This window comes from Pseudomonas shirazica (genome assembly GCF_015168335.1).
GTDB classification, from domain to species: domain Bacteria; phylum Pseudomonadota; class Gammaproteobacteria; order Pseudomonadales; family Pseudomonadaceae; genus Aquipseudomonas; species Aquipseudomonas asiatica.
On sequence record NZ_CP063456.1, the window covers coordinates 5018562 to 5247542 of the forward strand.

A 228981-nucleotide genomic window follows, 5' to 3' on the forward strand; every position below is an offset into this window, starting at 1 on the left:
GTTGCTGGACCACACCACGGTCTACCCGCACGCGCCGAAGAACGACTGGGACCGCACCATTTCGATCATGGCTGCACTATGCGCCAAGCACTCGGTGGAGCTGATCGCCATCGGTAACGGCACCGCCAGCCGCGAAAGCGACAAGCTGGTGGCGGAGCTGGTCAAGAAGTACCCAGCGCTGAAGATCACCAAGATCATGGTTTCCGAGGCCGGCGCTTCGGTGTACTCCGCATCGGAACTGGCCGCCCGCGAATTCCCGGACCTGGACGTGTCGATCCGTGGCGCCGTGTCGATTGCCCGCCGCCTGCAGGACCCGCTGGCCGAGCTGGTGAAGATCGACCCGAAATCCATCGGTGTCGGCCAGTACCAGCATGACGTGTCTCAACTGAAACTGGCGCGCGGCCTGGACGCCGTGGTCGAGGACTGCGTGAACGCCGTGGGCGTGGACGTCAACACCGCCTCGGTGGCCCTGCTGACGCGCATCTCCGGCCTTAACGCTACCCTGGCGCAGAACATCGTCGCCCATCGCGATGCCAACGGCCCGTTCGCCACTCGCGCGGCACTGAAAAAGGTCAGCCGCCTGGGTGAGAAAACCTTCGAACAAGCCGCCGGCTTCCTGCGTGTGATGAACGGCGACAACCCGCTGGATGCCTCCGCGGTGCACCCCGAGGCCTACCCGCTGGTGCAACGGATTGCCGCCGATACCGGCCGTGACATCCGCTCGCTGATCGGTGACAGCAGCTTCCTCAAGCGCCTGGACCCGAAGAAATTTACCGATGAAACCTTCGGCCTGCCGACCGTCACCGACATCCTGCAAGAACTGGACAAGCCTGGCCGCGACCCACGCCCCGAGTTCAAGACCGCCACCTTCCAGGACGGCGTCGAAGACCTCAAGGACCTGGAACCGGGCATGGTCCTCGAAGGCGTGGTGACCAACGTCACCAACTTCGGTGCCTTCGTCGACATCGGCGTGCACCAGGACGGCCTGGTGCACATTTCGGCGCTGTCCGAGAAGTTCATCAAGGACCCGCGTGAAGCGGTCAAGGCCGGCGACGTGGTCAAGGTCAAGGTCATGGAAGTGGACATCCCGCGCAAGCGTGTCGGCCTGTCCATGCGCATGAGCGACACCCCTGGCGAGAAGGTCGATGGCAACCGCGGCGGTAACCGTGGCAATGGCGGCAACCGCCAGCAGCAGGCGCCGCGCCAGCGCGAAACCGCCACCGCAGCACCGGCCAACAACGCCATGGCAGCCCTGTTCGCCAACGCCAAGCAGCTGAAGAAGAAGTGATGGACGTTCCACGCGAATACGTCGAAAGCGCCTTCAGCCAGCTCCTCGGCTGCCGCCTGCAACGCCTGGAGACAGGTGTTGCCGAGGTAGCCCTGGCGCTCGAGCCACACTTGCGCAACCGTGGCCAGAAGCTGCACGGCGGGGCGATCTTCAGCCTGGTGGACATCGCCATGGGCCTGGCCTGCTCGGCCAGCCATGGTTTTGACCAGCAAAGCGTCACCATCGAGTGCAAGATCAACTACATGCGCGCCGTCAGTGACGGCGAGGTGCTGTGCACCGCCCGCGTGCTGCACGCCGGGCGGCGTACCCTGGTGGTCGACGCCGACGTAGTTCAGGGCGACAAGCTGGTGGCGAAAGCGCAAGGAACCTTCGCGGTTCTCTAGCTCACCAAGCATTATCTGCGGTATTTTCAGCAGTGCGCTGGCACTGCTGGATCCGCGTTAACCAGGCGACAACGCCAGTTCCTTTCTTCCTACCCTTGTAGACCGTTATCTCTACCCCCATATTGGGGCGACTGACGCGTGAAGGAATACATCTTGAGCGACCTCCTCAACCGCCGCCTGAGCCTGCTCGGCGCCAATCTTCCCCTGCTCAAGCAGTGCCTGCACGGTATTGAGCGCGAATGTCTGCGCGTGACCGACGAAGGTCGCCTGGCCCAGACCCCGCATCCGCAAGCCCTGGGATCGGCGCTGACCAACGAGCAGATCACCACCGATTATTCCGAGTCGCTGCTGGAGTTCATCACCCCGGCCCTTCCCGACCCGGCCAAGGTGCTGGAAAGCCTCGAAGAGACCCACCGTTTCGTCTACAGCAAGCTGGGCGACGAATATCTGTGGAGCCCGTCGATGCCCTGCACGCTGCCAGCCGAGGAGGACATCCCGATCGCCGAGTACGGCAGCTCGAACATCGGTAAGCTCAAGCATGTCTACCGCAAGGGCCTGGCCCTGCGCTACGGCCGCACCATGCAGTGCATCGCCGGTATCCATTACAACTTCTCGCTGCCCGAAGCGCTGTGGCCGTTGCTGCGCGCCGCAGAAGGCGGCAGCGAGAGCGACCGCGACTACCAGTCGTCGGCCTATATCGCGCTGATCCGTAATTTCCGCCGCTACAGCTGGCTGCTGATGTACCTGTTCGGCGCCTCGCCGGCCCTGGACAAAGGCTTCCTGCGTGGCCGCCCGCACCAGCTCGAAGAGCTGGACGCCGAAACCCTGTACCTGCCCTACGCCACCAGCCTGCGCATGAGCGACCTTGGCTACCAGAGCAACGCCCAGGCCGGCCTCACGCCGTGCTACAACAACCTGGCCAGCTACACCGACAGCCTGCGCAAGGCGGTGGGCACGCCCTACCCGCCTTACGTCGAAGTCGGCACGCACGTGGATGGCGAGTGGGTACAGCTGAACACCAACATCCTGCAGATCGAAAACGAGTACTACTCGAACATTCGCCCCAAGCGCGTCACCTACACCGGCGAGCGGCCGATCCAGGCCCTGACCTCGCGCGGCGTGCAGTACGTGGAAGTGCGTTGCCTGGACATCAACCCGTTCCTGCCGGTGGGCATCGACCTGACCGAGGCGCGCTTCCTCGACGCGTTCCTGCTGTTCTGCGCGCTGGAAGACAGCCCGCAACTGGACAACGGCGAATGCGGCCAGTGCACCAACAACTTCCTGACAGTGGTCAAGGAAGGCCGACGCCCGGGCCTGGAACTGCGCCGCAATGGCCAGCCGATCGGCCTGAAGGCCTGGGCCAGCGAGCTGATCGAGCGTATTCGGCCACTGGCCGATCTGCTCGACCAGGCGCAAGGCGGTGCAGAACACGGCAAGGCCCTGGATGCCCAGCAGGCCAAGGTCGACGACGCCTCGCTGACCCCGTCGGCCCAGGTACTGGCGCGCATGACCGAGCATGACGAAAGCTTCGTCAAGTTCTCCCTGCGCCAGAGCCGCATCCACGCCGAAACCTTCCGCGAGCAGCCTCTGCCGGTCGAGCGCCAGCAGGCCTTCGAAACCCTCGCCCGCGACTCGCTGGCCGAGCAGTCGCGCCTGGAACAGCAGGAAGTCGGCGACTTCGACCTGTTCGTCGGCGCCTACCAGGCCAGCATCCTGGCGATCAGCAACTGATGACCCGCACTGCCACCCCGCGCAAGCCGCGCGCCAGCAGCCAGGCCAGGATCGAGGCGATCCTGGCGGCTGCACGCGAGTTGCTGGCCGAGCTGGGGGTGGCGAGCCTGTCGATCTACAGCGTGGCCGAGCGCGCGCAGATTCCACCGTCGTCGGTGTACCACTTCTTCGCCAGCGTGCCGGCGCTGCTGGAGGCGTTGACGGCCGATGTACACCGGGCCTTCCGTGAAGCGCTGAGCGCGCCGATCGACAGCAGCGCGTTCAACACCTGGCACGAACTGTCACGGCTGATCGAGCAGCGCATGCTGGATATCTACAACGAGGACGCGGCGGCGCGGCAACTGATCCTGGCCCAGCATGGCCTGAGCGAAGTGGTGCAGGCCGACCGGCAGCACGACATGGAACTGGGCGACTTGATGCACAAGTTGTTCGACCAGCACTTTCATCTGCCTGTGATGCCGGCGGATGTGGATGTGTTTGCCCTGGCCATGGAGTTGAGTGACCGGGTGTATGCGCGGTCGGTGCAGCTGCATGAGGCGATCACCCCGCGCATGGCCGAGGAAGGCAAGCGAGTGTTCGAGGCGTATCTGGGGTTGTATCTGCCGCCATTTCTGGCCAAGCGCTCCAGCTGAGATCATTGGGGCCGCTGTGCGGCCCTTCGCGGGCACGCCCGCTCCCACAGGGTCCGCGCAAAACCTGAAACCTGCGCAGTACCTGTGGGAGCGGGCGTGCCCGCGAAGGGCTGCAAAGCAGCCCCATGGCCAACACCCATCACAGCTTGGCGATGGACACTTCAGTCGACTTCACGAAGGCAATCACTTCACTGCCCACCTGCAGCTCCAGCTCGCGCACGGAGCGGGTGGTGATGACCGAAGTGACGATGCCCGAGGCGGTCTGCACGTCGATTTCCGACAGTACCGGGCCTTCCAGGATTTCCTTCACGGTGCCTTTGAACTGGTTGCGAACGTTGATGGCTTTGATGGTCATGATTTGATTCCTTCTCTATGGCTTCAGTCTGGTAAGTGAATCAGTGCGCCCAACGCAGTTGCGTGGGCAAAGGGGCTACAGGATCCGGCTCGGGCGCAGCGCCCGGGGCCGATAGAACACGGTTGAGCACTTCGCTTTCCAGCGCGGCCAGGCGGTGCGAACCACGCGCCCGAGGCCGTGCCAGGTCGACAGTGAGGTCGAGCCCGACCTCGCCGTCCTCGATCAGGATCACCCGGTCAGCCACGGCGACTGCCTCGCTGACATCGTGGGTAACCAGCAACACGGTGAAGCCGTGCTGACGCCACAGGCGTTCGATCAGTTGCTGCATCTCGATACGGGTCAATGCATCCAGCGCACCGAGCGGCTCGTCCAGCAGCAGCAGGCGCGGCTGGTGAATCAGCGCCCGGGCCAGGGCCACACGCTGCTTCTGGCCGCCCGACAGAGCCGCCGGCCATTCATTGGCGCGGTCGGCCAGGCCAACCGACTCCAACGCTTCCAGCGCACGCGGGCGCCAGTCGCCAGAGAGGCCCAGGCCAACGTTGTCGATCACCTTCTTCCATGGCAGCAGGCGCGCGTCCTGGAACATCAGGCGGGTTTCTTCGCGGGCCTGCTCCAGCGGCGCGGCACCGGCCAGCAACTGGCCTGCAGTGGGCTGGTCGAGACCGGCCAGCAGGCGCAGCAAGGTGCTCTTGCCGCAGCCACTACGGCCGACGATGGCGACGAACTGGCCGGCAGGAATATGCAACTCGATACCCTTCAGTACCTCGCGCTGGCCAAAGGTCTTGCGCAGGCCGCTGGAAGCCAGCGGGATGCCACGCAGCAGGCGTGGCGGCTGTTCCTTGAGTACGGTCATGCGCCCTCCTTCTTCGCCACTTGATAGGCCGGGTGCCAGCGCAGCCACACACGCTCCAGGCCGCGGGCGGCGAGGTCGGCAAGCTTGCCGAGCACGGCATACAGGACGATGGCCAGCACTACCACGTCGGTCTGCAGGAACTCACGGGCGTTCATCGCCAGGTAACCGATACCGGCATTGGCCGAAATGGTTTCGGCAACGATCAGGGTCAGCCACATGAAGCCCAGGGCAAAGCGCACGCCTACCAGGATCGAAGGCAATGCCCCGGGCAGGATCACCTGGCGGAACAGGCTGAAGCCGGACAAGCCATAGCTGCGCGCCATCTCCACCAGCGCCGGGTCGACGTTGCGGATGCCGTGGTAGGTGTTCAGGTAGATCGGGAACAGCGTGCCCAGCGCGACCAGGAAGATCTTTGCCGACTCGTCGATACCGAACCACAGGATCACCAGCGGGATCAGCGCCAGGTGCGGCACGTTGCGGATCATCTGCACCGAGCTGTCGAGCAGGCGTTCGCCCCAGTTCGACAGGCCGGTGATGAAGCCCAGCACCAGGCCGATGCTGCCACCGATGACGAAGCCCAGCCCGGCACGCCAGCCACTGATGGCCAGGTGGGTCCAGATCTCGCCGCTGCGCACCAGCTCGACGCCGGCGCTGACCACGGCGCTGGGCGCGGGCAGGATGCGCGTCGACAGCCAGCCGGCGCTGACCGCCAGCTGCCAGGCAGCCAGCAGCAGTACCGGCAGCGCCCATGGCGCCAGGCGCTGGCCAAGGTTGTTGGAAGTTGCACGACTCATGGCCTGGCCCTCAGCTCTGCGCAACGGACTTGGGCAGGATGTCGTTGGCCACCATTTCGCCAAACGGGCTCACATAACCACCGGTCTTGGCTTGCTCCGGGCGTTGCACATCCAGGTGCGGGAACAACAGCTCGGCCACCCGGTACGACTCTTCCAGGTGCGGGTAGCCGGAGAAGATGAAGGTATCGATGCCCAGCTCGGCGTATTCCTTGACCCGCGCCGCGACGGTCGGGCCATCCCCCACCAGCGCGGTACCGGCACCACCACGCACCAGGCCGACACCGGCCCACAGGTTGGGGCTGACTTCCAGCTTGTCACGGTTGCCGTTGTGCAGGGCGGCCATGCGTTGCTGGCCGACCGAGTCGAAGCGCGCCAGCGAGGCCTGGGCGCGAGCGATGGTGTCGTCGTCCAGGTGCGAGATCAGCTTGTCGGCAGCGGCCCAGGCTTCTTCGTTGGTTTCCCGCACGATCACGTGCAGGCGGATACCGAAGCGCACTTCGCGGCCCTGGGCGGCGGCTTTCTCACGCACCTGGGCAATTTTTTCAGCGACCGCACTCGGCGGCTCGCCCCAGGTCAGGTACAGCTCGACTTGCTCGGCGGCCAGGTCCTGTGCGGCTTCGGAGGAACCGCCGAAATACAGTGGCGGGCGTGGTTGCTGGATCGGCGGGTAGAGCAGCTTGGCGCCCTTCACCTGGATGTGCTTGCCGTCGTAGTCGACCACCTCGCCTTCCAGCACCTTGCGCCAGATACGGGTGAACTCCACAGAGGCTTCATAACGTTCCTGATGGTTCAGGTGCAGGCCGTCACCGGCCAACTCGTCCGGGTCGCCACCGGTCACCAGGTTGAACAGCGCGCGGCCGTTGGACAGGCGATCAAGGGTTGCTGCCTGGCGTGCCGCCACGGTCGGCGAAATGATCCCGGGGCGCAGGGCGACCAGGAACTTCAGGCGCTGGGTCACCGGGATCAACGATGCCGCGACCAGCCAGGAGTCCTCGCAGGAGCGTCCGGTAGGGATCAGCACGCCACCAAAGCCGAGCCGGTCGGCCGCCTGGGCGATCTGCTGCAGGTAGCCATGGTCGACGGCTCGCGCGCCATCGGAGGTGCCCAGGTACTTGCCGTCACCGTGGGTAGGAAGGAACCAGAAGATGTTAAGGCTCATTGGAGTTGTCTCCTCAAGGGGGCTCAGCCAGGGCGGCGCCCCGGCGCAGGCAAATCAATCAAGGCGCACTGGCGACCTTGGCCGGGGGTGTCCAGATCACGTCCTTGACGCTCAGCGGCTTGGGAATCAGCTTCAGTGCCTGGAACGTGTCGGCGATCTTCTGTTGCGCGGCTACCACTTCCGGGGTGAGCGGCGCGGCACCGTAGCCTTGGCGCTTGACCGAAGTCAGGGTGATATCGGCGGGCAGGCCGAGCAGCGGCGCGACCTGGTCGGTCACTTCCTGCGGGTTGGCCTGGGACCATCCACCCACGGCACGCACTTCTTCGATCAGGGTGTTGATCACTGCCGGGTGCTGGGTCGCGTAGTTGCGGGTGGCCAGGTAGAACTGATGGTTGTCGACCAGGCCCTTGCCATCGCGCAGGGTATGAGCCTGCAGCTGTTTCTCGGCGGCAGCCTGGTACGGGTCCCAGATCACCCAGGCGTCCACGCTGCCGCGTTCGAAGGCGGCGCGGGCGTCGGCCGGGGGCAGGTACACCGGCTGGATGTCGCTGTATTTCAGGCCTGCGTCTTCCAGGGCGCGAACCAGCAGGTAGTGAACGTTGGAGCCTTTGTTGAGGGCGACTTTCTTGCCCTTGAGGTCTTTGACCGACTGGATCGGCGAGCCCTTCGGCACCAGGATCGCCTCGCTGTGCGGCGCTGGCGGCTCGTAGGCGACGTACAGCAGGTCGGCACCGGCGGCCTGGGCGAACACCGGCGGGGTTTCACCGGTGACGCCAAAGTCGATGGAGCCTACGTTCAGCCCCTCAAGCAGCTGCGGGCCGCCGGGGAACTCGGTCCATTGCACCTGCACGCCCTGCTCGGCCAGGCGCTTTTCCAGCGTGCCCTTGGCCTTGAGCAGCACCAGGGTGCCGTATTTCTGGTAACCGATACGCAGGCTCTCGGCCTGGGCTTGGGTAATGGCGCCGAAGGACACAGCCGCCGCAAACAGGGCGACCAGACCGCGACGCAAGAAGACTGTGCGCATGGCGCTCTCCTGTGCGAGTGGGTTCGGGTTGCACCTGCTTGCCTCGTTGTCGGGCGAGTAAGGTGGTGAAGCGGGTTGGGCCGGTCAGATGCTCCAGCGAGCGCTGATCAGGCGTTCGTTCAATACGCCGGGGGCCACGGGGCGCGGCCGACGGGCCAGTGCAACGTGGAAGGTTTCCAGCGCGTCCTGCAGGCGTTCTTCCAGCGCCGCTACCAGCTGCGCGGGCCTGGAGCCTTCTGCGTAGGCGACCTGGCTGTCGTCGGCGAAGATCCCTTGCAGGGTCTCTTGCGCCTTGAGTGCCGACAGCACGGGTTTCAGCGCGTAATCCACCGCCAGCATGTGGGCGATGCTGCCGCCGGTGGCGATCGGCAACACGATCTTGTGTGCCAGGGCGCGTTCGGGCAGCAGGTCGAGCAAGGTTTTCAGGGCACCGGCGAACGAGGCCTTGTACACCGGCGTGGCGACGATCAGGCCATCGGCCTGGGCCACCAGCTGCTGGAAGTGCTGCACCTGCGGGCTGTCGAAACGGGCGTGCAGCAAGTCTTCGGCGGGAAAGTCACGTACCTGGAACGTTACTACCTCGACGCCACGGTCCTGCAGCCACTGGCGAGAACGCTCCAGCAGCACGCCGGAGCGTGAACGGGTACTGGGGCTACCACCGATTGAGACGACCAGCATTGCAGCGCTTCCTTGTGTTTTGTTGGAGGTGACATTAACAGTCACCGCATATATCTAGAAATCATATTTTTTCATTTGTTTATTCCATTTTTATCAATCTCCTGTTTTGGCCCTTTCGCGGGTAAACCCGCTCCCACAGGGATCGCACAAGGCCTGGGACTTGCACTATTCCTGTGGGAGCGGGTTTACCCGCGAAGAAGCCCACGCAGTTTCAGCAGGCATAAAAAAGGGCCGTCGAAACGGCCCGAATATCCCTGCTTTGGCTAAGAGCAATGCAACGAGGAATCCTTTAACGATTGGGCTGCGGAGTCAGCCGCAGATAGGGTTTGACCGCCCGGTAACCTTTGGGGAAACGCTGCTTGATCTCTTCCTCGTCCTTCAGCGAGGGCACGATTACCACGTCGTCACCGTCCTGCCAGTTACCTGGCGTGGCGACCTTGTGGTTGTCGGTCAGCTGCAGCGAGTCGATCACCCGCAAGATTTCGTTGAAGTTGCGCCCGGTACTGGCCGGGTAGGTGATGGTCAGGCGCACCTTCTTGTTCGGGTCGATGACGAACAGCGAGCGCACGGTCAGGGTGTCGCTGGCATTCGGGTGGATCAGGTCGTACAAGTCGGACACCTTGCGGTCGGCGTCGGCAATGATCGGGAAGTTGACCACGGTGTTCTGGGTTTCGTTGATGTCATCGATCCAGCGGTGGTGTGAATCGACCGGGTCCACCGACAGGGCGATGGCCTTGACCCCGCGTTTGGCGAAATCGTCCTTCAGCTTGGCGGTCAGGCCCAGCTCGGTGGTGCACACCGGGGTAAAGTCGGCTGGGTGAGAGAACAACACCCCCCAGCTGTTGCCCAGCCACTCGTGGAAGCGGATCTTGCCTTCGCTGGAATCCTGTTCGAAATCGGGGGCGATATCGCCGAGTTTTAGGCTCATGGGCTGCGGCTCCTGTGCTGGGTTCTGTACCGTGTGGGTTCAATGTGCCTGCATTCGATTAAAAACAAAAAGAATAAATACTGATTTGTTTATAACCAAAAAACATACGAAATTGCAGACACAAAAAAGCCTCGCACTAGGCGAGGCTTCTTGTTCAGCTACGGCTTACAGGAAGTTGTAAGTGTAGTTCACGATGAAGCGAGTCTGGTCTTTGTCCCCGATGCTTTCGCCGCTACCACGGTAAACACCCTGACGCAGGCTGAAGCCCAGGCCTTTGAGGGAGCCTTGCTGAATGGTGTAGTCGACGCGTGCGTCACGTTCCCATTCGTTGTAGCTGCCGTCGCCCGACTTGTTGCGGATGTCGTCACCACGCAGGTAGGCCACCGAAGCCTTCAGGCCTGGAACGCCCAGGGACGCGAAGTCATAGGAGTACTGACCGAAGGTGGTGTTCTCACCGGCACGAGCGAACTGGTTGATCATGCTGTCGGTGAACAGGTAGAAGCTTGCGCCGCCATTGCCTTCCAGCGAGGAAGTGGCGCCGTCCTTGCGGACGCTACCTTGGTTCAGCCAGACGAAACCACCATCGTCACCCACTTGCTGGTGACCGAGCATCAGCGCATGGCCACCCAGGGTGTAGGTGAACATGGCGCTCCAGGTCTTGTTGTCGACCTCGCCCCCGTTCTTCGCGTAGCCACCGTTGTTGTCGAAGGCGTAACCGGTCTCGCCATTCTTGCCGTCGCTGCGGCTATCGAAGTAGCGCAGGTCGGTCTTGAACGACTGGTTGTCGGCGATCTTGAAGACGTGGGTAGCACCCAGGAAGTGCTGCTTGTAGAAGTCTTCCAGGTTCGAGTAGTAGTACTGCAGGGTCAGGTCGGGAGTGAGCTTGTAGTCACCACCGGCGAACTGGAACTTGTTGCTGTCGCGGAAGGCGCCAGAAACGGAAAGACCGGTACGGTTGCTCGAAGCACGACCCATGGCGTGGGTCAGTTGACCTGCGTTGAAGGTCAGGTTGTCGATTTCCTTCGACTGGAGGGTGCCACCCTCGAAGGTCTGCGGCAGCAGACGGCCGTCGTTGGAGACCAGGATCGGCAGCATAGGCGCCAGGGCGCTACCGTAGTGGACCTCGGTCTTGGAGAAGCGAGCCTTGGCGTTACCACCAATGCGTGCCCAGTCGTGAACTGCCGAACCATCGGAGTCGCTTGGGAAGAAGGTGTTGTTGGCATCTGGACGGCTACCACGGCCACCATCCAGGTGAATGCCCCACAAAGCCTGGACGTCGACACCAAAACCTACGGTGCCTTCGGTGAAACCAGACAGGTAGTCGAGCTTGAAGCCCTGACCGCTTTCTTTCTGGTCGATACCGCTTTCGCGGTTGTCATCGTTGAAGTACATGGTGCGCGAGCTGAGCGACAGCTTGCTGTCTTCAACGAAACCGGCAGCGCCTGCTTGTTGGGCGAGAACCCCCAGTGCCACGGCCAGGGCCAGGCTGGACTTGTACATGTTTTGCTCCTCTACGTTCTAATTCTTGTGTATCTCTGGTGGCGGGATCTGCTGCCCCGCTCACCGTGGATTGGCGATTTAGTCCCAAAGCGTGACCGTAAAGTCAATCGTTTCTAAACGTTTCGCGACTTTGGTCTAAGACGCCAGCTGCGCTACAGGATAATGACAATCCTATAAATCCAAAATGACCGTTTTATGAATTGGTAAGATTTTTAAGGAATATGTTAGGAATTATTACTGCTATTCGTTAGAAGCAGCATTCTTTTCATAACCAATAGTTATTTGCAAACGTTTGCTCATAACCTAATTCCGTATCGTTCTATCGGGACGAAAAAGCCTAGCAGCACTCTCGGATTTCACCATTGAGCGAAATCACAGCGTTTCCCTGTTAACGCGTCTCAAACCATTGGCTCCTAAGCTAATGCAAAAAAGTTATTTATTTTACATTTCTTAGATCAATTAGCCTTCTCGTCATCCACCACACCGATTGCCTGACGAGAGGTTCACCATGATCCCGCACGCCCCGCTGCGCCTGTTCGCCGCCCTGACCCTCGCCAGCGCCAGCTGGTTGGCCCAAGCTGCTGACCTGACCGTGGCCTACCAGACCACCGTCGACCCGGCCAAGGTGGCGCAGGTCGATGGCGATTACGAAAAAGCCAGCAAGGCCAGCATCGACTGGCGCAAATTCGATAACGGCGCCGACGTGATCACCGCCGTAGCCAGCGGCGATGTACAGATCGGCTACCTGGGCTCCAGCCCGCTGGCCGCCGCAGCCTCCCGCAAGCTGCCGGTCGAGACCTTCCTGATCGCCACGCAGATTGGCGCCGGTGAAGCACTGGTCGCCCGCGACAGCATCAAGACTCCGCAAGACCTGGTCGGCAAGAAAGTCGCCGTGCCTTTCGTCTCCACCGGCCACTACAGCCTGCTGGCCGCGCTGAAGAGCTGGAACATCGACCCGGCCAAGGTGCAGATCCTCAACCTGGCGCCACCGGCAATCATTGCCGCCTGGAAGCGCGGCGACATCGATGCCACCTACGTCTGGGACCCGGCCCTGGGTGTGGCCAAGGAAAACGGCAAGGTGCTGATCACCTCCGGCGAGCTGGCCGAGAAAGGCGCACCGACCTTCGACGCATGGATCGTGCGCAAGGACTTCGCCGCCAAGCACCCCGACGTGGTCAAGGCCTTCGCCAAGGTCACCCTCGACGCCTACGCCGACTACCGCAAGAACCCGCAAGCCTGGCTGGCAAACCCCGACAACGTGAGCAAGCTGGCCAAACTTTCGGGCGCCAAGCCTGCCGACATCCCGGTGCTGCTGCAGGGCAACGTGTACCCACTGGCCGTCGACCAGGCCAATGCACTGGGCGCATCGACCACCCAGGCGCTGACCGACACGGCCACCTTCCTCAAGCAGCAAGGCAAGGTCGACGCGGTGCTGCCGGACTACTCGCCCTACGTCAGCGCCAAGTACCTCCCCAACTAAGCCTGTAGAAACCGACCGGAGCCTGCCATGGCCTTGCTCGAACTGGAGCGCATCAGCGCACAGTACCCCGGTGCCGAAACCCCGGTACTGGCCGACATCAACCTGAGCCTGGGGCCGCGCCAACTGCTGGTGGCCCTGGGTCCTTCCGGCAGTGGCAAGACCTCGCTGCTCAACCTCATCGCAGGCTTCGTCGCCCCCAGCGGCGGGCGCATCACCTTGGACGGCGTGCCCGTCCAGGGCCCCGGCGCCGAGCGCGGCGTAGTGTTCCAGGACGATGCGCTGCTGCCCTGGCAGAACGTGCTGGGCAACGTCGCATTCGGCCTGGAACTGGCCGGCGTGCCACGCGCCGAGCGTGAGGCCAAGGCCCGCGAAATGCTGGCCCTGGTCGACCTCGACGGCTTTGGCGAACGGCGTATCTGGCAATTGTCCGGTGGCCAGAAGCAGCGTGTTGGCCTGGCCCGGGCGTTGGCAGCCGATCCACGAGTGTTGCTGATGGACGAACCGTTCGGCGCACTTGATGCCTTCACCCGCGAGCAGATGCAGGAGTTGTTGCTGCAGGTATGGCAACGCACCGCCAAGCCGGTGTTCCTGATTACCCACGACATCGAAGAAGCCGTGTTCCTCGCCAGTGAACTGGTACTGCTGGCGCCCAACCCGGGGCGCGTGGTGGAGCGCCTGCAACTGGACTTCGGCCAGCGCTACGCAGCGGGTGAATCGGCGCGGGCTATCAAGTCCGACCCGGCTTTTATCGAAACCCGCGAGCACGTACTTGCGCGGGTGTTCTCTCAACGCCAAAGCCTGCAGGAGCGCGCATGAGCAGCCTGGACCTGCCGGTCACCGGCAAGCGCAACACCCAACCCCGGCCAGCCACCAAGCTGCGCCGCCCCCTGCCCACCCGCTGGATCAGCACCCTGACCCTGGCCAGCCTGCTGTTGGCCTGGTGGCTGGTGACCGCGGCCGGCTGGATCGAGCCGCTATTCCTGCCCTCGCCCGCCGACATCCTGGCCAAGGCCGGGACCCTGCTGACCCAAGGCTATATGGATGCCAGCCTGTGGCAGCATCTGGGTGCCAGCCTGGGGCGCATCGGCGTGGCCCTGCTTGCCGCCACCCTCACCGCCATCCCGGTGGGTATCGCCATCGGCTACAACCGCGTGGCCCGAGGCATTCTCGACCCGCTGATCGAGTTCTACCGGCCGATCCCGCCGCTGGCCTACCTGCCGCTGATCGTCATCTGGTGCGGCATCGGCGAGCTGTCCAAGGTGCTGCTGATCTACCTGGCAATCTTCGCCCCCATTGCCATTGCCACTGCCACCGGCGTGCGCACGGTCGACCCGGCCAAGCTGCGTGCCGCGCAGTCGCTGGGCGCGACCAAGGCCCAGCTGATCCGCCACGTGATCCTGCCCAGCGCCCTGCCCGACATCCTCACCGGCATCCGCATTGGCCTGGGGGTTGGCTGGTCGACCCTGGTGGCTGCCGAGCTGATCGCCGCCACCAGCGGCCTGGGCTTCATGGTGCAGTCGGCGGCGCAGTTCCTGGTCACCGATGTGGTGGTGCTGGGGATTTTGCTGATCGCCCTGATCGCCTTCGCACTGGAAATGAGCCTGCGTGCCCTGCAACGCAAACTGGTGCCTTGGCACGGGCAGAGCCACTGAATCCTGTTGACCACGCCAGCAGCCTGGCGCCTGATTGAAGAGACCGACATGAGCCTGACCATCACCCCCCTCAGCCCGGCGCTCGGCGCCCAGATCAGCGGCGTGGACATCAGCCGCGATATCACCGTCGAAGAACGAGACGCCATCGAGCAGGCGCTGCTGCAGCACCAGGTGCTGTTCTTCCGCGACCAGCCGATCAACCCGCAGCAGCAGGCGCGGTTTGCCGCCCGCTTCGGCGACCTGCACATCCACCCTATCTATCCCAACGTGCCGGAAACCCCGCAGGTGCTTATCCTCGACACGGCGGTGACCGATGTGCGCGACAACGCCGTGTGGCACACCGATGTGACCTTCCTGCCGACCCCGGCCCTGGGCGCGGTACTCAGCGCCAAGCAGTTGCCGGCCTACGGCGGCGACACCCTTTGGGCCAGCGGCATCGCTGCCTTCGAAGCCTTGTCGGCGCCGCTGCGCGAGATGCTCGACGGGCTGACAGCCACCCATGACTTCACCAAGTCGTTCCCGCTGGAGCGCTTTGGTACCACGCCGGAAGACCTGGCGCGCTGGGAAGCAACCCGGCGGAACAACCCGCCGCTGTCGCACCCGGTGGTGCGCACGCATCCGGTGAGCGGGCGCAAGGCGCTGTTCGTCAATGAGGGGTTCACCACGCGCATCAATGAGCTGGGCGAACTGGAAAGCGAGGCACTGTTGAAACTGCTGTTCGCCCATGCGACGCGGCCGGAGTTCAGCATTCGCTGGCGGTGGCAGGAGAATGACGTGGCGTTCTGGGACAACCGCGTGACCCAGCATTTTGCGGTGGATGACTACCGGCCGAACCGGCGGGTGATGCATCGGGCGACCATCCTTGGGGATGCGCCCTTCTGAAACTGGGAGGCCTTTGGCCTCCATTCGCAGCACAAGGCTGCTCCTACAGGGAAGCGCGATCCCTTGTAGGAGCAGCCTTGTGCTGCGAATGGGCCGCAAAGCGGCCCCAGCGATCTAGCGGACCAGATGCAGGTACTGCATGTGCCGTTCGTACTGGTCGAGGATGTCGTTGATGATCTGCTCCTTGCTGTAGCCCACCAGGTCATAGTTCTGGCTGCCTTCGCTCAGGTGCACCTCCGCCCGGTAGTAACGGCGGTTCTTCAACTCTTGCGTACCCAGCCCACCCAGGGCGAACGATGGCGTGAAGTAACCACGCATCTGCACCTGGTAAATGAACGGCTGTTCCTCGCCATGGCCAATCTTCAGGCTGACGTTGTCGTGGCTCGGGTCGTCCTGGGTAATCAGCACCAGGCCCTTCTGCTCGAACACTTCACGCACATCGGCAATTGCCGGGCGGACCACGTCGTCCATGAAGCGGTATACCTCATCACGCGACGGGAAGTGCACCGCCTGGCTCAGGCGCTGGCGCCAGCCGCCACGGCCGCGGCGTGACTGGGCGAACGGGGCCAGCGAATGCATCTGTGCGATCTGCCGTTGCGACTCCAGGTAGAACGCCTTGTGCAGCCCCCACATCATGCACAGCAGGATCAGCGAGAACGGCAACGAGGTCAGCACCACCGCCGACTTCAGCGAGTCGATGCTGCCGGCGAACAGCAGCGCGCTGGTGATCAGCGCGGTCATCGCCCCCCAGAAGATACGCAGCCAGTTCGGCCCATCCTCGTCCGCATCACCGCCCTTGGCCGACAAGGTCGACAGCACCACGGTGCCCGAGTCGGCCGAGGTGACGAAGAACACAAAGCTGATGAACACCGTCACGGCGATCACCGTCTTGCTCCAAGGGTAGGTCTCCAGCAGCAGGTACAGGCTCATCGACGGGTTATCCAGCGCCGACTGGCCCAACGCTGTCATGCCGTGGTTGATGACTTGGTCCAGGGCACTGTTGCCGAAGATCGACATCCACGCCAAGGTGAAGCCCAGCGGAATCAACAGCACACCAAAGACGAACTCGCGGATGGTGCGGCCACGGGAGATGCGGGCGATGAACAGGCCCACGAACGGCGCCCAGGCAATCCACCAGGCCCAGTAGAACACCGTCCAACCGCCCAGCCAGTCACGGTTCTCGCCGTAGGCATAAACGTCGAAGCTCTTGCGCGGCAAGGCACCCAGGTAGTCGCCGAGGTTCTGGATCAGCGTGTTGAACAGGTGCTGGGTAGGCCCGGCGAACAACACGAACAGCAACAGGGCGCAGGCCAGGAACAGGTTGATGTCGCTCATAACCCGCACGCCCTTCTCCACCCCGGCGACCGCCACGGCCACCGCCGCGCCCATCATCAGGGTGATGAGCAGCACTTGCACCCACTGGCTGTGGTCGATGCCGAACAGGTAGTCGAGGCCGGCGTTCAGGTGCAGCACGCCAAAACCCATGTCGGCACCCAGGCCGAACACCGTGGCGATGATGCCGAAACCGTCCACCGCATAACCGATCGGCCCGTTGATGCGCTTGCCGATCAGCGGGTACAACGCCGATCGCAAGGCCAGCGGCAGGTTGTGCCGATAGGCGAAGTAGGCCAGGGCCATGCCGACGAAGGCGAACACGCCCCAGCCATGCAGGCCCCAGTGCAGGAACAGGATCTGCATCGCCTGGCGCCCGGCCTCGGCCGTGCCCGCTTCGCCCTGGGGCGGCTGCAGCATGTGGGTCAGGGGTTCGGACACGCAAAAGAAGAACAAGGTGATACTGATGCCGGCGGCGAACAGCATACCGGCCCATGACAGGTAGCTGAACTCGGGTTCGTCGTGGTCGGCACCGAGCTTGATCTTGCCGTAGCCGGACAAGGCGGTGACCACCACGAAGACCAGGTACAGCGTCATCGCCAGCATGTAGTACCAGCCGACCGTGTTGGCCGCCCAGTTCTGCGCCGCCAGCAACCAATCGCCTGCTGCTTGTGGATAGGAAATGACCACGAGGCCGAAGATGAGGATGAAACTTGCCGCGAAATAGAACACCGGGGGGTTCATGCGGATCTTGCCATTGGCAAGGGAAGGGTTCGGTGCACTCATTGGGGGCGCACCTCGTCGAATGACGTAAGGCTCGGAATGAACGGGTTCAGCAAAGGAATCCTCCTGTTGAACACCGGCAGCGGACCAGCGTTTTTTCATTGAACAAGCGTTCAAGTTAAACATGGATCGGATTTCAATGCGAATTGGGGCGCTGATTGGTGCCCTCCTGCACTGACCTCTTCGCGGGCTCGCCCGCTCCCACAGGGACCGCACGAACATTGAATTTTGTGCAGTAGCTGTGGGAGCGGGCAAGCCCGCGAAGTGGCCGGTACAGGCCAATGAAATGCCAGATCAGTTCTTGTCCTGGCAATCCAGCTGCAGGTTGGCCTGGGTAATGTTGCTCTCGGCCGGCACACTGCGGGTCAGCCACACATTACCGCCAATGGTCGAGCCTTTGCCGATGGTGATCCGCCCCAGCACCGTGGCCCCCGCATAGATCACCACATCGTCCTCAACGATCGGGTGGCGTGGCAGCCCCTTGTGCAAGGTGCCCGATTCATCGCTGGGGAAGCGCTTGGCGCCCAGGGTCACCGCCTGGTAGATGCGCACACGCTCGCCGATGATCGCGGTTTCGCCAATCACCACGCCGGTACCGTGGTCGATGAAGAAGCTCGGGCCGATCTGCGCCCCGGGGTGAATGTCGATCCCCGTGGCCGAATGCGCCAGCTCCGAGCTGATCCGCGCCAGCAGCGGCAGGCCGGCCTGGTACAGATGGTGCGCCAGGCGATGGTGGATGATCGCCAGGATGCCCGGGTAGCACAGCAGCACTTCATCGACACTGCGCGCAGCCGGGTCGCCGTGATAGGCGGCCAGAACGTCGGTGTCCAGCAGCACGCGCAGGCCCGGCAGGGCGGCGGCGAATCCCTGCACCAGGCTCAGCGCATGGGCATCGACGCCGGCCAGTTCGCCCTTGCTTTGTCGTGCGGCGTAGCGCAGCTCCAGGCGGGCCTGGGCCAGCAAGGCGGTCAGGGCGGCATCCAGCGTATGGCCGACGTAGAAGTCTTCGCTTTCTTCGCGCAGGTCGACCGGGCCAAGGCGCATGGGGAACAGTGCGCCGCACAGTTGCTCCAGGATGTGCCGCATCGCTTCGCGCGAAGGCAGCTCACGCCCGCCCTGCTCGCCGCTGCTGCGGCCATTGCGGGTGCGCCATTGTTCACGGGCGCCGCGCAGGCCGGTGACGATGCTCTGCAACTGCCAGTGCCCGGATGAAGATTGTTCGCTCACGGTTTTCTCCTGCCTGAGAGGCCAACTATTTTTATCGCCAGGTCCGGCCTCTTCGCGGGTAAACCCGCTCCTACAGGGACTGCACAGGTTTCGATGCCTGTGCGGTCTCTGTAGGAGCGGGTTTACCCGCGAAGAGGCCGGACCTGCCTACATGCAATTCACTCTACGGCAAATCCATCCCTTGGAAAAAACAACGCTTTATTCCATCCTGCGCTAAGTCAGGCATAAGCCGCGATGACGGAGCAGGCAACCTCGCCTACCCTCAATGCAGCCAGCACCTGGCAAAAACCAAAAGGAAATAACAAAATAATTTTTTAGTATTTCCTGGCCTAAGCAGCCGACCCTATAGTCGCCACCCACTACTTACACAACAAGCGCGGGGCTCTGAAATGTCGAAATTCGCCAAACCGCTACTCAACGCCAGCCTGGCACTCCTGCTGGGTGCCGGCCTGCTCAGTCAGGCCTTCGCTGGCGAGCAGCTGAAGACCATCCAGGAAAAAGGCGTGATCAACGTCGGCCTCGAAGGCACCTACCCACCGTTCAGCTTCCAGGACGAAAACGGCAAGCTGACCGGCTTCGAAGTGGAACTGTCCGAGCTGCTGGCCAAGGAGCTGGGGGTAAAGGCCAAGGTGCAGCCGACCAAGTGGGACGGCATCCTCGCCGCACTGGAATCCAAGCGCCTGGACGTGGTGATCAACCAGGTAACCATTTCCGAAGAGCGCAAGAAGAAGTATGACTTCTCCGAGCCTTACACTATCTCCGGCATCCAGGCGCTGATCCTGAAGAAGAAGGCCGAGCAGCTGAACATCCACAAGGCCGCAGACCTGGCAGGCAAGAAGGTCGGTGTAGGCCTGGGTACCAACTACGAGCAATGGGTCAAGAAGGACGTGCCGCAAGCCGATGTACGCACCTATGAAGACGACCCGAGCAAATTCGCCGACCTGCGCAACGGCCGTATCGACGCCATCCTGATCGACCGCCTGGCCGCGCTGGAATACGCGCAAAAAGCCAAGGACACCGAACTGGCCGGCGATGCCTTCTCGCGCCTGGAAAGCGGCGTGGCCCTGCGCAAGGGTGAACCGGAACTGCTGGCAGCGATCAATAAGGCGCTGGACAAGCTCAAGGCTGACGGCACGCTGGCCAAGCTGTCCGAGAAATACTTCGGTGCCGATGTCACCAAATGATCGCTGAAAGCCTGCAACTCGTTGTCGACTCCGCGCCCTTCCTGCTGAAGGGCGCGGGCTATACAGTGCTGCTCAGTGTTGGCGGCATGTTCTTCGGCCTGGTGCTGGGCTTTGCCCTGGCACTGATGCGGTTGTCGAAGATATTGCCCCTGAACTGGCTGGCGCGGGTCTACGTGTCGTTCTTCCGCGGCACGCCGCTGCTGGTGCAGCTGTTCGTCATCTACTTCGGCATGCCGCAGATCGGCATCGAACTCGACCCGATCCCGGCTTCGCTGATCGGCCTGTCGCTGAACATGGCCGCCTACATCTGCGAAATCCTGCGCGCGGCGATTTCCTCGATCGACCGTGGCCAGTGGGAAGCTGCAGCCAGTATCGGCATGACCCGCGTCCAGGCCATGCGCCGGGCGATCCTGCCCCAGGCCTTGCGCACCGCACTGCCGCCGTTGGGCAACAGCTTCATCTCGCTGGTCAAGGACACTGCCCTGGCGGCAACCATCCAGGTGCCCGAGCTGTTCCGCCAGGCCCAGCTGATCACCGCACGCACCTTCGAAGTGTTCACCATGTACGTGGCGGTGGCGGTCATCTACTGGGTGTTGTGCAGCATCCTCGCGCACTTCCAGAACCGCATGGAAGCGCGAGTCAACCAGCATGACCAGGAGCATTGAGCATGATTGAAGTCAAAGGCCTGACCAAGCGGTTCAAAGGCCAGACCGTGCTCAACGGTATCGACCTGACAGTACAACCCGGCGAAGTGGTGGCCATCATCGGCCCCAGCGGCTCGGGCAAGACAACCTTCCTGCGTTGCCTGAACCTGCTGGAAACACCCGATGCCGGGCAGATCCAGATTGGCGATATCAGCATCGACGCCAACCGCCCGCTGGGTGGGCAGCAAAGTGCGATTCGCCGCTTGCGCCAGCAGGCCGGGTTCGTGTTCCAGAACTTCAACCTGTTCCCTCATCGCACCGCCCTGGAAAACGTGATCGAGGGGCCGGTGATCGTCAAGAAGACACCCCGCGAGCAGGCGATCGAACTGGGCCGGCGCCTGCTGGCCAAGGTCGGCCTGGCCGGCAAGGAAGACGCCTACCCGCGGCGCCTGTCCGGTGGCCAGCAACAACGGGTGGCCATCGCCCGCGCCTTGGCCATGGAGCCGGAGGTGATCCTGTTCGACGAGCCGACCTCGGCGCTGGACCCCGAACTGGTGGGTGAAGTGCTGGCGACCATCCGCGGCCTGGCCGAGGAGAAGCGCACCATGATCATCGTTACCCACGAGATGAGCTTTGCCCGCGATGTGGCGAACCGGGTGATCTTCTTCGACAAGGGCGTGATCGTTGAGCAGGGCGAGGCCAAGGCGCTGTTTGCGGCGCCGAAGGAAGAGCGTACCCGGCAGTTCTTGCGCAAGTTCCTGGGGACTGCTGCCTCCGAGTAAACCTGCACTGGCCCTATCGCCGGCAAGCCAGCTCCCACAGATACCCCACAGTAATCAAGACCTGTGGCGTCCTGTGGGAGCTGGCTTGCCGGCGATAGGGCCAGTACATCCACAGCAAATCCCTCCTTCTATATATATTCCAAAGAGTTAGTTCATAAACTTTTTATAAAGCATTAGGGTATATAAACCGGACCACCGGACCAGCACACATCTGTCGCGATCAGCTGTTAGCGACATAATTCATTTGTGAGGTCAGGAATGGTCAGGATCACGATCACCCCAGTGCGGAACGCCAGGGCATTGAGTGCAGCCAAGGAGCGGTACTGATGTCCAGCCAACCCGATACCCAATTCCACAGCGATCTCGACAGCTCGCCCCTGCTGCTGCCGGCCAAGGTTCTACGCAACGACACCGAAGCCCTGCAAGCAGCCCGCGAACTGGCCGAGGTCGCCCGCGAGCAGGCCGCCCGCCGCGACCAGCAACGCAAACTGCCATGGGCCGAGATCGAACTGTTCACCCGCAGCGGCCTTGGCAGCATCAGCGTACCCAAGGCACATGGCGGCCCGGAGGTGTCGTTCGAGACCGTGGCTGAAGTGTTCCGCCTCATCAGCGCCTCCGACCCGGCCCTGGGGCAGATCCCGCAGAACCAGTTCGGCATGCTGCAACTGTTGCGCCTGACTGCCACCGAGGCGCAGCAGGCGGTGATCTTCCGCAGCGTGCTCGATGGCTGGCGCATCGGCAATGCCGGCCCCGAACGCGGCACCAAGGACACCCTGACCCTCAAGGCCAGGATCACCCGCGTCGGCGACAGCTATCGCATCAGCGGCGAGAAGTTCTATTCCACCGGCGCCCTGTTCGCCCACTGGGTGGCGGTCAAGGCACTGGACGACGAAGGTCGCCAGCGCCTGGCATTCGTCCGCCGAGGCAGCCCGGGGCTGCGCATCGTCGATGACTGGTCCGGTTTCGGGCAGCGCACCACTGCAAGCGGCACCGTGCTACTCGACCAGGTCCCGGTGGATGCCGACCTGGTGATCGACAACTGGCGCCAGCGCGACATTCCCAACATCCAGGGCGCTGCCTCGCAGCTGATCCAGGCGGCGATCGATGCTGGCATTGCCGAAGCAGCGATCGAAGACGCCATCAGCTTCGTGCGCGAAAAGGCCCGGCCATGGATCGAAGCCAAGGTCGACCGCGCCAGCGACGACCCTTACGTAATCGCCGACATCGGCCGCCTGAAGCTCGAGCTGCACGCCGCCGAAGCCCTGCTGCGCAAGGCCGCGCGGGTCCTCGACGAGGTCAACGCCGAGCCGATCGATGCAGCAAGCGCAGCGCGGGCCTCGATCGCGGTGGCCGAGGCCAAGGTGCTGACTACCGAGATTGCCCTGCAGGCCAGCGAAAAGCTGTTCGAGCTGGCCGGCAGCCGCGCCACCCTCGCCGAGTTCAACCTCGACCGCCACTGGCGCAATGCCCGGGTGCACACCCTGCATGACCCAGTGCGCTGGAAGTACCACGCAGTTGGCGCTTACCACCTCAACGGCACCTTGCCTGCACGGCATTCCTGGATCTGATTTAAGGGCCTTGGGGCTGCTTTGCAGCCCATCGCGACACAAGGCCGCTCCTACAAGGGATCGCGTACCTCCTGTAGGAGCGGCCTTGTGTCGCGATGGGCCGCAGAGCGGCCCCGAGGCCCCGGAGAAACACCATGACTACAAACATCATCACCAGCGACACCCAGGCCCTGAACGTCGCCGAAGAAGTCGCCCGACACCTGCGCCGCGACAGCGCCCTGCGCGACCGCGAGCGCCGTCTGCCGCACGCCGAACTGGAACTGTTCACTCGCTCCGGCCTGTGGGCCATCAGCGTACCCAAGGCCTTCGGCGGCGCCGGCGTGTCCAACATCACCCTGGCCAAGGTAATCGCCCGCATCGCCCAGGCCGACGGCTCGCTAGGGCAGATCCCGCAAAACCATTTCTACGGCCTGGAAGTCCTGCGGGTAAACGGCACACCCGAACAGCAACAGCGCTTGTACGCCGAAGTACTGGCGGGCAACCGCTTCGGCAACGCCCTGGCCGAACTGGGCACCAAGACCGCCAACGACCGCACCACGCGCCTGTCCCGCGACGGCGATGGTTTTCGCATCAACGGCCGCAAGTTCTACTCCACCGGCGCCATATACGCCCAGCGCATTCCCACTTCGGTGGTCGATGAGCAGGGCGTGCAGCACCTGGCCTTCGTCCCGGCCGACAGCCAGGGCCTGCAGGTGATCGACGACTGGAGCGGCTTCGGCCAGCGAACCACCGGCAGCGGCTCGGTGGTGTTCGATAACGTGTATGTCAGTGCCGCCGACGTGGTGCCGTTCCAGAGCGCCTTCGAACGCCCCACCCCGGTCGGCCCGCTGGCGCAGATCCTTCATGCCGCCATCGACACCGGCATCGCCCGCGCCGCATACGAAGATGCCCTGCACTTCGTGCGCACCCGCAGCCGCCCCTGGGTCGACTCCGGCCTGGACAAGGCCAGCGATGACCCGCTTACGCTGAAGAGTTTCGGCCATCTGGCGATCCGTCTGCACGCCGCCGAAGCCTTGCTGGAGCGCGCGGGCGAATATCTGGACCGCGCCCGCGACGACAGCACTGCCGAAAACGTGGCCGCCGCGTCCATCGCGGTGGCCGAGGCCCGCGCCATCAGCACCGAGATTTCCCTCGCGGCCGGCACCACCCTGTTCGAACTGGGCGGCAGCCAGGCCACACTGGCCGAACACAACCTTGACCGCCACTGGCGCAACGCCCGCGTGCACACCCTGCACGACCCGGTGCGCTGGAAGTACCACGCCATCGGCAACTACTACCTCAATGATGCCAACCCACCACGCCGGGGGACCATCTGATGGCCAAGCAGATCCTGCTCAATGCTTTCAACATGAACTGCATCGGGCACATCAACCACGGCCTGTGGACCCACCCACGGGACACCTCGACCCAGTACAAGACCCTGGACTACTGGACCAGTCTGGCGCGGCTGCTGGAGCGCGGCTTGTTCGACGGGCTTTTCATCGCCGACATCGTCGGCACCTACGACATCTACGGCCAGTCGCTGGACGTCACCCTCAAGGAGTCGATCCAGCTGCCGGTCAACGACCCGCTGCTGCTGGTCTCGGCCATGGCCGCCGTCACCCGCCACCTGGGCTTCGGCCTTACCGCCAACCTCACCTACGAAGCGCCGTACCTGTTCGCTCGCCGCCTTTCCACCCTGGACCACCTGAGCCATGGCCGAGTGGGCTGGAACATCGTCACCGGCTACCTCGACAGCGCCGCCCGGGCCATGGGCCTGGCGCAGCAACCCGAGCATGACCGCCGCTACGACCAGGCCGACGAGTACCTGCAGGTGCTGTACAAGCTGCTGGAAGGCAGCTGGGCTGACGATGCCGTGGTCGCCGACCGCCAGCAGCGCGTCTATGCCAGGCCCGACAGGGTGCGCAAGGTCAACCACCAGGGCGAGTTCTACCAGGTCGACGGCTACCACCTGTGCGAACCCTCACCGCAGCGTACACCGGTACTGTTCCAGGCCGGCAGCTCGCAGCGTGGCCTGGCCTTCGCCGGCAACCATGCCGAATGCGTGTTCATCAGTGGCCAGGACAAGGCCGCCACCCGCGCCCAGGTCGACAAGGTGCGCGCCGCCGCCCAAGCCGCTGGCCGCGACCCGCAAGCGGTCAAGGTGTTCATGGGCATCACGGTGATCGTCGCCGCCACCGAGCAGCAGGCCCAGGCCAAGCATGCCGAGTACCTGCGCCATGCCAGCGCCGAGGCCGGGGTCGCGCACTTCGCAGCGTCCACCGGCATCGACTTCGCCGCCTACGCCCTGGACGAGCCGATTGCCTTCAGCCAGGGCAACGCCATCCAGTCGGCCACGCGCCAGTTGCAGGACAACGTCTGGACCCGCCGGCGCCTGCTGCAGCAGCACGCCCTGGGTGGCCGTTACGTGACCCTGGTCGGCGCGCCCGAGCAGGTGGCCGAACAGCTGATCGCCTGGGTCGATGAAACCGGTCTGGACGGTTTCAACCTGACCCGCACCGTAACCCCGGAAAGCTTCGAGGACTTCATCGACCTGGTCATCCCGCAGTTGCAACAGCGTGGCCGCTACAAGACCGCCTATGCCGAAGGCACCCTGCGCGAAAAACTGTTCCAGGCCGACCACCCGCATTTGCCCGCCGACCACCCTGGCTCGGCCTACCGCTTTACCTCTACCCCTGCCCCGACTGGAGCCCTGCACCATGCTTGATAAATTGTTCCGGCCCGTCGCGGCCATTGCCCTCTCCCTCGGTCTGTCCGCCAGCGCGCTGGCTGCCGAACCGCTGAAGATCGGCACAACCTCGGCCTTTGCCATCCCGCTGGAAGCCGCAGTGGAAGAAGCGCACAAGCAAGGCCTTGAAGTGAAGCTGGTCGAGTTCAGCGACTGGATCGCACCCAATGTCAGCCTCAATAGCGGCGACATCGACGTGAACTACTTCCAGCACATCCCGTTCCTGGAAAACGCCAAGGCAGCCGCAGGCTTCAACCTGGTGCCCTACGCCCCGGGCATCATCAACAACGTCGGCCTGTACTCGAAAAAGTACAAGAGCTTCGCCGACCTGCCCGAAGGCGCCAGCGTGGCCATCGCCAACGACCCGATCAACAGCGGCCGTGGCCTGCAGCTGCTGGCCAAGGCCGGGCTGATCACCCTCAAGCCGGGGGTCGGCTACAAGGCCACCGAGGACGATATCGTCGCCAACCCGAAAAAACTGAAAATCCTTCAGGTCGAGGCCGTACAGCTGGTTCGCGCCTATGACGACGCCGACCTGGTGCAGGGCTACCCGGCCTACATCCGCCTGGCCAACAGCTTCGACGCCGGCTCCGCACTGCTGTTCGACGGCCTGGAGAACAAGGAGTACGTGATCCAGTTCGTCATTCGACCGCAAAGCAAGGACGACCCACGCCTGGCCAAGTTCGTCGACATCTACCAGCACTCGCCAGTGGTGCGCGCAGCCTTGGACAAAGCCCACGGCAAGCTCTACCAGGCCGGTTGGGAGGGCTGACATGAGCCAGGCCAGCGCGCTGCGGGCGCCCACCACACAACCACTGCCGCCAACGGCCAGGGAGCAGGCCCTGCGCCCGGAGGTCAATGAAGCCCACGTGCGCTTCATCGGCCTGGGCAAGACCTACCCGGGCCAGGCGCAACCGGCCTTGCAAGGCATCGACCTGAACATCCGCCATGGCGAGATCTTCGGCATCATCGGCCGCAGCGGCGCCGGCAAGTCATCGCTGCTGCGCACCATCAACCGCCTGGAGCAACCCAGCCAGGGCCGGGTGCTGATCGACCAGGTGGACATCGCGCCCTTCGACGAGGACCACCTGGTAGCCCTGCGCCGGCGTATCGGCATGATCTTCCAGCACTTCAACCTGATGTCGGCCAAGACCGTGTGGCAGAACGTCGAGCTGCCCCTCAAGGTGGCCGGCGTGGCCAAGGCGGAGCGCCAGCGCAAGGTACGCGAACTGCTGGAGCTGGTCGGCCTGCGGGAAAAGCACCACGTGTACCCGGCGCAGCTGTCCGGCGGGCAGAAGCAGCGCGTGGGCATTGCCAGGGCGTTGGTGCATGACCCCGAGATCCTGCTGTGCGACGAGGCCACCTCGGCGCTGGACCCGGAGACCACTGCTTCCATTCTCGAACTGCTGCGCGACATCAACCAGCGCCTGGGCCTGACCATCGTGCTGATCACCCACGAGATGGCGGTAATCCGCGATATCTGCCACCGCGTAGTGGTGCTTGAACGTGGAGAAGTGGTCGAGCAGGGTGAGGTCTGGCGGGTGTTTGGCTCACCACGCCACGAAGTCACCCGTACCCTGCTGGCACCGTTGCAAGCCAGGTTGCCAGCCGCGCTGCGAGCCAGCCTGCGGGCCAGCCCGGCAAGCCGCGACAGTGCCGTGGTACTGAGGTTGACCCTGCTCGGCGAGCCCGAACTGTCTGCCCTGTTCAACGAGCTTGGCGGCCGCATACGCCTGCTGCAGGGTGGTGTGGAAACCATTGGCGAGCATGCCCTGGGGCAGCTGATCCTGTCGGTGCAGCACTCACCGCACGACACCCATCAATTGCTGGAGCGCGCCCGCCGCTGGGCCGAGGACGTGGAGGTACTGGGCCATGTGGTTTGATCGCCTGCTGGAAGGTTTGCTCGATACCCTGCTGATGGTCGGCGTGTCGTCGCTGATCGCCCTGCTGGTGGGGGTACCGATGGCGGTGCTGCTGGTCACCAGCGACAAGGGCGGGATCTTCGAGGCGCCGCTGCTGAACCGGGTGCTGGGTGCATTCGTCAACCTGTTCCGCTCGATCCCGTTCCTGATCCTGATGGTCGCGCTGATCCCCTTCACCCGCTTGGTAGTGGGTACCACGTATGGCGTGTGGGCGGCAGTGGTGCCACTGACCATTGCCGCCACTCCGTTCTTCGCGCGGATTGCCGAGGTCAGCCTGCGCGAAGTCGACCACGGCCTGGTGGAGGCTGCACAGGCCATGGGCTGCCGGCGCTGGCACATCGTCTGGCACGTGCTGCTGCCCGAGGCGCTGCCGGGAATTGTCGGGGGCTTCACCATTACCCTGGTGACCCTGATCAACTCCTCGGCCATGGCCGGAGCGATCGGTGCCGGGGGACTGGGGGACATCGCCTACCGCTATGGTTACCAGCGCTTCGACAGCCAGATCATGCTGACCGTGATTGCCATGCTGGTGGCGTTGGTGGCGTTGATCCAGTTGGGTGGAGACCGGTTGGCGAAAGGCTTGAACAAGCGCTGAAGTCTTCGCGGGCACGCCCGCTCCCACAGGTACTGCACAGGGCTTGAATACAACGATATCCCTGCGGGAGCGGGCATGCCCGCGAAGGGGCCTTCAACCCCAGCGAAGATCCCCGGCAGGCACCGGCCGCCCGAACCAGTACCCCTGCCCAAGCTGACACAGCTCATGCAGCAGGAAGCTGGCCTGCTCGGCCTGCTCGATGCCCTCTGCATGCACTTGCATGCCCATGCTGCGGGCCAGGGCGATGATCACCCGGACGATCGCGATGTCGTCCTCATCCAGCGGCAACCCGGCAACGAAGCCTTGGTCGATCTTCAGCTTCTGCACCGGCAAGCGCTTGAGCCGCAGCAGCGATGAATATCCGGTGCCAAAGTCGTCGATAGCCAAGGTCACCCCCAGCTCGCGCAGGCGATGCAACTGCTCCAGCGCCACCTCCGGGTCCTCCATCACCGCGCTCTCGGTCACCTCCAGCTCCAGCAAGGCCGGGGCCAGGCCGGTTTCGTCCAGCACCTCGGCCACCTGCTGGTACAGCTCGTGCTGGCCAAACAGGCGGCTGGAAATGTTCACCGCAACGAATGCCAACCGCCGTCCTTCACCCTGCCATCGCACCATCTGCCGACACGCCTGGCGTAGTACCCAGGCGTCGATCTCGGCAATCAGCCCGGTACGCTCGGCAATCGGGATGAACTCGCCCGGTGGCACCAGGCCGCGCTGAGGGTGCTGCCAACGCACCAAGGCTTCGACGCCGACCTGGCGGCCGGTCGCCAGGTCGTGCACCGGCTGGTAGAACACCCGCAGCTCGTCCTGCTCCAAGGCTCGGCGCAGCTCGCCGGCGGTTTCGACCCGGTGTTGGGCGTGAGCGGTCAGTTCTTCGGTGTACAGCGCATAGCAGGCCCGCCCATTGCTCTTGGCCTTGTACAACGCCGAGTCGGCATTGCGAAGCAACTGCTCGGCACTCAAGGCATCGCTGGGAAACAGGCTGATGCCCACGCTGACGCTGATGAACAGGCGGTGACCGTCGAACTGGAACGGCTCGCGCATGCGCTCGATGATGCCCTGCGCCAGCTTGCCCGCCTGGCCAACCTCATGGCAGTTTTCCGCCAGCACGCCAAATTCGTCGCCCCCCAGGCGCGCCAGGGTCACGCCGCTGCGCAGCACCTCTGCCAGGCGCTCGCCCACCAGCTTCAGCAACTGGTCGCCAATGGTGTGGCCGAGGCCGTCGTTGATGCTCTGGAAATGGTCCAGGTCCAGCAACAGCAGGGCACAACCACGCTTGTTGGCCTGGGCTGCGGCCAGCGCCTGCTCGACCCGGTCGTTGAACAGCAGGCGGTTGGGCAGGTCGGTCAGCGGGTCGTGGTGAGCCAGGTAGGCCAGTTCCTGTTCAGAATGCTTGATCGCGCTGATGTCGCTGAACACCGCCACGTAATGGCTGAGCTCGCCTTGATCGTCGCGGATGGCGCAAATGGTCTGCCATTGCGGGTAGATTTCACCGCTCTTGCGCCGATTCCATATTTCGCCGCTCCACTCGCCCTTTTCCGCCAGAGTGGCGAAGATCTGCTGGTAGAACGCCAGGCCATGGCGGCCCGACTTGAACTTGTTCGGGCGCTGGCCGATGACCTCGTCCTGCTGGTAGCCGGTGATACGCATGAAGGCACGGTTGACGTGCACGATCAGGCCATGGCGGTCTGTCACCAGCACGCCTTCGAGGGTGCTGTCGAACACTGCCGCAGCCATGCGCAGGCGTTCACGGTCTTCACCACGCATACGCGCGCCAACACCGATGAAGTCGAGCAGCCGCACCCGCGACACATAGATCAGAAAGGCGCTGAGCAGCACCCAGACCACCACGTTGATCTGCCGGCCCACGGTCAGTGCCAGGGGGTCGTCGGTCATGCCGTGCAACACCACCTCGGCCAGCGTCAGCCAGAGGATCGAGAGCACCACATACAGCGCGGCCATGCGCAAGGCGTCGCGAACGGAAACAGACATGTCGGGTGCAATTGCCCATGAAAAATGATGGGGCATTATAAAGGCTGAAACATGTCGTGACTTCCTATCTGAACGGGTAACTGTATTTATTTCCTGCCCAAGGGATAATCAGCCCCTCCTCCTGCATTCCGAGGGTATTTACACCTATGTGGTACAACGGCCTGCTCGACTTCTCGGCCTGGCAACTGGTCGGCATTACACTGTTGATGACCCACGTGACCATCGTCAGCGTCACGGTCTACCTGCACCGCTACTCCGCGCACCGGGCCCTGGAGCTCAATGGCGCGCTCAAGCACTTCTTCCGTTTCTGGCTGTGGCTGACCACGGCGCAGAACACCCGCGAATGGACCGCCGTCCACCGCAAGCACCACGCCAAATGCGAAACCCCCGACGACCCGCACAGCCCGCTGTACAAGGGCCTGGGCACGGTGCTGCGCAAGGGTGCCGAGCTTTACCGGGAAGAGGCGCGCAACCCTGAAACCCTGCGCATCTATGGCAAGAACTGCCCGGACGACTGGATCGAGCGCAACCTCTACTCGCGCTACAAGCTGGGCGGCATCGCGCTGATGGCGGTAATCGACCTGCTGCTGTTCGGCACCATCGGCATCACCATCTGGGCAGTGCAGATGATGTGGATTCCGTTCTGGGCCGCCGGCGTGGTCAACGGCCTGGGCCACGCTCTCGGCTACCGCAACTTCGAGTGCCGCGACGCCGCGACCAACCTGGTGCCGTGGGGCATCGTCATCGGTGGCGAAGAGCTGCACAACAACCACCACACCTACCCCAACTCGGCCAAGCTGTCGGTCAAGCGCTGGGAGTTCGACATGGGTTGGGCGTGGATCCGCCTGTTCTGCCTGCTGCGCCTGGCCAAGGTACAGCGCGTGGCGCCCATCGCCCACCGGGTGGCAGGCAAGGCCAGCCTGGACATGGACACCGCCATGGCCATCCTCAACAACCGCTTCCAGATCATGGCCCAGTACCGCAAGCTGGTGATCGGCCCGCTGGTCAAGCAGGAGCTGGCCCGCGTCGATGCTTCGCTGCGCCATCACTTCCGCCGCGCCAAGCGCCTGTTGTCGCGCGAGACCAGCCTGCTGGAAGACCGTCACCATGTGCGCATCGAGTCGATGCTCGCCCACAGCCAGGCGCTGAAGACCATCTACGAAAAACGCCTGGCCCTGCAGCAGATCTGGGCGCGCACCAGCGCCAACGGCCACGACATGCTGGCCGCCATGAAGGACTGGGTACATGAGGCGGAAACCAGCGGCATCCACGCCCTGCGGGACTTCGCGGCACAGCTGAAGACGTACTCCCTGCGCCCGACCGGCGCCTGACCGCCGTTGATCGGCACGCCCCTTTGGCTGGGCGTGCCGCCCGGAACTTCGCCCTCTCGTTTACACTCATATCTGGCACATCGCCCGCGTGGCGGGCCAGATGCTGGCCGCACGCTTTCACGCCGAGATCTGCTCCGTGCACATGGCCAAGAACATTCCGACGACACTGCCCGGCACCCCGCCTCCGGAAGCCGCCCAGACCTTGCTTGCGCTACTCCACGCCCAAGGCGAGGTTGCCCGCCTGAGCGAGCGCGAACAGCTGTTCAGCTCGCTGCTCGATAGCGTCAATGCGGTGCTATGGGCCTTCGACTGGGAAACCCGTCAGGTGCTTTACGTCAGCCCCGCCTACGAACGCATCTTCGGCCGCTCGGCCAGCCTGGTGCTGGCCGACTACAACGAGTGGCGAGACAGCATCTACCCCGACGACCTGGAGTTCGCCGAACGCAGCCTGGCCCAGGTACTGCTCAAGGGCTCGGTGGAAGACCGCGAGTACCGCATCCTCAATGCCGACGGCCAGTTGCGCTGGCTGAGCGACAAGTGCTACATCAACCAGCAACGCGATGGCGACCGGGTGATCATCGTCGGCATCGCAGAAGACATCACCGAGAAGAAGCAGCTCGAAGGTGAACTGCATCGCCTGGCCACCACCGACGTGCTGACCCAGAGCAGCAACCGCCGGCACTTTTTCGAATGCGCCCAGCAAGCCTTCGACAGCGCCCGCGAAGACGGTACACCACTGGCCTTCCTGCTGCTGGACATCGACGACTTCAAGCGCATCAACGACAGCTACGGTCACCAGGAAGGCGACCAGGTGTTGCAGCAGATCGCCGACAGCGGCAAGGCCGTGCTACGCCGAGGTGACCTGTTCGGGCGCATTGGTGGCGAGGAGTTCGCGGCAGTGTTCCCCGGCTGTAGTGCCCAGGTCGCGGAGCAGATTGCCGAGCGCTTGCAGCGGCAGATCCAGCGGCTGAGCTTCAGCCATGGGGAGCAGACCTACGGGGTGACGGTGAGCCAGGGGGTGACCGGGCTGACTGACGAGGATGTGGCGCTGGACAGCCTGTATGCCCGGGCCGATGCGGCGATGTACCAGGCCAAGCGCCAGGGCAAGAACCAGATCGTCCGCGGCTGAGCCTTGGGGGGGCTTTGCCCCCCTATCGCGACACAAGGCCGCTCCTACCGGCAACCGCGTACCCGTGTAGGAGCGGCCTTGTGTCGCGATGGGCCGCAAAGCGGCCCCAAGACCTCAGCCCGAAACTTCACCCTCAGCTAAAGGCGGTTCTTCCTGCTGCGGCTTCACCTCCGGGTTCTCCACCTTACGCAACCGCCTCAGCTCCGGCAGGCCAAGCTTGAGCAGGCGCGCGGTCTTGCTGCTGGCCACCTTCTCCAGCCCCTGCTCGGCCGACAGCCGCGACAACTGCCCGGCCAGGTTCATGGCCAGGATCTCCCGCGAGTACACCCCGCCGCCCAGCTGGTAGATCGCCGCGATCAACTCTCGCAACCCCAGCGGCAACCGCCAGCGCGTACGCAGCGCCGAGCCGAACGCCGCACCGAACTCATTGAGCGACAGCTGCACCTGATCCTCATCCAGCTCGCCCCCGGCCAGCCGCCACTCCTGCAGGCAGCGCAGCACCGCCAGGTCGCCCAGGCAATGCAGCAACCCCGCGCAATAACAACGCCCTTCGTCCAGCTCGAGCATGCGTGCCAAGGTGCGGCCATATTCGGCAGCGTGCAGCGACAACTCCCAGTAGCGGGAAGCATGCTCCGCCAGCAGCGGGTCGCTGAGGCGAGCGCTGCGCTTGAGGGTCATGCCCAGGATCAGGTTCATGCTCTGGGTGCTGCCAAGCTTGTTCAAGGCCTGCAGCAGCGTCTGCACTGGTGCTTCGCGGTGCAGCGCTGCGCTGTTGGCCGCCGCAATCAGCACAGCGGTGATCTGCGGGTCGCCCTGCACTTCCTCTTCGAGCACTCTCAGGTTCAGGCCCTGGGGGTTTAGCGCGCGCTTGATCGCCACCTGCACATCGGCCAGCAGCGGCCCGCCATCGGCGGTAGCGCGACGCTGCTCGAGGTAGGCCGGCAGGCTGGCACCTGGCTGCAAGGCCGGCACCGGGCAGGCGATTTCTTCGCCAACCGCCAGCAGCAGCTCTTCCAGGCGCTTGCGAAGAGTTTCCAGGTTCAGCGGCTTGCTCAGGTAGGCAGTAGGGTGCAGGGGCAACGCCTCATGCACACTGGCACTGTCAATGCGGTTGCTCATGAGGATGAACGGCAACCTCGAGTCTTTCGCGCGTACCTTGCGCAACAGGTCGAGCCCATCGACACCTGCCAGTTCGCGCGCGGCAATGATCAGGTCGGGCTTGCTCGACAGCGCGCTCAAGGCCTGCGAGCCGTCGGCGCAGAGCTGCAGGCGGGCATCACAGCGCACGCTCAGCAGCATTTCGCTGAGCATGTCACGTACCCAGGGGTCGCCCTCGACAATAAGTACGCTTGGTGGGGTGGGGTCTGCAGCGTTCATCGCCAACTCCTGAATAGCCCTGCCACACAGTCCGTCGCAGCTTCCTGAGCAAATCCTCCGACAACGATAGCGCCCCAAGGCTTTCCTGGGCACAAAAAAAACCCGCCGAAGCGGGTTTTTTCTGAAGCAGGTCACATCAGGCGATTTCAGCGAAGCACTCTTCGATGATAGCCAGGCCTTTGTCCAGCAGAGCATCTTCTGCGGTCAGCGGAACCAGGATACGCAGAACGTTGCCGTAGGTACCGCAGGACAGCAGGATCAGGCCCTTCTCGCGAGCCTTGGCGACAACCTGGCCAACGGCAGCTGCGTTCGGGGTGTGAGTGCCTTTCTCGAAGACTTCGACAGCGATCATCGAGCCCAGACCACGGACGTCGCCGATGATCGGGTACTTCTTCTGGATTTCGCGCAGGCCGGTGGTCAGGCGCTCACCCACAGCTTTGCTGCGGTCCAGCAGTTTCTCTTCTTCGAACACTTCGATCACGGCCAGGGCCGCGGCGCAAGCGATCGGCGAACCGGCGTAGGTACCACCCAGGCCGCCAGGAGCGATGGCGTCCATGTATTCGGCCTTGCCGCACACACCGGCCAACGGGAAGCCGCCAGCGATGGATTTGGCGAAGGTGGTCAGGTCAGGCGCAACGCCCATCTGTTCCATGGCGAAGAAGGTGCCAGTACGGCCAGCGCCGGTCTGTACTTCGTCGGCGATGAGCAGGATGCCGTGCTGGTCGCACAGGGCGCGCAGGCGCTTCATCAGCTCTTTCGGCGCTGGCAGGAAGCCGCCTTCGCCTTGTACCGGCTCGAGGATGATCGCGGCGATGTCGCGCGGCTCGGCGTCGTTCTTGAAGATGCGCTCGACCGAGGCGATGGCGTCGTCAACGCTGATACCGTGCAGTTCGCTAGGGAACAGAGCGCGGAAGATGCCACCTGGCATCAGGCCCATGCCAGCGGAGTACGGCACGACCTTGCCGGTCAGGCCCAGGGTCATCATGGTACGGCCGTGGTAGCCGCCGGTGAAGGCGATTACGCCAGCGCGGCCAGTGGCGGCACGGGCGATCTTGACGGCGTTTTCAACGGCTTCGGAGCCGGTGGTGACCAGCAGGGTCTTCTTGTCGAAGTCGCCTGGGACCAGCTTGTTGATCTTTTCGCACAGCTCTACATAGGGTTCGTAGGCCAGCACCTGGAAGCAGGTGTGGCTGACCTTGGTCAGCTGGTCTTGCACGGCCGCAACCACTTTCGGGTGCAGGTGGCCGGTGTTCAGTACTGCGATGCCGCCGGCGAAGTCGATCAGTTCGCGGCCTTCAACGTCGATCACGGTCGAGTTCTTCGCGGTATCGACGAAGATCGGGTGGATCTGGCCAACGCCACGTGGGACGGCGGCGACACGACGTTGCATCAAGGATTCGTTGGTCTTGCTCATAATGCCCTCATTGCGCCGGTCTGGAGTGGCGCTTTTATTCGGGGGTGGCTGGGAGTGCTCGCGAACAGTATTCGTTGATCGACTGCCGTGAACGCCCTGGCCACCAGGTACTGCGATGTAAAAAAGGCCAGCGAGACGTCGCTCTCGCGCCCCGCTGGCAGAGGTAAAGCCTTTACCGTGCTATCAGACGCTGATGCACAGGTATTTGATTTCGAGGTAGTCCTCGATACCGTACTTGGAACCTTCGCGGCCCAGGCCCGAAGCCTTGATGCCACCGAACGGTGCCACTTCATTGGAGATCAGGCCGGTGTTGATACCTACCATGCCGTATTCCAGGGCTTCGGCAACACGGAACACACGGCTCATGTCGCGGGCGTAGAAGTACGAGGCCAGGCCGAACTCGGTGTCGTTGGACATGGCGATCACTTCGGCCTCGTCCTTGAAGCGGAACAGCGGCGCCAGCGGGCCGAAGGTCTCTTCCTTGGCGACGGCAGCGGTCTTCGGTACGTCGACCAGAATGGTCGGCTCGAAGAAGTTGCCTTCGATGATCTTGCCACCGGACAGTACCTTGGCGCCTTTGCCAACCGCGTCTTCGATGTGTTCCTGGACCTTGGCGACAGCCTTGCCGTCGATCAGCGGGCCAGTGGTGGTGCCTTCTTCCAGGCCGTTACCGATCTTCAGCTTGGCAACAGCGGCGGCCAGCTTCTGGGCGAACGCGTCGTAGACGCCGTCCTGCACGTAGATACGGTTGGCGCAGACGCAGGTCTGGCCGTTGTTGCGGTACTTGGAGATGATCGCGCCCTCGACCGCCTTGTCCAGGTCGGCGTCGTCGAACACGATGAACGGGGCGTTGCCACCCAGCTCCAGGGAAACCTTCTTGATGTCCTTGGCGCATTCTTCCATCAGCTGGCGACCGATTTCGGTCGAGCCGGTGAAGGACAGCTTGCGGACCAGGGAGTTGCCGGTCAGTTCACCGCCAACTTCGCCAGCGCTGCCGGTAACCACGCTCAGCACGCCAGCCGGGATGCCGGCACGGTGGGCCAGCTCGACCAGGGCCAGGGCGGAGTATGGGGTCTGCGAGGCAGGCTTGAGCACCATGGTGCAGCCGGCGGCCAGGGCCGGGCCGGCTTTACGGGTGATCATGGCGGCCGGGAAGTTCCACGGGGTGATGGCCGCGGTAACACCGATTGGCTGCTTGATGACGATCAGGCGCTTGTCTGGCTGGTGGCCCGGGATGGTGTCACCGTAGACACGCTTGGCTTCCTCGGCGAACCACTCGATGAACGAGGCAGCATAGGCGATTTCGCCCTTGGCTTCGGCCAGCGGCTTGCCTTGTTCGGTGGTCATCAGGCGAGCCAGGTCGTCCTGGTTCTCGATCATCAGTTCGAACCAGCGACGCAGCTTGGCCGAACGCTCCTTGGCGGTCAGGGCACGCCAGGCCGGCAGAGCCTTGTCGGCGGCTTCGATGGCGCGGCGGGTTTCCGCGGTGCCCATCTTCGGCACGGTACCGATGACTTCACCAGTGGCCGGGTTGGTGACCTTGATGGTCTGGCCGTTGTCCGCATCCAGCCACTCACCATTGATGTAGGCTTGCTGGCGGAACAACTGAGCGTCTTTGAGCTGCATGTCGGCTTCCCGAATTGTTGATTGTTGAAAAGCGCCCAAGGCAGGGCATCGAGCGTTTGAAATCTCAAACGAATGCTAAGCGGCTGCTGGGGTGTTGGACAATAGGCTGTTCGAAAAAAAGAACGAATGGTTGAACACCCTGGCGGAAATTTCACATTTCTGTGCCGTAGCAACCGGCCCTATCGCCGGCAAGCCAGCTCCCACAGGGACCCCACAAAATTCAGCACCTGTGGGGTCCCTGTGGGAGCTGGCTTGCCGGCGATAGGGCCAGTACAGGTTAGACGAACGAGCTGAAGGAAATGTGATGGGAGGACCGACGGCCCTCCCGGAGGGATGGGTCAGAAGGCCTTGGCCAGGTCGATCACCAAGGCTCGGTAACCCACGCTGCCCGGCTGCCGGCTGTGCACCTTCAGCTCCACCAGCACCTCCTGGGTCCCGCGCCGCACCTCGTTGAGCACGGTGGTGGTCAGTTTCTCCGGGGTCAGGAAGTTCACCGACGCCGAGTAAATGAACTGGGTGTCGGTCTCCGGCCGGTAGGCCACCACCGAGGTCACCGGGCTGTACCACTCGTCGCCGCGCTCCTTGCCGTATTCCCACACCTGCTCGACCGTGCCCTTGGCCTCGTCGATGCGGTATTCCACCGCCCGACTGTAGTTGCCCGTCAGCCTGGTCGGCGCAAAGTCGCGGCCCCAGCCGTTGTCGAACACGGTCAGCGTGCCTTTGCCGGTCAGCCAGGCGGTGTGCTGTGTCCACGACCAGTCGAAGCCTTCGCTCGCCACCGGCGTCAGCACCTTCTCGCGCAGACGCTCAGGCCAGCCTTGAGGCGAGGCGAGAATCCACTTCACCTGCTTGTCGCGGCCTATCTTCACCACGCCCTGGTGCCGTGCTGAAACGATGATGCTGTCGTCATCGGCGTCGTAGTCGATGGCATTGACGTGTGCCCAGTTACGGCCTGTGCCCACGCCCGGGGTGTCACCAAAGGGCAGGTCACCTTCGGCCAGTTCGTTGGCCAGCCGCTCGTCCTGTTTCTGCACCCCGGCCGGCAATTGGATGGCTGCCTTGCCCAGGGTTTCCAGCAGGTCGCCACGGTACGGGTCGAGAATCTGGTTGAGGTCCCAGAAGTCCAGCACATCACCGGCCTCGTTGACCTCGATGATGTGATCACGGATCGAGCGCACGCGCTTGCCGTCGGGCCGGCGATAGTCGCTGGTGCCCACCCGCAGCAGGTAGGTGCCATTGGCGGTCTCGCGGATTTCATGGGAGAAGTCGGCAAACTTGTCGGGCAGGCTGCGCTGCCAGATGCGCCGGCCCAGCAGGTCGTACTTGGAGTAGGTCTGGCCCTGGCCCCAGATCAGCTTGCCATCGCGGGTCTGCTGGAAGCCCATGGTGCCGCCCAGGCCATCGCGGCGGTTGGAGTCGTGGATCTGCTCGATGTCCAGGTACCAGCGCACGTCGCCATTGCTGTCGGCGATCCAGTTGTTACCCACCTGGTCCCATTCCGCCGCGCCGCCCAGGGCATTCCACTTGAAGGCGCGCCCGCCCGGGATGTCCCCCTGCAGGTGGTTGAACAGGTACAGGCGCTGTTCAAAACCTGGCGCTACCTTGACTGGCTGCACTTCAGGCAAGGCAGCGGTCTGCCTGGCCACCACCGGCAGGCGCACGGCCGGAGCGTAGATCTGGTACTGCTCGCGGATGCGCTCGCCGTCGAGCTTGTAGGTCACTTCCACCTGGTTGACGTGGTCCGGGTACAGGCCGAATACCGGGATGCCGCCATAGGTCCACAACGAACGGTCGGACACCTCGTAGGCGATGTCCACACCGCGCTCACCCCGGCCCAGCACGCGCACGTGCGCGGCACTCAGGCTGCGCCCACCGTCGCGAATGATCGCGGTCAGCGGCGCCAGGCGATAAGGGTTGACCACCACGTCGCCGAGCAGCGCCTCGTCACGTTCGGGGACCTTGGCGGTCAGGCAGGCGCCCTCAGGCAATACAGGGGTTTCGGTCTTGGCATTCATGGCAAAGCTCCTTGTGCTCAGAAGTCGTAACGGGCGGTGGCGCCGAAAGTGCGCGGGGTACCGAGCACGCCGGCATAGCCACCGTTGGCGGAGTTCCACAGGCTGGTGAAGTAGGTCTTGTCACCGGCGTTCTTCACCCACAGCGACAGGTCCACCACGCCGTCGCCCTGGTCCAGGCGCACACCGGCGGAGAGGTTGACCAGCGCGTAGCTGGGGATCTGGCCGAAATCGGAGTCGTCGATGGTGCCCACCGCCTTGGAGCGGAAGGCGTAGCTGGCGGTGACGTAGGGTTCGATGTGCTCGCTGGCCTGCCACTTGTACTGGGTATTGAGGTTGGCGATGTACTTGGAGGCGCCGACCACCTGGTGGCCGGACAAATCGCAGGTGGCAGTGGCATTGGCCAGGCTCACTTCCGGCGGGCATGGGGCGTCCTTGTACTCGGTGTAGCGCACGTCGTTCCACGAGCCGTTGAAGTTGACCGTGAGGCCGCGCAGCGGCAGTGCCGTGGCTTCGAACTCCAGGCCACGCGAGCGCACGCGGCCGGCGTTGGCCAGGTACTGCACGCGGTTGATCTGGTCGTAGACGTTGGCCTGGTAGCCATGCACTTCGGCCCAGAACAGGTTGGTATTGAGTTGCAGGCGGTCGTCGAACAGCGAGCTTTTCAAGCCGAGTTCGGCGTTGTTGACCCGCTCGGTGCCGACCAGCAGCGAATCGGTGCCCAGCCGTGGCGCAGCGCCAACGGTAAGGTTGATACCGCCAGACTTCTCGCCGTGGGTCAGGGTGGCGTAGCCCAGCAATTGCTCGTTGAAGCGGTAGCTCAGGCCCAGCAGGCCAGAGGGGCTGAAGCTGTACTGGTTGAGGTCGCCTGAATCGTAGGCGCCTACCCGGCCCTGGCGTGCTGCTGCGGCGGCCCCGGTTACTGCCGCACCGCCGGTTGGTGCATCGCGGGTCACCCAGGCGCTCTTTTCTTCATAGGTGCCGCGAACGCCGGCGGTGAAGTCCAGGCGGTCGGTGATGTGCCAGGTGCCTTGGGCGAACAGCGCGTAGCTGTCCGTGTCGATGTGCCCGTTACCAATGGTGTCGACGTTGGCCAGGGCGCCGGCCGGGGTGAGGTTCCAGATGTCCGCCTGCGGCCCGTAGAAAGTGAAGGATTTGTTGTCCAGGTCCTGCTTGAAGTAGTACGCGCCCAGCACGTAGTCGAAGGCACCACCGGTGGGCGAAGCCAGGCGGATTTCCTGCGAGTACTGCTTGTCGCGCACCGACACCCCGGCGCTGTAGAACACCGGCACGTTGAGGCCGTCGTCGTTGCGCGGGGTGAAGTCCCACCAGCGGTAGGCGGTGATCGAGGTCAGGGTGAAGTCGTTGGGCAGGGTCCAGTTGGCCTCCACCGAGGTGCCGCCCTGGAACACCGTCACCTGCTGGTCGGCGTCGAAGTTGACCTTGCGGTGCTTGCCCGACACCAACGTCGCGCCGGCCTGGGCGGCCAGGCTTTCGTAGCGGTTGACGCCATTGATGGTAGGGCCGGTGCTGTACAGGCTGAGGATGCCGTTGTCGGAGTCTTCTTCGTTGTATTCGCCGATCCAGCGCAGGTTGAAGGTTTCGCTCGGTTTGAACAGCAGCTGGGTACGAAAACCTTGGCGCTTGCCGCCGTTGAGGTCGTCGCCGTTGTGGATGTTCTTCACATAGCCGTCGTCTTCGGTGCGATAGGCGCTGATGCGCCCGGCCAGTGTGTCGCTGATCGGCCCCGAGAAGCTGCCTTGGGTTTGCAGGTAGCCGTCTTCACCAATCGACTGCTGGATGCTGCCCTCGCGGTGGAAGGTGGGCTTGCGCGTGGTGATGTTGAGCACGCCGGCGGTGGTGTTCTTGCCGAACAGCGTACCTTGCGGGCCGCGCAGCACCTCCAGCTGCTCCACGTCCAGCAGGTCGAACACCGCCATGCCGGGGCGGCCGAGGTAGACGTTGTCCAGGTAGATGCCGACGCTGCCTTCCAGGCCATCGCTGGCGGGGTTGTTGCCCAGGCCACGGATCGAAATGCTCGACTGGCGGGCATGAACGTAGGCGACGTTGGTGCTGGGTACCAGTTGCTGCAGGTCCTGCACGCGGTAGATGCGTTGGGTTTCCAGGGTTTCGCTGTCGAGCACGCTGATCGGCGTGGGCACGCTTTGCGCGGTTTCTTCGCGGCGGCGGGCATTGACCGTGACAGTGCCGAGCTTGGCTTCCTGCTCCACCGCCGGGGTGGCGCTGACCGGCTCTTCGGCGAAGCTGGCAGAGGACGCCGCCAGCAGCACGCCGGCAGCCAGGGGTTGCAAGGTGAAACGCGACGCGCGCGCAGGCCAACGGGAAACTCCGGACATGCAAATGCTCCTTGAGGCATGGGCCCTGGCGAGCATTTCCGTTGGCGGAACCGAATCGCGGTCAGTCGGGCTTATATTCTTTTAGGCGATATAAATATTTGTAATTCATATTTTGTGGAATAAGTGACTCCCTTTATAAGGGGGCTAACCCTTGTCAGCAATTGCATTCGACCGAAAGTTTCAATGTAAAAAATGCATATCGATCTCCGTCAGCTGCGCCACTACATCGCCCTTGTCGAGCACCGCAGCTTCGTTGCTGCGGCCGCTGCGGTGAACCTGTCGCAATCAGCGTTCAGCCGCAGCATCCAGACCCTCGAGCACAACATCGGCTGCCGCCTGGTCGACCGCGCCAGCAAGGAGCTGGCGCCGACTCGCCAGGGCCTGCTGGTGCTGGAGCATTCGCGGCGGCTGGTGCATGGGGCGCACAACCTGGTCAACGAGATCCACCAGTTCAATGGTGCCACTACCGGCGTTGTACGCTTTGGCTCCGGCCCGGCGCCGGCAGGGGGTTTGGTACCGCGGGCGGTGGCACGCTTCGTCGCCGAATACCCCGCGGCACGTACCTGCTTCCAGGTGGATAACTGGCAGGCGCTGAACCGCAAGCTGGTTGCCGAGGAGATCGAGTTCTTCGTCGCCGACACCCGCCAGTTCGAGTCTGACCCGGACTACCAGGTGCACAGGCTGGCGCCGCAGCGCTGGCACTTCTGCTGCCGCGTCGGGCACCCGTTGACCGGGCGCGAGAGCGTGCGGGCACGTGACCTGTTCGAATACCCCCTGGCCACGACCTTCCGCCCGCCGAACATCCGCAAGATCCTCAGCGACCTCAGCGGGCGGCAGGATTTTCTGCCGACGGTAGAGTGCGAGCACGGCTATGCACTGCTGAATGTGGTGATGCATTCGGACACCATCGGCATTGCCTGCAATGCCAACTTGCGGCCGTATCAGCGTGACGGGGGATTGGTGGCATTGCAGCTGGCCGACCTGACGGTGGAGCAGGAAGAAGCGTTCTATACCCGTTATGGGGTGGTGAGCCGGGTGGGGTATGGGCTATCGCCGTTGGCTCAGGGGCTGGTCAGGCAGTTGATTGCCTGCGATACCGAGTTTTAGCTGACGGGGGCTTTGCCCCCGAATCGCCGGCAAGCCAGCTCCCACAAGATCACCGCAGCCTTCTGGCCTGTGATGTACCTGTGGGAGCTGGCTTGCCGGCGATAGGGCCGCAAAGCGGCCCCGGCGATATCAGCCTTTACGCGTGGTGCGGCTCAACTGGCCATCCACCCCGACCGGCACCTCACCCGCCAGGGTCACCCGCCGCACCACCCGCGGCTGGGTCCCGTAATCATCCACCGCATAATGCTGCGTCGCGCGGTTATCCCAGATCGCCACGTCCCCCGCCTGCCAGCGCCAGCGAACGGTGTTCTCCAGACGCGTCACATGCCCTTGCAGCACCGCGAACAGGTGTTGCGAATCCGCCAGCGAATAACCTTTGATGCGCTTCACAAAATGCCCCAGCTGCAGCACCCGCTCGCCACTGATCGGATGCACGCGCACCACCGGGTGCTCGGTCTCGTACACCGTGGAGGTGAACACTTTGCGATAGCGCTCCAGCTTGGCCTGGTCCACATCGGGCTTCACGCTGGCGTAGTCGTATTCGTTGCTGTGCACCGCCCATAGCTTGTCGGCCAGCTCGCGCAGCGGCTCGGGCAGCTCCTGGTAGGCCGTGGCGGTGTTGGCCCACACGGTGTCACCACCGGATGCCGGCGCCACCACGCTGCGCAGGATCGAGGCCTTGGGGTAGGCGTCGACGAAGGTCACGTCGGTATGCCAGGAGTTGGCCCGCTGACCTTCGGCACCATCGAGCTGCAACAGGTAGCTGGTGCCATCCACCACCGGCACGGTAGGGTGGGCGACCGGCTCACCGAGCAACTTGGCGAAAGCTTCCTGGGTTTGGTCATCCAGGTGGGTCTGGCCACGGAAGAAGATCACCTTGTGCTTCACCAGCGCGGCCTGGATGGCGTCGAGGGTGGCGGCATCAAGGTCGGCGGACAATTTCACCCCGCGAATTTCGGCACCGATGCGGCCGGCAACCGGGTGGATGTCGAGTTCGAGGGTTTGTGGCGCGGTGGCCAGGGCGGCATTGCTCATGGTCGTGTCCTTGCGGTCATTGTCGGGTTTTCGGGGTTCAGCGGGCGGCCTGCACGGCCTGTTTTTATTGCAGCGCAACATCGAGGAAACGTGGTTCGATCCAGTCGGCCACCTGGAAGCCACGGCGGATCAGGCGCTCCTTGGCGGCCAGGTCCACACCCTGTTGCAACTGGCCGACGAATTCGGCGTCCAGCCGTGGATCGAAGTAATGGGCCAGGTCTTCCTTGGCCAGGTCGTCATTGAGGATGCTGCGCGGCCAGTTGGCATTGCTGGCCACCAGCTCGACATAGGCCTCGCGGTTGTGTTCGTCGCGCAGCCAGGCGCTGGCCTGTTGCTGGGCATTGACCAGGCGCTGCACCAGCTCGGGGTATTTGCGGATGAAATCGCCAGCGCCCAGCAGTACCGCCTGGGTACTGCCGGCTCCTTCCAGATCACGCGAGTTGACCGGTAGCTCTACCAGCCCGCGCTCGCGCAGCGACAGCAGGTTGGACAGGCCCCAGGTGGCGTCGATCTGCTTGGCGGCCAGTGCGGCATTGGCGGCGTTGAAGTCCAGGTTGATCACCTTCAGCTCGCGCTCGCTAAGCCCCTGGCTGGCCAGGGCGCTGGCGAACGACAGCTGGTTGGCGGTGCCACGGAACACCGCCACGCGCTTGCCTTTGAGGTCGTGCAGGGTCTTGATGCCGGAACCGGGCACCACGCCCAGGTAGCTCTTCACCCCACGTACCCCCGCCGACAGCACGCGGGTATCCAGGCCATTGGCCTTGCCGACGATGGCGGCCAGGTCGCCGAGGTAGGCGAAATCGGCCTGGCCGTTGGCCAACGCTTCGTTCACCACCGGCCCGGCGCCCTTGAAGAAGTGCCAGTCGATGCGAATGCCGTCCTTGGCGAATTCCTTCTCCAGCAGTTGCTGGTCACGCAGCACGTCGACCACGCCACCGGCGCTGGGCTTGCTGCCCGCGCTGAGGTCGGGCACGGCGATGCGGATGCTTGCTGGCTTGGCCGGTTCAGCTGCGTGGGCGCTGAGGGTGAAGGCCAGCCCAAGGGCGGTGATCAGGTGGCGCAGCGGGATTTTCATGGCAAGGCTCCTTGGCAGGCTGCCACCGGCGATGGCCGGCGCTTTGGCCAGAAGCTAGGCAGGTCTGGCTAGAACCTACAAAGACAGAAAATTCATTCTTCAGTAACTGAATGGCATAAATCAGGCGGCATGCGGGCCTGCGACAGGCTTGCGAAAAGCGCATGGAAAATATGAGGAAAACGCAACGGCGGGGGGCTTCCGTATGCATGAAACGCATGCTCTTATCTCTTGAAAGTCATTTTTCAGAATTTTTAATTCCATAAATGAATAATCTAACAACGTCTTGAGAGATGGCCGATGAATGGAATTCTGAGCAGGAATCGGAGGTGGCTCCGGGGGCCGCTGTGCGGCCCTATCGCGACACAAGGCCGCTCCTACAAAGGCCTCGCATACCTGGTGCCTGCAGCAATTGCCGTGCTGTGGGTAGTGGCCAGCCGGGAGCACTGGATGAGCGAGCAGATTCTGCCGGCGCCAGCATTGGTTTGGCAGAGCGCGGTGGAGTTTGGCTCCGGCGAGCTGTGGGGGCACCTGTGGATAAGCTTGCAGCGGTTGTTCTGGGGGCTGGCGGTCGGCATCGGCAGCGGGTTGCTGCTGGGTGTTTGGCTGGGAGCTTCGCGGCGGGCGCAAACGCTGGTGCTGCCGACCTTCGTGGCGCTGGCACAGATTCCTACCCTGGCCTGGATCCCGTTGTTCATGCTGTTCTTCGGGATCGGCGAGTTGCTCAAGCTGGTGGTGCTGGTGAAAGCCGTGGTGGTCCCCGTCACCTTGCACACGCTGGTCGGTGTACGCGATGCCCAGCCCAAGCTGCGAGAGGCCGCTGCGGTGCTGCGCCTGCCTCGCCATCTACTGTTCCTGCGCCTGCTGCTACCGGCTGCCCTGCCCGCCTTCCTCACCGGCGTACGCCTCGCCCTGGCCACCGGCTGGACCTCGCTGCTGGCGGTCGAACTGCTGGCCTCCAGCGAAGGGATTGGCTACCTGATGGTGTGGGGACGGCAGCTGTTCATGCTCGACCTGGTGCTGCTGTGCATCCTGGTGATCGGCCTGGTCGGCGCACTGCTGGAGCGCGGCTTCTCGGCCCTGGAAAAGCGCCTGCTGTACTGGCCGCAAGCGGCCACAGGGGAGCAGCACCGTGGCCCCGTGCCGCGGGGTTGGCAAAGCCTGCTGCTGCCACTGGCACTGTTGGCCCTGTGGCAGTTCAGTAGCAGTTTTGGCTGGGTAGACAGCAACATCCTGACCTCACCACTTGAAGTGTTGCGCACCCTGCTGACCGGCCTGGCCGATGGTTCGCTGCCGCAAGCCTTGCTGCTGAGCCTGCAGCGCGCTTTGGCCGGCTTGCTGCTGGGCGGTAGCGCTGGCCTGCTGGCCGGTTTGCTGTTGGGGCTTTCGGCCAATGCCGAACGTATCTTCGGGCCTAGCCTGTCGGCGTTGCGTCAGGTGGCGCTGTTTGCCTGGGTGCCGCTGCTCACAGCCTGGTTCGGCCTGGGTGAAGGGGCCAAGCAGGTATTCGTCGGCATGGCTGCGTTCTTCCCGTTGCTGATCGCCACCCAGCGCGGTATCGCCAGCCTCTCGCCACAGCTGGGCGAAGCGGCGCGCACCCTGCGCCTGAACCTGTGGCAACGCCTGCGGCTGCTGGTGCTACCCGGCGCAGCCCCGGCCATTTTTGCCGGCCTGCGCCTGTCGCTGATCTACGCCTGGCTGGGCACCATCGGTGCCGAATACTTCATGCCCTCGGACGGAGGCATCGCCAGCCTGATGATCGGCGCCCAGCAGCTGTTCCGCATGGACCAGGTAATGGCCGCCATGCTGCTGATCGGCCTGGTCGGCGCCCTGCTCGGCACCCTTGGACAACGCCTCGAATCGCGCGCCACGCGCTGGAGAACCGCATGAACGCCTTCAACACCTCGCACCTGCACGCGGCCAACCAGCCCGATGCCACCCCACCCCTGGTCAGCTTCGAGGGGGTCGGCAAAGTGTTCAGCGTCGATGGCCAGCCGCTGGAAGCCATCCGCAACTTCAACCTGTCGATCAACCAAGGCGAATTCATCGCCATCGTTGGTGCTTCCGGCTGTGGCAAATCTACTCTGCTGCGCCTGCTGGTGGGGCTGGATACCGACTACAGCGGCAACATCCGTGTGGACGGCCACACTGTCAGCGGCATTGGTAGCGAACGCGGCATCGTGTTTCAGGAGCACCGGCTGTTCCCCTGGCTGAGCGTGGAACAGAACATTGCCCTGGGCCTGGTCAACGAACCGCTCACCCAGGGTGAGCGCGCGCGGCGGGTACACGAGTTCGTGCAACTGGTGGGGCTGGTCGGCTTCGAGTCAGCCTACCCACACCAGCTGTCCGGCGGCATGGCCCAGCGCGTGGCGATCGCCCGAGGCCTGGTAGCCAGCCCGCGTATCCTGCTGCTCGACGAGCCGTTCGGCGCGCTGGATGCGCTTACCCGCCAGCAACTGCAGGACGAGCTGCTGGCTATTCGCGAACGTGCAGGCATCACCACGCTGCTGGTCACCCATGACGCCGAAGAGGCCACCTACCTGGCCGACCGGGTGGTGGTTCTGGAACCGCGCCCGGGGCGGATCAAGTCGGTGGTGGAGATCGACCTGCCACACCCACGGTTGCGTACGGGCGCGGCACTTCACGAGCTGCGGGAGAAGGTGCTGCACCAGGTCACCGGGGATGGCGGCTACCTGACGCCGCCGGTGCGCCGGGTCGAAGGGTTGAGGCCGGAGCTGATTGCGCTCTGAGCCTGTGGGAGCGGGCATGCCCCTCCTCATAGAACTACACCGTGTGGGAGCGGCTTTAGCCGCGAACACCGGCGCAGCCGGTGCCATGCACCGCGTTGGATTCTTCGCGGCTAAAGCCGCTCCCACAGGGTACGCGGACCGCTTGCGAATTCAGGTCTCTATGCGACAGCGAATGCCCGCGAAGAAGACTCACAGGGCAATCAGGTCACGCAGGTAAGCCCAAGGGTAGATACCCCGTTCATGCCCATCGCTGAACACCAGCTGCACGCCATATCCTTGCGGCTCGATTTGCACCACGCGCACATCATCGCGCACCAGACTGATGGTCCCCTGCAGCCGTGCCGTTCGGCATTGTGAACAGGGGCAAGCACCGCGCAGGCGGGCATGGCTGAGGCTGTGTTCGCCGTCTTGCCATTGCAGCACCAGTTGCCCGGGCCCGCGCATGTTGCGAATAGCTTGCGGGGCTTTCATCAGTAGGCCCCGCGCAGTTGCGCCATGGCGATCCGCACAGCCTTGCGCACCTCGGGATCGCTATCGGCCTCGGCGGCCTGCAGCACCGGCAAGGCACGCGCCTGGCCCAGCTCACCCAGGGCCAGAGCCGCCTCCTTGCGCAGGTTGGCAATGCCGTGGCCAAGCAACTCGCCAAGCGCGTCCAGGGCCGCAACGTGACGCAGCCGCCCCAGAGACCGCGCCGCACGCAGACGTACTTGCCAGAAGTCATCGGCAAGAGCATTTACCAGTGCCGGGCCTGCTGGGGCCAGGCCCACCTTGCCTAGCGTGGTGGCGGCTTCTTCACGCACTTGCCAGGCCTTGTCAGCCAATGCAGCCACCAATGCTGGCACCACCGCGCTGTCGCGGGCGAGGCCCAGCGCACCAATGGCCGCGCGGCGCACCTCGGTGTCCGGCTCGTCTGCGGCAAGCTTTGCCAATGCTGGCAATGCCGGCTGGTGCTTGAGCCAGCCAAGAATACCCACTGCCTCACGCCGGACCGCGGCGTCGCCATCGGCCAGGGCCAGCAGTGCAGGCTCTGCAGCATCTTCCAGGCGCAACTCGCGCAAGGCACGCAGGGCGCTTGCACGGACGAAGGCATCGGCATGCTTGACCCATGGCAGGATCAGCTGACCGTTTTCAAGGCTCTTGAGTTCGCTGAGGCTCTGGGCGGCAGCCAGCCGTACCGGCTCGGCAGCATCGGCCAGCGCAGCACACAGGGCCTGCACAACTTCGGGTTCTTCCCAGGCCTCGAGCAGGCGCGCGGACTCGGCACGCACCTCGTCGGCGACATCCACCAGCAGTGCATCGGTGAGCCATGGCAAGCCATCCGGGTCTTCCAGGTCGGCCAGTTCGATCAGGGCGATGCGGCGCACGCCTGCATCAGCGGCACCAAGGCGAGGCAGAAGAGCAAGGATGTCGGGGTTGTCAGTCGTTCGTTCAGTCATAGCGCGATCCGTAGCGGTGGGTGCTCAGTGTCCGGCAGGCCCAGCGGGGTCAGGCGCGGGAGTTCGCGGCCTTCCTCGTGACGGAGCAAGGCCAGACAGTGACGCTTGAGGTGAGTGAATTCAGGGCTGGTCAGCAGGCTGGCGCGGCGTGGGCGCGGAAACTCCAGGTGCAGGTCTTCGATAAAGCGGCCAGGTCGCGGGCTCATCACCAGGATACGGTCGGCCAGGAACAGCGCCTCGTCGATATCGTGGGTGACGAACACCACGGTGGTGCGGATGCTTGCCCAGATATCCAGCAACAGCTCCTGCATGCGTGCACGGGTTTGCGCATCCAGGGCACCGAAGGGTTCGTCCATCAGCAAAAGGCGCGGTCGGTTGATCAGCACCCGGGCAATCTCGGCCCGTTGCTGCATACCGCCGGACAACTGACTGGGCCAGCGCCCGGCAAAGTCGGCCAGCCCCACCAGTTGCAGCATTTCACGAGCCTGCCGGCGACGTTCGGCGCGGCCCTGGCCCTGCATCTTCAGGCCGAAGGCCACGTTGTCGAGCACGCTACGCCAAGGCAGCAAGGTGTGGTGCTGAAACACCATGCCACGCTGTGGTGACGGCCCGCCAACGGCCTGGCCATCCACGCTCAACTGGCCGCTGCTGGGCACCAGGTGCCCGGCCAGGGCGCCAAGCAACGTCGACTTGCCGCAACCGGAGGGGCCAAGGATGCAGACGAACTCGCCAGGCTCTACGGCAAAGTCCAGACGCTGCACCGCCTCGAATGCTTCGCTGCCATGCCCCAGTCGTATCGACAGGCCACGCCCGTCGATACGCCCTGGTGCTGGTTGATAACTGTTCATCAACTGGCCCTCCGCGTGCGGTACCAAGGCGTGGCCAACTCCCCAAGGCGCTTGACCAGGGCGCTGCTGCCCATGCCCAGCACGCCGATCAGCAGCATGCCGACGATGATGTCCGGGTAGTTTTGCAAGGTGTACGACTCCCAGGTGTAGTAGCCGATACCGAACTGTCCGGAAATCATCTCGGCGGTGACCAGGCAGAACCATGAAGTACCCATGCCGATGGCCAGGCCAGTGACGATGCTTGGCAACGCTCCAGGCAACACCACTTCGCGCAGGATCGACCAACGCTCTGCACCGAGGCTGCGCGCCGACGCCACCAGGCGCGGGTCGATGGCCTCGACGCCGTGCACGGTGTTCAGCAGGATCGGGAAAAGCGCGCCAGTGAACGTTATGAACACCATCGACAGTTCCGATGATGGGAACATCAGGATCGCCAGCGGGATCCACGCCACCGCCGGAATCGGCCGCAGCACTTCGAGTGGCGGCAGCAGGGTGTCCTCGGCCCATTTCGAGCGGCCGATCAACAACCCCAGGGCCACGCCAATCAGCGCCGCGGCGCCATATCCGGCAAAAACCCGTGACAGGCTACTGCCCAGGTGCGCCAGCAGGGTGCTGGAGGTCAGCAACTGCCAGCCAGCTGCCAGCACCGCCTTCGGTGTGGGGACATAGGTGAACGTCAGCAGCCCGAGGTCCAGCTTCACGCTCGCCGCGACCTGCCAGAACAGCAGGCAGGCCAGCAGCGAAACCAGGCGCACCGTCCAGCGCTTGAGGTTGCAGGTCATGTCGGTGCCTCCCGGTCAGCGCTGGGCGACCAGCTTCTGGTTGGCGCTGACGAAGTCCAGCGCTTCACCGCCATGGGCCTTGGCATACTGCTCGGCCTGGTCCTTGAGCAGGAACGCCGCCAGTTCACCCTTGGCGTTACGCACGAACCAGGCCTGGTTCGCCAGCAACTTGATTCCGCTGTCGGCGGCCTGGGCGTAGATGGCGCGGATGTCCTTGCCCTCGTGCTCCAGCTGGGCCAAGGCGCCAAGCGCGGCCTCCGGCGAAGCGTAGTGGCGGACCTTGCCTTCGCCGCGCACCCAGATCTGTGCCAGGCGGCTGAAGTCGGTGATCGGTTTGCCTGTCAGCGCGTCATTGGCCTTGAGTGGCTGCGGATCATAGTCTTTCAGCGCCTTGTCGTAGTCCAGGCCAGCCTCCTTGAAGGCCGCACGGATGTACTGGTCGTCGATGAACTTGTCGGTGTCGAGGCCGCGGTCGGTCTTTTTAAGCAGCTTGAGCGTATCGATGGAGGTTGCGACTGCCTGACGGTATTCAGGCTTCCATGTCAGGTCGCGGGTCTGCAGGCCGAGCGGGCCGTGGAACAGGTAATTGACCTCGGCCTCGATGCCGGTGACTTTCTCGATCAACTCGCTGTACTTCTCAGGTTCCGCAGCGATCAGCCGATCGGCTTCGAGGCTGGCGCGCAGGTAGGCGGTGACCACTTCGGGGTACTTCTTCGCATAATCGGCATCGACCAAAGCGCCATGGAAGGTCGGTGCGTTGGCTTGGGCGCCGTCATAGATCTTGCGGGCGAAGCCGCGGTTGGGGAACAGTTCGGCGAACGGCACGAAGTCGGCATGGGCCTCGATGCGGTTGCTACGCAGGGCGGAACCGGCGATTTCCGGCGCCTGGGCGATGATTCGCACATCCTTCTGCGGGTCCCAGCCCTGGGCTGCTACGGCACGCAGCAGCATGCCGTGGGCGGTGGAGGCGAACGGCACGGAAATGGTCCTGCCCTTGAGTTCAGCCAGCGACTGCACGCTGGACGCCGCCGGTACGACGATGCCATTGCCGCTGCCGTGCACGCTGCCCGACAGCACGCTTATGAACAGGCTGCGCTTGCCGGCATCCAGGTGAGCAACACCGTTGAACGACCCGGGGAAGTCGGCCATTGCACCGAAGTCGAGTTTGCCAGCGACCATTTCATTGGTCAGTGGCGCACCGCTGGTGAAGTTCTTCCACTCCACCTGATACTTGGCATCTTTGTATTTGCCGTCATGCGGCAGGTACTTGTCCAGCAGGCCAAGCTCGCGTATCAGCAGGCCACCAGTGGCGCAGTTGATGGTGGTGTCCTGGGTGCCAATGGCGATGCGGATGGTTTCGGCGCTGGCATTCAGGCCAGTGAGCGCCAGCACGAGGCCGGCCACGGTTGCAACAAGGCGCATGGGTGTTTCCCCTCGAGTCGTTATAAGAGTTGGGTCGTCTCCGCCGCCCGGCTTGGGTGGTGGGAAACGAGGGGCACAGCAGGAGGGCGTCCGGTGGTGCGCCGGATGGCGGGATGAATCAGCGCAGCAGGTATGGGATGTCGACCTTCACCGCACCCGTGGGGCAGTCCTTTTCGCAGGGCATGCAGTACCAGCATTCGTCGAAGGCCATGTAGGCCTTCTGCGTGGCCGGGTTGATCGCCAGCAGGTCCATGGGGCAAACCTCCACGCAGACGGTGCAGCCTTTTTCGGCGATGCACTTGTCTTCGTCGATGGTGACGGGGGCGCTGCTGCGGAAGAAGATTTCTTGCGGCTGGTAGGCCATTTCACGGAGTCCTCGGGGCCTGCGGCCCTCGTTCTTCGAAGTGTTCACAGGACACAGCGTCGCCTAGGCTGCATCGGCCTTTACCCGCAGCTGGTCGTAGGCGGTCTGCTCTTCTGCGTCCAACGCAATCAGGTAAGGCTCGACCGCTTTCCTGAAGCTGGTCATTTCACCGTTTTCGCCCTTTTTCAGATGGCAATGGCAGAACCACTCGCCATCATTGCGCTCAGGGAAGTCCACCCGGTGGTGGTACAGCCCCCAGCGGCTTTCCTCGCGGAACAGCGAGGCCCGCGCCGCCATCTCGGCGCAATCGCGAATCACCGAAACCTCCATCGCACGCATCAGTTCATGAGGGTTGCTGGCCTTCATCTGGTCCAGGTCACGTTCGATCTCGGCAAAGCGCGCCAGGCCGATTTCCATCTTTTTGGTCACCTTCGGCGGTTGCAGGTAATCGTTGACCATGCGTCTGAGCTTGTACTCGACCTGCGCCGGCGGCAGGCCATGCTGACGCTGCAGCGGGGCAAACACCCGCGCGCGCTCGCGCTCGACCTGTTCGGCATCGACCTCGGCGAGTTCGCGCCCGGTCACGTAATGCGCAGCGTTCACACCGGCAAACCAGCCATAGGTGAAGGCCCCGAGCATGTAGTTGTGCGGCACCGCTGCCATATCGCCCGCGGCATACAGCCCTTTGACGCTGGTCTCGGCCTTTTCATTGACCCACACCCCCGACGCCGAATGCCCGGAGCAGAAACCGATCTCCGAGATATGCATCTCGACCATGTGCTGGCGATAATCGGTGCCACGCCCGGCGTGGAACTGGCCACGACTGGGGCGCTCGTTGCTGTGCAAGATCTCTTCGATGTTCTGGATGGTTTCCTCGGCCAAGTGATCGAGCTTGAGGAACACCGGGCCATTGCCGCCCTCGAGTTCCTGATGGAACTCCCACATCATCTGGCCGCTCCAGTAGTCGCACTCGATAAAGCGCTCACCCTTGCTGTTGGCGGTATATCCACCCAGTGGGCCGGTGACGTAGGCACAGGCCGGGCCGTTGTAGTCCTTGATCAGCGGGTTGATCTGGAAGCACTCGAGGTTGGCCAGTTCGGCACCTGCATGGTAGGCCATGGCGTAGCCATCACCGGCGTTGGTCGGGTTCTCGTAGGTGCCCATCAGATAGCCCGACGACGGCAGGCCCAGGCGCCCGGCCGCGCCGCAGGCAAGGATCACCGCCTTGGCCCGCACCACGCGAAACTCGCCGCTACGGCAATCGAAACCCAGCACACCAGCGGCCGCACCTTCACCATCGAGTAGCACACGAGTGCAGACCATACGGTTGCTGATTTCGACCCGGGCACGCTTGAGCTGACGGTACAGCACCTTTTTGATGTCGTGGCCTTCGGGCATGGGCAGCACGTAGGCGCCCATGTGGTGAACCTTTTTCACCGCGTAGTCGCCGGTCTCGTCCTTCTCGAACTTCACCCCCCAGCGGTCGAGTTGCTCGATGGTTTCAAAGCTGTGGGTAGCGTAGGCATGCACCGTGGCCTGGTTGACGATGCCGTCATTGGCCACGGTGATTTCCTTCGTGTACTGCTCGGGGGTGGCATGGCCTGGGATGATCGCGTTGTTCAGGCCATCCATGCCCATGCTGATGGCTCCGCTGCGCTTGACGTTGGCTTTGTCCAGCAGCAGCACGCGCAGGTTTTTGTCCTGCTCCTTGGCCTTGATCGCCGCCATCGGCCCGGCGGTACCGCCACCGATGACGATGATGTCGTAGTCCTGGGTCTGGATGCTCATGCCTTGCTCCCCTTCTGGCGGTCGATGCGCAGGCGGTACTGGAAAGCATCGCCGCGGTAGTAAAGGTGTTCGAAGTCCAGTGGCGTACCGTCGGCAGCATGGGTCAGGCGCTCGATGCGCATGATCGGCGAGCCTTCTTCAACATCCAGGGCCTGGGTCAGGTCGCTGTCGGCCAGCACGGCATCGATGGCCAGGTCGGCGTGGCCAAGGGCAATGCCGCAGTCGTTTTCCAGGAGCAGGAAAATGTCGCGAGTGACAAGGTCGGCCTTTTCCAGTTTTTCGCCGACGGCCTTGGGCAACCAGGTCAGCTCCAGCGACACCGGCTCGCGGTTGATCAGCCGTACTCGGCGGATCTCGGTGACCAGGCTGCCCTCCTCGACCTGCAGCCGCGCGGCCACCAATGCATTGGCTGGCACATGGCGGAAACTGCGCAGGCGGTTGATCACCTCGTAACCCATTTGCGTCATCGACTCGCCCAACCCCTGCAGGGTACTGACGTTCTGGAAAGCCTTGGGCTTGGCGACGAAGGTGCCCTTGCCGTGGATCTTGAAAATCAGCCCTTCCTTCTGCAGGTCGCCCAGCGCCTGGCGCACGGTGATGCGGCTGACGTCGAAAGCCTTGCCCAGTTCGCTTTCCGAGGGCATGCGGCTATGCGATGGATAAGTGCCGTCGAGGATGCGCTCGCGCAGCAATTCCTTGAGCTGGGTGTAAAGCGGTACCGGGGACAGGGGGAGCAGTTCGGCCATGGGGTCTCTTCGCTGATCGGATACTTGTTATAACAAGTTGTGACCAGAGAATAGAGGGCATAATAACTGCCGTGGAAATATCGATATCGCATATGGATAGATGCGTTTGTGATTGCTTCTGCCGGCCTCTTCTCGGCGAAAGGTAAAAACAGCTACAGATCAAGGCGATGGACGCCATCGGATCAGATGGGTATCATGCGTGCGCGTTGCACTCGTAGCTCAGCTGGATAGAGTACTGCCCTCCGAAGGCAGGGGTCGTGGGTTCGAATCCCGCCGAGTGCGCCATACCCCTCACAAAGCCCGCCTTGCGCGGGCTTTGTCGCTTCTGCAAGACAGTGTCGGCCTGCTCGCGTTATTTCGTTTGGCGCTTACTGAAGCCGGCTTTAGTCCTGATGGCTTTACCTGGTTGGATCCATCTGCTTAGAATAGTGGCATTATGCCTCATCCTTCAGATGGATCGTCGCAAGGTTAACCATACCCTCCAGGGAATCAGGAATGAAAATGCTGAAACACTGTCTGGCCTTGACCATCGCCGCCACCCTCGTGGGTTGCCAGGCGACCGGTGAGCAATACCAATCCGATGTGTTCGATGCCAGCCAGGTAAACACCCAGCAGGAAGCCAAGACCGTGAAAATCATCACGGTCTCGCCGACCAAGATCAAGGTCAGCAACGAGAAGAACCAGAAAGCCGCAATGATGGTGGGTGGTGTACTGGGTGCGCTGGGTGGCGCGGCGCTGGGTGCAGGCCACAACAAGGACACCGCGATCATCGGCGGCGTGGCAGGCGGTGGCGCCGGCGCACTGGCAGGGTCCCTGGTCAGCGATACCTCGCTGGTGCCCGGCGTACTGATCGGCTACTCGGAAAACGGCAAGATCTACACCTCCGCCCAGGTTGGCCGCCCGTGCGATTTCGAAGTGGGGGGCATCTCCCTGATGGTCATGACCATCTCCAACGAAACCCGCATCCAGCCAAATGCGACCTGCCCAGATCCGAAAAAGAGCTGAGGCCTGAGCACATGAAGCACATTGTTCTGGGCACCGCCCTCGCACTGTCTGCCGCCACTGCCATGGCAGGCCAGTTCGATCAGCTCTACCAGATCGAACAGCAGACCAAGCAATCCGAAGCCGCCCTGGAAACCGAACGCCTGCGCCAGGCCGCCGCCGCCGAGCAGCGCGCCGAAGCTCGCGAAGCTGCTGCCCGCCAGCAGCGCGCAGCGGCCCAACGTGCCTCCGCGCAGCGTGCCGCCGAGAAACAGCAGGCGCAAGCAGCCGAGCGCAAGCGCGTGCAGACCCGCGAAGAAGCCTACGAGGACGACCTGCGTGCGCTGGAGCTGGAAGAGCGTCGCCTGGCCCTGCAAGCGAAAAAGGCAAAGGTCGCCCGCGCCAACGACTACATCGATGCCGAACTGCGCGACAGCGCTGCACGCACCGACGTGATCCAGTCCAATGCAGACTCCGCACGCAACGTCACCTCGGGCGCCAAGTCGCTGCTCGAGGACGCCGGCAAGGCGGAAGTGAAACGCGCCGGCAGCCTGTTCGGCGAGTAACCATCCAGGTGCGGTCCCGGCCCGCAGGCCGTGACCGCCCGTTGCAGAGACAACATCATGCTACGTCTGATCATGCTGGCCACGGCCGGCCTGCTGCTGAGCGGCTGCCTGCAGGAAGAAGCCAAGTTCCCCACCGTCGACCTGCACGGTCGCCTGGTCGTCGACCAGGAAATGACCGCATCGCGTCAGGCGCAGGGCATCCAGGGCGAGTACTTCAAGCGCGTCCTCAGCGTGAATGGCCAGGACATGGCCTTCAACGACTTCGTCCAGCAATACTGCCCGGACAGCAATACCCGCAACGAAACCTGTATCAAGGCCTTCCGCATCAAGAAGATCGACGATGTCAGCGGTGCCACGAGGTTCCTGCCCAACGGGCTGTAATCACCGTTGGAAGCACTGGAAAGGCCCCGGCAACGCGCCCGGGGCTTTTTCGTTTGTGCGACATGTCGCGTTTCTGGCACTCCCGTGCCACGGGTCATTGGTGTTAGCGTGGGCGTCTTCCCGTTTCCCGACGGGTAACCCACAACAATGATTGGCGAAGGAATGCGCACAACCATGCACCTGAAAAAACTTACCGCCACCACCCTGCTGCTGGCCAGCATCGGCCTGTTCACCCAACCGGCACAGGCCAACCTTACCCAGCAGCAGTCCGCGGCCATCGTCAAAGCCTTCGACGGCAGCGACCCAAGCGACTTCAAGCAGTTCCTCGGCAAGCTCAAAGGCAGCGACCTGGCCAAGGCCGACAACCTCGCGGCAACCCTGGATGCCTACCTGGCCGGCAAGCCATTGGCCGCCGAGCAGCAGAACGAGATCAACCGCCTGCTCGGCCTGTATACCCGCATCAAGTACGGCAAGGCTGCCAGCGAAACCCTGCGTGAACTGGTGGCCATCCCCACCTTCAATGTCGAAGGCACGCCGCAGCACGAGAACCCCGAGTTCCTCAGGATCGCCGAAAAGATCAAGGCCCTGGCCGACAGCTTCGGCCTGGCTTTCCGCAATATCGACAACCGGGTGTACGAGATTTCGCTGGGCAGCGGTAAGGAAGTGGTCGGCATCCATGCCCACGCCGACGTGGTGCCGGTCAACCCGGACAACTGGAAGCTGGCCGATGGCACGCGCCTGGACCCGTTCAAGGTCACCCTGGTCGGTGACCGCATGTACGGCCGCGGCACCGAAGACGACAAGAACGGCATTGTCGTGGCGATGTACGCGCTGAAAGTGGCCAAGGACGAAAACCTGCCGCTGGCCCGCCAGTTCAAGCTGCTGATCGACACCACTGAAGAAACCAGCGGTGATGCCATCCCCTACTACTTCGAGCGCAACCCCACGCCCGACTACAACCTGGCCCTCGATGGCGGCTACCCGGTGGTCATCGCCGAGAAAGGCTACGGCACGATCATGGCCAGCTTCAGCAAGCGCCAGGCCAGTGGCAAGGGTGCCGAGATCGTCAACCTGACCGGCGGCCTGGCCACCAACCAGATCCCGACAACCTCGGTCGCGACCCTGGTCACCGACAACCCGGCGAAGCTGGCCAGCCAGCTGGAAAAAGCCGGCGCCGATTACGTGAAGCGCAATGGCGGCGACTTCAGCATCGCTGCCAAGGCCGATGGCAAGCAGGTGTTGCTCACCGTGACCGGCGTTTCCGCCCACTCTTCGGAGCCGGAGTCCGGGGTCAACCCGGTGGCGCGCATGCTTGGTTTCATCAACGGCCTGGGCAAGGATGTGCCGCTCAAGCACAACCACTTCACCGATGCCGCCCGCTATGCCGCCGACAACTGGGGCCTGGACTACCTGGGCAACAAGCTCGGCGTGGCCTTCAAGGATTCGTTCATGGGCCCGCTGACCGCCTCGCTGACCTTTGTCGGGGTGGATGAAAAAGGCCTGAAACTGGCGGTGAACCTGCGCATTCCGAAGGGCAAGCCCATTGCCAAGATCAAGGACGAACTGGCTGACAAGCTGGGCAAATGGACCCGGCAGAGCCATACCTCGGTGGCCTTCGACTACAGCCTGGACGAGCCGATGTACCGCAACCCCGAAGGCGAATGGGTCAGGGCCTTGCTGGACGTTGCCACCGAGAACCTGGGCATGAAGCACGAGTTCGGCACCTCGGCGGGTGCTACCTCGGTACACGACCTGCCTAACGGCGTGCAGTTCGGCCTGGCCATGCCGGATGTGAAGTACACCGGGCACAACGACAACGAGTTCAAGACCGTGGAGCAGTTCATGCTGGACTTGCAGGTGGTGAGCGAGATGGTGGCGCGGATCGGGCAGATGCCGAAGCTCTGAGCCAACTCTACCGGCCTCTTCGCGGCTAAAGCCTCCCACCTCGACCGCATCGGCCTCGAGCCAGGTGCTATCCCTGTGGGAGTGGCTTTAGCCGCGAAGAGGCCGGCACAGGCGACAACTCATGACGTTTTTCAATCGACTCGATGCCGTTTCCTGCATTGCCGTGCAGAGCGCCGTGCCGGATGCTTTATTTACTCCGAGACATCGCTTTTTCCCCAGCAGAGGCCCGTATGAAGACCGTCGAACAAATCCTCAAGACCAAGTCCCAGCATCAGACCGTGTACACCATCGGCCCGGATGACTCGGTACTCGACGCACTGAAAATGCTGGCGGAAAAAAACGTCGGTGCGCTCCCGGTGGTCGAGGCCAACCAGGTGGTGGGTATCGTCAGTGAACGGGACTATGCGCGCAAACTGGTGCTCAAGGGCCGCTCGTCCGCCGCCACCCCTGTGCGCGAGATCATGAGTGCGCCGGTGGTCACCGTGGAACCGAAGCAGAAGCTCGACTACTGCATGAACCTGATGACCGACCGCCACCTGCGCCACCTGCCGGTGGTCGACAATGGCCAGCTGCTCGGCCTGCTGTCGATCGGCGACCTGGTCAAGGAAACCATCGCCGAACAGGCCAGCCTGATCCTGCAACTGGAGCAATACATCCGCGGTGAATGAAGCACCTCAATGGTAGGCGCGCTCCAGTTCGTCCAGCTGATGGTCGAAGCTGCGCAGGCGCGCCGACCAGGTGTACACCAGCACTTCCAGATCCCGATTGAGCACGGCAGTGTTGCCATTGCCGCTGCGGGTTGGTTCGCCCAGATCCAGCTGGTAGCGTTCACGGGCCATGGCCTGGGCCACGCTGGACAGGTCGCGGGCATTGGCCAGCCAGTGGTGGTGGTGGTCATGAATTTCGCGGTCGAGCAAGCGGCACTGGCGTTTCAGGGCATCCAGGCTCTGCTCCAGCGGCGTGCCCTTGAGCTCGCCCATGACCTCTTCGAAGGTGCGCCCCGAATGCCAGTAGCTGCCCCAGAAGTAGCGGTCGAACACCGTCTCGACGCGGCGCAGCGCAACCTTGGTGTTCCAGATGGTCAGCAACGTTCGCCCCTGCACCACCTCGCGCTTGTTCAGGTGCAGTTGCTGCCAGGCGATCCAGGCCAGCGCCACCAGTGCAACCGCCACGGTGACGGCGGCAGCGGCATACAGGAAGTGCACTGCCTGGTTCATCTGTTGCGATTGCCTGATGCCGTAGAAGTAACTGGCCGTCAGGGTGCCCAGGATCGTCACGGAGCACCAGAAACCCGGTGCGTAGGGATCTTTCATCGCGCTATCCCCTTGTTGTTTTCCTGAGCATAGCAACGGCCAATCACTCGTCAGGTGCCACTCGGCGCTTTATTTTCGAGGGCGGCGCAACGCTTCGTTGAGTTGATCGAATGGCTCCGCCCAGTCGGCATCCTCATTGATGCTGTCGTTGAGAAACTCGCGCTGGGAAGCGGTCCAGAACGGCGCATCCACCAACTTGATGTCGTTCTTCAGTGGCGAGTGGCTGGCGATGAACTGATCGATGCTCACCGCATCGTCAGGCAGGCCCAGTTGTTTGAACAGCTCGGCAAAGGGATGAATCGGCGCTTCCATGGTTCCTCCTGAGAGCCAGGCAAGCCGTCCACGACGCCCGCCCGGCATTGGTGTGAAAACATCAGCACAGCTCGCGCACTTCGGCGTGCGGCACCAGTTTCATGTACTGCTCCATGCTCATGTGGATCAGGTGATCGTGGTCACCCGCTTCCAGGTAGACATCGCCCTGGCGGGTCAAGCTCGGGTCGACCAGCATTTTTATCTGGTAGGCATCGCCAAGGGCCGGTACGGCACCGCGCTCGCAGTCGCCGAACAGGCTCGGCAGGCCGCTTTCACGGGTCAGTTGCCAGGCCCCGGACATGCGCACCTTGGTCATGTCCAGATGCCGGTTGGCCGGTAGCACGGCCATGATGTAGTTGCCATGACGGTCATCGAGCATCACCGACTTGGCGACCCGCTCGGCGGGCACGCCGGCCGTACGGGCCGACTCCAGGCTGGTGGCCGAATGTGGATGGGGAATGATGTCGTAATCGCAGTTGGCCTTGTCCAGGCGATCCTGCAGGGTCTTTGCCATACGCATGATGCACCTCCGGTTTCGCCCCCCAATTTCCAATTTTAGGCCGGGTACCAGCAGGCAGGGCTAAACTTGTGCAATAGAGGCAAACGAGGTGACGACAGGTGATCGCCCGCTGCTGGCGCTGGCTGTTGCTGGTGTTGCTGCTTGGCATTACGCCAGGCGGTCAGGCAGCGCCTGGTGCAGTCTGGGTGCTGGGTGTCGATGACGCCATCGGCCCTGCCAGCGCAGACTACCTGGTGCGCAGCCTCGACCAGGCCAAGGCACAGGGTGCACAACTGGTGGTTATCCGCATGGACACCCCGGGCGGGCTGGACAGCGCCATGCGCCAGATGATCAAGGCGATTCTCGCCAGCCCAGTGCCGGTCGCAACCTTCGTCGCCCCCAGCGGAGCCCGCGCCGCCAGCGCCGGCACTTATATCCTCTATGCCAGCCATGTCGCGGCCATGGCGCCCGGTACCAACCTGGGGGCCGCAACCCCCGTGCAGGTCGGTGCTCCGCCAGGCACGCCCAAGGATGACAAGGCCAAAGGCAGCGATGACGATACCCTCGCGCGCAAGCAGGTCAACGATGCGGCGGCCTACATCCGTGGCCTGGCGCAGCTGCGCGGGCGCAATGCCGACTGGGCGGAGAAGGCCGTGCGCGAGGCGGTCAGCCTGTCCGCCAGCGAGGCCTTGAGGCTTGACGTTATCGACCTGATGGCCGATGACCTGCGTGACCTGCTGCACAAGCTCGATGGCAAAACGCTCACTGTCGCTGGCCAGCCCCTGCAACTGCAGACCGCCGGCGCCAACCTGGTCGAGCACCTGCCGGACTGGCGCACACGGGTGTTGGCGGTCATCACCAACCCCAGCGTGGCGCTGATTCTGATCATGATCGGTGTGTACGGCCTGCTGTTCGAATTCATGAACCCCGGCTCGACGGTCGGCGGCGTGGTAGGCGGTATATGCCTGCTGCTGGCGCTATATGCCCTGCAGCTGTTGCCGGTGAGCTTCGCCGGGGTGGCGCTGATATTGCTCGGCATCGCCTTCATGATCGCCGAAGCCTTCCTGCCCAGTTTCGGCGTGGTCGGCTTTGGCGGCATTGTCGCCTTCGTGGTCGGCGCGCTGATCCTGATCGACACCGATGCCCCTGGCTTCGGTATCCCGCTGGCCCTGATCGGCATCCTGGCGGTGCTCTCGGCGCTGCTGATCGGCGGTGTGCTGGGCATGGCGCTCAAGGCCCGCCGACGGGCGCTGGTCAGCGGTGACGCCGGCCTGGTCGGCAGCCTGGTCACCGTCACACAGGTGATGGCGGGCAACCCGTTCTGTGGCTTTGTGCTGGCCCAGGGCGAGCAATGGCAAGCGCAGTGTGCAACGCCACTGCAAGCGGGCCAGAACGTGCGGGTGACCGCGCGCCATGGCGTCATGCTGGAAGTGAGCGCCGCCGCGCCCGCGGCGCAAGGAGAATGACCATGTTCATGCAATTGGGCTTCGGCGCGGTGCTGATCGTGCTGGCGATGCTGTTGCTGTCGGCGTTCCGCATCCTGCGCGAATACGAGCGCGGCGTGGTGTTCCAACTGGGGCGCTTCTGGCAGGTGAAGGGGCCGGGGCTGATCCTGCTGATCCCGGTAATCCAGCAAATGGTGCGGGTGGACCTGCGCACCGTGGTGCTGGATGTACCACCTCAGGATGTGATCACCCGCGACAACGTCTCGGTCAAGGTCAACGCCGTGCTCTACTTCCGAGTGCTCGACCCGCAGAAGGCGATCATCCAGGTCGAGGATTTCCTCGTGGCGACCAGCCAGCTGGCCCAGACCACGCTGCGCGCGGTGCTCGGCAAGCACGAACTGGATGAACTGTTGGCCGAACGCGAGCAACTGAACTCGGACATTCGTCAGGTGCTTGATGCACAGACCGATGCCTGGGGTATCAAGGTGGCCAACGTCGAGATCAAGCACGTCGATCTCAACGAATCGATGGTGCGCGCCATTGCCCGCCAGGCCGAGGCCGAGCGTGAACGTCGGGCCAAGGTGATCCATGCCGAAGGTGAGTTGCAGGCGTCGGAGAAGTTGATGCAGGCGGCGCAGATGCTGAGCAAGGAGCCAGGGGCGATGCAGTTGCGCTACATGCAGACGCTGGGGACGATTGCCGGGGACAAGAGCTCGACCATCGTCTTTCCGCTGCCGGTGGATTTGCTCAAGGGGTTGGTGGACAAGCAGAAATAGAGGTGGCCCATTCGCGGGCAAGCCCGCGAATGGCCTACATACGGTCTGTCAGACTGGCGCGCGACGCAGAGTCGCCAGGAAGGTGGCCGCGCCAATGAACAACCCGGCGAAAGTCCGGTTCAAACGCTTCTGCTGTTTGGGCGTACGCAGCAAGCGCAACACCCGCGCAGCCAACCCGGTATACCCCGCCATCACCAGCATATCCACGGCGACCATGGTCACGGTGATCGCCACATACTGGGGCAACAGCGGTTCATGCGGATTGATGAACTGCGGCAGCACCGCCAGCATGAACACCAGCGCCTTGGGGTTGCTGACGTTGACCAGGAAACCACGGAACACCAGGCTCAGCGGTTTGCCGATCGGACGCACGGCGGATTCATCGCTCATGTCCAAGGGCAGCGCACGCCACTGTTTGTAGGCCAGGTAGACAAGGTAGGCGACACCGAACCATTTGATTATCTGGAACGCCGTGGCCGAGGCAGCCAGAACAGCACCGACGCCGGCGGCGATGATGGCGATCTGCAGGATCAGGCCCAGTTGCAGGCCCAGGGCGTTCCAGTAACCACGCCAGAAACCGTATTGCAGGCCACTGGACATCGAGGCAATCGCCCCGGCGCCGGGTGAAAGGCTGATCACCCAACAGGCGGCAAAGAAGCCCAACCACACTTCCATCGACATCACACACCTCGCTCGGACATATGTTGCAAAACGTTAAGCTAAGGTGTTGGTGAAAAAATAACCAGTAAATTTTGCAGGATTTACTCCGTCAGTACCGGCCTCTTCGCGGGCTTGCCCGCTCCCACAGGTATTGCGCTGCTCTCAAAGGCTATGGATTTCCTGTGGGAGCGGGCAAGCCCGCGAAGAGGGCCGTACAGGATTAATCAATCCACCTCGGCGGACGACTCTTTGTGCATGGACTGCACCTCAGCCCCGCGCCAGCGCCGTACTGACTTCTGGAAGAACTGGCTATTGGGCACCTGCACCAGCGCCCCGCCCGCCTCGGGCATTTCCATCAGCGTGGTGAACAGCAGGTTGATGGCAATCACCCGGCCCTTGACGCCCGGCTTGTCGAGGGTGTCGACCAGTTCGACCACATCACCAATACGAAACGGCCCGACGGTGAAGATCAGCACCGCGCACAGCAGGTTGGACAGCACGCTCCACATGGCGAAGAAAGCCACTGCTGCCACCGCGACGAAGCCGGACAGTGCTGTCCACAGTACCGTCGCCGATACACCCAGGCGCTCCAGCACGAACAGCAACGCGCTGCCCATGATCAGCCAGCGCAGGCCACCACGCACCGGCACCAGCAGCTCCGGCGGCAACGGGTAACGCTGGCTCAGGCGGCTCAGCCCGCGTGCAACGATGCGCTGCAGGACGAAGGCCACTACCAGGATCAACAGTATCTGCAAGCCCAGCCAGAAGGTGTCCATCCATTGCCCTGGCAGCAGCGAACGCAGTTCCTCCATCAGGACAGCGCCTCGAGCTCGGCCTGCATGCTTTCGAGGGTTTCCAGCGCTTCCATCCAGGCCTCTTCCAGTTCGCCTTCGCGCTGCTTCAGCTTGGTCTGGCGCGCCAGCAGGTCACGCAACTCGTCCTTGCGCGACGCGTCGTAGAGGCCACCATCACCCAGCGCGGTCTCGATCTCGGCCAGTTGCGCGTGCACCTGGTTGAGCTCGGCTTCCAGCTTGTCGGCAGCCTTCTTGTGCGGGGCCAGTTGCTGACGCAAGGCTGCGGCAGCCTGGCGTTGGGCCTTCTTGTCGGTCTTGTCCGGGTTGACCGGGGTGGTACTGGCCGGCGCGCTGCGCTGGCGGTACTCGACCAGCCAGCGGCTGTAGTCGTCCAGGTCACCATCGAAGATGTCGACCTTGCCGTCGGCCACCAGCAGGAAGTCGTCGGTGGTGCTCTTGAGCAGGTGACGGTCGTGCGACACCACCACCACGGCACCGGCAAACTCCTGCAGGGCCATGGTCAGCGCCAGGCGCATTTCCAGGTCGAGGTGGTTGGTCGGTTCGTCGAGCAGCAGCAGGTTCGGTCGCTCCCAGGCGATCAGGGCCAACGCCAGGCGGGCCTTCTCACCACCGGAGAAGTTCACCACCGGCTCGTCGACGCGATCGCCATGGAAGTCGAAGCCGCCCAGGAAGTCGCGCAGGGTCTGCTCACGCTCGGTGGGAGCAATGCGCTGCAGGTGCAGCAGCGGGCTGGCCTTGTCGTCCAGAGAGTCCAGCTGGTGCTGGGCGAAGTAGCCCACGGCCAGGTTCTCACCCCGCACCAGGCGGCCCGATAGTGGCTCGAGCTCGCCAGCGAGGTTCTTGATCAGGGTCGACTTGCCAGCGCCGTTGGGGCCGAGCAGGCCAATGCGCGCACCGGGGGTGAGCTGCAGCTTGACCTTGTCGAGGATCGCCTTGTCACCGTAGCCCAGGCGGCCTTCGGACAGGCTCAGCAGCGGGCTGGAGATTTTCTGCGACTCGCGGAAAACGAAGTCGAACGGCGAATCGACATGCGCCGCCGATAGCTCCTCCATGCGCTCCAGGGCCTTGATCCGGCTCTGTGCCTGGCGGGCCTTGGTGGCCTGGGCCTTGAAGCGGGCAATGTACTTTTCCATGTGCGCACGCTGGGCCTGCTGTTTCTCGTAGGCCTGCTGCTGTTGCGCCAGGCGCTCGGCCCGGGTGCGCTCGAAGGCAGTGTAGCCGCCCTTGTACAGGTTCAGCTTGCGCTGCTCGACGTGCAGCACATGGTCGACCACGGCATCGAGGAAGTCGCGGTCGTGGGAGATCAGCAACAACGTGCCGGGGTAGCCCTTGAGCCAGTCCTCCAGCCACAGGATAGCGTCCAGGTCCAGGTGGTTGGTGGGCTCGTCGAGCAGCAGCAGGTCGGAGGGGCACATCAGGGCCTGGGCCAGGTTCAGGCGCATCCGCCAGCCACCGGAGAAGTCGCCGACGCGGCGGTCCATCTGTTCGTTGGTGAAACCAAGGCCGGCCAGCAACTTGCGTGCGCGGGCGTCGGCGGTATAGCCGTCGGCGCTATCCAGCTCAATGTGCAGGCGCGCCAGGGCGGTACCGTCGTGGGCCTGCTCGGCCGCAGCGAGTTCGGCCTGGACCTTGCGCAGGCGCACGTCACCGTCGAGCACATAGTCCACGGCCAGGCGGTCGAGGGTATCGACCTCCTGGCGCATGTGGGCGATGCGCCAGTCACCGGGCAGCTGGCAATCGCCGGCATCGGGCGACAGCTCACCGCGCAGCAAGGCGAACAGGCTGGATTTTCCGGCGCCGTTGGCGCCGATCAGGCCGGCCTTGTGACCGGTGTGCAGGGTCATCTCGGCGCCTTCTAGCAAGCGCTGCGGACCACGCTGTAAAGTGAGGTTGGATAGTCTGATCATGATGGTCGCGGAGTCTACCAGCTTCCTCGGCCCATAGCGCGAGTGGAACCATGCACACCGACCTGTGGAATCACGCCCTGGCCCTGTACGCCAGGCCCGGCGTGGAAGCCGCCTGCCTTGAACTGCAGGCGCTGGGTGGCGATGTCTGTCTGCTGCTGTGCGCAACCTGGCTGCAGGCGCGTGGCGTGGCCGTGCGGGACGAACGCGTACAGGCATTGCGCGAGGTTACCGAGCCCTGGCAGCGCGAAGTGGTCAACCCATTACGTAGCTTGCGCCAACAGTGGCGAGCAGCAGCGCAAAGTGATGCGCAGCTGGCGGCGTTGCGTGAGCAGGTTAAAGGGTTGGAATTACAGGCCGAGAAAGCCTTGCTGGAACGCTTGCAGGAGCGTTCGCGACAATGGCCGGCAAGCGCCCATGAGCCCATGGACGACTGGCTGGCCCGGCTGGCGCCGGACCAGGCCCGCCACCACGACGCGCTGGTTGGATTGCGCGTCGCGGCGGCAGCGCTTCAGGACGCCGAAGACGGTGCCTGAGCCGGGGTGCTGGCAGGTGCCGATGGCGCTACCGAAGCTGCCGGGGTGGCCGAGTTGGTCGCGGCGGCCAGATTGCTGGCGGCTGGCGTAGCCGGTTTGGCTTCGGCTGGCTTGCTGGCAACAGGCTTGGCAGCTGCTGGCTTGGCGGCGGGTTTGGCGGCCGTACGTGCTGGGGCCTTGGCGGCAGCTGGTTTCGCGGCCGGCTTGGCAGCAGCGGCTTTGGCTGGCGTTTTGGCCGCCGCTGGCTTGGCTGCAGGTTTAGCGGCTGCGGTGGCTTTGGCTGCTGGCTTGGCTGCAGGTTTGGCAGCAGCAGTGGCCTTGGCGGCTGGCTTGGCCGCAGGTTTGGCAGCAGCAGTAGCCTTGGCAGTTGGCTTGGCTGCAGGTTTGGCAGCAGCAGTGGCCTTGGCGGCTGGCTTCGCTGCAGGCTTGGCAGCAGCAGTGGCTTTGGCGGCTGGCTTCGCTGCAGGTTTGGCAGCAGCAGTGGCTTTGGCAGCTGGTTTGGCTGCAGGCTTGGCAGCAGCAGCGGCCTTGGCGGCTGGCTTGGCCGCAGGTTTGGCAGCAGCAGTGGCCTTGGCGGCTGGCTTGGCTGCAGGTTTGGCAGCAGCAGTGGCCTTGGCGGCCGGCTTGGCTGCAGGTTTGGCCGCAGCAGCCTTGGTGACGGGTTTGGCGGCTGCCGGTTTGGAGGTCTTGGCAGCACGCTGGTCAAGCGCCTTGGCTGCAGCTTCGCGAACCTTGCCTACACCTTGGGCCAGCTTGAGGCTGTCCTGGGCATCGCGCTTGAGTTGCTGAATATAAGAACGAGTCTGGGTTTGACGTTCCTTGAGGGAGTCGAGCAGTTCTTCAAGTTCGCCAATGACTTTTTGCGCCTTGGTCTGCGCCTTGGCTTTACCTGCCTTGGCCGCGTCTTGCAGTTTCAGGCGACCGTTGTGCAGTTTTTCCTGGGCCTTGCCACGCTGCTTTTCCAACTTGGCCAGCAGTTTTTCCGCATCAGCCAGCGCTTGCGAGCAGGCATCTTCCAAGTGTTCGAGCAAGCTGCCCGAAAGTTGCTGGAGCAGGTGTAACGGCGTGCTTACTGGCTTCTTTTTAGCCGACATGGTTTACCTCCTGGCTGACGAGATTGCGGCTCATACTATGCTTCTGCTGCTACCGCCGCTAGGGCATGTTGACAGTATTGTTTACGCCGCGTTGCATGCCTGGGCAAAGTTGTTATCTTGCAGCTCCGAGCAAGTGTAGTTGCTGAATAAATCATTGCTGATATTTGGCAGTTATCTGTATTGCACAGCACTCCTGTAGGAGCGGCCTTGTGTCGCGATGGGCTGCGGAGCAGCCCCTTGATTTCAGCACCACCGCAGATATTGCCGGGGCTGCTTTGCAGCCCTGTCGCGACACAAGGCCGCTCCTACAGGGACCGCGAGCACACAATACAAATCGGAACACTGGCATACTTCCCCGCTCATTGGCGCAGGAACTGACCATGCCTCGATATCTTCTTTTAGGTTTATGCCTGCTGGCACCCATCGCCCTGGCCGACAGCGAAGAACATGACCTCGCCTACAGCATCGGCGCCAGCCTGGGTGAGCGGCTGCGCCAGGATATGCCGGGCCTGCAGTTGGATGCGCTGGTAGAAGGCCTGCGCCAGTCCTACCAGGGGCAACCGCTGAAACTCGACAAGGCACGCATGCAGGCTTTGCTCCAGCAGCAGGAAGCACAGGAAGGCGATGCCGCCATGCAGAAGCTGCAAGCTGCCGAAACACGCTTCATGGCCAACGAGCGTGGTCGTTATGGCGTGCACGAACTACCGGAGGGTGTGCTCTACAGCGAACTGCAAACAGGCACGGGCGCGCAGCCCAAAGCCGGTGGCAAGGTGCAGGTGCGCTATGTGGGCAGGCTGCCAGACGGCTCGGTGTTCGACCAGAACCAGACGCCCCAGTGGTTCAGCCTGGACTCAGTCATCGAAGGGTGGCAGGTGGCCTTGCCAAAAATGCACGCTGGCGCCAAATGGCGCCTGGTGATCCCGTCGGCGCTAGCGTATGGCGCCGAGGGTGCGGGCGACCTGATTGCACCCTACACCCCCCTGGTGTTCGAGATAGAACTGCTGGCGGTTGGCGACTGACGCCAACACTCACGCCGGTAATGCGCCTTCTTCCTTGTGCGCGTTGTGCAACACTTCGATCAGGCAGTCTTCCAGTTCGAAGCGCTCGTGCAGCAGGCCACCCAGCTTGCCCAGCTTTTCGGCAAAGCGCTCGGTGTTTTTGCACTCACCCTTGGCGCAATGGTCATTGAAGGCCAATGCGACCTGAGTACTGTCGTTGATCCGTGGGTTGATCTCTTCGGCCAGCTTCAGCGCCTTCTCGTCGCCGAAGGCCTTGGCCTCACTGACCAACTGCTCGCAGACTTCGAAATGCCACGCCGAAACGTAGTCAACGAGGAGCGCGCAAAAGTCCCCGTTCGTGTCCTTGTCGGCGAAGGCCGGCTTGGCATCGCGCAGCGCGCGGAAAGCCTGCACCAGTTCCTGGCGCTCCTCCAGCCAGCGGTCGATCAGTTTGTGAACCCCACCCCAGCGTTCCTGAGCGTTCTGACAACTATCGAGCATGGCGATCTCTTCCCTTCTGGGTAGATGCCGCTGCACCTCGCACCACGACCGTGCAGCACAAAGGTGACATCAGCAGGCGGCATCGAGCAGTTGTGTTTTCGGTATGCGTGCAGGGAGATTATTCCCGCGCGTGCTGCCCTTCAAGGTACGCAGCGGACAAAGTTCATACAAGTGTTTAATACCCAGTTACACGGCCATTGGTCGTGCCAATGGTGCAACCTTGCGCCAAGTCATGTTCTCGCCAGGGTGCGGAAACGATACGCCAGCAGACAACTCAAGGGCAGCATTGCCAGCAGCAGGAACGCCAACAGGCTCCACTCGGGCAGGGTCAGGTCGAGGAAGCTCCAGGTCAGCGAGTTGCAATCCGGGCCGCCGAACAACAATTGCCGGGCTGCCTCGCCCCAGGATTGCTCGATCAGCCGCCCGAGCGGCACCGGGCAGACAGCGATGGCCCCGTCATCCCCCTGCAACCACACATGTCGCGCTGCCAGCAACGCCCCGGCCAGCGAACAGCCCAGCGTCGCCCGCGCATAACAACGAATGCCCGCCGTACCCGGTGCCTGCAGCACTGCCGCCAGGCACAGCATTGCGTACACTCCAAGCAGCAACCGCTGGCTGAAACACAACGGGCAGGGCACCAGCCCGAGGACGCTTTCCAGGTGGAAGGACGCAGCCAGTACCGCCAGTGCAGCAAGGCAGGCAGGTAGGAAAAAGGTGCGCAAACGGGCCGGCAGCATGGGCGGTGAAGGTCCCGGGATAATGAAGAGGCTTGAAACGGTAGAGGAAAGAAGCGCTTTGTTTCAAGGCGCGACAGTAAGGACAAGTCGCTGAATCGCTAAGGAAATTTCCAACCATGCGGTAGGAAACGTCTGAAGAAATGGACTGCAGATCTAACTTACACAGAGAGAAAAGTTACCCGCCCCCGAAGCCCGCACCTTTGCGCGGGCCCTGGGGTAGGTCAGGCGCGTACGCCTTCGGGCAAAGGCAGGGCCAGCAGGCGCTCGTCCAGCAGGCCGAGGCCCTCTTGGAACAGCTGGTTGCTGCGCTCGGTCTCGCCAAGGCCGGCGAGCAGGCGCGCCAGCTCGGCACAGGCCTCGGGGTTGCGTTCCATGCGCAGGCTGCTTTCCAGATAGTCCCGTGCCTTGCCCCACAAGCGGTTCTGCAGGCTCAGACGGCCCAGGGTTAGCAGCAGGCTGGCATCTTGCGGGTGGGCCTTGAGCCAACCTTCGGCTGTTTGCAGCTGGCGCGCCGGGTCATCGCCGCGCACCAGGCCGTACAGGCGTGCCAGATGGCTTTCGTATTCACGCTTGAGAGCGGTGCGAAGCACTTGTTCCGCTTCGCTCTGGGCGCCCACCTGACGCAATTGCTCGGCATAGGCCAGCACCAGTTGTGGCTCCTGGCGCTGGGCAGCAGTCAGTTGCTGCCAGGCGCGCTCCAGAGCCTGACGGGCGCTTTGCGCATCCTCGCCACGGGTGGTGGCCAGGCTCAGGTTCTGGCCCCAGGCACGTTGCTCCAGGGCAGCCAGCTCGGCGGCCGGCAGCACCTTGCCCTTGCGCAGGTCAGGCAGCAGGCGGATCAGGGCAGACCAGTCGCCGCGTTCCAGGTGCAGGCGCTGCAGTAGGCGCAGCACCTGGCCGTTGTGCGGGTGGCGCTCCTGCATCGCCAGCAGGGTTTCCAGCGCGCCGTCGCTTTCGCCACGGTCCATCTGCAATTGCGCATGGGTCAGGGCAATAGCCAGCTCCGCTTGCGGCTGGCGCTCCAGAGCACGTTCCAGCAGGTTGTCGCTGTCTTCGGTTCGGCCTTGCTCGTTGGCGGCACGCGCGGCACCAAGGTAATACAGCAACGGCTGGCGCTCGGCCTCGGCGGCACGGTGCAGATGGCGCTGGGCACTGGCCCAACGGCCCTCGGCGAGGTCCAGCTGGCCCTGCTCGATGGCCAGACGAACACGCCGGCTGCGATTACGCCGCGACCACGGGTTGACCACGCCACTGGAAGTCAGCACCAGGCCGACCAGGTAGCGCACCAGCCACAGCAACAGCACCACAACCAGCAAGCCGGCCAAGGCCGCCCACAGCCCCGACTGGTAGCGGAAGCTGCCATAGGAGATCAGCACGTAGCCGCTGTGCTTGGCGACCGCGATACCTAGCGCCGCGGCGACCACGATCGCCAGCACGGCCAGCAGGTAGACACGCTTCATGGCTTGCCCCCTTCAGCATCGGCCGGCAGGTGGCGGCGCTGGATATAGGCCTGCACTGCGGCCAGACTTTCGCTGAGGTCAGGGGTAACCACCGACACCGGCTGTTCGGCCAAGGCATTGAGGCTGTCAAGCATGGCCTTGCTTTGCGGGTTGTCGGCGTTGAAGTTGGCCAGCAGCACGCTGCGGGCGTCGTCCAGCGCCTGGGTGTAGACCTTGCTATCGCCATTGAGCGCTGCCCACTGGGCCTGCTCGATGGTCAGGCTCAGGGCCAGACGCAGCTGGTTCAGTTGCTGCCCGGCCAGCAGCGGACGCACGTTGTCATCGGCGTTGAAGTCGATCTGGAAGTACTTGGAGATTTCGGCCCACCATTGGGACAGGCGACTGGCGCCATCACCATCGGCGGTGAGCGCGCCCAGGGCATCGGCATTGGTGTCGAACTCTGGCGACTGGGCGCTGAGTTGCTGCACCAGCTCGCGCTGAGCGGCGAGTTTCAGGAACAGGCCGGTACGGTCCGGTTGCTGAGTGCTGTTGAGCGTGGCCAGGCTGCGCGCCAATTGCTCACGGGCGGCGAAGGCACCCGGATCGCTCTGCTCGCGCAGGATCTCGTCCGCCCCCTCGACCAAGGCCTTGGCACTGGTGATGTCCTGCAGCGCCGACAGGCGCAGGGTGGCCAGGCGCAGCAGGTGCTCGGCCTCGGCCAGGCGCCATTCCTTGCGGCTTTCGCCCAGTATGGTTTCCAGGCGCTGGCTGAGACGTTGCTGGTCACCCTGCAACTGTGCCACCAGGCGGCGGCGGTCTTCCAGCTCGCTGGCTGCCGGCAGGCTGGCCAGTTGCGCGCTGATCTGCTGCTCACGCTGCTGCAGGGCCTCGGCGCGCTGGTTCAGCGCCTCGATGTGCTGGCCCTGGTTGAATTCGCTGCCTTGCAGTTGACGCACCTGCCAGACACCCCAGCCACCTACCGCCACCCCGGCCGCGCCCAACAGCAGGGCCAGCGTTGCCAGGCCACTGCCGGAGCGCTTGGCAGGTGGGGTGGTGACGGGTTCCGCCGGCGCCTGTGCCGACGGCTGATCGTTATTGGACAAGACAGTCTCGCTCACGTATCCATCCTTTGCATGGGGGCGCATCGCGTTCAGCTTAGCGCCTTAAGAGGCAGGTGCAGCGCTGCGCTGCACGGCTGCCAGCAAGGCCGTGGCACTGGCGCCACGGCAATCCACAACCTGTTGGGCCCCGGCGGCCCTGGCCTGATCGGCAACCCGAGGGCTGGGCACGAACAGCGGCAGACGCGCCAGCTGCGGCCAATCGGCGCCGGCCATCTGCTGCAAGTGTTCAAAACCCTGCCCACTGCTGACCACCAGGCCATTGAGGCGTTCCGCTTCGATGCGGCGCATCAGGGTGCCCGCCGGGTAAGCCGGCAGGCAGCGACGATACAGTTCCAGATAATCGACACTAGCACCTTGCTCTGCAAGACGCTCTGCCAGCAGTTCGCGACCTCCCACACCACGAACGATCAAGATCCGCGGTGCCGGCACGGCAACTGCCTGGCGCAGGGCTGGCAGCGCCAGCAACGCTTCGCTGTCATCGCCGCGTGGCGGGACGCTCACCGCCAGGCCTGCACCCTGAAGCACGGCGGCGGTCGCCTCGCCCACGGTGAACCAACCTTGCATGGGTGGCCGCAGGCCGGCCTCGGCCAATTGCTCAAGCAACAAACGGGCTGCCGGCTTGCTGACCACGATGATCGCCTGGAAGGCGTGCAGGCCTTCCAGCAACAGGCGTTGCTGGTTGTCCACAGCGACGGGCTCGATTGCCAGCAGCGGCAGGCAGCTGCTGGCTACCCCCGCCGCTGCCAGGCTTTGCGCCAGTGCCGCACAGTCCTCGGCAGGCCGGGTCAGCAACAGGCGCCACGAACTCACGGGTGGCCGGCCTCGCCGTAGACTTCCTTGAGGATGGCCTCGGCGCCCTGCCCCAGCAGGTCCTCGGCCACCTGCACGCCCAGGCTTTCGGCGGCAGTACGTGGTGCGCGGGCATCGGCCACCAACAGGGTACCGCCGCTGGGCTGGCCTACCAGGCCACGCAGCCACAGCTGGTCACCTTCAAGCACCGCATAGCAGGCAATCGGTACCTGGCAGCCACCATTCAGGCGCTTGTTCAGGGCACGCTCGGCCACCACCCGGTCGGCAGTATCGGCATGGTGCAGCGGTGCCAGCAGTGCATGGATTTCGTGGTCGGCACTGCGACATTCGATACCCACCGCACCCTGGCCGCCTGCCGGCAGGCTGTCATCGACGCTGATGGCGGAAGTGATGCGGTCCTCGAAACCCAGGCGAATCAAGCCGGCAGCGGCAAGGATGATAGCGTCGTACTCACCGGCATCTAGCTTGGCCAGGCGGGTGTTGACGTTGCCACGCAGGAAGCGGATTTCCAGGTCCGGGCGACGCGCCAGCAACTGGGCCTGGCGACGCAGGCTGGAGGTACCGACAATGCTGCCGGCAGGCAGCGCATCGAGGCTGTCAAAGGTATTGGAAACGAAGGCATCGCGCGGGTCTTCGCGCTCGCAGATGCAGTACAGGCCCAGGCCTTCGGGGAAGTCCATGGGCACGTCCTTCATCGAATGCACGGCGATGTCGGCTTCGTTGTCCAGCAGGGCGGTTTCCAGTTCCTTGACGAACAGCCCCTTGCCACCGATCTTTGCCAGCGGCGCGTCGAGCAGCTTGTCGCCACGGCTGACCATGGGCACCAGGGTCACCAGCAGACCGGGGTGGGCCTGCTCGAGGCGGGCTTTGACGTATTCGGCCTGCCACAGGGCCAAGGCACTTTTACGGGTGGCAATGCGGATTTCGCGAGTGGACATGGAACGCCCCGATCCAGAGAAATGCTGTCGATGATAACAGCATCGCCGGTATCGCTAGCAGATGTGGATCAGGATCCTGTGCTTACCTGTACCGCCCAATCGCCGGCAAGCCAGCTCCCTCAGCCGTGCAAGGCTCAAGGCTGACACTATACCTGTGGGAGCTGGCTTGCCGGCGATTGGGCCGGTACAGGCTCAGAGGGTTTGCATCATCTTGCGCACACCGGCCACATGGCGCCGGCTGACGGTCAGGGCGTCACCGTCCAGGCCTTTCAGGTATAGCTGGAAATGCCCCAGCGGCGTGCGCTGCAGGCGTTCGATACGCTCACGGGCGACCAGGGCATTGCGGTGGATACGCACGAAGCGTTCGCCAAACTCGTCTTCCAGGGCCTTGAGCGGCTCGTCGAGCAACACTTCCCCGGCCTCGTGGCGCAAGGTCACGTACTTGTGGTCGGCAATGAAATAGATGACCTGGGGCAAAGGGATCAGCTCGATGCCTTTGCGCGTGCGGGCACTGATGTGGCTACGCGGGCCGCCGCCTTCGTTGGCCGGCCTGGTGAGCGCCGCCAACTGGGCGCGGTTGGGCTTTTCGGCCTTGCGCAGGGCATCGCGCAAGGCCTGGGCCTGGAAAGGTTTGGTCACATGGCTGAGGGTACTGTCCTTGAAAGCCTCGGCACCGTATTCATCGTCCCCGGTGCAAAACACCACCGCCGGAGGCGCCTCGCGCTCGCACAAGCGAGCAGCAACCTGCAGGCCATCCAGGCCTGGCATGCCGATGTCCAGCAGGACCACATCGGGCTTAAGGCTTTCGATCAGCGCCAAGGCCTCCTCGCCGTTGGTGGCGCTAGGCTCCAGCACGGTGTAACCCTCCAGTTCGCCGAGCAGCCGGCTAAGGCGCTCACGGCCTTGGGGTTCGTCATCAACGATCAGGACATTCATAATTGCGCTGGATTCCTGAATGAGTCTCGCACAGGTATAGCGTAGACAGGTATGGTTCGAGCGACACTAAGGTCACGCTCTAGACCGGTGCGAAGGCCAAAGATTCACTCGGCCGGCAGATTCACTGCCAGTCCTCCTGTCCAACTGTAGACGGTCCGTGGAACACTGCCGTTCATTCCTGCAAATCCTTCTCTATCGTTTTCCGCGCAATTCTGTCGACCAGCGCCCTGCGGCGGCCGGCCCAAACCCTGCTATCATCGGCGCCACTTTTTCGTTCACGCCTGCAATGAGTGAATCCATGAGCACCGACAAGACCAATCAGTCCTGGGGCGGCCGCTTCAGTGAACCCGTCGACGCCTTCGTCGCCCGTTTCACCGCCTCGGTCGATTTCGACAAGCGCCTGTACCGCCACGACATCATGGGTTCGATCGCCCATGCCACCATGCTGGCGCAGGTCGGCGTGCTCAGCGATGCCGAGCGCGACACCATCATCGATGGCCTGAAGACCATCCAGGGTGAGATCGAAGCCGGCACCTTCGACTGGCGCGTCGATCTCGAAGACGTGCACATGAACATCGAGGCACGCCTGACCGACCGTATCGGCATCACCGGCAAGAAGCTGCACACCGGCCGTAGCCGCAACGACCAGGTGGCCACCGACATTCGCCTGTGGCTGCGCGACGAAATCGACCTGATCCTGGCCGAGATTACTCGCCTGCAGCAGGGCCTGCTGGAGCAGGCCGAGCGTGAAGCCGAAACCATCATGCCCGGCTTCACCCACCTGCAGACGGCACAGCCGGTCACCTTCGGCCATCACCTGCTGGCCTGGTTCGAAATGCTCAGCCGCGACTACGAGCGCCTGGTCGACTGCCGCAAGCGTGCCAACCGCATGCCCCTGGGCAGCGCCGCGCTGGCAGGCACCACCTACCCGATCGACCGCGAGCTCACCTGCAAGCTGCTGGGCTTCGAAGCCGTGGCCGGCAACTCGCTGGACGGCGTGTCGGACCGCGACTTCGCCATCGAATTCTGCGCCGCCGCCAGTGTGGCGATGATGCACCTGTCGCGCTTCTCCGAAGAGCTGGTGCTATGGACCAGCGCGCAGTTCCAGTTCATCGACCTGCCAGACCGCTTCTGCACCGGCAGCTCGATCATGCCGCAGAAAAAGAACCCGGACGTGCCGGAACTGGTACGTGGCAAGAGCGGCCGTGTGTTCGGCGCCCTGACCGGCCTGCTGACCCTGATGAAAGGCCAGCCGCTGGCCTACAACAAGGACAACCAGGAAGACAAGGAACCGCTGTTCGACGCCGCCGACACCCTGCGCGACTCGCTGCGTGCCTTTGCCGACATGATTCCGGCCATCAAGCCCAAGCACGCCATCATGCGTGAAGCGGCCCTGCGCGGCTTCTCCACCGCTACCGACCTGGCCGACTACCTGGTACGCCGTGGCCTGCCGTTCCGTGACTGCCATGAGATCGTGGGTCACGCGGTGAAGTATGGCGTGGAAACCGGCAAGGACCTGGCCGAAATGAGCCTGGACGAACTGCGCCAGTTCAGCGACCAGATCGAGCAGGACGTGTTTGCCGTGCTGACCCTGGAAGGCTCGGTGAATGCCCGTAACCACATTGGTGGTACCGCACCGGCGCAGGTGCGTGCGGCCGTCGCCCGCGGCAAGGCGCTGCTGGCTTCGCGTTAAGGCCTCAAGGCGAGGGCTTTGCCCTCGAACGCCGGCAAGCCAGCTCCCACAGGTATGGCGTGACCCTCAAGGTAAGCGCTGTAACTGTGGGAGCTGGCTTGCCGGCGATGGGCTGCGAAGCAGCCCCAGCTTTTAGCGTTTACCGCTGCGAATCATCTCCATGAAGGCCGGCATCGCCGCCTCCTTGTCCGCCACGATCCGCGCCATGTGCGGGTTGTCGCCCATCAGCTGCAGCAACGCCTTGGCCTGCGGGAAGTCCGCCAGGAAGTCGATGTTCAGCACCTTCTTGCCCACCGCGTAGGCCAGGTCGACCGAGAAGCAGAACATCAGGTCTGCCAGGGTCAGTTGCTCACCCGCCACATAGGGGGCGAAGCGGCCGTTACGCTTGAGCGTGGCAAAACCGGCCAGCAGATCCGCGCGAGCTTTTTCCTTTATCAGTGGCTCGACCTGCATGCCAAAGAAAGACTCGGCATAGCAGGTACGCGCCGGCAGCTCGATGTAGAGCTCGATTTCCTTGAGCAGCTCACGCACCTTGGCCTGCCCGAACGGGTCGGCAGGCAGCAGCGCCTTGCCGCCCTGGGTCTGCTCGATATAGTCGAGAATCACACTGGTTTCGCTGAGGAAGCCGTGTTCGGTCTGCAGCACCGGCACCTTGCCTCGCGGGCTCACTTCCAGCGCCTGTGGCGCCTGGCCGCCATAGAAGATGACTTCTTCGAAGGGCAGGCCTTTTTCCAGCAGGGCCAGCTTGACCATGTTGTAGTAGTTGCTGACCGAGAATCCATGAAGCTTGAGCATGAGGTAACAGCCTCCAGGCCGTAAGGGGTTGGCCCGGCTTTTATAGACCGTACGACCGCCCCTGACCAGCGTCATGCACCCTGTCAATGCCCGGGCATTGCCGCCACGGGCGTGGCACACTGTGCATCCCATCACAGGAGTACCGCCATGAGCGAGCCCACCGAAATCGACAATGACGACGAAGCCTTCGCCGAGGCAACGCTGACCCAGGCTATCGAGAACCAGATAGAAAGCGGCGAGCCGCCTGCGGCCAAGGCCACCTTCAACAAGCTGACCCTGGTTGGCTATGAGCGTGAAGACATTCTCAACCTGATGGCCCATGTGCTGGCCTTCGAGATCGACAACATGCTGGTGGAAGACCGCGCGTTCAACAGCGAGTGGTATGAAAGCGCGCTGCGGGCGCTGCCAGAGTTACCACCTGAGATGGATCAAGGCGAGGACGAATAACCCGGCTACACTCGAAGATCAGGCACCGTAGAACGGTGCCGTCATCCTTGTCTGGAAGTCAGGAGTCGCCATGCCTTTTACCCCCGATCTGATTGCTGAACTGGAAGTACTTTCGCTGTTCAAGCACGACAGCAGCCAGGAAGGCATCAAGATTCACAAGAACGCTTCCCCTGCCCTGGTAGCCGCCGCGCAACGCCTGCATGAAAAGGGGCTGACCGATCAACCTGATGGCGGCTATCTGACCAGCCTGGGTCATGACGCTGTCGAAAGTGTCCAGTTGCTGCAGAACATTCTCAAGGCGCCACAGCCGGCCTGAACTGATAATGCCAGGGGCTGCCTTGCAGCCCATCGCCGGCAAGCCGGCTCCCACAGGTACAGCAAATGGCTTGAAGCCGATGCGGTCGGAGTGGGAGCTGGCTTGCCGGCGATGGACCGCAGCGCGGCCCTAATCAGTTGGCCGCTGCCCTGCGCCTTTCCGCCAGGCGCGAGCGCCCGTACAGGAACACGATGGCCAGCAAGGCCAGCGCCTGCGCCGAAAGCGAGTAGGCGTCAGCGTGAACCCCCAGCCAGTCGAACTCGAAGAACGCCACCGGCCGCGTGCCAAGTACCCCGGCCTCTTGCAGCGCCTTCACGCCATGCCCGGCGAACACCACCGACAAGGCACATAGCAGCGCGGCGTTGATACTGAAGAACAGCGACAGCGGCAGCTTGGCCGAGCCACGCAGGATTACCCAGGCCAACCCCACCAGCAGCACCAGCGCCGTGGCGCCACCCGCCAGCACCGCCTGGTGCCCGGCTGGGCCGGCCTGCAGCCACAGGGTTTCGTAGAACAGGATCACTTCGAACAGTTCGCGGTAAACCGAGAAGAACGCCAGCACGGCAAAACCGAAACGTCCGCCACCACTGACCAGGCTGCTCTTGATGTAATCCTGCCAGGCGGCAGCATGGCGGCGGTCGTGCATCCACACGCCAAGCCACAGCACCATCACCGCGGCGAAAAGCGCCGTGCAGCCTTCCAGCAGCTCGCGCTGGGCGCCACCAACGTCGATCACGTAGGCTGCCAGCGCCCAGGTTGCGAAACCGGCCACCAGCGCCAGGCCCCAGCCGATGTTGACGCTGCGCACCGCCGACTGCTGGCCGGTATTGCGCAGGAAGGCCAGGATCGCCGCCAGCACCAGAATCGCCTCCAGGCCTTCGCGCAGCAGGATCAGCAAGCCGGATACAAAGCTCAGCGACCAGCTCAGGCCATCGTTGCCCAGCAGTTTGGAAGCCTGCTCGAGCTTGGCCTTGGCTTCGCTCAGGCGTTGCTCGGCCTGGGCCACGGGCAAGCCGTCCTGCAGCGACTGACGGTAGGCCATCAGCGATTTTTCGGTGTCCTTGCGCGCCTGGGTGTCGATGTTGTCCAGCGAGCTTTCCACCAGCTCGAAGCCTTCCAGGTAGGCCGCTACTGACAGGTCATAGGCCTGGTCGTGATCACCTGCGCGGTAGGCCGCCAGGCTCTTGTCCAGAGTGCTGGCGGTGTATTCGAGCAATTGCGCCGGGCCACGTTTGACCTGCGGCGGCTGCGCGCGCTGGGCGCGGAACGCCTCCACGGCCGTGGCACCTTCGCTGGCGGCGACTTCGGCCGGGGTCTGGCGGGCCAGGTCGGCGATGTTCCAGGTCTTGTCGCCTTTGCCGGCTTCTGGTTTGGCGGTGAAGCTGGCGATGTAGGCAGCCACATCCCAACGCTGGCGGTCGTCCAGCTGGTCGGCAAACGAAGGCATCTCGGTGCCATCGATGCCCAGGGCCAGGGTGTTGTAGAGGTCGAACAGGCTCAACTGGTCGAGGCGCGAAACATCGCGCAGGTTGGCGGGTGCAGGCTCCAGGCCCACGCCGGCCGGGCCGTCGCCGGCGCCAGTTTCGCCGTGGCAGATCGAGCAGTTTTGCGCATACAGCGAAGCGCCACGGGCCGGGTCCGGGGTAATCACCGGAGCCTGGCTGACCTCGTAGGCCACCGCCAGGCGTGCACCCAGCTGGCGGGCCTGCCTGGCAACAGCCGGGCCGTCCTGGCGCTGGTCGATGGCCTGGCGCAGCGCCTGGACGCCCTGCTCGAGGGCTGCTTGTTCAGCATGCGCAGGCAGGCCTTTGACCAAGTCGGCCAATACCGCGCTGAACTCCTGCTGCTCGCGGTATTCACCATCGTCGATCACCTTGCCGTCTTGCACGGTGGGCGGGTAGTCGGCGCCAATGTAGTCCAGCAGGTGCAGGGCCTTGGAGGCCTCGGCGGGGGCTTCGGCCAGCGCCAGGGTACTGCACAGCGCCAGCACCGGGCCGAGCAAAATAACCGGCAGCCAGGCAAGCAGACGGGAACGGGTTTTCATGGCCAGTCTCGAAGGGAATGCGAAAGAGAACATTGTTCACTCCCACTTTGCTTCACTCAAGGGTGCTGGGCGGATTTCATGAAAAATCTTGCTACAAATCAGATGAAGAGGGGGAATGCGCTGAACCTGTGGGAGATTCTGTCTTGTGTTGCCGGTTCGGGCCTCATCGCTGGCAAGCCAGACTCCCACAGGTATTGCACATGGCTTGAGGGAGATGAGGTCGAGGTGGGAGCTGGCTTGCCGGCGATAAAGGTTGCGCCGATGTCACTGGAAACACCGGGTACCAATTGATTGGTTATTCGCAGATCCATAGCCACTAGCCTGAGGAGCAACCCATCAGGAGACAGGGAACATGGATCGTCCCCACTCAGACCAGTTACGGCTTGGCCGTTTTTCGGAAACCAGTCGATTGTATCTGCTTACCAGCACAACCCTCGACCGGGCCCCAATATTCAATGACTTTCACTCAGCCCGCTTTCTGGTTGCCGAGTTGCGCCAGGCTGAAGAGGAAGGTGCCGTCAGATCGCTGGCCTGGGTGGTGATGCCAGATCATTTTCATTGGCTGGTCGAGCTTGGACCGGGCAGCCTGAAGCGCTTGATGCGCAGGGTGAAATCTCGCAGCACCATGATGATCAACAGGTATCAAGGGCGAAGCGGCCAGCTCTGGCAGAAGGGATTTCATGACCGGGCCTTGCGCCGGGAGGAGGATGTGCAGGCGGTGGCGCGGTACATCGTCATGAATCCGAAGCGGGCAGGATTGGTCGCGAGGGTGGGGGATTATCCGCATTGGGATGCAATTTGGCTTTGATGGGGCTTTGCCTGTCAGGGCCCTATCGCCGGCAAGCCAGCTCCCACAGGGTACACATCAGGCCTGTGGCAGGCGCTGACCTGCCTGGGCCTCATCGCCGGCAAGCCACACAGGTCAGTCACAGGACTCGATAGCAGTGAACGTACAGGTGTGGGAGCTGGCTTGCCGGCGATGGGCCGCACAGCGGCCCCGGGGTCTTTAGGGTTATTGAAGAACCTTGTTCATCCCCCGCTCCATATCATCGATCAAGGCCTTGGCCATCTCGCTTAGTATCCGCACAGCGCTACCGGCAATGCGGTCGTTTTCCATTTCCGCTTCGGTGGTCAGGTGGCGAATACAGCCCAGCAGCACAGATAGCTGCGAGAAAGCATGGCTGAACGGCACATTTGGCTGCAGGCGGAACAAGTCGAAGGTTTCCACACCTGCGGTTGCAGAGTCTCTTGGATCATCGCTCATCGGGTCGCTCCTTGATCGTGGCGGGTTGCATGGGTGCGGTCGCACACGGCATTGATCAGGCGGCAGAGCAATCGAATATTCATGCCCATGGCATTGCGCATGTCGCCGGGAGGGTTGTCGAGCAGGACTGTGGTGGTGTGGTCGATGGTCAGGGTGATGGCGCTGATCAGCTCTTCGCAGTCTTTGGGGCTGAGTGGATCGATTAGTGAGAGTGCGGGAGGGTCGAGCAGAAGCAGATCGGTAATCTGGTGGATCGGGGACGAGCTTGTTCATAATTGCATTCCCTGTGAATAACTATGAACTGCAATCCTCTTCGTCTCACGGAATTGGGTGGTAGTCGTGCGAGGGGTGAGACCCGGGCTCACAGGAAAACCCGACCAGACGAAAGCCTGCCCGCGCACGACCACCATTAAGCGGTGCGTTCTGTGAGTCCGGGGGTCTCAATCCCGATCGCCTTGCGAGGCGACCCCGCGACAGTATTCCGGGAACACTTTCCAGCCAAAACAGCACCTTCCGACAGGTGCTGTAGGATAATTCGACAGGGCGTTCGAACTGAAGCAGTTGGTTTCTGGTTCGGAAATGTCTTACAGCTCTAGAACCTAGGCGAGGGCGTTGCCCTCGATCGCCGGCAAGCCAGCTCCCACAGGGTATGCACCAACTTCGAGGCATGTACAAGCCGGCTACCACAGGTGCACCACAGGCCTCAAAAGCGGTGGAGTACCTGTGGGAGCTGGCTTGCCGGCGATTTGGCCTCAAGGCTTGGCGGTGCCCTTCCAACCCCCACCCAACGCCAGGAACACACCGATCTGCCCCTGAGCCACTTGGCTATTGGCCGCTGCCAGCTGCGCGCGCATGTCGGTATAGGTACGCGTCGCCTGCAGGTCGGCCAGGAACGATTCACGCCCCGCCTGGTAATACCGGTGCGTCTGGTCCGCCGCTTCCTTGGCCGACTTCTCCGCCTCGGCCAGCGCGTCACGCCGGTCCAACAGGGCGCTGTACTGCGCCAGGCGGGTCTGGGTCTCGCGAATGGCGTTCAGCACTACCCCATCAAAATTCGCCAGGGCTGCCTGGGTCGAGGCTTCGGCCATGCGAATGCGGGCACGGGTGCCGTTGGTGGGGATGGTCCAGCTGATCTGCGGGCCAAAGCCCCAGCGGTTGGTCGCCGGCTCGCCAAGGTTCTCGAGGATACCAATGGTGCCAACCTGGGCGCCGATGCTGATGTCGGGGTACAGGGCGCCGGTAGCCACCCCAATGTAGGCAGTGGCAGCGGCCAGCTGCCGTTCGGCCTGGCGCACGTCTGGACGGCGCTTGAGCAGCGCCGCGCCATCGCCCACCGGCACCAGCTGGTTCAGGTGCGGCAGCTCGGCACAATCGGCAGTGCCGGCAGGCAGCTGATCGACCGGTTTGGCCAACAAGGCAGCCAGTGTGTACATGCCGGTCTCGCGCTCTGCCTTGAAGCGTGGCAGTTCGGCGCGCAAGGATTTGAACTGGGTCTGCGAGCGGGTGACCTGGGTTTCGTCGCCACGCCCGGCATCACGCAGGCGCTGGTTGAGCTTCACGCTCTGCTCCTGCAGGTCGAGCGACTCGCGGGCAATGTGGTATTCCTCGTTGGCCGAGCACACCTGGGTGTAGGCCTTGACCACATCCGCCACCAGGGTAATGCGGGCGGTATCGGCGGCGGCCTGCACTGCGTCGGCATTGGCCTTGGCCGCCTCGGTGCCACGCTTGAAAGTACCCCACAGGTCGAACTGGTACGAGGCACTGATGATGGCTTCGCCGATGTTGGCCACCGGCACTTTCTCTGGCAGCAGGAAGGCCTCGCCCGATTCCTGCAGGCGCTGGGCGCCAAGCTTGACGCCGCCGTTGAAGCCACCTTGCGACTCAGCCACTTCGACCTGGGCGCGCGCCTTGGCAATGTTGGCGGCAGCCACGCGCAGGTCGGTGTTGGCACTCAGGGCCTGGCGCACCAGCTCGTTCAGCCGTTGATCCTGATACAGCTGCCACCAGTCCTCAGGCACCGGTGCCGATACCACGCTGTCGGCATCCTGGCGCAGCGGGCCGTTGAGGTCGCTGCGTTGCACCGCCGCGTCCTTCGGCACCTCATAGTCGGGGCCGACCATCATGCAGGCCCCCAACGACAGGCACAGCCCCGCCAGGATCAGCTGTTTCATGGGCGCTGGCCCTCGATGATCGACACCGTGGCGGTTCGCCCGGCAATCATGCGGAAGTCTTGCGGCACTTCATCAAAGGCGATGCGCACCGGAATACGCTGAGCCAGGCGCACCCAGCTGAATGCCGGGTTGACGTTGGGCAACAGGTTGGCACCACTGCTGCGGTCACGGTCTTCGATGCCGGCGGCGAAGCTTTGCACATGGCCACGCAGGCGGGTGTTGTCGCCCATGACGCGAATGTCCACGGCATCGCCGATGTGGATACCGCCAAGCTTGGTTTCCTCGAAGTAGCCATCGACGTGGTACGAGGCGCTGTCGACCACCGACAGCACCGGGCGGCCGGCGGTGACGAATTCGTGATTACGCGGTGCTCGGTCGTTCAGGTAACCGTCCACCGGGCTGCGCACCACCGAGCGGTCGAGGTTGAGCTGGGCGGTATCGACGGCCACCTGCGCTTCGCTGACGGCGGAACGGGCACGGGCCTCGCGGGACTGGCTTTCTTCCAGCTGTTCGGCGGCCACCAGGTTGCCCAGCTTGCGGTTGCGCTGCGCTTCGCGGGAGGCCTGGGCCAGGGTTTCCTGGCGCTCACCCAGGGTCGCCTTGGCCTGGCGCAGGGCCAGGGTGAAGCGGTCCTGGTCGATGGTAAACAGCACATCGCCGCGCTTGACGGTCTGGTTGTCACGCACCTCGACCTTCTGGATCAGCCCGGACACGTCCGGGGCAATCTGGATCACGTCGGCGCGGATGTGGCCGTCGCGGGTCCAGGGGGCGAACATGTAGTACACCACCATCTGCCACACGAGCACGGCGGCGAAGGTCACTACCAGCAAGGTCAGGACCACACGGCCCAGGGTCAGCAAAGGTTTTTTCATGGCAGCATCAGGTTTCGGCAAAAGTGGTCCACCGCACCAAGCAGCACGGCATAAAGAGCAACGTTGAACAACGCCCGGTGCCAGACCAGGCGGTAGAAATGCAGGCGCACCAGCACCGCGTGCACCCCGAGGAACAGCAGGTAGGTGCCAAACATCATCACCAGCAGCGTGGGCAGGAATACCCCGCTGATATCCAGTTCACCAATCACAGGGGCGCTCCGTCGAGGCCGGGGGGCAGTTGCGGTTGTTCGGCTGGCTCGAGCATCACCTCCACGCCCGGCAGCAGCGCCAGGCGCAGGCCGCTCAGCGCGTGCAGCAGGTGGGTACGGGCATCGCCGCGCTCGTACAGCTCATCCAGGTTCAGCGCCAGGCGCGCGCGCTCCATGTTGCGCAGCAGCGCGGCCGGGGCGTGCAGGCGCTCGCCGGCGCGCAGGCAGGCGGCGTAGTGTGCGCCGACTTCCTCGACCACTGTGTTCAGGCGCTCACGAGCCTGCTGCCCGGCACGCGGCATATAGGCCAGCAGGTCGAGCAGGTTCAACCCCACGCGCAGGTCGCGCAGTGCCACGCCGCTGTCCTGCCCGGTTTGCGACAAGCGCGGCAGGTGCTGCATCAGGCGGTCGAGCATCTGCACACCGACCTGGCGGTGCTCGGCCAGGGTAGCCGGCTCGGTCATTTCGACGATGTCGCGCCAGGCGAAGCGGGTCATGCGCTTGGCTGCCAGCTCCACGCCGAACGGGCGCATCACCAAGGTCCAGATGAAGGCGAACAGCAGACCCACGGGGCCGGCCAGGTTGGAATTGAGGAAGGTGAAGAAGTCAGCATCGTAGGCACCCTGGATGCTGATGAAGGTCGAGGTGTTGACGATGGTCAGCAAGGTACCCAGGTAGAAGCGCGGCTGCACGGTCAGGGTGCCAACGCAGATGAATGGCACGGCGAAGGCCAGCACCAGCATCGGGAAGTCGTGCAGGTTGGGCAGCACCAGGAACAGGTACAGGCTGGAGAAGATGACCGACATCAGCGTCCAGAAGAAGAACCTGTAGATCTGCGGCGCCGGGTCGTCCATGGCGGCGAAGAAGCTGCACGACACGGCGGCGAGGATCACTGCGCTGGCGCCGTCGTTCCAACCCAGGCCAATCCACAAGCCGCAGGCTACAACGATCGCCAGCACGGTTGAGGCCACCGAATACAGCATCAGGCCACGGTCGAAGAACGCCGTCAGGCGGCCCAGGCGCCAGTGGCGGTACACCGCGCGCCAGGGTTTGGAATCGTCGCTGCGCAGGGCATGTTGCAGGCTGCAGCAGTCCTGCCACAGGTCGGCCCATTCGGTCAGGCGGTACAGAGCGTTGGACAGTAGCAGTTCGGCGCGCTGGTCGAGGGCAGCGGCGCCCGGCTGCAGGCGCTCGATCTGTTCGTGCAGGGCGGTCCAGCGGGCGACCGAGGCGCTGTCGACAGTGCCCTTGAGCCATTCGCGGGCGGCATCGAGCAACGGTTGCAACTGGGCGAACTGTGCCGGGGCGCGGCCTTCGAGGGCGACCAAGGCGTCGTCGAGGGCATCGATCACGGGCAGCAGGTGGATCATGCGCCCGCGCAACTCGCGGGCATTCTTCAGGGTGTGCGGACCGGCACCTTCATGGCCGAGCTGGCCGATCATCAGCTCCAGCGAGTTGAAGGTGGCGACCATCGCCCCGCGCATGCCGCCAACCTGGTCTGCGCTGGCCTGGCGGGCCAGGTAGGTGTCGCTGTAGCGGATCGCTTCGGTGAACCAGCTACCAGTGGCACCGACTACAACTGGCGCCAGCCGGCGTGGCCAGAAGATCGCTCCGACCACCGCCGCGCAGACGATCCCCAAGCAGATTTCCTGGGCGCGGGAAGACGCCACATCGAACACAGCAAGCGGGTTGTCGACCACCGCCAGGGCAATCATCGGCAAGGTGTAGCCGGCCAGCATCAGCACATAGTTGTTGGCGGTGCGCAGGTTCAGCGAAAGGAACAGCAAGGTGCCGGTCCACAGGGCGATGGCGATGCTCAGCAGCAACGGTGACTGCACCAGCGGTGGTACCAGGAAAATCGCCCCGCCAGCACCGAGCAGCGTGCCCACGGCACGGTACAGGGCCTTGGAGCTGGTGGGGCCAAGGAACGGGCTGGAGACGATGTACACCGTGGCCATGGCCCAATAGGGGCGCGGCAACTGCATGAGCAGGGCGATGTACAGGGCGATCATGGAGGCGGCAAAGGTACGCACGCCATAGAACCAGTCGCGGGCCGGGGGCACCGAGCTGAAGAAACCGCTCATGCTGTCCCGCCTGTGTTGCCCAGGCCGGCGGCTTCGAAGGCACGCAGCACGCGCAAGGCGGCTTCCAAATCGGCCTGGTCGATGCCATGCAGCACCTCGCGGCGCAGGCGCACCAGTTCGGCTTCGATGGACTCGGCCAACGTGCGGCCTGCGGCGGTCAGGCTCAGGGCCTTGGCGCGGCGGTCCAGCGGGTCCTCGCTGCGGCATACCAGGCCGGCCTTGCACAGTTGGTCGAGCAGGCGCACCAGCGACGGGCTTTCCAGGCCGGCGGCCTGGGCCACGGCCACCTGATGCACGCCGTCACCCAGGCGCACGATCATCAGCAACGGCACGGCACAAGCCTCGGAAATGCCGTAACCGGTCAGGGCGGTATGGCAGATACGCCGCCAATGGCGGGCGGCAACCACCATGCCGCTGCTGACTTGCAGGCGCAGGAGATCAAGGGACATGACAGGAACCAAGGATATTCATAGTTTGCTAACTATCAATATACGCCTTTGCCTCCCCCTTTCGTCAACCGGGGGTGACGGATAGCCTGGGTGAAATGTTGTTCATGCTTTTGTCTTACTGGCCCTTTCGCGGGCTTGCCCGCTCCCACAGGGACCTCCCTCACAGGACCTGAAGTTTGTGCAATTCCTGTGGGAGCGGGCGAGCCCGCGAAAGGGCCCGGACAAGCAGCAGCAAATTCAGGGCTGTATCTGGTCTTCCAGCTTCATGGTCAAGGCCAATGTACTGCCCATCTGCACCGCCCGGTCACGCCACTCCTGGTAGCGGCCCTCGTCACGGCTGCTGAAGTGTACCGCCAGCTCTTCGGCCGCCTGCACCACCCCCGCAGCTGCCGCCAGTTCCAGCCAGTACAGTGCGGCCTTGAGATCAACCTCCACGTACAGCCCGTGCATCAACCGGTAGCCCACCTCGAAACGGCAGCGTGCCTCGCCCTGCTCGGCCCCGCGCAGGAACCACTGGTAGGCCTGTACAAGATCTACCTGCCACTGCAGGCTGCCATCGCACACTTCTTCCTCGTACAGGTCACCCAGCGCAGCAGCGGCATGCAGCATGCCCCGCTCGAAAGCCTGCCGGTAGCACTCCGCCGCCTGTAGGTAAGAGGGTTCGATACCTTTGCCGAAGTAATGTTGCTGCCCAAGGTTGAACCACGCCGCGGCATTGCCTTGCAGGGCCGCCATGCGCAACAGGTGGCCGGCCAACACGGTGTCAGCACGCCAGTATTTGCCGTTGAGCCAGATCCAGCCAAGGTCGTTGAGCGCCGCCACGTTGCCTTGCAAGGCCTGGCGGCGCAGGTCGACGTAAACCGTCTGCAAGTCGCTGGCTTCGTCCAGGCGACTGACCAGCAGCGAGCGCTGGCTGGGCAACCCTATCCCGGCAAACAGTCGCTGTCGCCTCCCGACAGCGGCCGGTGGGGCAATGACCCGCTCGGGCAAAAGGCGGGCAAGCAGCGAATGGATATTGCTGGCAGCAGACATGTTCATCCTCATTGAACGACACACAACCCCAACCTTCGGCTGTGATGAGGCGTGATTCTGCGTGACGTAACGTCAAAACCTGTCGCGAACGATTCGGCACCAGGCAACCAAATGCGACTTCCTTGATCTGAGCAGGCTGTGGCCAATTGCCATGACCCACGCCTGCCGCCATCCTATTGCGGCAAGCCTAGACAAGGACGTTATCTTTTGCCGTTCGCCACCACTCGCGCCACCCTCAGCCGACAGTGGGCGCTGCTGCGCCAGTTGCCCAGCCGTTCCCCTGGCATTACCAGCGCCGAATTGGTCTGGCGCCTGCGTGACGTGGGCTTCACCGTCAGCAAACGCACTGTCGAGCGTGATCTCAATGAGCTGTCGCTGATATTTCCGCTGGAGCGCAATGACAAGAGCATTCCGTTTGGCTGGCACTGGTCGGCGAGCGTTGCTGGCGAGTTGCGTGGGAATTTCGATCTGCAGGGTTTTTTGCGCGGTGGTTCGCTGCAGCCGGCGCAAGGTGAAGGGGTCGAGCTACAGGCCTGGGTCAGCGACCTGCTGGCTCGACAGTTGCGCGAAGCGCCGTTGAGTGTCGATATGCAGCTGACAGCGCTGGAGCATGGCCATCGGCTGCGGGCCACCGTGGAAGATGGCTGGGGGTTGCGCTGGTGGGTGCTGAGCCAGGGAGCAGGCGTGGTGATCGAGCAGCCCAGCCAGCTACGCATGGAGATTGCCAGGACACTCGTTGAAGCGGCTGCACAGTATCAGGATGGCCATTGAGCTTAAGGCTCACCCACCAGCAAGTCTCGATTTCCCATGGCTAAGAACCTGGCCTGCAATTGCGAGATGAAAGTAGAGCACAAGCCGCTTATAGCAAAGTGGCACTTTACCCCTCCAATTAATAATAAATTAAGCCGATAGAATCAACTGGGCAAGCTTAAAAGCTTCAGAACATTATGGGCAACAACAAAAATAACCGTAGAAGTCATTAGCCCTCCCCACGAAACTAGAATTTTAATTTTCAGATCCTTTGGAAAGCGCAATATTTCGGAAGCATCCGCAACACCTTTGCTAACAAAGACACCGGGCATCATAAGCATATTTGCGGCCAGACAGATGCGCAACACTCTACCTAGCAAACCCGCTGATGAGAAACTTAACCGATTATCTCGTACATAACTGCATCCCGACAGGTTCGATTCAACCAAATCAAGATATCGGCAGGCTAGGTAAATCATAATACCCACACTGATCATTATCCAGAATAACAACATGGACATTCCTATTACTTCAGCTGTCGATTTCATTCAATCCTCTTTCCACACACTCGCCTCCCAAGCTGGTCAAACCAACAACCGTGTTGCTCCCATCTTCCCGGCAAGCTTCCTCAGACAAGGCGAAATTGAGCACCGCGTATCACACTGCAGCCTGCGCGCTTCCTCCAAACACTTTCTTAAAAAGACCCGAGCGCGAGGAATGCGACTGAAGAAATACACATTGTGCACCACGTTACTATAAGCAGTCTTTTCATACGCGCCGGAAAGTTCTGCAGTTGCGCCTCGTCAACCAATCCCTTGCGAGCAAATAGGTATGGCGCGCTCAGAAGTGTTGATATGGTACAGATACGCATAATTTTACCGAGGATGCCCGCATGCAAATAAAGCTTCCTATTCCCCGATACAAAATCACTTTTCCATAGCAGCCCTTCAATCCTATCAAGATATCTTATGGCGATATATATCTGCACTAAAAGCGCGACTATGCCCAAGAAGAAAAAACAAATCGCAACCACATTCATCTCAAATGAGCTCATGGCTTAATGCTCTCGTAGAGAATTTCCCCAAGCCACTCACCACCCTCTTTACCATTTTCACCACCAATCTTTCCACCTACGGCTCCACCGACCACCGCGCACGCTAATGCACCGGCCCCTCCACTAGGTAGGTACGCCGGCATGCGCGCTTTGTGCGTAGTCGGCGATGATCACTTCTTCGAGCACCACTTCGTAGTACTTGAGTTTATCGCCGCCAGCGCGGCAAACGACCAGCCTCACCTCTTTCAGGTGCTGCCCGGCGCAACTGGCTTCGAGCAGTTTGCAACTGGCGTTGTCCAGGTACTTGGTGAAGGTGAGGTTGCTCAGGGTGGTACGCCCGGAAGTGGCGCCGCCTGCGGAACTGGCGGTGGCGGAGGCGCTTTGGCTGCTGCCGAACGTGTAGCCGAGGATTTCGATCCAGTTACTGTACTGCTCGTCCTTTGCTTCGCCAGCGATTTCCGCGATTTGAATATAAGCGTCGAAAGCCATGGTTACTGTTCCTTGTAAACAATTGAGCGGAACAGGCTAGGCACGGAAAAACTCCAACGCAATCATTCTGCGGAGATCGATGCTAAATTAGGAATTTTCTTACAATTTATGCGACAAGTCGGCTTGAAAACATTTGAAAGTGTTTCAGGGTTACGCCATTTGGGCCGACAACATTAGCCCGATCACCGGCAAGCCGGCGATCGGGCCAACCAAGCACATGCGCGTCAGCGCTGCATCCCCCAGCGGCGAACGGTCAACCGCTCCAGCGTGTTGAACACCAGCCCCTCCACCAGTAAACCGATCAGGATCACCACCGCCAACCCGGCAAACACCTTGTCGGTGTACAGCTCGTTGCGGTTCTGGAAGATGTACCAGCCCAACCCGCCTTTGCCACTGCTGGCGCCGAACACCAGCTCGGCAGCGATCAGTGTTCGCCAGGCGAATGCCCAGCCGATCTTCAGCCCCGACAGGATCGACGGCAGCGCCGCCGGGACAAGGATATGCAGTACCAGCCGCAGCCCTTTCAGGCCGTAGTTGCGCCCGGCCATGCGCAAGGTTTCCGACACGCCTAGGAAGCCCGCATAGGTGTTCAGCGCCAGCGCCCAGAGCACCGAGTGCACCAGCACAAAGATCAGGCTGTTGTCGCCCAGCCCGAACCACAACAAGGCCAGCGGCAACAGAGCAATCGCCGGCAACGGGTTGAACATCGAAGTCAGAGTGCCCAGCAGATCGCGCCCAAGCTGGGTCGACACCGCCAAGCTGGTGAGGCCGAAGGCCAGGATGATCCCCAGCAGGTAACCCTTGAGCAGAATCACCAGCGACACGCCAACCTTGGCCGGCAACTCACCGCTGACCATGCCGTCCCACAACGCCGTGGCCGTCTGCAGGAAGGTCGGTAGCAGCAGATCGTTGCCCTGATAGCGGGCAATGGCCTCCCACAGTACGGCGATCACCAGCAGGATGACCGCCTTGCGCAACCAGCCGTGCTGCCACAGGCGCTGAGCCAATGGCAGGTTGCGTTCCACAGGCACACTGAGCAAAGGCTCCAGCTGCACCTCGTATTCCTGGCGTACAGGTGTAGTGGTCATGGCTGAAGCTCCTGTCAGTAGGCGATACGGATATCGTTGAAACCAAGATCGTCGGGCTGTTCGGGGGCATCCGCCTCATCGAACAGCAAACGATGGATGCGCCGGGCACTGGCCTGGAAGTCGCTACCACCCAGGCTGCCCAAGTCGTACTGGTGGCTGTGCACTTCGGCCCGCACCCGCCCCGGGTGGGGCGACAGCAGCAGGATGCGGTTGCCGACCACCAGCGCTTCTTCGATGGAGTGGGTAACGAACAGCAGGGTAAAACGCACCTCCTCCCATAGCAGCAGCAGTTCTTCCTGCATCTTGCGCCGGGTCAGCGCATCAAGTGCCGCGAACGGTTCGTCCATCAGCAGGATCTTCGGCTGAGTGGCCAAGGCCCGGGCAATCGCCACGCGCGCCTTCATACCGCCCGACAGGGTGTGTGGGTAGGCATCGGCGAAGGCGGCCAGGCCGACTTTTTCCAGGTAGTGCAGTGCCCGCTCCTCGGCCTCGGCGCGTTTCAGCTGGCCCGACACCAGCAGAGGGAACATGACGTTCTGTTTCACCGTCTTCCATGGCGGCAGCTGGTCGAACTCCTGGAACACCACGATGCGGTCGGGGCCCGGACCGCTGACTGGCTGACCTTGCAGCAGAATCTGCCCCTCCTGGGGCGAGATAAACCCGGCCACGGCCTTGAGCAAGGTGGACTTGCCGCAGCCGGAGGGGCCGAGCAGCACGAAGCGGTCGGCACGGTCGACTTCGAAGCTGACCTGATGGGTGGCCCGCACCACGCGTTGCGAGGTGCGGTATTCGAGGCTGAGGTTATTCACCTTGAGCAAAGGCGGCGTTGCGACACGGCTCAGGTTGCTGGCCGTGTGGCCTGGCAATGGGGCGGTCATGATCGGTCAGCTCCCCTGCAGCGGGCGTTCATCCTGGAAGAAGTAGTCCTTCCACGATTCCGGCTTGTGCTTGATGGCGCCTACCCGATAGAGGAAGTCGGCCAACTTGTAGGTGTTCTTTGGCGTGACGGTGAATTCGTACTGCGGGTTGTCGATCAGCCTGATCAACGTGTCGCGGTCGATCTTGGCCTTGGTCACGCGGATGTAGGTGTCGGCGGCAGCCGCCTTGTCCTTCTGGGCGAAGTCCGCGGCTTCGGCCAGCGCATCAACGAAGGCCTTGTAAGTCTTGGGGTTGTCCTTGCGGAATTTTTCAGTGGCGAACAGCAAGGTCGGCGAGTTGGGGCCGAGCAGGTCGTAGCTGTTGAGTACAACGTGCACGTTCTTGTTGGCGAGCACCTGGTCCTGGAACGGCGGGTTGGAGAAGTGTCCGTTGAGTTCGGTGCCGCCGGCCAGCAGCGCGGCAGTGGCATCCGGGTGCGGCACGGCCAGGGTGTACTTGTCGAGGCGGTTGTATTCCTTGTCGCCCCATTGCTGGGCGGCGGCGTACTGCAGGAAGCGCGACTGCACCGAAACGCCTACCGCCGGTACGGCGATGCGGTCCTTGTCGGAGATGTCGGCAATGGTCTTCACATTGGGGTTGCTGCTGACCAGGTAGTACGGGAAGTTGCCCAGCGAGGCCACGGCCTTGACGTTCTGTCGGCCCTTGGTACGGTCCCACACGGTCAACAGCGGGCCGACGCCGGCACCGGCGATGTCCACCGAACCGGACAGCAGTGCGTCGTTGATAGCCGAACCACCCGACAGCTGGGCCCAATCGACTTCGATGTCGATGCCCTGCTCCTTGCCATGTTTTTCGATCAGATGCTGGTCACGCACTACGTTCAGCAGCAGGTAGACGATACCGAACTGTTCGGCGATGCGAATCTTGCCTTCTGCTTGCGCCGTGGCGGGGGCCGCCAGGCTGCCGACGACAAGGCTTGCGCCCAGGCCGATGCTTGCCGCCAGGCGGCTGATGGATTTACGCATGATGGGTTTCCTCAGTCGTCAGAACGGGGCATCGCCCTGGATGGTGGTGCGATACAGCTTGCGCCGCAGGTGTGCGGGGCAGCCAGTGGCCAGGTGGATCAGCGAGCGGTTGTCCCAGAACACCAGGTCGTGAGGCTGCCACTGGTGGCGATAGATGTTCTGCTCCAGCACGCTCAGGGCATACAGCTGTTGCAGCACGTCGCGGCTTTCGTCACTTGGCAGGCCGACGATACGGGTGGTGAAGCCTTCGCTGACGAACAGCGCCTTGCGGCCGTTTTCCGGGTGGGTACGCACCACCGGATGGATGACTTCCTGTACCTGCGCCAGCTGCTCGGCGGTCAGGGTCGGGCGCCAGTTGCCTTCGAACTTGGTCTCGGCGTAACGGGCGGTGTAGGAGTGAGCGGCACTGCGGCCCTCGACCACCTTGCGCAGGGCCGCGGGTACAGCGTCCCAGGCCTTGTGCATGTCGGCGAACAGAGTATCGCCGCCCTCGCCGGGCAGTTCCTGGGCATGCAGCATGGAACCGAGGCTGGGCAGTTCCTTGTACGACAGGTCCGAGTGCCAGAACTTGCCGGCATCACCCAGGCCGATGTTCTGGCCATTCTCGATGATGTTGGAAACGATCAGGATCTCGGGGTGGCCGGCGAGCAGGAACTGCTTGAGCACATGGATCTGCAATGGACCAAAACGGCGGCTGAAGGCGATCTGCTGGTCGGGACTGATGCGTTGGTCGCGAAACACCAGCACATGGTGGTCGAGGTGGGCGCGATGGATACGGGCAAAATCCACGGCGTTGACCGGCCTGGCCAAGTCCAGGCCGATGATCTCGGCACCTACAGCACCGGAAAAAGGGCGGATTTCGAAGCGTTGCGGCAGTGCGCTGTCGATGATCGACAAGGCGTTCGAGGCGGCTGACATTTTTCACTCCCACGCAGTGCGCGACTTCAATGGCGCGCAACGATCAGAAACGCACGGGGATTTCCCGTGTGGGTTCAAGTCGTGCGGCGCATCGATTGGTCGACGGGTACGCAGTGGAAGCGACTATAAAGTCATAAGGGTTTTATTTTAAATACCGATAAAGAATAACCATAGCACGGCTGTCAGAGGCGGCGCGCAATCAGATCAACCCGCCCTGCTCTTCCTCATCGATGAGGTTGTTCAGGCTGCTGAGCGCCTTGCGCGCTGTAGAACGGTTGAGCAGCTTGGCCTGCGCACCGGGGGGCAGGTCGGTGATCTTGAACACACCCTTGGCAGTCAGCACATCGATCAAGTCCTCGAGCACGCGGATCATGTCGAGATCGCTTTGCTTGAGCTGGTTGAGGCTGTTTTCCACGACGTCATCGGCAAACCATTCCTGGATATCGGCATGGTCGGCGGGGAGCATTTCGGTGAACTGGTCAAAAGCGGCTGCTTCGACCCGCTGCAACTGGCCAGCGGCATCGCGTTGCACGTAGAACATGGCGGTGTCCCTCGTCACATTGGTTCCTGGGTGGTAGACAGCAGCATAGGCAAAGATCACCGGGCACGCAGGCCCGACGCCAGAGTATGCGCTGTCATGGAGTTGCGGGAAAGGCCCAGGCACGCGTCCTGTAGGAGCGGCCTTGTGTCGCGACAGGGCCGCAAAGCGGCCCCACGGTTTCGGCAACAATGCCGGAGACCTGGGGGCTGCTCTGCAGCCCATCGCGACACAAGGCCGCTCCTACAGGGACAGCGCCAGCCTGAAGCCGGTGATGGCGATGGGCTGCAGGGCAGCCCATTGGCGCATCAGCTGTCCTTGTTGTGGACGATGATGGTCGGGTCAGCACCGCTGATCAACGAGTTGATCGTGGTGTTGGACCAGTTCACCCCTTCCAGCTTGATGGTCACGTCGGCATTGGCGATACCACCGGCGGCATTGAGCTTGCCTTCGCTGCTGACCTGCAGCGTCGTCGTGCCTTCCACCGTGGTGAGCTTCAGGTAGTTGTCGATGGTGCTGCCCTTCTCGCCCTGGAGCAGGTCCTTCAGGTCGATGCGGTCGCCTTCGGCCACCTTGAAGTCCTTGATCACGTCATTGCCGGTATCGCCAGCCTTCCATACGAAGGTGTCGGCACCGCTGCCACCGGTCATGGTGTCATCGCCCTTGCCGCCAAGCAGGATGTCATTGCCTTCACCACCGAGCAAAGTGTCCTTGCCCAGGCCACCGATCAGGATGTCATTGCCCTTGCCACCGTCGAGGGTGTCGTCGCCGCCCTGGCCGAACAGGAGGTCATTGCCCGCGCCACCGTTGAGAATGTCATTGCCATCGTTGCTGCGCGAGACATCGAATTCGCTGACGTGCTCGACGATGTACTTGTGCAGCACGCGACCGTCGACATCACCCAGGGCCACACCCAGCTGGCCTGCAACATAGCTCTGTATGGCTTCGACACCGTTGCCGGCGAGCGAACCGAAGCTCACCAGGTCACCGAAGATGATGTCGTTGCCATCACCACCGTTGACGGTGTCATTGCCCGGCACGGTGGCTTCGGTGTGGCCCAGGATCGCTTCCGCCAGTTTGCTCGGGTCGATGTTGGTCTGCGGCTTGCTATCGGTGTCGTAAGGCTTCAGGTCGTTGACATTGACCGCGCTGTTCAGGCCGATGGCTTCCACGCCAGACAGGTTGGACAGCAACAGGAAGCTTTGTTGCGAGTTGTAGTCCACATAGTAGTAACCGCTTTCAGCGTAGGAGAACTCAAAGGTGCCATCACCTTGGGCATGCAGCTGTCCAGACGCACCATTGTCGTTGGTCCAGCCCTTTTTGCCCCAGTATTCGGCGGTCATGTTGCCTTTGGCATCGATGCTGAAGCGGTTGTCGCTGCCCACCATCTTGTTGGTGACCACGTCACCCAACTTGTAGCCGATCGACTTGAGCACGGAATCCACCGTTGTGCCGATGTTCCTGAAGGTGCCCTCACGTTCGCCAGCCTGGTACACGTTCGGCTGGCCGTCGGTGATGAAGAACGTCTGGCGGCTGCCGGTGTTGCCCACGTCCATCAATTGCTTGAACCAGTTGGCGGTGGTCTTGAAGGCATCCTCGTAGTTGGTCGAGCCGCTGGAATAGAGCGTATTGAGCGCAGTGTAGAGCGTGCTCAACGCGTTCTTGTCGCCCAGGTTGACCGAAACCGTACTGTTCACCTGGGTGGAGAAGTCCACCAGCAGGATGTTCACTGTACCGGACTGCGCGCCCTTGACGCTGTTGGCCAGCGTATCGAACACCGACTTCAGCGAGTTGCGCGCGGCATCGACCGCGCTGCCCATGCTGCCTGAGGTATCGACGATGAACGCAATGTTGTAGTCCTGACCCGGCGTCACATGCAGGCCACTGATGTCGGCAACGATGATGTCACTGGTGGTGGTGCCGGTGAAACTGTCGCTGTCGGTAGTCAGGTTGCTGGCGGTATAGCTGTCCGGATAGACAGTTACCTTGATCGTGCCTTCGGTGGAGGCTTTGCTGCCGCCCACGCTTTCGGTAGCGGTCGAGGTGACCTTCACATCGAAACTGCCCTGGTAGTACGCCGGCGGCTTGATGCTCAGGCCGTTGAGGCTCCAGCCGGTGACGTCAACCGACGTGGCGCCGACGGTTACGGTATGACCGGCGCCATCGCTGAGCACCGAACCTGCCGGAATGCCGTCCAGCTTGACGCTCAGGCTCTCGGAGCCGTCGGTGTCGGTCAGGTTGGTGGAAATGCCGACCAGCTTGACGGTGCCGTTCTCCGGCCCTTCGTTGAGCTTGTAGCCGTCGTAGTAGCCCTGGCCGTCACTGCCATGGAAATCGGACACGGAAAGCCCCGCGCTCCCCATCGCCGCAACGTTCGGGTACATCGGGATGGCCGAGCTGCTCAGGTCGGTCACCGGGCCGTTACCGACCTTGACGTTGATATCCAGGCTGCCCGGGCCGGACTGGTTGGCGTGGTAGATCTCCAAGGTGTAGTAGCCGCTGACAGGCGGCGAGAAGCTGCCGGAGATCGTACCGCCCGCCCCCCAGGTGGCGCCGACCACGCTGGTTTTGCCGATATAGACCTGCAAGCTGTCATCGGCGGTGCCGCTGAAGGTGTAGGTCTGGCCGGCTTCCAGGTAGATCAGGCCGGAGGTCTTGGAGCCCGTACCGGCGGCAACGCTGCCGCCCGAATCGGCGCTGGTAACCTGCTCGGTCTTGCTGGCACTGCCAGAGTTGGCGAACACGTTCTTCAGCGCAGTACCGCTGATGCCGTTGCCGTTGGTGCCCAGGCCCGTGAGGCTGTTCCAGGTTTCCTTGGTCAGGCCAAGCGATTCGGGAGTGTTGCTGCCGATGTTCAGGCCAGGCTTGTCGGCTACAGGTGCAATATCGACCTTCAGCGTGGCCTCGCCACCAGCAGCGGTACCGTCGGTAGGCTTGTACTTGATCTGGGCATAGTCGGCCTGCTTGTTGCCGACGCCCGTTCCGCCATATCCGTCGATACCCGACTCGTTGGATTTTGGCACGAACCGCAGGTTGCCGGCAGCGATGTCAGCCTGGCTGACGGTCTGGTTCTGGGCGACGTTGACCCAGGCGGTGCCGTTGAAGAGCTGCAGGGAACCCGCTGGCAGCTGGGTGAAGGTCACACCCAGGCTCGACAGGGCGCTGTCGACGTCGGAAATGTTGAAGTCGTTCCAGGTCAGCACCAGCGGCGTGTCTTCGACGCCAGTGACGGCGCCGCCAGTGGCGACCGGTGCGTCGTTGACAGCGATCACATTCACCGTGGTCGTGGCGGTGTTCGAGGTATTAACGCCGTCGGTCACCGTCACGGTGATGATGCGAGGCGTGGTGCTCGGGTTCTCGCTGCTGTTGATGAAGGTGATGTTCTTGATCGCCTGGATATAGTCGGCCAGCGACGCAGCGCCGCTCAGGGTCAGGACTACCTTGCCGTCTGTGCTGTTGGCGTTGATCGTGATGCCGTTGACACTGTTGCCTAGGTTCAGCGCATCACCCGGCTGGCGGTTGGTCAGGGTGACCGTCGCGCCCGTCAGCTGCGAGCTGTCGAAGTCGGTGATAGTGACGTCCACATCGCCGATCGACACACCACTGCCTGGCTGGTTCTCGGTGAAGGTGGTCTGGTAGTCGGCTCCGGTCTTGCCGCTGGAGTCGTTGCCATCCAGGTCCAGAACCGGAGCTGGCTCGAATATCTGGGTGGTCACGCTGCCGGCGCTGGAGCTGATGTCGAGCTTCTCGAAGTTACCGCCAGTGGCCGAATCGATCTTGACCGTGAAGTGCTCGGTACCCTCGGTGGCGTTGTCCTTGAAGGTCGGGACGGTGAACGTTGCCTGCGAGCTGTTGGCCTTGATCACTACGGTAGCCACGCCGGTGTAGTCCGTGCCATCGGCCGCGGTGCCGGTGTAGGTCAGTTTGACGGTGACGTCGGTCTCGGCCTTGTTGGTCAGGTTCAGGACGTACGTGGCATTACCACCTTCGGCGACCGCGGCGGTGCCGCTGATGCTCAGGGTGGTGGTCTGGATGGTATCCGTGACCGCAGTGACCGCCGCCGTATCGCTGACGTTCAATTTCTCGAAGTTGCCACCGCTGGTTTCGGTGATCTTCGCCGAAACGTTGCCTGCATCGATATAGACGTCATCGGCTGGCGCCGGAACGGTCACGGAGCCGGAGAGCTTGCCCGCATCGATGCTGATCACAGCGCCGTTGCTCAGCTTGATGGTCATGTCGGTGCCAGCCTTGTTGGTCAGGGTGGCGGTGTAGGTGATCTGGCCACCTTCTGCGACGGTTGGCGTGGCGCTGAGGCTAAGGCCAGTGTGGTCGATGGTGTCGCTGACCTTGGTTACCGCATAGGCTCCACTGGTAGCCAGCAGCTCGAAGTCGCCGCCAGTGGTGCCATCGATCTTGGCCTGAACGGTACCGGCATCAATGTACACATCGTCGCTCGGCGCATCGATGGTGATCGAACCTTCTTTCTGACCCGCCGCGATGGTGATGGTCTCGCCGTTGCTCAGCTTGACGTTCAGCGCGGTACCCGCCGGGTTGGACAGCGTTGCGGTGTAAGTGATCTTGCCGCCTTCGGCCACGGTATCTGTCGCAGTCAGCGTGAGCGTGGTGACGTCCGGGGTCGCCGGGTTGTCGGTGACAGTGGTCACTGGCTCGCCAACGGCCACGGTCTTCTCGTAGTTACCACCCGAGATGTCGGTGATCTTGTTGGTCAGGTCCAGGTTGGTGTTATGGACGTTGTTCGGCGCGGTGAACGGCACCGACGCCGACGACTCGCCCACCGGAATGGTGATGGTCTGGCCGTTGGCCAGTTTTACCACCAGGTCCGAACCGGTAACTTTGTGATTGACCGATGCGGTGTAGGTCACCACACCACCTTCAGCGACGGTCGAGGTCGCGGTCAGGGTCACGGTAGTGGTGTCGATGGTATCGGTGACCTTGGTCACAGCCGCCTTGCTGCTGACGTCCAGCTTCTCGAAATCACCACCGGTGGTACCGGTAACGGTCACGCTCAGGTCTTCGGCATCGATATACACATCGTCGCTCGGCGCGTCGATGGTGATCGAGGCTTCCTTCGAACCGGCGGCGATGGTGATGGCTTCGCCGTTGCTCAGCTTGACGGTCAGCGCAGTACCCGCCGGGTTGGACAACGTTGCGGTGTAGGTGATCTTGCCGCCTTCGGCCACGGTATCCGTCGCGGTCAGCGTGAGTGTGGTCACGTCCGGAGTCGCCGGATTATCGGTGACAGAGGTCACTGGCTCGCCAACGGCCACGGTCTTCTCGTAGTTACCACCCGAGATGTCGGTGATCTTGTTGGTCAGGTCCAGGTTGGTGTTATGGACGTTGTTCGGCGCGGTGAACGGCACCGACGCCGACGACTCGCCCACCGGAATGGTGATGGTCTGGCCGTTGGCCAGTTTTACCACCAGGTCCGAACCGGTAACTTTGTGATTGACCGATGCGGTGTAGGTCACCACACCACCTTCAGCGACGGTCGAGGTCGCGGTCAGGGTCACGGTAGTGGTGTCGATGGTATCGGTGACCTTGGTCACAGCCGCAGTGCTGCTGACGTCCAGCTTCTCGAAGTCACCACCGGTGGTACCGGTAACGGTCACGCTCAGGTCTTCGGCATCGACATACACATCGTCGCTCGGCGCGTCGATGGTGATCGAGGCTTCCTTCGAACCGGCGGCGATGGTGATGGCTTCGCCGTTGCTCAGCTTGACGGTCAGCGCAGTACCCGCCGGGTTGGACAACGTTGCGGTGTAGGTGATCTTGCCGCCTTCGGCCACGGTATCTGTCGCGGTCAGCGTGAGTGTGGTGACGTCCGGGGTCGCCGGGTTGTCGGTGACAGTGGTCACTGGCTCGCCAACGGCCACGGTCTTCTCGTAGTTACCACCCGAGATGTCGGTGATCTTGTTGGTCAGGTCCAGGTTGGTGTTATGGACGTTGTTCGGCGCGGTGAACGGCACCGACGCCGACGACTCGCCCACCGGAATGGTGATGGTCTGGCCGTTGGCCAGTTTTACCACCAGGTCCGAACCGGTGACCTTGTGGTTGACCGACGCGGTGTAGGTCACTACGCCGCCCTCGACCACACTTTGCGTGGCGGTCAGGGTCACGGTAGTGGTGTCGATGGTATCGGTGACCTTGGTCACAGCCGCAGTGCTGCTGACGTCCAGCTTCTCGAAGTCGCCGCCGTTGGTGCTATCGATATTGGCCTGAACGGTACCCGCATCGATGTACACATCGTCGCTCGGCGCGTCGATGGTGATCGAACCTTCTTTCTGACCCGCCGCGATGGTGATGGTCTCGCCGTTGCTCAGCTTGACGGTCAGCGCAGTACCCGCCGGGTTGGACAGCGTTGCGGTGTAGGTGATCTTGCCGCCTTCGGCCACGGTATCTGTCGCGGTCAGCGTGAGTGTGGTGACGTCCGGGGTCGCCGGGTTGTCGGTGACAGTGGTCACTGGCTCGCCAACAGCCACGGTCTTCTCGTAGTTACCACCCGAGATGTCGGTGATCTTGTTGGTCAGGTCCAGGTTGGTGTTATGGACGTTGTTCGGCGCGGTGAACGGCACCGACGCCGACGACTCGCCCACCGGAATGGTGATGGTCTGGCCGTTGGCCAGTTTTACCACCAGGTCCGAACCGGTAACTTTGTGATTGACCGATGCGGTGTAGGTCACCACACCACCTTCAGCGACGGTCGAGGTCGCGGTCAGGGTCACGGTAGTGGTGTCGATGGTATCGGTGACCTTGGTCACGGCTGCGCCGCTGTTTACATTCAGCTTCTCGAAGTCACCACCCGTGGTTTCGGTCACTTTGACCTGCAGTACTTCAGCATCAATGTAGACATCATCGCCTGGGGCGTCGACGATGACCGAAGCCTCCTTCGAGCCGGCGGCAATGGTGATGGTTTCACCGTTGCTCAGCTTGATCACCAGATCGGTGCCGGCCTTGTTGGTCAAGGTCGCGGTATAAGTGATCTTGCCACCCTCGGCAACCGTCGGTGTCGCGCTCAGGGTAAGGTGGGTAATGTCCTTGGTGCCTGGTCCGTCGGTCACGGTCGTCACCGGCTCGCCAACGGCTACGGTCTTCTCGTAATTGCCGCCCGAGATGTCGGTGATCTTGTTGGTCAGGTCCAGATTAGTGTTGTAGGCATTGTCTGGCGCGGTGAAGGGCACCGACGCCGACGACTCACCCACCGGAATGGTAATGGTCTGACCGTTGGCCAATTTCACCACCAGGTCAGAACCGGTGACCTTGTGGTTGACCGACGCGGTGTAGGTCACCACACCACCCTCGACCACGCTTTGCGTGGCCGTCAAGGTCACGGTGGTAGTGTCGATGGTATCGGTGACTTTGGTCACGGCCGCCTTGCTGCTGACATCCAGCTTCTCGAAATTGCCACCCGTGGCATCGGTGATGGTCACGCTGAGGTCTTTGGCATCGATGTACACATCGTCCCCTGGGGCGTCGACGATGATCGAAGCTTCCTTCTGGCCTGCCGCGATGGTAATGGTTTCGCCGTTGCTCAGTTTGATGACCAAGTCAGTGCCGGCCTTGTTGGTCAAGGTGGCGGTGTAGGTGATCGTGCCACCTTCGGCCACTGTCGGTGTGGCAGAAAGCGTCAGGCAGGTAATATCCTCTGAGCCTGGGCCATCAGTAACCGTTGTGCTGACTTCCGATTTGTCCAGGGTCAGCTTTTCAAACTTCCAGGCATCTGCACCGCTGACCGAGTCGATCGCATTCACTACAGGCTGAGCACCTACATAGACATCATTAGGCGCGGTAACGGTGATCGAGCCGGTGTTGCTGTTGGCCGGCACCACAACTACGGTCTTGCCGTCGCTGAGGGTGAAGTACAGCGGCGAGTGGTTGTTGATCGGCAGGCCGTCTTGGCTGGTCAGCGTGACGGTATAGGTAATTTCGCCACCCTCGGTGACGGAATCGGTAGCCGTCAGCTTGGCCACTACTTCGTTGATGGTGTCAGTCACTCCCACCGACGCGGCTCCGCCAAATTGCAGATTCTCGAAGGTGCTGCCTGCGGTATCGGTCGCCGACTTGAGGCCGACACTGATAGTGCCGGCGTCTTGGTAAACGTCGTCGCCCTGTACGGCATGGGTGTACTGCGCACTGGTTTCTCCCGCCTTGATCGTGACTTGGGCATCGTTGCTCAAGGTCACGACAAGATCGTGCGCCAGCACGGTGTTGACCTTCACGGTAAAGGTCGGGTTCTGGTTCTCGAGGACCGATACCTGGTCGGCCTCGATGCTAACCCACACAAGGTCACCACCAGAGCCTGGGGTGCCGGATTCATCAGTCACGGTGGTAGTGACCTCGGTTTTGTCCAAGGTCAGTTTCTCGAACTTCCATACATCAGCACCGCTGACCGAATCGATCGCATTGACTACCGGTGGATTGGCGCCCATGTAGACGTTGTCCGGCGCGGCAACGGTTATCGAACCGGTTGTACTGTTGGCCGGTACCTCAATAACGGTCTTGCCATCGCTGAGAGTGAAATACAGCGGCGATTGGATGTTGAGCGGCAGTCCATCCTTGCTGGTCAGCGTGACGGTGTAGGTAATTTCGCCACCTTCGGTTACGGACTCAGTAGCGGTCAGTTTGGCGACGACTTCACTGATGGTGTCCGAGATCTCAACGGTAGCCGGGCCTCCGAACGCCAGCTTCTCGAAGGTGGCACCCGAGACGGTGGCATCTGTCACGCTGAGCGTGACGGAGCCGGCATCCTGGATGACATCATCGCCTTGGGCTGCGGTCTTGTATTCCACTTCGGTCTTGCCGGCCTCAATGGTCACGGTATCGCCGTTCGACAGAGTAACTGTCAACGGACGGTCCAGTGCCTGGCTTACCTTCACAGTAAAGGACGGCTGCTGGTCCTCTGTCACGTTGCCATTACTGACGATGCTTACGGTGACGGTATCGATACTGTCATTGATGACAGTCGATGCAGGCGTCGGGTCTGGCGTCAGCTGCTCGAAGTTGCCGCCGGTCGCACCGGTAATCGTGGTGCTGACAGTCGAACCGTTGTTATAGACGTCGTTGGCCGGGGTTTCGAAGTCGACGCTGCCCTGGGTCTTGCCGGCTTCCACGGTGATGGTCTGGCCGTTGGACAGGGTCACGGTCACCGGGGTCTGAGCCGGGTTGCTCAGGGTTACGGTGTAGGTGATCACCCCGCCTTCGGTCACCGACGGAGTGGCCGTCAGGGTCGCAGTGGTGGTGTCGACCGAGTCGTTGATCGTGGTCTGCGCCGGGGTTGGGTTCGGCGTCAGCTGTTCGAAGTTGCCGCCGGTGGCGCTTTCGATGGTCACGCTAACGGTCGAGCCGTTGTTGTAGACGTCGTTGGCCGGGGTTTCGAAGTCGACGCTGCCCTGGGTCTTGCCGGCTTCCACGGTGATGGTCTGACCGTTGGACAGGGTCACGGTCACCGGGGTCTGAGCCGGGTTGCTCAGGGTCACGGTGTAGGTGATCACCCCGCCTTCGGTCACCGACGGGGTCGCCGTCAGGGTCGCGGTGGTGTTATCGACCGAGTCGTTGATCGTGGTCTGCGCCGGGGTCGGGTTCGGCGTCAGCTGTTCGAAGTTGCCACCGGTCGCACCGGTAATCGTGGTGCTGACAGTCGAGCCGTTGTTGTAGACGTCGTTGGCCGGGGTTTCGAAGTCGACGCTGCCCTGGGTCTTGCCGGCTTCCACGGTGATGGTCTGGCCATTGGACAGGGTCACGGTCACCGGGGTCTGGGCCGGGTTGCTCAGGGTTACGGTGTAGGTGATCACCCCGCCTTCGGTCACCGACGGAGTGGCCGTCAGGGTCGCGGTGGTGTTATCGACCGAGTCGTTGATCGTGGTCTGCGCCGGGGTCGGGTTCGGCGTCAGCTGTTCGAAGTTGCCGCCGGTCGCACCGGTAATCGTGGTGCTGACAGTCGAGCCGTTGTTATAGACGTCGTTCGCCGGGGTTTCGAAATCGACGCTGCCCTGGGTCTTGCCGGCTTCCACGGTGATGGTCTGGCCGTTGGACAGGGTCACGGTCACCGGGGTCTGAGCCGGGTTGCTCAGGGTCACGGTGTAGGTGATCACCCCGCCTTCGGTCACCGACGGGGTCGCCGTCAGGGTCGCGGTGGTGTTATCGACCGAGTCGTTGATCGTGGTCTGGGCCGGGGTCGGGTTCGGCGTCAGTTGCTCGAAGTTGCCGCCGGTGGCGCTCTCGATGGTCACGCTAACGGTCGAGCCGTTGTTGTAGACGTCATTGGCCGGGGTTTCGAAGTCGACGCTGCCCTGGGTCTTGCCGGCTTCCACGGTGATGGTCTGGCCATTGGACAGGGTCACGGTCACCGGAGTCTGAGCCGGGTTGCTCAGGGTCACGGTGTAGGTGATCACCCCGCCTTCGGTCACCGACGGGGTCGCCGTCAGGGTCGCGGTGGTGTTATCGACCGAGTCGTTGATCGTGGTCTGCGCCGGGGTCGGGTTCGGCGTCAGCTGTTCGAAGTTGCCGCCGGTGGCGCTCTCGATGGTCACGCTAACGGTCGAGCCGTTGTTGTAGACGTCATTGGCCGGGGTTTCGAAGTCGACGCTGCCCTGGGTCTTGCCAGCTTCCACGGTGATGGTCTGGCCGTTGGACAGAATCACGGTCACCGGGGTCTGAGCCGGGTTGCTCAGGGTTACGGTGTAGGTGATCACCCCGCCTTCGGTCACCGACGGAGTGGCCGTCAGGGTCGCAGTGGTGGTGTCGACCGAGTCGTTGATCGTGGTCTGGGCCGGGGCCGGGTTCGGCGTCAGCTGTTCGAAGTTGCCGCCGGTGGCGCTTTCGATGGTCACGCTAACGGTCGAGCCGTTGTTGTAGACGTCATTGGCCGGGGTTTCGAAGTCGACGCTGCCCTGGGTCTTGCCGGCTTCCACGGTGATGGTCTGGCCATTGGACAGGGTCACGGTCACCGGAGTCTGAGCCGGGTTGCTCAGGGTCACGGTGTAGGTGATCACGCCGCCTTCGGTCACCGACGGAGTGGCCGTCAGGGTCGCGGTGGTGTTATCGACCGAGTCGTTGATCGTGGTCTGCGCCGGGGTCGGGTTCGGCGTCAGCTGTTCGAAGTTGCCGCCGGTGGCGCTTTCGATGGTCACGCTAACGGTCGAGCCGTTGTTATAGACGTCGTTCGCCGGGGTTTCGAAGTCGACGCTGCCCTGGGTCTTGCCGGCTTCCACGGTGATGGTCTGGCCATTGGACAGGGTCACGGTCACCGGAGTCTGAGCCGGGTTGCTCAGGGTTACGGTGTAGGTGATCACCCCGCCTTCGGTCACCGACGGAGTGGCCGTCAGGGTCGCAGTGGTGGTGTCGACCGAGTCGTTGATCGTGGTCTGGGCCGGGGCCGGGTTCGGCGTCAGCTGTTCGAAGTTGCCGCCGGTGGCGCTTTCGATGGTCACGCTAACGGTCGAGCCGTTGTTGTAGACGTCATTGGCCGGGGTTTCGAAGTCGACGCTGCCCTGGGTCTTGCCAGCTTCCACGGTGATGGTCTGGCCGTTGGACAGAATCACGGTCACCGGGGTCTGAGCCGGGTTGCTCAGGGTTACGGTGTAGGTGATCACCCCGCCTTCGGTCACCGACGGAGTGGCCGTCAGGGTCGCAGTGGTGGTGTCGACCGAGTCGTTGATCGTGGTCTGGGCCGGGGCCGGGTTCGGCGTCAGCTGTTCGAAGTTGCCGCCGGTGGCGCTTTCGATGGTCACGCTAACGGTCGAGCCGTTGTTGTAGACGTCATTGGCCGGGGTTTCGAAGTCGACGCTGCCCTGGGTCTTGCCGGCTTCCACGGTGATGGTCTGGCCATTGGACAGGGTCACGGTCACCGGAGTCTGAGCCGGGTTGCTCAGGGTCACGGTGTAGGTGATCACGCCGCCTTCGGTCACCGACGGAGTGGCAGTCAGGGTCGCGGTGGTGTTATCGACCGAGTCGTTGATCGTGGTCTGCGCCGGGGTCGGGTTCGGCGTCAGCTGTTCGAAGTTGCCGCCGGTCGCACCGGTAATCGTGGTGCTGACGGTCGAACCGTTGTTATAGACGTCGTTGGCCGAGGTCTCGAAGTCAACACTGCCCTGGGTCTTGCCAGCTTCCACGGTGATGGTCTGGCCATTGGACAGGGTCACGGTCACCGGAGTCTGAGCCGGGTTGCTCAGGGTTACGGTGTAGGTGATCACGCCGCCTTCGGTCACCGACGGAGTGGCCGTCAGGGTCGCGGTGGTGTTATCGACCGAGTCGTTGATCGTGGTCTGCGCCGGGGTCGGGTTCGGCGTCAGCTGTTCGAAGTTGCCGCCGGTCGCACCGGTAATCGTGGTGCTGACAGTCGAGCCGTTGTTATAGACGTCGTTCGCCGGGGTCTCGAAGTCAACACTGCCCTGGGTCTTGCCAGCTTCCACGGTGATGGTCTGGCCATTGGACAGGGTCACGGTCACCGGAGTCTGAGCCGGGTTGCTCAGGGTTACGGTGTAGGTGATCACCCCGCCTTCGGTCACCGACGGAGTGGCCGTCAGGGTCGCAGTGGTGGTGTCGACCGAGTCGTTGATCGTGGTCTGGGCCGGGGCCGGGTTCGGCGTCAGCTGTTCGAAGTTGCCGCCGGTGGCGCTTTCGATGGTCACGCTAACGGTCGAGCCGTTGTTGTAGACGTCATTGGCCGGGGTTTCGAAGTCGACGCTGCCCTGGGTCTTGCCGGCTTCCACGGTGATGGTCTGGCCATTGGACAGGGTCACGGTCACCGGAGTCTGAGCCGGGTTGCTCAGGGTCACGGTGTAGGTGATCACGCCGCCTTCGGTCACCGACGGAGTGGCCGTCAGGGTCGCGGTGGTGTTATCGACCGAGTCGTTGATCGTGGTCTGCGCCGGGGTCGGGTTCGGCGTCAGCTGTTCGAAGTTGCCGCCGGTCGCACCGGTAATCGTGGTGCTGACGGTCGAACCGTTGTTATAGACGTCGTTGGCCGAGGTCTCGAAGTCAACACTGCCCTGGGTCTTGCCAGCTTCCACGGTGATGGTCTGGCCATTGGACAGGGTCACGGTCACCGGAGTCTGAGCCGGGTTGCTCAGGGTTACGGTGTAGGTGATCACGCCGCCTTCGGTCACCGACGGAGTGGCCGTCAGGGTCGCGGTGGTGTTATCGACCGAGTCGTTGATCGTGGTCTGGGCCGGGGTCGGGTTCGGCGTCAGCTGTTCGAAGTTGCCGCCGGTCGCACCGGTAATCGTGGTGCTGACAGTCGAGCCGTTGTTATAGACGTCGTTCGCCGGGGTCTCGAAGTCAACACTGCCCTGGGTCTTGCCAGCTTCCACGGTGATGGTCTGGCCATTGGACAGGGTCACGGTCACCGGGGTCTGAGCCGGGTTGCTCAGGGTCACGGTGTAGGTGATCACGCCGCCTTCGGTCACCGACGGAGTGGCCGTCAGGGTCGCGGTGGTGTTATCGACCGAGTCGTTGATCGTGGTCTGCGCCGGGGTCGGGTTCGGCGTCAGCTGTTCGAAGTTGCCGCCGGTCGCACCGGTAATCGTGGTGCTGACGGTCGAACCGTTGTTATAGACGTCGTTGGCCGGGGTCTCGAAGTCAACACTGCCCTGGGTCTTGCCAGCTTCCACGGTGATGGTCTGGCCATTGGACAGGGTCACGGTCACCGGAGTCTGAGCCGGGTTGCTCAGGGTTACGGTGTAGGTGATCACGCCGCCTTCGGTCACCGACGGAGTGGCCGTCAGGGTCGCGGTGGTGTTATCGACCGAGTCGTTGATCGTGGTCTGCGCCGGGGTCGGGTTCGGCGTCAGCTGTTCGAAGTTGCCGCCGGTCGCACCGGTAATCGTGGTGCTGACAGTCGAGCCGTTGTTATAGACGTCGTTCGCCGGGGTCTCGAAGTCAACACTGCCCTGGGTCTTGCCAACTTCCACGGTGATGGTCTGGCCATTGGACAGGGTCACGGTCACCGGAGTCTGAGCCGGGTTGCTCAGGGTTACGGTGTAGGTGATCACGCCGCCTTCGGTCACCGACGGAGTGGCCGTCAGGGTCGCGGTGGTGTTATCGACCGAGTCGTTGATCGTGGTCTGCGCCGGGGTCGGGTTCGGCGTCAGCTGTTCGAAGTTGCCGCCGGTCGCACCGGTAATCGTGGTGCTGACGGTCGAACCGTTGTTATAGACGTCGTTGGCCGGGGTCTCGAAGTCAACACTGCCCTGGGTCTTGCCAGCTTCCACGGTGATGGTCTGGCCATTGGACAGGGTCACGGTCACCGGAGTCTGAGCCGGGTTGCTCAGGGTTACGGTGTAGGTGATCACCCCGCCTTCGGTGACGCTTGGCGAAGCGGTCAGGGTCGCGGTGGTGGTGTCGACGGTATCGGTAACCTGAGTAACCGCTGGTGTTTGCGGCACAGTCACTATCAGCCCGCCGCCCCCGGTGGTGCCCGTTACGGTCGCCGAAATCTGGCCGCCGTCGATATACGGGGTATCGTTCGCGGGGACCACGACGTTTACGCTCCCAGTGGTCTGCCCGGCCGGAATGACAATCACGGCACCGTTGGACAGGGTGACCACCAGGTTTGTGGTCGGCGCCTGGCCAACCGTAGCGGTATAAACGATTACGCCACCCGCTTCACTGATGGAAGAGGTAGCGCCCAGAACCAGGTCGGTAGCAACATTGGTATCGGTCGTCGGAGTAGTCACCTGGTTGTTGCTGGTGGCATCCAGCTGGCCAACCTCTTCGCCATCGAGCACGGCAGCAAAGCCCAGCCCATCAGTCGGAAAGCCGACGGTAGGGTCGACCCGGCCTGCGGTTTCTTCGAGCATGACAAAGCTGTGGCCACCGCCAAGTGCACCACCACCGCCCGCCGACGACGGGCCAGCCGCAGTTGCTTCAAGCTCGGTAGTCGGGTCGACACCGGCGGCGATCGCCTGTTGCAGCTCTTCCACTGACGGCGCGGCCTGCGCGGTAGCCTGACTCAGGTCGGTGCTGCTGTCAGGCGCATCAGCGCTCCACTGGCTGTCTCGACCCAGGTCAAGCAAACGGCCGTCGGCCAGCTCCAAAGTAACTGCACCGCCTGGGCCGGTGAGCACTTCTTCACCAGCCAGCAGGCGGTCCCCTTCGATCAGAACACGCCGAATGCCCTCTGGGGATACCGCAATAACCTGGCCAACAAGACTTTTGACGATGGCTACAACGCTGCTCATTGGACTCTCCGTGTGACCCGATAGGTACTTCCCTGCCAGAGCGGCACTCGCAGACCACTTCAGGCGGAAATATGTTGATGATCTTTCGACGCTTACCGGCGTCAATATTCCGTCTATAACTTATTTAAATTTACCAAATGCCAAACTATTGACCTGCATTCTGCCATCCTAAACAATCGCCAATGTAATGTCACATTGATATTCGCATATTAACCATGTGCTTTCTGGGGACAAGTGTCATACATCACCTAAAGCGCGCGCAACGCGACATTCAGAGCATCTTTCTCGGCGCTTAGGTGATGGTATCGGATGGGTCAGGACACCCTTTCATCGGCAACTGTCAAAATTCGAGCGTCAATTTACAAATCACCTTCAGCTCGTTCAAACAATAGCTTTGTCAAAAGCACAAACCTTGCCTAAAGGGGGCCCGACGGTGACTGGAGGCCGCGCAGAACCTGGGCCTTGTGACAGTTCGCGACTCTCGGTAGCCAGTACAGTTGCACAATAAGGGTGCCAATTTGCCGCAGATCAAAGAGATAGCGAACCACAGCGTAAATACTGCCAGCCCTAATACGAGAAAGCGTCACCGTTTGTATAGACCAGGTTTGTCAGAGAACGCTTTTCTAATAGATGAATTTTGCCTAATTAGTCGCGCAAGTTCGTCAACAAATCAGCGCCTGTTTCTTGACCATGGTGCAGAGCAATACCGCAACACCTCTGTCGCCAGCTGGATGGCAGGCTATGCTGAAAACTGATTCGATCTGGATGCTGACTGGATCAAAAATGAAACATCCACCACCCAGCACCGTCTGCCAGGAATGAAGACCGCAGAACTGTTTACTCAATACCGATTCAAGGCGACCATTAGCCGGTTGCCCAAGCGCCAGGGTGCCGTAGCCTCATGACCACTGCCTGGCAGCACGGGTGAGCCAGCCTGAACGGCGGCACACCCACCCCACCCACCACAAGGATGAAGAGAGCGCCGCGTGGAATCCGAAGTCAGTCGAGTCCAACTCAGCCACGATCCACGCAGTCAGCATGACGATCCCCTGCTGGATAGTCTGTTGAGCCTGTGTGTCCTGCACCAGAAACCTGCAAGCCGGGTCATGCTGACCACCGGCCTGCCGTTGCCGGCCCAGCGCCTGAGCCCCGAGTTGCTGCCCCGCGCTGCCGCCAGGGCCGGCCTGCAGGGGCGCCTGCTGCAGCGTAAGCTGGAGCAGATCCCGAGCATCGCCATGCCAGCCATGTTGCTGCTCAAGGAAGGCCGCAGCGCCGTCCTGCTGGGCTGGGAGAACGAAGACACCGCACGCCTGTTGCTCAGCGAGAGCGATGGCGGCGAGGTGCATGTCAGCCGCGAAGCCCTGCAGAGCGATTACAGTGGTCGGGTATTCTTTGCCCAGCCGCAGCACAAGTTCGACGTCAACCACGGCAACCTCATCCCGCGGGCGAAGTCGTGGTTCCGCGATACCTTGCTGCGCAGCAAGTGGCTGTATATCGACGCCATCGCCGCCAGCCTGGTGATCAACCTGATCGCCCTGGCCGCGCCACTGTTCGTGATGAACGTATATGACCGGGTGGTACCCAACCAGGCCACCTCGACCCTCTGGGTACTGGCCGTCGGCATCGCCGGCGCCTACATCTTCGACCTGATCCTCAAGGGCCTGCGCGGCTTGTGCCTGGACCTGGCTGGCAAGAAGACCGACCTGATCATTTCGGCAACGCTGTTCGAACGTATCGTCGGCATGTCGATGAAGTACCGCCCTGCGAGGGTCGGCAGCTTTGCCCAGAACATTCATGAGTTCCAGGGCCTGCGTGACTTCCTCGCTTCGCTGACCCTGACCAGCCTGATCGACCTGCCGTTCACCGTCCTTATTCTGATTGTCATCGCCATCATTGGCGGGCACCTGGTGTGGATCCCGATCATCGCCTTCCCACTGGCCCTGGGCATCGGCTACGCACTGCAACGGCCACTGATGGCGACCATGGAACGGACCATGGCCCTGGCTTCGGAGCGCCAGTCCAGCCTGATCGAGACCCTTGCCGGCCTGGATGCGGTAAAGGTCAACAACGCCGAAAGCGAACGCCAGTACATGTGGGAGCAGACCCTCGGTACCCTCAGCCGCCTGGAACTGCGGGTGAAAGTGCTGTCGAGCCTGGCGATGAACATCACCCTGCTGATCCAGCAACTGGCAGGCGTGGCAATGATCTGCGTCGGCGTATACCTGATCATCGACGGCAACCTGAGCATGGGCGGCCTGGTAGCCTGCTACATGCTCAGCGGCCGCGCCCTCGGGCCGCTGGGCCAGCTCAACGGCCTGCTCGCCCGCTATCAGCAAGCCAAGGTGACCATGGTCTCCACCGACCACATGATGGAACTACCGCAAGAGCGCAACTTCGAAGAACGCCCGCTGAGCCGCAAGGTGCTGCAGGGCAGCGTCGAGTTCCGCGGGGTCGATTTCACCTATCCGAACCAACAGAACCAGGCCCTGAAGAACATCAACCTCACCATCCGCCCCGGCGAGAAGGTGGGCATTATCGGCCGCAGTGGCTCGGGCAAGAGCTCGTTGGCCAAGCTCATCGTCGGCCTGTACGAGGCCGACAGCGGCTCGCTGCTGGTCGACGGCGTGGACATTCGCCAGATTGACGTCAGCGAACTGCGCCACAACATCGGCTACGTGCCGCAGGACATTCAGCTGCTGGCCGGTACCCTGCGCGATAACCTGGTCAGCGGGGCCCGCTACATCGAGGATGAGTTGATCCTGCAGGCTGCTGAACTGGCAGGCGTACATGAATTCGCCCGGTTGCACCCGGACGGCTACGAGCTGCAGGTGGGTGAGCGCGGGCAGAACCTGTCCGGCGGCCAGCGACAGAACGTCGCCCTGGGCCGCGCGCTGTTGCTCAACCCGCAGATCCTGCTGCTGGACGAACCGACCAGCGCCATGGACAACACCGGCGAAGAACGCCTCAAGCAGCGGCTGCAGGCGGTAGTGGAAGGCAAGACGATGCTGCTGGTCACTCACCGTGCCTCGCTGCTGTCACTGGTGGACCGACTGATCGTGATCGATCGCGGGCAGATTGTCGCCGACGGCCCGAAAGCCGCGGTCATGGATGCGCTGAAGAAGGGGCAGATCAGTGTTGCATAAGCTGGATGTAGGGCAATTCAAGGAAGGCCTGCGGCGCTATTTCAAAGGGTCCGATTCACTGGGCGGGCAGCCGCTGCCAGAGGTCAACAAGGCCCTGATCGAGGATGCGCCGCGAGTCGTGCGGCTGACCATCTGGGGCGTGATCCTGTTCTTCGTGTTCCTGATCGTGTGGGCCAGCGTCGCGCCCATCGACGAAGTTACGCGGGGTGAAGGCAAGGCCATTCCGTCGTCCAAGGTGCAGAAGATTCAGAACCTGGAGGGGGGTATAGTCGCCGAGATCTTCGCCAAGGAAGGGCAGATCGTCGAAGTGGGCCAGCCATTGCTGCGCCTGGATGAAACCCGATTCGCCTCCAATGTGGGTGAAACCGAGGCCGACCGCCTGGCCATGGCTTTGCGCGTCGAGCGCCTGAGTGCCGAAGTGGGCGACACCCCGTTGAAGATCGATGAGGAACTGCGCAAGGCCGCGCCAAGCCAGGCAGCAAGCGAAGAGTCGCTGTACCAGAGCCGGCGCCAGCAACTGCAGGACGAGATTGGTGGCTTGCAGCAACAACTGGTCCAGCGCCAGCAGGAGCTGCGCGAGTTCAGCTCAAAGCGCGCCCAGTACGCCAACAGCCTGGAACTGTTGCGTAAAGAGATCAGCATGTCCGAGCCACTGGTGGCAACCGGCGCAATCTCGCAGGTTGAAGTGCTGCGCCTGCGTCGTGCCGAGGTGGAGAACCGCGGTCAGCTGGACTCCACAGCGCTGGCTATCCCGCGTGCCGAGGCGGCCATTCGCGAGGTGCAAAGCAAGATCGAAGAGACCCGTGGCAAATTCCGTAGCGAAGCGCTGACCCAGCTGAACGAAGCGCGCACAGAGCTGAACAAAGCCACGGCAACCAGCAAGGCGCTGGATGATCGCGTGCACCGCACCATGGTTACTTCGCCGGTACGCGGTATCGTCAAGCAACTGCTGGTGAATACCATTGGCGGGGTGATCCAGCCGGGCAGCGATATCATAGAAATCGTGCCGCTGGACGACTCACTGGTTATCGAGGCGAAGATCCTGCCCAAGGACATCGCCTTCCTGCACCCTGGTCAGGAAGCGACGGTCAAGTTCACGGCCTATGACTACACCATCTACGGTGGGCTGAAGGCCAAGCTGGAGCAGATCGGTGCCGACACCATCACCGATGAAGACAAGAAGACCACCTATTACCTGATCAAGCTGCGCACCGACCGCAGCCACCTGGGCACTGACGAGAAGCCGCTGCTGATCATTCCGGGGATGGTGGCGACGGTCGATATCATGACCGGCAAGAAGACCATCATGAGCTACCTGCTCAAGCCGATCATGAAGGCGCGTTCGGAGGCGTTGCGCGAGCGTTGACCGCCATTCCTACCGTGTTCGTTGTAGGAGCAGCCTTGTGTCGCGAAAGGGCTGCACAGCAGCCCCAGCGATTTTTGCGTCTTTGCTGAAATCCTGGGGCCGCTGTGCAGCCCTTTCGCGACACAAGGCCGCTCCTACAAGGGACCGCATACCCTCAGCGCCAGGGGGCAGGCTCACCAACCAACTGCCCCTGAATCCCGCCTACACCCATCTCCCGCAACACCAACCGCTCACCTTCCGTCTCGACCCGCTCGGCAATCAGCGGCAGGTCGATACTGTGTGCGGCACGCTGGACCGCTTCGATGAACAGCCGCTTGTGCTGCTCTTGGTCAATGTTGCGGATGTAGCTGCCATCGATCTTCAGGTATGCCAGGCCCAGGTGCGCCAGGTTGCCGATCATGCTGAAACGCCCACCAAAGCGTTGCAGCGCCAAGCCGAAGCCAAGCGCGTGCAGGCGCCGGGTGAGTTGTTCCAGAACCGCCTGCTCAGGCAACTGTTCCTCGCCAATTTCGAAAACCAGCCGCGGACCAAGCGCCGTGTTTTGGCCCAGAAGCTCGAAGACACGCTGCAGGGCCTTGGGGTCGGCCAGGGTGGCGGCGGACAGGTTCAGCGCCAACACCTGTTCATGCCCTCGAAGGTGCGCCAGCACCTTCTCCAACACCAGCACATCAAGCCGCGGCATCCAGCCGAAGCGCTCCAGCCAGGGCAGGAAGCGGCCTGCCGGCAGCGCCTCGCCCTGGCCATCCTGCAAACGCGAAATCACCTTGTGGTGCAGTACCCGTTGTACAGAAGCGCAATCTACGACTGGCTGGAAGAACAGTTCAAATTGCCCATTATTGAATGCCTGGTCCAGCCGCTCATGCCAGACATGCTGACTATCCGCAGCAACTGCGGCCACACCTTGTTCAAGGCATACCCAACCCGGTGTTGGCTGGTTCTCGGCGAGTGCCAGCGCCTCGTCGGCAAGCTTCAGCAATGCCTGTGGTGAATCACCGGGGTTGAACGGCGCCAGGCCGATACAAGCCACCGGGTCTATATCACTAGCGCCTGTTTCGTGCAGGCTGTGCAGCGTTGCTTCCAAGGCCTGGGCAAGCTGTACCGCCTCTTCATGCACCATGCCCGGCGCCAACACGGCGAACTCGCCCCCGCGGCTGCGGGAAATCAGGTCGTTGGTTTCCGGGTAGCTGGCACAGGTGCGACGCAACTGCTCACCCACAGCCTGTAGCAACTGGTCGGTACGCTGGCCGCCAAGACGGGCGTTCAACCCCGCCAGCCCCTGGACCCGCAGCAACAGCAGGTAGCCGGCGCGCGCTTCTTCCAGGTTGCTCACCCGGGTGTTCAACTGCATCTCGAAATAACGGCGGTTGGAGAGCCCGGTCAGGCTGTCCTGATAGGACTCGGCACGCAGCCGCTCGCTGCGCTCGGCCTGCTCGGTGAACAGTGCCTTGAGCTTCTCGACCATCTGGTTCATCGCCTGCACTACCCGGCGCAGCTCCGGTGTGCGCGGCAACTCAGGCAGGCTGAGGAATTCGCGGCGGGCAATGGCGTGGGACTGCTCGACCATGTAGTCCAGCGGCCGCAACTGGCGACGCAGGAGCAAGGCGCCGAGTACGGCGCTGGCCGCGCCACACAGCAGCAGCCAACCCAGGCTGCCCAGGGCGCTTTGCCAGAGCTTGGCAATGGCGAACATCGGGTGGCTGATCACCTCAACACGCGCAGCCTGCTGCCAGCCACGGCTGACGATGGCGTCGCCGCCGGCAGCTTCCAGGCCGATCAGGCCCACGAACCAGCGCGGTACACCGCCGGGGTCCGGCTCGGCGTGGCGCTCTACCAGCACAGCATTGGAACCTAGGTCGACAACCTTGATACTTGAGTAATAACCACTGTCAAAGATCGAACTGACCATCAGCTCGACCATCGCCGGGTCATCGATATTCGGCGTCAGCGACAGCGCCAGCGCTGTCGCCGCATCCTGGGCGTGCGAGCGCAACTGGTTGACGTACTGGCTGCGCGAGCTTTCCAGGCTGACCATGAAACTGCCACTGAAGGCGACCACCAGGAAGAGGCAAATGGCCAACAGCAATTGTTTGAACAGTGACATCTGTGCTCCTTCAGTAAACCGGCTCGGCCGGGAACCCTTCGGCCTGCATTTTCTTCAGCAAATCCTGCCAGCGTGACAGCCGCTTGGTATCGCCGACCTTCTTGTTGCCTGCGGCGCCCGTCAGCCACAAACCCTCACCATTGAAGGCGTACACCGGCAGCAGGTCGGTACGCTGGCTGGCCGGCTTGATGGCATCCATTAGGCTGTCGAGTACCAATGGTTGAGCCTGTGGGCTTGAATAATAGGTCAGGACCATGTGCGCCCGGTTCTGCCGCAGCGCCTTTACGTAGGTAATGCGCAGCTTTTCACTGGGAATACCCATGCGCCGCAGGCTGAAATACTTGGCGATGGCGTAGTCCTCGCAGTCCCCTGCACCCTTGATCAGCGCCTGCACCGGCGTGGCCCAATAGTCGACCTCGTGCCACAGGTCGATGTCCTCTACATAGCGCAATTGCTGGTTGAAGAAGCGGTTGACCACCTGCAATCGCTCAAGCTCCGTACCCTGCTTCTGCGTAGCCATCAGGCTCTGCCAGGCATCGATACGGCCCTGCCCGGCGCCCAAGGGGCCATACAGGGCCTGCGACTTGCGGCTGATCTGGGAAAAGTCCCAATCCGCGTACAGCCCGCCCAGCAGCAGGCTGCCCAGCAGCGCAGCAAGGCCGACACGTTGCACAACGGTTTTGAGCATCCAGGATATCGCCACTGCCAAGCCCTGTTCAGGCCAGTCGAAAGCAGCGATGGTGCGGCCTGCAACGGCAAAAGACAATGGCATCCTGCAATCATGCACCCGCCGGTCAGTCGACCTACACTTTCTGGTTATAACCTTGTGTGGGCCGCTTCCTTTGCCCTTCGACTTCATCCACCATAGCCGCGCTTTTGGGGGCGCCTGCTCCATTAGGTGTACAGGTTTGACACCCCCAAGAGCTGTTACTAGCTTCATTGGATCCAACTTTAGTCATCGTTGAGGCAGACGTCGCGTGGCCGAGAAAATCAAATTGAGCAATGTGCTGGCCAGCGAGCAGCTGTTGCCGCACCAGGCCCGTGGCGTGATCGAAGAACGCCTGCGTAGTGCCATTCTTGATGGCCGTTTGCCCCCTGGTACTGCCATCCGCCAACAAGAGCTCGCTACCTTGTTCGGTGTAAGCCGCATGCCCGTTCGCGAAGCCCTGCGCCAGCTGGAAGCGCAATCACTGCTGAAAGTGGAAATGCACAAGGGCGCGGTTGTTGCGCCGCTGATCGGCGAGGATGCGGTGGACACCTATGCCCTGCGCGTGCTGCTTGAGACCGAGGCACTGCGCCAGTCCATTCCGCTGCTCGATGCCAACGACATCGCCAGTGCCCGCGGGTATATCCAGCAACTGGAAAACGAAACCCGTCACGCCGAAATCGGCCGCCTCAATCGCCTGTTCCACATGTCGCTGTACAGCAAGGCGCCGAACAAGAAGCTGCTGCGCCTGATCGAGGACGAATTGAACGAGGAAGAGCGCTTCCTGCGGTTTCATCTTTCGTCCATGGGCCTGGGCAAGCTCACCCAGGACGATCACAACGCACTGGCGGATGCGGCTGGCGACAAGCTGGTGGATGAAGCAGTAACGGTGCTGGAACGGCACCTGAATAACGCATCGCGGGTAATCCGCAAGTACCTGGATACACAACGGAGCCGCTAGCGAGCAGTGACTGCATCAAGGTGCGGTCGAATAGGTTGCAAATTGATCTGCCCTTGTCAACAATGAGACTAATTATCATTCATGTCCATTGGTGGCAGCGCCCTCCCATGCCCAGCAACGATTCCGTGCAAACGCTCTACAGTGACCACCACGGTTGGTTGCATGCCTGGCTACGCAGCAAGCTGGGCAACGCCGCCGATGCCGCAGACCTGGCTCAGGACACCTTCGTACGCCTGTTGCAACGTCGCGAACATCTGCAACTGAACACACCCCGGGCTTTCCTGAGAACGGTTGCGCGTGGGCTCGTGATCGACCACTGGCGGCGCGAGGAACTGCACAGGGCCTATCTCGAAGCACTGGCACAGTTGCCGGAAGCGCAGGCCCCTTCGGCCGAAACCCGTGAGCTGCTGCTGGAATTGCTGGAGCGCATCGCGCGCATGCTCGAAGGCCTCAAGCCCAAAGTACGTCGTGCATTCCTGCTTGCCCAATGCGAGGGGCTGAAGCACCAGGCGATCGCCGACCAGATGGGGATCTCGGTGCGTACCGTGGAGCGCTATATCGCCGACGCGCTCTACCATTGCTACTTGCTGCGCTACGCCGACGAGTGTTGACGTAATGACCGCTTCACAGCCCGGCGCAACAGCAGTCAAGCAGGCCATCCAGTTGATGCTGAGGCTGCGCGAGAGCGGGCATGCCCCTGCCCTGCAACAAGAGTGCAGGCAATGGCGCACTGCCCACCACGAACACGAGCAGGCTTGGCAACGAGTAATTCACCTGCATCAGGACCTCGACCTGCGTGCCATACCCGGTGCCGGGCTGGCTTTGCAAACCCTGGAGACCAGCCAGCGCCGCCTGCATCGTCGGCAGGCGCTGAAACTGCTTGGCGGCGTTGCCATGGTAGGGACGGCGGCATGGCTGGGAAAAGACCTCGATGCGGTCAACGCCTGGACATCAGACTACGCCACCGGCACGGGCGAACGACGCAGCTTTGCGCTTCCCGATGGCTCGCAGATGCAACTCAACACCCGCAGTACCGTCGACCTGGCCTTCAATGACCAGCAGCGCCTGGTCCGCCTGAAGCAGGGGGAATTGATGATTGCCTGCAACCCGCAGCGTTCCTTGCTTGTAGAAACTCGTGACGCGTTACTGGAAGGGTTCGAAGGACGCTTTGTGGCACGTCAGGACAGCGACTGCACGCAGGTCAGTGTCAGCCATGGCAGGGTGGCGATACACCGGCCTGACAATGGCCAGCTGCAATGGATCGAAAGCGGCCAGAACTGGCGCCTGGATGCGCTAGGCACACACCAGCTCGAACAGGTGGACATGGATGCGATGGCCTGGACAGAAGGCCTGATCGTCACCCGGGACATGCGCCTGTTCGACTTCCTTGCGCAGGTCAGCCGTTATCGCCATGGTTACCTGGGCTGTAGCGACGACATTGCCGATTTGCGCCTGTCGGGTGTATTTCGCCTCGAAGACCCGGAGCAACTGCTACAGCTGATACCACGGACGCTACCCGTACGGCTTCGCCAACGTACACGCTGGTGGGTGCGCGTGGAGGGGCTGGCCTGAACTGACGGCGGCTTTTGCGTTCAGGGCTGCTATGCAGCCCATCGCCGGCAAGCCAGCTCCCACAGAGATCGCAAAAGGCCTGAGGGCTATGCAATACCTGTGGGAGCTGGCTTGCCGGCGATGGGGCGCGTGGCGGCCCCAATAACTTTTTTGACGGGTTTTGAATGTCGGTCCGGCTAGGACAGTAAGCGACACCTCCTGCCCTCTCACTTCAACGGACCCCTCATGCCTACCGCTCCCGCGCATATGCGCACATTTAACGCGAATGATTTTCGACCTGTCTTGCACTCAGTATATTTACGCAATGCAGTCCGGGCTGCCCTGTTTGGCACCTCCTTGGGCCTGACAGCCGTCACACCACTGTCCATAGCAGCAGAAACGGCCCAGGTAAGCCACCACTACGCGATCCCGGCCGGCCAGTTGGATGATGTGCTCAACCAGTTCGCCCGCCAGGCTGGCATCACCCTGTCGAGCACACCCCAGCTCACCCAAGGCTTGCAGTCGAATGGTCTGCAGGGGCAGTACTCTACCGATCAGGCACTGCGCCAGTTGCTAAATGGCAGCGGCCTGGGAGCCGTTAACCAGAACGGCCGCAGCTACGTGCTGCAGGTACAACCCCAAGGCGCTGCATTGTCATTGCCAGACACCGATGTCCGTAGCTTCACACTTGGCAATGCATTGGGCAGCATGGAGGGTTACAACGCTACCCACAGCCAGGTGGCGACCAAGACCAGCATGCCGCTGGTAGAGACATCACAATCGGTCTCGGTGGTTACCCGACAGCAGATGGACGACCAAGGCTCACAAACGGTTGCCCAAGCCATGCGCTACACACCTGGGGTACTGACCAACCCCTACGGGGCGACCCATCGTTATGACTATGTGGCCATGCGTGGCTTCAACGACGGCTCGGTAGACAACATCTACGTCGACGGGCTCAAGTCGATGGGAGACAACGGCACCTACAGCACCATGCAGGTGGACCCGTACTTCCTGGAGCGCATCGATATCCTCAAGGGACCGTCTTCGGTACTGTATGGCCGTAGCTCGCCAGGAGGCCTGGTGGCACTGACCACCAAGAAGCCGCTGTTCACCCCCTACCATCAAGTCCAGGCCACCCTCGGTACCCAAGGCCAGCGCGGCATGGGTTTCGATTTCAGCGGCCCCGTGGATGACGACAAGCGTATCGCTTATCGCCTGACAGGCCTGGCGGATGCTTCCGACACGCAGTTCGACCACAACAAGGAAGAACGCTATGCCATCGCGCCGGCCGTCAGCATCGACTTCAGCGAAGACACTTCGCTGACCCTGCAGGCCTACCTGCAACATGACCCCAACGGCGGCTATCACGGCGGTAACCCCGCAGATGGCATGCTGCACAAGCGCAACGGCTTGCGCCTTTCGGACCATTTCTTCGAAGGCGAGCCGGGTATCGACAACTACGAGCGTACCCAACAGTCCTTCAGCTATCAGTTCGAGCATCGCTTCAACGATGTGTTCACGGCACGCCAGAACTTCCGCTATCAGGATTCCGACGTGTCGATGGACCAGGTGTATTCCGCCGGCTGGGCGGATGCCGACAGCAATATCCTCAACCGCGCCTATACCGGCGGCGACGAACGCCTGCATTCGTACATCATCGACAACATGCTGCAGGCGGAATTCTTCACCGGGGCCGCCAAACACACCTTGCTGCTGGGCACCGACTACCAGCGACGCAAGGCTGACGTGGCCTGGCGTTATGGCACAGTCGATCCGCTGGATGCAGGCAACCCGCAGTACGGCAACGGCAACCTTCAGGTGCTGGGCGAGAACCGCTACCAGCGGCGCTTGCAGCAAACGGGCGTTTACCTGCAGGACCTGGTGGAGCTGGACCAATGGCGCTTCTCGTTGGGGCTGCGCCAGGACTGGGTGAAGGTGTCCGAGGAAAATCGCGACAGCAACACAAAGGTCAGTGACCAGCGCTCCAGGTTCACTACCCGCGCAGGGGTGCTCTACCTGTTCGAGAACGGCATTGCGCCCTATTTCAGCTACTCGGAGTCGTTCAACCCCAATACCGTGTCCGACCAGGAAGGACGCCCTCTGGCACCGACCGAAGGCACTCAATGGGAGGCTGGCATCAAGTATCAGCCGCCGGGTAGCGACAATCTGTTCACCGCATCGGTGTTCCGCATCGAGCAAGAGAACCTGGCCTCGAAGCAGCCTGACGAGGACTTCTATCGCCCTGTAGGGCAAGTTCGCTCACAAGGGCTTGAACTGGAGGCCCATGTGCAACTGACCGACAGCTTGAAGCTGCTGGGCGGCTATACCTTTACCGATATCGAGTACGCAAAGTCGATGCCCAGCCTGGTGTCCGGCAATCTGGATAACAAGGGCAATTCGCCAACCCAGGCACCGAAACAGATGTTCTCGCTTTGGGCTGACTACAACTTCCACCAGGGGGCCCTGGATGGCATGCGCTTGGGTGGTGGGGTGCGGTATGTGGGGTACAGCTGGGTGGATGCGGAAAACAGTATGAAGGTGCCCTCCTATACCCTGTTCGACGCCTCGATCGGCTATGACCTGGGCAAGGTCGGGCTGCGGGGGATGGATGTGCGCTTGAACGCCAACAACCTTACCAATGAAAGCTACATCACTTCGTGTGCCAGCTTGAACTACTGCTACATGGGTGAAGAGCGCAATGTCAGTGCCACGGTCAGCTATCAGTTCTGAGCTGATTGCGACGCACACAAGCCCTGGGGTCTTTGGGCCCTGAAAGACAAAGCCCCTGTCTGCATCGCAGACAGGGGCTTTGGATTTGAATCTTGACGATGTCCTACTCTCACATGGGGAAGCCCCACACTACCATCGGCGATGCATCGTTTCACTGCTGAGTTCGGGATGGGATCAGGTGGTTCCAATGCTCTATGGTCGTCAAGAAATTCTGTGTGCTGGCCCGTCCCTCGGACGTACCTGCGAATCTCTGTAGTTCCTACTTAAAGACAAAACCCCTACCTGCATGTGCAGATAGGGGTTTTGCGAAATGAATCTTGACGATGACCTACTCTCACATGGGGAAACCCCACACTACCATCGGCGATGCATCGTTTCACTGCTGAGTTCGGGATGGGATCAGGTGGTTCCAATGCTCTATGGTCGTCAAGAAATTCTGCTGCCAGAATGTCCAGATGGACAGCCCAGCGAATTCGGATATGCGATATTTGTGATGTTGCGAACTTTCGGTTGTTTCGTCTTCACCACCGCAATCTGCGTTAGCAAATTGCTTGGGTGTTATATGGTCAAGCCTCACGGGCAATTAGTATTGGTTAGCTCAACGCCTCACAGCGCTTACACACCCAACCTATCAACGTCGTAGTCTTCGACGGCCCTTCAGGGGATTCAAGATCCCAGTGAGATCTCATCTTGAGGCAAGTTTCCCGCTTAGATGCTTTCAGCGGTTATCTCTTCCGAACATAGCTACCCGGCAATGCCACTGGCGTGACAACCGGAACACCAGAGGTTCGTCCACTCCGGTCCTCTCGTACTAGGAGCAGCCCCTCTCAAATCTCAAACGTCCACGGCAGATAGGGACCGAACTGTCTCACGACGTTCTAAACCCAGCTCGCGTACCACTTTAAATGGCGAACAGCCATACCCTTGGGACCGGCTTCAGCCCCAGGATGTGATGAGCCGACATCGAGGTGCCAAACACCGCCGTCGATATGAACTCTTGGGCGGTATCAGCCTGTTATCCCCGGAGTACCTTTTATCCGTTGAGCGATGGCCCTTCCATACAGAACCACCGGATCACTAAGACCTACTTTCGTACCTGCTCGACGTGTTTGTCTCGCAGTCAAGCGCGCTTTTGCCTTTATACTCTACGACCGATTTCCGACCGGTCTGAGCGCACCTTCGTACTCCTCCGTTACTCTTTGGGAGGAGACCGCCCCAGTCAAACTACCCACCATACACTGTCCTCGATCCGGATAACGGACCTGAGTTAGAACCTCAAAGTTGCCAGGGTGGTATTTCAAGGATGGCTCCATGAGAACTGGCGTCCCCACTTCAAAGCCTCCCACCTATCCTACACAAGCAAATTCAAAGTCCAGTGCAAAGCTATAGTAAAGGTTCACGGGGTCTTTCCGTCTAGCCGCGGATACACTGCATCTTCACAGCGATTTCAATTTCACTGAGTCTCGGGTGGAGACAGCGCCGCCATCGTTACGCCATTCGTGCAGGTCGGAACTTACCCGACAAGGAATTTCGCTACCTTAGGACCGTTATAGTTACGGCCGCCGTTTACCGGGGCTTCGATCAAGAGCTTCGCTTGCGCTAACCCCATCAATTAACCTTCCGGCACCGGGCAGGCGTCACACCCTATACGTCCACTTTCGTGTTTGCAGAGTGCTGTGTTTTTAATAAACAGTCGCAGCGGCCTGGTATCTTCGACCGGCATGGGCTTACGGAGCAAGTCCTTCACCCTCGCCGGCGCACCTTCTCCCGAAGTTACGGTGCCATTTTGCCTAGTTCCTTCACCCGAGTTCTCTCAAGCGCCTTGGTATTCTCTACCTAACCACCTGTGTCGGTTTGGGGTACGGTTCCCAGTTATCTGAAGCTTAGGAGCTTTTCTTGGAAGCATGGTATCAACCACTTCGTCGCCTAAAGGCAACTCGTCATCAGCTCTCGGCCTTGAAATCCCGGATTTGCCTAAGATTTCAGCCTACCACCTTAAACCTGGACAACCAACGCCAGGCTGGCCTAACCTTCTCCGTCCCTCCATCGCAATAACTGGAAGTACAGGAATATTAACCTGTTTTCCATCGACTACGCTTTTCAGCCTCGCCTTAGGGACCGACTAACCCTGCGTCGATTAACGTTGCGCAGGAAACCTTGGTCTTTCGGCGTGCGAGTTTTTCACTCGCATTGTCGTTACTCATGTCAGCATTCGCACTTCTGATACCTCCAGCAAGCTTCTCAACTCACCTTCACAGGCTTACAGAACGCTCCTCTACCGCGTCATCAAAGATGACACCCGTAGCTTCGGTGCATGGTTTGAGCCCCGTTACATCTTCCGCGCAGGCCGACTCGACTAGTGAGCTATTACGCTTTCTTTAAAGGGTGGCTGCTTCTAAGCCAACCTCCTAGCTGTCTAAGCCTTCCCACATCGTTTCCCACTTAACCATGACTTTGGGACCTTAGCTGACGGTCTGGGTTGTTTCCCTTTTCACGACGGACGTTAGCACCCGCCGTGTGTCTCCCATGCTCGGCACTTCCAGGTATTCGGAGTTTGCATCGGTTTGGTAAGTCGGGATGACCCCCTAGCCGAAACAGTGCTCTACCCCCTGGAGTGATACATGAGGCGCTACCTAAATAGCTTTCGAGGAGAACCAGCTATCTCCGAGCTTGATTAGCCTTTCACTCCGATCCACAGGTCATCCGCTAACTTTTCAACGGTAGTCGGTTCGGTCCTCCAGTCAGTGTTACCTAACCTTCAACCTGCCCATGGATAGATCGCCCGGTTTCGGGTCTATACCCAGCGACTAAACGCCCTATTAAGACTCGCTTTCGCTACGCCTCCCCTATTCGGTTAAGCTCGCCACTGAATATAAGTCGCTGACCCATTATACAAAAGGTACGCAGTCACCTAACAAAGTAGGCTCCCACTGCTTGTACGCATACGGTTTCAGGTTCTATTTCACTCCCCTCTCCGGGGTTCTTTTCGCCTTTCCCTCACGGTACTGGTTCACTATCGGTCAGTCAGTAGTATTTAGCCTTGGAGGATGGTCCCCCCATATTCAGACAAAGTTTCTCGTGCTCCGTCCTACTCGATTTCATTGACAAGAGATTTTCGTGTACGGGGCTATCACCCACTATGGCCGCACTTTCCAGAGCGTTCCACTAATCTCAAATCAACTTAAGGGCTGGTCCCCGTTCGCTCGCCACTACTAAGGGAATCTCGGTTGATTTCTTTTCCTCAGGGTACTTAGATGTTTCAGTTCCCCTGGTTCGCCTCTTGCACCTATGTATTCAGTACAAGATACTCAGCTTATGCTGAGTGGGTTCCCCCATTCAGAGATCTCTGGATCACAGTCTGTTTGCCGACTCCCCAAAGCTTATCGCAGGCTACCACGTCTTTCATCGCCTCTGACTGCCAAGGCATCCACCGTATGCGCTTCTTCACTTGACCATATAACCCCAAGCAATCTGGTTATACTGTGAAGACGACATTCGCCGAAAATTCGCATGTTGCTCTTTCGAGCAGAACTCACAAATTTTACCTTAGCCTGATTAACCAGCAGTGAAACTGGTCATCAGTCTATATCTATCACATATCCGAATTTTTAAAGAACGATCTGACAAAAGTCAGAAATCAACATTCGAACTGAATGTTCATTTCTAAGTTCTGACAAGCTACTGCGTACGGCGAAAATGGTGGAGCCAAGCGGGATCGAACCGCTGACCTCCTGCGTGCAAGGCAGGCGCTCTCCCAGCTGAGCTATGGCCCCGTATTCTACGGCTGAACCATGTAATGGTAGGTCTGGGCAGATTTGAACTGCCGACCTCACCCTTATCAGGGGTGCGCTCTAACCAACTGAGCTACAGACCTATAACAGGGTCGCGTTACAGCATCGTCTTTTACAATGAATCAAGCAATTCGTGTGGGAGCTCATCAGTAGGCTGATGTCGTCGATTAAGGAGGTGATCCAGCCGCAGGTTCCCCTACGGCTACCTTGTTACGACTTCACCCCAGTCATGAATCACACCGTGGTAACCGTCCTCCCGAAGGTTAGACTAGCTACTTCTGGTGCAACCCACTCCCATGGTGTGACGGGCGGTGTGTACAAGGCCCGGGAACGTATTCACCGCGACATTCTGATTCGCGATTACTAGCGATTCCGACTTCACGCAGTCGAGTTGCAGACTGCGATCCGGACTACGATCGGTTTTGTGAGATTAGCTCCACCTCGCGGCTTGGCAACCCTCTGTACCGACCATTGTAGCACGTGTGTAGCCCAGGCCGTAAGGGCCATGATGACTTGACGTCATCCCCACCTTCCTCCGGTTTGTCACCGGCAGTCTCCTTAGAGTGCCCACCATAACGTGCTGGTAACTAAGGACAAGGGTTGCGCTCGTTACGGGACTTAACCCAACATCTCACGACACGAGCTGACGACAGCCATGCAGCACCTGTGTCAGAGTTCCCGAAGGCACCAATCCATCTCTGGAAAGTTCTCTGCATGTCAAGGCCTGGTAAGGTTCTTCGCGTTGCTTCGAATTAAACCACATGCTCCACCGCTTGTGCGGGCCCCCGTCAATTCATTTGAGTTTTAACCTTGCGGCCGTACTCCCCAGGCGGTCAACTTAATGCGTTAGCTGCGCCACTAAAATCTCAAGGATTCCAACGGCTAGTTGACATCGTTTACGGCGTGGACTACCAGGGTATCTAATCCTGTTTGCTCCCCACGCTTTCGCACCTCAGTGTCAGTATCAGTCCAGGTGGTCGCCTTCGCCACTGGTGTTCCTTCCTATATCTACGCATTTCACCGCTACACAGGAAATTCCACCACCCTCTACCGTACTCTAGCTCGCCAGTTTTGGATGCAGTTCCCAGGTTGAGCCCGGGGCTTTCACATCCAACTTAACGAACCACCTACGCGCGCTTTACGCCCAGTAATTCCGATTAACGCTTGCACCCTCTGTATTACCGCGGCTGCTGGCACAGAGTTAGCCGGTGCTTATTCTGTCGGTAACGTCAAAACAGCAAGGTATTAACTTACTGCCCTTCCTCCCAACTTAAAGTGCTTTACAATCCGAAGACCTTCTTCACACACGCGGCATGGCTGGATCAGGCTTTCGCCCATTGTCCAATATTCCCCACTGCTGCCTCCCGTAGGAGTCTGGACCGTGTCTCAGTTCCAGTGTGACTGATCATCCTCTCAGACCAGTTACGGATCGTCGCCTTGGTGAGCCATTACCTCACCAACTAGCTAATCCGACCTAGGCTCATCTGATAGCGCAAGGCCCGAAGGTCCCCTGCTTTCTCCCGTAGGACGTATGCGGTATTAGCGTTCCTTTCGAAACGTTGTCCCCCACTACCAGGCAGATTCCTAGGCATTACTCACCCGTCCGCCGCTGAATCAAGGAGCAAGCTCCCGTCATCCGCTCGACTTGCATGTGTTAGGCCTGCCGCCAGCGTTCAATCTGAGCCATGATCAAACTCTTCAGTTCAATACTGCTTGGGTTTTTAAGAAACCCTAAACTTGGCTCAGCAATCTCAAATGACTATGTGATTTCTCGCATGGCCACTTGTGATGCTGATAATCTTTGTGACTATCAGTCCGTACTCACAAGCACCCACACGAATTGCTTGATTCGATTTGTTAAAGAGCGTTTGGTTAAGAGCCTTTCGTCTCAACCGAGGCGCGCATTCTACGCTTTCCTCATTTGCTGTCAAGCGTTTATTTTGAAGTTTTTGGCGAGAAACTCGTTTAACTTCAGACACTTAACTCGCTTCGATCTCTCGTCGCGGGAGGTGAATAATACAGCATTCAGAAACGCTGTCAACCACCTTTTTACCACCACCGGCTGGCCTTCAGCCTACCAGGAGAAGCGATAGCTTCTACTTAAAGACAAAACCCCTACCTGCATGCGCAGATAGGGGTTTTGCGAAATGAATCTTGACGATGACCTACTCTCACATGGGGAAACCCCACACTACCATCGGCGATGCATCGTTTCACTGCTGAGTTCGGGATGGGATCAGGTGGTTCCAATGCTCTATGGTCGTCAAGAAATTCTGTTGCCAGAATGTCCAGATGGACAGCCCAGCGAATTCGGATATGCGATATTTGTGATGTTGCGAACTTTCGGTTGTTTCGTCTTCACCACCGCAATCTGCGTTAGCAAATTGCTTGGGTGTTATATGGTCAAGCCTCACGGGCAATTAGTATTGGTTAGCTCAACGCCTCACAGCGCTTACACACCCAACCTATCAACGTCGTAGTCTTCGACGGCCCTTCAGGGGATTCAAGATCCCAGTGAGATCTCATCTTGAGGCAAGTTTCCCGCTTAGATGCTTTCAGCGGTTATCTCTTCCGAACATAGCTACCCGGCAATGCCACTGGCGTGACAACCGGAACACCAGAGGTTCGTCCACTCCGGTCCTCTCGTACTAGGAGCAGCCCCTCTCAAATCTCAAACGTCCACGGCAGATAGGGACCGAACTGTCTCACGACGTTCTAAACCCAGCTCGCGTACCACTTTAAATGGCGAACAGCCATACCCTTGGGACCGGCTTCAGCCCCAGGATGTGATGAGCCGACATCGAGGTGCCAAACACCGCCGTCGATATGAACTCTTGGGCGGTATCAGCCTGTTATCCCCGGAGTACCTTTTATCCGTTGAGCGATGGCCCTTCCATACAGAACCACCGGATCACTAAGACCTACTTTCGTACCTGCTCGACGTGTTTGTCTCGCAGTCAAGCGCGCTTTTGCCTTTATACTCTACGACCGATTTCCGACCGGTCTGAGCGCACCTTCGTACTCCTCCGTTACTCTTTGGGAGGAGACCGCCCCAGTCAAACTACCCACCATACACTGTCCTCGATCCGGATAACGGACCTGAGTTAGAACCTCAAAGTTGCCAGGGTGGTATTTCAAGGATGGCTCCATGAGAACTGGCGTCCCCACTTCAAAGCCTCCCACCTATCCTACACAAGCAAATTCAAAGTCCAGTGCAAAGCTATAGTAAAGGTTCACGGGGTCTTTCCGTCTAGCCGCGGATACACTGCATCTTCACAGCGATTTCAATTTCACTGAGTCTCGGGTGGAGACAGCGCCGCCATCGTTACGCCATTCGTGCAGGTCGGAACTTACCCGACAAGGAATTTCGCTACCTTAGGACCGTTATAGTTACGGCCGCCGTTTACCGGGGCTTCGATCAAGAGCTTCGCTTGCGCTAACCCCATCAATTAACCTTCCGGCACCGGGCAGGCGTCACACCCTATACGTCCACTTTCGTGTTTGCAGAGTGCTGTGTTTTTAATAAACAGTCGCAGCGGCCTGGTATCTTCGACCGGCATGGGCTTACGGAGCAAGTCCTTCACCCTCGCCGGCGCACCTTCTCCCGAAGTTACGGTGCCATTTTGCCTAGTTCCTTCACCCGAGTTCTCTCAAGCGCCTTGGTATTCTCTACCTAACCACCTGTGTCGGTTTGGGGTACGGTTCCCAGTTATCTGAAGCTTAGGAGCTTTTCTTGGAAGCATGGTATCAACCACTTCGTCGCCTAAAGGCAACTCGTCATCAGCTCTCGGCCTTGAAATCCCGGATTTGCCTAAGATTTCAGCCTACCACCTTAAACCTGGACAACCAACGCCAGGCTGGCCTAACCTTCTCCGTCCCTCCATCGCAATAACTGGAAGTACAGGAATATTAACCTGTTTTCCATCGACTACGCTTTTCAGCCTCGCCTTAGGGACCGACTAACCCTGCGTCGATTAACGTTGCGCAGGAAACCTTGGTCTTTCGGCGTGCGAGTTTTTCACTCGCATTGTCGTTACTCATGTCAGCATTCGCACTTCTGATACCTCCAGCAAGCTTCTCAACTCACCTTCACAGGCTTACAGAACGCTCCTCTACCGCGTCATCAAAGATGACACCCGTAGCTTCGGTGCATGGTTTGAGCCCCGTTACATCTTCCGCGCAGGCCGACTCGACTAGTGAGCTATTACGCTTTCTTTAAAGGGTGGCTGCTTCTAAGCCAACCTCCTAGCTGTCTAAGCCTTCCCACATCGTTTCCCACTTAACCATGACTTTGGGACCTTAGCTGACGGTCTGGGTTGTTTCCCTTTTCACGACGGACGTTAGCACCCGCCGTGTGTCTCCCATGCTCGGCACTTCCAGGTATTCGGAGTTTGCATCGGTTTGGTAAGTCGGGATGACCCCCTAGCCGAAACAGTGCTCTACCCCCTGGAGTGATACATGAGGCGCTACCTAAATAGCTTTCGAGGAGAACCAGCTATCTCCGAGCTTGATTAGCCTTTCACTCCGATCCACAGGTCATCCGCTAACTTTTCAACGGTAGTCGGTTCGGTCCTCCAGTCAGTGTTACCTAACCTTCAACCTGCCCATGGATAGATCGCCCGGTTTCGGGTCTATACCCAGCGACTAAACGCCCTATTAAGACTCGCTTTCGCTACGCCTCCCCTATTCGGTTAAGCTCGCCACTGAATATAAGTCGCTGACCCATTATACAAAAGGTACGCAGTCACCTAACAAAGTAGGCTCCCACTGCTTGTACGCATACGGTTTCAGGTTCTATTTCACTCCCCTCTCCGGGGTTCTTTTCGCCTTTCCCTCACGGTACTGGTTCACTATCGGTCAGTCAGTAGTATTTAGCCTTGGAGGATGGTCCCCCCATATTCAGACAAAGTTTCTCGTGCTCCGTCCTACTCGATTTCATTGACAAGAGATTTTCGTGTACGGGGCTATCACCCACTATGGCCGCACTTTCCAGAGCGTTCCACTAATCTCAAATCAACTTAAGGGCTGGTCCCCGTTCGCTCGCCACTACTAAGGGAATCTCGGTTGATTTCTTTTCCTCAGGGTACTTAGATGTTTCAGTTCCCCTGGTTCGCCTCTTGCACCTATGTATTCAGTACAAGATACTCAGCTTATGCTGAGTGGGTTCCCCCATTCAGAGATCTCTGGATCACAGTCTGTTTGCCGACTCCCCAAAGCTTATCGCAGGCTACCACGTCTTTCATCGCCTCTGACTGCCAAGGCATCCACCGTATGCGCTTCTTCACTTGACCATATAACCCCAAGCAATCTGGTTATACTGTGAAGACGACATTCGCCGAAAATTCGCATGTTGCTCTTTCGAGCAGAACTCACAAATTTTACCTTAGCCTGATTAACCAGCAGTGAAACTGGTCATCAGTCTATATCTATCACATATCCGAATTTTTAAAGAACGATCTGACAAAAGTCAGAAATCAACATTCGAAACGAATGCTCATTTCCAAGTTCTGACCAGGAACAACACAAGATCCATACAGGATCTTGATCGTCTTCAACCATGAATCAAGCAATTCGTGTGGGAGCTCATCAGCAGGCTGATGTCGTCGATTAAGGAGGTGATCCAGCCGCAGGTTCCCCTACGGCTACCTTGTTACGACTTCACCCCAGTCATGAATCACACCGTGGTAACCGTCCTCCCGAAGGTTAGACTAGCTACTTCTGGTGCAACCCACTCCCATGGTGTGACGGGCGGTGTGTACAAGGCCCGGGAACGTATTCACCGCGACATTCTGATTCGCGATTACTAGCGATTCCGACTTCACGCAGTCGAGTTGCAGACTGCGATCCGGACTACGATCGGTTTTGTGAGATTAGCTCCACCTCGCGGCTTGGCAACCCTCTGTACCGACCATTGTAGCACGTGTGTAGCCCAGGCCGTAAGGGCCATGATGACTTGACGTCATCCCCACCTTCCTCCGGTTTGTCACCGGCAGTCTCCTTAGAGTGCCCACCATAACGTGCTGGTAACTAAGGACAAGGGTTGCGCTCGTTACGGGACTTAACCCAACATCTCACGACACGAGCTGACGACAGCCATGCAGCACCTGTGTCAGAGTTCCCGAAGGCACCAATCCATCTCTGGAAAGTTCTCTGCATGTCAAGGCCTGGTAAGGTTCTTCGCGTTGCTTCGAATTAAACCACATGCTCCACCGCTTGTGCGGGCCCCCGTCAATTCATTTGAGTTTTAACCTTGCGGCCGTACTCCCCAGGCGGTCAACTTAATGCGTTAGCTGCGCCACTAAAATCTCAAGGATTCCAACGGCTAGTTGACATCGTTTACGGCGTGGACTACCAGGGTATCTAATCCTGTTTGCTCCCCACGCTTTCGCACCTCAGTGTCAGTATCAGTCCAGGTGGTCGCCTTCGCCACTGGTGTTCCTTCCTATATCTACGCATTTCACCGCTACACAGGAAATTCCACCACCCTCTACCGTACTCTAGCTCGCCAGTTTTGGATGCAGTTCCCAGGTTGAGCCCGGGGCTTTCACATCCAACTTAACGAACCACCTACGCGCGCTTTACGCCCAGTAATTCCGATTAACGCTTGCACCCTCTGTATTACCGCGGCTGCTGGCACAGAGTTAGCCGGTGCTTATTCTGTCGGTAACGTCAAAACAGCAAGGTATTAACTTACTGCCCTTCCTCCCAACTTAAAGTGCTTTACAATCCGAAGACCTTCTTCACACACGCGGCATGGCTGGATCAGGCTTTCGCCCATTGTCCAATATTCCCCACTGCTGCCTCCCGTAGGAGTCTGGACCGTGTCTCAGTTCCAGTGTGACTGATCATCCTCTCAGACCAGTTACGGATCGTCGCCTTGGTGAGCCATTACCTCACCAACTAGCTAATCCGACCTAGGCTCATCTGATAGCGCAAGGCCCGAAGGTCCCCTGCTTTCTCCCGTAGGACGTATGCGGTATTAGCGTTCCTTTCGAAACGTTGTCCCCCACTACCAGGCAGATTCCTAGGCATTACTCACCCGTCCGCCGCTGAATCAAGGAGCAAGCTCCCGTCATCCGCTCGACTTGCATGTGTTAGGCCTGCCGCCAGCGTTCAATCTGAGCCATGATCAAACTCTTCAGTTCAATACTGCTTGGGTTTTTAAGAAACCCTAAACTTGGCTCAGCAATCTCAAATGACTATGTGATTTCTCGCATGGCCACTTGTGATGCTGATAATCTTTGTGACTATCAGTCCGTACTCACAAGCACCCACACGAATTGCTTGATTCGATTTGTTAAAGAGCGTTTGGTTAAGAGCCTTTCGTCTCAACCGAGGCGCGCATTCTACGCTTTCCTCATTTGCTGTCAAGCGTTTATTTTGAAGTTTTTGCGAGAAACTCGTTTAGCTTCAAACACTTGACTCACTGCGATCTCTCGTAGCGGGAGGCGAATCATACAGCGTTTAGAAGCGCTGTCAACCATCATCTCAACCGCTGCCGATCATTCGATCGAAGCGCTCCTGACACTACCTGAATCGCCTAACTAATTGATTTGCAAGAAGTTTTGCGCTTCGACTACGTCAGAAGTGGGGCGCATTATAAGGGGATTCGAAACCGCGTCAACCCTTAATTTCAAGAAACCTTGATATCGCTGAAAAGCAAAGCGGGGAGGCCTGACGGCCACCCCGCTTTTCACCAAAGCCAAACGTCCTTAAAGCACACCGGCACTGCGCAGCCGCTGCACCTCACCGGCATCCAGCCCCAATACATCCTCCAGCACCACCTCGGTATGCTCACCCAGCAGCGGCGGCGCGCGAAGGTACTCAACCGGCGTCTCCGACAACCGTATCGGGCTCGCCACCTGCGGCACACTCCCCGCCAACGGATGCGGAATGCTTACCGCCAATCCGCGCGCCAGCACCTGCGGGTCCTGGAACATCTGCGCCAGGTCATTGATAGGCCCGCACGGCACCCCTGCAGCCTCCAGTTGGCTCACCCATTCCGCCGTGGTCTTGAACACCGTGGCCTGGCGAATCAGAGGAATCAGCTCAGCCCGGTTGGCAACCCGCAGCTTGTTGGTAGCGAAACGCGGGTCGTCCGCCCACTGCGGCTGCCCGGCCACCTCGGCGAACTTGCGGAACTGGCTATCGTTGCCCACGGTAAGGATGAAGTCGCCATCCGCCGTCGGAAAATCCTGATAAGGCACGATATTGGGGTGCGCATTACCCAGGCGACGAGGCGGGTTGCCCGTGGTCAGGTAGTTCATCGCCTGATTCGCCAGGCAGGCCACCTGCACATCGAGCAACGCCATGTCGACATGCTGGCCCACCCCGGTCTGCTCGCGATGGGCGAGGGCAGCGAGGATCGCCACCGTGGAATACAACCCGGTAAGGATGTCGGTCAGCGCCACCCCTACCTTGACCGGCCCCGCACCTTCCTCACCTTCCGGGCGGCCGGTCAGGCTCATCAGCCCGCCCAACCCCTGGATCATGAAGTCATAACCCGCGCGCCTTGCATAAGGCCCGGTCTGCCCGAACCCGGTGATGGAACAATAGATAAGCCGCGGGTTGATCGCCTTCAGGCTCTGGTAGTCCAGACCGTAGGCAGCCAACCCACCAACCTTGAAGTTCTCGATGACGATATCGGACTTCTCCGCCAACTCACGCACCAGGCGCTGCCCCTCGGCCTGTGTGAAGTCGATGGTAACCGAGCGCTTGTTGCGGTTGGCCGACAGGTAATAGGCCGCCTCACTAGTGTTCTCACCCTCGGCATCCTTGAGGAAGGGCGGCCCCCATGAGCGTGTATCGTCACCACTGCCAGGGCGCTCGACCTTGATCACATCGGCACCAAGGTCAGCGAGAATCTGGCCAGACCATGGGCCGGCCAACACGCGAGAAAGGTCCAGCACCCGCAGATGTGATAGCGCGCCCATGGGCTGGCTCCTTATCAATAGAAGGCCTGGATGCCGGTCTGCGCACGCCCCAGGATCAGTGCATGCACATCGTGAGTACCTTCATAGGTGTTGACCACCTCCAGGTTGACCAGGTGACGAGCCACGCCGAACTCATCGGAAATGCCATTGCCACCCAGCATGTCACGCGCCATGCGAGCAATATCCAGCGCCTTGCCACAGGAGTTGCGCTTCATGATCGAGGTGATCTCCACTGCAGCTGTGCCTTCGTCCTTCATGCGCCCCAGACGCAGGCAGCCCTGCAGTGCCAGGGTGATTTCCGTCTGCATGTCGGCCAGCTTCTTCTGGATCAACTGGTTGGCAGCCAACGGGCGACCGAATTGCTGACGGTCCAGGGTGTACTGACGCGCGGTGTGCCAGCAGGCTTCCGCAGCGCCCAGCGCACCCCACGAGATGCCATAGCGGGCGGAGTTCAGGCAGGTGAACGGGCCTTTGAGGCCGCGTACATCCGGGAAGATGTTTTCCTCCGGCACGAATACGTTATCCATGACGATTTCGCCAGTGATGGAGGCGCGCAGGCCGACCTTGCCGTGAATCGCCGGCGCGCTGAGGCCTTGCCAACCCTTTTCCAGAACAAAGCCGCGGATATCACCCGCATCGTCCTTGGCCCAGACCACGAATACATCGGCGATCGGGCTGTTGGTGATCCACATCTTGGCGCCAGTCAGGCGGTAGCCGCCGTCGACCTTCCGGGCACGAGTGATCATCGAACCCGGGTCGGAGCCGTGGTTGGGCTCGGTCAGGCCGAAGCAACCGATCCACTCGCCGCTGGCCAGCTTGGGTAGGTACTTCTGCTTTTGTGCCTCGGTACCGAACTCGTTGATTGGCACCATCACCAGCGACGACTGCACACTCATCATCGAGCGATAACCCGAGTCGATGCGCTCTACCTCGCGAGCAATCAGGCCATAGCACACGTAGTTCAGGCCACTGCCACCGTACTGCTCGGGAATCGTGGCGCCCAGCAACCCGACCTCACCCATTTCACGGAAGATCGCCGGGTCGGTCTGTTCATGACGGAAGGCCTCGAGCACACGCGGGGCCAGCTTGTCCTGGGCGAACTGATAAGCGCTGTCACGCACCATGCGCTCTTCTTCAGTGAGCTGCTGATCGAGCAGCAGCGGGTCGATCCAGTTGAAGCTTGCTTTACCGGCCATGAGCGAAATCCTCGAAATAGGGGGCAGTTTCTTGTGCCTTTGAGCCTAGGCCTGATCGGCCGCCGGGACAAACGAGGATTGCGCACCAATTAGTGATAATTTGTCACTTCGTAAATCGGCAAAACGCCATATTGACAGCCTTACGAGTGAGGTTGACGTACATGCGCCGCAAGATCCCCAGTACCGCCGCCCTGGTTTGCTTCGAGGCGGCGGCCCGCAACGAGAGCTTTACCAAGGCCGCCCAGGAACTTGCACTGACCCAGGGCGCCGTCTGTCGGCAGATAGGCGGCCTGGAAGCCTTCCTCAATGTGGAACTGTTCCGCCGCTCGCGCCGCGGCGTGAAGCTGACCGAAGCAGGCCTTTCCTATAGCCGCCAAGTGGCCGCCCAACTGGACGCGGTAGAGCGCGACACCTTGTCAGTCATGCGCCAGCAGGGCGCCAACGTGATCGAGCTGGCCGTCGTGCCCACCTTCGGTACCCAATGGCTGCTACCACGGCTAAAGGACTTCCAGCAGCGCCACCCGGAGGTCACGGTAAACCTCACCAACCGCACCCGGCCATTCCTGTTTGCCGACACCACCTTCGATGCCGCTATCTACTTCGGCGATGCCGACTGGTCCGGCACCCAGTCGCACCGGCTGATGGGGGAAAACCCGGTACCGGTGTGCAGCCCGGCGCTGCTGGGCGGGCAGGGCACACTCGACGCTCAGCGTATTGCCCAACTGCCACTGCTGCAGCAGAGCACGCGCCCCTATGCCTGGCGGCAATGGTTCGGCAGCGTCGGCATGAATGTGGAACGCGACATGACAGGCCCGCGCTATGAACTATTCTCGATGCTCGCTCAGGCGGCCATGCATGAGATGGGCATCGCCCTGATTCCACCGTTCCTGATCCAGCGCGAGCTGGAGGAGGGTAGATTGGTGGTCGCTAACAGGCATGCCCTGAGTAGTGACAAGGCCTACTATCTGATGATTCCCGAGCGCAAAGTGGAGTCGGCTTCGCTGCGCGCCTTCCGTGACTGGCTGGTAAGCCAGGCCCAGGCGTACACGGCCAAGACGTGAGCAGGCACGATAAATTGACTCCGTAGTCAATTATTTTTAACACCTACAGATATATGTATTTGTCGCATATACATAAACTGTTATGCAGGAGCAAAAATCCGCTTTAACCCTGCTTACGGCGCGGCTTCGCGGGTTATTTTGCGACATTCACCAAGCCGTAAGCGAATCAACCGCAAATTTTTTGTTTTTTTCTCCTAATCTGCCAATAGCCTATGTTTGACAGGCTGCAGCCTGACCGTTGCGACATACGGTCACAGGGTGACTTGTAGTTTTGACTTCGTTTCGCTCCAGAACCGGTTGAAGGCCTCTGGCTTCGTCTGCAAAATGCTTCGCCCGCCCGGAATTCGGCGGGTCGGCGCTCCACAGCCGCCCCAGCGCACCATCCGAAGTGCGCTGGCTTTTAAAAAGACAAAAGGTCACCGCAGGAGAAATAGTCGTGCACATTGGTGTTCCTCTCGAGACGCAGACCGGTGAGACAAGGGTCGCTGCGACCCCGGAAACCATCAAGAAACTGATTGGCCAGGGCCATCAGGTCACCGTCCAACGGGGGGCAGGGCTCAATGCCAGCATTCCGGACAGTGCCTATGAGGCCGTGGGTGCTTCCCTAGGGAGTGCAGCCGATGCCTACGGCGCCCAATTGGTGCTCAAAGTGGTCGCCCCCAACGACCAGGAACTGGCCCTGATCAACAGCGGCAGCCTCCTGGTGGGCATGCTCAACCCCTTCAACAGCGAGCTGATCGGCAAGATGGCCGAGCGCGGCATTACCGCGTTCGCCCTGGAAGCCGCGCCGCGCACCTCGCGGGCGCAGAGCCTGGACGTGCTGTCGTCGCAGGCCAACATCGCCGGTTACAAGGCGGTGTTGCTGGCTGCCCATCACTACCCACGCTTCATGCCCATGCTCATGACCGCCGCCGGTACCGTCAAGGCCGCGCGCGTGCTGATCCTGGGCGCGGGCGTAGCCGGCCTGCAGGCCATTGCCACGGCCAAGCGCCTGGGCGCGGTGATCGAGGCATCCGACGTACGCCCGGCCGTGAAGGAGCAGATCGAGTCGCTGGGCGCCAAGTTCATCGACGTACCCTACGAAACCGATGAAGAGCGCGAGTGCGCCGAAGGTGTCGGCGGTTATGCCCGTCCGATGCCGGCAAGCTGGATGCAACGCCAGGCCCAGGCCGTGCACGAACGCGCGAAGCAGGCGGATATCGTCATTACCACTGCGCTGATCCCGGGGCGCAAGGCGCCGACCCTGCTCAGCGCCGAAACCGTCGCGCAGATGAAGCCCGGCTCGGTGGTCATCGACCTCGCAGCAGCCCAAGGCGGCAACTGCCCACTGACTGTCGCCGACCAGGTGGTACAGGAGAACGGCGTGATCATCGTTGGCCCGACCAACCTGCCGGCCCAGGTGGGCGCCGATGCCTCCGCACTGTATGCACGCAACCTGCTGGACTTCATGAAGCTGCTGTTCGACAAGGACGGCGCGCTGGTCATCAACCTCGAAGACGACATCGTCGCGGCCTGCCTGATGTGCCGTGATGGTCAGGTCGTCCGCAAGAACGGCTAAGGAGCACGACAATGGAAGACATGCTGATTTCCCATGGCATCTACAACCTGATCATCTTCGTGCTGGCCATCTATGTGGGCTACCACGTGGTGTGGAACGTCACCCCGGCGCTGCACACGCCGCTGATGGCCGTGACCAACGCCATCTCCGCGATCGTCATCGTCGGAGCCATGCTGGCCGCCGCCCTGACGGTAACCCCGGCCGGCAAGCTGATGGGCACCCTGGCGGTGGCCCTGGCCGCGGTCAACGTGTTCGGTGGCTTCCTGGTCACCCGTCGCATGCTTGAGATGTTCAAGAAGAAAACCAAGAACGAGGCGCAGAAGTAAGCATGAGCATGAATCTGGTAACGCTCCTCTACCTCGTCGCCTCGGTGTGCTTCATCCAGGCGCTCAAGGGCCTGTCGCACCCGACTACCTCGCGCCGCGGCAACCTGTTCGGCATGATCGGCATGGGTATCGCCATCGTCACTACGGTCGGCCTCATTTATAAGCTCGGGGCCGAGCTTGCCACCGCCGGCATCGGCTACGTCCTCGTTGGCTTGCTGGTCGGCGGCACCGCCGGTTCGATCATGGCCAAGCGCGTCGAGATGACCAAGATGCCGGAACTGGTCGCCTTCATGCACAGCATGATCGGCCTGGCAGCGGTGTTCATCGCCATCGCCGCGGTGCTGGAACCGCAATCGATGGGCATCGTTGCCGCCATGAGCGACCCGATCCCCACCGGCAACCGCCTGGAGCTGTTCCTCGGCGCAGCCATCGGTGCCATTACCTTCTCCGGCTCGGTGATCGCCTTCGGCAAGCTGTCGGGCAAGTACAAGTTCCGCCTGTTCCAGGGTGCACCGGTACAGTTCGCCGGCCAGCACAAGCTGAACCTGATCCTCGGCCTGACCACCATCGCCCTGGGCCTGCTGTTCACCTTCACTGGCCACTACAGTGCCTTCACCCTGATGCTGGTATTGGCCTTCATCATGGGCGTGCTGATCATTATTCCGATCGGGGGCGCCGACATGCCGGTGGTGGTGTCGATGCTTAACAGCTATTCGGGCTGGGCAGCGGCCGGTATCGGCTTCTCGCTGAACAACTCGATGCTGATCATCGCAGGCTCTCTGGTCGGCTCGTCCGGTGCCATCCTTTCGTACATCATGTGCAAGGCGATGAACCGTTCGTTCTTCAACGTCATCCTCGGTGGCTTCGGTGGTGATACCGATGCTGGCGCGGCGCAAGGCTCCAAAGAGCAGCGCCCGGTGAAGTCTGGCTCTGCCGACGATGCCACCTTCCTGCTCAGCAACGCCGACAGCGTGATCATCGTCCCGGGTTATGGCCTGGCGGTGGCTCGCGCCCAGCACGCGCTCAAGGAACTGACCGAGAAGCTGAGCCACAACGGTGTGACCGTGAAGTACGCGATCCACCCGGTGGCCGGCCGTATGCCCGGGCACATGAACGTGCTGCTGGCGGAGGCCGAAGTGCCGTACGACCAAGTGTTCGAGATGGAAGACATCAACGCCGAGTTCGGCCAGGCCGATGTGGTGCTGGTGCTGGGCGCCAACGACGTGGTGAACCCTGCGGCGAAGAACGACCCCAAGTCGCCGATCGCCGGCATGCCGATCCTCGAAGCGTTCAAGGCCAAGACCATCATCGTCAACAAGCGCTCCATGGCCAGCGGCTATGCCGGCCTGGACAACGAACTGTTCTATCTCGACAAGACCATGATGGTGTTCGGCGACGCCAAGAAGGTCATCGAAGACATGGTCAAGGCCGTGGAGTGACAATGGCAGCTGCAAACCAGCTGATATAAAGGAAGCCCCGGTCAGAATCTGCCGGGGCTTTTCTTTTATTGATCCGGATCAACGGCTCTATTCCAAGGCTTCTCATACGACCATGGTCGTGGGACGGCAAGGGGCGAAGTCTCTAGACTGCGCTGCAGTAGTTTCAGTAGCCCGAGATAACAATCCATGTACCGTGATCGTATCCGCTTGTCCTCCCTGCACAGCAAGGTAATGAGTGCGGCTGATGCCGCTGGTCTGATCGAGGACGGCATGACCGTCGGCATGAGCGGTTTCACCCGCGCCGGCGAAGCCAAGGCCGTACCACATGCACTGGCCGAACGTGCCAAGCAGTCGCCACTGAAAATCAGCCTGATGACCGGCGCCAGCCTGGGCAACGACCTGGACAAGCAATTGACCGAGGCCGGCGTGCTGGCTCGCCGCATGCCGTTCCAGGTCGACAGCACCCTGCGCAAGGCCATCAACGACGGCCAGGTGATGTTCATCGACCAGCACCTGTCGGAAACCGTCGAGCAGCTGCGCAACCAGCAGCTGAAGCTGCCGGACATCGCGGTCATCGAAGCCGTGGCCATCACCGAGCAAGGCCATATCGTGCCAACTACCTCGGTGGGCAACTCGGCCAGCTTCGCGATCTTCGCCAAGCAGGTGATTGTCGAGATCAACCTCTCGCACAACACCAACCTCGAAGGCTTGCACGACATCTATATCCCGACCTACCGCCCGACCCGCACGCCAATCCCGCTGGTCAAGGTCGACGACCGTATCGGCAGCACCGCCATCCCGATCGACCCGGCCAAGATCGTCGGCATCGTCATCAGCGACCAGCCGGACTCGCCGTCCACCGTATTGCCGCCGGATGACGAAACCCAGGGCATCGCCGACCATCTGATCAACTTCCTCAAGAAAGAAGTCGAAGCTGGCCGCATGACCAACAAGCTCGGCCCGCTGCAGGCCGGTATCGGCAGCATTGCCAACGCAGTGATGTGCGGCCTGATCGAGTCGCCGTTCGAAGACCTGACCATGTACTCCGAAGTACTGCAGGACTCCACCTTCGACCTGATCGACGCCGGCAAGCTGATCTTCGCCTCGGGCAGCTCGATCACCTTGTCGACCCGCCGCAACGCCGACGTGTTCGGCAACCTGGAGCGTTACAAGGACAAGCTGGTACTGCGCCCGCAAGAAATCTCCAACCACCCGGAGGTGGTCCGTCGCCTGGGCATCATCGGTATCAACACCGCGCTTGAGTTCGATATCTACGGCAACGTCAATTCCACACACGTGTGCGGTACCAAGATGATGAACGGCATCGGCGGCTCGGGTGACTTCGCCCGTAACGCCCACCTGGCCGTGTTCGTCACCAAGTCGATTGCCAAGGGTGGCGCGATTTCCAGCGTGGTGCCGATGGTCAGCCATGTCGACCACACCGAGCACGATGTGGACATCCTGGTCACCGAGCAAGGCTTGGCCGACCTGCGCGGCCTGGCGCCACGCGAGCGCGCCCGGGCGATCATCGACAACTGTGTGCACCCGGACTACCGCGCAGCACTGAGCGACTACTTCGATCGCGCCTGCCAGCGTGGCGGCCATACCCCGCACATCCTGCGTGAAGCCCTGAGTTGGCACGAGAACCTGGAAGAAACCGGGCGCATGCTGGCTAGCTGATACAAATGAGGAATGGAACGGCGGCCCTGCTTCCGCTGTTCCGGTCTTTATTCTTGTGATCCTGGGGCCGCTTTGCGGCCCCTTTCGCGACACAAAGCCGCTCCTACAGGAGCAAGCATTACAGCATCAGTTATTTTTAAAAAAAACTGTACTACTGTACTTGTTATTTTTAGCCCTTCCGCCTGAAAGATCCCGTCTCCGAAGCCAGAACGCACCAAAAAAGGGCGGACCAGTACAGTTACGCCAGTTTAGAGTGCAACAGTAGGGTTACACAGTTAACTGGACCATCGTCTTTCAACCGAACTGTATCTACTGTTATGGACGACAGAGGAGGATCATTGGCATCAGTTAAATCACTACCTAATCCCGCCATAAGCGGAAGGATGAAACATCATGGAACGTACCCTCAGTTCCGGTCTGGTTTTTGAAAGCAACGCCCAACAATCCAACGCTTCGCTGCCGCTGCGCGCTCTGTCCACCTTGCTGCTGTGGCAGCGCCGCATGGCCAGCCGCCGTCAACTGGCTCGCCTGGACGCCCGCCTGCTGGCCGACGCCGGTATCAGCGAGTCGCAGCGTTACGAAGAGCTGAGCAAGCCATTCTGGCGCTAAGCTCCGGCTTGCCGGCTTCGGCCGGCACCGCGAATTCCCGAAACCCGTTGCAGGTGACTGCGACGGGTTTTTTGTTTGCAGGCGGCATGCCAGAGCCTTTTACAAGCGTACCTGTACAGTTTTAAAAATCATAAAACAGACCATAACAGTTTATTGGTGCGCTGTTCATTAACATCCAGAAACACCGGCGCGTGATACGCTTGGCGTAACAGTCTGGTAGAACGCACTGTTGAAAAGTACCGCGACGAGCTGTGCGAGCGTCCGATAAAGCAGAACCACCCGACCCTAGTCCAGGAGTCCACGATCATGTCCCGTAAATACCTGATTGGCGCCGCCCTGATGCTGAGCCTGGCCGGCACCGCAAACGCCACCAGCTTCGTTGTAACCACCGACGCCGTCGTTGGCGCAGTGGCCGCGTCCACCGATGCCACTTCCGATATTTCCTCCTCGTTCCGTGACGACAAGATCGTCCAGGCCGCCCGTGACGACGCCGCCAGCTTCGTTGGCAGCCAGGGCGACATCCGCGGTGCCAAGCTGGAAAGCGCTTTCCTGCACATCCGCTCGCAGATGCCAACCCTGCAGGCCAGCGACGCGCAACTGGCCCAGGCCATTCTGGCGCTCTGACCCCGCCTGAGCCGTTCAGCTGTGCTGGCCACCACCAGCACAGCCGTACTCACCATTGCCGCCCACGTTTCCAGCTGTTGTAGAGCCCATGCGTTATCTGTTGCCGTTGCTGTTCTCCGTTATTGGCATGGCCAGCGCCCATGCCATGGATACCACTACGCAAAGCCTGGTCATCACCGGCTATGTCACCAGCCAGGTCACCAGCGCACCGTTCGACCGCAAACTGGTCCGCCAGGCCCAGGACGATGCCGCTGCCTTCGTCGCCAGCGACGGCCAGATCCGCGGTGCACGGCTGGAGGCAGCACTGGAATCATTACGCCACAATTGCGCACGGCATACCGTCGGCGATCTGGAACTGGCGCAAGCAATTCTCGTCCAATAATTAAATCTGACTCCCTGTATTTTTCGGAGATGCTCCATGCGTAAACCGCTGATTGCCGCTACCCTCGGCATGCTGCTGCTGGCCGACCTGGCCCAGGCACAGACCCTGGTGGCCACCAGCAATATCATCGTGCGCGCCTTTGGCCGTTCGATCGATTTCACCTCTGACACCACCACCTCGATCCGCGATTCCAAAGTGGTGCGCGAAGCCCATGACGACGCCGCCAGCTTTGTCGCAAGCAACGGTGAGATCCGCGGCGCCCAGCTCGAGGCCGCCTTCAACACCCTGCGCGAGCGCGTGCCGCAAGCGCGTGACGCCAGCGACCAGGTACTGGCTGAAGCCATCCTCGCGCTGTGAACCGCGTGCGCGCCTGGCTGCTCGGCTGCGCCCTGACGCTGCTCGGCACGCCCGCCCTGGCCGACCTGCAGCTCGAGCTGCAGGCGTCCGGCCTTGACTCACAGCAGGCCCTGGCCACTCAGGCTCTGCTCGACGAAGCCATGGGCAAGCTGCCCCCCAGCTTCAAGCAACAGCTGAACCGCCGCGTGCGTGTCAGCTGGAGCGACAACATGCCTGCCGACGCCTATGGCCAGGCATCGCTGGTCTCTACCCTCGAACTCAATCGCCGCCTGCTGCCCAGCCTCACCGATGGCAGTGCGGCCACCGAACGCACCAACCGCCCGCATGGCACGGTGCGAGAAGAACTGCTGGCCACCGTGCTGCACGAACTCACCCATATCTATGACCGTGCCCGGCTGTGGCCCAACGCCGAGAACGCGCTGATCGCCCGTTGCAAGCGCCAGCAAGGTACGTTGGGCAAGGTCGGCCTGCCCGAAGCATGCCGTGGCCAGGCCGAGCGCCGCTTCACCCTCAGCGACGACCCGCGCCTGCTTGACCTGGCCGGCTGGCAGCAGTACGTGGGCCGACGCGGCGAGCGCGAGCAGCACAACGGCCAGTTCGTGCGCAGCCCCGACAGCTATGAACTGAGCAGCCCCAAGGAGTACATCGCGGTCAACATGGAGTACTTCCTACTCGACCCGAGCTACGGCTGCCGCCGTCCGGCGCTGAACCAGTACCTGCGCGAACACTTCGGCTGGGCACCGCAGCAGGACAGCTGCGCCAAGGGCCTGCCGTTCATCAATGCCGGCAGCGACTTCGCCCGCCAACCGCTGGGCGAAATCGACCCCGAGCGGGTCTATGAGGTGGACTACCTGCTGGCCGAAGCCAACCAGAACCTGGTCAGCCGCTGGGGCCACAGCATGCTGCGCCTGGTGATCTGCAAGCCGGGCCGCCCACGCGGGCCGGACTGCCGCCTGGACCTCGACCAGAGCCTGGTGCTGTCGTACCGTGCCTTCGTCAACGATGTGCAACTTTCCAGCTGGGACGGCCTGGTCGGCGCCTACCCCTCGCGCCTGTTCGTGCTGCCGCTGGGCCAGGTGATCGACGAGTACACCAAGACCGAACTGCGCAGCCTGGCCTCGGTGCCCTTGCGGCTCGACCGCGACGAGATCGAGAACCTGGTGCGTCAGGCCGCCGAAATGCACTGGAGCTACGATGGCAACTACTGGTTCCTGTCCAACAATTGCGCAGTAGAGTCGTTGAAGCTGCTGCGCAGCGGCACCGCCAACCCGCGCCTGAACGACCTCGACAGCATCATGCCCAATGGCTTGCTGGCTGTGCTCAAGGGCAGGGGACTTGCCGACACCAGTGTGCTCGACGACCCCCGCGAAGCGTTGCGCCTGGGTTATCGCTTCGACTCCTACCGTGACCGTTACCAGGCCATGTTCGAGGTGTTGAAGAAGCAGTTGCCAATAAAGCAGGACAAGGTCGAGGACTGGCTGGCCCTGGACGCCGAGCAACGGCGGGCCTGGTTCGCCCAGGCCGACCTGCGTACCAGCGCCGCCTTGCTGCTGCTTGAACAGGCCAGCTTGCGCCGGCAACTGCTGCTGGCCCAGGACGAGGTCAAGCAGCGTTACCTGAACGCCGCCGCGCTGAAGGATGGCAGCGTCAGCAAGGCCGATGCGACCCTCAGACAAATGCTCGCCAACAGTGGCTTCCTCAGCCGCCCGGCAGAGTTGCTCGACAGCAAGGGCTACGGGCTGCCGCAGCCGCAGGAGCGCAAGCATCTGCAGCAGGTCAGCAGCGAGCGGCAAGCGCAGTTGCTGCGCTTGAGCACGAGCCTGGACAAAGAGGTGAGGGCGCTGCTGGAGCCGTCGCGGGCCAAGGAAATTGCGGCGGTGGAAGCCAATGTGAAGCAAGTGGGCGAACATCTGCGGGCATTGCACAAGGCTGCAGGAGGCCTGCAGTTGTAAATATGGCTGTACTGGCCCTATCGCCGGCAAGCCAGCTCCCACCATAGGTCTGAAGGTGGTGGGACACCTGTGGGAGCTGGCTTGCCGGCGATAGGGCCATCAGCACCAACACAATCTCTTACAGGTTCTCCTCGGCCTCCGAAGGCAAATCCTCATCCAGATGCAACCAAGGCAACCGGCTACCCACCCAGATATGCCGGTTGGCCCTGACCCGTTCCGGGTGGTCCAGCGTCGCCACCGTCACATCCACCGTCTCCGGGCTATGTGTAGTCACCAACGCCACATGCGCCCCGCAATGCCCACAGAAGTACCGGCTGCAACTGGCCGGCGCCACATAGCAGTTCGGCTCGCCCGCCAGCCACCGGAACCCCGAGCGGGGCAGGGTGAGCCAGGTCATCACCAGCCCGCCACTGACCCGCCGGCAGATCGAACAATGGCAATGGGCAATGTCCGTCAGGTCGCCCTCCAACCGATAACGCAAGGCGCCACAATGGCAGCCACCCTCGGTCACATCCTGCATCACCTACCTCTCGTCGCCTTTGCTTCGGCGAAAGCTGGCTGAAAGCTTGCCCTCATAGGATAGCCCCCACTACCGGCACAAGACCGGTCAGCCAGGGCACCCGGTAACCACCGCGCCCGGCCCAATCAACAACAACAATGGTGATTCTGATGTATTCCTGTGCCCAACTTTCCGTAGCCCCCCTCCGCATGCTCCCTGCACAGCGCCAAGCGCGCTGATCCGCCCGAATCGACGTTCCTTTCGCCGCGCCACGCCTGGAGTACTGCCATGCTGACCTTCCTCGGCTTTGCCATGGTCATCACCTTCATGTACCTGATCATGACCAAGCGCCTTTCGGCCTTGATCGCGTTGATTCTGGTACCGATCCTGTTCGCCCTGTTCGGCGGTTTTTCCGCCAAGATCGGCCCGATGATGCTCGAGGGCATCAGCAAGCTCGCACCTACCGGCGTGATGCTGATGTTCGCCATCCTCTATTTCGCCCTGATGATCGATTCCGGCCTGTTCGACCCGGCCGTGCGCAAGATCCTCAAGCTGGTCAAGGGCGATCCGCTGAAAGTGTCCGTCGGCACCGCGGTACTGGCCCTGGTGGTCTCGCTCGACGGTGACGGCGCCACCACCTACATGATCTGCTGCGCCGCCATGCTGCCAATGTACAGCCGCCTGGGCATGAGCCCGCGGATCATGGCCGGCCTGATCATTCTCGCCGGCGGGGTAATGAACATGACCCCCTGGGGTGGCCCGACCGCCCGCGCCGCCAGCGCCCTGCACGTGGACCCGTCGGACATCTTCGTGCCGATGATCCCCGCCATGCTGTTCGGTGTGCTGGCGATCCTGGCCATCGCCTACATGTACGGCAAGCGCGAACGTGCCCGCCTGGGCGAGTTGCACCTGCCCACCGACGACATCGACCACAGCGAAATTACCGTTTCGCAGTACCCGGACGCGCGCCGGCCAAAATTGCTGTACTTCAACGGTGCCCTGACCGCTGCCCTAATGGTCGCGCTGATTGCCGGCGTGTTACCGCTGCCCGTGCTGTTCATGATCGCCTTCAGCATCGCCATGATCGTCAACTACCCGTGCCTGCAGCAGCAGAAAGACCGCATCGCCGCCCACGCCGGCAGCGTGCTGGCGGTCACCGGGCTGATCTTTGCCGCCGGCATCTTCACCGGCATCCTGTCGGGCACCGGCATGGTCGACGCCATGTCCAAGAGCCTGCTGTCGGTCATCCCCGAGGCGTTGGGCCCATACCTCGCGGTGATAACCGCGATCGTGAGCATGCCGTTCACCTTCTTCATGTCTAACGACGCGTTCTACTATGGCGTGCTGCCGGTGCTGGCCGAAGCTGCCAGCCACTATGGCATCAGCCCGGTGGAAATGGCCCGTGCGTCGATCGTCGGGCAGCCGGTACACCTGCTAAGCCCCCTGGTACCCTCCACCTACCTGCTGGTGGCCCTGGCCGGGATCGAGTTCGGCGATCATCAGCGCTTCACCTTGAAGTGGGCAGTGCTGGTGTGCCTGTGCATAATGCTCGCCGCGCTGCTGATGGGGATTTTCCCGCTGTTCAGTAGTCTTTAATAAACACGTATTTCCCTAACGCGACGCGCCCGGATCCGGGCGCGTCGCCTTTACCGTTCGAAGGAAGACACATGGAATGGCTGACCAGCCCGGAAATCTGGGTTGCCTTTTTTACCCTTACCGCGCTTGAGATCGTCCTCGGTATCGATAACATCATCATGATCTCGATTCTGGTCAGCCGCATGCCCAAGCACATGCAGCCGCGCACCCGGATCTTCGGGCTGGCCCTGGCCATGGTCACTCGTATCATGCTGCTGCTGTCGATCACCTGGGTCATGCGCCTTACCGCCGACCTGTTCGTGGTCATGGGCCAGGGCATCTCCGGGCGGGACCTGATCCTGTTCTTTGGTGGCCTGTTCCTGCTGTGGAAAAGCTCGCAAGAGATCTATCACGGCCTGGAAGGCGAGGACGAAAACCCGGAAGAACCGAAAGGCGCGGGTGGCAAGTTCTTCTACACCATCATCCAGATCGCCATCATCGACATCGTGTTCTCGCTGGACTCGGTGATCACGGCGGTGGGCATGGTGTCCCACGTACCGGTGATGATCGCCGCGATCATCGTCGCCGTGCTGGTGATGATGCTGTGCGCCGGCACCATCAGCGATTTCATCGACAAACATCCTTCGTTGAAGATGCTCGCACTTTCGTTCCTGATCGTGGTCGGTACCGTGCTGATCGCCGAATCTTTCGACGTACATGTGCCTAAAGGCTATGTCTACTTCGCCATGGCGTTCTCGCTGGCGGTGGAAGCCATCAACATCCGCATGCGAACTGCCTTGGCCCGCAAGAACGGCAAAGAGCACGAGCCAGTGAAACTGCGCAAGGACATTCCGGGTCAATAAGATCAGGAAGTGCAGGACAAAGGGCCCTTCGGGCCCTTTTTTCATTTCCGCCGTATTTCAAACAAATGACAGCCATGCGAAGCTGGCGACAGCTCCGCAAAACAACTAAAGCTTTGAGTGAGCACTGAAAATTCTTCAAACGCTCACGCTTCGTCTCTTGGCCCTCTGGGCCGATGCAACAGGGGGCCGTCGCCATGCTGACCCTGCTCAACCTGCTCTCGGCCGTTACGCTTCTGGTCTGGGGCACCCACATCGTGCGTACCGGCATACTCCGGGTATTCGGCTCGAGCCTGCGGCGCATCATCAGCCAGAACATGAGCAAACGCCCGCTCGCGTTCGTCGCAGGCATTCTGGTCACAGCCCTGGTGCAAAGCAGCAACGCCACAGCCATGTTGGTCACCTCGTTCGTCGGCCAAGGTCTGATGGCCATGACCCCGGCCTTGGCAATCATGCTCGGCGCCGACGTGGGTACCGCGCTGATGGCCCGGGTGCTGACCCTGGACCTGTCCTGGCTGTCGCCGCTGCTGATCTTCCTGGGTGTGATCTTCTTCCTCTCGCGCAAGCAGACGCGGGCGGGGCAGCTGGGCAGAGTAGGCATCGGGCTTGGCCTGATCATCCTGGCACTGGAGCTGATCGTGCAGGCAGCTACACCGATTACCCACGCCCAGGGCGTAAAGGTGCTGTTCGCTTCGCTGACCGGCGACATCATGCTCGACGCCCTGGTCGGCGCACTGTTCGCCATGATTTCCTATTCCAGCCTGGCCGCCGTGCTGCTCACCGCGACACTGGCCGGCGCCGAAGTGATCAGCCTGCCGGTGGCTATCGGCCTGGTGGTGGGCGCCAACATCGGCAGCGGATTGCTGGCCTTCATCAGCACCAGCATGCAGAACGCCGCTGGACGCCGTGTGGCCCTGGGCAGCCTGCTGTACAAGCTGATCGGCCTGCTGCTGATCATCCCAGTGCTGCACCCGCTGGTGGGTTGGATGGACTCACTGAGCTTCAGCCCACAGGAGCTGGTCATCGGCTTCCACCTGCTCTACAACACGCTGCGTTGCCTGATCATGCTACCCACGGTCAAACCTATGGGCCGGCTGTGCAACACCCTGCTACCCGAACGGGAAAACGGCAACGGCCAGATTCGCCCGCGCCATCTCGACACCTCGGCGCTGGAAACACCCAGCCTGGCCCTGGCCAACGCCTCCCGCGAAACCCTGCGCCTGGGCGATATCGTCGACAGCCTGCTCGAAGCCATGCTCGGTGCCCTGCGCGGTACCCAGGCCGCCTTGCCGCAACAGGTCCGCGCCCTTGGCGAGGACGCCGAAGCCTTGTACAGCGCGATCAAGCTGTACCTGGCGCAGATTTCACGTGAAGGCCTCAGCGAACAGGACAACCGCCGCTGGGCAGAAATCATCGAACTGGCGATCAACCTCAAGCTGGCCTGCGACCTGATCGAGCGTATGCTGCGCAAGGTCCAGCAGCAGAAAACCAGCCAGCGCCGGGAGTTCTCCCAGGTGGGCCTGGAAGAACTCACCGGCTTGCAGGAACAGCTTCTGGCCAACCTGCGCCTGGGCTTGTCGGTGTTTCTCAGTGCCGACCCGGAAAGCGCCCGTCTGCTGCTGCGGGAAAAACGCCGATTTCGCGCCCAGGAACGGCGCCTTGCCCACGCCCATGTCAGCCGCCTGCAGCGCAAGGTAGTGCAAAGTATCGAGACCAGTTCGCTACACTTGGAGCTGATCGCCGACATGAAACGGTTGAACTCTTTGTTCTGTAGCAGTGCCTATGTGGTACTGGGCGGCTCGGACACGGGCGGGCTGATGCTCGACAGCGTGCCGGACGAAGCCCGCCTGCCGTGATTTCGCCTACCTGAGGACCCAAGCTCGCCCATGCGTTGCCTGATGTTCGTTTGCCTGCTGATCTGCAGCCTGCCCTCATTCGCCCTCGACCGCTCGCGAGTTGAAGGTTACCTGTTGCCCAACGGCCTACAGGTCATCCTGAAAAACGGCTATGAACGTGACCATGTAGCGATTCGCCTGGTGGTCGGCGTCGGCCTGGATGACTTCAATTGCGAGCAGAAAGAGCTGCCGCACCTGCTCGAGCACCTGCTGTTCAGCGGCATCGACGCAACCGGCGAGGGTGGCCTGGAAGAGCGCCTGCAATCGCTGGGCGGCGAGTGGAACGCCTACACCAGCAGCGCCGACACCACCTTCGTCATCGAAGCCCCGGCGCGCAACCAGCGCAAAGTCCTCGACCTGCTACTGGCGGTGATCCACGAAACCCGCATAGATGCCAAGGCCCTGGCCACCGCCAAGCGCATCATCGAGCGTGAAGATGGCGGCCATTATGGCCACCTGCAGCGCTGGCTCGACCGCCAGGACATCGGCCACCCCGCCAGCGACCAGTTGGCCACCGAGCTAGGCCTGAAATGCCCGGAGCGCTCCAACCTCGACGACATGACCCTGGAGCAGGTGAACACCTTGCGTGACCGCTGGTACGCGGCCAACAACATGACCCTGATAGTGGTCGGCGGCCTCGACCGCCTGCTGCCGGCCTACCTGGAGCGTACCTTTGGCGAATTGCCCGCCACCGAGCCGGAGGAGCGCCGCACCCTGGAAAGCATCGGCCAGCAAGCTGAACAGCGCCGCGACCTGACCCGCGGCTGGCTGGGCGACAGCGTCAAGCTGCACTGGCTGTTCGTCGAGCCGGTGCTGGACAACGACCATCAGGCCACCCTCGACCTGCTGTCGCACTACCTGGATTGGGCGCTGTATGACCAGCTGCGCTTGCGCAACGGGTTGTCCTACGGCCCTTCGGCACAACGCGAGAGCTTCGGCGACACTGGCCTGCTAAGCCTCAATGCCGACCTGGAGCGCGAGGACATCGACCAGGCGGTCGAGGTGATGCAGAAATTGTTCGATCACCTGCGCAAGGAAGGCCTCGACCCGGACACCTTCGAGCGCATCAAGTACGCCAGCGTCGCCAAGGAAAGCTGGAGCACCCAGGGCAACAGTGCCTTGGCCGACTACTATTGGGGCGCGCTGAACGACTATAGCGACGGACGCTTCGCCAACCCGGTGCGCAAGCTGCGGCAGGTCAGCCTGGCGCAGGCCAACGAGGCGCTGAAGGAACTGCTCAAGGAAGATGGCTATTTGCGTATCGAAAAGCCGTTGCTTGGCTATGATGAACTCTATGGGCTGGTTGCCTTGCTATCGGGGCTGATCCTGGCAGCGGGGCTGTTGCGCTGGCGTCGGCACGGTCCGGAAAAACCGAGCGGTGCTACACGCTAGCGGTGAATCGGCGGTATCCTTTTGCCAGTACCGGCCCCTTCGCGGGTATCGCAACGCGGTCCCTGTGGGAGCGGGTTCACCCGCGAAGAAGCCGGCACAGCCACCATATCCTTTCTGTTGTAGCCCCCAATGCCCCAAATCCCCCACATCGTCCAGCGCATCATCGAACTGCTCAAACGCTACCCCGGCATCATCGCGCTCGGCGGTTTCCTCTCCGGCATCGGCAGTTTCATCCTGGTCGACCGTCAGGCTGGCCTTGCCAGCTGGGTAGCTGTGCTCATGCTGGTCAGCTGGCTCTGGCTGATGCTGGAAAACACCCTCACCGGCCTGTTCGCGCGCACCTTCAACCGCGAAATACCGCAGCCATTGCTGCGCTACGCGACACAGATGATCCACCAGGAATCGCTGTTCTTCGTGCTGCCATTCTTCTTCATCACCACCACCTGGAACAGCGGCCAGTTGGTGTTCACCGGCCTGCTTGGTGCCGCCGGGCTGATTTCGATCATCGATCCGCTGTACTACAAGTGGCTGGCACCGAGGCGCTGGCTGTTCCTGGCGCTGCATACCCTGACCCTGTTCGCCGCCCTGCTGACCGCGCTGCCGATCATCCTGCACCTGACCACCGCGCAAAGCTTCAAGCTGGCCCTGATCGCAGCCATGGCCCTGTCGTTTCCCAGCCTTGCCAGCAGCTTCCCGATCAACAACTGGCGCCGTGCCGTGGCCCTGGTGCTGGTCACCCTGTCGGTCGGCGGCGGGGGCTGGCTTCTGCGCTCCTGGGTGCCACCAGCAACCTTGTGGATGACCGAAGTGGCGGTCAGTACCGAAGTGCTGAACCGCCAGCCGGGCGATTCGCTGCACGAAATTGCCGCCAGCCGCATCCGTAGCAGCGGCCTGTACGCCTACACCGCGATCAACGCGCCACGCGGCTTAAACGAGCGGATCTATCACGTGTGGCAAAAGGACGGCCAGGAAGTTGATCGCATTGCCCTGGACATCCATGGCGGGCGCAAGGAAGGCTACCGGGCCTGGACCCACAAGCAGAACTTCCCGCCGAACCCGGTGGGCAAGTGGCAGGTGAGGGTACTGACAGAGGATGGGCAGGTCATCGGTGTGCTGCGCTTCAAGGTGGTCGATGACGCGCCCGCAGGGTGAGTGTAAGGGGGCCCCTTTGCGGCCCCCAAGGTCCGTGAAGACAGCACATAATCACCAAACAGCCCATGCCCGCTGCGCTATGATCAGGCCCTAAGCCTTAGCGCCGAGTCAGTAGCATGGAGCCGATGACCACCCCCAGCGCCACCCTGGACACCAGTAGCCAACCGGCTTGCCTGCGCATTACCGGTGACTGGACCCTGGCGCACTACGCCAGCCTCAAGCGTGAGAGCAAGCGCCTGCGGGCGCAATATGCTGCCGATACCGTCGCCGACCTTAGCCAACTGGGACGCCTGGATACCGCCGGTGCCTCGCTGCTGGCCGAACTGCTCGGCTCCGAACGCCTGTCCCGCTGCACCGATGGCCTGCCCGAAGCCAGCCGCGCCCTGCTCAAGAATGTCTACTGCTCGGTGCAGGACTACTGCATTCCGGTCAAGGAACCCGAGCGTAACGTGCTGCTGTTGCTACTAGAGCGCATCGGCTGCGCCGTTGGCACCTTGTGGCAAGACACCCTGCAGGTGCTCGGCTTCGTTGGCCTGATCCTCGAAACCCTGCTGCGCCGTGCCCTGCAACCCCATCGCTGGCGCTTTACCCCGGTCGTGGCGCACATCGAACAGACCGGTCTGGACGCCGCGCCCATCGTCGCCCTGCTGACCTTCCTGGTGGGCGCGGTGGTGGCCTTCCTCGGCGCCACGGTGCTGGCCGATTTCGGCGCGACCATCTTCACCGTCGACCTGGTGGCATTCTCGTTCCTGCGAGAGTTCGCCGTGCTGCTGACCGCCATCCTCATGGCCGGCCGCACCGCCAGCGCGTTCACCGCGCAGATCGGCTCGATGAAGGCCAACGAGGAAATCGACGCCATCCGCACCCTGGGCCTGAACCCCATGGAGCTGCTGGTGGTGCCGCGCGTACTGGCGCTGTTGATTTCGCTGCCCTTGCTGACCTTCATCGCGATGATCTGCGGCATCGTCGGCGGCGCGGTGGTGTGCGCGCTGACACTGGACATCTCGCCAGCCATGTTCCTGTCGCTGCTGCAAAGCGACATCGGCGTGCAGCACTTCCTGGTCGGCCTGGCAAAAGCACCGTTCTTCGCCTTCCTGATCGCCGCCATCGGCTGCCTGGAAGGCTTCAAGGTCAGCGGCAGCGCCGAATCGGTGGGCGCGCACACCACCTCGGCGGTCGTGCAGTCGATATTCGTGGTCATCGTGCTGGATGCGGTGGCTGCGCTGTTCTTCATGGAGATGGGCTGGTGAGTGGCCAGGAACGTGTGATCGAGGCCCGCAGCATCTGTAACCGCTTCGGCCGCCAGAGCGTGCACGAAAACCTCGACCTCGACCTGTATCGCGGCGAGATACTCGCCGTGGTCGGCGGTTCGGGCAGCGGCAAGTCGGTGCTGCTACGCAGCATCGTTGGCCTGCGACGGCCCGACGAAGGGCAGATCAAGGTGTTCGGCCAGGACTTGGCCGGCCTGCGCGAAGAGCAGCGCTCACTGGTCGAACGGCGCTTCGGCGTGCTGTTTCAGAAGGGCGCGCTGTTCTCTTCGCTGACTGTCACCGAAAACGTGGCATTGCCGCTGATCGAGCACGCCGGGCTGTCCCGCGCCGATGCCGAGCACCTGGCCGGGGTGAAACTGGCCCTGGCCGGGCTGCCAATCTCGGCCGCCGACAAATACCCGGCCTCGCTGTCCGGGGGCATGATCAAGCGCGCCGCGCTGGCCCGGGCACTGGCACTGGACCCTGACATCCTGTTCCTCGACGAACCCACCGCCGGCCTGGACCCGATCGGTGCCGCCGCCTTCGACCAGTTGATCCTTACCCTGCGTGACGCCCTGGGCCTGTCGGTGTTCCTCATCACCCACGACCTCGACACCCTGTACACCATTACCGACCGCATCGCCGTGCTGTCGCAGAAGAAGGTCCTGGTGGCCGGCCCGCTGGCCGAGGTCGAGCAGACCAACGACGCCTGGATTCAAGAATACTTTCATGGCCCACGCGGGCGCGCGGCCGAGCAGGCCGCCACCCGTGCCGGGCAGGAGCGCTGAGCAATGGAAACCCGAGCCCATCACGTTCTTATCGGCCTGGTCACCGTCCTGGTGGTGGCCGGCGCCATGCTGTTCGGCCTGTGGCTGGCCAAGTCGAGTGTCGACGACGCCTTCAAGGACTACGAAGTGGTGTTCAACGAAGCCGTCTCCGGCCTGTCCCGCGGCAGCCCGGTGCAGTACAACGGCATCAAGGTAGGCGATGTGTCCACCCTGCGCCTGGACCCGAAAGACCCGCGCCGGGTACTGGCACGGGTGCGCCTGAGCGCCGACACCCCGGTGAAGGAAGACACCCAGGCCAAGCTCACCCTGGCCGGCGTGACCGGCAACTCGTTCATCCAGCTCAGCGGGGGCACCCCGCAAAGCCCCGAGTTGAAAGGCAAGGACGGCAAGCTGCCGGTGATCATCGCATCGCCCTCGCCAATCTCGCGCCTGCTCAATGACAGCAGCGACCTGGTGACCAACATCAACCTGCTACTGCATAACGCCAACCAGATGTTTTCCGAGGACAACATCGGCCACCTCAGCAACACCCTGTCCAACCTCGACAAGACCACCGGCGCCTTCGCTGGCCAGCACGGCAGCATCACCCAGGCCATCGAGCAACTGGTGCAGGTGGGCAAGCAGGCCAGCGCCACCCTGGCCGAAACCCAGGCACTGATGCGCAATGCCAACGGCCTGCTGGGCAGCGAAGGCAAGCAGGCAATCGGCAGCGCCGAGCAGGCCATGCAGTCACTGGCCGAGAGCACCGCCACCATCAACCGCCTGCTCGAGGACAACCGCGAAGCCATCGGCGACGGTGCCCAGGGCCTGAACCAGCTGACCCCGGCGATTCGCGAGCTACGCGAAACCCTAAACGCACTCAAAGGCATTTCCCGGCAACTGGAGGCCGACCCTAGCGGCTACCTGCTCGGCCGCGACAACAACAAGGAGTTCCAACCATGAAACCGTCGCTGCGCCTGCTGGCCCTGGCGGCCGCATTGAGCCTGGCCAGTGCCTGCTCGATCCTGCCGCAGAGCGAGCCCGTCGACCTGTACCGTCTGCCGGTGAACCAGCCCGGTCGCACAGTGCCGGCGCTGGACTGGTCATTGCGCCTGAACAAGCCGCTGGCCAGCGAAGTGCTGGCCGGGCCACGGATTGCCGTGATTCCCCAGGGCGATGTGGTCAGCAGCTACAAGGGTGCGCGCTGGAGCGACGCAGTGCCGGTGCTGCTGCGCAACCGGCTGCTAGACGGTTTCCAGCGTGACGGCCAGGTACAGCGCCTGAGTGCCGACGACAGCAACCTGCAGGCCGACTACGAGCTGGCTGGCGAGCTGCAGGCATTCCAGACCGAATACCTCCCGGGCGGGGCGGTGGATGTGGTGATCCGCTATGACGCACGCCTGGTTCAAGGCCGCAACCAACGCATTCTGGCCAGCAAACGCTTCGAAATCCGCCAGCCGCTGGCCGACAAGCAGGTGTCAGCAGTAGTTGCCGGTTTCGGGAAGGCCTGCGACCAGCTGACCGGGCAGGTGGTGAGTTGGACCATTGCACAGGCGGGTAGTACACAACCACCATCAGTCCGTTGAGTCAGGCCCGGTTCTATCTCCTGTCAGGGCCTCATCGCCGGCAAGCCAGCTCCCACAGGTACTTCGCATGCCTTGAAGTCTGTGAGGTCAAGGTGGGAGCTGGCTTGCCGGCGATGGGCCGCAAAGCGGCCCCAAAAAGGTCAGGCGAAAAACCAGTAACAGACGAAGATCGCCGCGATCACACCGGAAAACTCCGCCAGTAAGGCGCAGCCGACGGCATGGCGCACGCGCTGGATACCCACCGCACCGAAGTACACCGCCAGCACGTAGAAAGTGGTTTCGGTACTCCCTTGAATCGTCGCTGCCACCAGCGCCGGGAAGCTGTCCACACCGTGGGTCTGCATGGTCTCGATCAGCATCGCCCGCGCCGCACTGCCGGAGAACGGTTTGACCAGCGCCGTGGGCAAGCCCTCGACGAAGCGGGTGTCCAGGCCCAGCCCAGTCACCGCATGACGAATACCGTCCAAAGCCAGCTCCAGGGCGCCTGAGGCCCGCAATACACCCACCGCCACCAGCATCGCCACCAGGTAAGGCAACAGGCCCTTGGCCACATCGAAACCTTCCTTGGCGCCTTCGACAAAGGCTTCATACACCTTCACCCGCTTCAAGGCGCCGATCACCAGGAACAGGGTGATCACACCAAACAACGTGAGGTTGCCCAAGATCGACGACAGGCTGGCCAGCGCGGCCGCCGAAAGGGTACCGAGAAAGGCCATGAAGCCGCCCAGCAGCAAGGCACCGGGAATCAGGTAGGCAAGCACTACCGGGTCCCACAGGCGCAGGCGCTGCATCACTGCCACCGACAGCAGGCCGACCATGGTGGAGACGCTGGTGGCCAGCAGGATTGGCAGGAACACCATGGTCGGGTCCGCCGCACCTTGCTGGGCCCGATACATGAAGATGGTCACAGGCAGCAGGGTCAACGACGATGCGTTGAGCACAAGGAACAGGATCTGCGCGTTGCTCGCCGTGGTACTGCTGGGGTTCAACTCCTGCAGCGCGCGCATGGCCTTCAGGCCGATCGGCGTGGCGGCGTTGTCCAGCCCCAGGCCGTTGGCGGCGAAGTTCATGGTGATCAGGCCCAGGGCCGGGTGGCCGGGCGGAACTTCCGGCATCAGCCGGGCAAACAGCGGGCCGAGCACCTTGGCCAGCCACTCGACGATGCCAGCCTTCTCGGCGATCTTGAGAAAGCCCAGCCACAGGGTCAGCGTGCCGAACAACAGCACCATCACCTCGACCGACAACTTGGCCATGGCGAATATGCTCTCGACCATCGCCGCGAAGATGCCGGCGTTGCCGCCTATTAGCCATTGGGCCAGGGCGGACACTGCCGCCACCAGGAAAAAGCCAAGCCAAAGGCCGTTGAGCATCCGTGTGTTCCCCCTGAAAAATGCCCGAATGATAGCGTATCGGGGCGTGTGACTGGCGATCGCGATCCTTTGTAGGAGCGGCCTTGTGTCGCGAAAGGGGTGCCCAGCGCCCCCCAAGATTTCAGCTCCGCTGCACAAATTGCCGGGGCCGCTCTGCGGCCCTTTCGCGACACAAGGCCGCTCCTACAAGGGTTCGCAATTGACTCCCAAGATCTCACAGGCAACAAAAAGCCCCGACAAGTCGGGGCTTTTGGTCAAACAGCAGTCAGGCTCAGCGCTTGGCAGCTTCGCCAACCATGGCCGCTTCCTGCTTGCCGGCCATCAGCGAGGCGTAGTACTTCTCGCCCTTGGCGGCGTCGTACATGCCTTCCCAGCGCGCGATGACCAGGGCTGCCAGGGCGTTGCCCACAACGTTCAAGGCGGTACGGGCCATGTCCATGATGCGGTCGACACCGGCGATGAAGGCCAGGCCTTCCAGCGGGATACCCACGCTGCCCAGGGTGGCCAGCAGCACCACGAAAGAAACACCCGGTACGCCAGCGATACCCTTGGAGGTGACCATCAGGGTCAGCACCAGCAGCAGCTGCTGGCTCCACGACAGATCGATACCGTACAGCTGGGCAATGAAGATGGCCGCGATGCTCTGGTACAGGGTCGAGCCGTCGAGGTTGAACGAGTAGCCGGTCGGTACCACAAACGAGCAGATCGACTTCGGCGCACCGTACTTCTCCATCTTCTCGATCACGCGCGGCAGCACGGTTTCCGAGCTGGAGGTGGAGTAAGCGAGAATCAGCTCATCTTTCATGATGCGCATGATCTTGATCACCGAGAAGCCGAACAGGCGGGCAACCAGGCCCAGCACCATGAAGGCGAAGAAGGCGATGGCGAAGTACACCAGTACCACCAGCTTGGCCAGCGGCAGCAGCGAGCTGAACCCGAAGTTGGCCACGGTCACGGCGATCAGGGCGAACACGCCGATAGGGGCGTAGTTCATGATCATGTGGGTGACCTTGAACATGGTCTCGGAAACCGCCTGGAAAGTACGCACCAGCGGGTCGCGCAGCTCTGCCTGCAGGCTCGACAGACCCAGGCCGAACATCACCGAGAAGAAGATGATCGGCAGCATTTCGCCACGCATCAGCGCTGCGAAGATGTTCGACGGGATCAGGTTCAGCAGGGTTTCGATGAACGCATGCTCATGCTGCACCTCGGCCGCGGTAGCCTGGTACTTGGAGATGTCCACTGTACCCAGGGTGCTCATGTCGATGCCGGCGCCCGGGTGGAACAGGTTGGCCAACACCAGGCCGACGACGATGGCGATGGTGGTCACCACTTCGAAGTAGATGATGGTCTTCAGGCCGATGCTGCCCAGTTTCTTCGCGTCGCCAACCCCGGCGATACCCACGATCAGCGACGAAATCACGATCGGGACGACGATCATCTTGATCAGGCGAATGAAGATGTCACCAGCGGGCTGGAGGACGTTGCTGATCCACCATGCCTTTTCTGCACTGAAATGATTCAGTAGAGCGCCGATTGCAACACCCAGGACCAGACCGATGACGATCTGCCAGGCGAGGCTCAGTTTTGCCTTCTTCATGTCTTTACCCTTTGTTCTAGTGGTCATGGGCACCCAACGGAAACGCGCGTAACAGAGCCGTTGGCTAGGTCACGGGCAGCAGCTGCTTCCGTCCGGCGACTTCATGTAAGGACACCGCAGGCGAGCGACAGGGCGCTCGGCCGGCGAAAAAGGCGGCAACTATTGCGATGGCAAAGGGGGAAATCTAATGCCTGAAGCGCATGGCCCATGCCGTTTATGCATAACGTTTCTGACCAGAACGAGAGGTTCGCAAGTGCTTGATTTACAACGTTCGGAATCCCGAACAAGACCAAACCGCCATATTTAGGCAGATTTGGCAGGGTAAAAAGAACAGGGGCGATGGCTTGTTCGACAATCCGAATGGCCGAAATGCCACTTGAACAAGCGCCGAGCTGATCGAAAAAAATTGATGTGCGGTCGAGACAAAATGTGTCTCGAAGAGGAAATCGCGCAGGGAAGAGACGTTTCCTACATGGCTCCTCGGAAGTCAGGTCTGGTCAGATGCCCCTATGGCACCGCCGACCTGAAACTTCCGATTCCGCCGTTCCTGACCCGGCCCATGGCTGGAGGCACTCCCTGTACCCCTAGGCCACTCCGATCCTGCAACAATCAGAACAGCCCGGCCCCTTGGTCATGTGCAGCCCCTCCTCGGGGCGGCGCATCATAGAAGGCTGAAATATAGACAGGTTCAGCTTCTATTACGTGACAGTGCATGACCTTTCATCCGTACCGGCTACAAACGCTCAGTACCAGTTCGGGTCACGCTTGAGCTGCTCCTGCAGCATTGCCTTCATGCCGTCATCCGGCTCACCCAGCCAGCGGTACTGCGCGTGGCGGGTGGGCGACTTGTCGTTCGGCAGACCTTCGGGCACCTCCACGAGCATCCCGTAGGCATCATCCTTGTCCCAGCTGAACGCCACGATCAGGCGCTTGTAGGTGCAGTTGTCCTGGCCTTCGCACAACGGGCCGACCAGGTACTTGTCGCCGTCTTCGGTGACGGCAGACATCTGCTGCTGGGAACTGCCGGTCAGATTGACCACCCAGTCAGGCAGGCGTTCCTCGCCTTTGATCGTGTCCTGCCAGGTTCCCCTGTACTCCGGGTCCGAGCCGAGCAACTGGTCGACCCGGACCTGGCCGTCATTGGCCGCCATCGCCGCCGCACTGCCACCCAGTAACAGGGCGGCAGCCAGGGCTGTCCAACGCTTCCTGCCCATCTTCAACCTCGTCCACGTCCAAAGAAGAAGGAGGCTACGAACAGCACCAGGAAGACAATGAACAGAATCTTCGCGATACCCGTGGCAGCGCCCGCGATACCACCGAAGCCCAGTACGGCGGCGACAATGGCGATGATGAGGAAAGTGATAGCCCAACTCAGCATGGTGGTTCTCCTTTCTTTTTCGGAATCGGTTCAACCGGCGGTCAGAACACCCAGCGGTCCTGGGGTACGACATTTTCCAAGGTGCCCGGTGACGCACTGGCCTGGCCGGTTGGCAGCGGGTCGGCGGCCTTGACCAGGGTGTTGGCACGGGTTGCCTGAATGTGCGTCAACAGGGCGGTCTGCGCCGCCACTTGCTCGGCCAGGCGCGCGGTCTGCCAGCTGTAATAGAAGAGGCCAGCGGCCAAAGTCAGTACCAGCGCCAGGCCGAGTGACAACACCTGGCGCAGGGGCAGTGCGGCGCTCTGCAAGCGGTTGACGGATTGGCAGTTCATGCCGGCTCCTCCTGCTGTAATTCTTGTTCAAACCTGAATAAGTAATTGCAGCCTGCATGCCAGCCTTTTGAATCAAATAAAATCCTTTCAAATCAAGTAGTTACACATAAAGGCGATAATCGACAGGGACGTATCCTGCACGATGCCTTCCGTGGGGTCGTGCGAATTGCACGATCAACCTTCGATCTTGGTCGCCACCTTGAGCAGGTCGGCATCCACCCCGCGCACGCCGATGATCTGCCTAGCGATTTCCACGGCGATGGTTTTTTGCTCGCTGCTGACCACTTCGCCTGAAAGCCGAACCAGCCCCTCTTCGCTGGCCACTTTCAGGTTCAGGCCATCGAGGTTGCGGCTGAAGCGGTAGCTGTTCTGGATCTTGTCGATGATCCAGCTATCACTCGGCTGCGGCCCGGTCGGCAGCCCAACCGGAGCTTCCCGGGCCTTGGCCATGGCGGCGGTATCGAGGCTGACCAGGTTGTTGACCAGGTGTACGCCCTCGGTGGTGCGCGCCACCACGCCGGCCAGCTCCTTGGCCTCGGCACTGTCGACCTTGCCGCGCAGGGTCACCACACCTTCGCTGCTCTGTACATCTATAGGTGCCTTCTCGGTTATGCGGCTCCATAGCAGCCGAGCACGGATCACGGCGGCCAGGGTGGCATCCTCCAGGCGCTGGGCGTAGGCACGCAACGCCAGCGGGCGCTCCACCAGCTGGGCATTGACCCGCAGTTGGTTGTCAACCTGCTCGATGCCACGGGTAGCCAGAGCCACATGCTCTGCCAGCTGGCGCTCGACGTCGTTCTCCACCTCACCGGAAAGCCGCGCCTGCTTGCCATCCACCTCGACCTGAATACGGAACGGGTCGAGCATGCGGTTCAGCGACAGGGCAGTTTGCAGGGCCCCCTCCAGGCGGGCGTCTTGCACCGGATCGGCGAATACCGGCGTGAACACCGGTAGCAGTGTGGCTGCCAACATGGCGGCTCGGATGGAAAAGCGCATGGCAGTGCCTCCTTTTGTAGGCAAAAACTGAAAATCCTCGCAACCAATGTGCCACCGTGCGCCTCTAAGAAAATCATCTGGATAGCGCGGCCTCCACGCGCTGATTGGCCAGTGGCTAGCATGCAAAGGACAGGTTCCTTCACAATGGACCATGCAACTTGCCCGATTTTTCCCACACTAAATGAAGATCTTTCCTAAAGGAGCGCAGCACATGGAGTCAGCCCAGGACAACCAAGGCCGCATTCTGCTGGTGGATGACGAGTCCGCGATCCTGCGCACCTTCCGCTACTGCCTGGAGGACGAGGGCTACAATGTGGCAACGGCCAACAGCGCCGCCCAGGCCGAAGCCTTGCTGCAGCGCCAAGTATTCGACCTGTGCTTCCTCGATTTGCGCCTGGGCGAGGACAACGGCCTCGATGTGCTGGCGCAGATGCGTATCCAGGCCCCCTGGATGCGGGTGGTGATCGTCACCGCGCACTCAGCGATCGATACGGCGGTAGACGCGATCCAGGCCGGCGCCGCCGATTACCTGGTAAAGCCGTGCAGCCCCGACCAGCTGCGCCTGGCTACCGCCAAACAGTTGGAAGTGCGCCAGCTTTCCGCGCGACTGGAGGCCCTGGAAGGTGAAGTGCGCAAACCCAAGGACGGCCTCGACTCGCACAGCCCGGCCATGATGGCGGTACTGGAAACCGCCCGCCAGGTCGCTACCACCGACGCCAACATCCTCATCCTTGGCGAGTCGGGCACAGGTAAAGGTGAACTGGCCCGGGCCATCCACGGCTGGAGCAAGCGCGCGCGCAAATCCTGCGTGACCATCAACTGCCCGTCACTGAACGCCGAGCTGATGGAAAGCGAGTTGTTCGGCCACACCCGCGGCGCCTTCACCGGCGCCAGCGAAAGCACCCTGGGGCGAGTCAACCAGGCAGATGGGGGCACGCTGTTCCTCGACGAGATCGGCGATTTCCCGCTGACCTTGCAGCCCAAACTGCTGCGTTTCATCCAGGACAAGGAATACGAGCGCGTCGGCGACCCGGTCACCCGTCGCGCCGATGTGCGTATCCTCGCCGCCACCAACCTCAACCTCGAAGAGATGGTGCGTGAGAGCCGTTTCCGCGAAGACCTGCTGTATCGCCTGAACGTCATCACTTTGCACCTGCCGCCGCTGCGCGAGCGCAGTGAAGACATCCTGACCTTGGCCGACCGCTTTCTCGCCCGCTTCGTCAAGGAATACTCTCGGCCTGCGCGCGGCTTCAGTGATGAAGCCCGCACAGCCCTGCTCAACTACCGCTGGCCCGGCAACATTCGCGAACTGCGTAACGTGGTGGAGCGGGCCAGTATCATCTGCCCGCAGGAACGCGTGGAAATCAGCCACCTGGGCATGGGCGAGCAGCCTGCTGGTAACGCCCCTCGCATAGGCGCCGCGCTGAGCCTTGATGAGCTGGAGCGCGCCCACATTGGCGCGGTGCTGGCCGCCAGTGACACCCTTGACCAGGCCGCCAAGACCCTGGGGATCGATGCATCCACCCTGTACCGCAAGCGCAAGCAGTACAACCTATGAAATGGCCGCCCATGAAGCTGCGCACGCGGCTTTTCCTCAGCATTTCGGCGCTGGTCACCGTGGCCCTGCTCGGGCTGCTGCTGGGCCTGGTCAGCGTGCTGCAAATGGCCACGGTGCAGCAGCGACTGGTGCGCGATACTACCCACACCTTGGAAATAGGGCTGAAGCTGCGCCAGAACCTTGGCGAACAGTTGACTCTGATCCTCGATGACGAGACCGCCCCGGAAAACCTGCGGCTGCTGCAAGACAACTTCCAGACCCTGCTGAACCAAGGCCTGGACCAAGGTGGCGAGCGCACCGGCTTCAGCAAGGCCAGCAGCAATTACCAGGCCTTCCTCCAGGCCTACCGCGACAGCCCGGCGCCCTCCCGCAGCATGGGCGTTGACCAACCACTCGGGGCCGCGTTCAACCAGGTCCGCACCGATCTGATCGATTCCCACAAGCAGGCCTTGGAGCACATCACCCGCAGCGAGGAACACACCCGCGCCCACGCCCTCCTGGTCAGCGGCGTACTCGGCCTGATGGGTTTGGTGGTACTGGTACTGGGCTTCATCACTGCGCACAACATCGCCCGGCGCTTCGGTCAGCCGATCGAAGCATTGGCTAAAGCGGCCGACCAACTCGGCAAGGGCGATTTCGACGTCACCCTGCCGGTCACACAGGCCACCGAACTGAACCAGCTCACCCGCCGCTTCGGCCTGATGGCCGATGCCTTGCGCAAGCACCAGGCCACCAACGTCGATGAACTGCTGGCTGGCCAGCAACGCTTGCAGGCCGTGCTGGACAGCATCGACGATGGCCTGCTGATCATTGATCGCCAGGGCCGCCTGGAACACCTCAACCCGGTGGCGCAGCGCCAGCTGGGCTGGACCGACAGCCGCGCCGGCAGCAGCCTGGCCGAAGCCCTGCAGCGCCCGGAACTGGAACAGCAGCTACGGCAGGTACTGCGCGGCGGCAACCTCGACCGCCAGCCAGACGACCTGAACATGGACGTCGATGACGAAACGCGCCTGCTCGCCTACAGCCTGACCCCGGTCAGCCACCCGCAAGGGCCGATACTTGGCGCAGTGATGGTGCTGCATGATGTAACCGAGCAGCGCGCCTTCGAACGCGTGCGCAGCGAGTTCGTGCTGCGCGCTTCCCACGAGTTGCGCACCCCGGTGACTGGCATGCACATGGCCTTCGGTCTGTTGCGCGAGCGGCTCAAGTTCCCGCCAGAGGCGCGCGAGCATGACCTGCTGGAGACCATCGGCGAGGAAATGCAGCGCCTGACCCAGTTGATCAACGACCTGCTCAACTTCAGCCGCTACCAGAGCGGGATGCAGAAGCTCGAGCTGGCTCCCTGCGCCATAGACGAACTGCTGGAACGTGCACAACATCGCTTTGCCGAGCCAGCGGCGAACAAGCAGATCGAGTTGATCACGGAGCTGGAACCGCCGCTACCGCGTATCCAGGCCGATGTCGCCCAACTCGACCGGGTGCTGGACAACCTGTTGCACAATGCCATCCGCCATACCGCCAGCGGCGGTCGTATCCGCCTGCATGCACGACGGCATGCGGAGCGGGTCATCATCAGTGTCGAGGATAACGGCGAAGGCATTGCCTATGGGCAACAGGGGCGCATCTTCGAGCCCTTCGTGCAGGTAGGGCGCAAGAAAGGCGGCGCGGGGCTGGGGTTGGCGCTGTGCAAAGAGATCGTGCAGCTGCATGGCGGGCGCATGGGCGTGTTTTCCCGACCGGGGCAGGGGACCCAGTTCTACATGGCACTACCGGTCTGAATGTACCCTGCCCCCGGCCCCATCTTCGGTGCCGGATCAGTCAATGCTCAACCCGCCGCGGCAGCCGACCTCGAGTCACCAGTTCGGCAAACTGCCGGGCATTCAGTGGCCGGGCAAAAAGCCAGCCCTGGCCATAATTGACCCCTTCGCTGTTCAGCAGCACCGCTTGGTCTTCACACTCGATTCCTTCGGCAATCACCCGCAGGTGCAGGTCGTGAGCCATGCGAATGATATGCGGGGCAACACCGCTACTGGCGGCGTCGTGCCCCAAGGCATCGATAAACGCCTTGTCGATCTTCAGGCAGTCCACTGGCAGGGTTTGCAGGTACGCCAGGCTGCAATAGCCAGTCCCAAAATCGTCGATCAGCACTTGATGCCCCACTGCGCGCAGCGCCTGGAGGTTGTCGCGGGCCACAACCACATCGATCAGGCCGCGCTCGGTCACCTCGAAGGCGATCTGGCTGGCCGACACACGGTGCAAGGCCAGCAAGCGTGCCGCCACCCGCCCGATGCGCGGCACCATCACATCACAGGCCGCCAGATTCACCGAAATGTACAAGTTGGGGTGCGAGCGCAGTAGCTGCCCTAGCTGTTCCAGCACACGCTGCAGGACAAAGTCCGTGATCTGGCGAATCTGCCCGGTGTTTTCCGCCAAAGGGATGAACAGGTCCGGGCTGGTCAGGGTACCGTCCGGGCGGCGCCAGCGCACCAGAGCCTCGGCCCCGACACAGCGTCGGCTGTCGAGCTCGAAGATCGGCTGGTAGAGCACCTGCAGTTCGCCGCGACGCAAAGCATTCTGCAATTCCGAGCTCATCGACCGCCGCTGCAGGATCAGTTGCAGTACCAGCCAGCCGATGCAACAGGCCGCCAGTACACTGCCGGGGAACAGAAGCCAGAGCATGCCGTTCATCCTCAACGGCAGGCTCGCCCGCGGGGCGATCAGCACCAACTGGTAGTCCGGTGACTTGGTCGGCATTCGGTAGATCAGTCGATCGCTGAGTTCAAGCAGCGACTTGTGGCTGGTTGACCAGGCCGAAGGAGGCGGCCATACCTGCGGTGGGCCCAGCACGGGGATGGCCCGGGCACCGTTGTCCAACACCACCACCAGGCTGCCGCCCGGGGGCAAGTCGACCACATCGGTCAGGTGCCCACGAGAGGTGGATACCACGAACTTGCCCCTCCCAAGCATCAGCGCGGCCAGGTTCTCGTTCGGCTCGGTCGTGGTATTCAGCCAGTAGCTGTAGGTCGGCCCTTGAATGTCGGGGGCGCGCAGGGGTTCGAACGCCCGCTCATCACCGCGGTTTGAGCAGGCCACATCTCCATCCACGTACGCCGCTTCATAAATGAAGCGGGAACTCAGGCCTACCTGCTGCAATGCCGTCAGCATCGCCGGGCTGCAGCCGCGCAAGGGTTGCGCCTGCAGCAGGTCGACCCCTTCGCGCAACTGGCCGAACACCTGCTCGAGGCGCTCCAGAAAGCGTTCGCCCTGGGCGTTCATCTGTGCACTCTCGCTTTGCTTCATCTGTTGCAGGGCAATGCCGATGCTTGCAGAAAGCAACAGTGCCGCGCTGGCCAGTGCTGCCAACGTGGCCAGCATCCAGGGACGGTAAAAAATTTGGCGCAGCAAGGCGATGAGGGCTGACATCGAGGGCATCCAGTTGATTACTAGGTTATAGCAACTGAATCAGGAATCACCTTTGCCGTTTGGCGCTTCGCTACAAGCGCCGAAGGCCGCTCCTAAACAAGAGCCCGTCTCACCTTGGCAGATCAACGCATCCGGTTGAGCACCTGCAGCATCGCCGCCGTCTGCGCATCCGGCATGCCATCGAAGCGCTGCGGGCGGAAACGCATCTGGAAGGCGGCGATCACATGGCGGGTGGCAACATCAAGTACCCCAGTCTGCTCGATCGCATAGCCAAACCGCGCCAGCTCCTGCTGGTACCAGCCAACGCTCGGCGGGTTGACGCTGAAATAGGCTTGCTGCCGTGCCACGGCAGTTGCATCCGGCCAGACACCCAATCCGGCGTCGGCCAGGCGTTTCCACGGAAATAGCGGCCCCGGGTCAAGCTTGCGCAGCGGCGCGATATCGCTGTGGCCAATGATGTGCCGTGGCTCGATGTTGTTACGCTTGACGATGTCCTTGAGCAGCGCGATCAGCGACTGGACCTGCGCTTCGCTGTAAGGGTGCCAGACCCGCCCATTCGGCGTGTCGGTGAAGCCCGGGTTGACGATTTCGATACCGATGGACGAGGAGTTCAGCCAGGTCCGCCCCTGCCACTGGCTATCACCGGCATGCCAGGCGCGGCGGCTTTCATCCACCAGCTGGTACACCGTCGCCGGGCCGTCACCAATCAGATAGTGGCTGCTGACTTCCCCATGGGTCAGCAACGCCAGGGAACGCTCCAGCGAAGCATTGGTGTAGTGCAGGACAACGAACTGGATGCGGTTGTCCTGGTTGATCGAAGGGTGGCTACGGTCGATGCGCAGGCCGGTCGAGCAACCGGCGACAGACAACAGCAGGAAGGAAATCAGGGTTTTTTTAAGCGTGGAAAGCACGTCAGTGGCCTCAGCGTATGAGCGCTACAGTATAACGTGCTCCCCAAGGGCCGTGCTTGCCGCGAGTCAGCAGCTACCGGCTATGCCAGCTCGACACGGTTGCGTCCCGATTCCTTGGCCCGGTAAAGCGCCGCATCGGCGCGCTTGAGCACCTGATCGCCGCGCTCGCCGGGACGGAATGCACCCAGGCCGATGGACGTGGTGATCACCACCCGTTCGCCCTTGAAGTGGAACGGGCACGCCTCGACCGTGGCCCTCAGCATCTCGGCTATCTGGGCAGCGGCAGCCGGCGAGGTTTGCGGCAGCAGCAGGACAAACTCCTCGCCGCCAAACCGGGCGATGAAGTCATGGCTGCGCAGGCGCTTGCGCAACTGGTCGGCGACGATCTTCAAGACCTTGTCCCCAGCCAGGTGCCCATAGCTATCGTTGATACGCTTGAAATGGTCCAGGTCGAGGATCGCCATCGCCAGATGGCCGCCGTGTGCCTGCCATTCGAGCATTTCGCGCTCGACCCGCTCGCTCCAGGCCGCACGGTTGGGCAGGCCGGTTAGGGGATCGAGCAAGGCCTTCTGGCGCTGCTCTTCCAAGTGCTCACGGTAGCCGAGCGCCTCTTGCTCCATGTTCGCCACCCGCTCCGACAGCCCTTGCAGGCGACCAGCCAGCTCCTGTTCGCGGCGATCACGCTCATGCTTGTGCTCATCCATAGTCACCAACAGACCTTCCAGGCGGTTTTCCAGAATGTGCTTGAGGCTGTCGACGTCGGCGGCACCTTGCACACTGCTCTGCAACCCATCGACGTGCTCACGCAGCTGGGTATCCAGCTCGCGAGCGGCCGAGCTGTTGTCGGCATGGCCGGCGCTAGCCTCGTGCAGGTGGCTCTGGAAACCTTCCAGGCGTTCGTTGAGCTGCTGCAGGTAGGTTTCGAATTCGTGCTGGCCGCTGTCGGTGATCGCCAGCATGAGCACAGCCAGGTCATCCAGCACCGGTATCAGCTCATACCAGTTCAAGCCGCGGGCGACGCGTTCACGCATCTCTAGCGCCTGGGCCTTGTGTCGCTCTGGCAGGCTGAGGTCATCGAGCAAGCCGATCAGAGTGTGCTCGATGTGCTCGGCAACCTGGCTGTAGGGCGGCTCCACCGCGTAGGGCAGGGCGTAGGGGCCATCTTCGCCAAAGGTTTCTTCGAGTGTTTGCGCCGGTCCTGCTTCAACCGGCGGCTCGCTGGCGATAGCTACCGCTGCCGGTACATCGTCCGGGAGCGGCTGCGGCAGCGGGGCTGGTGACAGTTCGGCCGTTTCGATAAGCGCCGGGCCTGGTGCCTCCAGCTCGGGCTCCGATATTACGAGGGCTTCGACAACAGAAGCTGAGGAGGCTGGCAGCGGCTGTAGCGCGTCCATGTCGTCGGGCTGCGGGGCATCGACACCGGCAGGTGCCGCCAAGGGCTGCGCCTCGGCAACCGGCAGCGCCAGAGGCACAAGCGCTGGCTCGCCTTGCACACCATCCTCGCGGCTGCCGAACAAGCGCTGCAAGAAGCCGGGGCGGGCCTCCGCCGCCGATTTGCCCAAGGCTGACAGCGCGCGGCCCTGCAAGCCGCTCAACTCGCCCAGCAACGGTGGCAGGTCGCGTGACTGGGCCACTCCGCCATCGAGCTTCTTCGCCAGCTTTTTCAACGGACGCGACACATCGTTCGGCAATGGCAGGCCTTGCAGCTGGTTGACCAGCGCTGTCAGCGCATCGCTGACCTGGTTCATGCGGGCTTCCCGACGCTGTTCGGAGTCCAGTACCGCCTTCTCAAGACGAGGAATCAACCCGGCAAGGCCGGCGTCCATGTTGTCGCTGCGGATGACCTCGCGCATTTCCTTCATGCACTGGTCCACCACCTTGTCGCTGCCTTCGGCAGCCAGGGTGCTGCGTACCAAACCACGACGCAGCAGGTCGAGACGGGCGTCCCAACGGCGCTCGAGCTTTTCCTGCTGCTCGATGCTTTTCAGGTATTTTTCTTTCCAGCGCTCAGCGTCTTCAGTCATGCCCGGGTCCGCAAACGGTGATGGCAATTAGCTCAGGACCGGCAGCGTATCCACAGTCAATGCATCAGGCAATCGAATCTCTACAGCAACGGGAAGGTGGTCGGAAATTGGCTGCGCCAGCACCTCGACACGCTCCAGCGTGAGGCTTGGGCTGAGCAGGATATGGTCCAGGCAACGCTGTGGTCGCCAGCTGGGGAAAGTGGCCTCGACTTGCGGGGCTATCAGGCCCAGGTCGCGCAACGGCGAGTGCTCCAGCAGGTCGGTTGCATGGGTATTCATGTCGCCCATTAGCACCTGGTGGCGATAGCCGCCAATCAGCTCGCGGATGTAGCCCAGCTGCAGAGTGCGGGTCTTGGCGCCGAGGGCCAGGTGCATCATCACCACGATCAGCGCATCTTCACCCTCGCCAAAGCGCACCAGGATCGCACCACGCCCAGCCGGGCCGGGCAACGGGTGATCCTCCAGCAGATGCGGCTTCAGGCGGCTGAGCACCCCGTTGCTGTGCTGGGCAAAACGCCCGAGGTTGCGGTTGAGTTGCTGGTACCAGTAGGGGAAGGCACCCAGGTGGGCAAGGTGCTCGACCTGGTTGACGTAGCCCGAGCGCAGGCTGCCGCCATCGGCCTCCTGCAAGGCTACCAGGTCGAAGTCGCCCAGCAGTTGGCCAATCTTCTGCAGGTTGCCGGCACGCCCGTTGTGCGGCAGCAGGTGCTGCCAGCTGCGGGTCACGTAATGCCGGTAGCGCTCGGTGCTGATGCCCACCTGGATGTTGAAACTGAGCAGCCGCAGGCGACCATCCTCAGGCAGGCCAGGGGCCTGCAGGTGATGCTCGTTGACCTGCGGCTGGTGCAGGCCAATGCCACGCGCGGTTCTGAAGCGGCGCATGGGTTACGCCGCCTACTTAGCGGCGCGCTCCTTGGCGATCAGCTGGTCGGCAACGTTCAGTACGCCTTCCGGCCCGCCGGCGGTACCCAGGTCGAAGCGGTACTTGCCGTTGACCACCATGCTCGGTACGCCGGTGATCTCGTACTTCTTCGCCAGTTCCTTGGCCTGGTTGACCTGGCCCTTGATGGCGAACGAATTGAAGGTGGCGAGGAACTTGTCCTTGTCCACGCCTTGGGTGGCAAGGAAGTCGGCCATGTCCTGCGGGTCGGTCAGGCGCTTGCGCTGGTTCTGGATGGCATCGAACACTGCGGCGTGCACCTTCTGCTCGACGCCCATGGCTTCGAGGGTCAGGAACATCTGGCCGTGGGCGTCCCATGCGCCACCGAACATGGCTGGTACGCGCTTGAAGTTGACGTCCTTGGGCAGTTTATCGACCCACGGGTTGATGGTCGGCTCGAAGTGGTAGCAGTGGGGGCAGCCGTACCAGAACAGCTCGACCACTTCGATCTTGCCAGGTACGGAAACCGGAACAGGGTTGCTCAGCTCGAGGTATTCCTTGCCAGCGACAGGCTCGGCGGCCTGGACGGCAGTCATACCGAATACGCTGGCAGCGACCAGCGCGGCGCTGAGAATCAGTTTACGCATGCTTTACTCCTGGGCAGTCATTGGTCGCCACGACGCGACCTGCACTGAGACAGGCCGGGAACGGGCCGAGTTCTGTAGTGTAACGGCTGCGAACGAAAAAAAGGGCGGTCCGGCCGCCCTTTCATCATTGGCCTACAACATTAACTGAAGGTTAATGCGCCGACCGTAATGGCCTCAGTGCAGGCCCTGGATGTAACTGGCCAGCGCCTCTATGTCGTGGTTGCTCAGCTTGCCAGCGATGGTGCGCATGGTCATGGCATCGCCATCGTTGGTGCGGTTGCCTTCGCGGAAGTCGGTGAGCTGCTTGGTCACGTACTGCGCGTGCTGCCCGCCCAGGTGCGGGAAGCCGGCCAAGGCGATACCCGCGCCGTTCGGCGAGTGGCAGCCGGTGCAGGCAGGCATGCCTTTTTCCAGGTCTCCACCGTTGAACAGCGCCCGACCACGTTCGACCAGCTTGGGATCGGCGGCGCCCACGCTGCCTTTCTGGCTGGAGAAGTAGGCGGCGATATCGGCCAGGTCCTGGTCGCTGAACGCGGCCAGCATGCCGGTCATCTCCAGCACGGTACGCTTGCCCGACTTGATATCGTGCAATTGTTTTTCAAGGTAGCGCTGGCCTTGGCCGGCCAGTTTCGGGAAGTTCGGTGCCAGGCTGTTGCCGTCGGGGTTGTGGCAGGCGCCACAGACGGCCGTCTTGGCCTGGCCGGCGGCGGCATCGCCTTTGACGGGTTGCGCAGCAGTGGCCGCACCTGCGACACCCAGGGTCAACAGCAGACTCACGACTAGTTTGTTCATCAGCTAATCCAACACGGCTAAGGGTGAAATGTTATGTATCGGGACTGCCACTCATCCAAAGGATGACCAAACGGTAGTCCTCGGCACTGCAGTCCATGCACAATCCACGCGGCGGCATAGCCTTGAAACCCTGGGTCACGTGCTTCACCAGTACATCCATGCCTTGCGCCAGCCTTGGCTCCCATGCTGCCCGGTCACCCTGCCTGGGTGCCTGTGGCAACTGCCCGGTGTGACAGGCCGCACACGTGCGGTTGTACAACACCTCGGGATCCTGTGTAGCCTGTGCGCTGAAAAACGGCAGGAACATACCGACAGCAAGCAGCCATTTCGCCATGCGGAACGACCTTCAGGGTTGGGGGCCGCGCTGCGTTCTGTTGCGCGAGCTATTGTTCGACACCCCATGCCCGTTCTCCTTCGCCGGGAGAATGAGCACACAAAAACTGGGGCATTATATACTTCCGCCATCCAAACGGAAACGACACCGCTTGCCAGGCTCGGGCCTATAGAGTCAGGCAACACCCACATCGGATATCCCATGCAAGTCAAGAACCCCATCCTCGGCCTCTGCCAGAAAGCCAAATTCGCCCTCAGCGCTGCCAAGGTCGAACAATGCCCGGACGACCAGGGTTACGAGGTGGCTTTCGCCGGCCGCTCCAACGCCGGCAAATCCAGCGCCCTCAACACCCTGACCCATGCCAGCCTGGCACGCACCTCGAAAACCCCTGGGCGCACCCAGCTGTTGAATTTCTTCAGTCTGGACGATGAACGGCGTTTGGTCGACCTGCCAGGCTACGGTTATGCAAAAGTCCCGATTCCGCTCAAGCAGCACTGGCAGAAACACCTGGAAGCCTACCTGGGCAGCCGGGAGTGCCTGCGTGGCGTGATCCTGATGATGGACGTGCGCCACCCGATGACCGACTTCGACAAGATGATGCTCGACTGGGCCAAGGCCAGCAGCATGCCGATGCACATCCTGCTGACCAAGGCCGACAAGCTGACCCACGGCGCGGGCAAGAACACCCTGCTCAAGGTGCAGTCGGAAATCCGCAAGGGTTGGGGCGATGGCGTGACCATCCAGCTGTTCTCGGCGCCCAAGCGCCTGGGCGTGGAAGAGGCGTACCGGGTGCTGGCGGACTGGATGGAGCTGGAAGACAAGCCAGTAGCCTGAGGCCCGCACCGCTCGTTGTAGGAGCAGCCTTGTGCTGCGAAGAGGCCATGACAGGCTGTATAGGTCTGTTGGCTGTACCGGCCCTTTCGCAGCACAAGGCTGTTCCTACAGGGGTAGCTGCGCCATCAGGTCAAATTCCGGGCAAAAAAAACCCCGGACTTCGTATGGGGAGGGGGAAGTTCGGGGTCCAAGTCCGGACCGCTAGGGCGGGGTCCAGATATCTGCCAACACTTAACACAACATAGGAGCATCGAAAGGCTTCACCAGCCATTCAGTTACTCTGAGTTCCGCTTCACCGGTTTAGTTCCAGAGCCCTGAAAACTATTTGCGATAGTTTCATGAAACCTCAGCACCGCTGGCACTGAGCAGTGCCAAGATCCGCATCCCTACGACACGGATCCTACACAGCTTTCCCCACCCGATCAGTGAGCTTCGTCCCAATTCGCACCAATTCCTGCCTCGACCAGCAGCGGCACATCCAGTTGCGCGGCCTTGCTCATGTGCTGGCGAATTTCATCTTTCACCTGCTCCACCAGGTCCTCGCGCACTTCCAGCACCAGTTCGTCGTGCACCTGCAGGATCACCCGTGCATCCAGCCCGCTCTCGCTCAGCCAGTTATCCACATTGACCATGGCCCGCTTGATGATGTCGGCTGCAGTACCCTGCATCGGGGCGTTGATCGCCGTGCGCTCGGCGCCTCTGCGCAGGGCCGGGTTCTTGGCATTGATATCCGGCAGGTACAGGCGGCGGCCGAACAGGGTTTCTACAAAGCCTTGCTCCGCCGCCTGGGCGCGGGTGCGCTCCATGTACGCCAACACGCCCGGGTAGCGGGCGAAGTAGCGGTCGATGTAATCCTGCGACTGCTTGCGGTCTACGCCGATCTGCTTGGCCAGGCCAAAGGCGCTCATGCCGTAGATCAGGCCGAAGTTGATGGCCTTGGCACTGCGGCGCTGATCGGTGGTGACGTCTTCCAGGGCTACGCCGAATACTTCCGCCGCCGTGGCGCGGTGCACGTCCAGGTTGTTGCGGAAGGCATGCAGCAAGCCTTCGTCCTTGGCCAGGTGGGCCATGATACGCAACTCGATCTGCGAGTAGTCCGCCGCCAGCAGCTTGTAACCCGGGCTGGCAACGAAAGCCTGGCGGATGCGCCGGCCTTCGGCAGTACGGATCGGGATGTTCTGCAGGTTCGGGTCGCTGGACGACAGTCGACCGGTGGCCGCCACCGCCTGCTGGTATGAGGTGTGGATACGCCCGGTGCGCGGGTTGATCTGCCCCGGCAGCTTGTCGGTGTAGGTGCTCTTGAGCTTGCTCAGGCTGCGGTACTGCATCAGTACCTCCGGCAGCGGGTAACCTTGCTCGGCCAGTTCGTCGAGCACCGCTTCTGCCGTGGATGGCTGGCCCTTGGTGGTCTTGCTCAGCACCGGCATGCCCAGCTTGTCGTAGAGGATCGCGCCCAGTTGCTTGGGCGAGCCGAGGTTGAACTCCTCACCGGCCAGCTCATAGGCGCGCTGCTCGAGTTCGGCCATCTTTAGCCCCAGTTCACCGCTCTGCACCTGCAGCAACGCGGCATCGACCAGCGCCCCCTGGCGCTCGATCTTGGCCAGCACCGGCACCAACGGCATCTCGATGTCCATCAACACCGGCTGCACGCTTGGCGTCTGTGCCAGGCGCGCCTGCAGCGCCTGGTGCAGGCGCAGGGTGATGTCGGCATCTTCGGCAGCGTAGGGGCCGGCCTTGTCCAGGTGGATCTGGTTGAAGGTCAGCTGCTTGGCGCCCTTGCCGGCGATATCCTCGAAGGCAATGGTGGCATGGTCGAGGTACTTCTGCGCCAGGCTGTCCATGTCGTGACGGGTGGCGGTGGAGTTCAGCACGTACGACTCGAGCATGGTGTCGTAGGCAACGCCGCGCATTTCGATAGCGGGCGAGCCATTGGCAAGGATGTTGATATCGTACTTGGCGTTCTGCCCGACCTTGGCCTTGGCCGGGTCTTCCAGCAGTGGCTTCAGCGCCTGCAGCACGGCAGTGCGGTCCAACTGGGCCGGCGCGCCTTCATAGTCGTGGGCCAGCGGCACATAGGCCGCTTCGTGCGGTTCAACGGCGAACGACAGGCCGACCAGCTGGGCCTGCTGAGCGTCCAGGCCGGTGGTCTCGGTGTCGAAAGCGAACAATGGCGCCTGGCGCAGCTTCTCCAGCCAGAAGTCGAAACGGGCCTGGTCGAGAATGGTTTCGTACCTGGGCTCGACCTTGGCCACCTGCTCCGCGACCGGCGCGATTTCGTCACCGGCCTTGGCAGCGTCACGCTGCACCTCGGCGATCCAGCTCTTGAATTCCATCTCGGTGTACAGCGCCAGCAACGCGTCGCGATCAGGTTCGCCGCACACCAGGGCATCTACTTCGATATCCAGCGGCACATCGACCTTGATGGTAGCCAGCTCATAGGACAGGAACGCCGCGTCGCGGTGCTCTTCCAGCTTGGCCGGCAGGGTCTTGGCGCCGCGAATGGCCAGCGTCGGGACCTTGTCCAGGTTAGCGTACAGGTCGCTGAGACCGCCGCCGATACCGGTCAGCAGGCCCACCGCGGTTTTTTCGCCCACGCCCGGCACACCGGGGATGTTGTCGACCTTGTCGCCCATCAGCGCCAAAAAGTCGATGATATGTTCCGGGCCGACGCCAAATTTCTCGTGCACGCCAGCCACGTCCAGCACGCTTCCGGTCATGGTGTTGACCAAGGTAATGTGCCCGTCCACCAGCTGCGCCATGTCCTTGTCACCGGTCGAGATGATCACCGGGCGGTCCAACGCGGCGCTGCTGCGCGCCAGGGTGCCGATCACGTCGTCGGCCTCGACCCCCTCGACGCACAGCAGCGGGTAGCCCAGCGCCTTGACGCTGGCGTGCAGCGGCTCGATCTGTACCCGCAGGTCGTCAGGCATGCTCGGGCGGTTTGCCTTGTATTCAGCGAACATGGCATCGCGGAAGGTGCCACCCTTGGCATCGAACACCACCGCGAACAGGCTGTCGGGGTATTGCTTGCGCAGGCTCTTGAGCATGTTCAGCACCCCCTTCACCGCGCCGGTCGGCATGCCCTTGGAGGTAGTCAACGGCGGCAGCGCGTGGAAGGCGCGGTACAGGTAGGAGGAACCGTCCACCAGGACGAGGGGCGCTTGGCTCATGAGCAGAATCAACCTTTTCGACGGGTCCGGCGCTAGAATAGCCAGAATCATTGACGACAAAGGGACAAGGTTATCATGCGTACACTCAATCGCCTGTTACTGCTCGGTCTGTTGGCCACCATGCCTGTCGTCACCCTGGCGGCGGAAGACGCCCCCTCGGCCGATCCCGAGGTGACCATTCGCACGGAAGGCGACAAAACCATCCAGGAGTACCGGCAGAACGGGTTCCTGTATGCGATCAAGATCACGCCGAAAAACGGCAAGCCTTATTTCCTGGTACGCGCCGATGGCTCTGATGGCAATTTCATTCGTTCCGACCAGCCGGACATGCTGATTCCGTCCTGGAAGATCTTCGAGTGGTAATCTGACGCGCACCGTTCACATCAACCCGGCACTTCCCGGCGGAAGTGCCCGTATGGGCAAATTTTCATCATGTCAGTCTTCACCCCCGTGACCCGGCCTGAGCTGGAAACCTTTCTGGCGCCGTACGCGCTGGGTCGTCTGCTCGATTTCCAGGGCATCGCCGCCGGCACCGAGAACAGCAATTTCTTCGTCAGCCTCGAACAGGGGGAGTTCGTCCTGACGCTGATCGAGCGCGGGCCCAGCGAGGACATGCCGTTCTTCATCGAGCTGCTGGACACTTTGCACGCAGCCGACATGCCGGTGCCCTATGCCATACGCGACCGCGACGGCAATGGCCTGCGCGAGCTGTGCGGCAAGCCGGCGCTGCTGCAGCCACGGCTGTCGGGCAAGCACATCAAGGCACCGAACGCCCAGCACTGCGCCCAGGTCGGCGAGCTGCTGGCGCACATTCACCTGGCTACCCGCGAGCACATCATCGAGCGCCGCACCGACCGCGGCCTGGACTGGATGCTGGCTTCGGGGGCCGAGTTGCTGCCGCGCCTTACCACCGAGCAAGCCGCGCTGCTGCAACCGGCGCTGGATGAAATCAGTGCGCACAAGGCACAGATCCTGGCCCTGCCACGGGCCAACCTGCATGCCGACCTGTTCCGCGACAACGTGATGTTCGAAGGCACCCACCTGACCGGTGTGATCGACTTCTACAACGCTTGTTCCGGGCCGATGCTGTATGACATTGCCATCACCGTGAACGACTGGTGCCTGGATGAACACGGCGCGATCGATGTGCCACGCGCCCAGGCGTTGCTGGCGGCCTATGCGGCGCTGCGGCCGTTCACCGCGGCCGAAGCCGAGCTGTGGCCGGAGATGTTGCGGGTAGGCTGCGTGCGCTTCTGGCTGTCGCGCCTGATTGCAGCGGAATCGTTTGCCGGGATGGATGTGATGATCCATGACCCGAGCGAGTTCGAAGTGCGTTTGTCGCAGCGCCAGCAGGTGGCTTTGCACCTGCCGTTCGCCCTCTAGAGCGTGTCTGCTTCTTTGCGGGTAAACCCGCTCCCACAGGTACGGTGACAGGCGTGAGGCTGGCGCTATCCCTGTGGGAGATTACCCAGCCCTTTTGGGCTGCGCTGTCGCGCAGAGAACAAATATCGCTCGTCTGACGCGTCCTTTGTAGGAGCAGCCTTGTGCTGCGAAGAGGCCGGTACAAGCAACAGACAGGCTTTGTCAGTACCGGCCTCTTCGCAGCACAAGGCTGCTCCTACAGAACCTCGCCGAACCAATGAGTCATGTGTTGTTCTATGAGAGCGGGTTTACCCGCGAAGAGGTCGGTACAGGCTTACAACTGTTCCAGGCACCCAACCAGGTCGCCACCCAGCTTCTCCAGCAAGCGCTCATAGCCCTTGCCATCCACCGGGTCGGTACCGCCCAGGGCATCCAGCTCGGCCAGGCGCACCGGCAGCCCGGCGGTCAAGGTCTCGGCTAGCCGCGGCCGCAGCGGCGGTTCGCTGAACACACAGGTCTTGCCCACTTCCTGCAGGCGCTTGCGCATGGCTGCCACGTGCTGCGCACCCGGCTGCACCTCGGACGCCACGCTGAACACCCCGGTGTGCTTCAGGCCATACTCGGCCTCGAAATAGTCGAATGCTTCGTGAAACACGAAGTACGGCTTGCCGGCAATCCCGGCCACCCGCGCCTTGATCCGCTTATCCAATGCGTCCAGGCGTTCGTCGAAGGCCTTGAGGTTGCTCTGGTAGCGCACCGTATTGGCCGGATCGATCTGCGCCAGGTCAGCCGCCATTTTCGCTGCAATCACACGCGCGTTGACCGACGATAGCCACAGGTGCGCGTCCAGGCTGCCCGGGCGGTGGTCGTGGTCATGGTCGTCGTGGTCTTCTTCCTCATGGGAATGGCTGTCCTCGCCAAAATGCCGGAGCTTCATGCCCGGTAGCGCCTGCACGGCCACAGTGGGCTTGCTGCGATTGCCCAGTACCCGCGGCAGGAAGCCCTCCATGTCCGGGCCGATCCAGTAAAGCAGGTCGGCATCGCCTACCCGCCGTACGTCGGACGGGCGCAGCGCGTAGTGGTGTGGCGAAGCCCCCGGAGGCAGCAATACCTCAGGGGTGCCAACACCGTCCTGCACGGCAGCGGCAATCTGCTGCAGGGGTTTGATACTGGTCAGCACGCGCACGTCGGCCTGGGCGGAAAATGCGATGAAAGCGACAAAAAGGACTAGGAATCGGGACACGGTGAATACTCGAGTCGTCAGAAACAGGTAACATAATAACGTCTCCATCCAGAACCGTCGCTGCCCATGTCCATCACGCCGCTGGCCAACCGTCCTCACGATCATTCCCATTGCGTACACAGCGCATTGGCTGAAGCCGACGCCTTGTGCACCCGCCAGGGCCTGCGCCTGACCGCGCTGCGCCGTCGAGTGCTGGAACTGGTGTGGCAAAGCCACAAGCCGCTGGGCGCCTACGATATCCTCGCCGTGCTCAGTGAGCAGGACGGCCGCCGCGCCGCGCCCCCCACGGTGTACCGTGCGCTGGACTTCCTGCTGGAAAACGGCCTGGTGCACCGCATCGCCTCGCTCAACGCATTCATCGGCTGCAGCCACCCGGAACACCTGCACCAGGGTCAGTTCCTGATCTGCCGGGCCTGCCATGTGGCCATCGAACTGGAACAGGACAGTATCAGCGAAGCCATCATCAGCAGCGCCAAGGGCGTGGGCTTCACGGTCGAGACCCAGACGGTGGAAGTGGTCGGTCTGTGCAGCAATTGCCGGAGCGCGGCATGAGTGATGCACTGATCCGCCTGGAGCAGGTCGGTGTCACCTTCGGTGGCGAGGCGGTGCTCGACAGCATCGACCTGTCGGTCGCACCTGGCCAGATCGTCACCCTGATCGGCCCGAACGGCGCGGGCAAGACCACCCTCGTGCGCGCCGTGCTCGGCCTGCTCAAGCCGCACCGCGGCAAGGTTTGGCGCAAGCCGAAACTGCGCATTGGCTACATGCCGCAAAAGATCCAGGTCGATGCCACGCTCCCGCTGTCAGTGTTGCGCTTCTTGCGCCTGGTGCCCGGTGTAGACCGCGCGGCAGCCTTGTCGGCGTTGCAGGAAGTAGGCGCCGAGCAGGTCATCGACAGCCCGATCCAGACCATTTCCGGCGGCGAGATGCAGCGCGTGCTGCTGGCCCGCGCCCTGCTGCGCGAACCCCAGTTGCTGGTGCTTGACGAGCCAGTGCAGGGCGTAGACGTGGTTGGCCAGACCGAGCTGTACAACCTCATTACCCGCCTTCGCGACCGTCACGGCTGCGGCGTGCTGATGGTTTCCCACGACCTGCACCTGGTGATGAGCGCCACAGACCAGGTGGTTTGCCTGAACCGCCACGTGTGCTGTTCGGGCCACCCCGAACAGGTCAGCGGCGACCCGGCATTCGTCGAGCTGTTCGGCCAGACCGCCGCACCCAGCCTGGCCATCTACCACCACCATCACGACCACAGCCATGACCTGCACGGCTCGGTGGTCGCCCCTGGCACCCATGTTCACGGAGCGCACTGCAAGCATGGCTGATTTTCTTCTCTACGCCCTGCTTGCCGGTTTGTCCCTGGCGCTGGTAGCCGGCCCACTGGGCTCCTTCGTGGTGTGGCGGCGCATGGCCTATTTTGGCGACACCCTGTCCCACGCCGCCCTGCTCGGCGTGGCGCTGGGTTTTGCTCTGGACGTCAGCCCGGCGCTGGCGGTAACCGTGGGCTGCCTGTTGCTGGCGATCTTGCTGGTTACCTTGCAGCAACGCCAACCGCTGGCCTCCGATACACTGCTTGGCATCCTCGCCCCCAGCACCTTGTCGCTGGGCCTGGTGGTGCTGAGCTTCATGCATGATGTCCGCATCGACCTGATGGCCTATCTGTTCGGCGATCTACTGGCCATCAGCACCACCGATCTTGCCTGGATCCTCGGTGGCAGCGCGCTGGTCCTGCTGCTGCTCGCTGCACTGTGGCGGCCGTTGCTTGCAGTCACCGTGCACGAGGAGCTGGCCATGGTCGAGGGCCTGCCGGTGGCCGGGCTGCGCATGGCGCTGATGCTGCTGATCGCGGTGGTGATTGCCGTTGCCATGAAGATCGTCGGGGTGCTGCTGATCACCTCGCTGCTGATCATTCCTGCCGCTGCGGCGCAACGTCACGCCCGTTCTCCCGAACAGATGGCCTTGGGCGCCAGCCTGCTGGGCGTGACCGCGGTATGCGGCGGCCTGGCCCTGTCCTGGTTCAAGGACACCCCTGCCGGCCCGTCGATCGTGGTCTGCGCGGCGGTGCTATTCTTGCTGAGCCTGGCCCTGCCAAAACGCTGAAAAACAGGGCGTGCGAAGGCGCGCCCTGCAACCTTTCCGCACGTAAAGGGTCTGTAAGACTTGTTTTCGAGCGTGCGCACCTGGGTGTAGACTTGCTCGCTTTTTGCGCAAATAGAGAGTCGCAGGAATGAAGCCGTTCGCCTCCCGTTATCTGCTTGTTGCCGCGTTTTCCCTGTTCCTGGCTGCGTGTTCAAACGCGCCGGTCGAACAGGCCACCGCACCTGCCCAAGCAGATGCCTGGCAGCAATTGCAACAGAACATCGCCAGCAACGAACTGGCCACCGCCGAAGACCAGCTGGCAGCCTTGCAGGCCCAGGCGCCGGATGACGCGCGCCTGGAGCAATACCAGCGCCAGCTTGCCGAAGCCTACCTGCAACGCAGCCAGATCTTCCTGCAAAAGGGTGATGTGAACGCTGCCGCCACAGCCCTGGCCCGTGCCCGCGCGCTGATGCCGCAGGCCCCGGCGGTTACTGGTGGCGACGCCGTGACCCAGGCGCGCAAGGCCGAGCTGGAGAAAGCTGAAGCGGCGTTGAAAGCGGCCGAGGCCAAGCCCAAGGCGCGCATCATCGACCCGGCTGCACCGAGCACCGTGGTGGCCTTGAAGACCACCGACAGCCGCGCCATGCGTCGCCAGCTGGATGACATTGCCGCCGATGTGGTGAGCTATCAATGCGACGTGGTGTTCCAGGTGCCGCGTACCGAAGATGCGCCTTGGCTGAAGACCTTGCTGGAGAAACGCGTGCGCAAGATCGACAGCGGGTTCGAGCTGAAGCAGAAGCACGAGATTCAGCGGTCGTTGCCGGCGCAGGTGGTTCTGGTTCCGCATCAGCGTTAAGAATCTGGGGGCGCTGCGCGCCCCTTTCGCGACACAAGGCCGCTCCTACAAGGGAATGCGATCTCCTGTAGGAGCGGCCTTGTGTCGCGATGGGCTGCAAAGCAGCCCCTTAGGCAGGCACAGCCTCCGCAGCCGCCTCCCGCTCCCACACCCGATGCCCCTCTACCGCTTTGACGAAGGCATCCACGGTCTTCTGCTCATCCCCCAGCAGCAACCCCTTGTCTTCTTTAAGCCCCAAGCTGCCCAAAAGGTCTTTGGTCACCACCATCGCCTTCAGGTGTTTGTAGCCCTCCAGCAGGAAGTGCTTGGCCAAACCACTGCCTGCCAGCGCATCGGTCGAGGCCTTGCCCGCTGGCACGACAATCCCGTCAAACATGATCGAGGGCATCCCTTCCATGGAGGCACCCACCGGCAGCTGCTTGCCGTCCGTGGCCATCACTGGTGCCGAGGTCGGCCCAAGCAGCATCGGCCGGGCACTGTGCGCCTCCAGAGCCTTGACCAGCTTGTCCACGCTGGCAGCGTCTACGCCATCTGCCACCAGCACGGCAATTTTGCGCCCCTTGATGCCAACCGAGCCCGGGTGGTTCATCTGGCTCAGGGCAGGCGACTGCGCAAGCTGGCTTCCCTTCACTTGCACAGTGCCTGCGTTCGGTGCAGGCAAACCGAGGTTGGCAGCAACCGCAGCCGCCAGCTTCAGGTCGATATTGGCGAGAATCTCATTCACTTCCCGAGCACGGATCGTCTCCCGCTCCACCTTGCCCAGCTCAAAGCTGTAAGCCTTGATGATGTGCTGCTGCTCGGTCGGGCTCATGCTCTGGAAGAACAACCGCGCCTGCGAGAAATGGTCGCCGAACGAATCGCTGCGCTGGCGGATCTTGTGCGCATCGATACGCTCCTGGTAGCTCTCGAAGCCGCCATCCTGCGCGGCTGGTGGCGTTTCCTTCGGCCAGCCACCGTCGATGGAGTTGGGCTCGTAGGATGCGCGACCCTTGTGCACCACATGCTGATGCAAGGCGTCACGCTGGTTGTTGTGGTTAGGGGCGACGGGGCGGTTTACCGGGATCTGGTGGAAGTTGGGCCCGCCGAGGCGGCTAAGCTGCGTGTCGGTGTAGGAGAACAGCCGTCCCTGCAACAAAGGGTCGTTGGTAAAGTCGATGCCAGGCACGATATGAGCCGGGCAGAACGCCACCTGCTCCACTTCGGCAAAGAAGTTGTCCGGGTTGCGATTCAGGACCATCTTGCCCAAAGGTGTAACCGGCACCAGTTCTTCCGGGATTATCTTGGTCGGGTCCAGCAGGTCGAAATCGAATTTGTGCTCGTCGGCTTCCGGCACGATCTGCACACCCAGTTCCCATTCAGGGTAATCACCCGTCTCGATAGCCTCCCACAGGTCGCGACGCTGGAAATCAGCATCCTTGCCTGCCAGCTTCTGCGCTTCGTCCCATAACAGGGAGTGCACACCCTGGCGCGGTTTCCAGTGGAATTTGACGAAACTGGCTACGCCCTGGGCGTTGATCAGGCGGAACGTATGCACCCCGAACCCTTCCATCATCCGCAAGCTGCGCGGGATAGCGCGGTCCGACATCGCCCACATGACCATATGGGCCGACTCCGGTACCAGCGAGACGAAATCCCAAAAGGTGTCATGGGCCGAAGCGCCGGTCGGGATCTCGTTGTGCGGTTCTGGCTTTACGGCGTGGACGAAATCCGGGAATTTGATCGCATCCTGGATGAAGAACACCGGCATGTTGTTGCCCACCAGGTCGAAGTTGCCCTCGTCGGTGTAGAACTTCACAGCAAAGCCCCTCACGTCACGCACGGTGTCGGCTGAGCCGCGCGGGCCTTGTACCGTGGAAAATCGCACGAAGACGGGCGTGACTTTCTCCGGGTCCTGCAGGAAGCCGGCTTTGGTCAGCTCGGCGTGGTTGCCATAGCTCTGGAAATAGCCATGCGCCCCTGTTCCTCGCGCATGCACGATGCGCTCAGGAATGCGCTCGTGGTCAAAGTGCGTGATCTTCTCGCGCATGATGAAATCTTCGAGCAACGAGGGGCCTCTATCACCCGCCTTGAGCGTGTTCTGGTTGTCAGCGATGCGCACCCCCTGGTTGGTACGCAACGCTTTGCCTGTGGCATCGCTTCGGTCAGCCTCCAGGCTCTGCAACTTGGTGTTGGTATTGGCCCGGTCCGGGGTCTGGGTGCCAGCGGCCTCGCTGTGCTTTGGCGCGTCCGTGTTCTTGCTGGGCATGATCGGCTCTCCTCGTCAGTCTTAAGGCATACCCGTTTCGGGCTGTGTGCAAGTAGTGACCGGGAGGCTTTGCCGAGCGTTCAATCAGGATTACCGGTTGTCGCGATATGCCCGAAGGATTGGTGCATTACGAAATAAATGCTAAGAACAGCTATGGGAAAAGGCTAAAATGCGCGACCCCAGCTAACCGCTGACCCAAATTCCATGCGCCCCACAAGGTTCGCTACGTGATCGAGTTCCAACAGGTACACAAGACCTACCGCGTCGCCGGTAGGGAAATCCCCGCACTGAATCCGACCAGCCTGACCATCGAAGATGGCCAGGTGTTCGGCCTGATCGGCCATTCCGGCGCCGGCAAGAGCACCATGCTGCGCCTGATCAACCGCCTGGAAGAGCCTTCCGGGGGCAAGATCATCGTCGACGGCGAAGACGTTACCGCGTTCAACGCGAGCCAGCTGCGCGGTTTCCGTCAGCAGGTCGGGATGATTTTCCAGCACTTCAACCTGCTGGCCTCCAAGACTGTCGCCGACAACGTCGCCTTGCCACTGACCCTGGCCGGCGAGCTGTCGCGCAGCGAAATCGACAAGCGCGTGACCGAGCTTCTGGCCCGCGTCGGCCTTTCCGACCATGCCAAAAAGTACCCGGCGCAGTTGTCCGGTGGCCAGAAGCAGCGCGTCGGCATCGCCCGCGCCCTGTCCACCAACCCGAAGATCCTGCTGTGCGACGAGGCCACCAGCGCCCTCGACCCGCAAACCACCGCCTCGGTCCTGCAATTGCTGGCCGAAATCAACCGTGAGCTGAAGCTGACCATCGTGCTGATCACGCACGAAATGGACGTGATCCGCCGGGTCTGCGACCGCGTGGCAGTGATGGACGCCGGCCAGATCGTCGAGCAGGGCTCGGTGGCCGAGGTGTTCCTGCACCCGCAGCACCCCACCACCAAGCGCTTCGTCCAGGAAGACGAGCAGGTTGACGAAGGCGAGCAGCGTGACGACTTCGCCCACGTGCCGGGCCGTATCGTGCGCCTGACCTTCCAGGGCGACGCCACCTACGCGCCGCTGCTGGGCACCGTGGCCCGCGAAACCGGTGTGGACTACAGCATCCTCGCCGGGCGTATCGACCGCATCAAGGATGTCCCCTATGGCCAGCTCACCCTCGCCCTGATCGGCGGTGACATGGAAGCGGCGTTCGCCCGCTTCAAGGCAGCTGACGTACATATGGAGGTACTGCGTTGATGGACGCCCTGAATTTCTTTGCCAACGTCGACTGGGCCGAAATCTGGCTGGCCAGCGTCGACACCATGATCATGCTGTTCGGCTCGCTGTTCTTCACCGTGCTGCTCGGCCTGCCGCTGGGCGTGCTGCTGTTCCTCTGCGGGCCAAAGCAGATGTTCGAGCAGAAGGGTGTGTATGCGCTGCTGTCGCTGATCGTCAACATCCTGCGCTCGCTGCCGTTCATCATCCTGCTGATCGTTATGATCCCGATCACAGTGCTGATCACAGGCACTTCCCTGGGCGTCGCCGGCGCCATTCCGCCGCTGGTGGTGGGTGCCACGCCGTTCTTCGCGCGCCTTGTGGAAACCGCCCTGCGTGAAGTGGACCGCGGCATCATCGAAGCCACTCAGTCGATGGGCGCCACTACCCGCCAGATCATCACCAGCGCACTGCTGCCGGAGGCTCGCCCGGGCATCTTCGCCGCCATTACCGTGACCGCCATCACCTTGGTTTCGTACACCGCCATGGCTGGTGTGGTCGGTGCCGGCGGCCTGGGCGACCTGGCCATCCGCTTCGGCTACCAGCGTTTCCAGACCGACGTGATGGTCGTCACAGTGGTGCTGTTGCTGGTACTGGTTCAAGTCCTGCAGAGCGTGGGCGACAAACTGGTCGTGCATTTTTCCCGTAAGTAACCCCAATGGGGTCGGCCCGGCCGACCCGTTCGGGGGCCGTCGCGGCCCTCACAAGGAGTGATCAATGAAGAAGCTGCTTGCTGTTGTCGCCGCTGTCGCGGCCTTCTCGGCCCACGCCGAGTCCCTGACCGTTGCCGCTACCCCGGTTCCGCACGCCGAGATCCTCAACTTCGTCAAACCTGTTCTGGCGAAAGAGGGCGTGGAGCTGAAGGTCAAGGAATTCACCGACTACATCCAGCCGAACGTGCAGGTGGCGGAAAAGCGCCTGGACGCCAACTTCTTCCAGCACCAGCCGTACCTGGATGAGTTCAACAAGGCCAAGGGTACCAAGCTGGTGAGCGTTGCCGGCGTGCACATCGAGCCGCTGGGCGTGTACTCGACCAAGATCAAGAAACTGGACGAGCTGTCCTCCGGCGCCACCGTGGTCATCCCCAACGACGCCACCAACGGCGGCCGCGCGCTGCTGCTGCTGGACAAGGCCGGCGTGATCAAGCTGAAGGACAACAAGAACATCCTGTCCACCGTGAAGGATGTTGCCGAGAACCCGAAAAGCCTGAAGTTCCGTGAGCTGGAAGCAGCCACGATCCCGCGTGTGCTGACCCAGGTCGATGCTGCCCTGATCAACACCAACTACGCGTTGGAAGCCAAGCTGAACCCGGAGAAAGACGCCCTGGTCATCGAAGGCAGCGACTCGCCTTACGTGAACATCCTGGTTGCCCGCCCGGACAACAAGGACTCGGACGCCATGAAAAAGCTGGCTGCTGCGCTGCACTCGCCTGAGGTGAAGCAGTTCATCAACGAGAAGTACAAAGGCGCTGTGGTTCCGGCGTTCTGATCCGAAATCCCCGGGGCCGCTTTGCGGCCCATTCGCCGGCAAGCCAGCTCCCACAGGTACAGCGCCAGCCTCAGGCCCTGTGAGGTCCCTGTGGGAGCCGGCTTGCCGGCGATTTGCCCTGGCAGGCAAACCATGAGGACCGAGGCGTACGCCGTACTTTGTGGGAGCGGCCTTGTGTCGCGATAGGCCTGCGCAGCAGGCCCAAAAATCTCAATCCCGCTTCACGAGCCCGGGCAACTGCGCCACCAGCTTCTGGTTGTTGAACGGCGCCCGAATGAACCCGCGCTGACGCCCATCCGGCCCCACAACCGCCAGGTTGCCGCTGTGATCAACGGTATACCCCGGCTTGCTGGTATCGGCCGGAATGAACGGAATGCTCAAGGCATTGGCCAGCTTCTGGGTATCCTCGATCGACCCCGCCACCCCGACGAAATCCTTGTCGAAATAGCCCAGGTACTGCTTCAGCTGGTTCGGCGTGTCGCGGTTCGGGTCAACGCTCACCAGCACCACCTGCAGCCGGTCGACGGCCTCCTTGGGCAGCTCGCTCTTCACCTGGCGCAACTGGGCCAGGGTGGTCGGGCAGATGTCCGGGCAGTAGGTGTAGCCGAAGAACAGCAGCGACCATTTGCCCTTCAGGTCATCCAGTTGCACCGGCTGGCCGTCCTGGTTGGTCATGGTCACGTCGGCCACGGTACGGCTCTGCGGCAGCAGGATGATGCCGGCATCGATCAGTTCGGTGGGGTTGGGCTGGTCGCGGCCATTGAGCACCTTGTTGACGGTCAGGCCCAGGATCAACGCGACCAGGGCAACGAGGATGAAGACGGTTTTCTGGGTTCGGGTCATAGGTTCAGCAGCAGGTAGTGGTCGAGGAGCAACGCGATGAACAGCGCGAACAGGTAGCCGATAGAGTACTTGAAGGTGCCGATCGCTGCGTGCGGCCGGCTGCCACGGTACAACACCCATGCCCATTGCAGGAAGCGCAGGCCTAGCACCAGGGCGCAAGCCAGGTACAGCGGGCCGCTCATGTGGATGGCATACGGCAGCAGGCTTACCGCCAGCAATACCAAGGTGTACAGCAGGATATGCAGCTTGGTGTAGCGCTCGCCGTGGGTCACCGGCAGCATCGGGATATCGGCCTTGGCGTACTCCTCCTTGCGGTGGATGGCCAAGGCCCAGAAGTGTGGTGGGGTCCACGCGAAGATGATCAGCACCAGCAGCAGGGGCTCGGCGCTGACATGCCCACTGACCGCCACCCAGCCCAGCAACGGCGGGGCGGCGCCGGCCAATCCGCCGATGACGATGTTCTGCGGCGTGGCGCGCTTGAGAAAGCCGGTGTAAAGCACCGCATAGCCGAGCAGGGAAGCCAGTGTCAGCCAGGCAGTGAGGGCGTTGGTGAACACCAGCAGCAGGGCCATGCCAAGTAGCGCCAGCGCCAGGGCGAACAGCAGCGCCGGCAGCGGCTCGACCCGGCCCTGGGCCAGCGGCCGCTTGTGGGTACGCGCCATCAGCGCGTCGATGCGTCGGTCCACCACATGGTTGACCACCGCCGCGCCGCCTGCACAAAAGCCGATGCCCAGGTTGCCGAACAGCAGCACGCTCCAGCTGACACCCGCACGGGTGGCAAGGAACATGCCCGCCAGCGAGGTGATCAGCATCAGCACCACCACCTTGGGCTTGGTCAGCTCCAGGTAGTCACGCCAACTGGCCCTCTGTGCGCTCAGAAGCGTCGCCACGAATCATTCCTCATGTGGTGGGAGATGCCCACGCCAGCCACGGGCCGCAGGCGCCAGCCATGGCCGACACCCACGCGAACCTTGTCGACCACGCGGATGCGGTAGTTCACCAGCACCATGCTCAGCAGCAACAGCGCCCCACCAGCGTTGTGCGCCACGGCCACGGCCAGCGGCAGGTGCAGCAGCACATTGCTGATGCCCAGGCCGACTTGCACCACCAGCGCCAGCAGCACCAGCCGCGCCAGGCCAGGGAGGCCGCAGCGGTGCAGCTTCCAGCTGAGCATCAGCAGCACGCAGGTCACCAGCAATGCGCCCAGGCGGTGGCTGATGTGGATGGCCGTTCGCGCATCACTGTCCAGCTGCCCGCCCAGGTAATTGGGCCCGACATGCTGGGTCAGGTGGAACCCGTTGCTGAAGTCCGCCGCCGGCCACCACTGGCCGTGGCAGGTGGGCAGGTCGATGCAGGCGACGGCCGCGTAATTGGCGCTGACCCAGCCGCCCAGGGCGATCTGGCCGATCACCACCAGCAAGGCCAGCGCGGCGATCCGGCGCAGGCTCAATGGCAGCTTTGGCAAGGGCGCAAAGGCCCGCGACAGACGCAGGGACAACAGGAACAACAAACTCAGGGTAGTGAAGCCGCCAAGTAGATGCGCGGTGACCACCTGCGGCCACAGCTTGAGGGTGACCGTCCACATGCCGAAGGCTGCCTGGGCCAGCACCACGCCCAGCAGCAGCAAGGGCAGGCGGTAAGGCTGGCCATCGCGGGCATGCCGGCGCAGCGCCTGCAAGGCGAGCAGGGCGATCACCATCGCCAGGGTGCCGGCGAAGTAGCGGTGGACCATCTCGGCCCAGCCCTTGGCGGCTTCCACCGGGTGTTCGGGGAAATGCAGCTCGGCATGAGCCAGCTGCGCTTCGCTCTTGGGCACGCTGATGAAGCCGTAGCAACCCGGCCAGTCCGGGCAGCCGAGGCCGGCGTGGGTCAGGCGGGTATAGGCACCGAGCAGGACAACCAGCAGTGCCAGCAAGGTGGCGAACACAGCAAGGCGGAATCCGGGTCTGGCCATGGCAGGCTCCTAGCCGATGTTGGACAGCTTGAGCAGGTGGCGCAGGTCGTCCAGCACATGCTTGCCGTTGACCTTGGCGTCGTAGCGCAGCACCAGGTTGCCGTGCGGGTCGACGATCCACAGCTGCGGGCCGGCCTCGCCGACTTTTTGCAGGTAGCGTTGCGCATCCAGCGGGTAACGCTGCAACTGTGGATATTCGCGACCGAGCAATGCCTGGTAGTCGGCGCTTGCCGGCTGGGCAGCCGCCAGGGCATGGCTGGCACGGCTAGCATCACGACCCAGACCGACCTGGATCTGCCGGGCCAGGTACACCAGCCGCTGGCAATCCTCGGCACAGGCTGTGGGTGCGCTCACCAGCAGCTGCCAGCGCTCGCCTTGGCCCGCCACGCCGAGATCGGCAAGGGTTTCCCCGTTGCCGATCATCACGCCGTGGTAGCTGCGGCCGTCCGGTACCCAGAACTTGAGCTTGTACATGCTGGTGGCCAGAACCATCGGCCCGAGCACCACCAGCAGAATCAACAGCAGCTGCAAACGCCCGCGGGCTCTGGGTTTGCTACGTTCAGGCACTTCCAGTGGAGTGGCGGTGGCCATGGCGTTTCTCCTTGTTGTGGCGCCAGCCGAAGTAGAGGTAGAGCAGTACCAAAGTGGTTGCCAGGGCAAACCACTGCACGGCGTAACCCAGGTGTTTTTCCGGGCCCATGGCAACGACCGGCCAGTCCAGGCGATAGGTCGCCGGGCCGGGTTCCAGGCGCAGCTCTTGGGCGAAGCCTTCGCGATCGAGCTGTTGCCATAACTGCGCGGCATCCACGGCGGTCAGCAGGTGCGGCCACTGGCCTCCTGCAGGGTCGGGATGCAGCTGGAACGTGCTGCCAGGCGCGACATATACCGAAGCGTCCAGCGCCAACGCCTGGGCAGGGGTATCGAAATGCACCGGCACGCGGCGGTCCGGCCAAGGCAGCCAGCCGCGGTTGACCAGCAGCCACACGCCGCTCGCCTGATCATGGAAGGGTTGCAGCAGTTCGACACCGGCCTGGCCGTCACGCATGCGGTTGTCCAGAAGCAAGCTGTGCTCTGCGTCGAAGCGGCCATAGAGATGCACGCGGCGGAAGGCATTGTCCTGGTTCGCTGTCAGCTGGGCCGTGGCCACGGGCGCTTCGACCCGCCGCTCGGCATAGGCGGCCAGCAGCACGCGCTTTTCCTCGGCACGGCCGAGTTGCCAGCAGCCAAGCGCGATCAGCCCCGGCAGCAGCGCAAGCACCACCAGGGTTGGTACCCAGCCCGGACGAAACGGCCTCATCGGAGCCTCGTCGGGCCGATCGCTATACTTATCCACATCACCGCATCCCCCCGGAGTATCGCCATGCTCAAGGCCGCGATTGTCCTGATGCTGTTGGCCACGATTGCCAGCCTGTTCAGCGGCCTGGTGTTTCTGGTCAAGGACGATGAAAACTCGACCCGTTTGCTGAAGGCACTGACCGTGCGGGTGACCCTGGCGGCCCTCACCATCGGCCTGGTGGCCTGGGGCTTCATCAGCGGTCAGCTGGTCTCACACGCCCCCTTCTGAAACTGCACTTGTTTTGATGGCCTCATCGCCGGCAAGCCAGCTCCCACAGGGATCACCTATGCTTCAGGCCCAATGAGACCCTGTGGGAGCTGGTTTGCCGGCGATTGGCCCTAAAGCACATACACAAAGATGAACAACCCCACCCACACCACATCGACGAAGTGCCAGTACCAACTGGCCGCCTCGAAACCAAAGTGTTTCTCCGGGTTGAAATGCCCGCGCAAGATGCGCACGAACATCACGATCAGGATGATCGTGCCCAAGGTCACGTGGGCGCCGTGGAAGCCGGTGAGCATGAAGAACGTCGCACCGTAGATACCCGACCCCAGCGTCAGCCCCAGCTTGGTATAGGCCTCGTGGTACTCGTAGGCCTGCAACGCGATGAAGCTGGCGCCCAGGACGATGGTCAGCGCCATCCAGAATTTCAGCGGGCCACGGTGGTCGCGGCGCAGGGCATGATGGGCGATGGTGATGGTCACGCTGGAGCTGACCAGCAAGATGGTGTTGATCAGCGGCAGGTGCCACGGGTCGATCACTTCCTTGGGCGGCGGGAACAGTTTCGGGTCGGGCGTGTGCAGCAGCGGCCAGGTGAATTCGAAGGTCGGCCACAACATGTGCGCAACACCCTTGGCCCCTTCACCGCCCAGCCACGGCCCGGCCAGCACGCGCACGTAGAACAGCGCACCGAAGAAGGCCAGAAAGAACATCACCTCGGAGAAAATGAACCAGCTCATGCCCCAGCGGAACGAGCGGTCCAGTTGCGGGCTGTACAGCCCCGCGCGGCTCTCCCGCACCACCGAACCGAACCAGCCGAACAGCATGTAGGCCAGGAACAACGCACCGATGAAGAAGATCAGCGGCCCGTGCGACTCGGGGTGGCCGGCCTTCATGTCGTTGAACCAGGTACCCAGGCCGAACACCGTGATGAACATGCCGATGGTGGCGATGATCGGCCACTTGCTCTGCGCCGGAACGTAATAGTGCTCATGACTTGCCATTGCTGTTCTCCTTCCCTTAACGGGCGCCCTGGACGTCCTGGGCCGCGACATGCGCGACCGGCGGGTGGCGAGCGGTGATGTCGAACAAGGTGTAGGCCAGTGTCAGGTGCTTCACGCTGGCCGGCAGGTCGCGGTCGACAATGAAGCGCACCGGCATCTCGATGCGTTCGCCGGGCTGCAGCACCTGCTGGGTGAAGCAGAAGCACTCGGTCTTGTGGAAGTACGCCGCAGCCTCGGCCGGGGTGATGCTGGGGATGGCTTGCGCACTCATCGGCCGGTCGGTCGGGTTATGGGCGATGAAGATCATCTGGTTCACCGCACCCGGGTTGACCTCCAACTGGTCGGCGGTGGAGTAGAAGTCCCAGACCATGTCGCTGGCATTGGTCGACATGAACTGCACCCGCACCGAACGCGTCGGGTCGCTGACCTGGCTGCCTTCGTACTGCCCTCCGGTCTTGCCGTTGATGCCGAAGGCCTTGCACATCACGTCATAGATAGGCACCAGGGCGAAGCCGAAGGCGAACATCACCACCGTCAGCATCAACAGGCGCAACACCAGACGTTTCAGCGAAAGGCCGTTCATGGCACGGTTCCTATTTCACTTCCGGTGGCGTCTGGAAGGTGTGGTAGGGCGCAGGCGATGGGATCGACCACTCTAGGCCCTCGGCGCCATCCCATGGCTTGGCCGGTGCCGGCGCGCCGCCGCGGATGCACTTGATGACGATGAACAGGAAGAATATCTGCGTGGCGCCGAACATGAACGCGCCGATCGACGACACCATGTTGAAGTCGGCGAACTGCAGGTTGTAGTCGGGGATCCGCCGTGGCATGCCGGCCAGCCCCACGAAGTGCATGGGGAAGAAGGCCATATTCATGCCGACGAACGATAGCCAGAAGTGCAGCTTGCCGAGGGTTTCGTCGTACATGTGGCCGGTCCATTTCGGCAGCCAGTAGTAGGCCGAGGCGAAGATGCCGAAGATCGCCCCAGGCACCAGTACATAGTGAAAGTGCGCTACCACGAAGTAGGTGTCGTGGTACTGGAAGTCCGCCGGGGCGATGGCGAGCATCAGCCCGCTGAAACCGCCGATGGTGAACAGGATGACAAAGGCGATGGCGAACAGCATCGGCGTTTCGAAGGTCAGCGAGCCTTCCCACATGGTGCTGACCCAGTTGAACACCTTCACCCCGGTAGGCACGGCGATCAGCATGGTGGCGTACATGAAGAACAGCTCGCCGACCACGGGAATACCGACCACGAACATGTGGTGGGCCCAGACGATGAACGACAGGAAGGCAATGGCGCCGGTGGCGTACACCATCGAGGTGTAGCCGAACAGCGGCTTGCGCGAGAACGCCGGGATGATCGAGCTGACCGCGCCGAAGGCCGGCAGGATCATGATGTACACCTCGGGGTGGCCGAAGAACCAGAACACGTGCTGGAACAGCACCGGGTCACCACCGCCGGCGGCACTGAAGAAGCTGGTACCGAAGTGGATGTCCATCAGCATCATGGTCACGACGCCGGCCAGCACCGGCATCACCGCAATCAGCAGGAATGCGGTAATCAGCCAGGTCCAGACGAACAGTGGCATCTTCATCAAGGTCATGCCTGGGGCGCGCAAGTTGAGGATGGTGGCGATCACGTTGATCGCGCCCATGATCGAGCTGATGCCCATCAGGTGGATGGCAAAGATGAAGAAGGTGACGCTGGCCGGCGCGTAGGTGGTGGACAGCGGGGCGTAGAAGGTCCAGCCGAAGTTGGGCCCGCCGCCCGGGCTGAACAGGGTCGAAACCAGCAACAGGAAAGCAGCCGGCAGCAGCCAGAAGCTGAAGTTGTTCATCCGCGGCAGGGCCATGTCGGGCGCGCCGATCATCAGCGGGATCATCCAGTTGGCCAGGCCGACGAAGGCCGGCATCACCGCACCGAACACCATTATCAGGCCGTGCATGGTGGTCATCTGGTTGAAGAACTCCGGCTGGACGATCTGCAGGCCGGGCTGGAACAGCTCGGCGCGGATCACCATGGCGAACGAGCCGCCGAGCAGGAACATGATGAAGCTGAACCACAGGTACATCGTGCCGATGTCCTTGTGGTTGGTGGTCAGCACCCAGCGCATCAGGCCCTTGGCCGGGCCGTGCGCATGGTCATGGCCGTGGGCGTGGTCGTCGATCACTGCACTCATGTCCTGTCTCCTGCAATCCATTGATTGCCGCGAGTAACCCGGTTCATTGCGCTTCTGCCTGCTTCAGCGCCAGCACGTCCTTCGGCGTGACCATGTCACCCTTGTTGTTGCCCCAGGCGTTGCGCTCGTAGGTGACCACGGCGGCGATGTCGACTTCCGAGAGCTGCTTGCCGAACGCGGCCATGGCAGTGCCAGGCTTGCCGTGGAATACGATGCCCAGATGGGCTTCCTTCGGCCCGGTGGCGATCTTCGAGCCCTTGAGCGCAGGGAACATCGGCGGCAGGCCCTGGCCTTCGGCCTGGTGACAGGCCACGCAGGTGGTGTGGTAGACCTTGTCACCACGTTCCACCAGCTCCTCCAGGGTCCATTCCTTGCTGGTCAGTTCCTTGAGCTTGGCAGCTTCAGCCTTGCGCTCGCCCAGCCAGGTGTCGTAGTCGGCCTTGGACTTGACCTCGACCACCACCGGCATGAAACCGTGGTCCTTGCCGCACAGCTCGGTGCATTGGCCGCGGTAGATGCCGGGCTTCTCGATACGGGTCCAGGCTTCGTTGACGAAACCGGGGATGGCATCACGCTTGACCGCGAAGGCCGGCACCCACCAGGAGTGGATGACATCGGCAGCGGTTACCAGGAAGCGCACCTTGGCGCCAACCGGCAGCACCAGCGGCTGGTCGACTTCGAGCAGGTAGTGCTCGTCCTTGGGTGCCTTGTTGTGGATCTGCTCGGTGGGGGTGGCCAGGTTGCTGAAGAACTCCACGTCCTGGCCGAGGTATTTGTAGTGCCACTTCCACTGGTAGCCGGTAACCTGGATATCGATGTCCGACTCGCCGGCATCGTAGATGTCGATCAGGGTCTTGGTGGCCGGGATGGCCATGGCCACCAGGATCAGGAAGGGGACCACGGTCCAGAGGATTTCCACCCAGGTGTGCTCGTGGAAATGCGCAGCCTGCTGGCCGGTGGAACGGCGGTGGATGACCATGGACCAGAACATCGCGCCAAAGACAACGATGCCGATGATCACGCAGATCCAGAAGATGGTCATGTGCAGGTCGAAGACGGCGTTGGAGACTTCCGTCGCGCCTGGGTGCATGTTCACGGTCCAGGCGGCGTTGGCCTGACCAAAAACCGACCACAACAGGAGGCCCATCCAGACATGTGGATGTCGCATCATTGCGGGTTCCCCTTCTCGTTCTTGTAGTCCCGGAGGCGTGGCCTGCGGCAAGAGGGAACGGTGGTCAAGACTACCTGGCTTCGACGACCGAGCCCCTGCTAAAAGCAGTCGGGCCTCATCAACGAATCACGTTCACCGGGAGTATAGACAGCGACCAACGGCACGCAACGAAGCCCGTGAAATGAACTTCATGAAATGGCTGAATGGCCTGAAAACCGCGCGCTTGACACGGCATGGCACAATAATGGCTTTTCGATATGCCTGAGCATGCACACGTTTGCGCGACTTATAACAAATGCGTCTTAGGTATTCTGTATACCGAGCTAATTTAGTGTCTTCCGTTTGAAACGTAATGTCCCTGGAGTTGTCATGAACATCGCTGCTGTACGCGAGCAGGTAAGCCAAGCCCATCAACACGAAGGCCAGACCGGCCAACTGAAAAAGCGTCTCGAGCTGCAACTGCCCCACCTGCACCCCTCGATCCAACTGCCTGAGCAGGACGCCCAGGGTACTTTGGCGCGCTTCGTCAGCGCCTACATCGACCAGGTTCCGGAACTGCTGGAGGCCGCCCATGAGGTCGCCCGCGAGGCCGGGATCGAATCGCAGATCAAACCTGTACTGAAAATCGCCGAAGCCTACTTCCTGCAGCCGCCCAGCGTGATGCAAGGGCATGTGGGCCTGGACTGCCTGCTGGATGAGGCCTACCTGGCGCACCGCCTGGTGGAAGAGGTGAACGACCTGTACATCCGTCACTTCCAGCAACCGTTGATCCCGGTCGACACCACCGTCGCCAACCTGATTGCCCACCAGTTGATTGGCGAGACGTTTGCCAATCAGCTGGATGAAGTGGTGCACCACTCGGTGGATGAAATGTTGAATGATGAAAGCTTCGCGGTGGAATCGGTGGAAACCTACCGCGAGAAATTGAGCAGCCCGGAAACAGGCGCGGCGTGGAAGCGCTGGCCGTGCCTGTCACGGCAGCTGGGGGTGGAGCTGGGCCAGCCGGCCTGAAGTTCCTGTCCCGGCCTCTTCGCGGGCACGCCCGCTCCCACAGGGAAAGCACATGCCTTGATGACTGTGGATTACCTGTGGGAGCGGGCGTGCCCGCGAAAGGGCCGGCTCATGCAGCAAAGATTCCGGCTCTAGGCCCCAACCCCGGCCGTAGTCCGCATCCGCCCCTCGATCCGCCGCTTCAAGCGCCGCTGCTCGATCAGCAACCGCGACCCATTTGCTGAATTACTGCGGCCCCAATCTTCAAGCAGCTCAAGGCACGAGTGGTCGATATAGCTGAGGTTACCCAACGGCACATGCAGGGTGGTCCCCGCCGGTACGCTATCCAGCACCTGGGTCAGCGCCGGCACCTTGAGGAAAGTGGCCGCGCCACTCAACCGCAGCTCCATGTGTCCAGCCTTCTCCAGGCTGACCAGGTTGATCTTCAACCGCGCCGCCTTCAGTGCCAGCTTCAGCAAGGTCAGGGCAAAGCCCAGCAATACACCGGTCAGCAGGTCGGTAAAGATGATCGCCAGCGCCGTCGCCGCGTAGGTGAACATCGGCATGCGGCCATAGCGGCCCAGCCCACGAAACGCCTTGAAATCCACCAGCTTGACCCCGGTGAACACCAGCACACCCGCCAGGCTCGCCACCGGGATCTGCTGCAGCACGCTGCTCAACGCCACAACGAACGCCAGCAGCCACAGGCCATGGAAGATCGCCGAAGCCCGGGTCTGCGCACCTGCCTGCACGTTGGCCGAGCTACGCACGATCACCCCGGTCATCGGCAACGCACCGAGCACCCCGCACAGCATGTTGCCGATGCCCTGGGCCGACAGCTCACGATCAAAGTCCGAACGCTGGCCGCTGTGCATACGGTCGACCGCTGCAGCCGACAACAAGGTTTCGGCACTGGCGATGAAGGCCAGGGCAAATGCGGCGACCAACAAGGTAGGGTCGGCCAGTTGCATCAGGTCACCAGGGCGGATCCAGTCGATGGCCTCGGACAGGTCGGCCGGCACCTGTACGCGGTTCACCGGCAAAGCCAGCCAGATGCTGATGGCCGTCATGGCCGACACACCCAGCAGGGCACCCGGGACGAAGCGCAGCCGCTGCGGTCGCAGCCGCTCCCAGCTCCACATGATGGCGATGGTGCCTAGGCCAAGCGCACCGGCCATCCAACCAGAGCCGGCGCTTTCCTGCGGTAGGGCGGCGGCCACGGTCGCCGGGAACTCCAGCAGGTTCTGCATGCCGGATGGCTGCGGCGCGGTGTCGAACATCACATGCACCTGCGAAAGCACGATCAGCACGCCAATCCCCGCCAACATGCCGTACACCACCGCCGGTGCGGTAACCCGGAACCAGCAGCCCAGGCGCATGCGCCCGGCCAGTAACTGCAGCAAGCCGGCCAGCAGCAGGATCGGCCCGAGCATGGCCATGCCGTGCTGGCGTACCAGCTCGAATACCAATACCGCCAGACCGGCGGCCGGGCCACTGACCTGCAGCGGCGAACCGGCGAGGAAACCAACGACAATACCGCCGATAATGCCGGTAATCAGGCCTTTGGCCGGCGGCATGCCAGAGGCGATCGCAATGCCCATGCACAACGGCAGTGCCACCAGGAAGACCACCACCGACGCCAGCAACTCACGCGGCAGGGCCGCTTTCAACTGTGTAATGTTCACCGTGTTTCTCCTTTCTTTGTCACACAGCCATTCCCCTGGCCGTGGGCACGTTTGCCCCTGACGAGCGCGCAGGCGCGGGCCGCCAGCGGGCGTGCCGGCAAGGCAGTCAGGGAATTCAAGGCAGCCGAAGGCCGTGCCACACCCCTACGGGGTGCAGCCGGCTATCAAGGTTCCAGCGGGTGGATGGGTCGCTTAGTAGCGGCCTCTCGGAGTAGCGCAGGGGACCGGCTCGCCAGCAGCCAAGGGCAGGAAGGTATCGCTGGCGGCGTCGTAGGCTTCGATCTTGCTGGTCTCGATGTCGTAGACCCAGCCATGGATGTACAGCTCACCGGCTGCCAGGCGCGAAGCCACCGAAGGGTGGGTGCGCAGGTGATGCAGCTGGGCGATGACGTTTTCCTTGGTCAGCACCTGCATGGTTTCGTGTTCGCTGCCGCACGAGCAGTTGTTCTCGACCACGGTGCGGGCCACTTCGGCGTGGCGCAACCAGGCGGACACGGTCGGCATCTTGGTCAGCGATTGCGGGTTGAGTACGGCACGCATGGCGCCGCAGTCGGAGTGCCCGCAGACGATGATGTGATGCACTTTCAACGCCAGTACGGCGTATTCGATGGCGCTGGAAACGCCGCCGTTCATCTGGCCATACGGCGGTACCACGTTACCGACGTTACGGGTCACGAACAGGTCGCCAGGTGAACTCTGGGTGATCAGCTCGGGAACGATGCGCGAGTCGGCGCAGGTGATGAACATGGCTCGCGGGGTTTGCGCGGTGGCGAGCTTCTTGAACAGCTCTTGCTGCTCGGGGAAAACGTCATGGTGAAAACGCAGGAAGCCGTCGACGATGTGCTTCAGGGCGGCATCGGCGCTCTCCGCGGGGACCTGCGGTACGACCTTGGATGGGTCCTTGACGGGCATGATTCATCCTCTTGACGGTGTGTAGGTAAATCCATTTTACCGGTGAAAGATTCTGGCTATGCAGGGATTTAGATGACACGCACGGGCCATAGATCACAGTCGGTGAAGACTGATTTCCTACGCTAGCGGGGAAAACTTAACTGAAACTTAATTCGAAGGCTCTAGAACGGGTGTTCCAGATAGGAAAGGCGGATATTGGATAATAGCAAAAAAACATCAACTGCCAAGAGCCATTACTGCAATTATCAACTTTAATTAGTTGCATTGAGGGCTGGCAATGCGCCACATGCGGGCACCCGGAACCTGCGCAGAACCTGTGGGAGTGGGCGTGCCCGCGAAGGAGGCAACTCGGTACATGGCACCGGCTGTGCCGGTGTTCGCGGGCGCGCCCGCTCCCACAAAGACCGTACTCTGCTCAAGCATCAGAACAACGCCATCTGCCCACCCGGCGGGCAAAACGCCGAACAATCCAGCGCCTGCGCTTCTCGCCCTTCGAACTCCAGCCGATTCATGGCCTTGGCAAAACGCTGCGCCAGCAATTCGGCAAACACGCCTTCACCGCGCATGCGCGCACCAAAGCGGCTGTCATACAGTTCGCCGCCGCGGCTCTGGCGGATCAGGCTCAATACATGTGCCGCCCGCTGCGGGTAATGGTCCTGCAGCCATTGCTCGAACAACGGTGCCACTTCCAGCGGCAGGCGCAACATCATGTAGGCTGCGCTCTGTGCACCTGCCTCCCTCGCCGCCTCCAGCAGCCGTTCCAGTTCACTGTCGTTGATCATCGGAATCATCGGCGAACACAACACGCCCACCGGCACTCCCGCCTCGCGCAACACGCGGATCGCCCGCAAGCGCGCCTTGGGTGACGCCGCACGCGGTTCCAGCACCCGTTTCAAGTCATCGTCCAGCGTGGTCAGGCTGATCATCACCCGCACCAGGCGCTGGCGAGCCATCTCGGCCAGCAGGTCGAGGTCGCGCAGCACCAGCGCCCCCTTGGTGACGATGGTCACCGGGTGGCGAAAACGCAGTAGCACTTCGAGCAGGCGACGGGTCAGCAGTTGTTCACGCTCGATCGGCTGGTACGGGTCGGTATTGGAACCCAGGTTGATCGGCGCGCACACGTAACCCGGTTTGTTCAATTGTTGCGCAAGCACCTCGGCGGCGTTGGTCTTGGCAATCAGTTTTGTCTCGAAATCCAGGCCGGGGGAAAGGTCCCAGTAAGCGTGGGAAGGGCGGGCATAGCAGTAGATGCAACCGTGCTCGCAGCCACGGTATGGGTTGATGGAACGGTCGAAGGGCAGGTCGGGCGAGGTATTGCGGCTGATCACCGATTTGGCCGTCTCTACCCGTACCTCGGTGCCCTGGGTTTGCGGCACCTCCTGATACCAGCCGTCATCCTCCGCCATCGAATGGCTGGGGGCAAAGCGGTTGTGCGGATTGTGCGCCGTGCCACGGCCCTTTTGCGGTGCTGGAGGAATCATGGCCTACCCCGAATACTGTATTCATGTACAGTATCGCGCATGCCTGATTCTTTCCAGCACCTCCGGTCAGCCCACTCTCACTTCAGGCCATGCCAACGCAGGAAGGGCAGTTGGCTTGACTGCCGGCCGAGAAACGCCTCAATACCGTCACGTAAAGGTCGCGATGCCCCAGGGGCAAGCAATGTCTCCTGCAGCGCCCGGCCTGTGGCCCGGTCCAGCAGGCCTTGGGCCTCGAAGCGGGTGAACAGGTCGAATGCGTGCACGTCCGACCACAGATAGGCGTAATAACCGGCATCGTAGCCATTTACCAGATGGTCGAAGGCATGCGCCGGGTGCTCGAAATCGGCCAAGGGCCAGTAGCCACAACGCTCACGAGCATCGCCCAGGCGCTGCTCGAGGGACCGGCCATCGTTCGGCGTGCCATGCAGGTCCAGATCGAACAGCGCCATGCTCAGGTCGCGCGCGGTTTCTTCCACACCTTGCTGCCGCAAGCGGCGCAGGCATTCATCGACCCGGGCCTGGGAAAGCTTGCTGCCATCCTGAAGTGGCGAAGAGATCGCCACCAGGTAATCCGCGTCCCAGACCCAGCGCTCAAACAGCTTGCCGAACAGTTCCACGCCATCGGTACCGAGTTCGGTGACGTTGGACATCACGTGGTTGGTCGTGCGCACCAGCAAATGGTGCAAGGCATGGCCAAATTCATGGAACAGCTTGCGCAGTGATAGATGGTCCAGTAACGGCTGGCTACCCGGCAGCGCTGCAGGCACGTCGCTGTAGACCACCACCGAGGCCGCCTGGAAGATTCCCTCGGCATCGACCCGGCGGTTGCGAATGTAGGTGGTGAACACCGAGTCAGGTTGCTTGCCGGCATGCTGTACGGCGTCCAGGTACAGGAGACCGATCAAGGCGTTGTCCTGCCACACCTCGAACGGTTGCACGCTGTCATCCCAGGTTGCCAGCGGCTTGGCCAGCAGCGTTACGCCAAACAGTTTTTCCGCCAACTGCTGCAATGCGCTGACCACGGCATTCAGAGGGAAGTGTTCGCGCAAGGCTTCGGTGGAAAGCACCTCGCGCGACGAGGCCTGCAGGTAGGCAATGTCCCAGGGCTGGACATTCCCCAGACCTTTGGCTGCGGCCTGATGCTGCATATCTGCACGCCACTGCAGCACGGCCGGCCGCACATGGTCGGCAAGGTCATGAAGAAAGCCGCGCACCTGGGCAACCGAACCCGCGCTCTTCGAATGCAGGCTCTGCTCCAGATGGCTGGCAAAACCGAGCAAGTGGGCCTTTTCTTCCAGCAGCCTCGCCAGTTGCTCCAGGTGCGAGCGATTATCCTGCTGTTGGCCAAGGCCGACGCCTCGGGTGTTGTAAGCCCGGTATACGTGCTCACGCAGCTGCCGGTTGTCGGCATGCTTGAGCACGGCGTCGGTAGTCACGCTTTCACATGCAATCAACCAACCCGGCTCAACCGCCTCCTGTGCCCTGCTAGCCAGCTCGTCACGGATGCGTTGAGGTACACCGCTCAGTTCGGACTCATCCGTAATGCTCAGCCCTGGCCGGTTGATGTTGCTGCGAAACGCCTCGCGCGCAGCGCCAATCCGTTTCAGCAGTTCGGCCAGGCGTACCTTGCCTGCGGGGTCGAGCGATGCACCACTGGAGGTGAACTTGTGCAGATGCCAGCGCAGCGTGGCGCGTTTCTGGGCATCCAGCTGCTTGCCGATGTCGCTGTTGGCCAAGCGCTCATACAGGGCCTGCAGTGCTGAATTGGCGAATTTCTGTTCGAACCGCTCCGTGGCCTTGGCGAAGAAGTCGAAGATGGCAACGGCCCAGGCTTGATCCCGACCAACCAATGGCGAGGCGGCATACAACACCGTCAGCAGTTGACTATCCAGCCCGTCCACCGCCAGCACCATGTCATCCCAGGTTGGCAGTGCCTGCTGTTCGCGAATGATGCGCTCGATGCCTTGCTCGTGCACCAACAGCACGTGGTCGAAGGCAAACTGCATGTTTTGAAGCGTGATCGAAGGATAATCGACGGGGATACGGCTATTTTGCAGAAGGGGGTTGTCCATGGTGCAACACCTTGCTCGTAGAGAAGAGCAGGCGAGCTTGCATGGCCAGCGTGCAGCAGGTGGCCTGACTATCTACCACCCGGGGCATGCCCGCCCGGGCACGAACCCGGGCGGCACGACGGCTTTATTCAGCCGGTTTCTTCAGCTTCGGGTTGGGGAAGAACTGCACCGTCTGTACCTTGGCCGGCGCGGCTTTCGGCTCCAGATGGTTGACCCGGGTGCCGAGCTCCTTCGGCACCGACAAGCCCTGCTCGTTGAGGGTGTCAGTAAAGCCGCAGGCCACGCACTCGCGGTGCGGTACGCCGTCTTCGTTCCACATCATCAGCTTGTCGGTCTCGCTGCACGCCGGGCATACCGCCCCGGCAATGAAGCGTTTCTTGGTCTTGTTCACGGCTACCTCGCTCATGCTGCAGCGTCCTCGCTCAGGCCACTATGGCGCAGCAAGGCATCGATGGAAGGCTCACGGCCACGGAAGTCGACGAACAGCTCCATCGGCTCGCGCGAACCACCACGTGCCAGGATCGCCTCGCGGAAGGCTCGGCCGGTTTCGGCATTCAGCACGCCTTCTTCCTCAAAGCGCGAGAAGGCGTCTGCCGACAGCACCTCGGCCCACTTGTAGCTGTAGTAGCCCGCCGCATAACCACCAGCAAAGATGTGCGCAAAGCTGTTGGGGAAGCAGTTGTACGCCGGTGGGCGCATGACAGACACCTCGTCGCGCACGCCTTCGAGCACCTGCAGCACGCTGCGGCCGTCGCCATGGGTTGCATGCAGCTCGAAGTCGAACAGCGAGAACTCCAACTGGCGTACCATCATCATGCCCGACTGGAAGTTCTTTGCCGCCAGCATCTTGTCCAGCAGGTCCTGGGGCAGGGGGGCGCCGGTTTCGTAGTGGGCGGAGATCAGTGCAAGGCCTTCCGGCTCCCAGCACCAGTTTTCCATGAACTGGCTCGGCAGTTCGACCGCGTCCCAGGCCACGCCGTTGATGCCGGATACACCGGCATGCTCGATGCGGGTCAGCATGTGGTGCAGACCGTGGCCGAACTCGTGGAACAAGGTGGTGACTTCATCGTGGGTCAAAAGCGCCGGCTTGCCGGGCGCGGCCGGGGTGAAGTTGCACACCAGGTTGGCCACGGGGCTCTGCAACTGGCCAGCGGCTGTGCGGCGACGGTCACGCGCGCCATCCATCCAGGCGCCGCCACGCTTGTTGGCGCGCGCGTAGAGGTCGAAGAAGAAGCGGCCGACGTGCTGGCCGTTTTCCTTGATCTCGAACAGGCGCACATCCGGGTGCCAGCTGTCGAAGCCCTTGAGCTCGGCAATCTCGATACCGTAAAGGCGCTGCACGATGCTGAACAGGCCACCCAGCACCTTGTCGATCGGGAAGTAGGCGCGCAGGGCTTCCTGCGACACGCTGTAGCGCTGCTCGCGCAGCTTCTCGCCGAAGTACCCGGCGTCCCAGCTGGCCAGCTCAGGGCAGCCCTGCTCGGCGGCATAAGCCTTGAGCTGCTCCAGGTCCTGGGCGGCGAACGGCTTGGACCGCTTGGCCAGGTCACGCAGGAAGCTCAGCACCTGGTCACTGGACTCGGCCATCTTGGTGGCCAGGCTAAGCTCCGCGTAGTTCTTGTAGCCCAGCAGTTCGGCCAGCTCCTGGCGCAGGTCAAGGATTTCCTGCATCACCGGGCCGTTGTCGAACTGGCCGGCATTCGGGCCCTGGTCCGAGGCGCGGGTGCAGTAGGCCGCGTATAGCTCTTCGCGCAGGGCGCGGTCGCTGGCGTAGGTCATCACCGCGTAGTAGCTGGGGAATTCCAGGGTGATCAGCCAGCCGTCGAGGCCCTTGGCCTGGGCGGCCGCGGCCATCTGCGCCTTGGCCGAATCGGTCAGGCCGGCCAGCGCGGCTTCGTCGGTAACATGCTTGGTCCAGGCCTGTGTGGCGTCGAGCAGCTGGTTGGAGAAACGGCTGCCCAGCTCGCTGAGCTTGCTCTGCACTTCGGCGTAGCGCTGCTGTTTATCCGCCGGCAGGTCGATACCCGACAGGCGGAAGTCCCGCAGGGCGTGCTCGAGGATAGTCTTTTGCGCCACATCGAAGCCGGCGGCTTCGGGGCTGTCGATCAGCGCCTGGTAGGCTTCGAACAGCGCACGGTTCTGGCCCAGTTCGGTAGAGTAGGCGCTAAGCGCCGGCAGGCAAGACTCGTAGGCTTCGCGCAGCTCAGCGCTGTTGCACACCGCATTGAGGTGGCTGACCGGGCTCCAGGCGGCGCCCAGGCGGTCATTCAGTTCGTCAATGGCCAGCACCAGGCCAGCCCAGGTAGGGTTCTTGCCCTGCTTTTCGAGGATCTCGGCAATGGCTTTACGGTTGTCGGCCAGGATCGCTTCGATCGCCGGCAACACGTGTTCGGCACGGATTTGCGAGAAGGGCGGCAGATCGTAGGACTGCAGAAGCGGGTTGTTCGCACTCACGGTTTGGATACCTTGGCAGAAGAAACACTGCCCCATCTTAATTACAATCGACGCCGACCGCAGCAGGCAGCCTGCCTATCGGCACAGATGAGAGACGCTATCATGGCCATCCGAAGCTTCCAGCAACACACTCCGAAAGTTGGGCCCAGGGCCTTCGTCGACCGATCGGCGGTAGTGCTGGGCGACGTGGAAATCGGTGAAGACAGCTCCGTATGGCCTTTGACTGTGATACGCGGCGACATGCACCGCATCCGCATCGGCGCGCGTACCAGCGTGCAGGATGGCAGCGTGCTGCACATTACCCATGCCGGCCCGTTCAACCCGGACGGCTTCCCGCTGATCATCGGTGACGAAGTGACCATCGGCCACAAGGTCATGTTGCATGGCTGCACCCTGGGCAACCGCATCCTGGTCGGCATGGGCAGCACTATCATGGACGGTGCCATCGTGGAGGACGAAGTGATCATCGGCGCCGGCAGCCTGGTGCCGCCGGGCAAGCGCCTGGTCAGTGGGTACCTGTACATGGGCAGCCCGGTGAAGCAGGCCCGGTTGCTGAACGACCAGGAACACGCATTTTTCGCCTACAGCGCCAGTAACTACGTGAAGCTCAAGGACCAGCACCTGGCCGAAGGCTACGACCAACCGGAATGACCGCATTCGCGGGTAAACCCGCTCCCACAGGTACGGCGCCGACCTCAGGCCCTGTGATATCCCTGTGGGAGCGGGTTTACCCGCGAAGAAGACCACGCAGCATTCAAAGTGGAACCCGCAAATGCACCAGCAAAACATCCTCTTCGACCTGGACGGCACCCTGACCGACCCGCGCCAGGGCATCACCCGCTCGATCCAGTATGCCCTGGCCAAACTGGGCATCGACGAGCCAGACCTGACCCGCCTCGAGCACTTCATCGGCCCACCCCTGCTGCAGGCCTTCATGCAGTTCTACAGCTTCGACGAAGCCAAGGCCTGGGATGCGGTGAACTTCTATCGGGAACGCTTCAGCGTCACCGGCCTGTACGAAAACCTGGTGTTCGAAGGTGTGCCGGAGCTGCTCGAGGCCCTGAGCGGGCAGGGTCGCACGCTGTACATCGCCACCTCCAAGCCGTGGAAGTTCGCCCGTGAAATCGCCCGACACTTCGCCTTCGACCACCACTTCAAGGTGATCTATGGCAGTGAACTGGATGGCACACGCACCAACAAGGTCGAACTGATTCGTCACCTGCTTGAGGAAGAAGGGCTGGACCCGGCGCAGACGCTGATGATCGGCGACCGCAAGCATGACCTGATCGGTGCGCGCAGCAATGGCTTGCAGGCGGTGGCGGTGGGGTACGGGTTTGGTAGCCAGGAAGAACTGATGGCGGAAGAGCCGGCCTACCACTTTGCTACCTTGGCCGAGATGCATCAGGCATTCCTCAAGGCTTGATGGCCATTGGGGCTGCTTTGCAGCCCATCGCCGGCAAGCCAGCTCCCACAGGGGTAGCACATGGCTTGAGGTCAATGCGGTCGAGGTGGGAGCTGGCTTGCCGGCGATGGGCCGCAAAGCGGCCCCAAAATCTCACCGGCTAACCATCAACCGCCGTAAGGCCGCCTTCCTCTCATCGATCGGCAACCGCCCCAATTGCTCGACCCGGTGATAAAAACGCTGCCAATCCCCGTCAACCTCACGGAACACCGCCGCAAACGCCGGTACCCACTGGTCATACAGCCCGAACGGCAGCAGCTTGGCATTGCTCATCGGCCCATACATCCAGGCGTCATAGCGCTTGTCACCACCCCACTGGGTATCACGCACTTGCCGGTATTCCCGCCTAAGCCGCTCGAACTCCGCCTGCTTGGCCGTCCGCTTCTGCGCATCATCCAGAGGCCCGGCATAAATAGCTTGCAACCGCTCGCGGCTGGCCAGCACCAAACGGATGAATTGCTCACGCTGCTGCCCCTGCTCCCCGCCAGAGGCAGCCAGGCCCCGCGCCACACGCCATTGCCGCGTGCCTTCCTGCTCGACGAAGGAGGCAAACGACTCGTTGAACTCGGTGTCGTCCTGCACATAGAAGCGCTGGTGGGCCAGTTCATGGAAGATCAGCGTGGCCAGGCGCTCGTCGCTCCAGCCCACCATCGACGACAGGATAGGGTCGTCGAACCAGCCCAGAGTCGAATAGGCCTCCACGCCGCCCACGTACACATCCATGCCGTCCTGGCGCATCAACGCCGCCGCCCCACGCGCCGCGCCTTGCTGGTAATAGCCGCGATAGGCCACACACCCTGCGATCGGGAAGCAGTGCGTCACTGGCTGCAACGACAGCTCGGGGGTGGCGAACACATTCCATACCACGTAGGGCCGGCCAAGGTCGGCGTACACCCGGTAGCTGCGGTTGTCCGGCAGCTTCAGCTGCTGGCTGGCAAATGCCCGCGCCTGCTTGGCGTGCTCCAGGCGCGCGCGCAATTGCGCTGAAGTGGCCGGGTTGGCCACTACCTGATCCACTGGCTGCCGTGCGCGTAGCAGCTGCCACTGGCCCTCGGCCAACTGCCCATAGTAGGCGGCGCTGCTGCAACCGTTCAGCAGGAGCACCGCCAGCAGGGGAACCAAACGGGTGAAAACAAGGTCGAGTGGCCCAGGGCCTGAGCGCTGCATAAGAATAAGTCGAAGCATCCGGGACTGTCTGACTCGCTCAAGGCCGATTCACTCCAAGACTATCTCGCCAAGGGGGAGTTTCGCCATGCGTGCACTGTTGGTCACCGGCTCACTGCTGCTGATATCCGCCTGTTCGACCTTGCCAGACCCGGACCCGAACCAGGCCTGGATCGACCTCACGCCCTACGACAACACCTCGCTGCACGCCGTGCAGGTAGATGAACGCGACTGGGCCGACAGCCGTTATTTCGAAGTACAGCCCGGCAGCCACGAGCTGACCGTGCGCTACCAGTTTCCGGTTACCCCCAGCAATATCGGCCCGGTCGAGGAGCCGTTGTGGCGGGATTGCCAGGTCAAACTGACCTTCAAGGATTTCAGTGCCGGCCAGCGCTACCAGCTGCAGGCTGGCAGCATCGGTTTCCGCCCCTGGATCAAACTCTACGACCATCAGCAAAAACTGGTTGGCCAGGGCTTGCCTGCAGGCTGCCAGCGCACCTGAAACGCACAAACGGCGCTATGCTTGTAGCCTATGAATCGCAAGTGGGAGTCTTGCCATGCGCCAGCCCATGATGCTGATCGCCCTCAGTGCACTGGGGGCATGCGCCAGCCCCTTGCCGCCCGTCGACCCCAAGCAGGCCTGGGTCGACCTGTATACCATGACTCCCGGCAGGGTGATCATGGCCGACCGCCTCGACGGCAAGCGCCTGGAAGATGGCCGTCACTTCCAGGTGACGCCGGGCAAGCACGAACTGGTAGTGCGCTTCGATTACGAGATATATGGGGGCGGCCTCATGACCCAGCCCCGGGATCGTACCTGTTACCTGACTGTTCGCTTTGACAACTTCAAGGCCGGTGAACGCTATCGCCTGGAGGCACGGGCGCCGGTGATGGAACCGCAGGTGCTGCTGTATGACGGCAGCCGCAAGGTGGTGGTGAACGAGCCTAGCGAGGTGTTCTGCATTCCTTGACCTGGGGCTGCTTTGCAGCCCATTCGCAGCGCAAGGCTGCTCCTACAGGAGATACGCGATCCCTGTAGGAGCGGCCTTGTGTCGCGATAGGGCCGCAAAGCGGCCCCCAAAATTCTGAACCTACCGATCATTCTTCTGATAAATGATCTTCTTGGTCCCGCCATCGCAGGTCCCGACGACCATGTTCTGGTCCTTGACCTCGCTGTTGGGCACGATCTCCAGGGTATAGGACGAAACCCCCTGGGCCTGGATCTTGGCCTCGATCTCGGCTTTGAGTTCCTCGCACGGCTTGACCGCCGCCACTGCAGATGTGGCGACCAGGGAAGCCAACACGGCGATTGCTACGCGAATCATGAAACGGCTCCTGAAAGGGCAGCGTGCTGCCGACGCTGTTTAGACTACAGCAAACCGCCCTCATTGCACTGCTTCAACCCACCAGCGCCGCATCCAGGCTGATCTTCGCGTTCAACACCTTGGACACCGGGCACCCGGCCTTGGCCTTGTCGGCGATCTGCAAGAACTGCGCTTCACTTGCACCGGGTACCTTGGCCCTCAGTACCAGATGCACCGCGGTAATGGCAAAGCCATCAGCTTGCTTGTCGAGTGTCACTTCGGCAGCGGTGTCGATCCTGTCCGGGGTGAACCCCGCTTCGCCCAGCATCATCGACAGCGCCATCGAGAAACAGCCGGCATGCGCCGCACCAATCAGCTCCTCCGGGTTGGTCCCGGGCGAGCCCTCGAAACGGGTGTTGAAGCCGTAGGGGTTCTGCTTGAGCGCGCCACTTTCGGTAGAAAGCAGGCCTTTGCCGTCCTTCAGGCCACCTTGCCAGATCGCCGATGCTGTCTTTTTCATGATGCCTCCTGGTCTCGGGTTACATGCTTATGGCTTCAGAGGTCAGCCGCCTACGGCAAGTTCAGAGCAATCGCACGGCAAGCATTGAATCCGTCGAATGTGCCCATACAGAGTTGAAAAGGCCTGTGGGCCAAACACCTTTGCGGAGGCTCCATGACGCAGCTGCGTGACCTGAAGATTTCCACCCTCGACCTGGTGCCGGTACGCGCCGACGCCGGCCCGGCGCAGTCGCTGCGCAACTCGCTGGACCTGGCGCAGCACGTCGAGCGCTTTGGCTACAACCGCTTCTGGGTAGCCGAGCACCACAACATGGACGGCATCGCCAGCTCGGCGACTTCGGTGCTGATCGGCTACCTGGCCGGGGGGACCTCGAGCATTCGCGTGGGCTCTGGCGGGGTCATGCTGCCCAACCATGCACCGCTGGTAATCGCCGAGCAGTTCGGCACCCTGGCCAGCCTGTACCCGGGGCGCATCGACCTGGGGTTGGGCCGCGCGCCAGGTTCCGACCAGATGACCGCCTACGCCCTGCGCCGCGACCGCGCCGGAGGCCCGGATGACTTCCCGGACGATGTCGAGGAACTGTCACGCTACCTCGGCCCGCGTACCGATGATCAAAAAGTGATCGCCGTGCCAGGGCACGATACCGAGGTGCCGATGTGGCTCCTCGGCTCCAGCCTGTTCAGCGCTCAACTGGCCGGCATGCGCGGCATGCCCTACGCCTTCGCCTCGCACTTTGCGCCGCGCTACATGCACGAGGCGATCCGCGTGTACCGCAACCACTTCAAGCCCTCGACCACATTGGACAAGCCGTATGTGATGTTGGGCATCCCCATGGTGGTGGCGGAAACCGACGAAAAGGCCGAGTACCTGGCCACTTCGGTGTACCAGCGCATCCTCGCGCTGATTCGCGGGCAGAGCCTGATGCAGAAGCCGCCTGTGGAAAGCATGGATGGGCTGTGGCTGCCCCATGAACGGGACGCGGTGGGTAGCTTCCTCGGCCTGGCGATGATTGGCAGCCCGCAGAAGGTGCGGGCCAAGGTGGAAGTACTGCTGGAGCAGACCGGGGCAGATGAGCTGATCTTCACCTGTGATTTGTATGAGCATGCGGACCGGATTCGGTCCTATGAACTGATGGCGCAGGCTCTCAAGACCGCGTGATCTTCTTCGCAGGCTTGCCCGCTCCCACAGGTACAGCGTCGCTCTCAGGCCTGTGATATGCCTGTGGGAGCGGGCGAGCCCGCGAAGAGGCCAGCATATTAGCCGCGGCGGTACACAATCTCCTTGGTACCAGCCTCGCAGCTGCCAATCACCTTGCCGGCCGGGTCGCCCTTGTCGACTATCTCCAGCTTGTAGCCGGTGACCCCCTTGGCATCCAGCTTGGCCGCAATCTCTGCCTTGAGCTCCTCGCACGGCTTGCCCGCCGCCAGCGCACCACCGGCCAGCGTCATCAGGCCCAGCGCCAGAATCAGTTTATTCATCACTCGCTTTCCTTGTGCAGATGAAATCAGAAAAGGCGCCCGCCAAGGCGCCCCCTCCCTAAATACCCCATCATGCCGGGCTCATCCAGCCCGGCAGTGTTTCAGCTATTGGCGATACGGAAGCCGACCTTCAGCGTGACCTGGAAATGCGCCGCCTTGTTGTCACGGATATGGCCACGGGTATCTATCACTTCGAACCACTCCAGGTGCTTGATGCTCTTGCCGGCTTCGGCCAGGGCATTGTTGATCGCCTCTTCGATGCTGGTGGTCGAAGACCCCACCAGCTCGATCTTCTTGTAGGTGTGATGATCGGTCATGAGCGCTCTCCTCGGATGATGGTGAGATTGAGCCTAGCAGCGCAGGCCTGGTTTACCTGCGAGCGGTCACCATTGACGAAAGTTCGATCGCACTTTCCCGCGGACCCAAGGTCGCAATCCTTACAGTCCATACTGCAAAGGAGAGTCAACATGCACCGCAATTCGCTGCGTAGAACGTCCCTGGAAAGCATGGAAGCGGAGATCGAGAGCCTTCTGAAAAGCCTGGAAAACCTCAAGCATGATGCGTCGGAGGAGTCCCAGAAATCGGTGAAGGCAATCCGCAGCAACGCCGAGAGTGCCCTGCGTCATTCGCGCCACCTGTTGAGCGATGCCTACGAGGAAGTGAAGCACCGCACCCGCCAGACCGGCATCGCCACCCGCGACTATGCCCAGGAACACCCGTACACAACTGCCGGCGTTGCCATTGGCGCGCTAGGCTTGCTGGCGGCGTACCTGATGTGCAAACGCAACTAAGCGCCCTGTCGCGCCAGCTCCGCCCTTAGCCACTGCGCCAACTGCTCGGCGCGCCCGTCCGCGGCGCGCCTGGGCACCCACAGCGCCAATGCCGCAGGGGTAGGTGAAAAGCCCCACGGCGCACTCAAACGGCCAGCTCGCAGGTCGTCAGCGACCAGCGGCTGCGGCGCAATCGCCACACCCAGCCCGGCCACGGCAGCTTCCAGCAGGTAATACAGGTGCTCGAAGGCCTGGCCATAGTGGAGGGCCGCCGGCTCCAAACCCTGTTCCAGCGCCCAGGTCGGCCAAGCCTGCGGGCGCGAGGTGGTGTGCAGCAAGGCTTCGTCCAGCAAGGCTTTGGCCGGCGCGCCATGCAAGCGCTCGAAACCGGCGAAATGCGGGCTAAGCACCGGCCCGATGCGCTCCTCGGCCAGTACATGCACCTGCATGTCCGTCGGCCACGGCGGCTCGGCGTAAACCAGCAGCGCATCCAACCCTGGCCGCCGTGGGTCCAGGTCGCCTTCACCGGCCGACAGGTGCAGACGCAGTTCAGGTAAATCCGCCTGCAGCCGCCCCAATCGCGGGATGAACCAGCGCGCCAGCAGGCTGCCCGAGCAGCCCAGCACGAATGGCGCCTCGCTGACGTCGTGGCTGAGCTCGGCGCACACGCTGCGCAGGCGATCGAAGGCTTCGCCACTGGCATCGCGCAGACGTACGCCGGCATCTGTGAGTTTGATGCCACGCCCGTCCTTCACGAACAGCGCTACGCCCAGGTGCTCTTCAAGTACCTTGATCTGCCGGCTGACGGCGCCATGGGTGACGTGCAGCGCTTCGGCCGCCTGGCTGACGCTGTTGAGACGAGCGGTGGCCTCGAAAGCCCGAAGGGCGTTGAGGGGAGGGAGATCGTGGGCCATTTTACCTGTGAGTTTTTCTGACAAGTTTGCGCAATCTTATCGGTTTTCAGCTGGGCTTGCCGTGGTTAGAGTAAAGCCCATCACTCATTCATTACGCCCTGGAGCGCCCCCATGACCCAGTCCCAATACCGCCCCGGCCCCGACGCCAATGGCCTGTTCGGCTCGTTCGGCGGCCGCTACGTGGCCGAAACCCTGATGCCACTGGTGCTGGACCTGGCCCGCGAATACGAAGCGGCCAAGGCAGACCCCAAGTTCCTCGAAGAGCTGGCCTACTTCCAGCGCGACTACATCGGCCGCCCCAACCCGCTGTACTTCGCCGAGCGCCTGACCGAGCACTGCGGCGGCGCCAAGATCTTCTTCAAGCGTGAAGAGCTCAACCACACCGGCGCGCACAAGGTGAACAACTGCATCGGCCAGGTGCTGCTGGCCAAGCGCATGGGCAAGAAGCGCCTGATCGCAGAAACCGGCGCCGGCATGCACGGCGTGGCCACCGCCACCGTCGCTGCCCGCTTCGGCCTGCCTTGCGTGATCTACATGGGCGCCACCGACATCGAGCGCCAGCAGGCTAACGTGTTCCGCATGAAGCTGCTGGGCGCCGAAATCGTCCCGGTCACTGCCGGCACCGGCACCCTGAAGGACGCCATGAACGAGGCCCTGCGCGACTGGGTCACCAACGTCGAAGACACCTTCTACCTGATCGGCACCGTGGCCGGCCCGCACCCGTACCCGGCCATGGTCCGCGACTTCCAGTCGATCATCGGCAAGGAAACCCGCGCCCAGTTGCAAGAGAAGGAAGGGCGCCTGCCAGACAGCCTGGTTGCCTGCGTCGGTGGTGGCTCCAACGCCATGGGCCTGTTCCATGAGTTTCTCGAAGAGCCAAGCGTGCAGATCATCGGCGTCGAAGCCGGTGGCCACGGCGTGCACACCGACAAGCACGCCGCCAGCCTGAACGGCGGCGTACCGGGCGTGCTGCACGGCAACCGCACCTACCTGCTGCAGGACGAAGACGGTCAGATCACCGACGCCCACTCGATTTCCGCCGGCCTGGACTACCCGGGCATCGGCCCGGAGCACGCTTACCTGCACGAAGTGAAGCGTGTCGAGTACGTCAGCATCACCGACGACGAAGCGCTGGATGCTTTCCACGCCACCTGCCGCCTGGAAGGCATCATCCCGGCCCTGGAAAGCTCCCACGCCCTGGCCGAGGCGATCAAGCGCGCACCGAAGCTGCCCAAGGACCACCTGATGGTCGTGTGCCTGTCGGGCCGCGGCGACAAAGACATGCAAACCGTCATGAACCACATGGCCGCCCAGGAGAAACAGGCATGAGCCGTCTTGAACAACGCTTCGCCGAGCTGAAGGCCGAAGGCCGCTCGGCACTGGTCACCTTTGTCACCGCGGGCGACCCGGGCTATGACGCCTCGCTGCAGATCCTCAAGGGCCTGCCGGCAGCCGGTGCCGACGTGATCGAACTGGGCATGCCGTTCACCGACCCGATGGCCGACGGCGTGGCCATCCAGCTGGCCACCCTGCGTGCCCTGGAAGCCGGCCAGACCCTGGCCAAGACCCTGCAGATGGTTCGCGAATTCCGTGTGGATAACCAGGCCACACCGATTGTGTTGATGGGCTACTACAACCCGATCCACCGCTTTGGCGTGGAAAAGTTCGTGGCCGAAGCCAAGCAAGCGGGTGTAGATGGCCTGATCATCGTCGACCTGCCGCCAGAGCACGACGCCGAACTGGCAACCCCGGCCCAGGCAGCGGGTATCGACTTTATCCGCCTGACCACCCCGACCACCGACGACGCGCGCCTGCCGCGCGTGCTGGAGCGCAGCTCCGGGTTCGTCTACTACGTGTCGGTGGCCGGTGTGACCGGCGCCGGCTCGGCGACCACCGAGCACGTGACCGAAGCCATTGCCCGCCTGCGTCGGTATACCGACCTGCCAATCAGCGTTGGTTTCGGTATTCGTACGCCGGAGCAGGCTGCGGCCATTGCCCGTCTGTCGGACGGCGTAGTGGTGGGCTCGGCGCTGGTCGACAAGATTGCCCAGGCCAAGAGTGCCGAGCAGGCAGTCAACAATGTATTGAGCCTGTGCTCGGCACTGGCTGAAGGGGTGCGCGGCGCCCGCCGTTAAACCGCGTCGCCTTCATCGCCGGCAAGCCAGCTCCCACAGGTACAGCGCCGCCCTCAGGCCCTGTGATATCCCTGTGGGAGCTGGCTTGCCGGCGATGAGGCCAGTACAGACTATGAAGAACTAGCCCCCAAACATCGACAGATCCAGCGGCCGCACCGCCCCCATCCAGATCGCATGGTCACGGTGGTCCGCCAGTTCATCCCCGGTCAGCGGGTGCATGAACACCACCAACCCCTTCCGATACAGCGCCAACCACGGCAGCACCACCCCCACAAACTCCGGCTCGAAGGCCAGCTGGCAGCTCCAGTCCGGGTGCGGCCCCACCGGTTTCTGGTGCATGCGCCCCATGGTCACGGGAAACAGCCGCGCCGCTTCCTCACACAGCTCACGGGCCTGGTCCATGGTCGCTGCGTCGTAGTAAACGTGGGCGTGATAACCCTTGATCCTCTGCACGATAACTCCTGATTGCGGTCCAAACATCACCACCTGCAAAGGGAGTGATGCAGTGAAAAACGCCGAAACCCCAGTGTTCAAACTGGTCCTGTTCGGGCCAGAAAGCAGCCTGGGCAACGCCCTGATGGTAGAGCTGCTGTCGCGCCAGCACGAAGTCACCGCCGTGGTCGACGACCTTAATCGCCATGCGCCGCGCCCCGGCCTGCATTTCAAGATAGGCGGGCTGGGCAATGCCGACCAGGCGGAGCAGGGCGCGGCAGGCGGGTCGGCAGTAATTGCCCTGTTGTCGACGCTGGCGCCGGGCGATCTGCCCAGGCAAGCCCGCATGAGCGAGGCGCTGGTGGCGGGGCTGAAGCGTACAACTATACGCCGGCTGTTGCTGGTGGGCGATTTCGATGTGCTGGATAAGCCGGGCAAGTACAGCGAGGCGGAGCGGGAGTGTGTGGACCAGGTGGTGGACGGGTTACAGCGCAGTGCCTTGCACTGGACGCTGATCAATGCCCCGCAGGAACTGGCCGGGTTGGGGATGGAGCATTTTCGCAGCACTGAAGGTACGCTGGAGCCGGGGTTGGCCGAGCCGTTGCGGTACCTGGCCAGGGTCGCGGCAGGGATGGTGGATATGCTGGAGCTGGATTTGCACCGGGGCGAGCATCTGAACTTTGTGGTCTAGATTGCCGGGGCTGCTGTGCAGCCCATCGCCGGCAAGCCAGCTCCCACAGGGACGGTGCCATGCTCCAGGCTTGTACAGCACCTGTGGGAGCTGGCTTGCCGGCGATGGGCCGCAAAGCGGCCCCGGGGATGTCATAGGCTGCGCTCGCGCTCCAGCCAATCCACAAACCGCTCGATCAAAGCCCCACGCCGCTTGCGTGGTGGCAGCACCGCGTAATACCCGCGCGCCGAGCGCAAACTCCCCTCCAACGGCCGGCATAGCAACCCTTGCTCCACCAGCCCATCCACCAGGTGCCCCCAGCCAATCGCCACCCCTTGCCCGGCAATCGCCGCCTGGATCAGCAACGTATAGTTATCAAACCTCAACTGCCCGGCCGGTGGCGGGCTGGCCACACCAAACCCGCGAAACACCCCTGCCCAATCAAACCAGCGGCTAGCCTGCTCTCCCTTCAAGTGCAGCAAGGGCAATCGTTGCAAAGCCACGGCTGACAAGGGTTTGCCATGAATCAGCCGGGGGCTGCACACCAGAAAAACCTCCTCATCGAATAGCCAGCGGCTCTCGCCCTGGTGAAAGCGCCCGTCGCCAAACAGCACCGCCACATCGATGTCCGGGCGCAACATGCCCTGGCTGCGCTCACCGGTCACCAGGCTCACGTCCACCTGTGGATAAGCCTCGTGAAAACGCTGCAGCCGTGGCATCAGCCAGAACGCCGCAAAGGCGAAGTCGGTAGCCACCTGCAGCACTTCCCTCTGGCCGCGCCCACTGGCCTGGGCAATGCCGTCCTCCATGGCCTGCAGGCCCTGGTGCACCTGTTCGAACAGCACCTGGCCGGCCTCGGTCAGCTCGATACCCCGGTAAATGCGGTCGAACAACCGCGTGCCCAGCTGTGCCTCCAGCCGTTTGACTTGCTGGCTCACCGCCGGCTGCGTGGTGCCCAGCTCCAGTGCCGCAGCGGTAAAGCCACGCAACCGTGCGGCAGCCTCGAACACGCGCAGTGTATCCAGCGACAACTTGGCAAGGTGGTCAAACATAAGCAGGGCTAATCCCAGTCATTGCCCGCCATGGGCTTTACCCATGTTATCCACAGTCGCATCTTGATAGGCAAGCGGTTCGCATAACCCTCAACGATGGAAGCCACCATGACGCGCCCGAATATCCTGTTCATCATGGCAGACCAGATGGCCGCGCCCTTGCTGCCGATCTACGCCTCTTCGCCGATCCAGATGCCGCACCTGAGCCGCCTTGCCGAACAGGCGGTGGTTTTCGACTCGGCTTACTGCAACAGCCCGTTGTGCGCACCGTCGCGCTTCACTCTGGTCAGCGGCCAGCTGCCCAGCCGCATCGGTGCCTACGACAATGCCGCCGACTTCCCTGCCGATGTACCGACCTATGCCCATTACCTGCGCCGTCTGGGTTACCGCACCGCGCTGTCGGGCAAGATGCACTTCTGCGGGCCGGACCAGCTGCATGGCTACGAAGAACGCCTGACCAGCGATATCTACCCGGCCGACTACGGCTGGGCGGTGAACTGGGATGAGCCGGACGTGCGCCCGAGCTGGTATCACAACATGTCCTCGGTGCTGCAGGCCGGCCCGTGCGTGCGCACCAACCAGCTGGATTTCGACGAAGAAGTGGTATTCAAGGCGCGCCAGTACCTGTACGACCATGTGCGCGAAAACGATGGCCGGCCATTCTGCCTGACCGTGTCGATGACCCACCCGCACGACCCATACACCATCCCCAGGCGCTATTGGGATCGCTACGAGGGTGTGGATATCCCCATGCCCCGCGCCGAACTGGGCCAGGCAGAGCTTGACCCGCACTCGCAACGCCTGCTGAAGGTCTACGACCTGTGGAACAAGCCGCTGCCTGTGAACAAGATCCGTGACGCCCGCCGTGCCTACTTCGGCGCCTGCAGCTATATCGACGACAACATCGGCCTGCTGCTGCAAACCCTGGAGGAATGCAACCTGGCTGACGACACCCTGATCGTGTTCTCCGGCGACCACGGTGACATGCTCGGCGAGCGCGGCCTCTGGTACAAGATGCACTGGTTCGAGATGTCGGCGCGGGTGCCTCTGCTGGTGCACGCGCCGAAGCACTTCGCGCCAGCCAGGGTCAGCGCTTCGGTGTCTACCTGCGACCTGCTGCCGACCCTGGTCGAGCTGGCCGGTGGTGCTGTGGATAACCACCTGCATCTGGATGGCCGCTCGCTGGTCGGCCATCTGCAAGGGCAGGGCGGCCATGACGAAGTGATCGGCGAGTACATGGCCGAAGGCACCGTCGGCCCGCTGATGATGATCCGCCGCGGGCCGTACAAGTTCGTGTACAGCGAAGACGACCCATGCCTACTCTATGACCTGAGCCGCGACCCGCACGAGCGGGAGAACCTAACCGGCAGCCCGGAACACCAGGCGCTGCTGCAGGCATTTGTCGATGAAGCACAGCAGCGTTGGGATATCCCCAGCCTGCGCCAGCAGGTTCTGGCCAGCCAGCGGCGCCGCCGCCTGGTGGCCGAGGCGCTGGCCGTCGGCAAGCTGAAAAGCTGGGACCACCAACCGCTGGTGGACGCCAGCCAACAGTACATGCGCAACCACATCGATCTCGACGACCTCGAGCGCAAGGCACGTTATCCACAGCCCGCCCCCCTGGATTGAGAAGAGAGGCCGCCATGCACAAGTTCTCCGCCGCCGTGTTCGCCCTGGCCCTGAGCCTGGGTACCGCCACGGCCCACGCCGCCGACAGCGACGCGCAATGCACCACCGTGAAGATGGCCGACCCCGGCTGGAGCGACATCGCAACGACCAACGCCTTGGCCCGCGTGCTTCTGGAAAGCCTGGGTTACCAGGTGAAAATCGACAGCCTGGCCGTTCCGATCATCTACGGCGGCCTCAAGGATGGCCGCGTCGATGCCTTCCTCGGTAACTGGATGCCGGCGCAGCAGGGCTTTCATGACAAGTTCATCGCAAATGGCGATGTGCAGCAGCTTTCGCGCAATCTGGAAGGAACCGAGTTCACCTTGGCAGTGCCCGACTATGTGTGGAATGCCGGAGTGAAGGATTTCGCCGACTTGCAGAAGCACGCCGACCAGTTCGACAAGAAGCTGTACGGGATTGGTTCCGGGGCACCGGCCAACCTGTCGTTGAAGGAAATCATCGACAAGAATGAATTCAACCTCGGCCAGTGGAAACTGGTGGAGTCCAGCGAGCAGGCGATGCTGGCACAGGTCGACCGGGCGGTGAAGAAACAACAGTTCATCACCTTCCTCGGCTGGACCCCGCACCCGATGAACGTGAAGCTGAAGATGCATTACCTGAGCGGCGGGGAGAAGTGGTTTGGCAGCAAGGGCGAGGTGTATACCCTGACCCGCAAGGGTTATCCACAAGCCTGCCCGAATGCGGCCAAGCTGCTGGGCAACCTGAAGTTCACGCTGGACATGGAAAACACCATCATGGCCGAAGTTGTGGACAAGAAGATCAGCTTCGATGATGCGGCCAAGGCTTGGCTGAAGGCGCACCCCGAGTTGCTGGAAGGGTGGTTGGCCGGGGTGACGACCAAGGCCGATGGCAATGCGCTGGAGGCGGTCAAAGCCAAACTGTAACCTCACAAGCAAACCTCTATCCCTGTGGGAGCGGGTTCACCCGCGAATGCGACGGTAGATTCACTGCAGCATTCGCGGGTAAACCCGCTCCCACAGGGGACAGTGCAATTTCAGGATTGTGGATAACCCATGCATCGCCTCACTCACCTGCTGCCCTTCCTCTCCTGGCTCCCCCGCCAATCGGGCCGCAGCCTGCGCCAGGACCTGCTGGTGGGCCTGAGCGGTGCAATCCTCGCCCTGCCGCAATCCATCGCCTATGCCCTGATCGCCGGCCTGCCGGCCGAGTACGGGCTGTACGCCGCCATCGTGCCAGTGCTGATCGCCTGCCTGTGGGGCTCGTCCTGGCACCTGATCTGCGGCCCGACCGCTGCCATCTCCATCGTCCTCTACGCCAGTATCAGCCCGCTGGCCGTTGCCGGCAGCGCCGACTATGTCACCTTGGTGCTGCTGCTGACCTTCCTCGGCGGCATCTTCCAGTTGCTGCTGGGGCTTTTGCGCTTCGGCGCACTGGTCAATTTCGTCTCCCATTCCGTGGTGCTCGGCTTCACCCTGGGCGCCGCTGTCGTCATTGCCCTGGGCCAGCTGCCCAACCTGCTGGGCATGGACCTGCCAAGCCAGGCCACGGCGCTGAAGACCGTGCAGGACCTGGCCAGCCATGCCGGCGAGGTCGACCTGCCTTCCTTGGTTCTGGGCCTGGCCACAGTGGTGATCGGCGTGGTCTTCAAGCTCTGGCGCCCACGCTGGCCCAGCCTGTTGATAAGCCTGATTTTGGTAAGCCTGCTGGCCTGGCTGCTGCCCGGGTTCTTTGGCCATGTGCCGCGTGTGCCGACATTCACCGGCCAGCTGCCACCCTTCAGCCCGCTGCCCTTGCTGGATGTGGAACTGATCCTGCGCCTGCTGCCCAGCGCCGTGGCAGTGGGCATGCTCGGGCTGGTCACCAGCCTGTCGATCGCCCGCTCGTTATCGGCGCGTTCGGAGCAGTTGATCGACGCAGACCAGGAAATACGCGCACAGGGCCTGTCGAACATCGTCGGTGCGTTTTTCTCCGGTTACCTGTCTTCCGGCTCATTCACCCGCTCCGGGCTGAGCTACGACGCCGGCGCCCGCTCGCCCATGGCCGGGGTATTCTCGGCGCTGTGGGTGGCGGTGTTCGCCGTTGCCGGGGCCGGGCTGATTGCGCACCTGCCGATTCCGGCCATGGCCGGCAGCATCCTGCTGATCTGCTGGGGGTTGGTGGACCACCAGGGGATTCGTGCGCTGTTCCGGGTCAGCCGCTCGGAGTTCCTGGTAATGGCGCTGACGGCGGCAGCGACCTTGTTGCTGGAGCTGCAGACGGCGATCTATGCCGGAGTGCTGGCGTCGCTGTTCTTCTATCTGAAGCGCACCTCGCGACCACGGGTGCAACAAAGCCGTGAAGGGGAGGCGGACGTGCTGCGGGTGGGCGGGTCGATCTTCTTTGGTGCGGCGCATTACCTGCAGGTGCGCTTGCAGCGCTGCCAGGGGCCGCATGTTGTTATCGATGCGCGGCAGGTGAACTTCATCGATTACTCGGGTGTGGATATGTTGCACCGCGAGGCGCGGCGGTTGCGGCGGGCAGGGGGGAGTCTGACCCTGCACCGGGCCAGGCCGCAGGTGATCGAGGAGTTGCAGAAGCTGGAAGGGGTGGAGCTTTGTCCGATCCGGTTTGAAGAGTGATGTTGGGTTGAGATTTTTGGGGCTGCTGCGCAGCCCATCGCGACGCAAGGCCGCTCCTACACCGACCGCGCAAAGCCTGCTGACGCGGTCCCCTGTAGGAGCGGCCTTGTGTCTCAGCCGCGAGCCAGCTGCCGGCGCAACTCAGCCAACACTGGCGCCGTATCCGGCCGCACCCCACGCCAGATAAAGAAAGCCTCAGCCGCCTGCTCAGCCAGCATCCCCAGCCCATCCAGCACCTTGGCCGCCCCCAGCTTCTCGGCCCACTGGCAAAACGGCGTAGGCTCCTTGCCATACATCATGTCGTAGCAAACCGTGCGCCCCGCCTCGACCAGGCTGTCGGCGATCGGCGGCAACTCACCGGCCAGGCTCGCCGAGGTGGCATTGATGATCACATCCACCGGTTCCTGCAACCAGGCAAACCCGCTGGCCACCACCGGCCCCAGTTCATCGAACTCACGCGCCAGCTGCTCAGCCTTTTCCACGGTACGGTTGGCAATCACCAGCGACTGCGGCTTGTGCGCCAGGATCGGCTCCAGCACGCCACGTACCGCGCCACCAGCACCCAGGATCAGAATGCGTTTGCCCGCCAGCTCGACCCCAGCATTCACCGTCAGGTCGCGCACAAGGCCAGCGCCATCGGTGTTGTCGCCCTGCAGTGTGCCATCGGCCAGCTTGCTTAGCGTGTTCACCGCACCAGCGCGCCGGGCACGCGGGGTCAGGCTGTCGCACAGGCGGTAGGCCTCTTCCTTGAACGGCACGGTGACGTTGCCGCCGCGGCCTTGCTTGAAGAAGCCGCGCGCGCAGTCGCTGAACTCGTCCAGCGGCGCCAGCAGGGTGGCGTATTCCAGGTCCTGGCCGGTCTGTTCGGCGAACAGGCGATGGATCAGCGGCGACTTGCTGTGGCCGATGGGGTTACCAAAAACGACGTACTGGTCCATGACGGCTCCTTGATTATCCACAGGCTTACTGGCCGAGCCAGTCGCGGTCCTGCAGGAAGTACTCGGTCAGGCGTGCTTCTTCGCTGCCGGGCGCGGCCTTCCAGTCGTAGCCCCAGCGCACCTGCGGCGGCAGCGACATGAGGATGGACTCGGTGCGACCGCCGGACTGCAGGCCGAACAAGGTGCCACGGTCGTAGACCAGGTTGAACTCCACGTAGCGGCCACGGCGATACTCCTGGAACTCGCGCTGCTGCGGCGTGTAGGGCGTGCCCTTGCGGCGCTGGACGATCGGCAGGTAGGCGTTGACGTAGGCGTCGCCAATGGCGCGGATGAAGGCGAAGCAGGTGTCGAAGTCCCACTCGTTCAGGTCATCGAAGAACAACCCACCAATGCCGCGTGGCTCGCCACGGTGCTTGAGGTGGAAGTAGCGGTCGCACCAGGCCTTGTAGCGCGGGTACACGTCGGCGCCGAACGGCGCGCAGGCCTGCTCGGCCACACGGTGCCAGTGGATGCAGTCTTCTTCATTGCCGTAGTACGGAGTCAGGTCGAAGCCGCCGCCGAACCACCAGACAGCCTCTTCACCTTCCTTTTCGGCGATGAAGAAGCGCACGTTGGCGTGGGAAGTGGGCACATGCGGGTTGTGCGGGTGGATCACCAGCGACACGCCCAAGGCCTCGAAGCCACGGCCCGCCAGCTCGGGGCGGTGAGCACTGGCCGACGGCGGCAGACCGGCGCCGAACACGTGGGAGAAGTTGACCCCGCCTTTTTCGATCACCTTGCCATCGCCGATCACCCGCGTGCGGCCCCCGCCACCGGCTTCGCGCACCCATGCGTCCTCGACGAAGCGGGCGCCGCCGTCTTCTGTTTCGAGGGCAGAGCAGATGCGGTCTTGCAGGTCGAGCAGGTAGGCTTTCACGGCCTCGGTGCGGCTAGTCATCGGGTCACCAGGAACGGGCAGGGAAGAATTCGCCGCGTAGCATACCACCCCCAGCCCGCGCGCCGCAGTTGACGGCGATCAAGCAAAGGCGTCCGATAGAAGGTCTTTCCCGACCCATACGACAGGAGTGCGAGATGGCCAAGCGTATCCAGTTCAGCCAGCATGGCGGCCCGGAAGTGCTGCAGTTTGTGGAATTCGAACCAGCCCCGCCAGGGCCACAGCAGGTGCGTGTACGTAACCATGCGATCGGCCTGAACTTCATCGATACCTACTTCCGCAGCGGTCTGTATGCACCGCCATCCCTGCCTTCAGGGCTGGGCACTGAAGCGGCTGGCGTGGTCGAGGCCGTGGGCGAGGGTGTGACCCGGCTGAAAGTGGGTGACCGCGTGGCCCATGCCGGCGGCCCGTTGGGCGCGTATAGCGAGGTGCATACGCTGCCGGAAGCCAACTTGGTGAAGCTGCCCGACAACATCAGCTTCGAGCAGGCAGCGGCGGTGATGCTCAAGGGTTTGACCGTGCAGTACCTGCTGAAGCAGACCTATGAGGTGAAGGCAGGTGACGTGATCCTGTTCCACGCAGCAGCTGGCGGCGTGGGTTCGTTGGCGTGCCAGTGGGCCAAGGCCTTGGGCGCCAAGCTGATCGGTACCGTGAGTTCTGCCGAGAAGGCCGAACGGGCCAAGGCGCTTGGGGCGTGGGCGACCATCGACTATAGCCGTGAGGACGTAGCCAAGCGGGTGCTGGAGCTGACCGACGGCAAGAAATGCCCGGTGGTGTATGACGGTGTGGGTGCCGACACCTGGCTGACCTCGCTGGACTGCCTGCAGCCGCGCGGGTTGATGGTGAGCTTTGGCAATGCCTCGGGGGCGGTGAGCGGGGTGAACCTGGGGATTCTGGCGCAGAAAGGGTCGCTGTATGTGACCCGCCCGACGTTGGCGACCTATGCCAACAATGCCGAGAATACCCAGGCCATGGCCGATGACCTGTTTGCGATGATCGGCAGTGGCAAGCTGGTTGTGGATATCCAACAGCGGTATCCGCTCAGCGAGGCGGCCAAGGCACAGGCGGAGCTGTCGGCTCGGCGGACTGTGGGTTCCACAATTCTGCTTCCTTGAGTTCACTCCCACAGGTACTGCACCGATCTTAAGTGCAGTGCCATCCCTGTGGGAGCGGGCATGCCCGCGAAGCAAGCACCGCGGTGCATGGCACCGGCTGCGCCGGTGTTCGCGGGCGAACCCGCTCCCACAGGTACTGCGTCGGCCTTGAACAGGGCGCTATGCCTGTGGAGGACGGGTGGTTGGTATCGACTCGATACCATCGAGAATCGCCTCCACCAATCCCTCCGCCAATTCAATGGAATGCAGGCTCGACCAATACATGCCACGGCCTTCTTCGCGCAGGTACTCGAGGGCTTTCGAGCCCGTTTCGTAGGCGCCTCGCAGATACAGAGCTACATGAACCAAGGCGTCCTCGGCGGAAATGTTCGGGTTTACGGTGAACAGCGGTTCGTGGCCGGCATCGCAGCGGCCGAAGGGGCGGGTGGATGTGCAGGGTAGGGGTGGATCGGGGACAATCTTCTTCATCACTAGATCTCGCTTCATGGCACCACCCAGTCGTTACCACACGAATAGGTGGCAGCTGTACGCAGGGTGGTAAACCGGGTGGGAGATCTAAAACCCAGCAGGCACGAAGCCTCCTGCGAACAGCCGCCATGGACTGCCAAGATCACCCAGAACCCGGGTTACCACACCCGATCGCCAAGTTATTCGGCGACGGCTGAAGACTAAGGGCGGAGGTTCCCACTGAGAAGGTGATGGCAGGGGACGCGGCTCGTAGGATATTTCCCAAGCCGCAAGCTGGACAGGCATTCGAGACAAAATCAGAAAAATCCGCGGGGACTTGGCCCTGACCTGTGGGAGCGGGCATGCCCGCGAACACGGGCGAAGCCCGTGCCAGACACCACGTTGGATTCTTCGCGGGCTCGCCCGCTCCCACAGGAGGTCGCGGCCAGGCCTGTGGATATGTATCAGCCCGGGCGAACGACTTCGCCAGTGGCCAGGTTGCGAATCACACTAGGGTTCTTCCTTCCACCCAACGCCCCCCCCAGCACGAGATCCAGCTGACCATGGAAGTACTGCTCCACCCGCAACCGGGTCTTAGCCGCCGGGCGCCCGCCCGGGTTGCACGAAGTGGAAATCAACGGCCCCACCAACGCACACAGCTCACGTACCACCGGGTGGTCACTGACCCGCAGTGCCACGGTGTCATGTTGCCCTGTAACCCATTCGGGCAACAGGTCCTGGTGCGGCACCAGCCAGGTGTTCGGCCCCGGCCAGGTGCTGCCCATGCGGTCGATCCAGTCTTCGGGGAAGTCCTCGAACAAGAAGTCGAACTGGCGGATGTTGTCGGCTACCAGGATCAGGCCTTTATCCACAGGCCGCGACTTCAGCGCCAGCAGGCGATACACCGCGTCCTCGTTCCACGGGTCGCAGCCCAGGCCCCAGACCGCTTCCGTCGGATAGGCGATCACTGCGCCCGCCCGGATCTCACGTGCGGCTTGTTGCACACGAAAACTGCTCACCATTTCTGTTACTCCGCCTATATACCTTGCTTGTGAGCAGTGTACTTAGCCCGCGCGGGCAAACCAACGCCCGGCTTCATTGCTGACCCGGCCTTCCAGCTCCAGTTCGGTCAGCTGCGCCAACACGTCGGCCAGCGGCAGCTCGCTGCAGTGGGCCAGGCTTTCGCTGGTTTGTGGCGCAGCATGCAGCAGGGCGAGAAGAGGATGGTCGAATTTATCCACAACCGCAGGCGGCAGGTTCTGCCAGCCCTGCAGGCTTTCCAGTATCTGCTCCACGCTCTCCACCAACAGCGCGCCGTCACGGATCAACTGGTGGCAGCCTTTGGCCCCGGGGTGGTGGATGGAGCCCGGTATGGCATACACCTCGCGGCCTTGCTCGGCAGCCAGGCGTGCGGTGATCAGCGAACCACTGGCCAGGCTTGCCTCGACCACCAGCACGCCCAGCGACAGGCCACTGATGATGCGATTGCGCCGCGGGAAGTTGCCAGGTAGCGGCCCAGCATCCAGCGGGTACTCGGAAACCAGCGCGCTACCGTTGTCGATCATCGCTTGCGCAAGCGAAGTGTGGCGCTGTGGATAAAGTTTTTGCAACCCCGTACCGAGCACGCCAATCGTGCCCCCGCCAGCCTGCATTGCGGCCCGATGAGCGGCACCGTCGATGCCCACGGCCAAGCCGCTGGTAATGGTGAAACCGGCCTGCGCCAGGTAGCGGGAAAATGCCGCAGCGGTGTCGAGCGCCGGTGGTGAAGCACGCCTGCTGCCCACAATTGCCAGTTGTGGGCGCTCGAGCAAGGCCGGGTCTCCAGCTACGAAAAGCAGTGGAGGGGCATCGTCGATTTCCGCCAATAGTGGCGGGTAGCCAGGGCCGTCCCACATCAGCAAATGCTGGCCCTGACGCTCTAGCCAGGCCATTGCGGCCAGTGCACCCTCACGAACTTCGGCACTGCGCCGGGCATCGATGGTGGCCTGGGGTATGCCCAATGCGCGCCAGGCGCCGGCGGGTGCACACAGTGCCGAAGAGGCACTGCCAAAAGCCTCAAGCAAGGTGTTAAAGCGACGCAATCCCGTCTCCGGCAGCCGGTGCAGGCGTAATCGGGCCTCCAGTTCGGCAGGCGGAAGAGGCGACGAATGGTAGGTCTGCATGGGGATCATCCTTGATCGAAAC

General features: G+C 62.1%; 194 protein-coding genes, 3 tRNA genes, 7 rRNA genes and 2 pseudogenes (1 of these 206 cut by a window edge). 90 read left to right on the top strand and 116 right to left on the bottom strand.

Features of this window, described 5'->3' with window-relative positions; all coding sequences use genetic code 11:
• From IMX18_RS23180 to IMX18_RS23195, 4 genes are all read left to right on the top strand, one after another.
• Positions 1 to 1288, top strand: partial view of a Tex family protein gene (locus IMX18_RS23180; protein WP_217190248.1) — the 3' portion only. Its footprint begins 1037 nt before the window's first position; 1288 of the gene's 2325 nt are visible here — the last part of the coding sequence; its start codon lies beyond the left edge, outside the window; the stop codon is at positions 1286 to 1288.
• On the top strand, positions 1288 to 1671 hold the full coding sequence (locus tag IMX18_RS23185; protein WP_003257433.1) for a PaaI family thioesterase: 384 nt from the start codon (positions 1288 to 1290) through the stop codon (positions 1669 to 1671). The genes IMX18_RS23180 and IMX18_RS23185 overlap by 1 nt, the downstream gene beginning before the upstream one ends.
• 153 nt (positions 1672 to 1824) lie before the next feature.
• On the top strand, positions 1825 to 3402 hold the full coding sequence (gene gshA, locus IMX18_RS23190; protein WP_217190251.1) for a glutamate--cysteine ligase: 1578 nt from the start codon (positions 1825 to 1827) through the stop codon (positions 3400 to 3402).
• Positions 3402 to 4034: a TetR/AcrR family transcriptional regulator gene (locus tag IMX18_RS23195; protein ID WP_025337328.1), complete on the top strand. Its 633-nt coding sequence runs from the start codon at positions 3402 to 3404 to the stop codon at positions 4032 to 4034. The genes gshA and IMX18_RS23195 overlap by 1 nt, the downstream gene beginning before the upstream one ends.
• Before the next feature lie 139 nt (positions 4035 to 4173).
• Here the strand turns inward: IMX18_RS23195 and IMX18_RS23200 are convergent, their stop codons facing one another.
• From IMX18_RS23200 to IMX18_RS23235, 8 genes are all read right to left on the bottom strand, one after another.
• Positions 4174 to 4389, bottom strand: a complete 216-nt coding sequence (locus IMX18_RS23200; RefSeq protein WP_003255829.1) for a TOBE domain-containing protein — start codon at positions 4387 to 4389, stop codon at positions 4174 to 4176.
• A 40-nt stretch (positions 4390 to 4429) separates the two neighbouring features.
• Entirely contained in the window at positions 4430 to 5242 is an 813-nt protein-coding gene (gene ssuB / locus IMX18_RS23205) for an aliphatic sulfonates ABC transporter ATP-binding protein (protein ID WP_013970450.1), read from the bottom strand.
• Positions 5239 to 6036 (bottom strand): aliphatic sulfonate ABC transporter permease SsuC, encoded by a 798-nt coding sequence (gene ssuC, locus IMX18_RS23210; RefSeq protein WP_039614250.1) that lies wholly within the window; start codon positions 6034 to 6036, stop codon positions 5239 to 5241. Before ssuC ends, ssuB begins: the two co-directional genes overlap by 4 nt.
• Positions 6037 to 6046: 10 nt before the next feature.
• Positions 6047 to 7195 (bottom strand): FMNH2-dependent alkanesulfonate monooxygenase, encoded by a 1149-nt coding sequence (gene ssuD / locus IMX18_RS23215; RefSeq protein ID WP_025337326.1) that lies wholly within the window; start codon positions 7193 to 7195, stop codon positions 6047 to 6049.
• Between the two features lie 58 nt (positions 7196 to 7253).
• Positions 7254 to 8219 carry a sulfonate ABC transporter substrate-binding protein gene (locus IMX18_RS23220; RefSeq protein WP_217190254.1) on the bottom strand — a complete coding sequence of 322 codons (966 nt, stop codon included), beginning with the start codon at positions 8217 to 8219 and terminating at the stop codon, positions 7254 to 7256.
• A gap of 84 nt (positions 8220 to 8303) precedes the next feature.
• Positions 8304 to 8897 (bottom strand): NADPH-dependent FMN reductase, encoded by a 594-nt coding sequence (gene ssuE / locus IMX18_RS23225; RefSeq protein WP_024087992.1) that lies wholly within the window; start codon positions 8895 to 8897, stop codon positions 8304 to 8306.
• 289 nt (positions 8898 to 9186) lie between these two features.
• Positions 9187 to 9825, bottom strand: a complete 639-nt coding sequence (locus IMX18_RS23230) for a peroxiredoxin (protein WP_013970445.1) — start codon at positions 9823 to 9825, stop codon at positions 9187 to 9189.
• Between the two features lie 165 nt (positions 9826 to 9990).
• On the bottom strand, positions 9991 to 11325 hold the full coding sequence (locus IMX18_RS23235; RefSeq protein ID WP_015268593.1) for an OprD family porin: 1335 nt from the start codon (positions 11323 to 11325) through the stop codon (positions 9991 to 9993).
• Positions 11326 to 11833: 508 nt separating this feature from the next.
• On the opposite strand from IMX18_RS23235, the gene tauA reads away from it, so the two are divergent.
• The 4 genes from tauA to tauD are packed head-to-tail and all read left to right on the top strand — an operon-like array spanning position 11834 to position 15339.
• Positions 11834 to 12805, top strand: a complete 972-nt coding sequence (gene tauA / locus IMX18_RS23240) for a taurine ABC transporter substrate-binding protein (RefSeq protein WP_013970443.1) — start codon at positions 11834 to 11836, stop codon at positions 12803 to 12805.
• A 27-nt stretch (positions 12806 to 12832) separates the two neighbouring features.
• Entirely contained in the window at positions 12833 to 13621 is a 789-nt protein-coding gene (gene tauB, locus IMX18_RS23245) for a taurine ABC transporter ATP-binding subunit (protein ID WP_023660883.1), read from the top strand.
• Positions 13618 to 14457: a taurine ABC transporter permease TauC gene (gene tauC, locus IMX18_RS23250; RefSeq protein ID WP_023660882.1), complete on the top strand. Its 840-nt coding sequence runs from the start codon at positions 13618 to 13620 to the stop codon at positions 14455 to 14457. Before tauB ends, tauC begins: the two co-directional genes overlap by 4 nt.
• A gap of 48 nt (positions 14458 to 14505) precedes the next feature.
• A complete protein-coding gene (gene tauD, locus IMX18_RS23255; RefSeq protein ID WP_015268590.1) occupies positions 14506 to 15339 on the top strand; it encodes a taurine dioxygenase in 834 nt (277 codons plus the stop codon).
• Positions 15340 to 15453: 114 nt separating this feature from the next.
• Here the strand turns inward: tauD and betT are convergent, their stop codons facing one another.
• Positions 15454 to 17415, bottom strand: coding sequence for a choline transporter BetT (gene betT, locus IMX18_RS23260; protein WP_167506610.1), 1962 nt, complete (start codon positions 17413 to 17415; stop codon positions 15454 to 15456).
• A gap of 333 nt (positions 17416 to 17748) precedes the next feature.
• Positions 17749 to 18681 (bottom strand): serine O-acetyltransferase EpsC, encoded by a 933-nt coding sequence (gene epsC / locus IMX18_RS23265; RefSeq protein ID WP_015268588.1) that lies wholly within the window; start codon positions 18679 to 18681, stop codon positions 17749 to 17751.
• 389 nt (positions 18682 to 19070) lie between these two features.
• Here epsC and tcyJ point away from each other — a divergent pair, with 389 nt between their 5' ends.
• The 9 genes from tcyJ to IMX18_RS23310 all read left to right on the top strand — a co-directional run bounded on the left by tcyJ (position 19071) and on the right by IMX18_RS23310 (position 28104).
• On the top strand, positions 19071 to 19865 hold the full coding sequence (gene tcyJ / locus IMX18_RS23270) for a cystine ABC transporter substrate-binding protein (protein WP_015268587.1): 795 nt from the start codon (positions 19071 to 19073) through the stop codon (positions 19863 to 19865).
• Complete coding sequence (gene tcyL / locus IMX18_RS23275) at positions 19862 to 20530, top strand: cystine ABC transporter permease (RefSeq protein ID WP_003255849.1); 669 nt, start codon at positions 19862 to 19864, stop codon at positions 20528 to 20530. The genes tcyJ and tcyL overlap by 4 nt, the downstream gene beginning before the upstream one ends.
• Before the next feature lie 2 nt (positions 20531 to 20532).
• Complete coding sequence (tcyN, locus tag IMX18_RS23280) at positions 20533 to 21291, top strand: L-cystine ABC transporter ATP-binding protein TcyN (RefSeq protein WP_013970435.1); 759 nt, start codon at positions 20533 to 20535, stop codon at positions 21289 to 21291.
• Positions 21292 to 21617: 326 nt separating this feature from the next.
• A complete protein-coding gene (locus IMX18_RS23285) occupies positions 21618 to 22859 on the top strand; it encodes an SfnB family sulfur acquisition oxidoreductase (RefSeq protein WP_191472021.1) in 1242 nt (413 codons plus the stop codon).
• 134 nt (positions 22860 to 22993) lie between these two features.
• Positions 22994 to 24175 carry an SfnB family sulfur acquisition oxidoreductase gene (locus IMX18_RS23290; protein ID WP_137137835.1) on the top strand — a complete coding sequence of 394 codons (1182 nt, stop codon included), beginning with the start codon at positions 22994 to 22996 and terminating at the stop codon, positions 24173 to 24175.
• Complete coding sequence (locus IMX18_RS23295; RefSeq protein ID WP_189121486.1) at positions 24175 to 25566, top strand: LLM class flavin-dependent oxidoreductase; 1392 nt, start codon at positions 24175 to 24177, stop codon at positions 25564 to 25566. Before IMX18_RS23290 ends, IMX18_RS23295 begins: the two co-directional genes overlap by 1 nt.
• On the top strand, positions 25559 to 26359 hold the full coding sequence (locus IMX18_RS23300) for a MetQ/NlpA family ABC transporter substrate-binding protein (protein ID WP_054573381.1): 801 nt from the start codon (positions 25559 to 25561) through the stop codon (positions 26357 to 26359). Before IMX18_RS23295 ends, IMX18_RS23300 begins: the two co-directional genes overlap by 8 nt.
• A 1-nt stretch (position 26360) precedes the next feature.
• Positions 26361 to 27470 (top strand): methionine ABC transporter ATP-binding protein, encoded by a 1110-nt coding sequence (locus IMX18_RS23305; protein ID WP_189121485.1) that lies wholly within the window; start codon positions 26361 to 26363, stop codon positions 27468 to 27470.
• Positions 27460 to 28104 carry a methionine ABC transporter permease gene (locus IMX18_RS23310; protein ID WP_008096606.1) on the top strand — a complete coding sequence of 215 codons (645 nt, stop codon included), beginning with the start codon at positions 27460 to 27462 and terminating at the stop codon, positions 28102 to 28104. Before IMX18_RS23305 ends, IMX18_RS23310 begins: the two co-directional genes overlap by 11 nt.
• Before the next feature lie 93 nt (positions 28105 to 28197).
• Here the strand turns inward: IMX18_RS23310 and dibA are convergent, their stop codons facing one another.
• Positions 28198 to 30093 (bottom strand): phosphodiesterase DibA, encoded by a 1896-nt coding sequence (gene dibA, locus IMX18_RS23315; RefSeq protein ID WP_217190257.1) that lies wholly within the window; start codon positions 30091 to 30093, stop codon positions 28198 to 28200.
• A 146-nt stretch (positions 30094 to 30239) separates the two neighbouring features.
• Here dibA and desA point away from each other — a divergent pair, with 146 nt between their 5' ends.
• Positions 30240 to 31424: a delta-9 fatty acid desaturase DesA gene (gene desA / locus IMX18_RS23320; RefSeq protein ID WP_015268580.1), complete on the top strand. Its 1185-nt coding sequence runs from the start codon at positions 30240 to 30242 to the stop codon at positions 31422 to 31424.
• A gap of 100 nt (positions 31425 to 31524) precedes the next feature.
• Entirely contained in the window at positions 31525 to 32553 is a 1029-nt protein-coding gene (locus tag IMX18_RS23325; RefSeq protein ID WP_137137833.1) for a GGDEF domain-containing protein, read from the top strand.
• Between the two features lie 114 nt (positions 32554 to 32667).
• On the opposite strand, the gene IMX18_RS23330 is transcribed toward IMX18_RS23325, so the two are convergent.
• The 5 genes from IMX18_RS23330 to IMX18_RS23350 all read right to left on the bottom strand — a co-directional run bounded on the left by IMX18_RS23330 (position 32668) and on the right by IMX18_RS23350 (position 41375).
• A complete protein-coding gene (locus IMX18_RS23330; RefSeq protein ID WP_054573380.1) occupies positions 32668 to 33930 on the bottom strand; it encodes a response regulator in 1263 nt (420 codons plus the stop codon).
• Between the two features lie 136 nt (positions 33931 to 34066).
• Positions 34067 to 35344, bottom strand: coding sequence for a 4-aminobutyrate--2-oxoglutarate transaminase (gabT, locus tag IMX18_RS23335; protein ID WP_015268577.1), 1278 nt, complete (start codon positions 35342 to 35344; stop codon positions 34067 to 34069).
• 183 nt (positions 35345 to 35527) lie between these two features.
• Positions 35528 to 36970: an NADP-dependent succinate-semialdehyde dehydrogenase gene (gene gabD / locus IMX18_RS23340; RefSeq protein ID WP_015268576.1), complete on the bottom strand. Its 1443-nt coding sequence runs from the start codon at positions 36968 to 36970 to the stop codon at positions 35528 to 35530.
• Between the two features lie 338 nt (positions 36971 to 37308).
• The gene (locus IMX18_RS23345; RefSeq protein ID WP_015268575.1) at positions 37309 to 38985 is read right to left on the bottom strand and encodes an aryl-sulfate sulfotransferase; all 1677 of its coding nucleotides are present in this window, start codon (positions 38983 to 38985) and stop codon (positions 37309 to 37311) included.
• A gap of 17 nt (positions 38986 to 39002) precedes the next feature.
• Positions 39003 to 41375 (bottom strand): TonB-dependent receptor, encoded by a 2373-nt coding sequence (locus IMX18_RS23350; RefSeq protein ID WP_371857127.1) that lies wholly within the window; start codon positions 41373 to 41375, stop codon positions 39003 to 39005.
• A gap of 156 nt (positions 41376 to 41531) precedes the next feature.
• On the opposite strand from IMX18_RS23350, the gene IMX18_RS23355 reads away from it, so the two are divergent.
• Complete coding sequence (locus IMX18_RS23355) at positions 41532 to 42446, top strand: LysR family transcriptional regulator (RefSeq protein ID WP_015268573.1); 915 nt, start codon at positions 41532 to 41534, stop codon at positions 42444 to 42446.
• 129 nt (positions 42447 to 42575) lie between these two features.
• Here IMX18_RS23355 and IMX18_RS23360 read toward each other — a convergent pair whose 3' ends face one another.
• Together IMX18_RS23360 and IMX18_RS23365 are read right to left on the bottom strand one after the other, a co-directional pair.
• Complete coding sequence (locus IMX18_RS23360) at positions 42576 to 43481, bottom strand: TauD/TfdA dioxygenase family protein (protein WP_015268572.1); 906 nt, start codon at positions 43479 to 43481, stop codon at positions 42576 to 42578.
• A gap of 64 nt (positions 43482 to 43545) precedes the next feature.
• Entirely contained in the window at positions 43546 to 44556 is a 1011-nt protein-coding gene (locus IMX18_RS23365; protein WP_217190259.1) for an ABC transporter substrate-binding protein, read from the bottom strand.
• A 297-nt stretch (positions 44557 to 44853) separates the two neighbouring features.
• Between IMX18_RS23365 and IMX18_RS23370 the strand changes: the two genes are divergently transcribed.
• A complete protein-coding gene (locus IMX18_RS23370) occupies positions 44854 to 46443 on the top strand; it encodes an ABC transporter permease (RefSeq protein ID WP_225903914.1) in 1590 nt (529 codons plus the stop codon).
• A complete protein-coding gene (locus IMX18_RS23375) occupies positions 46440 to 47303 on the top strand; it encodes an ABC transporter ATP-binding protein (RefSeq protein ID WP_015268569.1) in 864 nt (287 codons plus the stop codon). The genes IMX18_RS23370 and IMX18_RS23375 overlap by 4 nt, the downstream gene beginning before the upstream one ends.
• Before the next feature lie 189 nt (positions 47304 to 47492).
• On the opposite strand, the gene IMX18_RS23380 is transcribed toward IMX18_RS23375, so the two are convergent.
• The 8 genes from IMX18_RS23380 to IMX18_RS23415 form a co-directional block, all read right to left on the bottom strand.
• Positions 47493 to 47774: a DUF971 domain-containing protein gene (locus tag IMX18_RS23380; RefSeq protein WP_217190261.1), complete on the bottom strand. Its 282-nt coding sequence runs from the start codon at positions 47772 to 47774 to the stop codon at positions 47493 to 47495.
• Positions 47774 to 48739 carry a HEAT repeat domain-containing protein gene (locus tag IMX18_RS23385; protein WP_015268567.1) on the bottom strand — a complete coding sequence of 322 codons (966 nt, stop codon included), beginning with the start codon at positions 48737 to 48739 and terminating at the stop codon, positions 47774 to 47776. The genes IMX18_RS23380 and IMX18_RS23385 overlap by 1 nt, the downstream gene beginning before the upstream one ends.
• On the bottom strand, positions 48736 to 49587 hold the full coding sequence (locus IMX18_RS23390; RefSeq protein WP_054573374.1) for an ABC transporter ATP-binding protein: 852 nt from the start codon (positions 49585 to 49587) through the stop codon (positions 48736 to 48738). Before IMX18_RS23390 ends, IMX18_RS23385 begins: the two co-directional genes overlap by 4 nt.
• Entirely contained in the window at positions 49587 to 50369 is a 783-nt protein-coding gene (locus IMX18_RS23395; protein WP_137137832.1) for an ABC transporter permease, read from the bottom strand. Before IMX18_RS23395 ends, IMX18_RS23390 begins: the two co-directional genes overlap by 1 nt.
• Positions 50370 to 50384: 15 nt before the next feature.
• Complete coding sequence (locus IMX18_RS23400) at positions 50385 to 51791, bottom strand: ABC transporter substrate-binding protein (protein WP_100413099.1); 1407 nt, start codon at positions 51789 to 51791, stop codon at positions 50385 to 50387.
• 118 nt (positions 51792 to 51909) lie between these two features.
• A complete protein-coding gene (locus IMX18_RS23405) occupies positions 51910 to 52155 on the bottom strand; it encodes a 4Fe-4S dicluster domain-containing protein (RefSeq protein WP_008096634.1) in 246 nt (81 codons plus the stop codon).
• A 63-nt stretch (positions 52156 to 52218) separates the two neighbouring features.
• The gene (locus tag IMX18_RS23410) at positions 52219 to 53943 is read right to left on the bottom strand and encodes a fumarate reductase/succinate dehydrogenase flavoprotein subunit (protein ID WP_139657342.1); all 1725 of its coding nucleotides are present in this window, start codon (positions 53941 to 53943) and stop codon (positions 52219 to 52221) included.
• Positions 53940 to 54689 (bottom strand): GntR family transcriptional regulator, encoded by a 750-nt coding sequence (locus IMX18_RS23415; RefSeq protein ID WP_015268562.1) that lies wholly within the window; start codon positions 54687 to 54689, stop codon positions 53940 to 53942. The genes IMX18_RS23410 and IMX18_RS23415 overlap by 4 nt, the downstream gene beginning before the upstream one ends.
• A gap of 208 nt (positions 54690 to 54897) precedes the next feature.
• Between IMX18_RS23415 and IMX18_RS23420 the strand changes: the two genes are divergently transcribed.
• The 6 genes from IMX18_RS23420 (at position 54898) to IMX18_RS23445 (ending at position 59190) form a co-directional block, all read left to right on the top strand.
• Positions 54898 to 54974 (top strand) — tRNA-Arg (locus IMX18_RS23420).
• A 216-nt stretch (positions 54975 to 55190) separates the two neighbouring features.
• A complete protein-coding gene (locus IMX18_RS23425; protein ID WP_015268561.1) occupies positions 55191 to 55694 on the top strand; it encodes a hypothetical protein in 504 nt (167 codons plus the stop codon).
• Between the two features lie 11 nt (positions 55695 to 55705).
• Positions 55706 to 56236 carry a DUF5384 family protein gene (locus tag IMX18_RS23430; protein ID WP_015268560.1) on the top strand — a complete coding sequence of 177 codons (531 nt, stop codon included), beginning with the start codon at positions 55706 to 55708 and terminating at the stop codon, positions 56234 to 56236.
• Between the two features lie 57 nt (positions 56237 to 56293).
• Positions 56294 to 56617, top strand: a complete 324-nt coding sequence (locus tag IMX18_RS23435; protein ID WP_015268559.1) for a hypothetical protein — start codon at positions 56294 to 56296, stop codon at positions 56615 to 56617.
• 174 nt (positions 56618 to 56791) lie between these two features.
• Positions 56792 to 58522: a dipeptidase gene (locus tag IMX18_RS23440; RefSeq protein WP_217190263.1), complete on the top strand. Its 1731-nt coding sequence runs from the start codon at positions 56792 to 56794 to the stop codon at positions 58520 to 58522.
• Positions 58523 to 58752: 230 nt separating this feature from the next.
• On the top strand, positions 58753 to 59190 hold the full coding sequence (locus IMX18_RS23445) for a CBS domain-containing protein (RefSeq protein WP_015268557.1): 438 nt from the start codon (positions 58753 to 58755) through the stop codon (positions 59188 to 59190).
• Between the two features lie 6 nt (positions 59191 to 59196).
• Here the strand turns inward: IMX18_RS23445 and IMX18_RS23450 are convergent, their stop codons facing one another.
• The 3 genes from IMX18_RS23450 to IMX18_RS23460 form a co-directional block, all read right to left on the bottom strand.
• The gene (locus IMX18_RS23450) at positions 59197 to 59835 is read right to left on the bottom strand and encodes a hypothetical protein (protein WP_015268556.1); all 639 of its coding nucleotides are present in this window, start codon (positions 59833 to 59835) and stop codon (positions 59197 to 59199) included.
• Between the two features lie 69 nt (positions 59836 to 59904).
• A complete protein-coding gene (locus tag IMX18_RS23455) occupies positions 59905 to 60147 on the bottom strand; it encodes a DUF2789 domain-containing protein (RefSeq protein ID WP_015268555.1) in 243 nt (80 codons plus the stop codon).
• A gap of 61 nt (positions 60148 to 60208) precedes the next feature.
• Positions 60209 to 60667 (bottom strand): aminoacyl-tRNA deacylase, encoded by a 459-nt coding sequence (locus IMX18_RS23460; RefSeq protein WP_015268554.1) that lies wholly within the window; start codon positions 60665 to 60667, stop codon positions 60209 to 60211.
• Positions 60668 to 60765: 98 nt separating this feature from the next.
• On the opposite strand from IMX18_RS23460, the gene IMX18_RS23465 reads away from it, so the two are divergent.
• A complete protein-coding gene (locus IMX18_RS23465) occupies positions 60766 to 62112 on the top strand; it encodes an NfeD family protein (protein ID WP_015268553.1) in 1347 nt (448 codons plus the stop codon).
• A 2-nt stretch (positions 62113 to 62114) separates the two neighbouring features.
• Entirely contained in the window at positions 62115 to 62867 is a 753-nt protein-coding gene (locus IMX18_RS23470; RefSeq protein ID WP_015268552.1) for a slipin family protein, read from the top strand.
• 48 nt (positions 62868 to 62915) lie between these two features.
• Here the strand turns inward: IMX18_RS23470 and IMX18_RS23475 are convergent, their stop codons facing one another.
• The 3 genes from IMX18_RS23475 to IMX18_RS23485 all read right to left on the bottom strand — a co-directional run bounded on the left by IMX18_RS23475 (position 62916) and on the right by IMX18_RS23485 (position 66249).
• The gene (locus IMX18_RS23475; RefSeq protein ID WP_015268551.1) at positions 62916 to 63548 is read right to left on the bottom strand and encodes a LysE family transporter; all 633 of its coding nucleotides are present in this window, start codon (positions 63546 to 63548) and stop codon (positions 62916 to 62918) included.
• Between the two features lie 203 nt (positions 63549 to 63751).
• Positions 63752 to 64339, bottom strand: a complete 588-nt coding sequence (locus tag IMX18_RS23480; RefSeq protein WP_015268550.1) for a mechanosensitive ion channel family protein — start codon at positions 64337 to 64339, stop codon at positions 63752 to 63754.
• Entirely contained in the window at positions 64339 to 66249 is a 1911-nt protein-coding gene (locus IMX18_RS23485) for an ATP-binding cassette domain-containing protein (protein WP_015268549.1), read from the bottom strand. Before IMX18_RS23485 ends, IMX18_RS23480 begins: the two co-directional genes overlap by 1 nt.
• 50 nt (positions 66250 to 66299) lie before the next feature.
• Here IMX18_RS23485 and IMX18_RS23490 point away from each other — a divergent pair, with 50 nt between their 5' ends.
• Complete coding sequence (locus tag IMX18_RS23490) at positions 66300 to 66782, top strand: TIGR02444 family protein (protein WP_100413102.1); 483 nt, start codon at positions 66300 to 66302, stop codon at positions 66780 to 66782.
• On the opposite strand, the gene IMX18_RS23495 is transcribed toward IMX18_RS23490, so the two are convergent.
• Entirely contained in the window at positions 66758 to 67876 is a 1119-nt protein-coding gene (locus IMX18_RS23495) for an AlgP family protein (protein WP_015268547.1), read from the bottom strand. The two genes, IMX18_RS23490 and IMX18_RS23495, sit on opposite strands and share 25 nt — an antisense overlap.
• 380 nt (positions 67877 to 68256) lie before the next feature.
• On the opposite strand from IMX18_RS23495, the gene IMX18_RS23500 reads away from it, so the two are divergent.
• Positions 68257 to 68895 carry an FKBP-type peptidyl-prolyl cis-trans isomerase gene (locus IMX18_RS23500; protein ID WP_015268546.1) on the top strand — a complete coding sequence of 213 codons (639 nt, stop codon included), beginning with the start codon at positions 68257 to 68259 and terminating at the stop codon, positions 68893 to 68895.
• Positions 68896 to 68904: 9 nt separating this feature from the next.
• On the opposite strand, the gene IMX18_RS23505 is transcribed toward IMX18_RS23500, so the two are convergent.
• The 7 genes from IMX18_RS23505 to IMX18_RS23530 all read right to left on the bottom strand — a co-directional run bounded on the left by IMX18_RS23505 (position 68905) and on the right by IMX18_RS23530 (position 75356).
• On the bottom strand, positions 68905 to 69375 hold the full coding sequence (locus tag IMX18_RS23505) for an Rsd/AlgQ family anti-sigma factor (protein WP_015268545.1): 471 nt from the start codon (positions 69373 to 69375) through the stop codon (positions 68905 to 68907).
• A 230-nt stretch (positions 69376 to 69605) separates the two neighbouring features.
• A complete protein-coding gene (locus tag IMX18_RS23510; protein WP_015268544.1) occupies positions 69606 to 70112 on the bottom strand; it encodes a disulfide bond formation protein B in 507 nt (168 codons plus the stop codon).
• Between the two features lie 221 nt (positions 70113 to 70333).
• Positions 70334 to 71572, bottom strand: coding sequence for a heme biosynthesis protein HemY (locus IMX18_RS23515; protein WP_015268543.1), 1239 nt, complete (start codon positions 71570 to 71572; stop codon positions 70334 to 70336).
• Complete coding sequence (locus tag IMX18_RS28130) at positions 71569 to 72669, bottom strand: uroporphyrinogen-III C-methyltransferase (RefSeq protein ID WP_015268542.1); 1101 nt, start codon at positions 72667 to 72669, stop codon at positions 71569 to 71571. Before IMX18_RS28130 ends, IMX18_RS23515 begins: the two co-directional genes overlap by 4 nt.
• 45 nt (positions 72670 to 72714) lie before the next feature.
• A complete protein-coding gene (locus tag IMX18_RS28135; RefSeq protein ID WP_054573370.1) occupies positions 72715 to 73482 on the bottom strand; it encodes a uroporphyrinogen-III synthase in 768 nt (255 codons plus the stop codon).
• The gene (gene hemC / locus IMX18_RS23525; RefSeq protein ID WP_015268540.1) at positions 73479 to 74420 is read right to left on the bottom strand and encodes a hydroxymethylbilane synthase; all 942 of its coding nucleotides are present in this window, start codon (positions 74418 to 74420) and stop codon (positions 73479 to 73481) included. Before hemC ends, IMX18_RS28135 begins: the two co-directional genes overlap by 4 nt.
• Positions 74421 to 74612: 192 nt before the next feature.
• Complete coding sequence (locus tag IMX18_RS23530) at positions 74613 to 75356, bottom strand: LytR/AlgR family response regulator transcription factor (protein ID WP_015268539.1); 744 nt, start codon at positions 75354 to 75356, stop codon at positions 74613 to 74615.
• 298 nt (positions 75357 to 75654) lie between these two features.
• Between IMX18_RS23530 and argH the strand changes: the two genes are divergently transcribed.
• Entirely contained in the window at positions 75655 to 77049 is a 1395-nt protein-coding gene (argH, locus tag IMX18_RS23535; protein WP_015268538.1) for an argininosuccinate lyase, read from the top strand.
• Positions 77050 to 77181: 132 nt separating this feature from the next.
• Here the strand turns inward: argH and IMX18_RS23540 are convergent, their stop codons facing one another.
• Positions 77182 to 77844, bottom strand: a complete 663-nt coding sequence (locus IMX18_RS23540) for a glutathione S-transferase (protein ID WP_015268537.1) — start codon at positions 77842 to 77844, stop codon at positions 77182 to 77184.
• Between the two features lie 147 nt (positions 77845 to 77991).
• On the opposite strand from IMX18_RS23540, the gene IMX18_RS23545 reads away from it, so the two are divergent.
• Positions 77992 to 78291 (top strand): hypothetical protein, encoded by a 300-nt coding sequence (locus IMX18_RS23545; protein ID WP_217190266.1) that lies wholly within the window; start codon positions 77992 to 77994, stop codon positions 78289 to 78291.
• A gap of 70 nt (positions 78292 to 78361) precedes the next feature.
• Complete coding sequence (locus IMX18_RS23550) at positions 78362 to 78607, top strand: TIGR02647 family protein (RefSeq protein ID WP_015268535.1); 246 nt, start codon at positions 78362 to 78364, stop codon at positions 78605 to 78607.
• A 133-nt stretch (positions 78608 to 78740) separates the two neighbouring features.
• On the opposite strand, the gene IMX18_RS23555 is transcribed toward IMX18_RS23550, so the two are convergent.
• On the bottom strand, positions 78741 to 80684 hold the full coding sequence (locus IMX18_RS23555; RefSeq protein ID WP_054573369.1) for an FTR1 family protein: 1944 nt from the start codon (positions 80682 to 80684) through the stop codon (positions 78741 to 78743).
• 319 nt (positions 80685 to 81003) lie between these two features.
• On the opposite strand from IMX18_RS23555, the gene IMX18_RS23560 reads away from it, so the two are divergent.
• Positions 81004 to 81459: an REP-associated tyrosine transposase gene (locus IMX18_RS23560; protein WP_015268533.1), complete on the top strand. Its 456-nt coding sequence runs from the start codon at positions 81004 to 81006 to the stop codon at positions 81457 to 81459.
• A 204-nt stretch (positions 81460 to 81663) separates the two neighbouring features.
• Here the strand turns inward: IMX18_RS23560 and IMX18_RS23565 are convergent, their stop codons facing one another.
• Positions 81664 to 81915, bottom strand: a complete 252-nt coding sequence (locus IMX18_RS23565) for a DUF3077 domain-containing protein (RefSeq protein ID WP_015268532.1) — start codon at positions 81913 to 81915, stop codon at positions 81664 to 81666.
• Positions 81916 to 81944: 29 nt separating this feature from the next.
• Between IMX18_RS23565 and IMX18_RS23570 the strand changes: the two genes are divergently transcribed.
• The gene (locus tag IMX18_RS23570; RefSeq protein WP_217190268.1) at positions 81945 to 82121 is read left to right on the top strand and encodes a hypothetical protein; all 177 of its coding nucleotides are present in this window, start codon (positions 81945 to 81947) and stop codon (positions 82119 to 82121) included.
• Between the two features lie 546 nt (positions 82122 to 82667).
• Here the strand turns inward: IMX18_RS23570 and IMX18_RS23575 are convergent.
• The 6 genes from IMX18_RS23575 to IMX18_RS23600 form a co-directional block, all read right to left on the bottom strand.
• Positions 82668 to 84086 carry an efflux transporter outer membrane subunit gene (locus IMX18_RS23575; RefSeq protein WP_015268531.1) on the bottom strand — a complete coding sequence of 473 codons (1419 nt, stop codon included), beginning with the start codon at positions 84084 to 84086 and terminating at the stop codon, positions 82668 to 82670.
• Positions 84083 to 84958: an efflux RND transporter periplasmic adaptor subunit gene (locus IMX18_RS23580; RefSeq protein WP_010951565.1), complete on the bottom strand. Its 876-nt coding sequence runs from the start codon at positions 84956 to 84958 to the stop codon at positions 84083 to 84085. The genes IMX18_RS23575 and IMX18_RS23580 overlap by 4 nt, the downstream gene beginning before the upstream one ends.
• Positions 84955 to 85167: a DUF1656 domain-containing protein gene (locus tag IMX18_RS23585; RefSeq protein WP_003255905.1), complete on the bottom strand. Its 213-nt coding sequence runs from the start codon at positions 85165 to 85167 to the stop codon at positions 84955 to 84957. Before IMX18_RS23585 ends, IMX18_RS23580 begins: the two co-directional genes overlap by 4 nt.
• Positions 85164 to 87251 carry an FUSC family protein gene (locus IMX18_RS23590; protein ID WP_015268530.1) on the bottom strand — a complete coding sequence of 696 codons (2088 nt, stop codon included), beginning with the start codon at positions 87249 to 87251 and terminating at the stop codon, positions 85164 to 85166. Before IMX18_RS23590 ends, IMX18_RS23585 begins: the two co-directional genes overlap by 4 nt.
• Complete coding sequence (locus IMX18_RS23595; RefSeq protein WP_100413105.1) at positions 87248 to 87700, bottom strand: MarR family winged helix-turn-helix transcriptional regulator; 453 nt, start codon at positions 87698 to 87700, stop codon at positions 87248 to 87250. The genes IMX18_RS23590 and IMX18_RS23595 overlap by 4 nt, the downstream gene beginning before the upstream one ends.
• Positions 87701 to 87937: 237 nt before the next feature.
• Entirely contained in the window at positions 87938 to 88732 is a 795-nt protein-coding gene (locus IMX18_RS23600; protein WP_100413106.1) for a tetratricopeptide repeat protein, read from the bottom strand.
• Positions 88733 to 88939: 207 nt separating this feature from the next.
• Here IMX18_RS23600 and IMX18_RS23605 point away from each other — a divergent pair, with 207 nt between their 5' ends.
• Positions 88940 to 89503 (top strand): WCX domain-containing protein, encoded by a 564-nt coding sequence (locus tag IMX18_RS23605; protein WP_100413107.1) that lies wholly within the window; start codon positions 88940 to 88942, stop codon positions 89501 to 89503.
• Positions 89504 to 89646: 143 nt separating this feature from the next.
• Here the strand turns inward: IMX18_RS23605 and IMX18_RS23610 are convergent, their stop codons facing one another.
• The 9 genes and pseudogenes from IMX18_RS23610 to IMX18_RS23650 form a co-directional block, all read right to left on the bottom strand.
• A complete protein-coding gene (locus IMX18_RS23610) occupies positions 89647 to 90030 on the bottom strand; it encodes a hypothetical protein (RefSeq protein ID WP_137108951.1) in 384 nt (127 codons plus the stop codon).
• 635 nt (positions 90031 to 90665) lie between these two features.
• A pseudogene (locus tag IMX18_RS23615) lies at positions 90666 to 91025 on the bottom strand (Hcp family type VI secretion system effector); the annotation flags it as partial.
• Between the two features lie 224 nt (positions 91026 to 91249).
• Entirely contained in the window at positions 91250 to 92113 is an 864-nt protein-coding gene (locus IMX18_RS23620; protein WP_015268522.1) for an ABC transporter permease, read from the bottom strand.
• A gap of 14 nt (positions 92114 to 92127) precedes the next feature.
• Positions 92128 to 92991 (bottom strand): ABC transporter ATP-binding protein, encoded by an 864-nt coding sequence (locus IMX18_RS23625; RefSeq protein ID WP_100414145.1) that lies wholly within the window; start codon positions 92989 to 92991, stop codon positions 92128 to 92130.
• A 6-nt stretch (positions 92992 to 92997) separates the two neighbouring features.
• On the bottom strand, positions 92998 to 94017 hold the full coding sequence (locus tag IMX18_RS23630; protein ID WP_015268520.1) for an ABC transporter substrate-binding protein: 1020 nt from the start codon (positions 94015 to 94017) through the stop codon (positions 92998 to 93000).
• 18 nt (positions 94018 to 94035) lie between these two features.
• Positions 94036 to 94935 (bottom strand): TauD/TfdA dioxygenase family protein, encoded by a 900-nt coding sequence (locus IMX18_RS23635; protein ID WP_015268519.1) that lies wholly within the window; start codon positions 94933 to 94935, stop codon positions 94036 to 94038.
• Between the two features lie 199 nt (positions 94936 to 95134).
• The gene (locus IMX18_RS23640; protein WP_015268518.1) at positions 95135 to 95476 is read right to left on the bottom strand and encodes a hypothetical protein; all 342 of its coding nucleotides are present in this window, start codon (positions 95474 to 95476) and stop codon (positions 95135 to 95137) included.
• A 305-nt stretch (positions 95477 to 95781) separates the two neighbouring features.
• On the bottom strand, positions 95782 to 110670 hold the full coding sequence (locus IMX18_RS23645) for a retention module-containing protein (RefSeq protein WP_223175413.1): 14889 nt from the start codon (positions 110668 to 110670) through the stop codon (positions 95782 to 95784).
• Between the two features lie 662 nt (positions 110671 to 111332).
• The gene (locus IMX18_RS23650) at positions 111333 to 111515 is read right to left on the bottom strand and encodes a hypothetical protein (RefSeq protein WP_137108949.1); all 183 of its coding nucleotides are present in this window, start codon (positions 111513 to 111515) and stop codon (positions 111333 to 111335) included.
• Between the two features lie 141 nt (positions 111516 to 111656).
• Between IMX18_RS23650 and IMX18_RS23655 the strand changes: the two genes are divergently transcribed.
• Entirely contained in the window at positions 111657 to 113813 is a 2157-nt protein-coding gene (locus IMX18_RS23655) for a type I secretion system permease/ATPase (protein ID WP_015268516.1), read from the top strand.
• The gene (locus IMX18_RS23660; protein WP_015268515.1) at positions 113803 to 115179 is read left to right on the top strand and encodes an HlyD family type I secretion periplasmic adaptor subunit; all 1377 of its coding nucleotides are present in this window, start codon (positions 113803 to 113805) and stop codon (positions 115177 to 115179) included. Before IMX18_RS23655 ends, IMX18_RS23660 begins: the two co-directional genes overlap by 11 nt.
• A gap of 154 nt (positions 115180 to 115333) precedes the next feature.
• On the opposite strand, the gene lapD is transcribed toward IMX18_RS23660, so the two are convergent.
• Both lapD and lapG read right to left on the bottom strand, forming a co-directional pair.
• Positions 115334 to 117280 (bottom strand): cyclic di-GMP receptor LapD, encoded by a 1947-nt coding sequence (lapD, locus tag IMX18_RS23665; protein WP_100414152.1) that lies wholly within the window; start codon positions 117278 to 117280, stop codon positions 115334 to 115336.
• Between the two features lie 10 nt (positions 117281 to 117290).
• Positions 117291 to 118052: a cysteine protease LapG gene (gene lapG / locus IMX18_RS23670; RefSeq protein WP_015268513.1), complete on the bottom strand. Its 762-nt coding sequence runs from the start codon at positions 118050 to 118052 to the stop codon at positions 117291 to 117293.
• Positions 118053 to 118257: 205 nt separating this feature from the next.
• On the opposite strand from lapG, the gene IMX18_RS23675 reads away from it, so the two are divergent.
• The 4 genes from IMX18_RS23675 (at position 118258) to IMX18_RS23690 (ending at position 123231) form a co-directional block, all read left to right on the top strand.
• Entirely contained in the window at positions 118258 to 118947 is a 690-nt protein-coding gene (locus IMX18_RS23675) for a GntR family transcriptional regulator (RefSeq protein WP_015268512.1), read from the top strand.
• 107 nt (positions 118948 to 119054) lie between these two features.
• Positions 119055 to 119558, top strand: a complete 504-nt coding sequence (locus IMX18_RS23680) for a sigma-70 family RNA polymerase sigma factor (protein ID WP_015268511.1) — start codon at positions 119055 to 119057, stop codon at positions 119556 to 119558.
• A gap of 4 nt (positions 119559 to 119562) precedes the next feature.
• Positions 119563 to 120519, top strand: a complete 957-nt coding sequence (locus IMX18_RS23685; RefSeq protein ID WP_015268510.1) for a FecR family protein — start codon at positions 119563 to 119565, stop codon at positions 120517 to 120519.
• Between the two features lie 246 nt (positions 120520 to 120765).
• Positions 120766 to 123231, top strand: coding sequence for a TonB-dependent siderophore receptor (locus tag IMX18_RS23690; RefSeq protein ID WP_139657337.1), 2466 nt, complete (start codon positions 120766 to 120768; stop codon positions 123229 to 123231).
• Positions 123232 to 123321: 90 nt separating this feature from the next.
• On the opposite strand, the gene rrf (IMX18_RS23695) is transcribed toward IMX18_RS23690, so the two are convergent.
• From rrf (IMX18_RS23695) to IMX18_RS23745, 11 genes are all read right to left on the bottom strand, one after another.
• A 5S ribosomal RNA gene (gene rrf, locus IMX18_RS23695) occupies positions 123322 to 123437 on the bottom strand.
• A gap of 109 nt (positions 123438 to 123546) precedes the next feature.
• Positions 123547 to 123662, bottom strand: a 5S ribosomal RNA gene (rrf, locus tag IMX18_RS23700).
• Between the two features lie 131 nt (positions 123663 to 123793).
• Positions 123794 to 126685, bottom strand: a 23S ribosomal RNA gene (locus tag IMX18_RS23705).
• Positions 126686 to 126928: 243 nt separating this feature from the next.
• Positions 126929 to 127004, bottom strand: a tRNA-Ala gene (locus IMX18_RS23710).
• A gap of 24 nt (positions 127005 to 127028) precedes the next feature.
• A tRNA-Ile gene (locus tag IMX18_RS23715) sits at positions 127029 to 127105 on the bottom strand.
• Between the two features lie 85 nt (positions 127106 to 127190).
• A 16S ribosomal RNA gene (locus IMX18_RS23720) occupies positions 127191 to 128727 on the bottom strand.
• 447 nt (positions 128728 to 129174) lie between these two features.
• Positions 129175 to 129290 (bottom strand): 5S ribosomal RNA (gene rrf, locus IMX18_RS23725).
• 131 nt (positions 129291 to 129421) lie between these two features.
• Positions 129422 to 132313 (bottom strand): 23S ribosomal RNA (locus IMX18_RS23730).
• Between the two features lie 317 nt (positions 132314 to 132630).
• Positions 132631 to 134167: ribosomal RNA gene (locus IMX18_RS23735) — 16S ribosomal RNA — on the bottom strand.
• The 16S, 23S and 5S rRNA genes sit together here with 2 tRNA genes alongside, the layout of an rRNA operon.
• Positions 134168 to 134734: 567 nt before the next feature.
• Positions 134735 to 135955 carry a CaiB/BaiF CoA transferase family protein gene (locus IMX18_RS23740; protein WP_100413568.1) on the bottom strand — a complete coding sequence of 407 codons (1221 nt, stop codon included), beginning with the start codon at positions 135953 to 135955 and terminating at the stop codon, positions 134735 to 134737.
• A gap of 14 nt (positions 135956 to 135969) precedes the next feature.
• Complete coding sequence (locus IMX18_RS23745) at positions 135970 to 137151, bottom strand: acyl-CoA dehydrogenase (protein ID WP_054572518.1); 1182 nt, start codon at positions 137149 to 137151, stop codon at positions 135970 to 135972.
• Between the two features lie 161 nt (positions 137152 to 137312).
• Between IMX18_RS23745 and IMX18_RS23750 the strand changes: the two genes are divergently transcribed.
• The 10 genes from IMX18_RS23750 to IMX18_RS23795 all read left to right on the top strand — a co-directional run bounded on the left by IMX18_RS23750 (position 137313) and on the right by IMX18_RS23795 (position 147139).
• On the top strand, positions 137313 to 138212 hold the full coding sequence (locus IMX18_RS23750; RefSeq protein WP_054572517.1) for a LysR family transcriptional regulator: 900 nt from the start codon (positions 137313 to 137315) through the stop codon (positions 138210 to 138212).
• A gap of 436 nt (positions 138213 to 138648) precedes the next feature.
• Entirely contained in the window at positions 138649 to 139770 is a 1122-nt protein-coding gene (locus IMX18_RS23755) for a Re/Si-specific NAD(P)(+) transhydrogenase subunit alpha (protein WP_015268506.1), read from the top strand.
• An 11-nt stretch (positions 139771 to 139781) separates the two neighbouring features.
• Positions 139782 to 140096: an NAD(P) transhydrogenase subunit alpha part 2 gene (locus IMX18_RS23760; RefSeq protein ID WP_003256966.1), complete on the top strand. Its 315-nt coding sequence runs from the start codon at positions 139782 to 139784 to the stop codon at positions 140094 to 140096.
• Positions 140097 to 140098: 2 nt separating this feature from the next.
• Positions 140099 to 141535 (top strand): NAD(P)(+) transhydrogenase (Re/Si-specific) subunit beta, encoded by a 1437-nt coding sequence (locus tag IMX18_RS23765; protein WP_015268505.1) that lies wholly within the window; start codon positions 140099 to 140101, stop codon positions 141533 to 141535.
• Positions 141536 to 141721: 186 nt separating this feature from the next.
• Positions 141722 to 143215 carry a succinyl-CoA:acetate CoA-transferase ScpC gene (scpC, locus tag IMX18_RS23770; protein ID WP_100413569.1) on the top strand — a complete coding sequence of 498 codons (1494 nt, stop codon included), beginning with the start codon at positions 141722 to 141724 and terminating at the stop codon, positions 143213 to 143215.
• A 393-nt stretch (positions 143216 to 143608) separates the two neighbouring features.
• Positions 143609 to 143824 carry a DUF1127 domain-containing protein gene (locus IMX18_RS23775; RefSeq protein ID WP_003256968.1) on the top strand — a complete coding sequence of 72 codons (216 nt, stop codon included), beginning with the start codon at positions 143609 to 143611 and terminating at the stop codon, positions 143822 to 143824.
• Between the two features lie 306 nt (positions 143825 to 144130).
• Entirely contained in the window at positions 144131 to 144448 is a 318-nt protein-coding gene (locus IMX18_RS23780) for a DUF2388 domain-containing protein (RefSeq protein ID WP_015268503.1), read from the top strand.
• An 88-nt stretch (positions 144449 to 144536) separates the two neighbouring features.
• Entirely contained in the window at positions 144537 to 144830 is a 294-nt protein-coding gene (locus tag IMX18_RS23785; RefSeq protein ID WP_015268502.1) for a DUF2388 domain-containing protein, read from the top strand.
• Between the two features lie 36 nt (positions 144831 to 144866).
• Complete coding sequence (locus tag IMX18_RS23790) at positions 144867 to 145187, top strand: DUF2388 domain-containing protein (protein ID WP_015268501.1); 321 nt, start codon at positions 144867 to 144869, stop codon at positions 145185 to 145187.
• A complete protein-coding gene (locus IMX18_RS23795; protein WP_137137823.1) occupies positions 145184 to 147139 on the top strand; it encodes a DUF7844 domain-containing protein in 1956 nt (651 codons plus the stop codon). Before IMX18_RS23790 ends, IMX18_RS23795 begins: the two co-directional genes overlap by 4 nt.
• Before the next feature lie 118 nt (positions 147140 to 147257).
• Here the strand turns inward: IMX18_RS23795 and IMX18_RS23800 are convergent, their stop codons facing one another.
• Entirely contained in the window at positions 147258 to 147659 is a 402-nt protein-coding gene (locus tag IMX18_RS23800) for a GFA family protein (protein WP_015268499.1), read from the bottom strand.
• 267 nt (positions 147660 to 147926) lie between these two features.
• Here IMX18_RS23800 and IMX18_RS23805 point away from each other — a divergent pair, with 267 nt between their 5' ends.
• From IMX18_RS23805 to IMX18_RS23845, 9 genes are all read left to right on the top strand, one after another.
• A complete protein-coding gene (locus tag IMX18_RS23805; RefSeq protein WP_015268498.1) occupies positions 147927 to 149234 on the top strand; it encodes a CitMHS family transporter in 1308 nt (435 codons plus the stop codon).
• 71 nt (positions 149235 to 149305) lie between these two features.
• Positions 149306 to 150076 carry a TerC family protein gene (locus IMX18_RS23810; protein WP_015268497.1) on the top strand — a complete coding sequence of 257 codons (771 nt, stop codon included), beginning with the start codon at positions 149306 to 149308 and terminating at the stop codon, positions 150074 to 150076.
• Positions 150077 to 150270: 194 nt separating this feature from the next.
• Complete coding sequence (locus IMX18_RS23815) at positions 150271 to 151929, top strand: Na/Pi cotransporter family protein (protein ID WP_015268496.1); 1659 nt, start codon at positions 150271 to 150273, stop codon at positions 151927 to 151929.
• Positions 151930 to 151959: 30 nt separating this feature from the next.
• A complete protein-coding gene (locus IMX18_RS23820) occupies positions 151960 to 153360 on the top strand; it encodes a M16 family metallopeptidase (protein ID WP_100413571.1) in 1401 nt (466 codons plus the stop codon).
• A gap of 129 nt (positions 153361 to 153489) precedes the next feature.
• A complete protein-coding gene (locus tag IMX18_RS23825) occupies positions 153490 to 154512 on the top strand; it encodes a DUF5924 family protein (protein WP_015268494.1) in 1023 nt (340 codons plus the stop codon).
• 116 nt (positions 154513 to 154628) lie between these two features.
• Entirely contained in the window at positions 154629 to 155762 is a 1134-nt protein-coding gene (locus IMX18_RS23830; protein WP_043935195.1) for an ABC transporter permease, read from the top strand.
• Complete coding sequence (locus IMX18_RS23835; protein WP_054572514.1) at positions 155759 to 156550, top strand: ABC transporter ATP-binding protein; 792 nt, start codon at positions 155759 to 155761, stop codon at positions 156548 to 156550. The genes IMX18_RS23830 and IMX18_RS23835 overlap by 4 nt, the downstream gene beginning before the upstream one ends.
• A 3-nt stretch (positions 156551 to 156553) precedes the next feature.
• Entirely contained in the window at positions 156554 to 157492 is a 939-nt protein-coding gene (locus IMX18_RS23840) for an MlaD family protein (protein WP_046616914.1), read from the top strand.
• Positions 157489 to 158115 carry an ABC-type transport auxiliary lipoprotein family protein gene (locus IMX18_RS23845; RefSeq protein WP_054572513.1) on the top strand — a complete coding sequence of 209 codons (627 nt, stop codon included), beginning with the start codon at positions 157489 to 157491 and terminating at the stop codon, positions 158113 to 158115. Before IMX18_RS23840 ends, IMX18_RS23845 begins: the two co-directional genes overlap by 4 nt.
• 140 nt (positions 158116 to 158255) lie before the next feature.
• Here IMX18_RS23845 and IMX18_RS23850 read toward each other — a convergent pair whose 3' ends face one another.
• The 6 genes from IMX18_RS23850 to IMX18_RS23875 form a co-directional block, all read right to left on the bottom strand.
• Positions 158256 to 159485, bottom strand: a complete 1230-nt coding sequence (locus IMX18_RS23850) for a nucleoside recognition domain-containing protein (protein ID WP_054572512.1) — start codon at positions 159483 to 159485, stop codon at positions 158256 to 158258.
• Positions 159486 to 159756: 271 nt separating this feature from the next.
• The gene (gene gltP / locus IMX18_RS23855; RefSeq protein WP_003256981.1) at positions 159757 to 161085 is read right to left on the bottom strand and encodes a glutamate/aspartate:proton symporter GltP; all 1329 of its coding nucleotides are present in this window, start codon (positions 161083 to 161085) and stop codon (positions 159757 to 159759) included.
• A 743-nt stretch (positions 161086 to 161828) separates the two neighbouring features.
• Entirely contained in the window at positions 161829 to 162299 is a 471-nt protein-coding gene (locus IMX18_RS23860; RefSeq protein WP_015268488.1) for an inhibitor of vertebrate lysozyme family protein, read from the bottom strand.
• A 2-nt stretch (positions 162300 to 162301) separates the two neighbouring features.
• On the bottom strand, positions 162302 to 162463 hold the full coding sequence (locus IMX18_RS23865; RefSeq protein ID WP_003252966.1) for a DUF1328 domain-containing protein: 162 nt from the start codon (positions 162461 to 162463) through the stop codon (positions 162302 to 162304).
• Between the two features lie 41 nt (positions 162464 to 162504).
• Positions 162505 to 162795 carry a hypothetical protein gene (locus tag IMX18_RS23870; protein WP_015268487.1) on the bottom strand — a complete coding sequence of 97 codons (291 nt, stop codon included), beginning with the start codon at positions 162793 to 162795 and terminating at the stop codon, positions 162505 to 162507.
• A gap of 174 nt (positions 162796 to 162969) precedes the next feature.
• Positions 162970 to 163791, bottom strand: coding sequence for a BON domain-containing protein (locus tag IMX18_RS23875; protein WP_015268486.1), 822 nt, complete (start codon positions 163789 to 163791; stop codon positions 162970 to 162972).
• A gap of 211 nt (positions 163792 to 164002) precedes the next feature.
• Here IMX18_RS23875 and algB point away from each other — a divergent pair, with 211 nt between their 5' ends.
• On the top strand, positions 164003 to 165349 hold the full coding sequence (gene algB / locus IMX18_RS23880; RefSeq protein ID WP_015268485.1) for a sigma-54-dependent response regulator transcription factor AlgB: 1347 nt from the start codon (positions 164003 to 164005) through the stop codon (positions 165347 to 165349).
• Positions 165346 to 167127, top strand: a complete 1782-nt coding sequence (locus IMX18_RS23885; RefSeq protein WP_015268484.1) for a KinB sensor domain-containing domain — start codon at positions 165346 to 165348, stop codon at positions 167125 to 167127. The genes algB and IMX18_RS23885 overlap by 4 nt, the downstream gene beginning before the upstream one ends.
• Before the next feature lie 40 nt (positions 167128 to 167167).
• Here IMX18_RS23885 and IMX18_RS23890 read toward each other — a convergent pair whose 3' ends face one another.
• From IMX18_RS23890 to IMX18_RS23920, 7 genes and pseudogenes are all read right to left on the bottom strand, one after another.
• Complete coding sequence (locus IMX18_RS23890; protein WP_015268483.1) at positions 167168 to 168772, bottom strand: EAL domain-containing protein; 1605 nt, start codon at positions 168770 to 168772, stop codon at positions 167168 to 167170.
• A 122-nt stretch (positions 168773 to 168894) separates the two neighbouring features.
• Positions 168895 to 169683: an N-acetylmuramoyl-L-alanine amidase gene (locus IMX18_RS23895; RefSeq protein WP_013970322.1), complete on the bottom strand. Its 789-nt coding sequence runs from the start codon at positions 169681 to 169683 to the stop codon at positions 168895 to 168897.
• An 80-nt stretch (positions 169684 to 169763) separates the two neighbouring features.
• Positions 169764 to 171707 carry a GGDEF domain-containing protein gene (locus tag IMX18_RS23900; protein ID WP_015268482.1) on the bottom strand — a complete coding sequence of 648 codons (1944 nt, stop codon included), beginning with the start codon at positions 171705 to 171707 and terminating at the stop codon, positions 169764 to 169766.
• A gap of 27 nt (positions 171708 to 171734) precedes the next feature.
• Positions 171735 to 172567: pseudogene (locus IMX18_RS23905) on the bottom strand (endonuclease/exonuclease/phosphatase family protein).
• Between the two features lie 34 nt (positions 172568 to 172601).
• The gene (dsbA, locus tag IMX18_RS23910) at positions 172602 to 173234 is read right to left on the bottom strand and encodes a thiol:disulfide interchange protein DsbA (RefSeq protein ID WP_003256950.1); all 633 of its coding nucleotides are present in this window, start codon (positions 173232 to 173234) and stop codon (positions 172602 to 172604) included.
• A gap of 174 nt (positions 173235 to 173408) precedes the next feature.
• Positions 173409 to 174026, bottom strand: coding sequence for a c-type cytochrome (locus IMX18_RS23915; protein WP_003256951.1), 618 nt, complete (start codon positions 174024 to 174026; stop codon positions 173409 to 173411).
• A gap of 31 nt (positions 174027 to 174057) precedes the next feature.
• A complete protein-coding gene (locus IMX18_RS23920; protein WP_015268479.1) occupies positions 174058 to 174360 on the bottom strand; it encodes a c-type cytochrome in 303 nt (100 codons plus the stop codon).
• 201 nt (positions 174361 to 174561) lie between these two features.
• Here IMX18_RS23920 and yihA point away from each other — a divergent pair, with 201 nt between their 5' ends.
• Positions 174562 to 175194 carry a ribosome biogenesis GTP-binding protein YihA/YsxC gene (gene yihA / locus IMX18_RS23925; RefSeq protein WP_015268478.1) on the top strand — a complete coding sequence of 211 codons (633 nt, stop codon included), beginning with the start codon at positions 174562 to 174564 and terminating at the stop codon, positions 175192 to 175194.
• 422 nt (positions 175195 to 175616) lie between these two features.
• Here the strand turns inward: yihA and polA are convergent, their stop codons facing one another.
• Positions 175617 to 178364: a DNA polymerase I gene (polA, locus tag IMX18_RS23930; protein WP_015268477.1), complete on the bottom strand. Its 2748-nt coding sequence runs from the start codon at positions 178362 to 178364 to the stop codon at positions 175617 to 175619.
• Between the two features lie 75 nt (positions 178365 to 178439).
• Between polA and IMX18_RS23935 the strand changes: the two genes are divergently transcribed.
• Both IMX18_RS23935 and IMX18_RS23940 read left to right on the top strand, forming a co-directional pair.
• Positions 178440 to 178727 (top strand): DUF2782 domain-containing protein, encoded by a 288-nt coding sequence (locus tag IMX18_RS23935; protein WP_015268476.1) that lies wholly within the window; start codon positions 178440 to 178442, stop codon positions 178725 to 178727.
• A 69-nt stretch (positions 178728 to 178796) separates the two neighbouring features.
• Complete coding sequence (locus IMX18_RS23940) at positions 178797 to 179747, top strand: homoserine kinase (protein WP_217190018.1); 951 nt, start codon at positions 178797 to 178799, stop codon at positions 179745 to 179747.
• A 313-nt stretch (positions 179748 to 180060) separates the two neighbouring features.
• On the opposite strand, the gene IMX18_RS23945 is transcribed toward IMX18_RS23940, so the two are convergent.
• Positions 180061 to 181017: a zinc ABC transporter substrate-binding protein gene (locus tag IMX18_RS23945; protein ID WP_043935186.1), complete on the bottom strand. Its 957-nt coding sequence runs from the start codon at positions 181015 to 181017 to the stop codon at positions 180061 to 180063.
• 18 nt (positions 181018 to 181035) lie between these two features.
• Here IMX18_RS23945 and zur point away from each other — a divergent pair, with 18 nt between their 5' ends.
• The 4 genes from zur to IMX18_RS23965 all read left to right on the top strand — a co-directional run bounded on the left by zur (position 181036) and on the right by IMX18_RS23965 (position 183904).
• Positions 181036 to 181521 (top strand): zinc uptake transcriptional repressor Zur, encoded by a 486-nt coding sequence (gene zur / locus IMX18_RS23950; protein ID WP_015268473.1) that lies wholly within the window; start codon positions 181036 to 181038, stop codon positions 181519 to 181521.
• A complete protein-coding gene (gene znuC / locus IMX18_RS23955) occupies positions 181518 to 182294 on the top strand; it encodes a zinc ABC transporter ATP-binding protein ZnuC (protein ID WP_025337219.1) in 777 nt (258 codons plus the stop codon). Before zur ends, znuC begins: the two co-directional genes overlap by 4 nt.
• Positions 182287 to 183069 carry a zinc ABC transporter permease subunit ZnuB gene (gene znuB, locus IMX18_RS23960; RefSeq protein WP_003256958.1) on the top strand — a complete coding sequence of 261 codons (783 nt, stop codon included), beginning with the start codon at positions 182287 to 182289 and terminating at the stop codon, positions 183067 to 183069. The genes znuC and znuB overlap by 8 nt, the downstream gene beginning before the upstream one ends.
• 127 nt (positions 183070 to 183196) lie before the next feature.
• On the top strand, positions 183197 to 183904 hold the full coding sequence (locus tag IMX18_RS23965) for a PA5502 family lipoprotein (protein ID WP_015268471.1): 708 nt from the start codon (positions 183197 to 183199) through the stop codon (positions 183902 to 183904).
• A gap of 109 nt (positions 183905 to 184013) precedes the next feature.
• Here IMX18_RS23965 and katE read toward each other — a convergent pair whose 3' ends face one another.
• Positions 184014 to 186149 (bottom strand): catalase HPII, encoded by a 2136-nt coding sequence (katE, locus tag IMX18_RS23970; protein ID WP_015268470.1) that lies wholly within the window; start codon positions 186147 to 186149, stop codon positions 184014 to 184016.
• Positions 186150 to 186376: 227 nt separating this feature from the next.
• Here katE and IMX18_RS23975 point away from each other — a divergent pair, with 227 nt between their 5' ends.
• The 3 genes from IMX18_RS23975 (at position 186377) to IMX18_RS23985 (ending at position 188890) form a co-directional block, all read left to right on the top strand.
• Positions 186377 to 187384, top strand: a complete 1008-nt coding sequence (locus tag IMX18_RS23975) for a methionine ABC transporter ATP-binding protein (RefSeq protein WP_061305075.1) — start codon at positions 186377 to 186379, stop codon at positions 187382 to 187384.
• On the top strand, positions 187384 to 188055 hold the full coding sequence (locus IMX18_RS23980; protein WP_013970307.1) for a methionine ABC transporter permease: 672 nt from the start codon (positions 187384 to 187386) through the stop codon (positions 188053 to 188055). The genes IMX18_RS23975 and IMX18_RS23980 overlap by 1 nt, the downstream gene beginning before the upstream one ends.
• Before the next feature lie 64 nt (positions 188056 to 188119).
• Positions 188120 to 188890: a MetQ/NlpA family ABC transporter substrate-binding protein gene (locus tag IMX18_RS23985; protein ID WP_100413574.1), complete on the top strand. Its 771-nt coding sequence runs from the start codon at positions 188120 to 188122 to the stop codon at positions 188888 to 188890.
• A gap of 210 nt (positions 188891 to 189100) precedes the next feature.
• Here IMX18_RS23985 and IMX18_RS23990 read toward each other — a convergent pair whose 3' ends face one another.
• The 5 genes from IMX18_RS23990 to IMX18_RS24010 are packed head-to-tail and all read right to left on the bottom strand — an operon-like array spanning position 189101 to position 192984.
• A complete protein-coding gene (locus tag IMX18_RS23990; RefSeq protein WP_013970305.1) occupies positions 189101 to 189733 on the bottom strand; it encodes an SCO family protein in 633 nt (210 codons plus the stop codon).
• Positions 189730 to 190623: a heme o synthase gene (gene cyoE, locus IMX18_RS23995; RefSeq protein ID WP_013970304.1), complete on the bottom strand. Its 894-nt coding sequence runs from the start codon at positions 190621 to 190623 to the stop codon at positions 189730 to 189732. The genes IMX18_RS23990 and cyoE overlap by 4 nt, the downstream gene beginning before the upstream one ends.
• Positions 190608 to 191687, bottom strand: a complete 1080-nt coding sequence (locus tag IMX18_RS24000) for a COX15/CtaA family protein (protein ID WP_015268468.1) — start codon at positions 191685 to 191687, stop codon at positions 190608 to 190610. The genes cyoE and IMX18_RS24000 overlap by 16 nt, the downstream gene beginning before the upstream one ends.
• Before the next feature lie 9 nt (positions 191688 to 191696).
• Positions 191697 to 192278, bottom strand: a complete 582-nt coding sequence (locus tag IMX18_RS24005) for a hypothetical protein (protein ID WP_139657929.1) — start codon at positions 192276 to 192278, stop codon at positions 191697 to 191699.
• Positions 192247 to 192984 (bottom strand): SURF1 family protein, encoded by a 738-nt coding sequence (locus IMX18_RS24010; protein ID WP_139657928.1) that lies wholly within the window; start codon positions 192982 to 192984, stop codon positions 192247 to 192249. Before IMX18_RS24010 ends, IMX18_RS24005 begins: the two co-directional genes overlap by 32 nt.
• Before the next feature lie 63 nt (positions 192985 to 193047).
• On the opposite strand from IMX18_RS24010, the gene IMX18_RS24015 reads away from it, so the two are divergent.
• Positions 193048 to 193251, top strand: a complete 204-nt coding sequence (locus IMX18_RS24015; RefSeq protein ID WP_003258925.1) for a twin transmembrane helix small protein — start codon at positions 193048 to 193050, stop codon at positions 193249 to 193251.
• Positions 193252 to 193361: 110 nt separating this feature from the next.
• On the opposite strand, the gene IMX18_RS24020 is transcribed toward IMX18_RS24015, so the two are convergent.
• The 4 genes from IMX18_RS24020 to coxB are packed head-to-tail and all read right to left on the bottom strand — an operon-like array spanning position 193362 to position 197603.
• Positions 193362 to 194249 carry a cytochrome c oxidase subunit 3 gene (locus tag IMX18_RS24020; protein WP_100413576.1) on the bottom strand — a complete coding sequence of 296 codons (888 nt, stop codon included), beginning with the start codon at positions 194247 to 194249 and terminating at the stop codon, positions 193362 to 193364.
• Positions 194250 to 194265: 16 nt separating this feature from the next.
• Positions 194266 to 194832 carry a cytochrome c oxidase assembly protein gene (locus IMX18_RS24025; RefSeq protein ID WP_015268464.1) on the bottom strand — a complete coding sequence of 189 codons (567 nt, stop codon included), beginning with the start codon at positions 194830 to 194832 and terminating at the stop codon, positions 194266 to 194268.
• 10 nt (positions 194833 to 194842) lie between these two features.
• On the bottom strand, positions 194843 to 196432 hold the full coding sequence (gene ctaD, locus IMX18_RS24030; protein ID WP_015268463.1) for a cytochrome c oxidase subunit I: 1590 nt from the start codon (positions 196430 to 196432) through the stop codon (positions 194843 to 194845).
• Positions 196433 to 196475: 43 nt separating this feature from the next.
• The gene (gene coxB / locus IMX18_RS24035; RefSeq protein WP_217190017.1) at positions 196476 to 197603 is read right to left on the bottom strand and encodes a cytochrome c oxidase subunit II; all 1128 of its coding nucleotides are present in this window, start codon (positions 197601 to 197603) and stop codon (positions 196476 to 196478) included.
• A gap of 369 nt (positions 197604 to 197972) precedes the next feature.
• Between coxB and IMX18_RS24040 the strand changes: the two genes are divergently transcribed.
• Positions 197973 to 198614 (top strand): hypothetical protein, encoded by a 642-nt coding sequence (locus IMX18_RS24040; RefSeq protein WP_100413578.1) that lies wholly within the window; start codon positions 197973 to 197975, stop codon positions 198612 to 198614.
• Between the two features lie 131 nt (positions 198615 to 198745).
• Here the strand turns inward: IMX18_RS24040 and IMX18_RS24045 are convergent, their stop codons facing one another.
• The 6 genes from IMX18_RS24045 to prlC form a co-directional block, all read right to left on the bottom strand.
• Positions 198746 to 200278 (bottom strand): SulP family inorganic anion transporter, encoded by a 1533-nt coding sequence (locus IMX18_RS24045; RefSeq protein WP_217190016.1) that lies wholly within the window; start codon positions 200276 to 200278, stop codon positions 198746 to 198748.
• A gap of 192 nt (positions 200279 to 200470) precedes the next feature.
• Positions 200471 to 201190: a carbonic anhydrase gene (locus IMX18_RS24050; protein WP_013970295.1), complete on the bottom strand. Its 720-nt coding sequence runs from the start codon at positions 201188 to 201190 to the stop codon at positions 200471 to 200473.
• 422 nt (positions 201191 to 201612) lie between these two features.
• Positions 201613 to 202671, bottom strand: a complete 1059-nt coding sequence (locus IMX18_RS24055) for a PA0069 family radical SAM protein (protein ID WP_015268460.1) — start codon at positions 202669 to 202671, stop codon at positions 201613 to 201615.
• 77 nt (positions 202672 to 202748) lie between these two features.
• The gene (locus IMX18_RS24060) at positions 202749 to 204743 is read right to left on the bottom strand and encodes a M3 family metallopeptidase (RefSeq protein WP_217190015.1); all 1995 of its coding nucleotides are present in this window, start codon (positions 204741 to 204743) and stop codon (positions 202749 to 202751) included.
• A 124-nt stretch (positions 204744 to 204867) separates the two neighbouring features.
• Positions 204868 to 205149: a YheV family putative zinc ribbon protein gene (locus tag IMX18_RS24065; protein WP_013970292.1), complete on the bottom strand. Its 282-nt coding sequence runs from the start codon at positions 205147 to 205149 to the stop codon at positions 204868 to 204870.
• Positions 205146 to 207197: an oligopeptidase A gene (gene prlC / locus IMX18_RS24070; protein ID WP_225903915.1), complete on the bottom strand. Its 2052-nt coding sequence runs from the start codon at positions 207195 to 207197 to the stop codon at positions 205146 to 205148. The genes IMX18_RS24065 and prlC overlap by 4 nt, the downstream gene beginning before the upstream one ends.
• A gap of 102 nt (positions 207198 to 207299) precedes the next feature.
• Between prlC and IMX18_RS24075 the strand changes: the two genes are divergently transcribed.
• Both IMX18_RS24075 and IMX18_RS24080 read left to right on the top strand, forming a co-directional pair.
• Positions 207300 to 207848, top strand: coding sequence for a gamma carbonic anhydrase family protein (locus tag IMX18_RS24075; RefSeq protein WP_003261048.1), 549 nt, complete (start codon positions 207300 to 207302; stop codon positions 207846 to 207848).
• A gap of 121 nt (positions 207849 to 207969) precedes the next feature.
• The gene (locus tag IMX18_RS24080; RefSeq protein ID WP_061550182.1) at positions 207970 to 208620 is read left to right on the top strand and encodes an HAD family hydrolase; all 651 of its coding nucleotides are present in this window, start codon (positions 207970 to 207972) and stop codon (positions 208618 to 208620) included.
• Between the two features lie 132 nt (positions 208621 to 208752).
• Here the strand turns inward: IMX18_RS24080 and IMX18_RS24085 are convergent, their stop codons facing one another.
• Entirely contained in the window at positions 208753 to 209826 is a 1074-nt protein-coding gene (locus IMX18_RS24085; protein WP_100413583.1) for an aminopeptidase, read from the bottom strand.
• Positions 209827 to 209911: 85 nt separating this feature from the next.
• Between IMX18_RS24085 and IMX18_RS24090 the strand changes: the two genes are divergently transcribed.
• Both IMX18_RS24090 and IMX18_RS24095 read left to right on the top strand, forming a co-directional pair.
• Positions 209912 to 210325 (top strand): PA0061/PA0062 family lipoprotein, encoded by a 414-nt coding sequence (locus IMX18_RS24090; protein WP_015268455.1) that lies wholly within the window; start codon positions 209912 to 209914, stop codon positions 210323 to 210325.
• Between the two features lie 55 nt (positions 210326 to 210380).
• On the top strand, positions 210381 to 210794 hold the full coding sequence (locus IMX18_RS24095) for a DUF2057 domain-containing protein (protein WP_217190013.1): 414 nt from the start codon (positions 210381 to 210383) through the stop codon (positions 210792 to 210794).
• Positions 210795 to 210914: 120 nt separating this feature from the next.
• Here IMX18_RS24095 and IMX18_RS24100 read toward each other — a convergent pair whose 3' ends face one another.
• Complete coding sequence (locus tag IMX18_RS24100; RefSeq protein WP_015268454.1) at positions 210915 to 211148, bottom strand: DUF1161 domain-containing protein; 234 nt, start codon at positions 211146 to 211148, stop codon at positions 210915 to 210917.
• Between the two features lie 73 nt (positions 211149 to 211221).
• Positions 211222 to 211647 carry an OsmC family protein gene (locus IMX18_RS24105; RefSeq protein ID WP_013970285.1) on the bottom strand — a complete coding sequence of 142 codons (426 nt, stop codon included), beginning with the start codon at positions 211645 to 211647 and terminating at the stop codon, positions 211222 to 211224.
• A gap of 153 nt (positions 211648 to 211800) precedes the next feature.
• On the opposite strand from IMX18_RS24105, the gene IMX18_RS24110 reads away from it, so the two are divergent.
• Complete coding sequence (locus IMX18_RS24110) at positions 211801 to 212805, top strand: LLM class flavin-dependent oxidoreductase (RefSeq protein ID WP_015268453.1); 1005 nt, start codon at positions 211801 to 211803, stop codon at positions 212803 to 212805.
• A 98-nt stretch (positions 212806 to 212903) separates the two neighbouring features.
• Here the strand turns inward: IMX18_RS24110 and IMX18_RS24115 are convergent, their stop codons facing one another.
• Positions 212904 to 213125 carry a DUF1161 domain-containing protein gene (locus IMX18_RS24115; protein WP_003261041.1) on the bottom strand — a complete coding sequence of 74 codons (222 nt, stop codon included), beginning with the start codon at positions 213123 to 213125 and terminating at the stop codon, positions 212904 to 212906.
• 101 nt (positions 213126 to 213226) lie between these two features.
• Positions 213227 to 213442: a dodecin gene (locus IMX18_RS24120; RefSeq protein ID WP_013970282.1), complete on the bottom strand. Its 216-nt coding sequence runs from the start codon at positions 213440 to 213442 to the stop codon at positions 213227 to 213229.
• A 150-nt stretch (positions 213443 to 213592) separates the two neighbouring features.
• On the opposite strand from IMX18_RS24120, the gene IMX18_RS24125 reads away from it, so the two are divergent.
• Entirely contained in the window at positions 213593 to 213916 is a 324-nt protein-coding gene (locus IMX18_RS24125) for an ElaB/YgaM/YqjD family protein (protein ID WP_003261039.1), read from the top strand.
• Here the strand turns inward: IMX18_RS24125 and IMX18_RS24130 are convergent.
• Positions 213913 to 214809, bottom strand: a complete 897-nt coding sequence (locus IMX18_RS24130) for a LysR family transcriptional regulator (protein WP_015268452.1) — start codon at positions 214807 to 214809, stop codon at positions 213913 to 213915. The genes IMX18_RS24125 and IMX18_RS24130 overlap by 4 nt on opposite strands.
• Positions 214810 to 214920: 111 nt before the next feature.
• Here IMX18_RS24130 and trpB point away from each other — a divergent pair, with 111 nt between their 5' ends.
• A complete protein-coding gene (gene trpB / locus IMX18_RS24135) occupies positions 214921 to 216138 on the top strand; it encodes a tryptophan synthase subunit beta (RefSeq protein WP_015268451.1) in 1218 nt (405 codons plus the stop codon).
• A complete protein-coding gene (gene trpA, locus IMX18_RS24140; protein WP_217190012.1) occupies positions 216135 to 216944 on the top strand; it encodes a tryptophan synthase subunit alpha in 810 nt (269 codons plus the stop codon). Before trpB ends, trpA begins: the two co-directional genes overlap by 4 nt.
• Positions 216945 to 217064: 120 nt before the next feature.
• Here trpA and IMX18_RS24145 read toward each other — a convergent pair whose 3' ends face one another.
• On the bottom strand, positions 217065 to 217397 hold the full coding sequence (locus IMX18_RS24145) for a DOPA 4,5-dioxygenase family protein (RefSeq protein ID WP_054572544.1): 333 nt from the start codon (positions 217395 to 217397) through the stop codon (positions 217065 to 217067).
• 52 nt (positions 217398 to 217449) lie between these two features.
• Here IMX18_RS24145 and IMX18_RS24150 point away from each other — a divergent pair, with 52 nt between their 5' ends.
• Complete coding sequence (locus IMX18_RS24150; RefSeq protein WP_054572543.1) at positions 217450 to 218067, top strand: NAD(P)-dependent oxidoreductase; 618 nt, start codon at positions 217450 to 217452, stop codon at positions 218065 to 218067.
• Positions 218068 to 218198: 131 nt separating this feature from the next.
• Here IMX18_RS24150 and IMX18_RS24155 read toward each other — a convergent pair whose 3' ends face one another.
• Positions 218199 to 219098 (bottom strand): choline sulfate utilization transcriptional regulator, encoded by a 900-nt coding sequence (locus IMX18_RS24155; RefSeq protein ID WP_217190011.1) that lies wholly within the window; start codon positions 219096 to 219098, stop codon positions 218199 to 218201.
• Between the two features lie 108 nt (positions 219099 to 219206).
• Here IMX18_RS24155 and betC point away from each other — a divergent pair, with 108 nt between their 5' ends.
• The 3 genes from betC (at position 219207) to IMX18_RS24170 (ending at position 223363) form a co-directional block, all read left to right on the top strand.
• Complete coding sequence (gene betC, locus IMX18_RS24160) at positions 219207 to 220724, top strand: choline-sulfatase (RefSeq protein ID WP_015268445.1); 1518 nt, start codon at positions 219207 to 219209, stop codon at positions 220722 to 220724.
• Positions 220725 to 220738: 14 nt separating this feature from the next.
• Positions 220739 to 221668 carry a choline ABC transporter substrate-binding protein gene (choX, locus tag IMX18_RS24165; protein ID WP_054572541.1) on the top strand — a complete coding sequence of 310 codons (930 nt, stop codon included), beginning with the start codon at positions 220739 to 220741 and terminating at the stop codon, positions 221666 to 221668.
• A gap of 129 nt (positions 221669 to 221797) precedes the next feature.
• On the top strand, positions 221798 to 223363 hold the full coding sequence (locus IMX18_RS24170; RefSeq protein WP_015268443.1) for a SulP family inorganic anion transporter: 1566 nt from the start codon (positions 221798 to 221800) through the stop codon (positions 223361 to 223363).
• A gap of 113 nt (positions 223364 to 223476) precedes the next feature.
• Here the strand turns inward: IMX18_RS24170 and aroE are convergent, their stop codons facing one another.
• Both aroE and hemF read right to left on the bottom strand, forming a co-directional pair.
• Positions 223477 to 224301, bottom strand: coding sequence for a shikimate dehydrogenase (gene aroE / locus IMX18_RS24175; RefSeq protein WP_015268442.1), 825 nt, complete (start codon positions 224299 to 224301; stop codon positions 223477 to 223479).
• A 25-nt stretch (positions 224302 to 224326) separates the two neighbouring features.
• Positions 224327 to 225238, bottom strand: a complete 912-nt coding sequence (hemF, locus tag IMX18_RS24180; protein ID WP_085721391.1) for an oxygen-dependent coproporphyrinogen oxidase — start codon at positions 225236 to 225238, stop codon at positions 224327 to 224329.
• A 134-nt stretch (positions 225239 to 225372) separates the two neighbouring features.
• On the opposite strand from hemF, the gene IMX18_RS24185 reads away from it, so the two are divergent.
• Entirely contained in the window at positions 225373 to 226350 is a 978-nt protein-coding gene (locus IMX18_RS24185) for an NADPH:quinone reductase (protein WP_013970270.1), read from the top strand.
• A 159-nt stretch (positions 226351 to 226509) separates the two neighbouring features.
• On the opposite strand, the gene IMX18_RS24190 is transcribed toward IMX18_RS24185, so the two are convergent.
• The 3 genes from IMX18_RS24190 to dprA form a co-directional block, all read right to left on the bottom strand.
• Positions 226510 to 226818, bottom strand: coding sequence for a hypothetical protein (locus tag IMX18_RS24190; RefSeq protein ID WP_031324379.1), 309 nt, complete (start codon positions 226816 to 226818; stop codon positions 226510 to 226512).
• Positions 226819 to 227261: 443 nt separating this feature from the next.
• The gene (gene tsaC, locus IMX18_RS24195; protein WP_015268440.1) at positions 227262 to 227819 is read right to left on the bottom strand and encodes an L-threonylcarbamoyladenylate synthase type 1 TsaC; all 558 of its coding nucleotides are present in this window, start codon (positions 227817 to 227819) and stop codon (positions 227262 to 227264) included.
• A 42-nt stretch (positions 227820 to 227861) separates the two neighbouring features.
• Positions 227862 to 228959: a DNA-processing protein DprA gene (dprA, locus tag IMX18_RS24200; RefSeq protein ID WP_217190010.1), complete on the bottom strand. Its 1098-nt coding sequence runs from the start codon at positions 228957 to 228959 to the stop codon at positions 227862 to 227864.
• Positions 228960 to 228981: the final 22 nt, after the last annotated feature.

Bases quoted from the DNA above. Each gene is read 5' to 3' on its own strand.
- IMX18_RS24155 (WP_217190011.1), bottom strand. From the start codon at position 219,098: ATGTTTGACCACCTTGCCAAGTTGTCGCTGGATACACTGCGCGTGTTC.
- IMX18_RS23220 (WP_217190254.1), bottom strand. From the start codon at position 8,219: ATGCGCACAGTCTTCTTGCGTCGCGGTCTGGTCGCCCTGTTTGCGGCG.
- IMX18_RS23590 (WP_015268530.1), bottom strand. From the start codon at position 87,251: ATGAGCGGTTTCTTCAGCTCGGTGCCCCCGGCCCGCGACTGGTTCTAT.
- IMX18_RS24130 (WP_015268452.1), bottom strand. From the start codon at position 214,809: ATGGCCCACGATCTCCCTCCCCTCAACGCCCTTCGGGCTTTCGAGGCC.
- IMX18_RS23825 (WP_015268494.1), top strand. From the start codon at position 153,490: ATGCCCCAAATCCCCCACATCGTCCAGCGCATCATCGAACTGCTCAAA.
- IMX18_RS23395 (WP_137137832.1), bottom strand. From the start codon at position 50,369: ATGACCTGCAACCTCAAGCGCTGGACGGTGCGCCTGGTTTCGCTGCTG.
- IMX18_RS23565 (WP_015268532.1), bottom strand. From the start codon at position 81,915: ATGAGCGATGATCCAAGAGACTCTGCAACCGCAGGTGTGGAAACCTTC.
- desA (WP_015268580.1), top strand. From the start codon at position 30,240: ATGTGGTACAACGGCCTGCTCGACTTCTCGGCCTGGCAACTGGTCGGC.
- IMX18_RS23610 (WP_137108951.1), bottom strand. From the start codon at position 90,030: ATGAAATCGACAGCTGAAGTAATAGGAATGTCCATGTTGTTATTCTGG.
- dprA (WP_217190010.1), bottom strand. From the start codon at position 228,959: ATGCAGACCTACCATTCGTCGCCTCTTCCGCCTGCCGAACTGGAGGCC.
- IMX18_RS23195 (WP_025337328.1), top strand. From the start codon at position 3,402: ATGACCCGCACTGCCACCCCGCGCAAGCCGCGCGCCAGCAGCCAGGCC.
- IMX18_RS23490 (WP_100413102.1), top strand. From the start codon at position 66,300: ATGCACACCGACCTGTGGAATCACGCCCTGGCCCTGTACGCCAGGCCC.
- IMX18_RS23945 (WP_043935186.1), bottom strand. From the start codon at position 181,017: ATGGAGACGTTATTATGTTACCTGTTTCTGACGACTCGAGTATTCACC.
- IMX18_RS23760 (WP_003256966.1), top strand. From the start codon at position 139,782: ATGGAAGACATGCTGATTTCCCATGGCATCTACAACCTGATCATCTTC.
- tauA (WP_013970443.1), top strand. From the start codon at position 11,834: ATGATCCCGCACGCCCCGCTGCGCCTGTTCGCCGCCCTGACCCTCGCC.
- IMX18_RS23570 (WP_217190268.1), top strand. From the start codon at position 81,945: ATGGGTGCGGTCGCACACGGCATTGATCAGGCGGCAGAGCAATCGAAT.
- IMX18_RS24115 (WP_003261041.1), bottom strand. From the start codon at position 213,125: ATGAATAAACTGATTCTGGCGCTGGGCCTGATGACGCTGGCCGGTGGT.
- dsbA (WP_003256950.1), bottom strand. From the start codon at position 173,234: ATGCGTAAACTGATTCTCAGCGCCGCGCTGGTCGCTGCCAGCGTATTC.
- trpA (WP_217190012.1), top strand. From the start codon at position 216,135: ATGAGCCGTCTTGAACAACGCTTCGCCGAGCTGAAGGCCGAAGGCCGC.
- IMX18_RS23640 (WP_015268518.1), bottom strand. From the start codon at position 95,476: ATGTTCTACGTGCAACGCGATGCCGCTGGCCAGTTGCAGCGGGTCGAA.
- argH (WP_015268538.1), top strand. From the start codon at position 75,655: ATGAGCACCGACAAGACCAATCAGTCCTGGGGCGGCCGCTTCAGTGAA.
- IMX18_RS23405 (WP_008096634.1), bottom strand. From the start codon at position 52,155: ATGGCCTACCAGCCGCAAGAAATCTTCTTCCGCAGCAGCGCCCCCGTC.
- IMX18_RS24120 (WP_013970282.1), bottom strand. From the start codon at position 213,442: ATGACCGATCATCACACCTACAAGAAGATCGAGCTGGTGGGGTCTTCG.
- IMX18_RS23820 (WP_100413571.1), top strand. From the start codon at position 151,960: ATGCGTTGCCTGATGTTCGTTTGCCTGCTGATCTGCAGCCTGCCCTCA.
- IMX18_RS24015 (WP_003258925.1), top strand. From the start codon at position 193,048: ATGCTCAAGGCCGCGATTGTCCTGATGCTGTTGGCCACGATTGCCAGC.
- IMX18_RS23780 (WP_015268503.1), top strand. From the start codon at position 144,131: ATGTCCCGTAAATACCTGATTGGCGCCGCCCTGATGCTGAGCCTGGCC.
- IMX18_RS23325 (WP_137137833.1), top strand. From the start codon at position 31,525: ATGCTGGCCGCACGCTTTCACGCCGAGATCTGCTCCGTGCACATGGCC.
- ssuD (WP_025337326.1), bottom strand. From the start codon at position 7,195: ATGAGCCTTAACATCTTCTGGTTCCTTCCTACCCACGGTGACGGCAAG.
- IMX18_RS23470 (WP_015268552.1), top strand. From the start codon at position 62,115: ATGTTCATGCAATTGGGCTTCGGCGCGGTGCTGATCGTGCTGGCGATG.
- tsaC (WP_015268440.1), bottom strand. From the start codon at position 227,819: ATGGTGAGCAGTTTTCGTGTGCAACAAGCCGCACGTGAGATCCGGGCG.
- IMX18_RS24055 (WP_015268460.1), bottom strand. From the start codon at position 202,671: ATGATTCCTCCAGCACCGCAAAAGGGCCGTGGCACGGCGCACAATCCG.
- IMX18_RS23410 (WP_139657342.1), bottom strand. From the start codon at position 53,943: ATGAGCATCCAGACCCAGGACTACGACATCATCGTCATCGGTGGCGGT.
- tauC (WP_023660882.1), top strand. From the start codon at position 13,618: ATGAGCAGCCTGGACCTGCCGGTCACCGGCAAGCGCAACACCCAACCC.
- gltP (WP_003256981.1), bottom strand. From the start codon at position 161,085: ATGAAGAAGGCAAAACTGAGCCTCGCCTGGCAGATCGTCATCGGTCTG.
- IMX18_RS23745 (WP_054572518.1), bottom strand. From the start codon at position 137,151: ATGGCCGGTAAAGCAAGCTTCAACTGGATCGACCCGCTGCTGCTCGAT.
- IMX18_RS23370 (WP_225903914.1), top strand. From the start codon at position 44,854: ATGAATGGAATTCTGAGCAGGAATCGGAGGTGGCTCCGGGGGCCGCTG.
- gabT (WP_015268577.1), bottom strand. From the start codon at position 35,344: ATGAGCAAGACCAACGAATCCTTGATGCAACGTCGTGTCGCCGCCGTC.
- zur (WP_015268473.1), top strand. From the start codon at position 181,036: ATGTCCATCACGCCGCTGGCCAACCGTCCTCACGATCATTCCCATTGC.
- IMX18_RS23385 (WP_015268567.1), bottom strand. From the start codon at position 48,739: ATGACTGAACGAACGACTGACAACCCCGACATCCTTGCTCTTCTGCCT.
- IMX18_RS23440 (WP_217190263.1), top strand. From the start codon at position 56,792: ATGCACCTGAAAAAACTTACCGCCACCACCCTGCTGCTGGCCAGCATC.
- IMX18_RS23620 (WP_015268522.1), bottom strand. From the start codon at position 92,113: ATGACCACTACACCTGTACGCCAGGAATACGAGGTGCAGCTGGAGCCT.
- katE (WP_015268470.1), bottom strand. From the start codon at position 186,149: ATGCCCAGCAAGAACACGGACGCGCCAAAGCACAGCGAGGCCGCTGGC.
- ssuE (WP_024087992.1), bottom strand. From the start codon at position 8,897: ATGCTGGTCGTCTCAATCGGTGGTAGCCCCAGTACCCGTTCACGCTCC.
- IMX18_RS24100 (WP_015268454.1), bottom strand. From the start codon at position 211,148: ATGATTCGCGTAGCAATCGCCGTGTTGGCTTCCCTGGTCGCCACATCT.
- IMX18_RS23500 (WP_015268546.1), top strand. From the start codon at position 68,257: ATGCCTCGATATCTTCTTTTAGGTTTATGCCTGCTGGCACCCATCGCC.
- IMX18_RS23940 (WP_217190018.1), top strand. From the start codon at position 178,797: ATGTCAGTCTTCACCCCCGTGACCCGGCCTGAGCTGGAAACCTTTCTG.
- IMX18_RS23530 (WP_015268539.1), bottom strand. From the start codon at position 75,356: ATGAATGTCCTGATCGTTGATGACGAACCCCAAGGCCGTGAGCGCCTT.
- IMX18_RS23830 (WP_043935195.1), top strand. From the start codon at position 154,629: ATGGAGCCGATGACCACCCCCAGCGCCACCCTGGACACCAGTAGCCAA.
- IMX18_RS23785 (WP_015268502.1), top strand. From the start codon at position 144,537: ATGCGTTATCTGTTGCCGTTGCTGTTCTCCGTTATTGGCATGGCCAGC.
- IMX18_RS24075 (WP_003261048.1), top strand. From the start codon at position 207,300: ATGGCCATCCGAAGCTTCCAGCAACACACTCCGAAAGTTGGGCCCAGG.
- tcyJ (WP_015268587.1), top strand. From the start codon at position 19,071: ATGTCGAAATTCGCCAAACCGCTACTCAACGCCAGCCTGGCACTCCTG.
- polA (WP_015268477.1), bottom strand. From the start codon at position 178,364: ATGAGCCAAGCGCCCCTCGTCCTGGTGGACGGTTCCTCCTACCTGTAC.
- ssuC (WP_039614250.1), bottom strand. From the start codon at position 6,036: ATGAGTCGTGCAACTTCCAACAACCTTGGCCAGCGCCTGGCGCCATGG.
- yihA (WP_015268478.1), top strand. From the start codon at position 174,562: ATGCAAGTCAAGAACCCCATCCTCGGCCTCTGCCAGAAAGCCAAATTC.
- IMX18_RS23485 (WP_015268549.1), bottom strand. From the start codon at position 66,249: ATGATCAGACTATCCAACCTCACTTTACAGCGTGGTCCGCAGCGCTTG.
- IMX18_RS23740 (WP_100413568.1), bottom strand. From the start codon at position 135,955: ATGGGCGCGCTATCACATCTGCGGGTGCTGGACCTTTCTCGCGTGTTG.
- IMX18_RS24005 (WP_139657929.1), bottom strand. From the start codon at position 192,278: ATGGCCACCGCCACTCCACTGGAAGTGCCTGAACGTAGCAAACCCAGA.
- lapG (WP_015268513.1), bottom strand. From the start codon at position 118,052: ATGCCATTGTCTTTTGCCGTTGCAGGCCGCACCATCGCTGCTTTCGAC.
- IMX18_RS24090 (WP_015268455.1), top strand. From the start codon at position 209,912: ATGCGTGCACTGTTGGTCACCGGCTCACTGCTGCTGATATCCGCCTGT.
- IMX18_RS24085 (WP_100413583.1), bottom strand. From the start codon at position 209,826: ATGCAGCGCTCAGGCCCTGGGCCACTCGACCTTGTTTTCACCCGTTTG.
- ssuB (WP_013970450.1), bottom strand. From the start codon at position 5,242: ATGACCGTACTCAAGGAACAGCCGCCACGCCTGCTGCGTGGCATCCCG.
- IMX18_RS23690 (WP_139657337.1), top strand. From the start codon at position 120,766: ATGCGCACATTTAACGCGAATGATTTTCGACCTGTCTTGCACTCAGTA.
- IMX18_RS23330 (WP_054573380.1), bottom strand. From the start codon at position 33,930: ATGAACGCTGCAGACCCCACCCCACCAAGCGTACTTATTGTCGAGGGC.
- IMX18_RS23815 (WP_015268496.1), top strand. From the start codon at position 150,271: ATGCTGACCCTGCTCAACCTGCTCTCGGCCGTTACGCTTCTGGTCTGG.
- tauD (WP_015268590.1), top strand. From the start codon at position 14,506: ATGAGCCTGACCATCACCCCCCTCAGCCCGGCGCTCGGCGCCCAGATC.
- IMX18_RS23935 (WP_015268476.1), top strand. From the start codon at position 178,440: ATGCGTACACTCAATCGCCTGTTACTGCTCGGTCTGTTGGCCACCATG.
- IMX18_RS23390 (WP_054573374.1), bottom strand. From the start codon at position 49,587: ATGAACAGTTATCAACCAGCACCAGGGCGTATCGACGGGCGTGGCCTG.
- IMX18_RS24170 (WP_015268443.1), top strand. From the start codon at position 221,798: ATGCATCGCCTCACTCACCTGCTGCCCTTCCTCTCCTGGCTCCCCCGC.
- IMX18_RS23630 (WP_015268520.1), bottom strand. From the start codon at position 94,017: ATGCGTAAATCCATCAGCCGCCTGGCGGCAAGCATCGGCCTGGGCGCA.
- IMX18_RS23850 (WP_054572512.1), bottom strand. From the start codon at position 159,485: ATGCTCAACGGCCTTTGGCTTGGCTTTTTCCTGGTGGCGGCAGTGTCC.
- IMX18_RS23790 (WP_015268501.1), top strand. From the start codon at position 144,867: ATGCGTAAACCGCTGATTGCCGCTACCCTCGGCATGCTGCTGCTGGCC.
- algB (WP_015268485.1), top strand. From the start codon at position 164,003: ATGGAGTCAGCCCAGGACAACCAAGGCCGCATTCTGCTGGTGGATGAC.
- IMX18_RS23645 (WP_223175413.1), bottom strand. From the start codon at position 110,670: ATGAGCAGCGTTGTAGCCATCGTCAAAAGTCTTGTTGGCCAGGTTATT.
- IMX18_RS24105 (WP_013970285.1), bottom strand. From the start codon at position 211,647: ATGAAAAAGACAGCATCGGCGATCTGGCAAGGTGGCCTGAAGGACGGC.
- IMX18_RS23425 (WP_015268561.1), top strand. From the start codon at position 55,191: ATGCTGAAACACTGTCTGGCCTTGACCATCGCCGCCACCCTCGTGGGT.
- IMX18_RS24010 (WP_139657928.1), bottom strand. From the start codon at position 192,984: ATGAGGCCGTTTCGTCCGGGCTGGGTACCAACCCTGGTGGTGCTTGCG.
- IMX18_RS24125 (WP_003261039.1), top strand. From the start codon at position 213,593: ATGCACCGCAATTCGCTGCGTAGAACGTCCCTGGAAAGCATGGAAGCG.
- IMX18_RS23800 (WP_015268499.1), bottom strand. From the start codon at position 147,659: ATGCAGGATGTGACCGAGGGTGGCTGCCATTGTGGCGCCTTGCGTTAT.
- lapD (WP_100414152.1), bottom strand. From the start codon at position 117,280: ATGTCACTGTTCAAACAATTGCTGTTGGCCATTTGCCTCTTCCTGGTG.
- IMX18_RS23920 (WP_015268479.1), bottom strand. From the start codon at position 174,360: ATGGCGAAATGGCTGCTTGCTGTCGGTATGTTCCTGCCGTTTTTCAGC.
- IMX18_RS23840 (WP_046616914.1), top strand. From the start codon at position 156,554: ATGGAAACCCGAGCCCATCACGTTCTTATCGGCCTGGTCACCGTCCTG.
- IMX18_RS23550 (WP_015268535.1), top strand. From the start codon at position 78,362: ATGCCTTTTACCCCCGATCTGATTGCTGAACTGGAAGTACTTTCGCTG.
- IMX18_RS23545 (WP_217190266.1), top strand. From the start codon at position 77,992: ATGAGCGAGCCCACCGAAATCGACAATGACGACGAAGCCTTCGCCGAG.
- IMX18_RS23290 (WP_137137835.1), top strand. From the start codon at position 22,994: ATGACTACAAACATCATCACCAGCGACACCCAGGCCCTGAACGTCGCC.
- IMX18_RS23870 (WP_015268487.1), bottom strand. From the start codon at position 162,795: ATGAACTGCCAATCCGTCAACCGCTTGCAGAGCGCCGCACTGCCCCTG.
- IMX18_RS24095 (WP_217190013.1), top strand. From the start codon at position 210,381: ATGCGCCAGCCCATGATGCTGATCGCCCTCAGTGCACTGGGGGCATGC.
- IMX18_RS23985 (WP_100413574.1), top strand. From the start codon at position 188,120: ATGAAGAAGCTGCTTGCTGTTGTCGCCGCTGTCGCGGCCTTCTCGGCC.
- IMX18_RS23380 (WP_217190261.1), bottom strand. From the start codon at position 47,774: ATGAAAGCCCCGCAAGCTATTCGCAACATGCGCGGGCCCGGGCAACTG.
- IMX18_RS23860 (WP_015268488.1), bottom strand. From the start codon at position 162,299: ATGGGCAGGAAGCGTTGGACAGCCCTGGCTGCCGCCCTGTTACTGGGT.
- IMX18_RS23805 (WP_015268498.1), top strand. From the start codon at position 147,927: ATGCTGACCTTCCTCGGCTTTGCCATGGTCATCACCTTCATGTACCTG.
- IMX18_RS23685 (WP_015268510.1), top strand. From the start codon at position 119,563: ATGACCGCTTCACAGCCCGGCGCAACAGCAGTCAAGCAGGCCATCCAG.
- IMX18_RS23460 (WP_015268554.1), bottom strand. From the start codon at position 60,667: ATGCGTATGGCAAAGACCCTGCAGGATCGCCTGGACAAGGCCAACTGC.
- IMX18_RS23345 (WP_015268575.1), bottom strand. From the start codon at position 38,985: ATGAATGCCAAGACCGAAACCCCTGTATTGCCTGAGGGCGCCTGCCTG.
- IMX18_RS23305 (WP_189121485.1), top strand. From the start codon at position 26,361: ATGAGCCAGGCCAGCGCGCTGCGGGCGCCCACCACACAACCACTGCCG.
- IMX18_RS23510 (WP_015268544.1), bottom strand. From the start codon at position 70,112: ATGCTGCCGGCCCGTTTGCGCACCTTTTTCCTACCTGCCTGCCTTGCT.
- IMX18_RS23355 (WP_015268573.1), top strand. From the start codon at position 41,532: ATGCATATCGATCTCCGTCAGCTGCGCCACTACATCGCCCTTGTCGAG.
- IMX18_RS23230 (WP_013970445.1), bottom strand. From the start codon at position 9,825: ATGAGCCTAAAACTCGGCGATATCGCCCCCGATTTCGAACAGGATTCC.
- IMX18_RS23555 (WP_054573369.1), bottom strand. From the start codon at position 80,684: ATGTTCTCTTTCGCATTCCCTTCGAGACTGGCCATGAAAACCCGTTCC.
- IMX18_RS24080 (WP_061550182.1), top strand. From the start codon at position 207,970: ATGCACCAGCAAAACATCCTCTTCGACCTGGACGGCACCCTGACCGAC.
- gabD (WP_015268576.1), bottom strand. From the start codon at position 36,970: ATGCAGCTCAAAGACGCTCAGTTGTTCCGCCAGCAAGCCTACATCAAT.
- IMX18_RS23475 (WP_015268551.1), bottom strand. From the start codon at position 63,548: ATGTCGATGGAAGTGTGGTTGGGCTTCTTTGCCGCCTGTTGGGTGATC.
- znuB (WP_003256958.1), top strand. From the start codon at position 182,287: ATGGCTGATTTTCTTCTCTACGCCCTGCTTGCCGGTTTGTCCCTGGCG.
- IMX18_RS23455 (WP_015268555.1), bottom strand. From the start codon at position 60,147: ATGGAAGCGCCGATTCATCCCTTTGCCGAGCTGTTCAAACAACTGGGC.
- IMX18_RS23965 (WP_015268471.1), top strand. From the start codon at position 183,197: ATGAAGCCGTTCGCCTCCCGTTATCTGCTTGTTGCCGCGTTTTCCCTG.
- hemF (WP_085721391.1), bottom strand. From the start codon at position 225,238: ATGACTAGCCGCACCGAGGCCGTGAAAGCCTACCTGCTCGACCTGCAA.
- hemC (WP_015268540.1), bottom strand. From the start codon at position 74,420: ATGTCCACTCGCGAAATCCGCATTGCCACCCGTAAAAGTGCCTTGGCC.
- IMX18_RS23435 (WP_015268559.1), top strand. From the start codon at position 56,294: ATGCTACGTCTGATCATGCTGGCCACGGCCGGCCTGCTGCTGAGCGGC.
- tauB (WP_023660883.1), top strand. From the start codon at position 12,833: ATGGCCTTGCTCGAACTGGAGCGCATCAGCGCACAGTACCCCGGTGCC.
- dibA (WP_217190257.1), bottom strand. From the start codon at position 30,093: ATGTCTGTTTCCGTTCGCGACGCCTTGCGCATGGCCGCGCTGTATGTG.
- IMX18_RS23750 (WP_054572517.1), top strand. From the start codon at position 137,313: ATGCGCCGCAAGATCCCCAGTACCGCCGCCCTGGTTTGCTTCGAGGCG.
- IMX18_RS23595 (WP_100413105.1), bottom strand. From the start codon at position 87,700: ATGTCCCTTGATCTCCTGCGCCTGCAAGTCAGCAGCGGCATGGTGGTT.
- IMX18_RS24020 (WP_100413576.1), bottom strand. From the start codon at position 194,249: ATGGCAAGTCATGAGCACTATTACGTTCCGGCGCAGAGCAAGTGGCCG.
- choX (WP_054572541.1), top strand. From the start codon at position 220,739: ATGCACAAGTTCTCCGCCGCCGTGTTCGCCCTGGCCCTGAGCCTGGGT.
- IMX18_RS23980 (WP_013970307.1), top strand. From the start codon at position 187,384: ATGGACGCCCTGAATTTCTTTGCCAACGTCGACTGGGCCGAAATCTGG.
- IMX18_RS23775 (WP_003256968.1), top strand. From the start codon at position 143,609: ATGGAACGTACCCTCAGTTCCGGTCTGGTTTTTGAAAGCAACGCCCAA.
- IMX18_RS24065 (WP_013970292.1), bottom strand. From the start codon at position 205,149: ATGAGCGAGGTAGCCGTGAACAAGACCAAGAAACGCTTCATTGCCGGG.
- IMX18_RS24040 (WP_100413578.1), top strand. From the start codon at position 197,973: ATGAACATCGCTGCTGTACGCGAGCAGGTAAGCCAAGCCCATCAACAC.
- betC (WP_015268445.1), top strand. From the start codon at position 219,207: ATGACGCGCCCGAATATCCTGTTCATCATGGCAGACCAGATGGCCGCG.
- betT (WP_167506610.1), bottom strand. From the start codon at position 17,415: ATGAACCCCCCGGTGTTCTATTTCGCGGCAAGTTTCATCCTCATCTTC.
- IMX18_RS23845 (WP_054572513.1), top strand. From the start codon at position 157,489: ATGAAACCGTCGCTGCGCCTGCTGGCCCTGGCGGCCGCATTGAGCCTG.
- IMX18_RS23415 (WP_015268562.1), bottom strand. From the start codon at position 54,689: ATGGCCGAACTGCTCCCCCTGTCCCCGGTACCGCTTTACACCCAGCTC.
- IMX18_RS23865 (WP_003252966.1), bottom strand. From the start codon at position 162,463: ATGCTGAGTTGGGCTATCACTTTCCTCATCATCGCCATTGTCGCCGCC.
- IMX18_RS24185 (WP_013970270.1), top strand. From the start codon at position 225,373: ATGGCCAAGCGTATCCAGTTCAGCCAGCATGGCGGCCCGGAAGTGCTG.
- IMX18_RS23600 (WP_100413106.1), bottom strand. From the start codon at position 88,732: ATGTCTGCTGCCAGCAATATCCATTCGCTGCTTGCCCGCCTTTTGCCC.
- IMX18_RS23310 (WP_008096606.1), top strand. From the start codon at position 27,460: ATGTGGTTTGATCGCCTGCTGGAAGGTTTGCTCGATACCCTGCTGATG.
- IMX18_RS23915 (WP_003256951.1), bottom strand. From the start codon at position 174,026: ATGAACAAACTAGTCGTGAGTCTGCTGTTGACCCTGGGTGTCGCAGGT.
- IMX18_RS23990 (WP_013970305.1), bottom strand. From the start codon at position 189,733: ATGACCCGAACCCAGAAAACCGTCTTCATCCTCGTTGCCCTGGTCGCG.
- IMX18_RS23875 (WP_015268486.1), bottom strand. From the start codon at position 163,791: ATGCGCTTTTCCATCCGAGCCGCCATGTTGGCAGCCACACTGCTACCG.
- IMX18_RS23400 (WP_100413099.1), bottom strand. From the start codon at position 51,791: ATGCGCCTTGTTGCAACCGTGGCCGGCCTCGTGCTGGCGCTCACTGGC.
- znuC (WP_025337219.1), top strand. From the start codon at position 181,518: ATGAGTGATGCACTGATCCGCCTGGAGCAGGTCGGTGTCACCTTCGGT.
- trpB (WP_015268451.1), top strand. From the start codon at position 214,921: ATGACCCAGTCCCAATACCGCCCCGGCCCCGACGCCAATGGCCTGTTC.
- aroE (WP_015268442.1), bottom strand. From the start codon at position 224,301: ATGGACCAGTACGTCGTTTTTGGTAACCCCATCGGCCACAGCAAGTCG.
- IMX18_RS24190 (WP_031324379.1), bottom strand. From the start codon at position 226,818: ATGAAGAAGATTGTCCCCGATCCACCCCTACCCTGCACATCCACCCGC.
- IMX18_RS23185 (WP_003257433.1), top strand. From the start codon at position 1,288: ATGGACGTTCCACGCGAATACGTCGAAAGCGCCTTCAGCCAGCTCCTC.
- IMX18_RS23495 (WP_015268547.1), bottom strand. From the start codon at position 67,876: ATGTCGGCTAAAAAGAAGCCAGTAAGCACGCCGTTACACCTGCTCCAG.
- IMX18_RS23300 (WP_054573381.1), top strand. From the start codon at position 25,559: ATGCTTGATAAATTGTTCCGGCCCGTCGCGGCCATTGCCCTCTCCCTC.
- IMX18_RS23445 (WP_015268557.1), top strand. From the start codon at position 58,753: ATGAAGACCGTCGAACAAATCCTCAAGACCAAGTCCCAGCATCAGACC.
- scpC (WP_100413569.1), top strand. From the start codon at position 141,722: ATGTACCGTGATCGTATCCGCTTGTCCTCCCTGCACAGCAAGGTAATG.
- IMX18_RS24110 (WP_015268453.1), top strand. From the start codon at position 211,801: ATGACGCAGCTGCGTGACCTGAAGATTTCCACCCTCGACCTGGTGCCG.
- tcyL (WP_003255849.1), top strand. From the start codon at position 19,862: ATGATCGCTGAAAGCCTGCAACTCGTTGTCGACTCCGCGCCCTTCCTG.
- IMX18_RS23350 (WP_371857127.1), bottom strand. From the start codon at position 41,375: ATGCTCGCCAGGGCCCATGCCTCAAGGAGCATTTGCATGTCCGGAGTT.
- IMX18_RS23575 (WP_015268531.1), bottom strand. From the start codon at position 84,086: ATGAAACAGCTGATCCTGGCGGGGCTGTGCCTGTCGTTGGGGGCCTGC.
- IMX18_RS23200 (WP_003255829.1), bottom strand. From the start codon at position 4,389: ATGACCATCAAAGCCATCAACGTTCGCAACCAGTTCAAAGGCACCGTG.
- IMX18_RS23810 (WP_015268497.1), top strand. From the start codon at position 149,306: ATGGAATGGCTGACCAGCCCGGAAATCTGGGTTGCCTTTTTTACCCTT.
- IMX18_RS23505 (WP_015268545.1), bottom strand. From the start codon at position 69,375: ATGCTCGATAGTTGTCAGAACGCTCAGGAACGCTGGGGTGGGGTTCAC.
- IMX18_RS23885 (WP_015268484.1), top strand. From the start codon at position 165,346: ATGAAATGGCCGCCCATGAAGCTGCGCACGCGGCTTTTCCTCAGCATT.
- IMX18_RS23450 (WP_015268556.1), bottom strand. From the start codon at position 59,835: ATGAAAGATCCCTACGCACCGGGTTTCTGGTGCTCCGTGACGATCCTG.
- IMX18_RS24025 (WP_015268464.1), bottom strand. From the start codon at position 194,832: ATGAACGGCCTTTCGCTGAAACGTCTGGTGTTGCGCCTGTTGATGCTG.
- IMX18_RS23375 (WP_015268569.1), top strand. From the start codon at position 46,440: ATGAACGCCTTCAACACCTCGCACCTGCACGCGGCCAACCAGCCCGAT.
- tcyN (WP_013970435.1), top strand. From the start codon at position 20,533: ATGATTGAAGTCAAAGGCCTGACCAAGCGGTTCAAAGGCCAGACCGTG.
- IMX18_RS24000 (WP_015268468.1), bottom strand. From the start codon at position 191,687: ATGGCCAGACCCGGATTCCGCCTTGCTGTGTTCGCCACCTTGCTGGCA.
- IMX18_RS23430 (WP_015268560.1), top strand. From the start codon at position 55,706: ATGAAGCACATTGTTCTGGGCACCGCCCTCGCACTGTCTGCCGCCACT.
- IMX18_RS23295 (WP_189121486.1), top strand. From the start codon at position 24,175: ATGGCCAAGCAGATCCTGCTCAATGCTTTCAACATGAACTGCATCGGG.
- IMX18_RS23765 (WP_015268505.1), top strand. From the start codon at position 140,099: ATGAGCATGAATCTGGTAACGCTCCTCTACCTCGTCGCCTCGGTGTGC.
- IMX18_RS23890 (WP_015268483.1), bottom strand. From the start codon at position 168,772: ATGTCAGCCCTCATCGCCTTGCTGCGCCAAATTTTTTACCGTCCCTGG.
- IMX18_RS23365 (WP_217190259.1), bottom strand. From the start codon at position 44,556: ATGAAAATCCCGCTGCGCCACCTGATCACCGCCCTTGGGCTGGCCTTC.
- IMX18_RS23235 (WP_015268593.1), bottom strand. From the start codon at position 11,325: ATGTACAAGTCCAGCCTGGCCCTGGCCGTGGCACTGGGGGTTCTCGCC.
- IMX18_RS23515 (WP_015268543.1), bottom strand. From the start codon at position 71,572: ATGAAGCGTGTCTACCTGCTGGCCGTGCTGGCGATCGTGGTCGCCGCG.
- coxB (WP_217190017.1), bottom strand. From the start codon at position 197,603: ATGATGCGACATCCACATGTCTGGATGGGCCTCCTGTTGTGGTCGGTT.
- IMX18_RS23360 (WP_015268572.1), bottom strand. From the start codon at position 43,481: ATGAGCAATGCCGCCCTGGCCACCGCGCCACAAACCCTCGAACTCGAC.
- IMX18_RS23580 (WP_010951565.1), bottom strand. From the start codon at position 84,958: ATGAAAAAACCTTTGCTGACCCTGGGCCGTGTGGTCCTGACCTTGCTG.
- IMX18_RS23540 (WP_015268537.1), bottom strand. From the start codon at position 77,844: ATGCTCAAGCTTCATGGATTCTCGGTCAGCAACTACTACAACATGGTC.
- IMX18_RS23635 (WP_015268519.1), bottom strand. From the start codon at position 94,935: ATGTCAGCCGCCTCGAACGCCTTGTCGATCATCGACAGCGCACTGCCG.
- IMX18_RS23480 (WP_015268550.1), bottom strand. From the start codon at position 64,339: ATGGAGGAACTGCGTTCGCTGCTGCCAGGGCAATGGATGGACACCTTC.
- IMX18_RS23285 (WP_191472021.1), top strand. From the start codon at position 21,618: ATGTCCAGCCAACCCGATACCCAATTCCACAGCGATCTCGACAGCTCG.
- IMX18_RS24050 (WP_013970295.1), bottom strand. From the start codon at position 201,190: ATGCCCGTCAAGGACCCATCCAAGGTCGTACCGCAGGTCCCCGCGGAG.
- IMX18_RS24060 (WP_217190015.1), bottom strand. From the start codon at position 204,743: ATGGACAACCCCCTTCTGCAAAATAGCCGTATCCCCGTCGATTATCCT.
- ctaD (WP_015268463.1), bottom strand. From the start codon at position 196,432: ATGAGTGCAGTGATCGACGACCACGCCCACGGCCATGACCATGCGCAC.
- IMX18_RS23560 (WP_015268533.1), top strand. From the start codon at position 81,004: ATGGATCGTCCCCACTCAGACCAGTTACGGCTTGGCCGTTTTTCGGAA.
- IMX18_RS23625 (WP_100414145.1), bottom strand. From the start codon at position 92,991: ATGACCGCCCCATTGCCAGGCCACACGGCCAGCAACCTGAGCCGTGTC.
- IMX18_RS23680 (WP_015268511.1), top strand. From the start codon at position 119,055: ATGCCCAGCAACGATTCCGTGCAAACGCTCTACAGTGACCACCACGGT.
- IMX18_RS23900 (WP_015268482.1), bottom strand. From the start codon at position 171,707: ATGACTGAAGACGCTGAGCGCTGGAAAGAAAAATACCTGAAAAGCATC.